This is a genomic window from Bacillus sp. ABP14, assembly GCF_001831375.1.
GTDB classification, from domain to species: Bacteria; Bacillota; Bacilli; order Bacillales; family Bacillaceae_G; genus Bacillus_A; species Bacillus_A paranthracis.
On sequence record NZ_CP017016.1, the window covers coordinates 2,003,062 to 2,233,747 of the forward strand.

A 230,686-nucleotide genomic window follows, 5' to 3' on the forward strand; every position below is an offset into this window, starting at 1 on the left:
GCGTCGCCCACTCCCTTTTTAAAGTGATAGGAAGGTATATTTTCCGTACGCAAGTTCAACAATGGGAACGGTAATAGCTATTTATCAAAATGATTATAATTCAAGATTTATCGTAGAAATTTATGTTAAAAGAATCGTTTTAAATTAGAATTCAAGCTAATACAGTTTAATTAAAAGGTTATTATTTGCTCACGAATAATATAAAAACATGTGAAAAAATATGAAATACCCTTTTGAAGTAGAATACAATATAATAAATAAAAAGCGTCACAAATGCTTGTATAACAGGCACTTGTGACGCTTTTATAGTTTTTCAGAACATAAAATAAACAACTCTAAAACTGCTCATTCTTCTCCCAAGATTCTACAATATAATGTGCAATCGTCGGGTTGAATCCTTTCCCAACTAAAAACATAATGGCAGCAACTTCTGTTAAAGCGTGTTTGTGTGATGTATGTTTCGCTTCATTTAAACCATAATCTACCCAAGGTTTTACGAAATCTAGTACAGGTTTCTTTAAAGGTAAAAACTGTGTACCGACAACTTGTTGAATCTGTTGTTGCGTTGGTTCTGTAATTGGTCCAGGTGGTAAGATTTGAGGCTGTGTAATATCCAGTGTTGGTCCAGGCGGTAAAATTTGTGGTTGTGTAATATCTAATGTTGGCGGTTTAGGTGGTGAGACACGTGCGTCGTAGCTTGGTTGATACATTTGTTGTTGTACTTGAGTTTGTTGTGACTGAGTTGGATATGGGTTTTGTTGAAATTGTTGTTCTTGAGTTTGTGGTGTTACATATGGATTTTGTGGATATTGAAGTTCCTGATTTTGCGGTGCTGCATATGGATTTTGAGGATATTCATAATTTGGACGTGTGTCGTATGAGTTTTGTAGAAATTGTTGTTCTTGAGTTTTCGGCGCTGTATATGGATTTTGTGGATATTGAAGTTCCTGATTTTGCGGTGTTGCGTATGGATTTTGTTCATATTGTTGCTCTTGTTCTTCATATTGTTCTGTGTATCTTTGGTCCTGTTGCTGAGGGTAAAAAGGTTGTTGTGGATAAGGCGGTTGATTATTATAGAACATATTTATTCCTCCTTCATGATGATGCCTACCACCTAGTGTATGGGCGGACAAGAAAATATGTGATGAAAAAATGCGGGCGTGTTACAATAAGTAACTGGGTGAAGATAAAATGACAAAACTAGAAAAGATAGAAAAAACAATTACTTTTGTAAAACATATTTTAGAAAAAGATGCGAGTGGGCATGATTGGTATCATATTGAGCGCGTACATAAACTGGCGATTTCTTTATCCGAGCAAGAAGGAGGAAATCGTTTTATAATTGAAATGGCAGCATTACTTCACGATGTGGCAGATGAGAAGTTAAATGAAAGTGAAGAAGCAGGAATGAAAAAAGTTTCTGATTGGTTAGAAGAGTTACATGTTGAAGAAGAGGAAAGTAAGCATGTTCTTCATATTATCGCCAATATGTCTTATAAAGGTGGTCATGGCGGTAAAGTGGAGTCAATTGAAGGGAAGATTGTTCAAGATGCAGATCGCTTAGACGCTCTTGGTGCAATTGGAATAGCTCGCACATTTGCGTATGGCGGGGCGAAAGGGAGACTAATGTATGATCCAACTATTCCGCCTCGTGAATTGATGACGAAAGAGGAATATAGAAAAAATAATGACCCATCTTTAAATCATTTTTATGAAAAACTTTTAAAACTAAAAGACTTAATGAATACGAATGCAGCAAAACAAGAGGCGGAAGTTCGTCATCGTTATATGGAACAGTTTATTGAACAATTTATGAAAGAGTGGAATGCACAAATATGAAAATGTTAACTGTGGAAAACTTATCAAAATCATATGGAGAAAAACCGTTATTTGATGGATTATCATTTAGTATTTCAGAAGGACAACGTGCCGGGATTATCGGTGTAAACGGTACTGGTAAATCAACGTTATTAAAAATTATTGCAGGTGCAGAAATTGCTGATACAGGTGATATGACTCATTCACGTGGGTATACAATTAGTTATTTATCACAGCAACCAGAGTTTGATGAACAATTAACAGTATTAGAACAAGTCTTCCATGGTGATACACCTTTAATTCGTCTTCTTCGTGATTATGAAAAGGCGCTATTACATATCGAAAAAGATCCAAGTAATGAAAAGGTACAGGAACAATTATTTGCAGTGCAACAACGTATGGACGCAATGAGTGCGTGGGAAGCAAATGCGAATGCAAAATCGTTATTAACGAAACTAGGAATTACGGATTTCACAGCAACTGTTGGAAATTTATCTGGTGGGCAGAAAAAACGTATTGCGATGGCGCAGTGTTTTATTGAAACACCGGATCTATTAATTTTAGATGAGCCTACGAACCATCTTGACCATGAGACAGTTGAGTGGTTAGAGGAATATTTAGCAAGGTACACAGGTGCGGTATTACTTGTAACCCATGATCGTTATTTCTTAGATCGTGTGACGAATCGTATTTTCGAATTAGATAATGGAAAATTGTATAGTTATGAAGGGAATTACAGTACGTTTTTAGAAGCGAAAGCACTTCGTGAAGAACAAGAACTTGCACAAGAATCAAAACGTCAAAACTTATATCGCCGTGAACTAGCGTGGATTCGCCGTGGTGCAAAAGCTCGTTCGACAAAGCAAAAGGCACGTATTCAACGATTTGAAGAGTTAAAAGGTCAAGAAGGTCCAGCTGCAAAACAGTCAGTTGATATTGCGCTTAGCGGTAGTCGCCTTGGAAAAAAAGTACTTGAGTTAAAAGATGTAACGAAAAAATTTGGCGATAAAACAGTATTAAACAACTTCAATCATATCGTGAAACCAGGCGATCGTATCGGAATTATTGGAGCGAATGGAAGCGGGAAATCTTCGCTATTAAATATGCTTGCAGGTAAAATATCTCCTGATAGTGGTGAAATTGAAGTTGGGCAAACAGTAAAAATCGCTTACTATACGCAAGAAAATGAAGAGATGAATTTAAATCAACGTATGATTGAATACATTAAAGAAATCGCGGAAGTCATTCATACGACAGACGGAAAAGTAATTGGTGCGTCTCAAATGTTAGAACGTTTCTTATTCCCACCACATTCACATGGTACACCGCTTGGCAAATTATCTGGTGGCGAGAGAAGACGTTTATACTTATTACGTATATTAATGGGAGAACCGAACGTACTATTACTCGATGAGCCTACGAATGATCTAGATACACAAACATTAACTGTATTAGAAGATTATTTAGAAGATTTCCCGGGTGTCGTTTTAACTGTATCGCATGATCGTTACTTCTTAGATAAAGTAGTAGATGAATTGTTCATCTTTACGGGAGAAGGAGAAGTACGTGAATTTTTAGGTAGTTATACGGATTACTTAGAAATAGAAAAAACGAGAGAACTTATTGAGAAAGCGGAAGTGCAGAAAGAGAAAAAAGTAGTAGAAGAAGCACCGAAACAACAACGTAAGCGTAAACTTTCATATAACGAGCAGCGCGAATGGGAAACTATTGAAGATACAATTGCGGAACTTGAAGAAAAGCTAGAATCAATTGGAGAAGAGCTTGCGAATGTTGGTTCTGATTTTACGAAAGCGCAAGAATTGTCTGAAGCACAACAAAAAACAGAAGAAGAGCTAGAAAAAACGATGGAAAGATGGAGTGAACTATCGGACATTGTTGAAGGATTAAAATAAAAACAAGCTGCATATATTGAAAAGTAAAGAGAAAAACTTTACACTATTGGTAGAACCTATTTTAGGAGGGAAAAAATGAGAACATCTAATCCAATGTTGAAAAAAGAGGCATTCCGTAAAGAAGGAGCAAGTGCTTCTGCGATGACTATTGGCGGAACAGTAGGCAAAACGTTTATTATGCTTATCTTGCTACTTGCAACGTCTGTCTATTCATACATACAGATGCTAGAGGGTACGATGAAGATGCCAGTATTAATTGGCGCTTTAATCGTTGCGGCAATCATCGCATTTGCGTCTATGTTCTTCCCGCGTATTTCACCGTTTGGTGCACCAATCTATGCGGCGGTAGAAGGGGTTGTATTAGGTAGTATTTCAGCTGTTTATACAATGAAGTTTGGCGATTCTATCGTTTTAAATGCTGTATTACTAACAATCTCAATTCTATTTGCAATGTTAGTGTTATATGCAACACGCGTAGTAAAGGTAACGGATAAATTCCGTACAGGCGTGATGGCAGCGACACTTGGAATTATGGTTATGTACTTAGTCGTATTTCTACTAAACATGTTTGGTGTAACGGTTCCGTACATTCACCAAGGCGGTACAATCGGTATTATTATTAGTGCAGTTGTTATCGTGGTTGCTGCATTAAACCTATTACTAGATTTCGATTTAATCGAAAATGGTGTACGTAGTCAAGCTCCGAAATATATGGAGTGGTACACTGCAATGGGACTAATGCTTACATTAGTTTGGTTATACTTAGAAATTCTTCGTTTCGTTTCTTACTTTACGAAAAATGACTAATAAAAAATCCTGCATGAAAAATGCAGGATTTTTTTATTTTCAAAGATAAATTGATGATGTGGTATAATATGGATGTTGGTAACTTTAAATTGAAGGGGATGGAATATGATGAAAGAGAAGAAAGGGATTATGAAAAAATTATTTTCTAAAAGTTTTTTCATAGAACTAGATGATGCTTTAACGTATCCATCGGGAGAAGTTATTACTTCAGCTATTGAAAGTTATGCAGCTGAATGTAATGAACAACTGAAATTTGAGAGTAAAGTAAAACCGATAACTTTTTACTTAGAAGAAGTATTGTATCGTGCGGAAATAAAGATGGCTCGTGGAGGATATTACATTTCATGCAGTGAAGTATAATTTTTGAAACCTTACATGTTTAAAATATGTAAGGTTTCTTTTTTTCTTTTATAGCATAAAAAATAATCTTTTTTACTTTAAAATATATTATTTTACGCTTTTTACCCTTCATACATTTTTATTTACAATGAAGAAAAATATGTGAGGTGGTATAACTTATGATGAATCGAGTTGTATTAATCGGTAGATTGACAAAGGAGCCAGAATTATACTACACAAAGCAAGGCGTCGCATATGCACGAGCATGTGTTGCGGTGAATAGAGGATTTCGAAATAGTTTAGGTGAACAACAAGTAGACTTTATTAATTGTGTCGTATGGCGAAAATCGGCTGAGAATGTAACTGAATATTGTAAGAAGGGCTCACTTGTTGGGATTACAGGGCGTATTCAGACGAGTAATTACGATGATGAACAAGGCAAGAGAATATATAGAACTGAAGTTGTGATTGAGAGTATAACCTTTTTGGAGAGAAGGCGGGAGGGGGCATCGTAATAAGAGGGTCTAGTAACATAGCCCTCTATCACTTTTGATTAATACCTTCCCAAACAACATCTAATTGTTGATTGAGAATATTTTTCGCATTGATTTCATTTCCATGTAGTAGCGAATGCGACATTAGTGTATAAAAATAAGTGCTCATAACAGTAGAAGTGATAATATTTATATCCCATTGACTGCTTAATTTTCCTGCCTCTTTCGCTTCTGTAATAATTGAAGACAAACCTTCTTGTAGCTGTTGTATACTTTTTAATTCATTTTCTACTAAGTAGTTTGACTTTATAATCTCAAAGACGGCATGCTTCATTAAATCACCATGTCCAGTAAATCGATCCAGTAAATCGCCTAAAACAAGTTTGATTCTTTCTTTTGGATGTTCCACATTTTCGTAAGTTTTTAAACTTTCATTCCATAGCTCAATTTGAGAATCACCTAAAAATAATAATATGTTTTCCTTTTTCGGAAAGTAGTTGAAGAAAGTGCCCTTCGCTATCCCACATGCAGTAGTAATATCTTGAACCGTTACATTTTCGTACCCGCGTTCTTGGAAGAGTTGTACTGCTTTTAGGAATATAAGTTCTTTTAATTCTTTTTTTCTCGTTTCTCTCAGCATATAATCTACTCCTAACACAAACAATTATATATGTTTAATAGATAATCTCAAATAAAATCTTACTTCATGATTAAGTTTAATGTAATCGAAAGAAGGATAGAGAATGCTGTTTCTTATTTTTATTATAAATGAAAGTTGTATAGTTCATGTGCTTGCCTTTCAGAAATCCATTTTGGAATACGTTTCATTACTTCATTTCTTACTATAGTTAAAGGTTTACTTTCTATTTGCGCCATTTTTCCAACTGTCCACGCAGTGTTTGAGATTTTTTCAATTCTATCTCGTCGTTTTTGTTCATATTCTAAAAATGCTTGACGATAATGGGCATTATTTTTGATGCATTCCGCCAAAATAATCGCATCTTCAATTGCTTGGCAAGCACCTTGGCCTAAATTCGGAGTAAGTGCATGGGCAGCATCCCCAATAAAAACGATGCGTTTTTCAAAAAACTGATTCATTGGCATAATGTCTACAATATCACGATGAATCATATGAACGTCCGATGCATTATGCAAAATAGATGGTATGGGATTGTGGTAAGATTTGAAATGATTATATAAATCTGCTGTTGTGTAAGCTTTGTATTTTGGATCTCTAGCTTTCGCGTTTATGAGCGCATACCAGTATACTTCGTTGTTGGGAAGAGGGACGATACCAAATCTACCGTTCGTTCCCCAAGTTTCAATAAAGTCATTTGTTAAAGAAAGATTATTAGTAGGAGTTATGCCACGCCAACACGTATATCCTGCATAACGATAATTATCCCTTTGTGTTACTTGTTTTCGAACGACAGAATGAATACCATCGGCAGCAATCAGTATATTGCCAAATGCTTCACTACCATCTTGAAATACTATTTTTAAGGCGTCTTCCTCATTTCGTTCTATTTTTACACATTCTTTTCCCCATTCGACAGTATCTTCTTGTAGTTCAGAAAGTAGCAATTGATGTAAATCTTTTCTATGAATAGAGTACATTTTAGGATAACAAGCTGGGATAATCAATTTATTGAAAATAGTTCCTTTTTCGGATACAAGTTTAAAACCGTTACTTTCGTTGCCGAATTTTTTTATTCTCTCAGAAATTCCGTATGGCTCAAGTGCTTGCATTGCATTTGGAGCAATGATAATACCCGCACCAGCAACAGTAGGCTCATTGTTTTTATCATATACTTTTACTTCTATTCCTATTTTTTGTAAGGAAATTGCTGCGCAAAGTCCAGCAATACCGCCACCAATAATTATGACATTGTTCATTTGTTATCACTCCACCTTTGAATGACTTTGTTCATAAAATGACCTCGGTCAATTTATGAGTTAAGGTTAATCCCTTTTTATGTAATTGTCAATTACACTTTTAACTATAGTTATGGAATGATTAGGTGAAAATAGAATGAATGAAACTTTCCAGCAATGTAGAAAAGTAAATAGTAAAATTAAGCATCCGGGTAGGAGTATAGCGTGATAACATGTTACAATACAGCTAAGAACATGCAATAAAGGAGAGTTTTTTACGTGAAGATTAAAGCAATTGAACCGACGCCAAGTCCAAATACAATGAAAGTTATTTTGAATGAAGTATTACCATCAGGAGCACGTAATAATTATACAAATGAAAATAAAGAACAAGCGCCAATGCAAGTACAAGAAATTTTGAAAATTGAAGGCATTAAAGGTGTATATCATGTAGCTGACTTTTTAGCAGTGGAGCGAAATGCAAAGTATGACTGGAAAGTTTTATTACAGCAAGTTCGTGCTGTTTTTGGTGAAGAAGTAGTAGAAGAAAGTGAAGAACAACAACTTGCTCATTTTGGAGAAGTGAAAGTATTTGTTCAAATGTTCTTTACTATTCCAATGCAAGTAAAGTTAACAGATGGCACGACGGAAGAACGTGTTGGTTTACCTGACCGTTTTAAAGAATCAATTATGAAAGTGCAAATGTCTGCACCAAACGTTGTAAAAGAACGTAAATGGGTGGAACAAAGTACACGTTACGGTAATTTTGAAGAAATCGGGAAAGAAGTAGTAGAAGAGATTGTTGCTGCTTATCCGGAAGAACGTGTAGATGAAACGGTTAAAGAATTATTAAATCAGGCAGGTGCTGTTGAAGTAACGATTCAAAAGCGTGAGCCATATAAAGTAACAGAAGAGATGATGAAAGATGCTGACTGGAAAAAACGTTTTGCAGCTTTAGAACAAATGGATCCTACCGAAGAAGATATTCCAGTGTTGAAGATGGCGTTAGATGATGAAAAAGTTTCGATTCGCCGTTTAGCAACAGCATATTTAGGTATGGTAAAAGGTGATGAAGTATTACCGTTATTATATAAAGCCTTATTAGATCGCTCTGTAAGTGTTCGTCGTACTGCAGGAGATTGTTTATCAGATGTAGGTGATCCGGCGGCGATGTTCGTTATGATTAAATCTCTGAAAGATCCAAGTAAATTAGTACGCTGGCGTGCAGCGATGTTCTTATTTGAACTAGGAGACGAAAGTGCGATTCCAGCATTAAAAGCAGCGCAAGATGATCCAGAGTTTGAAGTAGCGATGCAAGCACGTCTAGCATTAGAGCGTATTGAAGGCGGAGAAGAAGCAAAAGGTTCTGTATGGAAACAAATGACGGAGTCTCGTAAAGGGGAATAATGTATGATTGTTTTCTATGATAGTTGGTGTCCGATGTGTACGGCGGTTGCAGAACGTACGAAAAAATTAGATAAAAAGGGTAAGATGAAATTTGTTTCATTTCGAGATGAAGATGTAGTTGAGAAGTATGAACTTTCTCAAGAATTACAAAGTAAGATGGAACAAAGACTGTATATTTTAAAAAATAATAAGTGGTATGACGGCATTCATAGCATACATGTATTAGCAAAGGCCGTTCCATCTTATTGGTTTGCAGTTCCTTTTATAAAGCTATCTATCGTACTTGGTTTTGGAAGTAAAGTATACGATTATATCGCTAACAATAGAAAACTTGTCCCAGTTGGACATTGCCGCGAAGGGATTTGTGAAATCCCTACAAAAAAATAAAATCATCGTTATCTTTCTTTTGCACCTATTAATAGAGCGTGATATGATGAATTTGGAATGAAAGTTGAAGGAGAGATTACAAGATGTCAAATGCTTATGAAGAATACATGCGCCAAATGGTAATCCCAATGCGTCAAGAATTAGTGCGCTCTGGGTTTGAAGAGTTAACTACAGAAGAAGCTGTAACAGAATTTATGGAAAACGTAACAGGTACAACTTTAGTAGTTGTAAATTCTGTTTGTGGTTGTGCAGCTGGTTTAGCACGTCCATCAGCAGGTCAAGCGGTTGTTCGTGCTGAAAAACAACCTGATCATCTTGTAACTGTATTTGCAGGTCAAGATAAAGATGCTACTGCAAAAATGCGTGAATACTTCGGAGAAATTCCTCCATCTTCACCATCTATGGCATTGTTAAAAGGAAAAGAAGTTGTTCACTTCATTCACCGTCATGAAATTGAAGGTGCAACTATGGACGAAATTATTACGAACTTAGAACAAGCTTTCGAAAAGAATTGCTAAAGAAGGGGGAGAGTAAATCTCCCTCTTTTCTTTATATAGAGGTGAAACAATGATAGTAACAACAGCAGGAAGAACGAACAAAGAAATGACAGATTATGCAAACCGGGTAGCAGCAGAATTAAATACTTCTTTCGTTAAACGTAATGACATACCAGTACATAAACTGCATGAGCAGTATGAACAAGATGTACTTGTTGTAGGAAAAAATCGATTAGCTATTTATCCGAAAGGTACGGAAGAGTCATTTTTCTTTCATCCAAACTCAGCGATGTTTCGTGTGAAAAGATTAATGCGCGGAGAACACGACCCGTTTGTACAAGCCACGCAATTAGAGAGTGGAATGACAGTGTTAGATTGTACGCTCGGTATGGCATCAGATAGTATTGTAGCGAGTTATATTGTTGGGGAAAGCGGAAAGGTAACCGGACTTGAAGGCAATGAGTATATGGCTTATATTATGGAAAATGGTTTGAAAACATGGTCTTCATCTGTTTCTGAAATTGATGAATCAATGCAACGAATCGATGTGAAGCAAACAGAGCATTACGCGTTTTTAAAACAATGTGAAGACAATTGTTATGATGTTGTGTACCTTGATCCGATGTTTGAAGAAACTGTTATAGAATCAGATGGAATAAAAGGATTAAAACACTTCGCTTTGTATCATGATATTACTGATGAAACAATTGCGGAAGCGAAGCGTGTGGCGAGAAAGCGTGTCGTTCTGAAAGACCATTTCCGTAGTTCTAGATTTGAAAAACATAATTTTTACGTATACAAAAGAAAAAGTGCTAAGTTTCACTTTGGTGTAATTGACCCTTGCTAATTGTTTGAAAAGATGTATAATAAGCAATAATTAATTAAATATACTGTCTGTGATGAAGAGAGTAGTCTTTTTTAGAAGGAAAGCGAGCTAGGGATGGTGTGAGCCTAGTGCGGAAGAAAAAGATGAAGCGCACTTCGGAGATGCTTCTTGAACGAATAGTAGAGAAAGCCGTGGCCCCCTGTCCTCGTTATAAACGGGAAAGTGGTTCGTAATGAACAACAAGGGTGGTACCACGGGTTCAAACTCGTCTCTTTTTTAGAGACGAGTTTTTTGTGTTTTAAAAAATAAGGAGGTTGTAGTATGGATTATAAAACACAGTTTGCGGAAAGTTTATCTAATATTTTTACGAATGAATTAACGCAAAAGCAAATTTTAGATTTAATTGAAACACCGAAACAAGATGAATTCGGAGATGCTGCATTTCCATGTTTTTCACTTGCGAAGCAATATGAAAAATCACCAGCTATTATCGCAAAGGAAGTTGCAGAGAAATTAAGTGATCCGTTTTTTACGAAAGTAGAGGCTGTTGGTCCTTACGTAAATGTCTTTTTTAATCGTGAAACAGTAAGTGATGAAGTATTAAAAACGATTTTAGCGGAGAAAGAAGAGTACGGTCAAAATCATTTTGGATGTGAAAAAACGGTTGTTATCGATTATTCCTCTCCTAATATCGCGAAGCCTTTTTCAATGGGGCATTTACGTTCTACAATGATTGGAAATTCATTGAAACATATCGCTGAAAAATGTGGGTATGAAGTTGTAGGGATTAATTATATTGGGGATTGGGGAACACAGTTTGGAAAGTTAATTACGGCTTATAAAAAATGGGGAAATGAAGCAGTAGTGAAAGAGGATCCAATACGTGAACTATTTAAGTTATATGTTCAATTCCATGAAGAGGTAAAAGTCGACGAAGAATTAGAAGAAGAAGGACGTGCTTGGTTTAAGAAATTAGAAGAAGGTGATGAAGAAGCGGTTGAGCTTTGGAATTGGTTCCGTCACGAGTCTTTAAAAGAATTTTCTCGTATTTATGAACTTCTCGGTGTGGAATTTACTAATTTTCAAGGAGAAGCTTTTTATAATAATTTAATGGAAGACTTTATTGGGATTTTAGAGGAACATGATTTACTTGAAGAGTCAGAAGGTGCATTAGTCGTTAATTTAGAAGAAGAGGGCATGCCGCCTTGCTTAATTAGAAAATCAGATGGTGCAACAATTTATGCAACACGTGACTTAACGGCAGCACTATATCGTCAAAACACATTTAATTTTGATAAAGCGTTATACGTAGTTGGCCCAGAACAAAGTTTACACTTCAATCAATTCTTCACTGTATTAAAAAAGCTCGGCTACACTTGGGTTGATGGCATGGAACATGTACCGTTTGGGTTCATTTTAAAAGATGGTAAGAAAATGTCCACACGTAAAGGAAGAATTATTTTACTCGAAGAAGTACTTGAGGAAGCAATAGACCTTGCAAAACAAAATATTGAAGAGAAAAATCCAAATTTAAAACAGAAAGAAGAAGTAGCAAAGCAAGTCGGTGTAGGTGCAGTTATCTTCCACGATTTAAAAAATGAGCGTATGCATAATATTGAATTCTCATTAGAAAATATGCTGAAATTTGAAGGGGAAACAGGACCTTACGTACAGTACACACATGCACGTGCTTGCTCTATTTTAAGAAAAGAAAGTGTAGAATTTGAAACGTGTACGTTTACCTTAAAAGATGATCATAGTTGGAATATCGTAAAATTACTAAACAAATTCCCAAAAGTAATTGAAGCAGCATGTAACAAAAATGAGCCATCGGTTATTTCGAAATACGTATTAGATGTGGCACAATCGTTTAATAAATATTATGGAAATGTGCGTATATTAGATGGAAACGCCGAAAAAGACAGTAGACTGGCATTAGTGTATGCTGTGACGGTTGTATTAAAAGAAGGGTTACGTTTACTTGGGGTGGAGGCTCCTGAGGAGATGTAACATAAAAAGGTGTATATATCATTACAGATATGTATGCCTTTTTTATTTTGTATAGGAACGGTGTAAGCAGTATTTTCACATTATCAAAACTATATTTGAAGGATTGTTTAAAGCATAGGAATGTGTTTATTAAATGGAGAATTGTAATAGGTGTATATAAAAGGAGGCGTTAAACTTGGAAACGTACGATTGGAACAGTAAACTAGCGTATTTAAAGAATACGAGAGATCTATATTACAATGACGATTATGTAAGCTTTTTAGTAAATACAGTTTGGAGAATCACTAAGCCAGTACATATCGTTGATTACGGTTGTGGATATGGTTATTTAGGCTTAATATTAATGCCATTACTTCCGAAAGGATCAAAGTATACAGGCATTGATAGCGGGGGAACATTAATAGCGGAAGCGAGAGAGTTGTTTCGTTTACTTCCATATGATTCAGAATTTCTTGAAGGAGATGCTACAGAAATTGAATTGAACGATAAATACGATATAGCAATCTGTCATACTTTCTTATTACATATGACTACTCCAGAAACAATGCTACAAAAAATGATACATTCAGTTAAAAAGGGCGGAAAAATAATCTGTTTTGAACCACATTGGATATCAAATATGTCTTCATACTTTTTAGATGGGGAGAATCAATCGGAATTTATTAGGTTAGGCACTTTGCAGAAGTTATTTGAAAGTGACACACAGAGAAGCGGAAAAGATGGAAATATTGGTATGAAAATACCGATATATTTAAGTGAATTAGGCGTGGAAAATATTGAATGTAGAGTAAGTGATAAAGTGAACTTTTTAGATTCTAATATGCACCATCATGGTAAAGCGAAGTTGTATCATTCATTAAAAGAAGAGGGGATTGCGGGGAATCCAGGTGATAAACAGCAATTTATAGGACGTTTAATAGACAGAGGATTAACATATGATGATGCGCTAGCTCAATATGAAGCTGAACTACGATTTTTTAAAGCATTTCATATACATTCTTCATTAGTGTACGCTCCGAATATGAAAATTACATTTGGTGAAATAGTATGTTAATAGGTAGTAATACGATGAAACATGTCGCTGAATGTCGATAAGTCGATATTCGACATATAATCGCTGATATATTTTGAAAATCGCCGATAAAATGAAAGAATCGCTGATATATTTGAATTATCGCCGATATAATTTCATGTACTGATTACAGCTATATAAAAATAAGATCCGCATGTTACGTTATTCCATTTAATCAAACAAAATACAGAGAAAAACAATCATTTTTACTATATTTTGTTATAAATTTGAATAATATTAAATAATACTATCCATTATAGGAGATTTTAGTTGAATACATACAATATGATGTGTAAAATCTAAGCAAGTAGCAGTATAAATAAATATTCGAGGTGAATACATGCTAGATTTTAAGCAGTTAGATGCTTGTTTGAAAGACAAGAGATTTATAGAGGGATTACAGGAAATAAATAATGAAATTTCATATATAAAAGAAAAGAATACTTTATCTTATGTGAAGAATTGGCTTGCTAATATTCCTTCACATAAGGAGTTTGATATATTAATTCGCCTTACTGATGAAGGGCTTATGCACCAATACAGTTCATTCCTCATTCGCTACGCTTATAAAAAATTCCCAAATATGAGAACGCTCTCTTTATATTGTGATGAGTTAATTGATGAGCGGAAAATTCTTGAAGCAGAACAGTTGCTAAAAGACGCTTTAGAAGAGAGCAATAAAGAAGAAATAGATGCCGATTTTTTAGCGAAAACATATTTTACGTTAGTAAGATGTCTTTTAGAAATGAAACGAAATGAAGAAGCGCTAATCTATATGCAAAAAGCAGAGGAGTACAGTGAACGTGCCGTGTTTGATAAATGGGGATACGCCTATATGCATACAGGTGAATGGGAGAAAGCAGAAGAACAATTTATAGCTGGTATGCAGCATAAAGATTGTGAAGAGTTATCTACCTATTTATTATCACAGTTATATGCGAATAAGGGAGAACAAAAACGTGCATTGCAGCTAATTGATGATGCAATTGTAAAGTTCCCACAAGTACCATATTTTCATTTTGAAAAGATAAAATATGTATTAGATTTAGGGAAGTATGAAGATATGTTATCAGTAATAGATAACATAAATAAACAGCTTCCTTATCATGCGTATAAAGCTTATTTCGTACATTTACGAGCAGAAGCACTGTACAAAATGAATAAACTTGTAGATTTACAACAGTTATTAAAAGAAGAAAAAAGTTTAAAAGGGTCGTTATATCATAATTTAGAAAAAAATCAAGATGGAAAAAAGGTTCACCTGCCGATCGTTCCCATTGTACAAAAGGATAATTATTGTGTACCGACAAGTTTAGAAATGATGTTGCAGTTATGGGGAGAAAAACGTACACAAGATGAAATAGCAGAGTTTATTTTTGATATGACAGGTTCGAAGTTTTCAGATACTGTTTCTTATTTAGACGAATTAGGTTATGAATATCGTTATTTTAAAGGGAATGTAGAAAATTATAAGAGACTGCTAGATCAGGGAATTCCCGTATTATTAAGTATAGATATTGAGCATGCTTCACATGTACAAGTACTAGCTGGATATGATGATACGTTACAAGCCTTTTATGTTCAAGATCCGAACTTTATAGAGCCAGTTATTGTGGAATATAGTAAGTTACAAGAAAAATATCGTTATACAGGTTGTTTAGCAATTACGTTTGTTCCGCAAGAAAAGAAGGAACTACTATCATTTTTAAATGAAGAAGAACATCATTATTTTAAATCTATTTTTTCTTTAACAGATCATTTGGATGAACAAGATAAAGAGGGGATTCATAAGTTAGTACAGTTTTTAAAAGAGACAAGTGATAATCCGAATACGTGGTTATATACGGTTAAGCATTTAGATGTTGAAGTAGATAAAGAATTTATTTTATATTGTATAGAAAAGTTAATGGAGAAATTTCCTAACTCAGATTTTGTTAAATTACATGGTGCACAGTGCTTTATTCGCCTGGAAGAGTTAGAAAAAGCTGGGCACATGCTTGCGAGTGTTGAGAAGAAAAATAGTCGTGCCTTATATCATTTCATAAACGGAAGGTATGCTTTTGAGCAGGAAAGTTATTTAGAAGCAATTTCAAGTTTTCGTTCCTCGTTACAATTAGACGCGGATCAGCCGATTGCTTGGAGTTTTCTCGCTTTATCATATATGTATATCGATCAATCTGAAAAGGCGTTGCAGTTTTCTCGAGTCGCCTTGGAACGTAGCCCTGAGCGATTTACTTTAACGAATCACGGGTTAATATTAATAGATTTAGAAAGATATGAAGAAGCGTATGAAATCTTTAATGATTTGTTAAAAGAATATAAAAATGAAGCACATGTATGGTATGAGCGAGCGAGATGTGCGCATCATTTAGGGAAATTATATTTAGCGATAAAAGGGCTTAAAATAGCAATTCATTTGGATAGTAATGCACCATACATTTATACGAAACTTGCAGAAATATACGAATCTGATTTGAAGGATGAAGAAAGTACGAAAGAAGTTTTATTAAAAGGTATTGAGAATTGTGATGATAAGGCACCTCTATACGTAAAACTCGGTGACTACCATTTTCAAAAGGATAGTCTGGAAGAAGCAGAAACATTGTATACTCGTGCTTTGGAAGAAAATCATGATGATGTATACTCTCACTTCGGACTTACGCAAGTTTATATGGCAAGAGAACAATATAAGGAAGCAAAAGAATATATTCTCGGTATTGAAAAACAAATTGAAAAGAGCCAAGATTTTCTTATGAATGCAGGAATGGTTTTATGGGATGCTGAAGTTGAACTTGGTGGAAGTGAAGAAGGGTTTAAAGTAGCATTGTCTAAGTTAGAGAGTGGTATAAAGCAGAGCGAATATAATGTAGCAAGCGCGTTAGATGAATATGTGAATCGAATGAAAGGAACGGTATTTGTGCAGCGAGGTATAGCATTCTTAAGAACGTTACACAAAGAAAGAAATGAAGTAAGTGAATACGGTTGTTATACAGGTATTTTATATGAATCTATCGGACAGTATGGCCAAGCGATGAAAAGATATAATAAGGCGATAGAACAAAAGGAAACGGCATTACCGTATTACCGAATTGGTGAAACACTTATGGCATTAGGGCAATTGCCGGAAGCAAAACAGGCATATGAAACATGTTTAGAGCTTGATGGGAATTTCGTCGGTGTACATTTACAGCTTGCGGAAATATATGAAAAAGAAGAAAATCGTTCTAAAGAACAAAGTCATATGGTTCAGGCGATGAAAGAAGAGCCGCTGCATATTAATATGGAATATTTGGCGCAGCTTTCAGTAGAAATGAATCTTCAGGAAGAATTGCTGACTGAACTAGAACAATTAGCGGACGAAGTGCCTGAAATATGGCGATTAGATGCGATTGCATATGTGTATGGAGCAATGGATGAAATAGATAAAGAACAAGCACAGATTGAAGAGGCACTACAATTAGATAGTGAGCATACAGAAGTTTTATATCATTATGCAAAAGTATTATTGAAAAATAAAAATGCAAAAGCAATTGAAATTGCAATGAAGGTTATACAAAAAGATGTAAATAATGAACGTATATTTGATGTATATGTAAAAGCGATAGAACAACATAAGAAATGGTCTAACATACGAGATTTTCTTCACATATTAAAAGTAAAAAAGGCAGAAAGAAGTATGGCGTTTATGTATGCTGCATCTGCAGTTACAGAAAGATGGATTGAACGTCAACAAAATGAACAGCCGAAGAAATCCATATTTACGAGAGCTCTTTATCGTATGAAAAACCGTGCGAAAGAAATTTCGATTATTACTACAATCATTGATTTATATGAAATTTCGTTACAGTTAAATCCGAAAAATAGTATGGCAGCGCAGCGATTTGCGCTATTTTATGAGAATGTGGCGATGTATAAAGAGGCGATAGATGTATTGCAAACATCATTAGAAAGTAAATGGGATTACGATGTAGCGAAGCAACTTGTAAATCTTTTCATAGAGTGTGAGGAAGAAGATAGATTACGGGATGCTGCAGAATTAACGAAGCAAATGGTTCGAGAGTTACCAGATGATTATGATACGCTTCTTTTACAAGCACAAGTATTCTTTAAAATGGGAGAAGAAAGAAAAGCAGAAAAGATTACTTTACAATTAACGGAGCAAACACCGTTTGTAAGTAGAGCGTTTCTTGCTTTAGGAGAAATATATCAAAGTCAAGAACGGTTTGAAGAGGCAATTCACGTATTAGAAAATGCTTCTATACATCATCCGAATGAAACAGCAATTCTTCTTTCTTTAGCATCTTCTTATCATGGTGCCGGCCAAACACGAAAGGCAGAAGAAATAGCAAATGAAGCATTAAAAATTGATGAGAGTGATTTGTTAGCGAGATACGAGCGTGCTTGTTATTTAGCACAGTTAAACAGAAATGAAGAGGCTAAGGAAGAGCTTGAAATTGTACTTCGTGAGGATGAGTCAGGATTTTTCGCTGAACTGATCGAGGATAATGAAAATTTAGCAGTATTGCGAGAATTTGAAAAGTAATTGTATAAGAATAGCGAAAAAGGATATAAATAAAATATATTTTGAATTAGTTGACAATTTATCGACTAATGGCATAAAATAGCTTTTAACAAAGTATACAAATCTGAAGACGAGAAAGAGTAAAATAGTGTACTGTTCCCCAGAGAGCCGGTATGTTGCTGAAAGCCGGTGTGCAGACGTTATTTGAAAATCATCTCCGAGGAGCCGAGGCTGAAAATGAGTAAGCTCGGACGGATGTCTACCGTTACAAAGAACACGTATGATAGTACGTTGCTAAGTGCTATTAGTGAAGAGCTAATAGAATTAGGGTGGTATCGCGGGTAAACCCGTCCCTATTTTATAGGGACGGGTTTTTTGTGTGCTTTAAAACATTCAAAAGGAGTGATTGTAGATGAAGAAAGTAGATGTAAAAGAGTCAGCTGTAGGGAGAGAAACACGTATTCGTAAACAGTGGAACGAGCAGAGCATTTTCGAACAATCAATTCAGAATCGAGAAGGCGCACAATCTTTTGTGTTTTATGAAGGACCACCAACGGCGAACGGACTACCGCATGTAGGTCATGCACTTGGACGAACAATTAAAGATGTAGTAGCAAGATATAAAACGATGGCTGGTTATAAAGTATTAAGAAAAGCGGGATGGGATACGCACGGCTTACCTGTAGAATTAGGTGTTGAGAAGCAACTCGGTATTTCTGGTAAACATGAAATCGAAGAGTATGGAATTGAACCATTTATTAAGAAGTGTAAAGAGAGTGTATTCACATATGAGAAACAGTGGCGTGAATTCACTGAAAGTATCGGTTATTGGGTAGATATGGATGATCCATACGTTACGTTAGAGAATCCATATATCGAAAGTGTATGGCATATTTTAGGGACGATTCATGAAAAAGGATTATTGTATAAAGGGCATAGAGTTTCACCATATTGCCCAAGTTGTCAAACTTCACTAAGTTCACATGAGGTTGCACAAGGGTATAAAACAGTAAAAGATTTAAGTGCAACAGTTAAATTTAAAGTGAAAGATAGTGAAAATGAATATTTCCTAGGTTGGACGACAACACCTTGGACACTTCCAGCAAATGTCGCGCTCGCTGTACATCCAAATATGGAATACGTGAAAGCGAAACAAGAAGGTCATGTATACATTGTTGCAAAAGAACGTGTACAAGATGTATTAAAAGAAGACTATGAAGTACTATCTGTCCATAAAGGTGAAGAATTAGTAAGCACATCTTATATGTCGCCATTTCCAATGAACGAAGTTACAAATGGCTACCACGTTATCGCAGCAGATTTTGTAACGGCAGATAGTGGTACAGGACTCGTTCATATCGCTCCAGCATACGGAGAGGACGATTATAGAGTCGTTCAAAGTGAAGGGTTGTCATTCTTACATGTTGTAGATGAGAAAGGTGAATATACAGAAGCAGTACCATTTTTGAAAGGTAAATTTGTAAAAGATTGTGACGTAGATATCTTTCGTTATTTAGCGAAGGAGGGTTTACTTTATCATAAAGAAAAGTATGAGCATAGTTACCCACATTGTTGGCGCTGTGATTCACCACTTCTTTATTATGCAGGTGAAAGTTGGTTAATCCGAACGACTGCAATTAAAGATACATTTTTACAAAACAACGATACTGTTACTTGGTATCCAGATCATATGAAACATGGACGATTTGGTAAGTTTTTAGAAAACATGGTGGACTGGAATATTAGCCGAAATAGATATTGGGGAACACCATTAAACGTATGGGAATGTGAAAGTTGCGATCATCAATTCGCACCGAAAAGCATTGCTGATTTAAGAAAGCATAGTATGAAAGAGACACCTGAAGACTTAGAATTGCATAAGCCATATGTAGATGAAGTGCAAGTTTGCTGCGAAAAATGCGGAAGTACAATGAATCGCACACCAGAAGTAATTGATGTTTGGTTTGATAGTGGTTCGATGCCATTTGCGCAATATCATTATCCGTTTGAAAATAAAGAGTTATTTGAAGAACAGTTTCCAGCAGATGTAATTGCAGAAGGAATTGATCAAACACGCGGCTGGTTTTATAGTTTATTAGCTGTATCAGCACTATATACTGGAAAAGTACCGTATAAACGAGTGCTATCACTAGGGCATGTTCTAGATGAAGAAGGACAGAAAATGTCTAAAAGTAAAGGGAATGCACTAGATCCAGTTGATTTAGTAGAGAAGTTTGGTGCAGATGCTTTAAGGTGGGCTCTACTTGTTGATAGTGCTCCGTGGAATGCGAAACGTTTCTCTGAAAGAACAGTACTGGAAGCGAAATCTAAATTTGTAGATACGTTAATCAATGTGTATAGCTTCTACGTTTTATATGCAAATTTAGATGAGTATAATCCGAATGAAACATATGACGTAAAGCGGACGAAATTGGATGAATGGGTATTATCAAGATTGCATAGCACAACGAAAAAAGTGAGAACAGCACTTGATGATTATCAATTTACGAATGCAGCTCGTGAAATTGCGGCACTTGTAGATCAAGTAAGTAACTGGTACGTAAGACGATCACGTAATCGTTTCTGGGAATCTGGTATGAATGCGGAAAAAGCAGCTGCGTATGAAACACTTCATGAAGTGCTTGTGACAATTAGTAAATTAATTGCACCGTTTACACCGTTTGTCGCTGAAGATATTCATTTGAATTTAACTGGAAGTAGCGTTCATTTAGAGGATTATCCAGTTGTAAATGAATCATTACTTCAGCCGAAATTAGAAGCGGAAATGGATGCTGTTTTACAAGTTGTTGAACTTGGAAGAAGTAACCGTAATCAGCATTCTTTAAAAGTAAAACAGCCGTTAGCGGAACTTGTACTACTTGAGCATAATGAAAATGATATGGACTGGGAATCTTATCGTGATATCGTCATGGATGAGTTAAATGTGAAGGCGTTCCATGTTGAACTCGATGAAACGAAATACACATCCTATCAATTAAAGCTGAATTTTAAAACGGCTGGGCCGAAGTTCGGTAAAAATGTGAATGCAGTAAATGGCTGGCTAAAACAACTGTCACAAGAAGAAGTACAAAACTTTGTCTCTACAGAAAGAGCGGTTTACGAAGCAGCATCAGGAGAAGAAGTAGTTGTAACGACTGAAGATGTATTAGTAGAGAAAGTTGCAAAATCAGGATTCTCTAATACGACTAACGGACAATATACAGTTATGTTAGATACGAATGTAACGGAAGAATTGTTACAAGAAGGAGTAGCACGTGAGTTTATTCGCGCTGTTCAAGAATATCGTAAGCAGTTGAATTTACCAGTAAATTTACGAGTGGATGTTATTCTTGATACAGAGGAAGAACTACAGCAAACGTTAACGAATCATAAAGAGTTGTTGAAAGAAAACTTACTCGTTAAACAATTTACATTTAGTCACTTAACGAATGAAGACGATGAACTTTCTTTAGGTGAGACAAAAGTCCGAATTAAATTAAGTTCAGCTCATTAAAGGAAAGGAAGTTGGAATCATTCCAACTTCCTTTTTCTGTGCTAGAAATGTATCCGGCTATTTTCCGCATAATCCATTCGATTGGACCTCTAGCACATATCTTACCTCATAGCTCACTAAAAACAATACTGTATATTTCTACAGTATTGTTTTCACTTTACACATAAATATTGAGAAACTTTCACTCACCCTAAATGGAAAGGTAATAGAATTGTTTATAGAGAATTAAACGTAGATTCAATTTTTATCCATCCATTTTGTAAAGAATGATTGCCTAGTGGGAATGGGGAAAGGTTGAGCTACTTTATTAGGGGGAGTGGTTCTATGTTTAATAAAAAAATGGTGGCAATGGCGATGACTGTGCCATTAGTAATGGGGACGATTTCTACGGTTTCAGCATTGGAAAAACAACAGCAAGTAAAGCTAGAGGCGTATTCACCTCAGAAAAAAGCAACTGAATATTTAAAAGAAAATGCTTCGCAATATGGATTAAAAGCAGACCTTTCAGACTTGCAATATATTTCTACAACAGAAACGTCAGTAGCTTCATATGTTAGGTTCCAACAAGTTGTGAATGGTGCACCTGTATTTTCAAATCAAATTACAGTAACTCTAAACGGAGAGGGAAAGGGTGTACTTGCTGTTTCTGATTATCAACCTATTAAAGCTGTGAAGCAAGTAGCGGAAAAAATTAGTGAAAAAGATGCAATACAAAAATCAATGGCGTATGTTGGAGAAGCAAGTGAGCAAAACTTATGGGCTCCTACAGAGAAAGAATTTGGATATATTGTTGAAGAAGGAATTGCTCGTCCAGTATATAAAGTTGTAGTCCATTCTAATAATCCATTTGGTGCATGGGAAACATTTGTTGATGCAGAAAATGGAAAGTTAATTAAAAAGGTTGATATAAACCGTAAAGCAGAAGGATCAGGAAAAGTATTTTTACCTAACCCAGTCGTATCTAGCGGTAGTAAAGTAGGTTTAAAAGATAACAATGATGCAGATTCAACAGCATTAACGAACCAATTAAAGACTGTTACGTTAAAAGGTTTAGATGGGACAGGATTTTTAATTGGAGAGTATGTAACGATTTCTTCAAAAGCAAAAACGAAATCTACAAACTTACAATTTAACTATACACGTGCAAATGATAGCTTTGAAGATGTCATGTCGTATTATCATATCGATACTTTACAACGTTACATTCAAAGTCTAGGTTTTAAAAATATTAATAATCGCTCTATTAAAGTGAATGTAAATGGAACGACGGCGGACAACTCGTTTTATTCTCCGACAACGAAAGCTTTAACATTTGGTACTGGTGGAGTAGATGATGCAGAAGATGCTGGTATTATCGCACATGAATATGGACATTCAATTCAAGATAACCAAGTTCCTGGCTTCGGTAGTTCTGCAGAAGGTGGAGCGATGGGAGAAGGGTTTGGTGATTTCTTAGGTGCTACGTATGAAGATGCAGTATCGACAACAGGCTACGGAAAAGCATGTGTTGGAGAATGGGATGCGACTGCGTATTCTAGTTCAGATCCGACGTGCTTACGCCGATTAGATAATAATAAAGTGTATCCGAAAGATATTACGAATGAAGTACATGATGATGGAGAAATTTGGGCTCAAGGACAATATGAGATGGCGCAAGCATTTGGTCGTGATGTAGCAACTAAAATTATTTTACAATCGCACTGGTCGTTAACACCAAACTCTAAATTCAGTGATGGAGCGAAAGCGATTAAGCAAGCGGATGCTCTTTTATATGGTGGACAACATGCTGCGGATATCGATCGTATTTGGGCAGCGAGAGGAATTAGTACGAATTAATATAAAAAGTCGTGGCATGTATAAGCCACGACTTTTTAATTTGCTTAAGAACTGGTACTAGTAAATAAAGCTATATCAATGATAGTGTGAATATATCCGTATCCCATTTACTTTTTAGCTTCTTTAAAAACAAAATGCTCTTTAAATTTTCTAGATTCAACTTTTTGACCATTTCGCATCGATCGGAATGGGTGTTCTTTCCATGTAATAATAACATCAACTTCATCTGCTTTTGTAGCAACAGGTAAATTAGCGTGTTCAAATCCAGTTTTTCCACTTGCTAAACGGTTTTCCTTTAGGGAGAAGAGTTCATATTTCGTTTTTGTTTTTGGCTCGTTGCGGAATACTTCGACTTGTACATTATATACTTCACTGTTTCCAACATTTTTCACTGAAAATTGATATGTTTGAAATTCATCTTTTTTAGCTTGAAGCATATTCTTGTTTGTTTTTTTCGGTTTATCAATATTCACTTGCCATTGATCAGAGTTTTGAGAGATTGGTAAAGATTTTGGTGAATAGGCGTACGTTTCGTTTACTACAATTAGGCAAAACAATAGGAGAAAGAAACTAATCGCTTTTTGCATATACACACCTCGCTATAAAATTTTTATTAATATGTGTAAATAAAACAGAAAATATGTAATTAAATGGAAGGTGATTAGTACTTTGATTCGAATGAATTTGAAAAAACTTGAAGAGGTAATAGATGGAGAAGGGTTATACGAATCGTTTCATCATTTAGAAATACATGGTGTCTGTATAGATTCCAAAAACATGAAAGAAGGAAAGTTATTTGTTCCAATCATTAGGGTGAAAAATGGGCATGAGTATGTGAAAGAAGCAATGGATAATGGAGCTGTCGCTTCCTTGTGGAAAAAGTCTTACGGTACTCCGCCAAAAGGGATTCCAATTATATTTGTGGATGACACTTTGTTTGCTTTGCAACAATTGGCACAATTTTATCGAAGAGAGATAAATGTAAAAGTAATAGGAATTACAGGTAGTAATGGCAAGACTACGGTAAAAGATATGATAGGAAGCATTTTAAGTTCAACCTATAAAGTGCATAAAACAAAAGGTAATTTTAATAGTCAAATCGGTTTGCCGTTAACAATTTTAGAAATGGAACGAAATACTGAGTTCTTAATACTTGAAATGGGAATGAGTGAAAAAGGACAAATTCGAAATTTATCACGAATCGCACAGCCAGATGTAGCGGTGATTACAATGATTGGACAGTCTCATTTAGAAACGCTTGGATCAAGAAAAGAGATTGCGAAGGCTAAATTAGAGATTATTGACGGGTTAAGAGAAAATGGTTTGTTCTTATATAATGGTGATGAGCCATTGCTTTCTCGAAATAATAAAACGTCGAGTGTAAATTGTAAGACATTTGGTGAAAAGGATACAAATGATTTGTTTCCAACGAACGTACAATTAGATGAATATGGTGTTCATTTTAAATTAAATCATTCAAAAATACAGTACGATGTTCCCTTATATGGAAAACATAATATTTTTAATACGATTGTCGGAATCGCTGTAGGTCAATTTTACAATGTCCCTACAGAAAAAATACAAGAAGCATTGCAGCAAATAAATATTACACAAATGCGCTTTCAGTTTTTAACTGCTAAAACAGGTTTTACAATTATTAACGATGCATGGAATGCCAGTCCTTCCTCCATGAAGGCTGCAATTGAAACGTTACAGAAGTTAAATGCCTATAAGAAAAAAATGATAGTGATTGGGGATATGTTGGAGTTAGGGAAGAAAGGTGAAACATATCATAGAGAAATTGGTAAAATGTTAAATGAGGAGAGCATTCAATATGTATTTACGTATGGAGAGTTAGCCAAAATTGTAGCGGAAGAAGCAAGAAAGAACTATCATGCAGGAAAAGTACAATCATTTGATAATAAAGCCGAGATAGCAGAGGAAGTACTAAAAATTATAACGCAAAATGATGTTGTATTATTAAAAGGCTCACGTGGAATGGCTTTAGAGGAGATTGTACAAAAGTGGATTTGAAAAATCAAAATATATTTAAAAAGACTTGCGTTTTATAAAGTAAAGAGATAGAATACTCTGTAAATATAAAAAGTGATGATCAGGAAAAGTATATGATGCAAAGGTCTACAGAGAGCAATCGGTTGCTGAGAAGATTGCGATACCGCATGATGGAAAGACACCTGTGAGTGTTGCTTTGAACGTGATAATTAGTAAAAGCAAACGGTACCTACCGTTATCAGGGCTAAGATGGTCATTATGACAATTTGGGTGGTACCGCGGAAAAATTCGTCCCTATTTATAGGGGCGGATTTTTGTATTCTTTGAAGGGAGGTGAGTGACCGTGGATGATGACGATGATAACAATAACGTAAATAAATATAAATTTACTGGAGGGAAATGTAATGAAGCGTTCACTCACAAAAGAATGTACAAAGCAAAGCGGAAAAGTTGTATTACTTCAAGGATGGGTAAAAAAGATTCGTCATCTAGGTAATGTTAGTTTTTTATTAATAAGGGATCGATCAGGGGTTATGCAATGCGTATTAGAAAACGAGCTAGCTGGATTTAAAGTAGATGTGGAGAGTGTTGTTCAAGTCGTAGGCCAAATAGTAGAGACTTCGAAAACAGAATTAGGGATTGAAGTGCTTGCTCACGAAGTGAAAATATTAAATGGCGCAGAACCACTTCCATTTGAAATAAATAAAAAGAAGTTACAAGTTGGCTTAGATCAACTACTGAATGAACGGGTATTATCATTAAGACATGAGCGAACCGCGGCTATATTTAAAGTGAAATCTACGCTCGTCCAGAGCTTTAGTAAATTCCTTATAGAGAACGATTTCACACGTATATTTACTCCAAAAATTGTTTCGCAAGGGGCAGAAGGAGGAGCAAATGTTTTTAAGTTGCCATACTTCCAAAAAGAAGCGTATTTAGCTCAATCACCACAGTTTTATAAGCAAATGATGGTAGCGGGAGGATTAGAACGTGTGTTTGAAATTGCACCTGTATATAGAGCGGAACATCACAATTCTTCCCGTCATTTGAATGAATATATATCGTTAGACGTAGAGATTGGCTTTATAAATGATTTTCATGAAGTGATGCAATTAGAAACGGATGTATTACGATATATGTTTCAACAAGTAGCAAAAAACTGTGAGAAAGAACTACAACTATTACAAATAGAAGTACCTGTTATTACAGAAATACCGAAAATTACATTGTTACAAGCACAAGAAATTTTGAAAAGTAAGTATCGGAAAGAATCGCCAATTGGTGATTTAGATACAGAAGGTGAGAAGTTACTAGGGAAATATGTGAAGGAAACATATAAGAGTGAATTTGTTTTCATTACACATTATCCGAAAGAAGCGAGACCGATGTATACGATGCCGAATAACGAGAATCCATCTATTACTGATTCGTTCGACTTACTATATAAAGGATTAGAAATAACATCAGGGGCACAGCGAATTCATAATTATGAAATGTTACTAACTTCTTTTAAAGAAAAAGGATTACATCCCGATAAGTTTCAATCGTATTTAAATACATTTCGATACGGTTGTCCTCCGCACGGTGGTTTTGGAATTGGATTAGAGAGAGTTGTATATAAATTTTTAGAATTATCGAATGTGAGAGAAGCGAGCGCTTTTCCAAGAGATTGTACGCGTCTTATACCATAACATGAGCACCCTTCTATAGTATAGAAGGGTACTTTGCATTTTAATAAAAGTGGAAGAGAATAATAATATTTTTCGTGTGAAAATATGTAAATTATATTAAGAACATTTTATAATGAATTGAGAAAAAGAAAATTCATAAGTTATAATGAAATATGAATATAAAAAAAGTTCATATAATAATGTATGGAAGGGTATGAAACATGTTATATCAAACTCAAGCAACACAACAAACACCAGCTTATATAATTTATCTTCTTGATGTAAGCGCATCAATGAACCAAATGATGGATGCAGGCGGAGAAGAAAAAAGAAGAATTGATATTGTAACGGATGCTCTTTCTTTAGCGATTCGCCAAATGGTATTTCGTTCAACAAAAGGTAGTCGCCTGCTTCCGAGATATAAGTTATCTATTTTAGCCTATAGCGATCATGTTTTTGATTTATTGGGTGGTGTGAAAACAATAGATGAGGTAGCAAGACTGCGCCCATTAGAAAAAATTCAAACGCATCGTTTAACTGATACAGCAAAAGCTTTCTCTGTAGTGGAGAAGTTATTGCAAAAGGAATTACCAAATTTACAAGATGGACCAGCCCCTGTTGTTTGTCATATGACAGATGGGGCTTCAACTGGTGAAGATCCAGAATTAATTGTACGAAGAATTATGAATATGTCTGTACCTGATGGAAACGTACTAATTGAAAATATTTTTATTTCAGATGAAATTATGCAAGAGCAAATTTCTAATATAAAGAAGTGGGAAGGGATTATGCCAAATACAGAGATTACAGATGAATATGGTGCAAAGTTGCAAAGACTTTCATCGCCTATACCTCAAAGCTATCGTGAGATGATGACGGAGCATGGGTTTCATATTGCAGATGGTGCTGTGATGATGTTTCCAGGGACAAATGCGGACTTAGTATCACTTGGATTTCAAATGTCTGCCGCAACGCCGGTTCGATAGGAGGGGAGTATGTTGAAATATATCCTCTCGCAAAAGAAAGAAACGATATTGCAAGAAAAGAAAATGAAACATTTTACATATCGATATAGCTATGTAAGAGCAAAGGAAACGCAGGATTTAAATGAGGGTGGACAAGACTTCCTAGTATTTCAAGATAATGGAACTCGTTTCATATTTGCGTTATGTGATGGTGTAGGGCTGTCTTTTCATGGTGAAATTGCTGCAGAATTTCTTGGTATGAAGTTAGTAAACTTGTTTGATACATGTCAAGGAAGTGGACTGGATATTGCTACATTATTAAATGAACAGTTAAATAATTGGATAGAAGAAGCTTCAGAGGAAGTGAATGCATTTCGATTGCCAGAACAAACACCGTGGTTACTTCGCGATGTCTTGGAGGAAAAGCGAAAACAAGGTAGTGAAGCTATGTTTATTGGTGGGAAAATAGAACTTATTCCAAATGAAGATAAAGTACAAATAACGATAGTTACACATGGCGATTCATTTGTACAATTGTTTCAAGATAAAGAGAATTGTTCGAATGTAATGAAGTTTGAGAGAAATATAGAGAAAAGATGGTCTACACGGCGAGGCATTATTGGTGGGGAATTGGCGGTTTTTTCAAAGACATTATCTAGACAAGAAGCGAATCGGATAGTTATTCACTCAGACGGACTTACGCTGCTTAAGCAGTATAACGTTGAGGAAGTGTTAAAAGAAATTGAGAGGGCACAGAACTCTCCGACAAGCGATGATATTTCATTTTTAGATGTTTCTTGGTAATAAACACGATGGAAAAAAGGTGAATAAACGTGGAAGAGATTATTGTGACATACATAAAACAGTCAAATGAAGAAATTGATATTGCAATTCCAAATGACGTAAAAGCGGTACAAATTATTGAAGCAATTTTACATCATGAAAAAATAGATGAAACATTGAGCGGTATGTATGAAATTAGAGTGACAAAAGATAAAGAAGAATGGCATTCTATTCGAAATGATGAAACGTTGCGCGATAATGATGTGTGGGATGGACAATATGTAATGCTACATAAAAAAGGAGCAATTATCCCTTCTTTTGAAATGATGCCAGCAGAAGAAGTTTATAATGAACCCGTTAAACAAGATATGTCTTCTAGTGAAGAAGATTATGTATGGAAAATCATTGAGTAATAGTTTTTGGATGGGGAAGGAGAAATGTTTTGTGCAAAAGTCACCGTATTTTCAACGCTCTCCGCGTGTGAAAGTAGATATACCAACAGGGGATGTTATTATTCATGATCCACCGAATATACCGGAGGAGCCGAAGTTTTCAATTGAAACAATGTTAATGCCTGCAATGATGACGGTTTTAACATTAGTGTTATATTTTGTAATGATGAAATTTATGAAGATGAATGCAAGTTATATGCCATTAATGATGGTTTCAAGTATTCCGATGTTGGGATCATATATAATTACAACGATGGGACATTTCCGTAAAAAGAAAGAACATCGTCAAATGGTTGAACAATTACAAACAAGATATTTAGAGCAAATTCAAAAGCATCGAGTGGAATTAGATACGTTAAAGGTTGAACAAGCAAAATATTTAATTACACAAAATCCAAGCCCATTAAAAAGTGTACAAAGAATTGAAAATCGGGAAAGTAATTTATGGGAGAGAACACCTGAAAGTCCGGACTTTTTAGATATTCGTATTGGAACTGGAGAAAGACCATTCCTTGTAGAATTGAAGGTGCCTGAGCAGAAAGGTTATGAAGAAGACCCATTAGTTACAGAAGCACAAAATGTGAAAAGGGATTTCAATACGATACCGAATGGCCATATTTCAATTTCTTTGAAAAAAAATGATGTAATTGGTGTAGTCGGAAATAAAGAAGATAGACTAAACTTTATTCGAATTGTAACGACGCAAATTATGACGCATCATGCACCAAATGAAGTGAAAATAGCAGCATTTTATCATGAGAAGGAGAAAAAACAGTGGGATTGGATGAGGTGGCTTCCTCACGTATGGGATGAACAGAGAAGTATGCGCTTTTTATCTGAAAATCAACAAGATGCACAGAAACTAGCTGAAGTACTATTTACCCCACTTAATATGCGTAGAATCTATAATTCTTCTGCGCAAGCAGATGCAAAAGTTCCTTTAATTCCGATGTATGTATTTTTCTTATCAGCGAGAGAATTTTTAGAAGATGATCCTTTAACTCCAATGTTACTTAGAGAAGGTGAAAGTGTAGGAGCTTCTACATTTATTTTTGCGGAACAAAAGGAACGCTTACCGATGGAATGTGATCTTGTAATAAGCTTAAATGGAGAAAATGGTGAGTTAGTAGAAACGTTTTCAAGCTCAGCTGAAAATAGTGGAACAACGCGTGCTAGTTTTAAAGTGGATCGACTTTCATTCGAGCGATGTGAACTAGGAGCGCGAAGCATTGCTCCAATTCGAATGAAAAGTTCTACAGCAGCCAACATTCCGAAAGTATTAACATTTTTAGACTTGTTTCAAGCTAAAAATATGGAAGAGTTACAAGTGCTAGAGAGATGGAAAGAAAATCGATATCCGACTTCATTACCGGTTCCAATTGGTGTAAGAGAAGGAAGTAAACCTGTTTTTCTAAATATTCACGATAAAATAGAGAAAAAAGGGCATGGTCCACACGGTCTAATGGCTGGTACAACAGGATCAGGAAAAAGTGAAGTAATTCAGTCTATAATAGCAGCGTTAGCAGCAACCTATCACCCTCATGAGATGGCATTTATGCTTATCGATTATAAAGGTGGTGGGATGTCAAACACATTTGCGGGATTACCGCATATTATTGCATCTATTACGAACTTAGAGGACCCGAACTTAATTGAGCGTGCCAGAATTTCATTAAAGGCAGAATTAGAACGGAGACAAAAATTATTCATTCAAGCTGGAAATGTTCAGCATCTAGATGAATATTATGAAACAAGCTGGCGTGAAAAAGAACCTTTACCACATTTATTTATTGTTATTGATGAGTTTGCTCAAATGAAAAAGGAACAACCAGAATTTATGGACGAGCTAATTAGTGTCGCTGCAATAGGAAGGACATTAGGAGTTCACTTATTATTAGCAACTCAAAAACCTTCAGGGGTTGTAAATGATAAGATTTGGAGTAACTCGCGTTTTCGAATTTGTTTACGTGTCCAAGATGATGCGGATAGTCGTGAAATGTTAAAGATTCCAGATGCATCTAAAATCAATGTACCAGGACGAGGATATCTCCAAGTTGGTAGCAATGAAGTGTTGGAATTATTCCAATCTGCATGGAGTGGAGCACCTTATAACCCAGATGAAGAGAAAGTTCTTGATATTGTTGACTTTACAGAAGTGAAGCTTTCCGGTGAAAGAATAAAAGTGAAAAAGCGTCCAAAACCAATGACAAATAGTCCAAAGCAATTACAAGCTTTTATTCAATATGTACAGAGCGTATCAGAAAAAGAAAATATTAAAGCATTACCAGGACCATGGCTGGATCCATTACCGGAAAAATTATTGTTAAAAGAATTTTATGCTATGGAAAATTGGACAATTGGTGAGTGGAATAAACCGAAAGAATATTTACAAGTAACAATAGGATTAATTGATGATGTTGCAAATCAAGCGCAATTTCCGTTGAAGTTAGATTTACAAGAAGGACATTTAAATATTTATGGTATGCCAGGAACAGGAAAAACAACGATGTTACAAACAATTATTATGTCCTTAGCAGTATCTCATACACCAGAAGAAGTGAATTTTTATATTATTGATTTTGGTCGTATGTTCTTAGATTTTAGAGATTTACCTCATGTAGGCGGGGTTGTACAAGAGGACGAAAATGAAAAAATGAAACGTCTATTCGGATTTTTAAAGAAGGAAATCACGCATAGAAAAGAGAGTTTTTCTAATATAGGTGCAAAGTCATTCTCTATGTATAATCGAATGGTTGGAAAGAAAATTCCTGCTATCGTTGTAATGGTAGATGGTTATATAAGATTTAAAAATGAATTTGAAAAAGAGAATGAAGTATTAGAAATGTTATTACGCGAATCAAGCACATATGGCGTGTACTTCTATTTCTCACTTAATCAAACAATTGATATGTTTGATCGTGTTCGTAATAATATACCGATGGCAATTACATTTGAATTGCAAGATAGAGCTGAATATCCTAGTTTAGTTGGTAGACCAAATTTCCCGTTAATTGAAGTTCCTACTGGCCGTGGGTTAATGAAAGGTCAACCACCTGAATTGTTCCAAGCAGCACTACCGTTTATAGGTGAAAGTGAATTAGAATACTCACAGCAATTAAAAACGATTATTCAAAAAATGGGCAGTGAATGGAATGGTGAAAAAGCAAAAGAGATTCCAATGGTTCCTAAAGAAATATTTGTAGAAGATTTAGTTGAGCAATTAGAACCAACTCAAATTTCTGCAGGAGTTGAAACAGATGATATCTGTTTGCAAAATTTTTCATTGGACGAAATGAATCATATATTTATCGGTGGAAGAATAGAAGGTGGAAAAACATCATTATTACAAACACTTCTTTTCACTACTACATACCAATACTCTCCAGAAAAGGTTGAGCTATACTTAGTAGACCTTGGTGAAAGACCTACTGGCATATTAGCTCTTGGAGATTTACCTCATGTGAAGAAGAAAGTTACAAATGATATGCAATTAAAAGAAATGTTAGATGAATTGTTAGAGCTAATAAATAATAGAGAAGCAGTAGTACCTTCTATAGATCCAAACGTAACAGTGGAGTTTCCATATGAGAAAATAATCATTGCAATTGATGATATTGATCAAATGTTAACTGTATTATCTATTGATTATGAGGCGAAAAATAAAATGGAACTAATAGTTCAAAATTGTAAGAATAAAGGGATTCATTTTTTAACGGCGGCTACAACATCTAGTGTAAATAACTTTTCACATGAAAAATGGTTTGCGGAAATTAGAAAGAGAAGTATTGGTTATTTATTAGGAACGACTCACAATAACGATGTGTATTTCTTTAATATGAAACTTCCACATGCTGAAATGGATCAAGAATTATTAAGTGGGGATGGATATTGCATACGTAGAAAGCCAATAAAAATAAAATGTGCATATACACCGTTACATTTACTTCGCACGATGATAGACAAAATTAGTGTGAAATGGTCTGAATTAAAAGTGAAATAATATTAAAATAGGGTTAAATTACTATAAAATAGAATTTTTTTGCAATTTAACTCTTTTAAAATTGTATGAATATAGTTTATAATCTAATTGTTGTATCATTTATGATTTGAAAGGGGAAATTAATACAATGACAGAAATTAAAATTAGACCAGAAGACCTTGAAAGAATTGCTAATAACTTTAATAACGCAGCTGCGGAAGCGCAAAGTCAAGTTAATAGACTTGAAGGCGATATTAAAAGTTTAGATGGTCAATGGGCTGGGTCAACACAAGCGAAATTCAGAGGGGAATTTGAAAATTCTAAACAAAAAATGCAACAATATATTCCTATTTTAGAAGGAATTTCGAGAGACCTAAAACGTATTGCTGAGAAATTCCGTAGTACAGATAACACATACTAAGAATAGAACAATTGCAAAAGACCAGGAGCTATTGTTCCTGGTCTTTTTTTGAAAAATTGTTATACGAGAGTAAGGGGATAAAATGGGATTCCGACCAGAAGTAGGAGAAAAAATTAATCTTAATAAAGATGTTTATCGTTTTGAGAAACACCCAGCTGTAATTGGTATTGAGATGCCCTATGGTCAAGAGGGAAGACAAGGAACAGTTTATCAATTACAACAGGAAAATGGTGTAGAACGAATTGCATTAAAAGTTTTTAAGGAACGCTATCGTGAGGAAAAACATCAACTAGCATTTTTGAAACCACTTTCTTCCTTAGTGGGTCTGAAAGTATGTTCACGCTATATTGTTACTAAAGAAGAACATACATCTGCTATCGAAAAATCAGAAGATCTTGCTAATAGTATTGTAATGCCTTGGATTGAAGGTCCAACTTGGGCTGATATTTTACAAGAACAACGAATGTTATCAAAAGAACAATGTTTCTTTATTGCAGAAGCATTTCTTACAACACTTAAAATGATGGAAGAAAATGAAGTTGCTCATAATGATTTATCGTCTAGCAACGTACTTGTACCTTTCTTAAGTGAAAATGCAATTGAAGGCCAACACAATATAGAACTTGTTGATGTTGAGCAAATGTATGGCCCAGAAACGAAAAGACCTTCATTATTGCCAGCAGGTTCAGCGGGTTACGCACCAAAGTATTTGACAAGTGGAGTATGGCAAAAAGAAGCCGATCGATTTGCTGGGGCTATTTTATTAGGAGAAATATTAAGTTGGTGTAGTGAAGAGGTTCGAAATAAAAAATGGACGGATGCAAGTTACTTTAAAACGGAAGAAATGCAGATAGAATGTGAAAGATATACGTTACTTCAGCAAGTATTACATAATCAATGGAACGGGGAAATTGCAAAATTATTTAAGCAGGCATGGAGTAGTAATTCTTTCGCAGAATGCCCAAGCTTTGCACAGTGGTACGATGTATTTAATAGCGTGAGAGAAAGAATAAAAATTGATGCGGAAAGGCAGTCAGCAGAAGAACACTCTCTTTTTGTATCAAAATGTTTGGAAATTGCAAGATTATTAGAAGAGAGAGGATTTAAACAAGCGGCATTATATGAATATAAAATAATTTTCAATTCACTCAATCCATCAACAGCTCTGCAAAAAGAACTCGCATATATCATTCAAACTATGGAGAGTCAAGAGCCTGAAATAAATAATAAAATGGTCCTACAACATTATTTGGAATTAGCTACTGAATTGGAACGAGAAAACAATGCAGCATTTGCTTGTTTCGTCTATTCACGAATCGTACAATTTCCAAACATTGATCAGGCGTTAAAACAGGAAATTGAAAGCATTATTGAAGAGATAAAAGAAGGCGAAGGAACAGAGTCGCAGCAAGAAGTAGCAGCTACAATTACAGTTCCAAATAGCATTCTACAGAGCCGGAAACAAACGAAAAAACAAGTGGAATATGATATAGATGATGAGATTTTAAATGCAAAAGCATCAAATCAACCACTTACAATAGCGCATGAACAAAGTGAACCATCGGCTTTTTCTACATGGTGGAAAAAGAATAAAAAACGGATTTTGATTATTAGCTCAACTGTAGTTGTTGTAATAGGTGGTTCGACGTTGTTTTATTTCTACACAACAAACGCGAAATATCAAAAGTTTATGGAACAAGCACGACAAGCTTATGATGATAAAAAATATACAAAAGCAGAAGAAGCTGTTGGACAGGCAATTGCTGTGAAGAGTAAAGACGAGGCTTATCTCCAATTAGCAACGATTTACGTTGCTGAAGGAAAAAATAAAATTGCAATCGATTATATTACAAAACTAATAAAAGATAGAGAAATAGATAAAGAAAATAATGAAGCTGCTTATCTATTAGCCTCAGCAAATTTCCGAATTGGGAAATATCAAGAAGCAGTGCAAAATTTTGAACAAGCGCTAGCGAATAATGCAAAGGGAATTGAACCATACAAAAAAGATGCAATGCGAGATTTAGCTGTAAGTCATATGAAAATGAAAGAATTTGAAAAAGCGGAAGATGTTATTGTTAAAATGAGTACGAAAACAAATGAGGATAAGGCAATTGTTTCATATTTAAAAGGTCAACTATCAACCGCAACAGTACAGTTAGACAAAGCAGAATCTTTCTTTAAAGAAGCTATCATGCAAGATTCAAAGAATGCCATATATACAATTGAACTTTCAAATTTATATGTGCTTTGGAATAAAACAAACTTAATTGATAGTGCGAAGAAAGAAATGAATTATCAACAAGCATCTCACATTTTACAAGTAGCAATTCAAAAAGATATGAAAAATATTGAGTTGTTAAATCAACTTGGAATTGTGTATTACGAAGCGGGTCAATTTTATGAAACGCGAGATGGTGCAAAGAGTACTGCTGCATATCAGCAAGCGTTAGAAGCTTACAATAGAGTTGTCAGCAGTGGAACACGCGACATAAATACGCTTGTAAATATAGGGATTTTATACGATAAAGTGGGACAAGGGAATGAAGCAGAGAAGCTTTTCACAGAAGCATACGCACAAAACGATGAAAATCCGCATGTGAATTTTGCATTCGGGATGTTTAAAATTAAACAGAAAAAATACGAGGAAGCAAGTCGTTTCTTAAGAAAAACAGTGCAAGCAAATGAAAATGAATCTGAAGTAAAAGCCGCGCAAGAAAAGCTAACAGAAATGAAAACAAACGGTTGGATTCAATAAAGATAGGAAAAGGGGAAAAGGACATGGAGGAAAACAATAATAACTTAGGGAAAAAAGTCGCTATATCAGTAATGTCGGTAGCATTACTAGGAACATCAGGATATCTTGTGTATGACAAAGGCTTTAAAACAGCAGGAAAAGAACCAGTAAAACTAGCAAGTAATACAGAAGAGAAAAAAGATGATCGTATTACAGGGGGCGATTTACAGTCTATGTTCCCAAATTTAGTCGCTGATCCTGCAAAAAAAGATGAAAAACCCGGCGAAAAACCAACTATTAATTTAGCAGACTTAATTGGAAATAATAAATCACCAATTACACCGGTAACGTATAAACCAGATGAAGTATCGGTGGAAAAGAAAGATCCACAAATCAAATTATCGGATGCACCAACTCCACAAAAACTAGATTTACCAACTAATGTGGTTGGACCTGTGGCGGAACCAAGTAAAAATAATGATAATGCTCAAATACCTACATCTACTGTAGAACCGCCAAAAACTAACACCGAAACAGGAGGAACTGGAACAGGAGGAACTGGAACAGAAGGAACTGGAACAGGAGGAACTGGAACAGAAGGAACTGGAACAGAAGGGACTGGAACAGGAGGGACTGGAACAGGAGGGACTGGAACAGGAGGGACTGGAACAGAAGGAACTGGAACAGGAGGAACTGAAACAGAAGGGACTGAAACAGGAGGAACTGGAACAGGAGGAACTGAAACAGAAAAACCAAAACCAGAACCAAAACCAGAACCAGAACAAAAACCGGATCCAACACCAACACACCCAACAATTACAGTATCACCAAAAACGGGTGACATTTTAGTTGAGTGGTACGCTGGAAATGGAAAATATTACTCATCTGTTTTCTTTAATGATTTTTATACGAGTCAAAAAGAACTAGATGAAAATGCATTAAATAATTTAACAAACTACTATAGCAAAAAAGAAGACTGGACGCTCGTTAGCCAATTGAATACACCATCAAAATCAAAATCAATAGCTGAACATAAGTTAGCATTAGATAATGTAGAACAAATTCTTACAAGTGGTGAATATTCAAATGAGAGAGCGCTATTCTATTTACGTAATCAAATGAACGTACTGAATGAATCGGTTACCACTCAAGAAGAGCTACAAAGATATTTAAGTGAAAATAAGAAGGATTATATTAAATCTGTAGCAGAAAAAGTTTATCAAACAGCAACAAAAGAAAAAAGAGAGTGGTCAAATACAGGGGATGTAGCATCTTTAGAACAAGCATTAAGTAAATTTTATTTAGTTACATCAGTATTTGAAAGTGTAGATCCTGCATTAGTAGAAAAAGCGAATCAAGATGTAGAAGAGATTTTCAACAAGTTATTACAAGAAGAATTACAGAACCTTAATATCCAAACATCAGTAGTGCAGTCTACAACTAAAACAAAAGAAAATGCAAGCACGGTAAAAGAAAATACTAGTAGTAATGAAGAAAAAGTAGTTACAGAAGAAAATGAGGCAACAAGTACACTAGCTGAGAAAAACCAAAAAGATGCAAAGACTGAAGGTGCCAAAAATAACGAGAAAACAAGTAATATCGATTCAAGTACTCAAAAAGCACAAGTAAAATCTGAACCATTTAGTCAAGAAATCAATCAAATAGAAACATATTTAAATCCAGCGAATCCACAATATGAAAATGCTTTACTATTAGCAAATCAGTATGTTGATGGGGCAACAGGAGAACAAAAAGAAAAATTAGAGCAGCAATTTAGTGCGGCTGTAGAGGGACTTCGTGGACAAATTAAAGATTCTAATTTCAAAGTCGAAGATGCTATAAATAAAGCGAATTTATTAGCAAATACGGCAAGAGTAGAAAAATCTGTTCAAGATGAATCTCATAAATTATTAATGCCGCTAATGTTTGAAAGAAAAGCAAACGATGCTGCAAATAATGGAGAATATTATACAGCGGTATTAAATATTGCAAATGCAATTCGTACAAAGCACCCATTGGAACGTTCAAGAGAAGAAATGGTTAATTATGCGAATAAATTATGGATAGATACAGAAAATGAATGGAATAAAATAAATGGAACGACAGGATGGCAAAGTGAAGTAGGTAAAACATTATTACCATCATACACATTACTTGCACAGTTAAAAGATATTGATAAAACGATTGGTCAAATTAGTGGTATGAATATGATTGATAATGCATCCAAAAAAATGGAGGGAATTCAGCTTGTGCAATTAGCAGGTGATGAAGCAAATAAAGAAGGACAAACGAGCCTTTATAATGCTTTACATTATTATGGTCAAGCAGCTTCACGCGGTGTTGTTGACAAAACAGGATTTTCTAATGTTGCTGGTCTTGTAATTAAAGAAGCAAAACAGTTAGAAAAAACGCAATATAAATCAGCGTTAAACAACTATCAAATTTTATATAAAACACCAGGTATCGAAGAATTAGGAATTAAAGATGGGGTAAAAGCGGCAATTGAGTATTTGAGTACATTTGAAGCTGCAAAGGTAAGTGGAAATAAAGATACGATTGAAGATTTAGCTTCAGCAATTGAATTAACTTACCACTCTATGAAACTAGGATATCCAGAAGCAGATGCAAAAGAATGGATGAATACGGTAGCTCTAAAAATGTTGAATAAAGGTGCAGGATATATGTCCGCAACTGACACGAATAATGCATATAAATGTTTTGAATTTTTAAGTCGTGATAAATATGCAAATGCTATTAATGGAGAAATAACGAAACAAGCAAAAGAGAATGTAGATACAATTAAATCTATGAACGTTAAAAAATAATTTGCTATAACATTCGCCATCTTACCTTGAGTAAGATGGCGAATTTATTTCACATAAGGAGTGAAGTTCAATGAATTTACTAGAAATTTGTCCATTAGATGAGGCGTTAGTGGAAGCTTTACAGAATGAAGAAAAAAGAGTTCGTTTTTATGAGATATTACAGAAATCAAATTTGTACGTTGTTGCTTCGGTAGAGGGCGATACAACTGTAGATGAAGAAGGAAATTTGATTTCAACTGAAAATACACAATTGCAAATTCATTATTTTGAAATGGAAGAAGGATTAATGTTACCACTGTATTCTGATTTGAAACATTTAGAAATGGTTATTCCAGAAGAATGTCCATATGTCTCTATGAATGCAGTTGAATTATTAAAGACGATAGATTTAGAGGCAAATGTAATATTAAATCCAGGAACAAAATTTCAAAAATTATTTGTAAAGGAAGAAATTGAAGCGATTTGTGATAATAGTATTTTTGATGTTTTTTCTAAAGGGGATAAGTAAAAATTGATGCAGTTCTATTTCTTTTTGGTATAAAATAGAGGAAGGTGGGAGAAGGTTTGGAAATTAAGGTCAAACCTGAACAACTCGAACAAATTGCCAAAAACATATCAGAGATGCAAACACACAGCCAGAACATACAACAAAATCTCACTCAATCTATGTTTAGTATTCAATTGCAATGGCAAGGAGCAACGAGTCAGCATTTTTATGGGGAATATATGAGATCAATGAGACTCATGGAATCTTACATACGTAACTTACAAGTTACAGAAAAAGAATTACGGCGTATCGCTCAAAAGTTTCGTCAAGCAGATGAAGAATATCAAAAGAAACAAAATGAAAAATTGAAAGAAGCCCATAAAAAAGAAAAGAAACATGAAAAATCATGGTGGGAAAAGGGAATAGAAGGAGCAGCTGAATTCATTGGAGTAAATGATGCAATTCGTGCAGTTACCGGTAAAGACCCTATTACAGGAAAAGAATTATCATCAAAAGAAAGACTCATCGCCGCAGGATGGACACTCTTAAACTTTGTTCCTGTTGGAAAAGTGGCAAGTCTTGCTGGAAAAGGAATAAAGTATGTCGCTTCTAGCTTTGGGAAGACGATTGTAAAAGCAGGAAAAAGACTAGGCGAAGGCGTAACAATGGTAGCAGGAAAAGCAGCTGTTGATGGCATAAAAACAGCCAGCCACAAAGTAACAGAAGGTGTAAACTTTGTAGCCTCGACAGCAAAAGGATTTGCCGACAAAATCGGAAGTCTATGGAACAAAGGTGCCACAACCGTAAAAACAACCTTCTTGCAGGGGAATGAAAAGATTCAGCACGCAGTAAAAACATTAATGGATTACAAATGGATCCCAGGCGAGGGAAAAGGCTTCGCCATAGCTGGAGTAGGAAATGTCTCAGGAGGAGGACAGTATTCTCTGAAAGAGGCTTATCAGTATATGGAGAGTAAGGTTGTTAAGGGTACGGGTAATGGTAAGCATTTAAATGATGTACCTAAAATAAAAGAAATTGAAGTGAATTTTAATAGAAATGTAAAACATGATTCAGAAGAGTTTGCGAGACAATTAAAAGACCAAGAAAAAGGTATGAATGAGCTTACAGTGGATGAGTATTTAAAAAATCGTGAAAGATACATAGCACAGGGGCGAGCTATTGAAGGGAATGCTGCTCAACAAGCTGCTAGAGAAGAAGCTTATGTACAAAAGATAAATGAACTACAAAGAGAAGGATTAACGTTATCAAATGCCAAGAAAAAAGCCAAGGAATGGCTAGATACTCAAGCTGCACTTCACAACCCTGACCAGATAGCAGGTGGAAAGGCAGAAATAATAGGAGGTATGGGAGATAAAAGGATTAATTCTTCTATAGGTAGTCAATGGCGGTATAGAATTGATATTGTTGATGAACAAATTAAGGAATTAGCCAAAAACATGACACCAGAACAACTAAAAAGTACTTATTTGAATGTAAAATTAACACATTAGAGGAGGAGTTTAGATGGAACAATATTTAAAAGATTTTAAGTTGCATAATAAAGTTCCGAGTGAAATCATTGAAAAGTATAAACATGTAGTACCTAATGAAATAATAAATTTATGGAGTAATTATGGATTTGGTACATTTATGCAAGGGTATTTTAAAAGTGTAAATCCAGAGGAATTTAAAGAGATTTTGGAGGAGAGTAGTCAAAGATATAAGGATTCAATAGTATTGTTTGCTACGGGTATGGGAGACTTGGTTATTTGGTCAGATGGATATGTTAGATTACTTAATTACAGGTATGGTATAGTAAAGACCATTATGTTTACATTTGAATTTTTCTTTCAAAATATTGCTGATTTAGAATTTAGAGATGAAGATTTATCTTGGCAACCTTATCCTGAAGCGCTTAAACAATATAATGAGTTAGATTACGAGGAGTGTTTTGGTTATACACCTCTATTAGGTTTAGGTGGAGCAGAAAAAGTAGAGAACTTAAAAAAGGTCAAATTAAAGGAACATATTCTTATTATTACTAGTTTTATGGGGGCAGTACAATAAATAAATAGATATTTTATTACTAGGTAAATAGAGATATAGGATTCGTTCAAATGACTTAGACTTACTACTTAATTTATATTCTACAAGCGAATATGATAACGAAACACATTAACACATATATAAATCAATGAAAAACAAAGTTTATGTGAAGTGAATAAAAAAATAATAGGGTGTTTGAAAATACATACTCCATGATGGCTGTACCATCATGGAGTACTGTGTGCAATGATAGAATAGAAAACGAAGTACGAGCTTAGGCGATATGACATTTTACTAGGCGATGAATATAAACACATGGAATGTATTTGAAATTAATGAACTCGTACAAACTCGTAAGTTTTAACATAGTAGTTTTTATGACATACAAAAGGTGTCATACTTTTACTGCAAGATTTACAAATTTATGCTACTTAAAAACATATGAACTTAAAGCGCTTGATTGTCTATGAAAGGCAACAAGTGCTTTTTTCGTCTTAGTATAGAAATAAGATATAATAAGAAAGTTAATATTTTGTTAGATTGATAAAATAAAAAGTAACTGTCGATGGCATAAAAACAGCCAGCCACAAAGTAACAGAAGGTGTAAACTTTGTAGCCTCCACAGCAAAAGGATTTGCCGATAAAATCGGAAACCTATGGAACAAAGGTGCCACAACCGTAAAAACAACCTTCTTGCAGGGGAATGAAAAGATCCAGCACGCAGTAAAAACATTAATGGAGTACAAATGGATCCCAGGCGAGGGAAAAGGTTTCGCCATGGCTGGAGTAGGAAAGGTCTCAGGAGGAGGACAGTATTCTCTGAAAGAGGCTTATCAGTATATGGAGAGTAAGGTTGTTAAGGGTACGGGTAATAGAGAGGTTGATATTCCGCCAGCCTTCAAGCAAGAAGAATTTGCTAGTGCATATGAATCAAGATTTAAGCAAACACCCGCAGAAACGAATTCAAAGGTCGTTTTTGAAGGGGATAGAGGTGAGTCTTTATGTATCCTAAAACCACCACCAGATCCTACGTTACAGAAAATCTTAAATGAAGCTGGTATTAATGGAATTGAGTATAAAAATGGAGTTCCTGATTTTTCACCTGTAGCAAAAGCACAAATTGAGATTGATTATATGTTAGGTGGAAAAGGGGCTAAAGGAAATGCTGCTAGAGGTTATAATTTTGAGCAAGCAAATGAAAGATTGGCAAGTCAACTTAATAATTCACCAGAATTGGCACACCAATTTGGAATGGAATCTGGTGGAATTACAGCAAAAGACATAGAAAAATATCGAGTGAAAAATAAATTAACATGGCATGAGTTAAATGATGGAGTTACTATGCAACTTGTGCCAACAGAAATAAACGCCAAATTTGGACACCTTGGCGGAGTTGGTGAGATAAACGCAGGAGCCTTTGAGCCTGGAGGGTTTGCAAATAAATAATAAGGAGATCTTAAAATGACAATAAATGATAAAGTTTTTGGAGAACTTGATTACCAATATAAATGGGTAGGATACAGAACCATAAAGTTTTTGGGAAAGGACACAGAGATAGCATTATTAGTAGGAGGTACAGAAGATGGAGATTTTGATGAAGGGCAATATGTGGCATATAATTCATTAATGGATAATTGGGAAAAAATCCAACATAGCATATTACAACCAATTTTAGATTATTATAAAGAAAAAAGGCATGAGCTTGGTTATGATGTTGCATTTAATGAAGACTATCCATTAATTGAAACAGTTGATCAATTAATAGAACATATAACATTAGTAGGTATTTCTGTTCCATATGATTTCCTTCGCGATGGACGTGATATAGGAGTCTCATTTGATTGTTCATGGGATGAGGAAAATGGTTTAGGAATTCGTCTTATAAATGAAAAGGTAGATGAAGTAGGTTATCAAGATGTCGCTATTTAAAATAGGCTGTTAAAAAGTAAAGACCTCATGATGGTTGTACCATCATGGAGTACTGTGTACAATGATAGAATAGAGAATAAAGTACGAGCTTAGGCGAGATGACATTTTAATGGGGGATGAATATAAACACATGGAATGTATATGAAACTAACGAACTCGTACAAACTCGTAAGTTTTAATATAGTATTCGTCATGATGTACAAAAGGTGTCATACTGTTACTACAAAACTTACAAATTTACGCAATTTAAAAACATGTGAACTTAAAGCACTTGATTGTCAATTAAAGGCAACAAGTGCTTTGTTGCGTTTTAGCGTAGAAATTTAACAGAGCAATATAATTCTATAAGTGCATTAAGTGTTAAATTTTTATTGTTGTTTTATAGATTGTAACGGCTATCTACAGTGTATGACGATAGTAGAGGAAAAACTAAAGGGTTGTATTATTTCTTGAAATCATCGTAAAGTACGTTTTAACGGGTGATGTAAGAATACATATAATAAGAGGTGGAGTTATGTCTACTACAACGGTAAATAACGCTATTCAACAAAGGGAGTCATCACAACAACAAGATGACGATGATCAAGAAGAAGGTACTGATGACGAAGGATAATGAAAAATAAAAAAGGATTTCTCATTAAATTTTAATAGATACCTTGACAGTTACAAATATAACCGATATACTTCATATTAATTTCAAAAGAAAATATATTCTAAATATTAAAATGTGTTGAATAGGAGTAGTAAGGTCGTATATTTGTACAGAGAGCTATGGGTTGGTGTGACATAGTCAAATGACATCCTGAACTCGCCTAGGAGCAGTAAGGTGGAACGGAATCACATTCTTAGTAAATCTTAACGGTTAACCTTCGATATTAGGTTTGTAATCAAACGATTACTACTAAGGTGGATTCATAATGGAATCAATAAGAGTGGTACCGCGTTAAGCAAATGGCTTAGCGTCTCTTTATATAGAGACGTTGGGCCATTTTTTATTTTATAGAAATAGAAATGGAGGGTTTATTTGAATTGGTCTATAAAATTTGTTTATTTATATAAAAAGATTTAATTAGGAGGAAAATGAAATGAAACAAACGGAGCAATGGACTTCGAAATTAGGTTTTATAATGGCAGCAGCAGGATCAGCAATTGGACTAGGTGCAATATGGAAGTTTCCTTATATCGCTGGCAAGAGCGGGGGAGGAGCGTTCTTTTTAATTTTTATATTATTTACAGTATTAATTGGACTACCACTACTTATAGCTGAATTTATGATTGGACGCAGTACACAGAAACAAGCGGTTGGAGCATTTAAAAGTATTGCACCAAATACAGGGTGGCACTGGATTGGACGCCTTGGCGTCGGAACGTGTTTTATATTACTTTCGTTTTATAGTGTTGTAGGTGGATGGGTGTTAATTTATTTATTCAGGGGAGTAACGGGACAACTTATTACTCCGGGACAAAATTACGGAGCATTATTTACTGAAACAATTGGAAATCCGACTTGGGCGATTATGGGACATTTCGCTTTTATGTTCATTACTATATGGGTTGTATCAAAGGGGGTACAAAACGGAATTGAAAAAGCAAGTAAATATATGTTGCCAGCATTGTTCGTTTTATTTGTCGCTCTTATTATTCGTTCGTTAACACTTGATGATGCAATGAAAGGTGTGAAGTTTTTCTTACAACCGGACTTCTCAAAGGTTACTTCGGAAAGTATTTTGTTCGCAATGGGGCAATCATTCTTTGCGATTAGTATCGGGATTTCAATTATGGTTACGTATAGTTCCTATTTAAATAAAAAAGAAAGTTTACCAAAATCAGCAATAACAATTGTTGGATTGAATTTATTTGTTTCATTATTTGCAGGACTTGCAATTTTTCCGGCCGTATTTTCATTAGGAATGGAGCCAACAGAAGGGCCTGGATTACTATTTATCGTATTACCATCAGTATTTAGTCAAATTCCATTTGGTGCGGCTTTCTTAACAGTATTTCTTGCACTATTTACATTTGCGACATTAACATCAGCATTTTCACTATTAGAGACAGTTGTTTCAGCAGTGACAAATGGTGAACAGGAAAGAAGAACGAAATTATCATGGATGATCGGTTTCGGCATTTTCTTAGTAGGTATACCATCAGCGTTATCATTTGGAGTATGGAGTGATATTACGATTTTCGGAAAGAATATTTTTGATGCAGTAGACTTCTTATCTAGTAATATATTAATGCCACTTGGTGCACTATTTATTAGTATTTTCGTTTCATTCAAAATGGAAAAGAAGGTGCTAGAAGCAGAGTTTTTTGTAGGTGGAAATTATGGAAAGAAAGTATTTACTTGTTGGGCGTTTTTACTTCGATTTATAGCACCGCTTGCAATCATCATCGTCTTTTTAAATGTAATAGGGATTATTTAAGGTGAAGTGTTATAATATTCAGTAAAAAAAGAAGGTGATGATCATAAAGGCGAATTTGATAGAAGCAGGGAAATACATGCATATTAGAGGCAAAAAGCTATACGTTGAAACGCATGGAAACCCTAAAAATAAACCAGTTCTATACTTACATGGTGGACCGGGAGAAAGTTGCTATGATTTTTCATTTCATCAAGCGGAACGTTTAAAAGATTCTTTATATGTAATTATGATAGATCAAAGGGGTGTTTGTCGCTCAGAAGAAATTACTGAAGACGAAGCTTTTGGATTAAATGATTTGATTGAAGACTGTGAGGAATTAAGAAAATCATTACAAATTGAAAAGTGGTCTATAATCGGACATTCTTTCGGTGGATATGTAGCATTGTTATATGCATCGATATATCCAAGTTCAATAGAGAAAATCATATTTGAAGGTCCAACTTTCGATTTTGCATTAACAAGTAAATCTTTATTACAAAAGACAGGTAACTTATTAAAAAAGTATGGAAAAGAAGAAGTAGCAAAAGCGTGTTTATTTTATTCATCTAGCAATGCTTGTTCAGAAGAGTTGTTAGAAGCTTATATAAGATTAAGTGATAAATTAGAAGAAAAAAGAATGGAACTTTACAATTATAAGGAAGATGTGACAGACGAGAGTTTATATAGTGATGAAGAGTGGGAAGAATTTTCAAATCGCTCCAAGATTCATTTTGATAAATTAAAATTAGAAGGAGCATTTCATACTTCATTATTACGAAAAATAAAAGATGTACAAAATCCAATGTTATTAATTGTAGGAAAACATGATGTAGTAACGTGTGAAAAACAAATTGAAATATTTAATAAAGATGCCCGAAACGGCAAGTATATCGTATTTGAAGAGAGCGGTCATTCACCTCATTATGAGGAAGCAGATAGATTTGCAGAAACAGTCATACATTTTTTGAAATGAAGAAAAGGGTGCTTCTCTAAATAAGAAGCATCCTTTCTAAATTTCTGGATATGTGATTGTAATGCTAGGCCACTTACTTTGCCAATTCTTTTTTATAACTCTGTTTTTGTACATATGTAATCTTTCTTTTGATTCAAGAAAATGAGCTGTTGGTCTCACTTGTAAGGAAAGAACATCTTCAATACCGCACGGAGCTGTTAATATAACATTGTTTTTTTCGTCTAATGTAACCCCTAAAGCCGTTGCTGTTTCAGGAAATTTAGAAATAGCATCAACAGAAGAAGAGTACGGTAGCATATTATTCACTACATGCATACGAGCTTGATTTTTTACTGACCAAGGTATAGAGGCAGCCAAATTTATTAGTTTCTTTTCTAATAATTGTTCGTATATCTCATCTTTACGAAAAGGGTCAAAATAAATGACATCAACGTCTGGTGTAGTTGTTCTTATTTCGTAGTTATGTAAAGTATCCCAAATTTTAGAACGAACAAACCCGGCGCAAATCCACCAATCAGGTAGCTCAAGTGATTTTGCTAATTGTAATACGTTCATCATCCATTCGTCGTTTTCTATTAAGCGAATGATATGTTGCTCTGTTTGTATATTCATTGATACATTCACCTTTCTAGTAAATTAATGTATTAGTTCAATAATCCATAAAATCCAGTAAGCGCCTGGTACAAATAGTAGTTGTGCTAATAATGTACCGAAAAGTCTAGAAATCATTAGCCAACCGTACATTTTACTCATAGACTCAGCACCATTCTCTGATTGTAAAGCACGTTCTGTTAAAAGAGCGATGCGTGGATCGAGTAGTACGGTTAATAAAATTGTAGCAAAACCATTTACAAGACCAGAAGCTGTACTTGCGTTTGTTGCATAATCTGGATTTAGAAATGAAGCGTAAAGAGCAGAAAGAACACCAGCTGTATAAATAGCAGTAGCAAACATGTTAATAAGCATAATACGTTTTGGAATACCACCGATACGCAACCTATGAATCATTTCGACCTTTGGAAACCGTACATATTTTTGTGTGTACTTTAATTTTTGAATGTTATTCGTCTTCATCATTCGAATGAATGAACCATCTGTTTCAAAATTTTGAATGACGTATCCAAATAGTTTTGTCAAAGTTGGATATAGTATAATCGCAAGCAACGTACCAATAGAAGCCGATAATAGAACGAGTCGCATAATATTCTCTAAATCAATAGAAGAATCTAGTTTTGCTTCATCGACAATACCACCGATTAAAAAGGCTTGTAGTAAGTTAGAAGTTCTAGAAATAAGCAGTACCATTCCTACGACGGATAAAGCAACGGCAATCTTTTTTAAACGTACACCAGCTAATCGAATACTATAAGAGCTAGTTTCAACCGCATGGATAATAATTGTGAAAGCCATTATAAAAATTAACGTAATTGACATTTGTTTCACCAGTTTCTATTAAAATAGTTGTAACTTTTTCACTTTACCATATGTATCTTTTTTTGTAACTGAAAGTATGTGACATAGGAAAAGTAATTTTTCAGAAAAAAAGATAATGATAGTATTATAATAAAAGAGGTAATAGGAAAGAAAAGCTGTTATAGGTTACTTATAAAGTAAAATGAGTGGGGGATTAAAACATGTACACAACATATGTATTTGATTTAGATGGAACATTGACGGATCCGAAAGAAGGTATTGTAAATTCAGTATTGTATGCATTAAAAAAGGTTGGCATTGAAGAATTACATATAAGCGAGTTAGATTCATTTATTGGTCCACCCATACAGCAATCATTCGTAGAGAGATATAATATGAATGAAGGAGAAGTTGAACGAGCTGTTTTTTATTTCAGAGAGTATGTAAAGCAACGAGGATTGTTGGAGAATAATGTTTACGAGGGTATTCCAAATCTTTTAAAACAATTAAAAGATACAGGCAATCGTTTGTTTATAGCTACTTCAAAACCTACTGTATTTGCAAAACAAGTACTAGATCATTTTCAACTAACAGATTATTTTGAAGATATCGTTGGAAGTAATTTAGATGGTACAAGAATAAAGAAAGAAGAGATCATTGCTCATATTTTACAAACAAATGAAGAACTTAATAAAGAAGAACTTGTTATGATTGGAGATAGAAAGCACGATATAATCGGTGCGAATCAGAATGGAATTGCATCAATCGGCGTTTTATATGGCTATGGTAGTGAAACAGAATTGACCGAAGTTGGTGCGACTCATATAGTAAATGATGTAAAAGAATTACATTATTTTTGTGTAGAAAATAGTTTGGTAAAGAAGTAAATATAGAGACTAAAAATCCCTCTATAACAGATGACGATGAATTCGTTTATGTTTAAAGGGATTTTTCATATGTAATCGAATACTTATAATTAGACATTTTTAGCATGAAAAATTTGTATGAATTAGAGGAGGGATTTCAGAAATAAAAGATTAGAATAAATTTATCAATAAAATTTAGAATTTTCAGTTTAATGGAGGGGTATACTTGGAGCTAGTTATTATATTATTAGCACTTAGTTTATTAATGTTTGTAGCGTATAAAGGATTTTCTGTTATTTTATTTGCACCGATATTTGCATTATTTGCGGTATTTTTGACAGAGCCTAGTTTTGTATTACCTTTCTTTTCGAATATTTTTATGGAGAAAATGGTAGGTTTTATTAAACTATATTTTCCTGTATTTTTACTCGGGGCAATATTTGGGAAAGTAGTAGAAATGTCAGGGATTGCGGACTCAATTGCAAAGACAATTATAGAGTTAGTTGGTGAAAAACGTACAATATTAGCAATTGTATTAATGGGTGCTATTTTAACGTATAGTGGTGTTAGTGTGTATGTAGTAGTGTTTGCCGTATATCCGTTCGCAGCTAAGTTGTTTCGACAAGCGAATATTCCAAAACGTTTAATTCCTGGAACAATCGTTCTTGGAGCGGTCACGTTTACGATGGATGCGCTACCTGGATCACCACAAATTCAAAACGTAATACCTACAACGTTTTTTAAAACAGACATTTATGCTGCGCCGATACTTGGTATTGTAGGGGCAATTTTTGTACTTACGTTAGGTTTACTATATTTAGAGAGTAGACGTAAGAAGGCGAAAGCAGCTGGAGAAGGATATTTTGGTTTTAACGATGGGAATACGGAAATGGCAGCTTCTTTACAAGCAGAACAAAAAGATATGCAGCTGGTTAAAAATATTGAAATTACAAGAGCGCAGCAAGTAATTGCTTTTATACCACTTATTTTAGTAGGTGTAATGAATAAAGTTTTTACTATTATGATACCGAAGTGGTATCCGAATGGTTTTGATTTTTCAGCAATTGGTATGAAAGCATTTGGAAAAGTAGAATTAAGTGCAGTAGTTGGAATTTGGTCAGTAGAATTAGCACTTATCATAGGTATAGTAACAACGTTATTATTATATTGGAAACGAGTAGTAACAGGATTCCAAGCTGGATTGAATACAAGTATTGGTGGAGCGCTACTTGCAACAATGAATACAGGAGCTGAGTTTGGATTCGGTGGTGTTATCGCAGCACTTCCAGGTTTTGCGATTATGAGAGATGGCATTTCTGCCACATTCACAAATCCTCTCGTGAACGGAGCAGTCACGACGAATATTTTAGCTGGCATTACAGGTTCTGCATCAGGAGGAATGGGAATCGTTTTAAGTGCAATGGGTGATAAGTTTATTGCAGCAGCTAATCAATTTGATATTCCGTTAGAAGTAATGCATCGTATCGTATCAATGGCATCAGGAGGAATGGATACATTACCACATAACGGAGCTATCATTACTATTCTTACAGTCACTGGGTTAACACATAAACAATCTTATAAAGATATATTTGCTATTACAGTTTTGAAAACGCTTGCTGTATTTTTAGTTATCGCGTTCTATACTTTAACAGGAATTTATTAAATAGATATTTTATAGACGAAAATATTAATTAGGGAAAGAAGAGGTGGAGTACTTGCAAGAAGTTGCTGAATTTCGTATGCCGAAGTCTGTATTATATGGAAGAAATTCGCTTGAAAAACTGGGGGAACAATCCAAGAAGTTTGGAAAAAGAGCTTTTATAGTAACTGATACAATTATGGAGAATTTAGGATATGTTGAGAGTTGTATACAACAATTAAATACAAAAGGTATTACCGTTATTACATATAATAAAGTAAATGCTGAGCCTACAAATATACACGTGTTAGAGGCGTTAACTATTTGTAAAGAAGAAAAGTGTGATTTTATTATTGGTCTTGGTGGTGGAAGTTGTATTGATGCAGCAAAAGCAGTTGCGGTGTTATATACAAATGGCGGAGAAGTAGAAGATTATGTCCAAAAGGATATGGAAATAGACAATAATCCGCTACCGCTCATTGCAATTCCAACAACTTCGGGTACTGGGTCAGAAGTAACAAGTGTAGCAGTAATTACGAATAAACGAACAGATGTAAAAATGATGATGAAGCATCCGAGTTTTACCCCGCAAGTAGCGATTATTGATCCGATTTTAACACGTTCTGTACCACCTCATATTACAGCAGCAACAGGGATAGATGCATTATGTCATGCAGTCGAAGCATATATTTCTAAAGTTTCACAATCACTTACAGATGTACTCGCTCTTTCCGCTATTGAAAGTATTATGAAATATTTACGTATTGCATATGAAGATGGAGAGAATATGGAGGCAAGAGAAGCGATGATGATTGCTTCCTTACAAGCTGGAATTGCATTTTCAATTGCATCTGTTACGTTAGTTCATGGAATGTCGAGGCCAGTTGGGGCATTATTTCATGTACCACACGGTATATCAAATGCAATACTATTACCTACAGTTTTAGAATATACAAAAGGTAGTGCGGTAAAAAGATTAGCGGAAATTGGCCGCTGTTTAAATAAAGATATGTATTCTTATTGTGATGAAGAAGTAGCCGACTACACGCTGATGGAAATAAAAAAACTTTGTTTTGATCTTCGTATTCCAAATTTAAAAGAATACGGAATTGGTGAGGTTGAATTTGAAAAAGCTGTTTCTAAAATGGCGTCAGATGCAATTGAAAGTGGAAGTCCAGCAAATAACCCACGTGTGCCATCATATGATGAAATTAAACAGTTGTATCGAGAATGTTTTCATTATCGATATGAAGATTCTATAAAAACATTAGGTGATTAATTTCAGAATATTCTTATAAAATTCCCTTGGAAATAGTTAAAGCAAGACTTTATATTTCAAACGTAAAGTCTTGTTTTATTATGTATAATATACATAATAAAATGTCGTAATTATCTTGAATAAATAGTATAAGGTGGGTGTGGGTTTAATGAAAACGATAGGTCTTATTGGTGGTATGAGTTGGGAATCAACTGCTGAATATTATCGAATCATAAATGAAGAAATAAAAAGTAGATTAGGTGGGTTACATTCAGCTAAATGTTTAATTAATAGTGTAGACTTTGAAGAGATTGAAGGATTCCAGTCTAGCGGTGATTGGGATAGTGCAGGAGAAATTCTAGGGAATGCAGCATATTCATTACAAATGGGAGGCGCAGACTTTATTATTATTTGCACAAATACAATGCATAAAGTAATTGAGAAAATAAAGAAGAATATTCATATTCCAGTTTTACATATCGCAGATGCAACTGCGAAAGAAATGAAAAGAAAAGGTATTCAAACTGTTGGTTTACTTGGAACAAAATATACAATGGAGCAAGATTTCTATAAATCACGTATTAAAGAGAATGATATAAAAGTCATAGTGCCATTAGAAAAAAATAGAGAAAAAATAAACAAAGTCATATATACAGAATTATGTTTAGGAAAAATCGTATCTCAATCCAGAGAGTATTATAAAACAGTTATAGAAGATTTAGTGCAAAAAGGCGCACAGGGTATCATTTTAGGATGTACAGAAATAGGATTATTAATAAAGCAGGAAGACGTATCCATTCCAATATTCGATACGACTTATATACATGCAGTTGAAGCAGTTAATTTCGCCGTAGGAAATAGATTATAATTATATTATGTAACCTAATTTGTATATGTGGAAAACATTCAGAAAATATTTTATAATGTAAGTGGTTACATGTAAGGGGGAATGCGTATGTTTTCAGTTCAACCAATCGCATTTGTACATAATGAAAGAAAGGAAATAAAAGACGATGAGTGGGGAGAAGTAAAATCCTATATTACTTTAACGGAAATGTATACAGAAAAAAGTATACAAGGGATTGAAGATTTTTCTCATATTGAAGTAGTTTTTTATTTTCACAAAGTAACTGATGAACAAATTCAATATGTTGCTAGACATCCTAGAAATAATCATGATTATCCTAAAGTAGGGATTTTTGCACAGCGCGGGAAAAATCGTCCGAATCGCATAGGAGCAACAATTGTAAAGGTAATGAAAAGAGAAGGTAAATCAATTATTGTTGAGGGGTTAGATGCTATTGATGGCACCCCTATATTGGATATAAAGCCAATAATGAAAGAGTTTATGCCGAGAGAAGAAATTGTACAGCCTAAATGGGCAACGGATATAATGAAACAGTATTGGAAGGGGAATGGAGTAAAATGAGAATATATGAGGCAACAATTGCAGATTTAGATGGACTAGCATCAGTTTTTAATAACTATCGTATGTTTTATAGACAAGATTCCGATTTAGAAGGAGCAAAAGTATTTTTACGAAATCGAATCGAGAAAAAAGAATCAGTTATTTTCGTGGCAGTTGAAGACGGGGAATATATTGGATTCACACAATTGTATCCATCATTTTCTTCTATTTCGATGAAAGAATTATGGATTTTAAATGATTTATTTGTACAAGCTACTAAGCGCGGGGCAGGAACAGGAAAAAAATTATTAGAAGCTGCGAAAGGATTCGCCTTAGAAAATGGTGCAAAAGGTGTAAAATTACAAACAGAGATTGATAATTTATCAGCACAGCGATTATACGCTGAAAATGGATATTTGAGAGATAATCGTTATTTCCATTATGAATTAACGTTTTAAATAATATTAGATGAAAAGAGGCGCTTTCATTTTGAAGGCGTCTCTTTTCATTTGCATTATAGTTGACTTAAAAGCCAATTTGTCGCATCTTCAAAGTTTTCTGCAATGTAGTTTGGTTCAATATGTGCCCACTTGTCTCGGTACGTATGTAAAGCGTCGTATCCAGCGCCTGTTCGTACTAAAATCGTTGACGCATTCACTTTTGCTCCTGCAACGATATCAGTCCAGCGATCACCAATTACAGCACATTGTGTTAAATCAAGCCCGTGTTTTTCAGCTGCTTGTAGCAGCATGCCTGTATTTGGTTTACGACATTCGCAACCGTCACCGTGTTTATGAGGACATACATAAATATCATCAAAACCGAAGCCTTCTAATTCTTGTACAAAATCGGCTACAGTTGCTATCCCATCCGCGATACCTGGCTGGTTTGTAAAAGAGAAAATTTTTATATGATTAGCTTTTAGTTTTTGTAGAGCTACTTTTGTAAAAGGGAATAATGTAAAGGATCCTGGGTAATGTATGGTAGTATCGCCACCAATTGTACCGTCACGATCAATGAAAATTGCTTGAATGTTTGTCATAGTTATAGTCCTTTCAATTAATAAGTAGTTTAAAAATGTTTTACAAATCGATATCCATTCACTTCATATCCTAATTTTTTGTAAAAAGGATGAGCTTCTACTCTTTTTATTCCACTAACTAGCCATGTGCCAATGCAATTATGCTTCTTTGCTAATTGCTCAGCATAATCCATTAATACTTGCCCAATGCCTTTCCGTCGTATTGTAGAATCAACGCTAATAATTGAAATTTCCCCATAACGAGTTACATCTTCTAAATTTTCACGTATACGAAACCCAAGTAATCCAAATATAGTTTCTTCTTCCTCATAAACATATAAAAAATCAAAAGGACTCATTTGTACGAATTGCAATCGGTTGTTCATATCTTCATAGGAAATAGAGGAACCTTTTAATTCTTTCGTCAAAGAGCAAAGCGCATCTATATCGTCTATCGTAGCTTCACGAATTTGAAAAGACATATTATCCACTCCAATTAAATGTAATCAAACATTAAGTATTCTGTTAAAAAATATTTATTCCTGCTATGAAAATAAATATTTTATAATGATATATAGATAGTTATATGTTATTCTTTTCCTAGTTTGTATTGGAAATGGAAAGAAGGGGAATGTATGTTAGAAGTAAATATCCGTTCTGCAGGATATGAAATAGGTGAAAAAACAATTCATGATATTGCCTTTTCGATTGAGCAAGGCGAATTAGTTGCTCTTATTGGCGCAAATGGTGCCGGGAAAAGTACGACGATTAAAACGATGCTCGGGTTACTTATAAATGTGGATGGTGAAATATCATTTGGCGAGAAGAAAAATCCGTATGCATATGTGCCAGAACACCCGACATATTATGATTATTTGACGCTTTGGGAACATATTGAATTATTAATGGCAGCTCGCGAGAACGAAGCCGGAAGCTGGGAACGGAAAGCTGAAGAGTTATTACATATGTTTCGAATGGATAAGCATAAACATGAGTATTTATCAAAGTTTTCAAAAGGTATGAAACAAAAATCGATGCTTATATTAGCATTTTTAACTGAACCAGATTTTTATATCATTGACGAACCTTTTATCGGTTTAGATCCGGTAGCTACGAAAGAGTTTTTAAGTTATTTATATAAAGAAAAAGAACGCGGGGCAGGAATTTTACTTTGTACGCACGTATTAGATACAGCTGAAAGAATTTGCGAAAGATTTTTACTCATCTCTCAAGGTACATTAGTCGCAGATGGCCATTTAGAGGCAATTCAAACGTTAGCAGAAATGCCAGGAAGTTCATTATTAGATTGTTTTGATGTAATCGTAAGGCGTGAACAGCATGATTAAAAAACAATTTTATAAAAGATTACGCCATGAACTGGGGCGCAAATGGAAGTCCATACGTTCTATAACTGATTGGACGGTTGCGCTATATATTATTATTCCGGCACTTATATTTATGGGAATTTATTATCGTTCACTATGGATGGAAGAACTAGCGATAGGAGAGACGGTTTATTTCGGATTAGGTCTACTCGCATTTTATGTGATTACATATGCAAGAGGAGTTCGGTCATTTTTTGAGCAAGCGGATAGTTTATTTTTAATTTCGTATCCTGTTCACATGAAAAAGTTAATCCAGTATGGCATGACATATACGTTTATTCGAATAGCAATAACGAATGTAGTAGTTGTTGTTGCGATGTTACCAGTGTTGATGAAAAGTATTGGAGTGACGAAGATACAAGTCGTATTATTTTGGCTATTCTTTACTGTATTTCGATTTTTGTTGGCGTTATTAACGAGATTTATTCATGTACGTGTGGGGAAACGATGGCTACTATGGATTATAAAAAATGTAATATTTTCTATAAGTCTATCCTTTTTTGGATTGAGTTTGTTTCTTATTTATAAAAATCCATTGTATTCTATACTAAGTATCGGTCTAGCAGTGTTTCTAATTATCATATTGATAAAAGAAAAATTAAATTATAAAAATTGCTTTTTTAAAGAAGTTGAGAGAGAAAAAGAAGAAAGTATGCGCTGGACGAGTGGGATTATGCAAGTTGGTGGTCATACAGCTAAACCGAGTAGTTCGAATAAAAAGCCGTGGATGTTTCCACGTTCTAAAAAGTTTTTAGGGAAGAAAACTGATGATCGTATTGTTGAATCCTTTTTGAAAGAATTTTTCCGTACAAGTAGTGCACGAATATTTTATATTCAAATTGTATGTATAAGCGCGATAAGTATTGTTATGAGTCCTAGGTGGATTGCAGCTATTATTCTTGCATTTGCTTTATTTGCAATTTCCCGCTATGCACGCGATTATTGGGTTGAATTTGCGAAAAAAATGTTTCTTCATTTATATTGTGATGAAGGCAAATTACTCTTGTTAAGATGGAAGGCAGATCGCTATTTATTACTTCCAGTAATACTTTTGTATGGAATAGTTATACTTTCTCATTTTTATTTATTGCCAGCTGTAATTGCCGGGATTATTTTTATAGTATTAATTGGTTGGATAGTATTCTTACCATAGAAAAAAGAGCCGAAAAATGGCTCTTTTTTCTAATCCGTAACACATTGATAAATAAAATATACTAAAACGAGTATGCTTGCGGCGGAATACATGACATCTAAAGTCATCGGATCTCCTCCTCATTATTGTTGTATTTTTATTGTATGAAATCTTACAATTTCATATTCAAGTGAAAAATATGTGAACGTTAACAAAATTGTAAAGTGCAAAAATTACAATCATTTTGTATAATAGAGAAAACAACCGTTATATAAAATATAATGAGTGAAAGGGGAGGAAACATACATGCCAAATTGGTTTAGAAAAACCTTAGTCGCATTAATTACCGTATTTACATTTGGTTTAGTGACGCCTCCTTCCATATTGCTTGATAATGCCAAAGCTGCGGACAAGCCTACAAGCACAGCTGGGCAACAAAATTTGGAGAGTACGTCCTATACATATGAAGAAACGAATGACAGGTTAACCACCGATACTTTTATTACTTACGCAATGCAAGAAGCAGAGAAGCAGTCGATGCAAAAGTTTGGCACTAAAATTGGTCCAGTAATTGAAGATGAGTTTAAGGATGTAATACTACCAAAAATTGAAGAGGCAATTGCTGAACTAGCAAATGATGTGCCAGAAGAATCGCTACAATCATTAGCGATTTCTCAAAAACCAGCTGGTGGAAATAATGAAAAGATTTTTCACGTTTACGATACGAAAACAGGAAATGACTTATTGCGTTTCCACGTAAGAAGAGATCATCCACCGCAAGATGGGTATTATTTTAATTTCCACTACCACCGTTTTGATGATGGATACTCTGGACACCATGAGTTAGGGAATATTTATTGGAATACGAATGTACCGCCAAAGTGGCTTTCTTAAAAAGAACAAGAGAAAATCTTGTTCTTTTTTATGTTTATAGAAGGGTAAGACGACTATGTTGTTGAATAAGATAGGTTTAGAAAAAGAGGCAAAGGGAGTATGGGAATGCAAAAATATATTGTTTTTGACTTTGATGGCACATTAGTAGATTCACAAAATATATTTGTACCGATTTATAATCAACTTGCTGAAAAACATGGGTATAAAGCAGTAAAGGAAGACGAAATTGAACATTTACGTAAATTAACGATGCCAGAGAGATGTAAACAACTTAATGTACCACTGTATAAACTACCGATATTAGCGTTGGAATTTTATAAATTATATCAGCCTGCTATAAAAAATTTCGTTTTGTTCCATGGGATGAAAGAAGTATTAGATGAACTACATAAAAAAGGCTACGGAATTGCAGTCATCTCATCGAACTTAGAAGAGCACATTCGGGCATTTTTACACAATAATGATATAGAAAATATACAAGAAGTGTATTGTTCTAAAAATTTATTTGGTAAAGATAAAATGATAAAAAGGTTTTTAAAATCGAAAAAAATAACAGAGAAAGATATGTTATACGTCGGTGACGAACAACGAGACGTAGCAGCGTGTAAAAAGGCTGGGGTGAATGTAATATGGGTATCTTGGGGGTATGATGTTATTGAAACAGTGAAAAAAGATGCACCAGATTATATGGTGAATACACCGATGGAAATTGTGCAAGTAGTACAAGGGGCGTATTCTTAATATGAATACACTTCGAGCAGGTATTCATCATATTGAATTTTGGGTAGCGAATTTAGAGGAGTCCATTTCTTTTTATGATATGTTATTTTCTATAATTGGCTGGAGAAAGTTAAATGAAGTAGCATATAGCACAGGAGAAAGTGAAATATATTTTAAAGAAGTAGATGAAGAAATCGTAAGAACTTTAGGACCAAGACATATTTGTTACCAAGCTATTAATAGAAAAGTAGTTGATGAGGTAGCAGAATTTCTTTCTAGCACGAAAATAAAGATAATACGTGGTCCGATGGAAATGAATCATTATTCGGAAGGGTACTATACGATTGATTTTTATGATCCGAATGGGTTTATTATAGAAGTGGCTTACACACCAAATGTAGAAATGTAAGGAGGAATATACATGAAAACAATTGCAACATGGCAAAACAATATACAAATAGTAAAAGATGCAGCGAATATTGAAGAAATTTCTAAAGGTTTCTCACCTGATAGGAAATATATAGTTACGACAATTAATAATGAAAAATATATGGTACGGATTGGCGATGTACAAGAGTATGAAAGAAGGAAAATAGAGTTTCAAATTTTAAATGAAATGGTAAAACGTAACGTAAAGGCGCAAAGGCCGATTGAAATAGGTATATTGGAAGAAGAAGGTGTATATAGTATTTTCTCATATATAGAGGGGGAAGATGCGAAAAAGTTGTTGCCTACATATACGCCAAAAGAACAATATGAGATTGGTATAGAGGCAGGGAAAGATTTAGCAAAAATGCATACATATGAAGCTCCTGAGGATATTCTTCCATGGTATGAAAGAGCAATGAAAAAACATCAAAAATATGTAGAGGCATATAAAACGTGCGGAATAAAAATAAAAAATGATGATAAAATCATTAAGTTTATCGATGAAAATGAAATATACTTAAAGAATCGCCCAAATCGATTTCAACACGATGATTTTCATTTAGAAAATATAATTGTAAGGGATGGGAAATATGTAGGTGTTGTTGATTTTAATGGTTATGATTGGGGCGATCCACTTCATGATTTCGTAAAAATTGCACTATTTGCAAGAGACATTAGTATTCCGTATTCAATCGGACAAATAGAAGGATACTTTAATGGTATAATACCAAAGGAGTTTTGGAAATTATATGCGGTGTACGTAGGTATGACAGTTTTCTCATCAGTTGTCTGGTCATTACGAGCAGCACCGCATATGTTAGATGATACGTTAGAACGCCTTACTATCGTTTTAGAAGATCATAAAAACTTTGAGTTATTAAAGCCAATTTGGTTTCAACCAGAAAAGATTGATATGAAATAGAAAAGGTAGGTGTGATTCACACCTACCTATTATTTTTTACCATTCTTCGTTTTGAAGTAGATGTAATATATAAGCGATCTTCGTATCTTTTCACTTGGAAGCCCACGTTGTTAAGAGGTTGATCGCTAGTGCTAATTTTGAAAAACATATGATTGTCTTTATAGTCTAGTAAGTAGTCATTTACAATTTCAGTAAAGCGTACTGGTGTTAGTTCTCCTTGTTTCTCTAGTTTCTCGATTGAATGTAAATAAGTAGTGGGATCGTCCCATCCTTTCTTATCTATACAGCCTGAATAATCGTGATGAGTAATTGAAACAACTTCTTTAAAAATTTCTGTGTACATAGCTTTTCCTCCAGATAATTTAATTAGATAAATAATAGAATTCGGTATCCTTTATGTATTATCCTTTTTGCATAGAGAAAAGGGGAATAGAGGGAAGAGTTATCGTCCCTCTATTAAAATATTTATTTTGTTTTCTTAAATACAAGTGGCTGAGTACTAAGTGTAGCTGGCACATGTAACTGAAGGGATGGAAATTCACCACTCACACTCATTTCATAAGCGAATAATAAACTCATTTTCATTTGGAATAAGTCAACTTTTGCAGAGAAGATGTCGTAATGATGATGTGTTAATTGAATGTCCATTTCCATGAATTGCACAAATAATGAATCATCACGCTTGTATACTTGTAATGTTCCGTATGCAGGATGTTCGAAAGTACCAGTATAATCCTCTAATTTGTGAGAAGGTGTAGTCCCTTTAATTTGTTCTGGAATGGATTCAGTTGCTTCTTTCATCATTTCCTTCATTTTTTCCGTATCTTCTACAGCACGTTTATGCCAATCAATGGATTCTAATTCAAGTAGTTCGTCATAAATTTGATTAGCTAGATAAGTAGGCAGTAATGTGCCTCCAGCATTCGTTAAAATGACAAGGCCGATGTTTTCTGTTGGTATGAAAGAAACAAGCGCTGAAAATCCATCAATATTACCACCATGATGAATCACCTTATTACCACGATAAGCGCTTATAAACCAACCAAGGCCGTAACTATTTAATGGAGATTCAGGAAGTGATAAAACTGGTTGATCTGGAATTGAATTGTGTGGTGTATACATTTGTTGTAATAATTCAGAGGAGATTAATTCGTGATCTCCAAATTTTCCATTGTTTAAGTGAAGAAGTACCCAATTTGCCATATCTTCAATTGTAGAATTAATACATCCAGCAGCACCGACTGTATCGATGTTGCGGAATGGAACTTCTTTTATTTCACCATCATTTTCAATGTAAGGTAAAGCATAGTCTTCTGTCGTTTGTGAATCGGTAACAGAGAAGTTTGTATGTCTCATATTTAAAGGTTCTAAAATATGTTCTGTAGCGTATTGCTCCCACGTTTGATTTGTGATGTTTTCTACAATATCGCTAATTGTCGCATACATTAAGTTGTTATATAGAAATGAAGTCCGAAACGGTGCATCAAGTGGTAAATGCTTTATTTTTTCAACGAGATCTTTTCGAGATAAGGAAGAGCTATACCAAAGAGCCTCATGGCGGCTTACGCCAGTTCGATGAGAAGCTAAATCTCGTCCGGTAACTTGTGAGCTAGCAAGTAGTTCAGATAAAGAGAAGTTTTGTATATAAGACTGGACAGGAGCATCCCAATTAAACTTTTTTTGCTGCGCTAATAAGCTTAATGAAAGTGTGCCAAAAGCTTTCGTTGAGGAACCGATTGCAAACAAAGTACGCGGTGTAACAGGGGCTTTTGTCTCTAAATTACGATAGCCGAAACCTTCTGAAATAATCATTTCACCGTCTTTTATAATAGCTACAGCAGCTCCAGGCACGTTTAAATCCTTCATCATTTTTTCAACCGTTGTTTGTAAAGAAGTCATAACAGGCGTTTCAATTTTAGACATACTTCAAACCTCCAAATATAAATTTTGTTCTACCGCACTATACTTTCGGTAATAGAAAATGAAAACCTTTTTAATTATGGAAAGTTAATAATTTTGTAAGGATGAATAAAATTATTATTTATTTAGAATTTTATTTTTATTATAATTAATTTAAATTAATATTTAGAAAAGAAGGTGAAGAAGTGTGCTAACAATAAAGAAATTGCTCTGTGATAATAAAAATAATCCGATAGGTATAGATTCAAAAGTTGTAAAAATGAGTTGGCAGCTTGAATCGAGTAACCAAAATGTAAAACAACTTGCTTATCAATTGCAGGTTGCGAAGGATAGAGATTTTGAAATATTAATGTTTGATTCCCAAAAAGTAGAAACAGATCAAAGCTTACATATTCCAATCAATTCATTTTCATACAGAGCAGAAACGCGTTATTTTTACCGCGTAAAGGTATGGGATAATTACGGAGAAGAATCACCCTGGTCAGAAGTAGCATTTTGGGAGACTGGAATACAAGGGCAAGATAACTGGAGCGGGAATTGGATTGCTGCGAAAAAAGAGCGCACGCAAGTTATGTCTTTTCATAAAAGCTTTTCTATTAAAAAATTAGTTAAAAAAGCACGTTTATATATCACAAGTTTAGGGTTATACGAGTCTTCTATAAATGGTGAACGTATTGGAGATTGTTATTTTACACCTGGATGGACAAGTTATGATAAAAGGGTATTGTATCAAACATATGATATAACCCCTGTATTAAATATTGGGCATAATGATATTTCTACTTTGGTTGGTAACGGCTGGTATAAAGGGCCGATTACTATGCATCATGTACGTAATTATTATGGGGAAAGACGTGCGGTAATTGCTCAAATACATATAACATATGAAGATGGAACGAAAGAAAAAATTGTTACGGATGAAACATGGAAGGTAACTTCAAGCCCAATTTTGTACTCAGAAATTTATGAAGGTGAAGTATACGATGCTAGGCTTGAGGAAAGTGGGCAAGTGCTAGAAGATGTTGAAATAATTGAGTATTCCAAACAAATAATTGTTGCACAAGAAAATAAAGCGATTCGCAAAATGAAAATAATAAAACCAATTGCTATTTCAAAACTATCAAATCATGAATGGCTTATTGATATGGGACAAAATATGGTAGGATGGATGCGTTTTACAGTCCATCATGTTTATATTGGACAAAAGATTGAATTGCATCATGCTGAAATATTGAATAAAGACGGTAGCTTTTATACTGGGAATCTCCGCAAGGCAAAACAAAAAATAGTGTATATAGCAAAAGGAGAAGAGGAGGAAACGTTTGAACCTCATTTTACATATCAAGGCTTTAGGTATGTGAAGGTAAGTGGATTAACTCAGCCCCCTCAAATAGCAGATTTTGAAGGGATTGTATTACATACTGACATGGAAAAAGCGTCAGAATTTGAAACGTCCAATCCATTAATCAATCAACTTCATCATAATGTGGAATGGTCTCAAAGAGGGAACTTTTTTGATGTGCCAACAGATTGTCCGCAGCGAGATGATCGACTTGGATGGACAGGAGATGCACAAATGTTCATTGGGACAGCTACACAAATTATGAATGTGCAATTGTTCTTTAAAAAATGGCTCCAAGATTTATCATTAGATCAAAATGTGAATGGAGCTGTGCCGTTAGTTATTCCAGATGCGTTTGGGAAAAGAGCAGATTTTGAACTGGATACTTCTGGTGGTTGGGGCGATGCAGCTATTATTTGTCCATGGGTTCACTATTTGCATTACGGAGATGTATCGATTTTAAAAGAACAATATGAAAGCATGAAAAAATATATAGATTACATACGTTCACAAGGTGAGAATGAGTATTTATGGGATACAGGTTACCATTTAGGGGATTGGCTTGCATTAGATACAAAACCAGATGTATTTGAAGGCGGAACAGACAAGCACTTTATTGCGACGGCTTTTTATGCATATTCTACATCGATTTTACGAAGAATTGCTGAAATTTTAGGTAAAAATACAGATGCTAAGTATTATGCAGATTTACATAGAAATATTGTTCAAGCGTTTCAAAATGAATTCGTTACACCGAATGGGAGGTTAATTTCAAATACACAAACAGCCCACATATTAGTACTTCTTTTTGAACTAGTGAAAGATAATGTGAAGGAGAAAGTATTTAATCGGTTAATTGAGCTTCTAAAAGAAAGTAAAAATCATTTAACAACTGGTTTTATAGGGACACCTTATTTAAATTTAATATTAAGCAAGTTTAACCGTCATGACCTTGCTTGTAAGCTTCTATTTCATGAAGATTATCCATCATGGTTATACCAAGTGAAACAAGGTGCCACAACGATTTGGGAACATTGGGATGGCGTGAAAGAGGATGGGACACTTTGGAATGATAGTATGAATTCTTACAATCATTATGCATATGGCTCTATCGTTGAGTGGATATACCGTTATATTGTTGGATTAGAAGTGGATGAAGCCAAACCTGCATATAAACATTTTTATGTACAACCACATTTTGATTCAAATTTAGAATGGATTAAAGTGAAACGTGAAACAGCTTATGGAGAAATTAAGATTGAGTGGCGTTTAGAAATGGAACGAGCATCTTTACATGTATATGTACCACCTAATACGAGTGCTACATTACGGATAGACGAAATGAATTGGAAAGCAGAGCATAATATTGAAAGAGATTTAGGGTCAGGTGATTATAAATTTACATTTTGTAAAAATATAAAGCAGTAGAATTCTGTTAATATAGAAATATTTTTTATTGATTATGATGATTAAATTTACTGTTTTTCATGGTATGATAAATTCCATATAAGATTGAAAGAAGGTTTTTCTACATATGAAACATGCTGAAAATGAATACTTAAATTTATGCCGCCATGTAATGGAGCATGGTACGAAGAAAGAAGACCGTACAGGGACAGGCACTGTATCTGTATTTGGATATCAAATGCGTTTTGATTTAAGTAAAGGTTTTCCTTTATTAACGACAAAGAGAGTGCCGTTTCGCCTTGTAGCAAGTGAATTGCTTTGGTTTATGAAAGGTGATACAAATATTCGTTATTTATTGCAGCATAATAATAACATTTGGAATGAATGGGCATTTAAGAGTTGGGTAGAAAGTGACGAGTATACGGGTCCTGACATGACTGATTTCGGTCTTCGCTCACAACAAGATGAGGAATTTAAGATTCAGTACGATGAGCAAATGGAATTGTTTAAAAAGAACGTTTTAGAGGATGATGATTTCTCAAATAAATATGGTTATTTAGGAGACGTATACGGTAAGCAGTGGCGTGCATGGAAAACGACAGCTGGTGAGACGCTTGACCAATTAAAAGATGTAATTGAAATGATTAAAAAAACACCAGATTCGCGTCGCCTAATTGTTTCTGCTTGGAATCCTGAAGATGTACCAAGTATGGCATTACCGCCTTGTCATACGTTATTCCAATTTTATGTAGCAGATGGCAAACTTTCTTGTCAGCTATATCAAAGAAGTGGTGACATATTCCTTGGAATTCCATTTAACATTGCAAGTTACTCACTGCTGACACATTTAATTGCACATGAATGCGGACTTGAAGTGGGAGAATTTGTTCATACAATTGGAGATGCACACATTTATACGAATCATTTTGAGCAAGTAGAAAAGCAATTGGCACGTGAACCACGTCCATTCCCGAAACTTACATTAAATCCAGATGTGAAATCTGTGTTTGATTTTGAAATGGAAGACTTAACGATTGAAGGATATGATCCACACCCAGCAATTAAAGCACCGGTTGCAGTGTAATTGTAGAGGAGATGAAAAGATGATAGTTTCATTTATGGTCGCAATGGACGAAAATCGAGTAATTGGTAGAGATAATAATTTGCCTTGGCGTTTACCGAGTGAATTACAATATGTAAAGAAAACAACGATGGGTCATTCGCTTATTATGGGAAGAAAAAACTATGAAGCGATTGGTAGACCACTGCCTGGAAGACGTAATATTATTGTAACTCGTAATGAAGGGTATCATGTTGAAGGCTGTGAAGTAGCACATTCTGTAGAAGAAGTGTTTGAGCTATGCAAAAATGAAGAAGAGATTTTTATTTTTGGCGGAGCGCAAATTTATGATCTCTTTTTACCTTATGTAGATAAGTTATATATAACAAAAATCCATCATGCATTTGAAGGAGATACATTCTTTCCAGAAATGGATATGACAAATTGGAAAGAAATTTTTGTTGAAAAAGGTTTAACGGATGAAAAAAATCCGTATACGTACTATTATCATGTATATGAAAAGCAACAATAATAAAAAGATTGATGTGAATATTCGCATCAATCTTTTTATTTGTATCCATTAATATAGGTTTATAGATGAGATTCGATAGTGCTATAATGAATGGTAGCATGTAAAAATGCTAAAATTTTCAAGAGTATTAAGATAGAAAGAGGAGGAGAATCGATTGAGAAAAATATGGGGGATTCTTTTTCTTTGCTTAACATTCATGTTAGTTGGATGTGGTAAAGAAGAAAAACCACAAGAAGCATTTGATACATATGCAAAAGCATGGAATAAACAAAAATTTGCAGAAATGTATGACCAATTATCAGAAAAGGCAAAAAAAGATATTTCAAAGAAAGAATTCACTGAGAAATATGAAAAAATTTATTCTGGCATTGAAGTGAAAGATTTAAAAGTAGAAACAGGGGAAGTAAAAGAAGATAAAAAAGATGAAGGCCCTGTTCCTTTTAAAGTAAGTATGGATACAGTTGGCGGTAAAATCACTTTTGGTCATGAAGCAAAAATGGTGAAAGAAAAAGATGGAGATAAAGAATCTTGGAAAGTAGATTGGACTCCTGATTTTATATTCCCAGGTATGACGAAAGATAGTAAAGTGCGTATGCAAACGACGCAGCCGAAGCGCGGAGAAATATATGACCGTAACGGTAAATATCTTGCGGTAAATGGTAAAGCTTCTGAAATCGGATTGATTCCTGAAAAATTAGGGGATACAGCTCCGCAAACGAAAGAAACGGTAGCAAAGTTGCTAAATATGTCTGTCGAAGAAATTGATCAAAAACTAGCAGCGAAATGGGTAAAACCAAATTACCTTGTACCAATGGGAATATTGCCTGAAGGAGCAACTCAAAATACGTACATAGATTTACCAGGTGTTGCAACAAAGCCAGTCAATGTTCGTTCATATCCATTAGGAGAAGAAGCAGCACATCTTACTGGCTATATTGGAAAAGTGAATGCTGAAGATTTAAAAACGCTACAAAAGAAAGGCTATCAAGCAGATGATCCAGTAGGTAAAGCTGGTTTAGAGCAAGTACTGGAAGAAAAGTTACGCGGTAAAAAAGGCGGTCGTGTCTTCATAGAAGATGCACAAGGAAAAGAAATTAAAAATTTAGCAAAAACAGATGCTGTTGATGGAGAAAATGTAACTTTAACGATTGACAGTGCAGTTCAAAGCGAAATTTATAATGAAATGAAAAATGAGGTAGGATCAAGTGCAGCAATTAATCCAAAGACTGGAGAAACACTTGCACTTGTGAGCACACCAGCTTATAACCCAAATACCCTTACAAGAGGGGCGTCAAAAGCGCAACGTGATGCGGTAAATAATGATCCGAAAAAACCGATGACGAATCGATTTACACAATTATCAGTTCCAGGATCTGTATTTAAGCCGATTACAGCTGCAATCGGTCTTGAAACGAAAACAATTGATCCAAAAGAAGAGTTAAAAATTGAAGGATTAAAATGGACAAAAGATTCTTCTTGGGGTAATTATTATGTAACTCGTGTAAAAGATGCAAATCCGATTGATTTTGATAAGGCGATGAAATACTCGGATAATATTTATTTCGCACAAGAAGCTTTGAAAATCGGAAAAGACAAATTTATGAGTGAAGCGAAAAAATTTGGATTCGATGAGAAATTACCAATTGAATATGGATTCCCAGCTTCTAAAATCGCAAATGATAGTATTAAAAATGATATTCAAATGGCAGACACAGGTTATGGACAAGGCCAAGTATTAATGACACCACTCCATCTAGCATTAACGTACGCACCAATTGTTAATGATGGAAACATACCTTCTCCATACATTATTAAAACAGATAAGCAGCCAAAAGTTTGGAAAGAGAATGTCATTTCAAAAGGTAATCAGGATATATTAAAAACTGCTATGACGAAAGTAATTAATGATCCAGATGGTACTGGGAAAATTGCTAAAATTGATGGCATGACTCTTGCTGGAAAAACAGGTACAGCGGAATTAAAAGTATCAAAAGAGGCTGAAGGAAAAGAACTAGGCTGGTTCGCTGCATTTGATTTAAATTCACCAGATATGGTTATTACTATGATGATTGAAGATGTAAAAGGTAGAGGCGGAAGTAATATTCCAGCTGAAAAAGTAAAACATGTATTTCAAAAATAATATGTAATAAAAGGTTAGCTCTATAATTTGTAGAGCTAACCTTTTTCTATGAAAGAATTCTTAATATCTATATACTGAATTTTAAGGAAACAAAATAAATCATTAACTTACGAAAAAAAAGTAGCTATTTTTTATTGACACCGAATGAAACTTTTTGTATTATACTTACATAAGGTAAGTTATTTACTTTAAAATTATAAATCTCAAATTAAAGATAAAATGTAGAAAAGGGAGAGAATACAATGACAAAAGTACTATTTATTACAGCAAATCCAAATTCAGCAGAAGGTTCTTTCGGAATGGCAGTAGGGGAAGCATTCATCGAAGCTTATAAAAACGAACATCCACAAGATGAAGTTGTAACAATTGATTTATTCAATACTACAGTACCAGCAATCGATGCAGATGTATTCGCTGCTTGGGGTAAATTTGCAGCAGGTGAAGGATTTGAAGCTTTAACTGAAGCTCAACAACAAAAAGTTGCAGCAATGAACACAAACTTAGAAACATTTATGAATGCAGATCGTTATGTATTTGTAACTCCAATGTGGAACTTTAGCTACCCACCAGTAGTAAAAGCATACTTAGACAACGTAGCAATCGCAGGTAAAACATTCAAATATACTGAAAATGGTCCAGTTGGCTTGTTAGAAGGTAAAAAAGCACTTCACATTCAAGCAACAGGTGGCGTATATTCTGAAGGAGCATACGCAGCTGTAGACTTCGGACGCAATCACTTAAAAACTGTATTAGGATTTGTCGGTGTAAATGATACTGAATATATTGCAGTTGAAGGTATGAATGCAAACCCTGAAAAAGCACAAGAAATTAAAGAAGCAGCAATTGCTAATGCTCGTGAATTAGCAAAACGTTTCTAATATATCATACTTAAAAATGTCCAAACACTTGTTGTTTGGACATTTTTTCTTCTTTTTCCTTCGTTTGTCTAGTATAATGAAGGTCGGAATGATAATAGGTGGGGGTTCTGTATGATTCAAACGTTTTTTAAAATCTTTTATTTAATTTTAATCGTAATTGCGATTACACCGAGAATGTGGCGTCTTAAAAGACAAGTAAATACGATGTCGCCACAAGAAAAAGATAATGCTGTGTACAAAACGACAAATTGGTTTGGTAAGAAAATGGTACGTGTAGCTGGAGGAACAGTAGAAGTTAAAGGACTTGAAAATGTTCCGAAAGATAAGCCGGTACTAGTTGTAAGTAATCACCAGAGTAATATGGATATCCCTGTTTTACTAGGTTATTTAAATAAACCAATTGGCTTCGTTTCAAAGGCAGAGATTAAAAAGTTCCCAGTTGTACCAACTTGGATGGAACTTATGAATTGTGTATTTATGGATCGTAGCGATCGTCGCCAGTCACTTCAAGCGATTAAAGATGGGATTGAACTATTGAAGAATGGACATTCTATCGTAATTTTCCCTGAAGGAACGAGAAGTAAGGGTGGCGAAATTGGAGAGTTTAAGGCTGGGAGTTTTCATCTTGCTGTAAAATCTGGTGTAGCAATCTTACCTGTAACATTAGATGGGACATATAAAATGTTTGAAGCAAATGGAAATCGTATGAAGCGAGCTCGTGCAACAGTAACAATTTCTAAGCCGATTACACCTGAAGAGTATGCGAATATGGATATTAAAGAGTTAACGAAGCATACACAGGATGTTATCGCATCACAATTACATAAGTAATAAAAAAGGTTTCAGCTTACATAAAGCTGAAACCTTTTTTATTATGCCGTAGGTAAGACGTAAAAGAGTACGCAGAAGAACATCATCGCGCTACCACCTAATACGAAAAGATGCCAAATGGCATGATTGAACGGTAACTTTTCCCAAAGGAAGAATATAGCTCCTACAGAATATAAAATACCACCTGCTAAAAGTAGTGAAAAACCATGTCCAGTTAGATTTTCATAAAGTGGTTTAATAGCAACGATTATGAGCCATCCCATTATGATATAACATAGCGTCGATGCCTTAATAAAGCGACGTACAAAGAAAATTTTGAAGATGATACCCCCGATTGCTAGTGTCCATATAATTGCGAGTAACGTCCAACCTAATGGTCCACGAAGCGTAATAAGTAAAAAAGGAGTATATGTGCCAGCGATTAATAAATAAATGGCTGAGTGATCTAGTATAGTAAATAATTTTTCTACTTTTGGATGGTGAATGCTATGTAACAATGTCGAAAACAAGTACAGTAAGAACATGCTTACACCGTAAACCGTGAATGCAACAACAGCAGATGCGGTACCATGTTTAGAGGCATGAATAATCAATATGATTAAGGCAGGGATGCTTAAAATGGCACCGATACCATGTGTAATTGCATTTGCAATTTCTTCTTTCACAAATTGTGTCATTCGTGTCATTTTTTCAGTCATAATGGTAATCCTTTCTACTATTATAAAGTGAAACTTTAATCAGTGGGGGGCATCCCCCCACTGATTATTAGTTGAATCAATCGGGCTTTTACGGGCAGCCCACCCCCACGTAACTTCTTTGCTTGCACTGAATTTTAAGGTGATGGTTCTTACTACCCGTTAAAGCGGGATAAAATAATATGTCTTTTCCCTTACCATATCATACACAAGAGCAATAGAAAATGAAATTTGTATAATTGATTATATTTTTGAATTTTTTTGACAAAAGGTAATGGTTTTGTTGACGTTTTCAAACTTTTTTGACAAAATAAAATTATGCAATAGTAGGACAAGGAATCTACTAATAAAGGGGATGGAGAAATGTTTTCAAATATTGGCTTTCCAGGATTAATTTTAATTTTAGTAGCTGTACTTATTTTATTTGGGCCGAAAAAATTGCCGGAAATCGGAAAGGCTTTAGGGGAAACGTTAAAAGAATTTAAAAAATCAACGAAAGAATTGACTGATGATGCATTTCAAGAGAAGGAAAAGAAAGAAAAAATGTAATGAATTTTCTTCGAAATGGATAAATAAAGTGTGGTGAACGAGATGGAAGATCGGGAAATGAGTGTAGTAGAACATATAGTTGAGCTTCGCAAACGAGTAATATATACCGTGTTATCCTTTGTACTATTTTTAATTGTTGGGTTTACTTTTACGAAGGATATTTATTTTTGGCTTGTAAAAGACTTACCAATGAAATTAACTGTTCTCGGTCCAAGTGATGTATTGTGGATTTTTTTCTCGATTGCTACAGTATTTGCTATCGTTTGTACAATTCCTTTTGCTGCTATACAAATTTGGTTATTTGTAAAACCGGGTTTACATCCAAATGAACAAAAGATGACGTTAATGTATATACCGGTATTGTCTATATTATTTATTGCAGGTTTATGCTTTGGATATTTCGTTGTAATGCCGTTTTTATTTCATTTTTTAACTACGATAGGTAATGAAATGTTTAATACGATGTTTACGACAGAAAAGTATTTTCATTTTGTTCTTAATTTAACAGTTCCATTTGCTGTAATTTTTGAATTGCCAGTAGTAGTAATGTTTTTAACGAGTATTGGACTATTGACGGCGGAATTTCTAATAAAAATAAGAAGGTATGCTTACGTAGCATTGATTATCATTGCATCGTGTATATCACCGCCAGATTTTTTATCACATAGTTTAGTTGCGGTACCGCTTATTTGTATTTATGAAATTAGTATCGCTTTATCAAAGATTGTTAGTAAGCGAAAAAAGAAAAGAGAAGAAGAAATTCAGTCGAAAAGTGCCTCGTTATAAAGGCACTTTTTTTATTTATTTGTTATACTCTAGTTATAAACGTATACAATATAGAGAAGAAAAAAATTATAGAATCTCCAAAATTTAGACAAACTTTGCGCTTTTATAAGTTTATACTGAATATATTAAGCAATATACGGATAACGAGTCCTTATCTTATTAGGAATTTAGGGTGGGGATGGATTAGGTGAAGATGAATAGAGTATAAATCTTCTAACCATAAGGACTACAGAGATTGTCTAAGGATACTTTTGTATTAATGGGAGTCGCCACTTTAAACAACGTGTTACAGCGTAAAGTAGAAGAAGTTCAAAAATCCAATGAAAAAGAGGATTGATATTGTGATTACGAAAAGTTTTTATTTCACTCATTCAACAGGGGAGTGTATTAAAATATTTGAAATCCCTGTCCTACAAGCGCAGCATCCATTATCGTTTCTAATACAGTCTCGTCTTCAATTATTTATTGCAAAAATTCAAAAACAAAAGCACCCAAGATTTTCGTATTCTTTCCGTGAATATTTACAAAATTGTTTGAAGTGGAATGATTATTTAAATGTATATAAAACAAATACTCTTGAAAAAAATGCATGATATAGAGTGGGGACAGGGTTAAGAGCTCTGTCTTTTTCATTTTAGATATAAAAATATAATTAATTTAATGAAATTTCGTTTCAAATTGTTGAAAGCAATGGGAATACTAGTATAATAACAAGGAGAGCGTATTGGAAAGGGAAGAATATAATATGCAAAAAATTAAAATTGTAACAGATTCAACGGCAGATTTATCACAAGAGGTAATTGAGAAGTATGACATCCATGTTCTACCATTATCAATCTCTGTAAATGGACAAACATATTTAGATCGCGTTGATCTACAACCAGATGAATTTATTGAAGAAATGATTAAATCAGAGGAACTACCAAAAACATCACAACCAGCAATGGGTACATTTGTAGAAATGTATGACAAGTTAGGGGAAGATGGAAGTGAAGTACTTTCCATTCATATGACAAGTGGAATGAGTGGTACTGTGGCAACTGCAAATAGTGCTGCATCAATGACCGACACAAAAGTAACAGTTGTTGATTCGCAATTTATTACACATGCTTTAGCATATCAAGTAGTTGAAGCTGCGAAAATGGCAAATGAAGGACGCTCACTAGAAGAAATTTTAAAACGTGTAGATGAAGTAAGGAAGAATACTCGATTATATGTAGTAGTAGATACATTAGAAAACTTAGTGAAGGGTGGGCGTATCGGTAAAGGAAAAGCGTTTATCGGTTCGCTACTTAATATAAAGCCAATTGCTAGCCTTGAAGAGGGTGTTTATAACCCTGTAACGAAAGTGCGTAGCCAAGGTCAAATTGTAAAAACGTTAGCTAAGTTATTTGAGGAAGATACAGCTGGAAAAGTTGTAAAAGCTGTGGCAATTCCGCATGCGAAAGCAATTCCTTTAGCTGAAAATGTAAAAGCGGCTGTTGAAAAAGTAAGTGGATTTGCTAAATCAGAAATTTTCTTTACAACGCCTATTATTAGTACTCATACAGGTCCGGGTGCAATCGGATTTATGTATTTAGCAGAATAATAAAAAAGCTACTTGAAATGAATTTTCAAGTAGCTTTTTTATGCTGCTATTTGCGGACAGTAGGACTCCCTACATAAAGAAAAGAAGTTACGCAGGAGATGTCCGATTGATGTGGGCTAATAATCAGTGGGGGATGAAGCCAAGCCCTCACTGATTAAAGCTTCACTTCATCATTTCCCGACAGAAAACTCCCACCTCAAGGAATGGGTAGGACGTGTTCCAATGAGTAGGTGGGAGCTGAATGACGGTTAGGCAACAGCCTAAAGGTTCTTCTTGGTGAAGAATCAGTATAAGGTACCGATATCGTAATCAGTTCGTTCCTATAGAAAGAAAATGTTATAGCTCAGAGGAATTTTTACATCTACGAAATTGTTTCATTTGTATTTTTTTGAAAGGGACAGAGGACTTTCGACAAAAAAGAAGAAATAATACGTGATTAGTATTATTTGGTTATATCATGATATCGTTCCCACGCATATCATGAAAAAGATTGTAAACAAATAAAAAAGGAAGTGAGGTGAAAAGCGGTGCTTATCCATAAAGCGTATCAGTTTCGGATCTATCCTAGTTTAGAACAAAAAATAGCTATTACGAAAACAATTGGTTGTTCACGATTTGTATTTAACTACTTTTTGGAAAAGTGGAATGATAGGTATAAAGAAACAGGAAAAGGGTTATCCTATGGCACTTGTTCTTCGCAATTACCTATTCTCAAAAAAGAATTTGTATGGCTAAAAGAAGTGGACAGTATCGCTCTTCAATCTTCTCTTCACAACCTCGCTGACTCGTATGCAAGATTCTTCAAAAAACAAAACAAAGCACCTCGGTTTAAATCGAAAAACAATAAAGTCCAATCCTATACAACGAAACATACAAATGGAAACATTGCGATTATAGATAATAAATTGAAGTTACCGAAACTTGGTCTTGTCAAATTTGTCAAAAGTCGTGAGATAGAAGGACGAATTTTGAGTGCTACTGTCAGAAGGAATCCAAGTGGAAAATATTTTGTCTCGATTCTTGCTGAAGCAGAAGTACAAGAATTGCCAAAGACCGATTCCACTGTTGGTATAGATGTTGGGGTGAAAAACTTTGCTATTCTTTCAACGGGTGAGGTATTCGGTAATCCAAAATGGTCTCGGGTATTAGAAAAGAAACTCGCTCATGCCCAGCGTATTCTATCTAGACGTACAAAAGGCGGAGCGAATTGGAATAAACAGCGAATGAAAGTCGCTCGTATTCATGAACGAATCAAAAATGCAAGAACGGATTACTTGCAAAAACTCTCTACAAGGATCATCAAAAACCACGATGTGATTGGGATAGAAGATTTGCAAGTATCGAATATGTTACAGAATCACAAACTAGCGAAAGCGATTCAAGAAGTATCATGGGCACAATTCAAAGCGATGTTGTTGTATAAGGCAAGCTGGTATGGGAAAAAAGTGATTGTGGTGTCAAAAACATTCGCTAGTTCCCAAACCTGTTCGCATTGCGACTACAAAAATAAAGATGTGAAAAGCCTAAACCTGCGTGAATGGAAGTGTCCTTCTTGTGGTATGTATCATGATAGAGATGTGAATGCAGCGGAAAATCTGAGAAAAGAGGCCATAAGGCTGCTAACCGTAGGGATTACGGGGGTTGCCTACTCATAAAACTGAGGGATACCTTAGTGTTCGTAGGAATCCCCCACTTCAAACAGCTCGTTAGAGTGTTAAGTGGGGGGTAGTTCAAGTGAATAGAAAGTAAGAAATAAGAAGGGCTATACATGCGCTACCGCTAATAATATAGCGAGTCTGTAAATATTCATTCATAAAAAAACACCTACTGATTAAAGTTTCACTTTATGATTTTCTATAGTATATGTTGAATATAGAAAATAAGTAGTTATGTTATACATGTAACGTTTCGCTTTTTTCATTTACTTGTTTATCATTTGTTACGCTATTATAAATGAAAGTTTGACCTAAAAAGAGTACATGCAGTTGTTCCCATGGTAACATACGCAAATTCCAATTATTTCGAAGCCTTGTTATTGCCTCGCGAGGTGTTTCATCGGCGAGTGCAAAAGCTCCGTAATGCATTGGTATAAAGTGTGTAGCATTTAAATCTAAATAAGCTTGCACTGCTTCTTCAGGTGAAACGTGAGATATTTTCATAAACCATTCTGGTTCATAAGCTCCAATTGGCATAAGGGCAACATCAATTGAAAAGCGTTTGCCAATTTCTTTGAAACCTTGGAAATAGCCACTGTCTCCACAAAAATAAATGGTTTCCTCCACATTGTCATTTTTAATAATCCATCCACCCCAGTGAGATGTGTTCATATCAAATAATGATCTTCTCGTCCAGTGCTGAGCAGGTACGAAGTGAAAGGAAACATCATCAATAGTCGTACTTTCCCACCATTTATACTCTTCTACATTGTTGAATTTTTTACGAGCAAATAATTTTTTTAGCCCAATGGGTACTAAGTATAATACGTCATCATTAAGTTGGCGAAGTGTTGAAAAATCTAAATGATCATAATGACCATGTGAAATGAGGACAATATCAATTTTAGGTAGTTCTTGTATAGAAAGTCCAGGTTCTGTAAGTCTTGAGACTAGCTTCAATTTATTGGCCCATACTGGATCCGTTAATATATTAAGTCCATTCGTTTGGATAAGAAAAGTAGAATGCCCAATCCATGTGACAGTCGTTTTTTCAATATTACTTTGCAAAAATGCACTTTGTTTAACGGGTGATTGTTCTACTAAGAAAGAAAAATCTTTTTTGTTTTGCTTTCGTTCTTTACGCCAGCGTATAAAAGAGCGAATTGATTTTTTTGTACTCACATTATCCATATTTTCATAGCGCTTTGCCATGAACATCACCTCATTTAAAATCGTTGTAATTGTATTGTACCGAAATGTTGTTAAGGAATACAGTGTATAACATGGATGAATGTTTAAATAATTGTAAAAAAACAGGAAGGTGCATTTACAAAAATAACAATAAAATTAGTTTTGCGACGATTATTTAGAGAAATAATAGTAAAAAAATTATTTTGTCTAGTAATTCGCTTGAAATAAAGAAGTAACATACGTAAATTCGTACGATTTCGTGAACAAATGTAGTAAACAATTTTCTCGTAGTGTTAACTTTTGTTATGATAAACATAACCTATTTAAATTTAGGATAGAGAAAAGAGGTTTATAAATGAAGCGTTATCAAAAAGTAATTGGTCTTATGGTTGTATTTTGTCTCTTTGTACTTGCTGGATGTAGTGGATCAGGTTCAAAGCTTCGTAAACCATTGAATTGGGATTTAGAAACTTTCCAATTTACAAATCAAGATGGAAAGCCATTTGGTACAAAAGATTTAAAAGGGAAAGTTTGGGTTGCAGATTTTATGTTCACAAACTGTCAAACAGTTTGTCCGCCAATGACTGCTAATATGGCGAAATTACAGAAAATGGCAAAGGAAGAGAAATTAGATGTTCAGTTTGTATCATTTAGCGTAGATCCTGACCTTGATAAGCCAGAAAACTTGAAAGCTTTCATTCAAAAGTTTACAGAAGATACAAGTAACTGGAACCTGTTAACAGGTTATTCGTTAGAAGATATTACAAAGTTTTCAAAAGATAATTTCCAATCACTTGTAGATAAACCTGAAAATGGTCAAGTAATACATGGTACGTCATTTTATTTAATTGATCAAAACGGAAAAGTAATGAAAAAGTACAGTGGCATTAGTAATACGCCGTATGAGGACATTATACGTGATATGAAGCGATTAGCAGAATAAAAAGAAGGGTGCAGATTAAAGCACCCTTCTTTTTTACATTAATCTATGGATAAAATGTCATGTTGCTGTGGAAGTTTTGGAGCCCGAATTTCTAACACGCCATTTTGATACGAAGCTTTTGCTGCTTTTTTATTAATGGAGTACGGTAATTTAATTAATCTGGATGCTTCTGAAATAGAACGTTCTCGGCGATAATAGTTATGGGATGTTTGCTCTTCTTCTTCCAGTATCTCTTCTTTTACAGAGACTTTTAAGTATTCATTTTGTATTTCAATTTGAATTTGTTCTTTTTGTATACCTGGTAGTTCAGCTGTAACAACGAGTTCTTCACCAACTTCATATAAATCTACAGGGAATGTTAATAAACGATTTCCTTTTTGGAAAAAATGATTTAAATCAGCAATTACATTGCGAAGTGGTGTTTGCTCGAAGAAATCATCAATTTGCTTTAAATAATTGCGAACCGGTGGGCGAGAAGATTCTTTTTTTTCTTCACTCATGGTATTCCCTCCTAGAAATCAATTTGCAATATCATATGACAAAAGCGGAGAAAGGTGATTGCCTAATTTTCATGTTTTCATAAAAAATTGTTAAAAATGTGAAATGGAGTGATTTTTTTATAGTTTTTGGTCGCCATATTCAGTTGATTATGCTAGTATAAATAGGGTTGATATAGTAGTATAGAGACAGAATGAAAACTGAAAGAGGGTAAGAAGTATGTGTGGTTTTGTAGGATGTTTATGTGAAAACCCTAGAGAGTTTTCAGAAACAGAAAAACATCAATTTGAAAATATGAACACGATGATTTTCCACCGTGGTCCAGATGACGAAGGATATTTTCGTGATGAGCATGTACAATTTGGCTTCCGCCGTTTAAGTATCATTGACTTAGAGGCAGGACATCAGCCGCTAACTTATGAAAATGATCGATATGTAATTATTTTTAATGGTGAAATTTACAACTATGTAGAATTACGTGAAATGTTACTTGAAAAAGGTGCAACGTTTGCAACGCAATCTGATACAGAAGTTATCATTGCATTGTATGCACATATGAAAGAAAAATGTGTAGACTACCTTCGTGGTATGTTTGCATTTATGATTTGGGATCGTGAAGAAAAGAAACTTTTCGGTGCACGTGACCACTTCGGTATTAAACCTTTATACATCGCACAACAAGGTGATACTACATTCTTCGCATCTGAGAAGAAAAGTATTATGCATGTGATGGAAGATAAAGGCGTTAACCCAACGTCATTACAACATTACTTTACGTACCAATATGGTCCAGAGCCAGAAACATTAACAATTGATGTTAATAAAATCGAACCTGGTCATTATTTCGTAAAAGAAATCGGTAAAGAGATGGAAATCCATCGCTACTGGAAACCTTATTTCAATGCTTCAAGTGCAACGAAAGAGGAGCATATCCAAGCAATTCGTGATGTGTTATATGATTCAGTAAAAGTGCATATGCGCAGTGATGTACCAGTAGGTTCATTCTTATCTGGTGGTATCGATTCATCTATCATCGCTTCTATCGCAAGAGAAATGAATCCAAATCTTTTAACATTCTCTGTTGGTTTTGAGCAACGTGGTTTCAGTGAAGTTGATGTTGCGAAAGAAACTGCTGAGAAATTAGGTGTTAAAAACCATAACGTATTCATTTCAGCGAAAGAGTTTATGGATGAATTCCCAAAAATCATTTGGCATATGGATGATCCTTTAGCAGATCCAGCAGCTGTACCGTTGTACTTCGTTGCTAAAGAAGCACGTAAGCATGTAACAGTTGTTCTTTCAGGCGAAGGTGCAGACGAGCTATTTGGTGGTTATAACATTTATCGTGAGCCAAACTCACTGAAAATGTTCTCTTACATTCCTAGCCCAGGTAAGAGCGTTCTAAAAGCACTAAGTGGTGCTCTTAAAGAAGGCTTTAAAGGAAAGAGCTTCCTAGAGCGTGGATGTACGCCAATTGAAGAGCGTTACTATGGAAACGCGAAAATCTTCCGTGAAGAAGAGAAAGCTGAATTAATGAAGTATTACAATGAAAGTGTTAACTATATGGATATCACGAAACCATTGTATAACGAAATTAAAGATTATGATGATGTAAGCAAAATGCAGTACATTGACATGTTCACATGGTTACGCGGTGACATTTTATTAAAAGCTGATAAAATGACAATGGCAAACTCATTAGAACTTCGTGTACCGTTCTTAGATAAAGAAGTATTCGATGTTGCATCTAAAATTCCAACTGAATTTAAGATTGCTAACGGAACTACGAAAGCTATTTTACGTGAAGCAGCACGCGGAATCGTTCCAGATCACGTATTAGATCGTAAAAAACTTGGATTCCCAGTACCAATTCGTCACTGGTTAAAAGACGAAATGCATGATTGGGCTATCAATATTATAAACGAGAGTAAGACAGAGCATTTAATCGACAAACAGTATGTATTAAACTTACTGGAAGCACATTGTGCAGATAAAGGCGATTATAGCCGTAAAATTTGGACTGTACTTGCGTTTATGGTATGGCATCAAATTTATGTTGAGCATAAATACGATACGAATAAGTTCCACGAAGAAACGAAACGTGCGTATAGCTTAGTTTAATTAGAAAAACCTTAAGATCGCATACGGTCTTAAGGTTTTTTTCATAAATAGGACGTATTATTGATATAATAATAGTAAAAGGATGGACAACATATGATTACGTTTGAAAAAGTAACTGTAGAAAATGAAAACGTTGTGAAAGAAATGTTTCGCTCACATAGTTTAACTGAGAATCAAGTACAGTATTGTGTGAAGGTTGATGATACATATATTGGTGTAATAAACTATAATGTACAAGAGGAGACTGCGATTTTATCTCAGTTAATTATTCACTTTGACTATCAAAGTTATGGTTATGGGACAAATACGTATTTCACATTTGAAATGATGATGAAAGAAAGAAATGTGAAAGAGATAAAGGTATTACAAACGGAATTAACAGAACAAGCGAAATCTTTCATAGAGAGCTTTGGATTTAATGTGGAAGACGGAATATATGTGAAGAAAATATAGCGATGAGTAGTTATGCGGGATAAATATAAGGCAGGTGGATGTATGACGATGACTTCTGGTCTTGTATTAATTGGAGGGTGTTTTTTAGTAGCGGAGCTAAGCCATATGTTTATTCGAAAAAGAATAAATAAGAAGAGAAAGCCGTATGAATTACAATATGCTCCAGTGTTTTTCCTTTTGTTTTGTATGCTACTTACATTACAAAGCATAACGAACTTTCCACCGCTTTTAAATGTTTTTTTAAAGTTCGGTTTGCTATATAGTACCACTGGAATAGCCCTTTTATTTCTTTTATTTTGCATACGTTATATTCACTATCAATCGTATATATTTATATTAAATTGGTTAAAGCAAAATGATAGAAACCGCCTTACTTAAGGGCGGTTTTTTTATTTGTAATTAGAGTGATTTTGTATATAAAGCCCAAAAATCATTGGAAATCTATAAAAATGATTGGATGATTTAACATATTATCTATTATTAGTATGTGGTACTATATGTTCTTAACATGTAAAGTAAGTAGGTGTATAAATTTGAAATGTTAATCAACTAGTTTATCCCACTTTAATGGGCAGTAAGAACCCCACCTCAAAATTCAGCGAAAGCAAAGAAGTTAGATGGGGATCGGGCTGCCTATTAAAGTCCGATTGGTGAGGGCTAATAATCAGTGGGGGATGAAGAAAACCCCCACTGATTAAAGTTTCACTTTATATGAAGTGCTGAAAAATAGCAGAATTAAATTTTAGGGAGGTATCGTGTTTGTATGTTTAATATTGATAGGTTATTTCTTGAATGGATGATCAGTCTGGAGGGAAGTGTACTTACAGCATTTTTTAAACTTGTATCTATTATTGCAAATGAAACATTATATTTAATTGTTATTTCAATTTCGTATTGGTGCGTTTCTAAAAGAAAAGCATTTCATATGATTGTTATGCTTTGTTTCTCTGGATGTATAGGGATAGTGATAAAAGAATTTATGAAAATTCCGCGACCGTATACATACGACGGAATTCAATCTTTATATGAAAAATCAGCTGCAAGTTAATCTTTCCCAAGTACACACGTGCAGTTAGCAACAACGTTTTGGGGTTCATTCATGATTTTATGTAAAAAGAGAATCATTTGGATCATTGGTATTGTTTTTATTATATTAGTTGCTATTTCTCGTCTATATTTACGTGTACATTGGCTCAGTGATATAATAGGTGCCGTTTTATTTAGTGTCATAGTTGTTTATTTATATACGAAGGTAACAATGGGATTAAGTGATAGGAAATTTATATTGTTACAACGAATTATATTGGCTGTTTCACTCATTATGTATGTTATGACAAGCCAAGTAGATAATCTTAAATTACTAGGAGTTTTGACAGGTTCTACGATTGGTATCATGTTAGAGAATCATTTTATTAATATGAATGAAAGTAATGATTTTAAAATGCAAGTGGTAAAAACAGTATTGGGCCTAAGTATCATGCTAATAATGCAGTTTATACTAAAAAAAGTAATACTTGATATGTATTATTTACGTTATGCAGTGACTGGAATTACAATTACTTTCTTATGTCCATTTATTTTTCATATGTTACGATTAAAAAAATGTGAGTAGCAAATAGGCACAAAAATATTTTGAATAAAAATGAGGGTGTAATTATATATATTGAAAAAGTTTTCTGATATATCTATTGACAATGTATGAGATATACATTAACCTTTAAGTGTAAATGATAATCAATTTCATCCAGGAGGGCTTATGACACGCACTAAAAATATTCTTATACTTTGCGTTATGTTACTAATGGTCGTAATCGCAGGGTGCGGTAAAGAAGAAGAGAAGAAAGATAAAGATACATCAGTAAAGGCAAAAGATTCTTATAGTATAAAGCATGCAATGGGAGAAACGACAGTAAATGGTACGCCAAAAAGAGTTGTGGTTTTAACAAATGAGGGCGCTGAGGCACTTTTATCTGTTGGAGTAACGCCGGTTGGAACGACGAAACCACGAGCTGGTGATGAATGGTATCCTCATTTAGCGAAAGAGTTAAAAAATACGAAAGTAGTAGGAACTGAGCGTGACATTAATTTAGAAGCAGTAATGAAGCTTCAGCCGGATTTAATTATCGGAAATAAAATGCGTCACGAAAAAATATACGAGCAATTAAAAGAAATCGCGCCAACAGTATATGCTGAAACATTACGCGGTGATTGGAAAGAAAACTTTACACTTTATACGAAAGCTGTAAATAAAGAAAGAGAAGGGCAAAATGCTCTTAATGATTATAAAAAGCGTATTGCAGGAATAAAAGAAAAATTAGGTGATAAAGTTAACTCTAAAGTTTCTATTATTCGTTTCGTCCCTGGTGACGTTCGTATTTATCAAAAAAATTCATTCTCAGGTGTTGTATTAAATGATATTGGATTTAAAAGACCACCATTACAAGATAAAGATGAATTTGCAATTAAAGGAATTACAAAAGAGCAAATTCCAAATATGGACGGGGATTATTTATTCTATTTCACATCTGATAAAGACGCGGATAAGAATAATGAAGGAAATACATTAGCAAAAGAATGGACAGAAGATCCACTATTTAAACAACTGCAGGCTTCTAAAGATAATAAAGTATTCCAAGTAGATGAAGTGATTTGGAATACAGCAGGTGGTATTGTAGCTGCAAATCTTATGTTAGATGATATTGAAAAATATTTTCTGAAGTAAATAAAAAGTGCATCACTTTAAATAGGTGATGCACTTTTTATTTTGTTAAAATACAGAAAATTCCTTCTTTTGATCGTGCATAAGTTGTACAATTAAAACAATCATGTAATAAAGGAGTGGGAATAGATGAAAGCTACTCATAAAGATTGGATTTTATTTAACGGAAGAATTGTAAATACGAAGGAAGAACAGCCAATGATTCCATTAGAGGAGAGAGGCTTTCAATTTGGTGATGGTATATACGAGGTATTCAGACTATATGATGGGAAGCCACATTTATTAGATTTACATTTAGAACGATTCTTTCATTCTATGGAAGAAATAAAATTAATTCCACCGTTTACTAAGGAAGAGTTAGTGGAAGAGTTATATCAAATGATTGAAAAAAATAAATTTCAAGAAGATGGGAATGTATATTTGCAAATATCAAGAGGGGCTCAAGCACGTAATCATGTATATGAGTCAAATATGCAACCAACATATTTTGCAAACATTGTTTCTTTTCCACGACCAATTGCTTCTATGGAACGAGGAATAAAAGTTACTGTAGAAGAGGATATACGCTGGAAGTTCTGTCATATAAAATCCTTAAACCTGCTACCTAATATTATGATTAAAAATAAAATAAACGAACAAGGCTATCAAGAAGCGATATTAGTACGAGATGGAATTGTAACGGAAGGGTGTCATTCAAATTTCTTTATGGTGAAAAATAATAAATTGATTACACATCCGGCTGACAATTTCATTCTACACGGCATTACACGTCACTACGTTATTACATTAGCGAAAGAGTTACATATTGAAGTAGAAGAAAGAGAATTTCCACTTCAAGAAGTGTATGAGGCCGATGAATGCTTCTTCACAGCGACGCCACTTGAAATATTCCCAGTCGTTCAAATTGGTGACGAGCAGTTCGGGAACGGGGAGAGAGGACCGATCACAAAGAAACTCCAAGTTGCATATGAAGAAAGTATTCGTTTGTTTAAAGTTACGAACTAATATTGAAGAAAAAAGCTGGTATTACTCCAGCTTTTTTTCATGATATAATTCAAACATAGGACAAGATTTGAAAACGCTGTAAAAAGGGGATTTAATGTATGAATTATGAAGATTTTAAAGAAGTAATTCACGGTAGACGAAGTGTTAGAAAGTTCACAGAACAAGAAGTATCCACTAGTGATATAAAAGAAATTATTGATTGTGCTCGTTATGCACCGAGTGATACGAACTCACAAACTTGGGAGTTCTTGGTCATTATGAACCGAGAGAAAATTAAAGAAATTGAACAAATGACATGGGATGCATTACATAAACTTGCGGCAAAAGCGGCAGAAAACGGAGAAGAGAAAGCAGGGAAATTACTTACACGTTCTTTTGGACCATATGCAACAGCTTTCTCGGAGGCACCAGTATTAATCGTATGTTTGGCAACGCCATATGAATCAAAGTTTCGTGAAAAAATATTTGATCCGATTGCTTTTGTTCCAGATTCAGTTTGGGAAGAAGAAGGAATTAAGAGCAGCTGTTTAGCGGCACAAAACTTAATGTTAGCTGCACATGCGAAGGGGCTTGGTACATGCCCAATGACAGGACCGGTATTGTTAGCTCAAGATGAACTACGACAATATTTACAAATTGAGCCTGAAAAACAAATAAATATGGTTATTTCACTCGGTTTTCCGAAAGATAAGCCGAAGAAACTTCCAAGAAAAGAAGTGGATGAGATTACAGCATTTGTTTTTTAAAGCCGAAAATAAAAAGACATTGAATGAAACAATGTCTTTTTATTTTGGATAGGTATGTAATTAATCCATTAGGCTAAAATGATAGATAAGAGGGAATTACTATTTATTTCATAAAAAAAATTAATGTTCTATTAAGGAAAGTATGATACATTAATCGTGAGCAAGATTCTAGTTGTTCATGAAAGTGTTGAAAGTAGTCTTAAAATTTAAAAGTTATTTTTGTATAATAAATTATAATGAAATGACAGGGGGGATGAATTTTGAAAAAATTCATAATCACTGGATTGTCTGTATTGTTATTAGTTGGTTGCGGTGCTCCAAAGGAAAAAGAGGGTACACAATCAAAGCCTGAAGAACAAGTCGTAAACGCAAGTAATGAGAATATAGTTGTATTTCCGGAAGGCGTAATGCCAATTGGAGAAGGAAAAGTGAAAGTTATTACACCAGACGGTACTTCTGAGAATGGTAATATACCAGCTGTATTCATTAAAAAGGATACTTTAATTCAACACGTTGAATTAGAGCTCTCTAATTTTCAAAATGATAAAGAAACATTCGTATTTGTAGATCGAGTGTTTGCAGATAAATATCAAGTAACTAGTACAACACAGACAACAGTACAATTAAAAGAAAAGACGCTTGAAACAGGTAGTCATACGATTACGGCAGTTCAGTATGAAAACAATGATCCGAAAGGAAAGGTTATTAGTTTTAATCAAGCAACATTCGAAACAAAACCAGCGTCATAAGAAGAATAAAAAGTACATTACTCAAAAAGTAGTGTACTTTTTTGTTTATACTAGAGGTTGTAATAGTGAATCACTTGTTTCGTTTTCTAATATGATTAAATTAGGAAGAGACCACTTGTTACTACTATGACAGAAAAAGCGGTTGAAGAGGTGAACTGGTGTATTTGTATCTTCTTGATTAATATGATGATGTCAGTAATTTGGTTTATGATGCAAGTTAAGTTCCATTATCAAATTTATGACTTATCGATAGGGTCTATTTGTTTTACCATTGTTTAGCTATTATATGATAAACTCGGAATAAGGTAAGTTTCAGAAGAAAAATATAGGTATTTCATTTGAAATGTCGAATAGTACATACGATGTCGTAATAACAAATTTTCTATTGTTTACTGTGAAACAGGAGAAGGAGAGATAGTAATGAAACGAGCTCTTATAAATATTGATTATACATATGATTTTGTAGCTGAGAAAGGTGCTTTAACATGCGGAAAACCAGGACAAGAAATTGAGAAGGAAATTGTCCATTTAACGAAGCAATATATTGAAAATGGAGATTACGTAGTCTTTGCAATCGATAAACATGAAGAAAACGATGTATATCATCCAGAATCAAAGTTATTCCCGCCTCATAACATAGCCGGTACAAATGGAAGGGATTTATTTGGTGAATTACAAGATGTGTATGAAACATATAAAAATGCAGAGAATGTATATTATATGGATAAAACACGATATAGTGCATTTGCAGGAACAGACCTAGAGATGAAGTTACGAGAAAGAGGAATAGAAGAAGTTCATCTTGTAGGTGTTTGCACTGATATTTGTGTTCTTCATACAGCAGTAGATGCTTATAATAAAGGGTTTAAAATTGTAGTTTATGAAAAGGCGGTTGCATCTTTTAATGCGCAAGGGCATGAATTTGCACTTGGACATTTTAAATCTTGCTTAAACGCAGAAGTGAAGTGAAAAAAAGAGGCCTTTAAAAAAGGTCTCTTTTTGCGTTTAAATTGAGACGAGTTTTTGCTCAATTAATTTTTTTATAAATGGGCTAATATTTTCTGGTAGCTTATCAAAATCAAAAAATTGTACACTTAATGATTCGATCCCATCAGCTTTTAGCAAGCCGCCTTTAATGTCTTTGCAAAGATATGCGATTGTTATAGGATAAAACTCATCCCCGTTTGGTAATTTTACAAAAAATTCTTTTCCAGAAAATACGCTTATTAACTGTAAGGTTCCTATTTCAACCCCTGTTTCTTCGAACACTTCTCGTCTCCCAGCTTCTTCTGTTGATTCACCAAGTTCAACGAATCCACCAGGAACACCCCAAATACCATTTCGCCTTTGTTGAAGTAATATTTGTCCTTGTTCATTGAAAACAGCTACAGCAACTCCTGCTAGATTGAGTGGTCTTGATCCGACAACTTTTCTAAGTTCTTCAATATACCCCATTGTATGTAACCTCCGTAAGAAAAAATAAGAGCAAATATACTATTCGTTGTTATGTGAATATTTTCCTCTTTATAAGAGGGAGAGAAGTCATATAACTTATTTGTTTTATTTGGTAAAATATACATCAAAAAAGGTCAAACAAAATCTTTGACCTTTTTTGACCAAGTGTTATAATAAAGGCAGAAAGAGATAATCTTTCATTCATAAATAATAAGGAGGAAAAAATATGCGTAATTTATTTCCAGAGATAACAAAACGTCAAAATGGTATTTTTGATTTTGGGCCTTCTTTATTAGAAGGGATGACAGATGCTTTCTTTAAACCGATGAACATGGATACTTTTAAAGTAGATGTTCATGAACAGTCTGATAAATATACAGTAAAAGCAGATTTACCGGGTTTTCAAAAAGAAAACATTCAAGTTGAATTTGAACAAGATGTATTAACGATTCAAGCAACTAATCATAATGAAGTAGAAGAAAAAAATGAGAATGGCATATATATTCGTAAAGAACGTTCTATAGGTTCTGTAACTCGACGCTTTAATTTTCAACGAGTTGAGGAAGAAAATGTTAAAGCAAATTATAAAGATGGCGTACTGACAATTGAATTGCCAAAATTGAAAGAAGAAAAAAACAGTAAAACAAAAATTAATATCGATTAAAAGAGCTGATAAATTCAGCTCTTTTTTTATCTAGTTAATGAATAAATTAGTTGAAATCGTAATGAATAGAATAAAGTTTTAACGCTTAAAAAATTTCACGATTAGCTCCCTTTAGGTTATTAAAAAGGGTATATTTAAAGGGAAAGGAAAAGAACATCTAGACATACTGTTTAAAGTGAATTAGTAATAAAGTCAAAATACATAGTAAGGGTAGCGACGTTTTAGAGAAGATAATAGATTTTCCTAGAATAAACTGAGACGATTATGAATTTTTTAATTAGTAAGGAAGTGGTTAGATGAGTTTATTAACGTATACTGAAGAATTTTTTAATTATGTAAGAGAGTTTTTACTTTTAAGATTTTTACTATTTGCTTTCGTTCTAATCATTATTTCATTTGTCATAAACCGTATTATTGATTGGTTTTTTAGGAAATCAAGCTTTTTTGATGAAGAGGTAGAGCAAACGATTCAAAGTGTGATTCGATCTATTTTTAGATATATCATTATCATTAGTCTAATCATATATTTAATTAGCCAATTTGTAGATATAAAAAGTATCATTGCAGGTGCAGGGATAGCGGGGGTTGTTATCGGTTTTGCTGCACAACAGATGCTGAAAGATGTTATATTAGGCTTTGCGAGATTAGCGGACAAAGAGTTTCGTGTTGGCGATTTTGTTACTTTTAACGGAACAAACTCAGGAACGATTGAGGAAATTAGTATTCGTTTTATGCAAATTCGTGAATGGTCAGGAAAACTCCTTACCATACCACACGGAGAGATTAGAACGATACAAAATTTTAATAAAGGCTGGATGCGCGTAATTGAACGAATTACGGTAAGTTATCAGGAAGATCCGACAAGAGTTAAGGAATTGTTAGAGGAAGTTTGTGTGAATTGTAATGAAAAGTTGACCCCAAGTCTTTATAAAGTAGAGGATGAAGCTGTTGAACCTTTTAAATATGTAGGTGTTACAGATTTAAATCCGAATCTGAAATACGTTGGATATGAATTTTGTATTACAGGTTTAATAAAACCGGAAGATTATTTTGAAACTTCTAGACAAGTAAGATTTGAATTAATGTCTATGTTTCATAAGAATCAAGTGCAAATGCCAGCAGCAAATATGGTTGTTACTACTGAAAGTTTACAGCATAGCCAAGGTGGACAATCTTTATCGGACAGCTAAAGTAGAATAGTTTGGTAACGGAAATGCTGCTTTCAGCATTGGATAGAAAAATAATAATAAAATGATTGATATAAAAAAGAGCTGAAGGAATTCAGTTCTTTTTAATTTGTAGAATTTAGAAATTTCTTAATGTTATAATGGTAGATGGTGATGAAAATGAACTTTGAAGAAAAAGAGATGCATCGTTTAGAGGCATTAAAAGCAATTGCTGAATTATTAAATGAAGCAACAAATTTACAAGACATGTTAGAAAAAGTGTTACATACATTGTTACAAGTTATGAATTTACAAACAGGCTGGATCTTTTTTATTGATGAAAGTGGAAAACACCGTATGCTTGTAGATCAAAACTTACCGCCAGCTCTTACGTGGCAAGAGAAGAAGCCGATGTGTGAAGGAGATTGCTGGTGTGTAGAGCGTTTTGTAAATGGAAGATTAGAAAAAGCGACGAATATTATTGAATGTAAGCGGATAGAGGATGCGATTGAATGTAATTGGGGAGATACCGAAGATGTTACGCACCATGCGACAATTCCATTAAGGTCCGGGTCGGAGAAGTTTGGTCTCTTAAATGTGGCCGCGCCTCAAAAAACACATTTTTCAGAGGAAGAATTAGCATTATTAGAATCAATTGCATTTCAAATAGGGACGACAATCCAACGTATTCAGCTAGTAGAAAAAGAACGTAAATATGTAGTAGTAGCTGAACGAAATCGACTTGCACGTGATTTACATGATTCAGTAAAACAATTGTTATTTTCTATCATGTTAACCGCAAAAGGTACTCTAAATATGACGCAAGATAGAGACTTGCAAGAGATGTTGAGCTATATTGGAGAATTATCACAGGAAGCATTACAAGAGATGACACTTTTGATTTGGCAATTAAGACCGGAAGGATTAGAGAAAGGGTTAGCTGAAGCAATTAAAAATTATGGAAAGTTGTTAGGGATTCACGTGGAAGTTCGAATTGATGGAATGGTTTCAATTGGTGATGAAATAGAAGAAGTTTTATGGCGTATTAGTCAAGAAGCGATACATAATTGTAAAAAACATGCTTCATGTGAAAAGGTACATGTTCTTTTAAAAATAGAAGATAACCAGTTGTATTTTTACATAGAGGATAACGGAATAGGATTTATACAAGAGCAAGTAAGAGAGTCAGCACTCGGTTTAAAAAGTATGAAGGAACGTATTCAGTTAATGAGGGGATCATTTCAAATAAAAACGGAGCTGAAAAAGGGTACGAAAATTGAAATTCAATTGCCAGTTTGAAGGGGAGAAGAAGGTTGAAAATTAAATTACTACTAGTTGAGGATCATCATATCGTTCGAAGAGGACTTGTATTCTTTTTGAAAACGAGAGAAGAATTTGAAATTGTTGGGGAAGCAGAAAATGGAGAAGATGCGTTAACATTCGTCCAAACAAAAAGGCCAGATGTAGTATTAATGGATCTATCAATGCCGAAGATGGATGGCATCGAAGCAACAAAACGAATAAAACAATATGATGAAACGATAAAGATACTAATATTAAGCAGTTTTTCAGAGCAAGATTATGTTTTACCAGCACTTGAAGCCGGAGCAGATGGTTATCAATTAAAAGAAGTACAACCTGAGCAACTTGTAGCTTCTATTATTGCAGTACATGAAGGAAATACGAATTTTCATCCGAAAGTAACACCAGCACTATTAGGACGATCAGTAGTCAAGAAAGAAAAAGAAAACCCTTTTTCTATGTTAACGAAAAGAGAACAAGAAGTACTTCGTGAAATTGCGAAAGGGCGAAGTAATAAAGAAATTGCAGCAGTGCTTCATATTACAGAACAAACTGTAAAAACACATGTTTCAAATATTTTAGCTAAATTAGAAGTAGATGATCGTACGCAAGCTGCATTGTATGCAGTGAAACATGGGGGAAATAATAAGTATGAATAAATGTTTCGTATAGTATGACAGAATACATAGGAGCAATTAAAATGTTATAGTTAAGTCTAATAAAGGTGCTTTTTAGCCAAAATCGTATAAAAAGTGAAAGGCAGAAATGTTGATTTTATAACGTTTCTGCCTTTTCAATTTCATGTGATCTTACTTCGAAAGAGACTTATGAGACAGCCCCTTTTTTATTAGTGAATAGTTTGTTTATTTATTTTCTTGTAGAAATATGTGACTTACTTATAGCCAGTGATGACTCTCATTTAAAAAAATATAAAACGATTTATACAACAATTCAAACATTGTTCATAATTTCACAATTTGTTTTTGAAGTGTCATGTTATGATGAACATGTAATGATGATTGAACACTTAAACTTGGCACAATGATTAGCCAAACTAGTGAAGACAGAAGTTGTGAGATGAACTCATGAAAAATTCTAAAACACTAAAGGGGAGATCACATATGAAAGCAGTAGTAGTTAATAAAAATAGTAAAGCAAACATTGAAATTATTGAAAAAGAATTACGTCCGTTACACTCAGGTGAAGCGCTAGTAGATGTAGAGTATTGTGGAGTTTGTCATACTGATTTACACGTTGCAAATCATGATTTTGGAAACACAGATGGTCGTATTCTTGGTCATGAGGGTATAGGTATTGTGACGGAAATCGCTGATGATGTTACTTCACTTAAGGTGGGGGACCGTGTAAGTATTGCATGGATGTTCCAATCTTGTGGACGTTGTGAATATTGCGTAACAGGTAGGGAAACATTTTGCCGTGAAGTTAAGAATGCTGGTTATTCAGTAGATGGTGGTATGGCTGAACAATGTATTGTGACAGCTGATTATGCGGTGAAAGTACCAGAAGGATTAGATCCAGCTCAAGCATCATCAATCACATGTGCGGGTGTAACTACATATAAAGCTATAAAAGTATCCAATATTAAACCTGGCCAACCTATCGTCATCTATGGTTGTGGTGGATTAGGTAACCTAGCTATTCAATATGCTAAAAACGTATTTGGTGCAAAGGTAATTGCAGTAGATATTAATGACGATAAATTAGCCTTAGCAAAAGAGGTTGGAGCTGATATGACAATCAATCCAATTTCTCAAGGTCCTGCTGATAAGATTGTTCAAGATGAGTTTGGTGGTGCTTATGCTGCTGTAGTAACAGCTGTTTCAAAAGTAGCATTCAACTCTGCAGTTGATGCAGTACGTGCTTGTGGTAAAGTCGTTGCAGTAGGTTTACCAGTAGAAACGATGGATTTAAACATTCCGCGACTTGTACTAGATGGAATTGAAGTAGTTGGCTCTCTAGTCGGTACTCGCAAGGATCTAGAAGAGGCATTTATGTTCGGTGCAGAAGGAAAAGTAGTGCCTGTTGTTCAAACTTGTTCTCTAGATAAAGTACAAAATGTATTCGAAGAAATGGAACAAGGTCGAATTCAAGGACGTATGGTAATCGATTTTAAACAGCATAATTGTGATTGTAAATAATTCACTTTAAATATAAAAAGTATGAGTCTAACAAAGTACATGTAAAAAAGTTAGACTGCATAAAAAGATGATCCCTGTATGCAATAGGGATCATCTTTTTTATATTCTACTAATATCAATGCCAATTCATACTTGATTAATGAGACAGGATTAAAGGTTCACTTTATTTACAAACGAAAAGGAATCTTTATTTTTAACAAATTTTTTATGATCAGGAACGGTTTGAATTGCTACAGTTTGCGAATCTCTTGCTTTCAGTGCATCTTGAATCCCGAGTGTCATAAGCTTAATAAATAGAATCGTAATAAAGAATGAAGCGAGAGTATAAAAAATGATCCACCATGAAAGATTCATTTCATTACGATTTAAGCCAATAAGGCCTGCCCAATCATTAGATAGAGAAACAGGTCTGAGCACTCCGTCATACAGTTCACGCATTTGTATCCCACCAATTACAATGTTAAGCAACGCTAAATGGATAACGAGTATGAGTGTTTGGACGATATGTTCCATAAATAATACAAATAAGCGGTCAAGTAATAAGACTCGTAAGTGTTTTTTCATAATATGAAAACGGCTAGCACCCAATAATTGTGAACTTAAAATGTAATCTCGTTTCATAAATTCATCAACCTCTGAGGATATATATAAAGAAAGTGTAGGCAGAGCAACGAAAATAAGTACGAGTACTTGATAAAACGTAAATGAAATATTTGGATTTAACCCATCAGCATTTGATGTGATTACAATATTAACGGGCGTGATGAGTATGAATGCGATAAATAGAGTTGGAATATAATAAAAAACTTCTGAGCATGCTTGGAAAAATCTCTTGAATTTTGGAGCAAATAAACTTAAGAGAATTCCTATACATGTTCCGAATAAAATTCGAAAGAAGCTAATTGCCACGGCTAATAAAATAGTGAATTTTGCTCCTTCGACAATTTGTAAGAAAACAGACTCTCCAAAACGATCAGATCCAAAAGGCGGAATTAACGATGGTGGAAAGGGAGCTTTTCCAAGTAATTCGTTATTGTCATTGTAAAGTAACTGAGGAGGTTTTGGGATATTATCTTTAAAGAACCAACTATAAATAAAGCTAGCTGAAATAAGTATGAATAAATATGTAAAGCCGATTAAAAAGCGTTTTGATTTCCAAATAGATTTCATAATGCTACTCCTTTCAATTGCTTTTGCCATCTATTCATCATGAATGAGATTATTTGAAAAATAGTATAAAACGGTAAAATAATCATAACCAGTATGATAAATGCAGCTGGAGGTGAAATAAACGCCTTATTAAATAAGAATTGAATAATGCCTTCCATATTAAAAACAAATTCTAAAATGAATAAATTAGAAAGTAAGAAAACAAAAATCGTTTTTAAATGGTGGAAGAAGTGGATAGATATATTTTTGAATAAATGAATGCATAGTATATAACTTGATGAAAGGCCTTTTCCATAGGCAACCTCTACATAATCTTTTCCATGTTCTTCTTTTATGTATAACACCATCATTCGAAACATTTGTAATGTAGGTAAGACTGCTAAAGATACAATTGGGAGTAAATAAGCTCGATTTTCATTAAAAGAAATAATGGTGAAAGGAGCTTCCCCGAATTTCCTAAGTACCCATATGAAAAATATTTGCAAACAAATCATCATCATCATATCAGGGACAGCTTCTAATATGAACACAATTCGGTTTATCCATTTTTTTATATAATCTTTTGCTAAAAAATAAAAAAATGCCATGCTAGATGATAGAAAGAGCGCAAGTAAAAAGGCTAAAAATAATACAGTAAATGAATATAGGTAAGGTTCTAAAACAGTTGGGAATAAGGGTATTTTTTTGAAACTACCAAATTTCGGATCTGATCCTATAACTACTAATGATTCAGGGGAGAAAACATCTTTTAACATAGTAACAATCTGATTAAAAAAAAGAATTGGTTGAAAGGTAAATCCATTTTGAGTGATAAATAAATAAGGTAAATTTAATAATAATAAGAGTGATAAAAGAATTGATGAAAGCTTAATTGTGAATTGAGATATTTTATGTAACATTAAATCCCTCCGACATCTTTTTACAACATTATACAATAAATTCCGGGATATTTTTATATTTTTCTGAAAAATAAGAAATTAATCAAGTTTTATAATTATAATACGGAATATACTTACATAAGGAAATCTCTATATTGAGGACCGGATTTCTATGTCCATCAAGAGAAATTCCTAATATTTCCATTTTAGAAGCGTTTACTTTACTTCAATTGATTGGCATTTGGTGTTATTCCAATGTTACCAAGTTAATAGAACTAAGTTTTCTTAAAACAAAAACCACCGAAATATAGAAGTGGTTTGGAACGTAAGGAATTTGTAAGGAAGGAGTAAGAAAAAAGAGATTTTCAATGTGTATGATCAAAATATAGAGAAGAACGGGAGGGGGAGTAGTTACTATCTATTTATATAAAAACAAATTAATTAATAAAACGCTATGGAAGAAATTATAGAAGTTAACAGATATCTGAAGAAGAGGGATTAATCATTTATTAGGTCAGAGAGTTGTTTGAAGAAATAATTGGTCTATAGATGATTGCAAATTCAGTATTGACTTTTATCATTGGGAGGGTTGATAGCTGTGTGATTAGCATATGACATAACTATCAACCAGCAATACAATTTAAATAGAGGAGAGGAATGCTTTATGAAAACACGCAGTAAATTTATATGTGGAAGTCTAGCATTATTAATAGCTGGGAGTTTCCTGTTATACATAACACCAGCCTCAATTGTAAAAGCAGAACCGTCGCAAAATGTATCTAGTTCTTTACAAACAAGTACGCAAAGTGATCGTACTTCCGTTAAGAAAGCAATGCGAGATACACTGCAACTTGGATACCCAGGAATACTCGCTCAAATTTCTAAGGGTGGTAAAACTTGGAGTTATACCGCTGGGATAGCAGATGTGAGAACTAAGAAACCAATGAAAGCAGATTTTCGCTTTCGTATTGGCAGTGTAACGAAAACGTTCATTGCAACAGTGCTACTGCAATTATCTGGAGAGAACCGTTTGAATCTAGATGACTCCATTGAAAAATGGTTGCCTGGTGTCATTCAAGGAAACGGATATGATGGTAACCAGATTACGATCCGGCAAATATTGAATCATACAAGTGGTATTGCTGACTATATAAATTCAAAAGACTTTGATATTACGGATATAAAAAAATCGTATACGGCTGAAGAATTTGTAAAGATGGGGATTTCTCTTCCCCCAGACTTTGCCCCAGGAAAGGGTTGGTCTTATTCAAACACAGGATACGTATTACTGGGGATCCTTATTGAAAAAGTAACTGGCAACAGCTATGCGGAAGAGGTTGAAAATCGGATTATTGAACCGCTTGATTTGTCAAATACATTCCTACCTGGTAATTCAAGCGTGATCCCAGGCACCAAGCATGCCCGTGGCTATTTCCAACTAGACGGAGCAAGTGAGCTAAAAGACGTTACATATATGAACCCAGGTAGCTCGGATGGAGATATAATTTCTACTGCTGACGATTTAAATAAATTCTTCTCTTACTTACTCAGTGGTAAATTACTGAAGGAACAGCAGCTAAATCAAATGCTTACTACAGTTCCTACAGATAGAGAAGGAGCGGGATATGGTCTTGGAATCGTTGAATTTAAGCTTCCGAACGGTGTCTCGGTATGGGGACACAGAGGTAGCGTGCTAGGGTTTTCCACTTTTGTTGGTGGAACACTTGGAGGTAAGCATACATTGGCCGTCAATTTGAACAGCTTTAACTTTAGTAATCCTGATCCTTTTAAAAGTATTTTACTTGCTGAATTTAGGAAGTAGGCAAAAAGGCGAAATGGATAAGTTTTGTCATAGGTTTATAGTTTAAAATATATCATTTTGGTGCAAAAAAAAACTTGCTCAAAAAAATTTAATACTCGTAATTAAGTATAAAAGAACTCTATCGTTTTAAGTAAATATTTCAGGAGGGTTTTATGAAAAAGAAAATGATTACGGTACTTGGTGTTTCTGCTATAATACTGACTAATTTTGTAGGAAGTACTTATGCAGACTCGAAAATAGGAGTTTCTGTTACAGCTCCTTACAATAAAAATCAAATAGCGGAATGGTTAGAAATGCACGCGAAGCCTTTAAAAACAACCAATCCAAATGCACCTTTTAATGATTTAAAACCATTTAAGAATATGGTAGGTTCTGCTTCAATTGTAGGTTTAGGTGAAGCTACGCATGGGGCTCATGAAGTTTTTACGATGAAAAACCGTATTGTGAATTATTTAGTATCTGAAAAGGGCTTTACCAACCTAGTTTTAGAAGAGGGGTGGGACAGAGCTTTAGAACTTGATCGATATGTTCTTACTGGTGAAGGAAATCCAAGCCAGCATCTATCACCTGTATTTAAGACGAAAGAAATGTTAGATTTACTTGATTGGATTCGGCAATATAATGCTAATCCAAAACATAAATCTAAAGTGCGTATCATCGGGATGGACATTCAATCAGTAAACGAGAATGTTTATAATAATATAATAGAATATGTTAAAAGAACCAATTCAAAACTTGTGCCGAGGATAGAAGAGAAGATAAAAGGTCTTATGCCTGTAACAAAGGATATGAATACTTTTGAAAGCCTTACGAAAGAAGAAAAAGAAAAGTATATTTCAGATGCTAAACAAATTAGTGCTTTATTAGAGGAAAATAAAAGTTATTTAAATGGGAAATCTAAAGAGTTCGCATGGATAAAACAAAATGCTCGTATTATTGAACAGTTTACTACAATGTTAACGTCACCTCCTGATAAACCATCTGATTTATATTTGAAACATGATATTGCAATGTATGAAAATGTAAAGTGGACTGAAGAACATTTAGGAAAAACTATTGTATGGGGGCATAATGGCCACGTTTCGAAAACAAATATGCTTCCTTTTGTATACCCTAAAGTAGCTGGGCAGTATTTAGCAGAGTATTACGGAAAACGGTACGTATCTATTGGAACATCAGTTTATGAAGGACAATACAATGTCAAGAATAGCGATGGTGAATTTGGCCCATATGGAATATTAAAATCGGATGATCCAAACAGTTATAACTACATCTTTGGACAAGTTAAAAAAGATCAATTTTTTATTGATTTACGTAAGGCAAACGGCGTGACAAAAACTTGGTTGAACGAACAACATCCACTTTTCGCTGGAGTAACTACCGAAGGGCCTGATATACCAAAAACAGTTGATATATCATTAGGTAAAGCGTTTGATATACTTGTTCAAATTCAAAAAGTGAGTCCATCTCAACTACATCAATAAATTTAGAATAATGTACCTTAATGAAGTGTAGTGTTAAGTGTCAATAGAGTTGTTTGAATATATTAGTTAGGTTATTTTCATTAAAGGATTATTAAATGGAATAAATGTTTTCAAATTAGAGACGATGTGGGATAGAAGCACAGTATCATCAAGTTAACAAAATAAAATTCTACCTAAAATGAAAAAATACGCTATTCTTTCTATAGAATTATAGGAAAGGATGGCGTTTTTTTATTTAATCTATTATTATAATTTGCTCAAGGAATCTAAAACTTTTTCTCCCCTAACATATTACGCAATCTTGCTAAAAATTTTAAGTTTGTACAACAAACCACATATCCATTAAGCTAAAGAACAAGTTAATTAAAAACTAGAAAAAGAGTGTGTTTCGAAACGGATATTATGTAACTTTACCGGACGGAAAAGCTACATATAGTATGTAAATGAAATGGAATAAGGGGATTTATTTTTTGTGATGAAAAAATTTTCTAATTGTTATGGATGAAAGAAGAGGAGCCAGAATTATATAAAAGTACTTATAAATTTATTTCTATTAAAGAGTATGGGATTTATCAATTATTTTCACGCTACGTAGTTGATGATTCTATTGCTTCTGCTACAGGGTTATTCAATTTAGAAACGTTAAATTGGGATGTTGATGTGCTGGGAATATTAAATATTTCTACATAACAATTATCAACTCCAGTACCAACTACATATATTTTATCGGGTATGAAATCAGAATTAGCACCAAAGATGGGGATTCGTAAAGATACTCCAGTTGTTATTGGTGCAAGTGATGGAGTTCTTGCGAATGTAGGCGTTGGTGCAATATCGCCTGGCTCAGCTGCAATTACGATTGGAACTTCACCAAAAGATCCAGGGATTATTGATTTTATTAAACTAGGACTTGGTAATACGTTAGGATTTTAGCAATAGTTTTAGCATGAGGAACGATGCATGAAATATATCCCAACATAAAAATAAGAATAAATAAAATGAAGTTTTCATAAATAGTAAAAGAATGATTATGTCATCAGTGTAGCTAAGAAATGATGTTACATATGGAGAGAGCGTGTTAAAAAAATATGAGGTGGTTAAATGGGAAATGAGCAAGTGAAGAATGTAGGGGAAGAAAAAAAGTTATGTCTTTGTATGATTGTTAAAAACGAGTCTAGAATTATGGAAAGATGTTTAAATGCTACGAAATCAATTGTAGATTTTGTTTCTATTTGTGATACTGGATCAACTGATCATACGCCTGAAATTATTGAAAATTGGTGTAAGGAAAATGAGATACCTGGGACGGTTCATCATGAGCCGTTTAAAAACTTTGGTTATAACAGAAGCTTAGCTGTATCGTTAGCGCAAAAAACATACCCAGAAGCAGATTATTTATTAATATTAGATGCGGATATGATTTTAGAGGTTGATCCGAATTTCGATAAAACGAGCTTAACGGAAGACCATTATCTTACATTACAATATGATATTCATATTAAGTATTGGCTTACACGGCTTTTAAAAGCGTCTTTACCATGGAAATCAGTCGGTGTTACTCATGAGTATTGGGATATAGATCGTTCCAAAGTTGGAGAGGATTACAATACGAGAGTAGCTAGACTGGAGACGCTTGTCGTTAATGACCCTGGTGATGGTGGGAGTAAAGCGGATAAATTTGAAAGAGATAAGAGGCTGTTGTTACAAGGGCTGAGTGATCCAGAAACTACGCCAGATTTGCATATAAGATATTTATTTTATTTAGCCCAAACGTATTTTCATTTAAGTCAATTTGAAGATTCGATTAAATGGTATAAAAAACGAGTGGAAGCAGGGGGATGGGTTGAAGAGGTATTTTATTCGTTATTGCGAATAGGATTTTGTTATGAACAATTAGCAACTCGTTCAGCAAATAAACAACTTGAAGTAACAGAAGTGGATGAAAAAGAAAATGCTAAGAAACAAGAAGAGCAATATACAGCATTAGCTGTTCTTTATTTTCAAAAAGCGTGGGAATATAGACCAACTAGGGCTGAGCCATTATATCAACTTGCAAGAATGTATCGATTAAAATCTCAAAATAATATTGCTTTGATGTATGCCCTGCAAGGGAAGGAAATTCCTTTTCCGAAAAATGATCTTCTATTTGTAGATTATCATGTGTATGATTACTTATTTGACTATGAAATTTCTATAAATGCTTTTTATATACCACATAAAAAGCATTTAGGTGCAGTGTCACAAAAATTTTTGGAATCGAAAAAAGATGAGTTACCGTTGCATATAGCAAATATGGTAGAAAGTAATGCGAAATTTTATTAAATACAATTTCGGTTAAAGGAGTAGTGGAGTAATAATGGAATTAATACGATGGGCGCTAGAACTAGGAGAATCTGTGCATGGAAATACGTATGAAGAATTGTTGCCACTACTAGATTATTATTATGATCGTGATCATTTAAAAGCGTATTGTATCGCAAATCTTCTGTTAAACATGGACGTATCAGATGAACATCAGCAAAGAATTGAATTAAGAAGGTGCATTGCTGCTTATTATGCTGGACTATATAAAGTAGCAAAAAAACATGCAAAGGATCTTTTACTGAAATATCCGGATGTAGATTTATATAAGAATAATTTAAGGCTAATGGAAGCTTATTTGAATAAAGAATATGATTATTGTTTGTTTATATGCCCAAAGACGTATGGTAGTTTTATAGATGTTGCGCGAGCTTTGAAATGGCGATTGGAGCAAGAGGGAAATACAGCAATCATATCAGAAACAATACTCGAAAATGTGGGGAATACAATTGTTTTTGGAGCGCATACATATGCACATAGCCCACATCTCCTTCCGAAAAATGCAATTATTTATAATTTAGAACAGCTATATGAAGGAAGCCCTTATGCGCATCCTCTTTATTTAATGTTATTAAAAGATAAGGAAATTTGGGAATATAGTAAACAAAATATAGAATGGTTAAAACAAAGAGGAGTAGGAAAAGAAATAAAACATGTAGGCATGAACTATGCACCAACTTTAGAAATAAAAAAAGATGCATTTGATGAAGAATTAATTGAAGACATTGATATACTGTTTATAGGTGCTCTTAACCCAAGACGGCAAGCTATATTGGATCAATTAAAAGTCGTTGCTCCGAATTTAAATATTGTTTTTAAAAATAATGCATGGGGAATTGTTAGAAATGAGTTAATTGCTAGGTCTAAAATTATATTAAATATCCACTTTTACTTATCTGGTATTCTTGAAACTCCTCGAGTTTCTTATGCAGTGGCAAATAAGAAATTTATTATTTCGGAAAATAGCAACCCGGAGGACGAAATAGATTGGCCAGGTATTGTATTTACTCCGTATGAAAAAATAATTGAAAACGTAATGAAATATATAGAATTACCAGAAGAACGGAAAAGATTAGCGGAAAAAGCATATAACCATTTTAAAGCAAATGAAAGTTTAGGTACATTGAGCATGAGAGATGAAACAAAGTAATTGTACGAAACTCATACGAAAGTATGAGTTCTTTTTTGTTTATCATACTATTTTATGAAACAAGTTAACTCTTTATATTGTGTTTTGTATAGAAATTTCTGATAATATATAAGTAGAAATTGAAAACAAAGGGGAGAAATAATCATGAAACTAGTTGTTATTAACGGTACACCAAGAAAATTTGGTAGAACTCGCGTGGTGGCAAAATATATTGCGGATCAATTTGAAGGGGAATTATATGATTTAGCAATTGAGGAGTTACCTTTATACAATGGAGAAGAGTCACAACGTGATTTAGAGGCAGTGAAAAAATTAAAAACGTTAGTGAAAGCTGCGGATGGGGTTGTATTATGTACACCAGAATATCATAATGCGATGAGCGGTGCGCTGAAAAACTCTTTAGATTACTTAAGTAGTAATGAATTTATTCATAAACCAGTTGCGTTGTTAGCGGTTGCTGGTGGCGGTAAAGGTGGAATAAATGCATTAAACAGCATGCGAACGGTCGCTAGAGGTGTTTATGCAAATGCAATTCCAAAACAAGTTGTTCTTGATGGATTACATGTGCAAGATGGTGAACTTGGGGAAGATGCAAAACCATTAATTCATGATGTAGTTAAAGAATTGAAAGCATATATGAGCGTATATAAAGAGGTGAAAAAGCAACTAGGGGTTGAGTGATATGTCATCTCTTTATAAAGATTCACGCTTGTATTTCATTCTAGGGGCCAATAGTCTATCAGCTATTGGTTCTGGTATTGTAATGATAACGATTCCATGGTTGTTAATTAAAGAGAGTGGAGGAGAGACAACGTTTGGTTATGTTTCCATCATCTCAACACTGATTATGTTTTTGTTAACTCCGTTTATCGGGCAAAGTATTGATCGTTTTTCAAGAAAATCTTTATTATTATGCAATGAAGGTATTGGGATAGCCGTAATCGGAATAATGGTTATATGGGGATTTGCTGGGCAATCCTATCATTCTATTCATTATATTCTTATTTATATAGCAGGCTCTTTTTACTATCTATTATTTTATCCTACAATTTTTGCGTTCAACCAAGAAATTTTTCAAGCAGAACATTATAAAAGTTTAAGTGGAACGATGGAAATACAAGGACAGTTAACACAAGTTATTTCAGGAGCAGCCGCGAGCTTCCTAATTGAAGTTGTGTCTTTGAAGTGGATATTGTTAGTAGATATGTTAACTTTTGCAGGAGCATTTTTGCTATTTTTATGTATACCGTATGTCAAGAAAAAAGAGATTAAAAAGAAAATAACATTTAAGAAGCAATTGTTCGAAGGAATTCACTTTATGAAAAACCGTCCTAAGCTCTTTTGGTTCTTACTTGCTACTTATATGCCGTTTATAGGTGTCATGATGGCAAATTATTTAATACCAGTTTATATTTCGGATATACTTAAAGCTAATGCCTCTGTATACGCGATAGAGGGAATGATGTACGGTGTTGGAGCTGTTGTTGCAGGAATCTGTATTCCACTCATAATGAAATATGTCAAAACAGAAGTTTCAATCGTTATGACGATGTGCATTTATGTAATTTCAATTACCGTAATGATTATTGAACCATCCGTATTATTTTTATATGGACTAGCGATTTTTCATGCGATTGGAAATGCGGGGACAAGAGTGGCGAGAAATGTATTGATGATGGAGGAAATTCCAAATGAAGTAATGGGACGTGTAGACAGCCTATTCCGATTAATTGGTACAGGAATACGAATTGTATTGTTAATGTTGTTTACAGTTGGTGTTTCTAAAGTAGGTGTCATGGTACAGTTTTATTTACTAAGTTTCATATTGATCCTTTCGTTAGCAATTGCTATAAACTATGTAATCTCAAAACGTAAATTCGAAGCGAGTATTTCTAATAAATCGATTGTTTAAAAAACACTTCTGCCTTCCTTTCTTTTTTTATATAATAAAAAGAAAGGAAGTGTAAACTTATTTATGAACAAATGGATCTTACTTATAATCGTATTATTACCTCCACTATACATCCTTTATATGACGTTTCGAATGAAGAAAGCTGCTCGTGAAAAGTTGAGTCATCACTCTCCATACGTTCTTATATTAGGTGCAAAGTTATTTGGAGATAAACCATCTTTATCTCTTCAAAATCGGTTAGATGTAGCGTTGGAATATTTATATTCTCATCCTGAAGCGAAAGTAATTGTTTCAGGTGGTCAAGGAGAAGATGAAGATATACCGGAAGCTCATAGTATGAGGAACTATTTAATGGTACATGGTATAGATGAGAGTCGTATTTTAATAGAAGATCAATCTACAAATACGTATGAGAATTTAAAGTTTAGTATAGATTTATATGATGTGAAACATGCGGTAGTTGTAAGTAATACGTATCATTTATATAGAACGAAAATAATTGCAAAGCGTTTAGGCATGAGGATGGAGGCACTAGCTGCTGAAACGCCAATGCGCTCTAAGAGAAAAATGTATGTGCGTGAATATGCCGCTATAATGAAAACAATATTGTTAGACCGTTAGAGCTCAAATGTAAGCTCTTTTTTTGTTGAATAATGCGTATCATTTGAAATGAATTCCATATTCCATCAAAATAAAGGAAACAACGATAAAGGAGTTGTATTTGTGATTCAGTTTAATCAAGTGTCAAAATCATATGAAGATGGCACAAAAGCAGTGGATTCATTGCATTTAGAAATTAAAAAGGGAGAATTTTTTGTCCTTATTGGTCCGAGTGGTTGCGGGAAAACAACGACAATGAAAATGATTAATCGTTTAATTGAAACGACAGAAGGCTCAATTTTAATCGATGGAAAAGATATTCAAGAATACAATATTAATGAATTACGATGGGATATAGGGTACGTGTTGCAGCAAATCGCTTTGTTCCCTCATATGACAATTGCTGAAAATATTGCAGTTGTTCCTGAAATGAGAAAGTGGAGCAAAGAAAAAATAAAAGCTCGTGTCGATGAGTTGCTCCAGATGGTCGGGCTAGATCCAGACGTATATCGCGATCGCATGCCTGATGAATTATCAGGAGGACAAAAACAACGTGTAGGTGTCGTGCGGGCATTAGCCGCAAACCCGAAAATCGTTCTTATGGATGAACCATTTAGTGCGCTAGATCCATTAAGTAGAGAACAGCTTCAGAAGGATATCGTACAATTGCAAAAGAAGATTCAAAAAACAATTGTATTCGTAACACATGATATGCAAGAAGCATTATCACTTGGAGATCGCATTTGTGTTATGAAAGAAGGAAAAGTTGTTCAATTAGATACGCCAGAAGGAATTATACATAACCCGAAAAATGAATTTGTAGAAGAATTCATTGGAAATCGTGGAGGACCTTGGTATGAGGGGAAAAGTATAGAAGATGTATTGCCACTTGATGAAAGTATGCGGATAGAAGGAGAGGCACTATCATTACATACTTCTTTACAAGAAGCATTAGTTCGTCTGCGAGCTGATGAAGTCGTTCCAGTTGAAGAAAATGGTCGATATGTTGGAGCTTTAACGAGTCGTCATATTGTCAATTATATTGTTGAACAAATGAAGGAAAGAGGCTAAACAGTGACTGATTTTATACAAACGTTTCAAGAACGAAAAATAGAATTACTAACTGCATTAAGTGAGCATTTACAAATATCGCTTATTTCATTATTTTTTGCAGTAATTATTGCGGTACCGCTTGGCATTTTATTAACGAGAAAAGAGCGAATGGCTGAATTTATAATAGGAACTTCTGCAGTAATGCAGACGGTGCCATCACTTGCATTACTCGGATTATTAATTCCGTTAGTGGGAATCGGAAAAATCCCGGCCGTTATTGCATTAGTTGTGTATGCACTATTACCTATTTTACGCAATACATATACAGGAATACGGGAGTTAGATGAATCTTTAATCGAAGCAGCGAAAGCTATGGGGATGAATAGCTGGAGAAGACTGTGGAAGGTAGAGCTTCCTCTTGCGTTACCAATTATTATGGCCGGTATTCGTACGGCAATGGTATTAATTGTTGGAACGGCTACATTAGCAGCGCTTATAGGTGCTGGTGGGCTCGGTAAACTCATATTACTTGGTATCGATCGGAATGATCATGCACTTATCATTTTAGGGGCCGTACCAGCCGCGTTACTTGCTTTATTCTTTGATATAGTACTTCGGGTACTTGAGAGTCCAAAACGTTCGTCTAAGCGTGTTATATTGACGATATGTATTGTTTGTATAATGGTTGCTTCTCCATTTCTTTGGAATACAGAAAAGAAAGATATTGTTATTGCGGGCAAACTTGGATCAGAACCTGAAATTTTAATTCAAATGTATAAGCAACTTATTGAACAAGATACCGATTTACATGTACAATTAAAACCCGGTCTTGGAAAAACAGCATTTGTATTCGAAGCATTGAAATCAGGGGAAGTAGATATATACCCTGAGTTTTCGGGAACAGCTTTATCTACATTCGTGAAAGAAGAGCCAAAAAGTACAAATCGGGATGAAGTATATGAGCAGGCTCGCGTTGGAATGGAAAAGAAATATAGTATGGTTATGTTGAAACCAATGGAGTATAACAATACATATGCACTAGCTATGCCGAAAAAAATAGCAGATCAAAAGAATATAAGTACAATTTCTGATTTAGGAAATATTGCACAGGATGCTAAAGTAGGGTTCACATTAGAATTTGCTGATCGTGAAGACGGTTATAAAGGAATGCAAAAAATATATAACTATAAATTTTCAAATGTGAAAACGATGGAACCGAAATTACGTTACAGTGCAATTCAATCAGGAGATGTTAATGTAATCGATGCATATTCAACAGATAGTGAATTGGAACAGTACGAACTTAAAGTGTTAAAAGATGATAAAGGGTTATTCCCACCATATCAAGGTGCACCGTTATTAAGAAAAGAGACGTTACAGAAATATCCTGAACTTGAAAAAGTATTAAATAAATTATCTGGGAAGATTACAGATGAAGAAATGCGAAAAATGAATTATGAAGTAAATGTGAATGGTAAAGGTAGTGAAGAAGTAGCAAAACGATTTTTACAAAAAGAGAATTTACTTCGTTAATTTTACAAAAAATATACAAATTTATATGTATGAAATGACCGTTCATTATAAAATGAACGGTTTTTTTGTGCATACTTATACATTTTTTCAAAAAAGTATTCCATTTTTCTTCATTTTCTTTTAGAATAAGTAATGTTTTCCTGAAAAAATATAAGAGAAGCGTCTATTAGAGAAAAAGGTGACTTTAATAGTTGAACGAACATAACACCTAGAATGACAGATGGGGTGGTACAAATAGAAAAGAAGTTAGGGTTTTTTCCATTAATTGCATTAGTAGTCGGAACAATGGTTGGTGGCGGTGTTTTTAGTTTACCGCATGATTTAGCAGTAGGAGCAAATAGTGGCTCTATCATAATTGGCTGGTGTATTACAGCGATGGGAATGATTCCACTCGCACTCGTATATCAAACGTTAGCAAGAAAAAAACCAGAGCTTGAGGGCGGAATTTATAGTTATGCACGTGCTGGTTTCGGTGAATATATCGGATTTAATAGCGCTTGGGGATACTGGTTAGCAGGAATTTTAGGAAACGTTGCAACAATCATGTTACTGTTTAGTACATTAGGTTATTTCTTCCCCATTTTTAAAGGTGGAAATAGTGTTGCGTCTATCGTAGGAGCATCACTTTTATTATGGACACTTCATTTTCTAATTTTATTTGGCATTCGTGAAGCATCTATTATGAATGTGATTGCAACAATAGGGAAATTGGTTCCAATCGTATTATTTATTGTTGTAATGGTAACAGCGTTTCGCTGGGATACATTTACACATGATTTTTGGGGAGAAGGAACTATTTCAGTTTCCTCTATACTTGGTCAAGTGAAGAATACAATGCTTGTAACTCTTTGGGTTTTCATCGGGGTTGAAGGAGCGGTAGTATTATCTGGAAGAGCGAAAAATAGTCGAGACGTCGGTAAAGCGACAGTATTAGGACTTATTTTAGTAATGTCTATTTATATTTTAATTTCTGTCTTGTCGATGGGAGCGATGACAAGAGGAGAGCTTTCTGTTTTAGAAACGCCGTCAATGGGACATGTATTAGAACATGTTGTTGGGACGTGGGGCGCAGTAGCGATTAACATCGGGTTAGTTGCTTCACTTGTAGGTACATTAATAGGTTGGTTTTTACTTGTTTCTGAAATTTCCCATGTAGCAGGAAAAGATGGTGTGTTTCCGAAAGTCTTTACGAAAACAAATAAAAAACAAACGCCGCATATGGCATTATGGATCTCAAATGGCGTTGCCCAAGTTATATTTATAATCGTTCTGTTTTCAGAGTCAACATATCAAATTATGTATTTCATAGCGTCAACATCAATTTTAGTACCATATTTATTATCAGCGTTATTCCAATTCAAATTAGTGATTACAAATGAACTAAAAGATGCAAAAGTGAAAAATGGTTCGCTAGCTTTAATTGCTTCACTTTACTCTGTATGGCTTATTTATGCAGCTGGTTTGAAGAATTTATTGCTCGTTTCAATCGTATACGGAATTGGGATCATTGTTTATGTGTACGCAAGAAAAGAAAAAGGAAATCGTTGTTTTACTCGTATAGAGAGATATGTAATGTGGGCAATTGTTGTAGCAGCTGTTACATCTCTTTATATGTTATTGACTGGAAATATAAAAATGTAAAAGTCCTTTTCATTTAAAGGGCTTTTTTCTTTGTCTATAGAATATTTAATACATAAGATATTCAGGAGGGATGAAAATGGAAGGAAAAGAACAGTTGAACAGAATTGTTGATTTAGCGAGTGAAGTAAGGAAAGTGTTAGTGCAAGAATCTTTTTTTAATCATCATCCTGAACTGCGAGGAGTGATTGAAAATTTAGCGAGTGCGGTAGAGAATTTGGCGGAATTACAGCAACATAAAGATGAAAACGCTGAAGATCGTTTACGATATGTACTTGCTAAAATGAAAATTGCTCATAATGCCATCTTACAAGAGAAAAACGCATTTCCATCTCATTAATATACGATTTCATTTTGAACCTGGCGGATAACGTCAGGTTTTTTGTTTCTAGTTTTGCGTTTCTTTCATACACTAAGAATAGTATGAAAAAAAGAAGGTGACGAAGGTGAAATTACATAAAGCTCTTCAGCCAAGTTTTATAAAACGAATGTACTATATGAGGTTTATTGGGAAGTTTACAAAAGCAGAGAGTGAGAAGAGTGGAGAGAATTTCTTTGTACAATGCCTATCGCCAATACCATTCACGTTGCAAGAACAATTGAAAAATGAACCATATGTATTTGAAGGTTTATGTAGCAATAAAAAGAATGAAAAAGTCTTTTCGGAATTAAAGAAAAGAAAACTAGAAAAGCAATTGATTATGTTTCGTCTCTATTATGAAAGAGGACATATATACGTGGAGTTAATTTGTACAGAAGAAGCGCGAGAAATAGCAAACGGTTATAAAATGATTCCAGTACCTAAAGTTTCCGATTATAAAAAGGGAGAGTCTTTAGAAAGAAAACTTAGTAATGGTTATTTGTCATTTCTAATGCCAAAATATCCGAAAGACTTTGAGCCTCCTGAGTTATTGTGGCATGAGGGAAGGTTATATGGAAATATATTTTTAAAGTCATCGTCAATTAGTTCAATCGCATATTTTGAACAGCAGCGGGAATGTAAGTATATAGAACTTAATGATTGGATGAAGTATGTAGAAATAGCGGTAGAAGATCAATTATATTTTGTAAGCAATCATGTGTATGAGCAATTAAAAAAACGAATAACTGAAGAAGGTAAGCTTGTAGAGGTAGAGGAAATAAAAGTGCAAAAGGATGAATGGGAATGGGATGAGCGTGAATCCGTCTTTTTACAGTATGTGAAAAGTTTTGTACGTAATAAAGGGCTATATCTGGATGAAACAGATATTTATAACTTTCATATAAGTACAAAAACAAATATGTTGACGATTCTGGGGGGGATACCAGGTGCTGGAAAATCCCGTTTTGTGCAAGCTTATGCAGAAGCACTTGGATTACAATACGGGGAAGAATTGGTTTGGATCCCGATTTCACCATCATATCAAGAACCACATGATTTACTTGGTTACCTTCATCCAAATGGTACTTTTATTGAAAGTGAAACAAAATTAGTTAGGGCGTTAATGAAGGCAAAAGAAAATCAAAATCAGCTGTATATAATCGTTTTTGATGAAATGAATATGTCACATATTGAGCATTGGTTTACTCCATTTCTATCTGTTCTTCAACTTGAAAAACAAAATCGTATTTTAAATTTATATGAAGGTGTGCAAGAAAAAGAAAATTCAATTCCGCCAACAATTGAAATTGGAGAAAATATTATATTTGTTGGTACTGTGAATTTTGATGAAACAACAAAGGAGCTCTCAGATCGATTATTAGATCGGACGAATGTAATAACTTTACGAAAGATTCCGTTTTGTGAGATGTGTATGGAGCAAGAGAAAGTTGTATTACAACCACCTCTGAAAGTAACTGCAGGAGAATTTCGCATAAATTGGGTCAGGAATAAAACGATGATTGAGGTGTTTTCTGAAGAAGAGTTAGAGCTATTAGATAAGTTACATGGTGTATTGTCATCACACGATACGTCAAAGGGAATTTCTTTTCGATGTGCAAATGCAATTGCTACTTATTTGCAAAATATACCGTTCCAAAATAATCATTCTTATATGATTAGTAGAGAGGAAGGATTTGATTTACAAATAAAGCAACGTGTATTGACGAAAATAAGAGGGACTGAAATGATGGTTGGGTCTTTACTTTCAGAGGAAGTAAAAAGGGGGGCAACATTAGTACCTCTTTTGCAATCTCCACTTGCAAACAGAGTATCTACATTTGAACACTCTTTAGCATATATAAGAGAAAAGCGTAGAGAACTGGAGTTGTATGGTTATGCAAAATGATGGACGATACGAAACAGAAATCGTTGATACGAAAGAAACGTTTCCTTTTGTATTAAAGTTAATTATTGGAACGGAGTCAAAAGGAGAATATATTTTATTAAATCGTCTTTGTACCTCTGCAACAGCATTAGCTCAATGTATTTATAAAGTGCAAGAATTAAAACCAATTAGATTGCAATACCATTATGAAAATCCAATGAATATTACTTTTATATGGAATAAAGTCTATGAGGGACAGAAGAATATAAAAGAGACAAAATATGAAATAAATGACCAAAAACAAAAGGTATTAATATATGAACATGGAAAAACGGAATTCTTTTATCCATGGCGTTGTGGTTTATATCATTTTGAAGTGAATATAGAAGAGCGAACGTATTATGGCGCTTTTCAAGTCGTTCCCAAAAATTTTTTTGATGATCAATTTGAAATGATTCAAAACTATGTGAAGTCGATTTTAAATGAGTTGATTTTAGATAGAGGTTATTATAAAAAGACTTTCTCTGCACTTAGCGATATTGAAGATTCTTCTTATTTAGTGTTACTTAGAAAGTTGCCGCGAAAAATGAAAAAGATAAAGCAAATTTTTAAGAAAATAGAATCAAGTTCAAAATTTATACATGAATATAAATGGGAAGAAAAGGAGCGGAAAGCAACGAGGAAAGGAGCGGTAGTGGCGGAAAGAAAACCGTATGCAAAATATTATAATCGTAAGTTTATCGAACAAAAAAATAGTATAGAAAATGCATTTCTTAAATTTAAAGCGATGCAATTTTATCTCTATTTACTTGAAGCGGAAAATTTTTTGCGTCAAACAATTGAAATATTAGAAAGAGAAAAAAAGAAGAAATCAGAAGAATTTCAAGCTGTAAAAACGATTATACAAACAATTGAGCGTAATGGATCAGTGACCGATAGAGAGAAACAAAAATATAAAAATATACATTTACTAAAAGAGGCGGATTTACGAAAAAGTTCTATGAAGATACAAGAATATAAAATTTTAGCGCATTTTGTACATGATAGTGTACAATACTTTCAAACTTTAATGCATTCTCCATTTTGGAGAGAAGTTTCTGAAACAGGTAAGATGAATTCATATAATTTACCGATACCACATCAACAATTACTACAGCATTTAGATTTACTTCCACAATATACAGATCAATCTCCATCTTTATTATTTGTTTATAAACCAACTTTTTTAGTGTATGAATATTACGCTTTTTTTATCGTTATTTCCATGTTAGAGCAAATTGGTTTTGAAGCTAGAAATTCCATTCGTGAACAAATACAAGAACATTTTTATGTAGATGGATTACAAGATGGAACGACAGTAGTTTTACATCGAGATGATATGAAAGTCCATGTCGCATTTAATGATTTAATTGAAACACATCCTCTTATTGCATTAAGTAAAGGGAGTAATTTTTATAATGGAGAAGACACGAAGAAGCCAGATATTCGATTAGACTGTTATGTAAAGGAGGAAGAGAAATACGTATATCAATCTTCTATTATTATTGAAGTGAAGTATAGCCCAATGTACAATATTTTTCAACATGTTGGGAATACGAAAGCAACTGAGCAAATGTATAAGTACTGGTCTATAAAATTTGTAGAAGAACAGGATGGAAAGCGAATCTATCATCGAAGGGCCATTTATGAAGTCATTTGTGTATACCCAGGAAGTCATATGCATAGTAAAAAAATTGAGTCTGGATGCGGTGTTTTTTTGCAATTATATCCATATAAAACGAAACAAGGAGAAGAGAAATTAGCGGGGAAACATGGAATGGTACAAATTTTTGAGAAGTGGTTAAAAAGCATGAAGAAGTAAAAGAAATCCTTTTTTATAAAGGATTTTTTTAGATTAAGAAGAATTATATGCAGTATGGGAGACAGCTTCATATGATATGAATTTGCAAGTGATAGAAATATATTTTGAGAAGAACGGTACATGAGGGATAAAAGGCGATTATGATGGAATTTAATTTATTTTGCAGAATATAATAAGGCGTAAATGTTTTTAGTTGCATACGAAGATTTGTTCTTATATGATAGATAGTGAAAGCGTTATCAAAAAAACAGAGCGGCGATGGGAAAGGCGGGGAAATATGTTCCAGCGTGTTCAAACAAAGGAAGAACATTTTTGGTTCGAGCAACTGTGGGGAGATTTTTGTGAAGAAAGAAACTTAATGTTCGTAGAACGTAATTTAAATCCATCACGATTTTTATTAATAGAAGATGAACATCATATCGGTACAGTAGAATGTATGAAGTATACGGTACCAGAACAATCAAATTCTGAGTTTTTCTATCCGTTTTCTAAAAATGATTTAGTGAAAGATTTGCAAAATGTATATGAAATAGGCAAGTTAAGTATCGCGAAAACGTCTCGTGGGAGAGGACACTTCAAAAGACTAACAGCTATTTTATTTATGCATGCATTAGAAACAAAAGCAGAATGGTATATCGCAGCGGTTACAAAAAGAATGTATATGTATTTATTAACACTCGGTTTCCCAATTGAACCGATAGATAAGCCATTTCAATTTCATGATACTTTACAAGGTGTACCAGTACGAATTCATGCCCGAAAAGGGGCTACGCATTTGTATTCTTTAAAAGAATTTCGAGATGTAATTCAAGGAAATGCCCATGCACAGGCATTAATCGCAGAATACAGTAAGAATATTATGTTAACCAAATAAAACGAAATGAATATGTATAATAAAGAGAATGCGATTTTAAAATGAAATTATTCTTCATGAAAAAGACCCTTATTATTTTAATAAGGGTCTAAAAATTATAATCCAAATATACTAAAAATCATTTTACGGCGCTTCGGTTTCTTTTCACGTTCATATATTGGCTTTGTATCGGGAGTAATATAGATTGGTTCTTCTTTCTTGAGGGTAGCTTCTAGTTTTTGAATTCGCTCTAACATTTCCTCCATTTCACGGCGATGTTGTAAAAGTTGGTACGTAACAACATCATTTGCCTTATCTTGCATTTGTTCTTCCATTCGATCTAGTCTTCTCGTAATTGTGTTTAATTGAGCGGTTAATTGCTCAAAATCATGTGATGATATGTTTTGAACAATTGTATTTACTTGAGTTTTCAATTCTTCAACATCATTTGATGATGTTTTTTGAGTAGGGTGAGTGTTTTGGGACTTCTCTATTTGTGAAAGATGGTATTCTAACATTTGATCTAAATCATCTTGTGTAAAAATAAAGTGACCATATTTATTTTTTTCTATAGTAAGATTTAATTGTTGTGCAATCCGGACAACAGCCTTTGGGCTAACACCTAATTTTTTTGCGATAAATGGTGTTTTATATTCCAAAATAATCCCTCCTATATATATCCTGTTGAATGATTTCGATCTATGAAGTAAGTTCCCTTCCAGTGTGACAAAAGAAGTGTGGAATCGGCAAAGAAAGTGTTTTTTCACGAAATGAAGCTAGGAAGAATATATCGTGAATATAAAAGTTTTTATCTTAAAATTTAGAATCATTTGACTGAGGGAAATAAATTAGATTATCATAATGATAAATATCTTTTTTATGTATGCATATAATATATAAAAAGGTGGTTGCTAATGTAGAATTTTGTTAGAGTATTAGAATGCTTACTTCACTTGAATAAAATTAAGTAGGAGGTGGCTTCCTTGCTTACAATGTAAGTAAGGAAAAGTATTTGGACATATATAGTATAAGTATAGTGATTGTTTTAATTGCCCTAACGGCATTTTTCGTTGCAGCAGAATTTGCAATTGTTAAAGTGCGAAGTTCAAGAATTGACTATTTAATTGCAGAAGGAAATAATCGCGCAACATCTGTCAAAACAGTCATTACAAACTTAGACGAATATTTATCTGCTTGTCAGCTAGGAATAACAGTTACAGCACTGGGAATTGGGTGGTTCGGTAAACCTGCGTTAAAGCAAATGTTTGACACATTTTTTGTGAATTTGAACATTTCTACTCAACTAGCAGATATTTTTGCTGTAATTTTAGTGTTTTTGTTTATTACATTTTTACATGTTGTAATAGGTGAATTGGCTCCAAAAACATTTGCGATTCAAAAAGCTGAACAGGTGAGTTTATTTGTTGCTAAACCGTTAACTTTCTTTTATCGTATGGCGTTTCCATTTATTTGGCTATTAAATGGATCAGCCCGAATAATTACGAAGTTGCTAGGGCTGAAACCACCGAAAGGGCACGATGAAGTTCATTCAGAAGAAGAATTACGGTTATTAGTTTCAGAAAGTTACAAAAACGGAGAGATTAATCAGTCTGAATATAAATATGTAAATAAAATCTTTGAATTTGATGATCGTATAGCAAAAGAAATAATGGTACCCCGAACTGAGATGCATATTATAAGTAAAGAAATGCCTGCTGAAGAAGCTTTACAAAAAATGTCTCAGGAAAAATATACGAGATATCCAGTTGTTGATGGTGACAAAGATCACGTAATAGGATTTGTAAACTTTAAAGATATTTTCACAGATTTTGTGCAGCATAATGCCGTTAGTAATAAGAAAGTAGAGCAATATATTAGGCCGATTATTTTAGTTATCGACTCTATCCCAATACACGACTTATTTTTAAAAATGCAAAAAGAAAGAACACATATTGCTATATTGATAGATGAATATGGTGGTACGTCTGGACTTGTTACTGTTGAAGACATTTTAGAAGAAATAGTTGGAGATATTCAAGATGAGTTTGATACAGATGAACAGCCAGAAATTCAACAAGTTAGTGAAACGAAAACGATACTAGAGGGAAAAGTACTTGTTAGTGAAGTAAATACGTTATTAGGTTTAACGATTGATGATAATGGTGTTGATACAATAGGTGGATGGATTTTAACGAAAAATATAGAAATTGCCGAAGAGGATTTCATTGAAATCGAAAATTATAAGTTTTGCGTGAAAGAATTAGATGGACACTATATAAAGAGACTAGAAGTTACAAAAACTGTAGAATCAATTGTTATTTTAGAAGATGAAAAACAAATTTCATTACAAGAACAAATTAGTTCGTAGACTCTGCTAGATGGCAGAGTTTTTTTTGAGCATAATGTTTTTGGCAGAATAAGGGCTATGTTACAATGAAATAAGTCAGACCTTTCACTAGGTGAAGTATTGTTGTATACATATATTTGAAAGGGGAAGAATTATGAAAAAGCATTTATATATAAATGGAGATTGGAAGTCTGTAAACACGTATAAACCATTATACGCACCATACTCTGAAGAAACATTAGCGGAAATTGCGCAAGGAACGGAAGAAGATGTAAAAGAGGCTGTTACTGCCGCAAAAAATGCAATGAAAGAAATGAATACATTATCTGCATATGATCGAGCGACTATTTTAGAGAAAGTCGCACAAAAAATGGATGAAAGAAGAGAAGAATTTGCAGAGATTATTGCAAAAGAGGCTGCAAAACCAATACGTGCTGCGAGAGGAGAAGTAGATCGTACCGTTCAGACATACAAATTTGCAGCGGAAGAAGCAAAGCGTATATACGGCGAGACATTGCCACTTGATGCAGCACCTGGTGCAGATGGACGTATTGCATACACAATGCGAAAACCAATCGGAGTTATAGGGGCTATTACACCATTTAATTTCCCGTTAAATTTAGTGGCACATAAAGTGGGCCCCGCAATTGCTGCTGGAAATACAGTTGTATTAAAACCAGCTGATCAAACGCCTCTATCATCTTATGCATTAGTTGAACTATTTGAAGAAGCAGGATTGCCAAAAGGGGCTTTAAATATTGTTTCTGGTCCTGGTTCAACTGTAGGCGAAGCAATTGTTACAAATGATGATGTTGCTTCCATTACTTTTACGGGAAGTCCGAAAGTTGGAATTGGAATTAAGGCAAAGGCTGGGTTAAAGAGAGTTACGTTAGAACTAGGATCAAATGCTGCAGTTATTATTGATGAAGATGTAGAATTAACAGATGAATTAATTGAACGTGTAAAATGGGGAGCATTTGTTAATAATGGACAAGTTTGTATTTCGGTGCAACGTGTTTTTGTACATGAAGAGAGAATGGATGAATTTCTATCGAAGTTACAGAAAGCGATGGAAACAGTTGTTGTTGGTGATCCGCTGATTGAGGAAACGGATGTATCAGCTTTAATTTCGAAAAAAGATGTCGACCGTATCGATAACTGGGTGCAAGAAGCAGTTAAAGAAGGAGCGAACGTTTTATATGGTGGTAACAAACGTGATGAAAGGATTTTTGAACCTACTGTATTAACGAATGTTCCAAAGCATGTATCTGTACAGTGCCAAGAAGTATTCGGTCCACTTATGACAGTAAATACATTTAAAGAATTTGATGAGGCTATAGAGCAAGTAAATCATTCACGTTACGGTCTACAAGCAGGCGTATTTACAAATAATTTGTTTAAAGCAATGCGTGCAATTGATGAATTAGAAGTTGGTGGTGTCATGATAAATGATATTCCAACGTTCAGAGTAGATCATATGCCTTACGGTGGTGTGAAAGAAAGTGGCACAGGGCGTGAAGGAATTAAATATGCAATAGAAGAAATGACAGAAATGAAATTAGTATGTATTAAAAAATAAAGTATATAGAATTTAAATAGCGCAATAAAAAACGAGTAGGAAATGTTTACGATTCCATACTCGTTTTTTATTGTTTGCTTTACGTTTTTCAGGACGATTTCATTTAATCAAGTGTACCATTTACTTCATTTCTTGTTTGAAAATAGCATCTTCTACATAAATTTGTTCTTTGTCGACAGCAGTGCTATGAGATAATACTAAACCGATTGGTGTTTCTGTACCTTTATTTTGAACAATTGTAAAAGGAACATTTTTTTCGTTCGCTAATTTAATGTATTTTGATAAATGTGGGTAAGCAATGCCACCATTTAGGAATATTTGTAATGATTGAGAAGAGCGCATGCTACTAGCTACTTCAGAATATACATTACTTTGCATTACTTGACCGATAGTTAAAGCGATTTCTACACGCTCACGTAATGTAGTTAAATACATATTACGTTCTTCTGGTTTGTTTTGCTTTTGGCCGTAAATGCCTTCTTGGAGATAATCTTCCACATTTTTATTTACCATATTTTTCACACCTTTCCTTTTCTATTGTACGAAAGAATGAAGCAGGATGCAAAAAAAGTCGCATCGAATATAAAAAATTTGAATGAAAGGAAGGAAAATGGAATGTAACAATCTAAACAATTAATAAAGTTATAAAAATTTTATCAACACATATTAACAAAATGTGACAATAATCTATTAACGAATCATGTTTTTTGTGTTAATATTCAAAATATAAAGGGTGTTCGTCGCATGGAAATGGAGGAATGGAGGTTTTTCCAATCGATAAGGATATTAAAGAAGTATTTTGTTCGCACTTGAAAAACAACAGGCACCAATTCGTTGAGAACTGGAAAAACAAAATGATAATTTCCGATAAAGATCCATTTAGACTAGAAGCAGTTCAAAATGGAGAGGATTTATTAGAGTTTATTATTGAACTTACTATGGAAGAAAAAGATATAAATTATCTTCAGCCATTATGCGAGAAAATTGCTATTGAACGTGCAGGAGCAGATGCGAATATAGGTGATTTTGTTTATAATGCAAATGTAGGAAGAAATGAGCTTTTCGAAGCGATGTGTGAATTAGATGTTAGTGCACGTGAATTGAAACCAATTATGGCCCAAATACATACTTGTTTTGACAAATTAATTTATTACACTGTTTTAAAATACTCGGAAATTATATCAAGAAATTTAGAGGAAAAACAGCAATATATTAACGAAACACATAAAGAAAGGCTGACGATTTTAGGGCAAATGTCAGCTAGTTTTGTACATGAATTTCGTAATCCGCTTACTTCCATTATGGGGTTTGTCAAATTATTAAAGGCAGACCATCCTAGTTTATCGTATTTAGATATTATTTCTCATGAATTAGACCAATTAAATTTTCGCATTTCGCAATTTTTACTCGTATCGAAAAAAGAAATGTGGACTGAATCTGAACGGTTTTGGCTAAATGATTTGTTTCAAGACATTATACAGTTCTTATATCCGAGTTTGGTCAATGCAAATGTTTCTATTGAAAAGAATTTGCCATATCCAATTCCGCTTACTGGTTATCGGAGTGAAGTGAGACAAGTATTTTTAAATATATTAATGAACTCAATTGACGCTCTTGAATCAATGAAAGAAGAACGAAAAATTATTATTGATGTATTTGAAGAAGATCAATCGATTCGGATTGTAATAAAAAATAACGGGCCAATGATTCCAGCTGAAAATGTAGAAACGATTTTTGAACCATTTGTAACTACTAAAAAGTTAGGAACTGGTATTGGGTTATTTGTATGTAAACAAATTGTAGAAAAACATAATGGGTCCATCATGTGTCGTTCAGATAAAGATTGGACAGAATTTCAAATTGCATTTCAAAAATAAACAGTCTACACCAAATGAATGGTGTAGACTGTTTTAATTCGTAAGTATAACGGCTTCTAATTTAGGATCTTTCGTTGAATAACCTAAAATTGAAATTGTATAAATAATGTTCGGTTCGACTTTGAAATCCGGTATAGTTAGTAAGACACTTTGATGATCTGCGAGTGAAACTTCTATATCCGCTGTACCAGGGCTAACTTCTAAAAAATCTGTTATTTGTTTAAAGAGTACATTTTCAAATAAATGATCGCCAGCTTTTAAACTTACATTTACAACAGGGGTATCGGGAGAAAAGTGCGCAAAGCGTATTTTTGCCTGGCCTGCTGGTAAATGAGTATTATCAAGCATAGGTTGTAATTGTAGATGATTATCACTATTTATTGCGGCAAAAGTATAAGTGTGATTTCCCATTATTGGTACTAAAGCTGAAAAGATGGGCGTTTCATTTCCAACAGGAACGATATCTATTCGGTACTTACCTTGTACTAATGTTAAATAAGGACTAAATTGTTTAAATGAAATATTTTTAATTACCTTTTGCCCGTTTACTAAAATGTCAACGGCAGGTGTATTTGAAGCAGAGTGAAAAAATCTTATGTGCGATGGTAAAGCAGCTTCTTGTGAATTTCTTTTTTCGTATGCCTGTACAAGATTCGTAAGCGCATCATAATATTTCATATATAGTTCTACATATTTTTTTGGATTATGAAATTGATAGTAACGAGCGAGCTGTTCGTAACGTGCAGCTTCTTGTCCATATTTTTCGATTTCAGATTGAGACATGAACATTCCTCCTTTGTCATCATTAAAACTATATGCTTAGCAAGAATGAGGTTATGCGAAAAAATTGTTTTTTAAAGGAGAAAGGTTGAAAATTAATAATAAGTATTTTTTAAGGATAAGCTAAGTTTAGGTGAACGAGAGTTATAATTTTCTAGAGGATACAAAAATATATCATCCATATTGGCAGAGGAAGTGTGTATTTCGAAATGAAAAATTTGAGAGCATAACACGTGACATGTCGAAACCATGTCCTGAAACCCTTAGGAAACTAGGGATTTTTTTAATTATGGGCAAATACACATACAAAGTAATAATTGTCCTACATAAATTATAAAGGAAAGGTAGTTTGAAATTAAGGAAAGGAATGAAACTTTGGGATGGGGATATCCCGCAAGGAATTGTGAATGGAGTTATGGACGGTTTTGTGCTTTATACTGTAGGATGAATTGTGATTTTGTAATACTATTGTTTCTATTTATGTTAGCAAGTGACGGTATTAACTGATAACAGAGCGTCGTGCCGAACTGATTAATGTGGTTAATCGGTTCTTTTTTTATTGTATAAACCAGAGCGAAGTATATGTGAAATATTGGTTTCTATAAAAATAATTGCTATGCATTTAGTAGGATTAATTGTCGAGATTTGTTTAAAAATATGCAATATAAAGTAGGAGAATAGGAAGGAGTTTAAAGGGAGTTTCGTCGAAGTTTACACAATGTCGGCATTTGAGGGAAGCTGACATTATGTTAGAAAAACATTTAGTGAAGCGTTAATTTTATATAAGGGAGGGTTATTTGAGCGTATAGATAAGGGTTGGTGTTTGAATTAAGTTCTGAATTTTCTGTTTTTAAAATTGGTATTTAGCACTCATTTGTATATTTTATAATAGTTTTTTGATAAATTCACTGCTTTCGCAGAGGGTTCTTTTTTATGAAAGAAACGTCAATTTTCTTCATATATATATACAAATTGGAGAAATGGGGGAGCGCTATGCGCGATTACTTAATTAAACCACTTGTTGGTCAGCCGTATCCAATGATTTCACATGGAAAAGGTGTCTATTTGTATGATCAAAACGGAAATAAATATTTTGATGGCTCGTCAGGAGCAATTACGGCAGGTATTGGGCATGGCGTAAAGGAGATTGCGGACGTTATCAAAAAGCAAGCTGAGGAGATTGCTTTCGTTTATAGATCACAGTTTACGAGTGAACCAGCTGAAAAATTAGCTAAGAAACTAAGCGATTTAAGTGTAGGAGATTTGAACTGGAGCTTTTTTGTAAATAGTGGTACGGAAGCAAATGAAACAGCTATGAAAATTGCAATTCAGCATTTTCAAGAGCGAGGTATTCAAGGGAAACATAAAATATTGTCACGATGGATGAGTTATCACGGTATTACGATGGGAGCCTTATCAATGTCTGGGCATCCACTGCGTAGACAACGTTTCGTGTCAATTTTAGAAGATTATCCAACTATTCCAGCTCCATATTGTTTTAGATGTCCAGTACAAAAGGTATATCCAACTTGTCAGCTTGCTTGTGCGACTGAACTAGAAAGATCAATTGAAAGGATTGGAGCAGAACATATTGCGGCTTTTATTGCTGAACCGATTATTGGGGCAGCTGGAGGTGCAGTCGTTCCGCCGAAAGAATATTATAAAGTTATTAAAGACATTTGTAGTCATTACGATATTTTATTTATTGCTGATGAAGTAATGACTGGGCTTGGGCGTACTGGTGCATGGTTTGCGATGGAGCATTGGGGTGTAGAACCGGATATTATGACCCTTGGTAAAGGTTTAGGAGCTGGATACACACCGATGGCAGCGACGGTTGTAAGTGACCGTGTTATGGAGCCAATTTTACGAGGATCGCGTTCTGTTATGAGTGGACATACGTTAAGTGCAAATCCATTATCTGCAGCAACAGCTCTAGCTGTTATTGAATATATGGAGAAACATAATCTACCTGAAAAAACAGCGGAAAAGGGAGAGTATTTAATAAAAGGATTACAGAAAGTTCAGCAACAATCGACAATCATTGCTGATGTGCGTGGAAAAGGATTGCTGATTGGAGTAGAATTGCAACCGTTTACAAAAGCGTCGGAACTTATTTCGGTTGCAGCTAAAAATGGTCTTCTTTTATACCAAGCTGTTTCAGGGCAAGCAGGAAAAGAAGATAGCGCACTGCTTGTAGCACCGCCAATGACAACTACATATTCCGAGTTAGATGAATTACTTTCAATTTTTGCAAAAAGTGTTGAAGAAATGATGCAAAAAGGAGGGCATAGTATCGCATGACAACTATTACGAATACATTCAGTAAATTAAAAGAGATAGAGGAGGTAATTTCTTTATTCCACGATGATATGACATTAATGTTTGGAGGATTTGGGGGGATTGGCTCCCCTCCATCTTTAATACAGGCCATTTTAGAAAAAGGAGTTACAAATTTAAATTTAATTGGAAATGATACAGGATTTCCTGATGTAGGAATCGGTCGTCTCGTTACGAATGAAAGAGTAAAATCATTAATTACTTCTCATATTGGATCAAATCCAAATGCAGGAAGACAGCTAAACGAAGGAAGGTTACAAATTGAGTTTTCTCCTCAAGGAACATTAGCAGAGCGTATTCGCGCTGGTGGTGTAGGACTTGGTGGCGTATTAGTTGATGTAGGTGTTGATACGATTGTAGAAGAAGGAAAACGTACTGTTGAAATGAATGGTAAAACATATTTAGTTGAAACAGCATTAACTGCTGAGGTTGCGATTGTATATGCGAAAAAGGCGGATCCGTTCGGTAACCTTGTGTTTGATAAGAGCGCTCGTAACATGAATCCTCACGTTGCTATGGCCGGGGATATAACGATTGTAGAAGCAGAAGAAATTGTTCCACTTGGAAGTTTAGATCCAGAAGAAATTGTTGTCCCAGGAGTATTTGTAAATTATATCGTACCGTCGGAAGGAGTGAATTGGAAATGGGTATGGGCGTAGAAGTGAGAGATAAGATTGCTAGACGTGCGGCGAAAGAAATACAAAATGGCATGATTGTAAATTTAGGTATTGGTATACCATCGCTTGTACCGAATCATTTGCCTGACGATATAAACGTTATGTTTCATGCGGAAAATGGAATTGTAGGTATGGGACCTACGCCAAGCAAAGGAAATGAAGACGAAAATTTATGTAACGCAGCAGGTTTGCCAACTTCTCTTATTACAGGAGCAAGTTATTTTGATAGTTGCACAGCGTTTGGGATGATTCGAAAAGGTTTACTAGATATAACGATTCTTGGTTCATTACAAGTAAGCGAGAATGGTGATTTAGCAAACTGGATTGTTCCAGGAAAACGTGTTCCAGGTATTGGAGGAGCAATGGATTTAGCTCAAAAAGCGAAGCGGGTCGTTGTTGTGATGAATCATGTCGATAAATACGGAAATGCAAAAATTGTTTCGGAGTGTACATTACCATTAACTTCAAAAAAATGCGTAGATTTAATTATTACGGATATGGCAGTAATGGAAGTAACGCAGGATGGACTTATTTTACAAGAATTGATGAGTCCATACACAGTGGAAGATATAAAACAACATACAGAAGCGGATTTTAAAATTGGCTCTAACTTACTAGTAATTGAATGAGGGGAGATATAATATATGGAGCAATTAAAAAAACAAGTTTGTGATTATATTGAGAGTCATGAAGAAGAAAGCGTAAAATTTTTAAAACGATTAATTCAAGAAAAGAGCGTATCTGGTGATGAAAGTGGTGCGCAGGCAATTGTGATTGAAAAATTACGTGAGCTAGGTTTAGATCTTGATATATGGGAGCCATCATTTTCTAAAATGAAAGATCATCCTTATTTTGTATCACCGCGTACAAGTTTTTCAGATAGCCCGAACATTGTGGCAACCCTTAAAGGAAGCGGCGACGGGAAATCTATGATATTAAATGGGCATATTGATGTCGTACCAGAAGGAGATGTGAATCAGTGGGACTATCATCCTTATAGTGGTGAGAAAATAGGAAATCGTATATATGGTCGTGGAACGACAGATATGAAGGGCGGCAATGTCGCATTAATGCTTGCGATGGAAGCAATTATTGAATCTCGTATTGAATTAAAAGGAGATATTTATTTTCAAAGTGTAATAGAAGAAGAAAGCGGCGGAGCAGGAACATTAGCAACTATATTACGAGGATATAAAGCAGATGGTGTTATTATTCCGGAGCCAACAAATATGAAGTTTTTCCCGAAACAACAAGGATCCATGTGGTTTCGTCTACATGTGAAAGGGAAAGCAGCACACGGTGGGACGCGTTATGAAGGAGTAAGTGCAATTGAAAAAAGTATGTTTGTTATAGATCATTTGAGAAAGTTGGAAGAGAAGAGAAATGACCGAATTACAGATCCATTATTTAAAGGAATCCCGATCCCAATTCCAATTAATATTGGGAAAATTGAAGGCGGTAGTTGGCCAAGTTCTGTTCCTGATTCATTAATTTTAGAAGGAAGATGCGGTATTGCGCCGAATGAGACTATAGAGGCAGCAAAAGAAGAGTTCGAGAATTGGATCGCTGAATTAAATGATGTGGACAATTGGTTTGTTGAAAATCCTGTAGAAGTGGAATGGTTTGGAGCAAGATGGGTTCCAGGTGAACTAGAAGAAAATCATGAGTTAATTACAACGCTTGAACATAACTTTGTTGAAATCGAAGGGAACAAACCGATTATTGAAGCATCACCGTGGGGGACTGATGGAGGTTTATTTACACAAATCGCAGGTGTACCAACGATAGTATTTGGCCCAGGAGAAACGAAAGTAGCGCATTATCCAAACGAATATATAGAAGTTGATAAAATGATAGCTGCCGCAAAAATTATTGCATGTACATTACTAGATTGGTGTGAGGTGAAAAAATGAAATACTATGAATCTTTTAGAGAACAGACGAATGGCTTTACAGTAGAAGGCGTTTTGGACTATTTTAATAAACGTATTCGAGTAGACCACTACACAGGAAATATTGAGAGAATCATCCAAACAATTGACGAATTAGCAGAGAAACATTCTTTCACTAAATGTATTGTTAAAGGAAAGGGAGAGCATGTTTCAACATGGCTCTCTTTCGGTTTTTTATTAGAAGCAACAATACCACATTATTTTCAAGGTCACGATGCATACTTCTTCGTGAAATTTAATAATGATGAAAGACGAAATAGTATTCATTGGGCTGAGGAAGATACCATTTTAAGCGGTGTAAAAGCAAAAGAAGTAAAGGAAAAAATAGTTCCGGAAAAATTCCTATTAAGAAAAGCGACAGAAGAGGACGCAGAAGAATTAGCAGCTGTCTTTGGAGAAGTATTTGAAGTGTATCCGACTCCTTTAAACGAAGCGAGTTATGTAAAACAAACGATGAAAGAAGACGATACAATTTACTATGTGTATGAATTCGAGGGGAAAATAATTAGTACAGCGTCTGCAGAAATGAATATAAAAGAAGGAAATGCAGAATTAACGAATTGTGCGACCTTACCCGAATATCGTAAACATGGGTTTATGAAAAGTTTATTAATTAAGTTAGAAGAAGAACTTCAAGAAAAATCGATTTTCTGTTCTTATACAATTGCTCGATCGCTTTCTTTCGGAATGAATGCAGCCTTTCATCAGTTAGGCTATACGTATACAGGAAGATTGGCGAACAATTGCTACATTTTTGATAAGCTAGAAGATATGAATATATGGGTAAAAGATTTGTCTAAATAGTACGTTATAAAAATAGAGCGGAATCGTCATGCTTATAATCGCACATAGGTATGCCGGAAATTCGGCATAGTATTTGCTGAATTTTCGGCAAGAGGGGGGATGACATTGCTAGCAGTTTCGACACAAGAAGTCATTGAGGCGATTTTGGGCAGTATTGATGAGGCTATACACGCAGTAGATGAAAATGGTATTACAATTTTCTATAATACTGTAGCTGCAAAACACGATGGATCAAAAATTGAAAAAGTGTTAGGTAAACATTTGTTAGAAGCGTTTCCTTCTTTATCTAGGGAAACAAGTACGTTGATGAAAGTATTAGATACAAAAAAGCCAATCGTTCATCAAGTGCAGCATTATCAAAACTTAAATGGGGAAGACATTTGTACAGTAAATACGACGTTACCTATTTTCATAGATGGAAATATTGCTGGAGCTGTTGAAATTGCAAAAGATTATTCCACAGTACAAAAACTTACCGATACAATAGTCGATTTGCAGTCGAAAATAAAGCGGTCATCTAGAAAAAAAGCGGTCAAAAAGGATGTTGCATTTGAGACGATCGTGACGAATGATGCTCGGTTTAAACAGACGAAAGAATTAGCACAAAAAGTAGCCCCAACTGATGCGAATGTTTTAATATATGGGGAAACAGGAACAGGGAAAGAGTTATTTGTACAAGCGATTCATGAAGCCTCTAAGCGGAAGAACAAGCCGTTTATTGCACAAAACTGTGCAGCTTTGCCAGAGTCTCTATTAGAAAGTTTATTGTTTGGAACGACGAAAGGTAGTTATACGGGGGCAATTGAACGAGCGGGATTATTTGAACTTGTAGATGGAGGGACATTGTTTTTAGATGAACTGAATTCAATGCCACTCGATTTACAAGCGAAAATGCTACGTGTATTAGAAGATGGTGTTATTCGTCGTATTGGTGATAATAAGACGAGAAAAGTAGATGTTCGCGTTATTACCGCAATGAATCAGCCGCCAGAAATATGTTTAAAAGAGAATAAAATTCGCACTGATTTATACTATCGATTAAATGTCTTTTCATTATATATTCCGCCGCTCCGTGAAAGAACGGAGGATGTATTATTGTTAGCGTCTTATTTTTTGAAAGAATATAATAAAAGTTATAAAAAAGGTGTACTTCAAATGGATAAGGAAGCGAAAGAAAGACTACAAGCTTACCAATGGCCTGGAAATGTTCGGGAGTTAAAACATACGATTGAACATGCTGTCATTATTGCAGAAGGGAATACATTAACAGCCAATTGTTTACCGCGTACATTTCGGAAAGAGAGTTTTCCAAAGAAGAAGGGCATATTGCCTCTTAGAGAAGCACTTCATCAAACGGAAAAAAAATTAATAGATCAAGCGTTAATTGAAACAGAAGGGAATATATTACAGGCTGCAAAAATGTTAGGTATCCCTCGTCAGACGCTTCAATATAAACTGAGTAAGTACGACAAAACCGCCGAATAATTGGCGGTTTTTGTGTGTTTGCACCAATAAAAGAGCGTTTACATATATAAAAAGTAATGAATATGATAGTATGTATGGATTTCATACAGTGCTTAAAAATATTTTTTTCGCTTATATAATAGGGTTATCCGTACGTTTACTTATCAATAAAGTAAAGTTGGCATAACTATTGCTTATATAAAGGATGAGCGTATAAAAAGGGGGAATAGCAATGTTACATGATGTATACAAACCAAATCGTCACTGGAAGGATATCGAATTATGGAAAGATGTTACTGAAGAGCAATGGAATGATTGGGTTTGGCAATTAACGAATACGATCAAAACGTTAGATGACTTAAAGAAAGTGATTAACTTAACACCTGATGAAGAAGAGGGCGTTAAAATTTCAACGAAAACGATCCCGTTAAATATTACACCGTACTATGCTTGGTTGATGAATCCTGATGACCCACGCTGTCCGATTCGGATGCAATCTGTACCGATCTCGGAAGAGTTATATAAAACAAAATATGATTTAGAAGATCCGCTTCATGAAGATGAAGATTCACCAGTTCCAGGGTTAACACATCGTTATCCTGACCGCGTACTATTCTTAGTAACGAATCAATGTTCTATGTATTGTCGTTACTGTACACGCCGTCGTTTTAGTGGACAAATTGGAATGGGTGTGCCGAAGAAACAATTAGATGATGCAATTGCTTACATTCGTGAAACACCACAAGTACGAGATGTATTAATCTCTGGTGGTGATGGTCTTCTTATTAACGATAAAATTTTAGAATATGTATTAAAAAATTTACGAGAGATTCCGCATGTTGAGATTATTCGTATCGGAACGAGAGCGCCGGTAGTATTCCCGCAGCGTATTACAGAAAACTTATGTAACATTATTAAAAAATATCATCCAGTATGGTTAAATACACATTTCAATACATCTATTGAAATTACTGAAGAATCGAAAAAAGCATGTGAAATGTTAGCGAATGCTGGTGTTCCAGTCGGAAACCAAGCAGTAATTTTAGCTGGTATTAATGACAGCGTTCCAATTATGAAAAAACTAATGCATGACTTAGTAAAAATCCGTGTACGTCCATATTATATTTATCAATGTGACTTATCTGAAGGAATTGGTCATTTCCGTGCACCAGTTTCTAAAGGTCTTGAAATTATTGAAGGTTTACGCGGACATACGTCTGGTTATGCAGTACCAACATTCGTTGTTGATGCACCAGGAGGAGGCGGTAAAATTGCGCTTCAACCAAACTATTTAATCTCGCAAAGTGCAGATAAAGTTGTACTTCGTAACTTTGAAGGTGTTATTACAACGTATCCAGAGCCAGAAAGCTACATTCCAGGAAGAGCAGAAGGGTACTTTAAAGAAATTTATCCAAACTACGAAGAAAAACGTTCAGATGTTGGTATCGCAGGCCTTATGAGCGATAAGAAATTTAATCTTGTTCCAGACGATTTACAGCGTATGAACCGTCGTAAAGACTATGAGGATAATGAAACGCATGCAACATTAAAAGATAAACGTGATAAGCGCGACCAATTGAAAGATAAAAAATATCAAGCACAAATGGCTAAATTAGAAGAAAACGACAAAAAAACTGAGGGTGATGCAGTATGAATTGTATGTGGTGTGACAGTACAGAAGCAAAAGAAAGCTTAAATACTGTATATTGGGAATTACCAGATGGTACGAAAGCCATTGAAATCCAAGAGACACCATGCATTTCTTGTTCCTCATGTGGTATGGACTATCAATCAGATCAAACAGTGAAAGAAATAGAAGATCAATTGTTTCTAATTTATACGAAAGACTTACCAAAACAACTAACATATGAAGAATTAATGGGAAGACCACGTCTATTAAAAAGAAATTATTTCGACTTTTAACCAGCTTTTATGCTGGTTTTTTTCTTTTTTGCCTTGTATAATGTACCCAAGCTAGAAAGGTAGGGAATATTTTTGAAAAAGACATTTTACCACTATATGATGAAGCATCGTGCAGCTTTATTTAGTAATGAAATATCGAATTTAGCAGAGGCAATGTATGATGATTTAAGTTTTCCGAAGCAATCTGAAGATTACGATGAAATTAGTTCATACTTAGAGCTAAGTGGAATGCTAGAAAGTATGTCTATATTTGATGAAGCGTGGGATTTATACATACAAGATAGATAAAAACTATATGAACTTTTTTCGACATGAAGCTAGTCTATTTGCTAGCTTTTTTTACGTTGTAAATAAATTTTCATATGATGATATTTTTTATTGAAAAAATTTATGAATATACGCTTCTGTGATAAGCGTTTTTAAGTAGGTTGCATATACTGTTATCAAAATCACGACGTCAAAAAAAGGAGAGATATAGATGGCAAGGAAAAAGCAACCTAAATATAACGTAGGGGACATAGTCGTGATTACGCTATATGGAACCGTTGGTAAAATCACAAATATGAAGGTTTTAGATGGAGTTTACGTATACGAAGTCAATAATCACGATGGATTTTACGTAGAGCAAACATTGCAGCACGTTACAGAGCAAGATATGAAAAAAGGTGAAACTGAGTGGATTGAATTAAACTATAATTTCACATTTGGTGATCTCGTGCAAGTAACAGGATACGATAAAGATGTGTTTCGAATTGTTGGTTTTCGTACAGAAGTATGGAGATATAAAAATGACGCATGGGAAGATACAATATATGAACTGTCACGAATTACGGATGGTGAATGGTTAGAAGCGGATGAGTCAGATTTAACGTTACTTGCCAATGCTCAAACGGCAAATGCAATTTTGAAGAAAATGAAACAAGATAAAGCAGGTATGAATAAATTAGATTTAGGAAAATTAAAGTCAATTAACAACTCGAAAAAAGTGAGTGTTAAGACAAATCGTCAAGAAATCATTGATGGATTACTTGATATTTATAACGATTATCAATTGTTATTTGATACATTTAAAGATGAAGAATACAAAATTGTTATGGATGTTGTTCATAATTATTTAGTTAAATTGACAGAGAAAAAATAGTTAACTAGAAAAAGAGAATGAATTGAACAACAACATATGCAGTATAAGGTATGCCTACAATTATTAAAAAAATAAAAAGCCATTTAATAAGAGAGTCTGCCCATTGATCTTCATGCATGAACTCTTCTTTTGTTTGTCCTACTTCTTGTTTTACCTCGTATTGATATTCCATAATTATATCCCCCTTTTTGATAGCTTGTACTACCATCGTATGCACCTTGTCCAAAGGATATGACCTATAAAAAAGAAAAACTATTTTTCTAATCTCATATACATATTTTTGAGATTTTTTCATAAAACAGAAATAAAGGAGTGATGCTCATGAAGGAAATTGAAGTCGTAATTGATACGGAAGAGATTGCGGAGTTTTTTTATGAGCAACTAATTGAAAGAGGATACGTCCCAAAACGAGAAGAAATTGAAGATCTCGCAGATATTACATTCGAGTATTTATTAGAGAAATGTATGATTGATGAAGTGTTTGATGAAGAGGATGAGTGAAAGTAACGACGGGCTTAACTCGTCGTTTTTTACTCTTTACAAACTTGTCACAAATGTAGCCAGCAATACTTGGTATAATTAAAAGAAAATTTTACTCAAGAGGTGAAGGGATGTTCAAAAAAATTATTGATTCTTTATTAGGAAAGAAAAAATATCGTTCGTATTCTAGTAGTGATTATCGCCATAGAGGTCGCTCTTATTCAAGTAGCGATTATAAACGACGTTCATCTGGTTATGGGCATCATCATTATAAAAGAAAACGTAAAAGCCGTAGCTTCTTTTCAAGTAGTTGATGAAATGGCGTCGTATACTAGCTTTATTTGATAGACCACTGCGAAAAAATACAATTGTTGTAGAACGTTATAAAATTGAATCAGTAATTGGAATGGGTAGTTATGGGGTTACATATGTCGTTAATGATTTACAAATAAATAGATATAAAGTCTTAAAACAATTAAGACAAAGTAAACAAAGATATGAGTCTGGTAGAAAATCATTTGAACAAGAGAAAATGATTTTACAAACATTAAATCATCATGCAATTCCTAGTTTATATGATCATTTCGTATGGGAGAAAAAAAGCTTTTTTGTGATGGAATATATGCCTGGTAAAAATTTTGAAGATTATATTTTCTTAGATGGACATGTATATACAGAACGTGAAGTTTTAAAAATTTTATATGAAATATTAGAAATTGTATCAGTGTTTCATAGTAAAGGTATTATTCACCGAGATTTACGCATTCCAAACATATTAATGAAAGAAAACCAAATTAGTATTATTGATTTTGGGTTGGCGAAATTGAAAGGTGAGGGTGATGAACGAGCTACAACGTATGAAGGTGAACAAGCTTTGATGCGAGAAGTTCACTTTCGTAGCGATTTTTATGCGCTTGGTCATTTCTCATTATTTTTATTATATGCAGGCTATGAATCTAATGAAAAACATGAAAAGCCATGGTATGACGAATTAACTTTGGAAAATTACAACCGTGAAATGTTGATGCGTATGTTACAAATAAAAACGCCGTACTATGAGAATGTACAAGATTTAAAAAAAGATGTAGCTTTTGCTTTAGAAAGGATGGAGAATCCATGTTTCAAAAGTTTTTAGCAAGCGTTGGTATCGGTAATGCAAAGGTAGATACAGTTCTTGAAAAAGATGAGTATATTGTAGGAGAAGAGATACTCGGGAAGGTTCACATAACTGGAGGTTCCGTTAGCCAACAAATTGAAAGCATTTACTTAACGCTATCAACATCGTATATTCGAGAAGTGGATGATAAAAAAATAACAACAACATATGATTTAGAGCGAGTTCGTTTAACAGAACCTTTTTCTGTTGAGCCGAATGAAAAAAGAGAAATTCCATTTTCATTTAAAATGCCAGTTGAAACACCGCTTACTCTTGGAATGAAAACAGTTTGGATACACACAGGCCTTGATATTAAACGTAGTATAGATCCAAGTGATCGTGATTACATTCAAGTATTGCCAAATGCATTATTAAATAGTGTGTTAGAAAGTGTCAATCAATTAGGCTTTAAAGCGCGTCATATTGAGTGTGAAGAATTACCGTGTCGACTACGTAAGCAAGTTCCATTCGCACAAGAATTTGAGTTTGTTCCTGTTTCCGGACAGTATTATGGGAAATTAGATGAACTAGAATTGTTGATCTTGCCAAGTGCTTACGATCGCCTAGAGATTATTATGGAAGTAGACAGAAAATCTCGCGGATTAGCAGGTTTATTTGCAGAAGCACTTGATCTTGATGAGAAAGTGATTCGCTTTACAGTAACGAATGAAGATATTCCAACAATGAAAGAAACAATTAACAATTATATTTTTTAATAAACTATGCATAAAAAAGGAATGGAGAGGAAAACTAAAACAACCGCTCCATTTTTTTGCATAGTGAGGTTATGTATGTGAAACGATATCGACATTTATACTTGTTAAGTTCAACGCTACTCATTTGTTTTGTCGTATTATCACTTTCGTATCATACCGCTTGTATTGAGAAATTTGACAATATAGTCGCGCATTTTATTCGAAGTTTTCGAAACGATTATTTGACAGCCTACTTTACTTGGGTGTCTTTTATCGGTTCCAAAAGAATATATTTTCCGTTACTCATTATTCTTGTAATGTATTTTCTCGTTAGAAAAAAGTTGCTTAGTGCATTACTTCTAACAATTAATTATTATGGATCTCGTTATTTAAACAGTATGCTTAAACTATGGTACGAGCGAGCAAGACCTGATGTGTCGCAGCTTGTTACTGCAACTGGATATAGTTTTCCGAGCGGTCATACGATGAATGCTACTGCTTTTTTAGGATTTATTGCATACGTCACGATTACAGAAGAACGTATTACGTTGCATAAAAAATTGTTGATTATTTTTATAGCGAGCTTTGTTGTATTATCTATTTCAGTTAGCCGAATATATCTTGGCGTTCACTATCCATCTGACATATTAGCAGGATGGGCAGCTGGCGGTAGCTGGCTCGTTTTATGTGTTATATTTCATAAAACGTTCATTAAAAAAGAACCTATGTCATAATAGGTTCTTTTTCCATTGGTTCAACATGAATGTGCGCATGATAAATGCCAAACTTTTTCCGAAGCATTGCCTCGATGTTGTCAGTAATACAGTGACTTTCTCCAACATCCATACGAGCATCTACCTCAATTGTAATATCAACGTACGTTTGATTCCCGTACATACGAGCGCGAATATCTACGATGTTTTCCACGCCACCAATATGTTCAATCGCATCAGCGTACTCTTCCATCTTATCTGGATCGATTCCATCCGTTAACATATGAGAAGCTTCTACGAAAATCTCCCATGCAGTTTTACAAATAATAAGACCGACAATTAAAGCAGCAATAGGATCTAAAATAGGCATTTGGAACTGCGAACCGACAATACCTACTACTGTACCGATACTTACGAGAGCATCTGATAAATTATCCTTTGCAGCTGCTTCTAATGATTTACTTCTTGTTCGTGCTGCAATCTTTTTCGTATACAAATACACACAGTACATAACGACAGCAGAAAATAAAGCTACCCATGCAGCAAGTACATTAGGTGCTGCTTGTTTCGGATTTAAAAAAGATTGAATGGCACTAATAACAACTTCTAATCCGACCGTTGCCATAATAAAAGAAGCAACAAGTGATGCAATTTGTTCTGCACGCGAATGCCCATATGGATGATCTGGATCACGAGGTTTCCGAGAGATTTTTAGACCAATTAATATCGCTAAAGAAGCACCGATATCGGTTAAGTTATTTAAACCGTCAGCACGTAATGCGCTAGAGAGGGTAATATAACTGATGATGATTTTCATAGAGGATAAAAATATGTAGGCCAAAATGCTGACAATAGCACCTTTATCAGCTTCTTTATGAGAAAGAGTATCCATTTTAATCACTCACCTTTCTACAAGGAATTTCTTTCTATAAATAGAGTATCAAACGAAAGTCGTGTGGGTCTATACAAACATTGTTGACGTTTTATAGCTTTTTAAGAAGTGGATAACAAAGTTTCGTGAAGGAAAAATATGTTGTAAAGTGCAAAGTTAAAGTGTGAACTCGATTTTGATTGAGGAAATAGGTGAAAGGATACAAGTATTATGAGGAATCCGTATACGACAACGCTCAAAGGTGATTAGGAAAAATAAAAACCCTCTAGAAAATATTTTTCAGAGGGTTTTCATCTTAGTATGCTTCTAAAAACTCAGTAACTTGCTCTTCAGTTTTTGCGTTAGCACTATGTAAGTGGCCTAGCTTCTCCCCATTTTGATATACAAGTAAACTTGGAATACCCATTACTTGATACTCTTCAGCGATATTTGGGAACTCATCTTTATTAATAGAATACCATTCAAACTTATTGAACTCTTCCATCACATCTCCGATAAAGTTGTCCATACGCACGCAATCTGGGCACCATGTAGTAAAGAACTTAACAACTACTGGCTCCTCGCTTGCGATGATGTCTTTGAATTCCTGTTCAGATTTGATTTCTTTCATGTTAGTTTCTCCTTTTTCACTATCAATATTTTTGGTTATTTAGTCGGTGTATTTGCTGTGAAAGGGAGAACCTTTCTTTTCGAAAAATTCGTTAGCAAATTGATCTACCGCAGTTTCTTGAAGTCCTGGTACATATGAGTAGATATCCAGTGTGATTCTACTTTTTATGTTCTAGTCTTATATGCATCTTAAATCTAGAATGAATATTAGGAACCTCACTTTTCTTTATAAGCTTTTTCGTGAGCTGTGTCAAACTTCTGAAATTGTAAGGCTACTATTTATTAGTAAGGTAAATTGTATTCATGATAGCCATTGCTATAAAGTTCTTTTCCCCATATATTTTTATGAGGTGTTGTGAGAGAAGAGATTAAGTGGCGTTAGCGGAGTTCCAGCAACAATTACATCTAAATAAAGTAATGCAGATAAAAGAAGCAAGGCTAACAAGAAGGGAAATTGCGACACTGTATAGAGTGAAAGAAAAACATGATATGGAGCGAGAAAGGAATCGTAAGAACATGTTAGGAAGTATTTAGCGGTAGAAGTTAGGGGGAATGTAGATGTGATAGAAAGACAGTATTACATTATTCTTTCAAAGGGGTAACTAGGATGTTGAAATGGGTAAAGAAATTAATTTTTTAAAACGCCCACCCTGCATTGTTTGTGAGAAACAAGAAGGTGAGCTTCCATTAAATGAAATGAATGTAGTTTGTGAAAAATGTGACCAAATTACGTGTGAACAAGACATAGAAAGAGATTCCTAAACCCTTTATATCTTATTCCATAAATAACAAAGCTGGTGAGCTTCTGATTCAAGAGCTATTACATGATCATTATTAATAGAGTTATTCGTATACATTTTGTTCTTTTGGATATTAAGGACCGTATAATTCACATTGTTATGTTCATTCGAAAATGTTGATTCGTTTAATAATGTTAATGTTGAGTTGATGTTATATTTATCAATTCGCTCTTTTTTTCCTTTGAAAAACAGTTTAATAAGATGTGGCTCATCATTAATGAGCAAACCAAGTTCAGGTGATGAGCGGACGATTAAATTATGTGATAACCAATGTGATTTACCTGGATCAAACCAAGAGACGTCTTTGTTTTTAATAAATTTTTTATACTGCTTTATAACATCAATGTAGTTTTGCTTTTTCTTCTGGTCAACAGTTTGTACTAATGTTTCAAAACAGTCAAAAGGTAGTTCGTTTTTATGAAATTTAATAACAGTTTCTCGTAATTGTTTCCAGTAATCAAAAACTGGGTGATATTCAGGTTGAGATTTAAGATTCTTTACAAAATTTGTTTTAGCTGCACTACTTTTCAGTGTAAAGTCTAAAAATTGTGTAAGTCCCACTTTAATTTCCGCCATGTTACACCCCCTTTCCGAACATTATTAATTCGATAGTGGAAAGGGAAATCCTGCATTTTTAAGGAGGTGAACGAGATGCTAGATGATGAAGAGTTGACGGAACAAGAACGGTTCTTTTGTTTGTATTATGTGAAATACTTTAAAGGGAAACAAGCTGTACGGAAAGTTAGGTATGTAAAGAGAAGCACGCATAGTACGAGTAGTCGATTACTTAGAAGAGAACGTATAGCATTTCAGGTCAGAGAGCTTAAAGCAAAAATGGTTGAAACTATATTTGGGGAAGTAATGAGTGGGTTAAATGAGTAAATCAAGATTGCTTTTACTAATACGAAAATAGGTCCTGTTGTTTCCAACAGGACCTTTCCTAAAATGGCAAAGAGTAACTCTTACCTTACTCTTCTCGTATATAATACATGAAAAAGATAGACGTGTATACAACAAGAAATTCCAATATAATTATTCGAATATAGTGTTTAAAAATAAAAGGGTGGAATTTTAAATAAGGAATTAAATTACAAACGCTGATTTATCAGGTGATACAAATGAATTTCTATCAAATTGTAGTTAATAAAGTGATATTGAGATAATAAGATATGTAATTTTGCATACCAGATTGTAAAAGCGAACAAGGGTATAAATGATCTAAATAATACGGAAGTTGAGGGAGAGTAATACTAAAATTTCATTTGTTTTTTACTGTAATAAATTCATTTGAATAGAAGTGAAAAATAGAGGTTTGCCTTAGTCATTTATGAAAGTCAAGAATATTTATAACCATAGGAGTAAATACACAGGTCCGATTTTTGTAATGATGGAGGGAATTGATGTGGACATAACTCAAAGCATGGCAAGAATAGTAGTTAATGGGAAAGATCTTCCGTTTCGTTTAGTTAGTACTTCTGTATGGAATCAAGGGCCTGTAAATGATTTAATTGTTTCAACAAACGAAAGAGTCGAGGATTTTTATCAATTTATGTGGTCGCAAGTACCAGTAATGCTTGCGATGTATTTTCTTCAAGGGGCAGACTTAATGAGATTTGCTAGAATTACTGGGATTAATCAAAGTGTAACGGGGGAATATATTTATCATTTCTCTTGGGGATAAAATGAATGTAAAGTAGCGTAACAGCTGCTTTTTTATTGTGGAAAGGAATTTTAGAAGGTGATGGTATAGGAGGTTAGGAAAATAAGGTTAGAGTGTGATATAGATAATTTGTGACTGTTTTTAAACTCATAAATATAATTAGTTGCTTCTTTTAACACAAGGGAGCGATTGATAGACTAGCTTAAAAAATAAGATTGTAACTATCTTTTAAAATAATAAATGGTAATTTTTACTTTTTTGGATGAACTATTTTTATATAAAAATCATATAATATGTTGTGGGACAAGAAAACAGCTTATAAACTATTGAATACTCAATGAGATTACCTTTTGTATATCTTCGTATTTACTGATCCAGATGTTCTTTTTTATCGAACAAAACGCCCATTATGATAGGAGGTTAATAATGGGGATGACATTAGAGGAATTAGAAAAGTGTTATATTAAAGCCTTAATTGAGGGAGCAGAGTACGTAGCTGTTCAGATTGAAATAGATGGATTTCATAGTGAGGAAGTAATTATTAACGACAAATATAATATAGATTCTGAATTAAAGTATTATAAGAAAACATACAATGAAAATTTAGAACATAGATGGACCCCAGGGATTCGTATTATAGGTTTTGCATATGGCTATTCGTTCTCAGAAATTCTACATGAATTAGGGTTGCTAGTGAAGTAATGATAAAACAAATCGCAATTATTGTACGTGATGCCGTGATTTTAATGGCGTCTTTTTTTGTTGTGAAGGAAAGGTAAAAATAAAAAAGAGGGCTTAAGCCCTCTTTTTATAAATGCCTAACTTTTATGCACAGATTGGAATTCCTAATGCTATTAAAGTCAATGCTACTTGAAGAGAAAGTTCTAATCTAGCAATTTCGATTCCAGCAACTGATACCACTAAAAGAGGTTGTCCATTAACGAACAAAACACAACTTTCCATATTTACACCTCCCTTCTAGTAATCTACTACAATATATGAATTAAATTTAAATAACGTTATAGTTAAATTAATGAATTTTATAAAATTGATAAATTAATCTATCATATAAAATGAATTTTTATTGGTCTAACAACTGCTTCTTTATCACCTTATATAAAGGGTATGAATATATTAGTAGTATATAAAAGCATAGGAGTGATAGATATGTTTTTTGCAAAGCTACGTGGTAGAAATGAAGTTCCACCAGTAGAAACAGACGCTCGAGGGGAGGCTTTCTTTAAATTAAGCCAGGACGAGCTTAGCCTAAAATTTAAGTTGGATTTATTTGATATAGAGGATGTAGTAGTTGCCCATCTGCATATTGGAGCAAAAGGAACTAATGGTCCTGTTGTAGCTTTTTTATTTGGACCTATAACAAATCCGGTTTCAATAGAGTGTGCAACGCTTACGGGAATAATTACTCAAGAAGATTTGGTTGGGCCGTTAGCGGGTCAAACATTAGCTACTCTTGTAAATGAAATCATATCTGGAAACATTTATATTAATGTTCATACAGTACAACATCCTAATGGTGAAATTCGTGGACAATTGAATTATTGCTAAGAAATTATAGTAGTGAAAAATAAAGCATCCGTTTAGGGTGCTTTTATTTTGTGGAGGATGTATAGATAGATAATTTACCTTTAATAATCTTAAAAATTCATTTGTATAGTTTTGAAGGTAATCGAATGGAATTAGAAATAGTGAATTTTTTACCTTTTTAGTTTGTAAAATAATTATCGAAAACTTGTAAATGAAATGCCCCTACGAAAATTAAATTAGTATTAGGAGATAAACTTTGTAAATGAAATATGAAAGTGTAAGAGAGAATAGAAATTTTTAAACCTAATCAAAGCTAATAGACTAACTTTCAGCACCCACTGAAATAAAGAATCATAACATAATTTGTAATAACTTATATGAAAGTGAGCTGAAAAAAATGTTTTATTCGTATTTTTATTCTCAAGCGGGTATGCGACCAGCATATGGTACATCAATAACGTTTAGCGGAGCACAAAGTACAGTTCAAGCTGTTCAACAAGCGTTACAAATGCAACAACAAGGTATCCAGCCGTATTATTCATCTATGGAGTATTTTTATCCAGTGCATCAAATCACACCGTATGGAAGTTCTTTTCTTACGATTCCATATGGAACTGTCTTCAATCTATAAGCTGAAAATTTTATGAATAGGAGCAGGTATCCCAAACCGATTATTAACCTAACCATTACCAATTGGATATATACGGGAAACCCAGCTCCCATCTACCTTTATCACAGATGCCGAATTTTGAGGTATCCGCAAATAGCGGAAATAATTGAGGGGGGTGAGTGTATATGTAAGCGTCAAATAGTTCCATCTACAATTTGTAAATAGCTGATGAGATAATCTTTGTACATACTCTACAAGTTGTTTTTTGGTAAGAAAATATCGTCGATCGAAGAAAGAATGAGAATTATCTTATCATGACAAATGATGGATAGTGGCACTATATGAAAAGATACATGAACATTTACTAATGCGAACCAGGACGAGAGGTAGCAACGAAATCCTATCTGTGGTTATATCGTACAGGAAGATTGTCCTATGACTATCAATTTACAAGAGCAGGAGAACATCCGGACCGTTTTTCCCCATTTTGAAGTATATTTATAGCCATAACATCTTATGTTTTGTTTATAATTGTAAATAGTTATTGAAATGTATAAATATTTTTTATGAATAAAAAGGAAAAATAATGCAACTTTTTAATTTGTTTATTCGTGTTATATATGAAAGGAGGAGGGGGATGGAGATTGAAGAAATATATAAAGTTTATATAAACGATGTGTACCGGTATTTATTTTCCCTTTCTCGTAGCCATCATGTAGCGGAGGACTTGATGCAGGAGACTTTTTATCGGGCGTTTCTTTATCTAGAAGACTATGAAAACCAAAAGGTGAAATCATGGCTTTTTAAAGTGGCATATCATACCTTTATTGATTTTGTTAGGAAAGAGAAAAAAGTAGCTTTTGTAAGAACGGAGGAATTAGAAACAATTCAAGCAGGTGAATCTACAGAAGAGTATGTAGTCGCAAAAAATAGTTATGAAAAATTAATTCAGATTATTCATACTTTACCAGTGGTAGAGGCGCAAGCTATTTTATTATGTGACGTACATCAATTAACGTACGAAGAGGGTGCTTCTGTATTAGATTTAAAGTTAAACACGTATAAAAGTCACATATTTCGCGGGAGAAAGAGATTAAAAGAATTGTTAAAGGAGGAAAAGAGTCAAAATGACAAATGATAAACCTCATTCTGAACAAGATGATTATAAAGAATTGTTACAAGAAGCTCTTCATCAAAGGCCAGATGCACTTTCTAATGGAAAACAGGAGCAAGTGATGAAAATAGGGAAAAAAAGAGCGCGTATTACGAATGTTTTAATTGTATTTACTTTTTTATTACTTATTCAACCTATATTATATATATCTACTCTCGCATACTATGTATTTGCACCTACAAACGCAATGGAGATACGGAATGTAGTAAATCAAACATTAAGTGTAACAGAACCAAATGTATTTTTGAAAGATAGGGACATGGAGCAAACATTGTTACCGCTTAGTTTACAATTGCATTTTGATTTGTATAAAAGGGTAGGGAAGAAAGATATTCGAATAGGGGAAGAGAAAACAGATTATATATTTAGTAGAGCAACGAAAGTTAGCCGTAAATATACAACAGATGAAAAAATTCCGGAAGTCCCATATATAGATAACGAGGTATTGTCTCATCCTAATAATTATAATTCATCCTATAATAGTAGTGAAGAAGCGCAAGAATTAAAGGGTCTTCCGCAAGAATCTGTTGTAGAAGCATTTATATCTTTTAGAGAATTGTTGAGTGTACAAGAGGTAACGAATATGTTTCCCACTATTGATATCGTCTGGTATGCCGTTAATACAGGGTTAGAGGAGAAGCAAACGAATGACGAGGGTATGTATGTTGCTCCGATTGGTTTTCCAGCAGATATGATTTCAAGACCAAGTGGTGCTTTTGTGAGTGATTCACCTCATGAGGAACAATTTATTGATGTGTTAAAGTCATTACAAAAGCATGAAGATTTAGCGATGAAGCTATCTAGAGCGAAAACATTAGAGTTGTCAAAGCGTATTTCTTTCCTTGAAAAAAATGGGGTAAAAACATACGGGGCAGTTGTAACTGGACCTAAAGGGGAAGTTGAAAAATTGATGAGCCATGAAAAAGTTAGAAACTTGAAAGTAGGTGAAGCGAGATTATGGAATTGGCATTCTTAAAAAAAAGAAAGAGTCATAGTTATAAAAAAGAAACATGGATGGGGACTATTTCATTAATTATTGCCTTTCTAGCGTTATTGTATTTGAACATTACATTGCTTAGTCAAGAAACATTTATAGGCGAAGGTTTTCGGGAAATAGTTGGCGTTGGATTGTTATGTTCAGTCGTAGGCATGATCACAAAAAGAAAAAGTCGAAAATATGCATTGTGGGCATGTAGTTTATTTGTTTTTATGCTACTGTTTTCTATATTTGGATTTATGTTAGGTTGGATGATAAGCTTTGGACCATAAAAAGTAAAATAGAAAGGAAAGGGATTTATCAAATTTGAATAGAGATTACTATACTACTAGGTTGTTGTGTTATTGAAATGTCTTCCGCTTACGTGTATATAAATAGGCGACAAGTATAGGGGGAACAATAGTTCGTCCAAACATTGTGAATCTCTTTTACATAATATGGAGTAATAAGCATGAAAGGGGAACGAGTATGTCTTGCTATTACTACTGTAAGTATTGTAAAGAATATAAAAAGAAACAGCATAACGGTTGTAAGAACGATAGTAAGTGTAATGATAACAAGGATAGTCTTGTTAGGGCATCAGCATTTAGAGCTAGAAATACGGTGAATCAACCTGTTCCTGCTAATACTTTTGTAAAAGTATTGTTCCAAAATGAACAATTTGATTTAGCGAATGAGTATAATCCAGAAACATCTATTTTTATACCGAAGACTAAAGGAGTATATTCTTTTATTGGAACGATTGGTTTCTTTCCTAACGATCCAAGTTTAAATTATAGAGCACGGGTAGAAATTCGTGTGAATGGCAATGCAGCAATAGCTATAGATAATGACTTTTTTGGTCCAATCGGTTTTGGAAATGTAGTAAGTGTTTCGACAATTATTCAATTGCATGAAGGGGATCAAGTTGAGGTTTATGCACAAAGTAGCATAGACGGAGTTTTAAGTACTTCGGAAGACGGCTCACATTTTGAAGCAGCAAGATTCCCTTCTCCAATTAAATAACGAAGAGAATAAAATACTTTTCAGTAGGTCTAGTTAATCCCCTGTACCGAATGGTGGGGGATTATTATTGTTTATTTAAAATATACAAGTGAATCGATTAAATATAGTTTGTTTCATGAAAATTTCACATGCTAAAGATGTAATGATGAAAGGTAAATTTTAAAAATTATTTTTTACAGTTTTGATGTTGAAAGGGCTATCTTATTTTAAGTATTAGATCTTCTGCAGGTAATAAAAAGAGTAAGTAACTAGGTTGTAAAAGTTCTTTGGCGTTACATTTGCTAGTTGCCTAATGGTATAAAAAGACATCTTAATTTATGTCCGTATAATTAAAGGCTTTTTCATTACTATATAGAAATTACATATTTAACATCGGTTTGTGCAGGTATTACTATTGTATGGAAAGGAATAACATGAAGGCAAGTACACTATATAAAAATAAAATAAATCCTAAGATGAGTAGTATGGGATGCAACTTGAACATATTTGACCTCCTTGAGTATATAAAGAATTTTAATACATCTTTGGTGAATTTAGAAGGAAAATATATTAGATGAATGGTGCTTGAATGGATACACGAATTTAATAGAGTAGTGAATGTCTAATAAATAAAGAAGTATTATGGGGGACACCTTGACTAGATTATTTATAAAGGGCAGGTCGATTTACCCGACGTGAAATATAAAAGTGATCAGATTTATATGTACAGAATAAGGGATAAATAAAAAAAGAGCATACATAAAAAGTACGCTCTAAAGAAAGATAGGTTTTATGAGTGGATAATCTCCATACGATAATATATGCTCGGCTAATAAAAACGTGTAAAAAATCAATAAATTATCAATGGAATATCATGAAATGAGTAATCTTAGTCTATTAATAAGGTTTTGTAGTTACCCAAGTTGTAAGGATTTTGTATAGAATGGATTAACAACTCGATAATAAACGTACTTCAGTTTCATATTTCGTATAGTTTGGATATTGTGTAATAGTTTGACATTTAGGTGTGGAAAGTTGATTAATTATAGAAACATTTGTAATTACTTCGTTACAAGGACCGAAAAATGTAACTTTTAATTTTGAATTTGGTGGGACTTTGAAAACAATAGGTTTTTTCTCCATGAAATCAGCTCCTATGATGCAGTATTGTATACTGCGTTTTTTCGTTCATATTATAAAGACGTACTAATATAATATGAAATTTTAGTTGAGTTGATAATGATATGGAGTTCTATGGCATGGTGAAAATGTGGAAAATACAGTAAAAACTGAGAATGTTCTATACAATGTATAATCAGTATAATAGGTAAAAGTAAAAAATAAGTAATTTATCTAATACGCTTTTTTTCTTGCTACATATTATAGTAGTAAGAATTGTATTAGGAGGTAATGAAAGATTGCAAGAAAATGTACAAGCTCAACCTCAGCTTTCACCACCATGGATCACATATTTCAATGAGTTAAAAAATTCAATTGGTGCTGATCCAACAGTTACAGTTGGTCCGCTAATTCCAGTTGGCGGGAATTATATTATTTTAGTGCACGCGTTAAGTGATGAAAAAGCGAGAGCGTTAGCAACGCTCCTAAAATCTTTTGTAGAATTTGGGAATGTAAGTGTAACAGTTATTGTAACTAATAATGAAAATGACATTGTAAATCCACTGCCATGTCCACTAGATGCATTTGAAATTGCCCATTTATTTCAAGTGGCGCTAGAAAATAATCCTTATTTCGAACAAGTTGTTGTACAGCCTCAACTCCCTGGTGGGGCAAATGTTGTCTTTCCTGTTTTTGCTGCACAAGTAATTCAATTTTTTAATGATGATATTTCAAATTTATGTCAAACATTTACTGGTGTTGCTGCAAATGTATTTCATGATGTAATGAACGATGATGTTTGTGGTATCCCAATATTATTCTCCACAAGCTGTGTTCCGAGCAGTGAAAGTGCACAATTACAAAATACAGATTTAACACCAAAACTGTTTTATTAAATTGTGAGAAGACATTTTCATTAATAGAAAATGTCTTTTTCGTATGCATTAACGTTATTTTGTAGAGTTATTGCGGACGATAAACGAGGCTTCCACTGATAAAATTGTTACTGAATCTTATATAGAGTGTAAAGATAGTATTTTTGAATTGAAATATAAAAGAAATGAGAGATAAATTGTTTTCGTTAATATAGAATAATCACAAAAAATACAGTAAATTAACTTTCATACATTTGTTTCATAGTATAAAGAAGATTAATTACAAAAAACGAAGATTAGTAATAGAGAAAATGGTTCTAATATTAGCGCAAAAGATAGATTGATTAACTAATGTTATCTACTGATACATAGTTTTTTCACATGAAATGAATTACATCTAGAAAACACATTGTATACACAACAACACTGTATAGTTATTCTTATATAATAATAAAAGTGAGGTATTTTGAATTGAAAAAGAAAAAGCTATTTTTAGGAACAATTATTTCATGCGTAGTACTGGCATTATCCGCATGTGGCTCCTCAGACAACGTAGTAACATCAAAAGTAGGAAATGTTACAGAGAAAGAGTTAAGTAAAGAATTAAGACAAAAATATGGGGAAAGTACTTTATACCAAATGGTGTTAAGTAAGGCGTTGCTCGATAAATATAAAGTTTCAGATGAGGAAGCAAAAAAGAAAGTAGAAGAAGCAAAAGATAAAATGGGTGAGAACTTTAAAGCGACTTTAGAACAACTTGGATTGAAAAATGAAGATGAATTAAAAGAAAAAATGAAGCCAGAAATTGCATTTGAGAAAGCGATTAAAGCGACTGTTACAGAAAAAGATGTAAAAAATAACTATAAACCAGAAATGAAGGTAAGTCACATTTTAGTAAAAGATGAAAAGACTGCTAAAGAAGTGAAAGAGAAAGTAAATAACGGAGAAGATTTTGCGGCTTTAGCGAAGCAATACTCAGAGGATACTGGTTCAAAAGAACAGGGCGGGGAAATCACTGGTTTTGCTCCAGGGCAAACGGTAAAAGAATTTGAGGAAGCTGCATATAAATTAGATGCAGGACAAGTAAGTGAACCAGTAAAAACAACTTACGGTTACCATATTATTAAAGTGACAGATAAAAAAGAATTAAAGCCATTTGATGAAGTAAAAGATTCAATTCGTAAAGATATAGAACAGCAAAGACTACAAGACACGACAGGTAAATGGAAACAACAAGTAGTCAATGAATTATTGAAAGATGCTGATATTAAGGTGAATGATAAAGAGTTTAAAAATACATTTGAATTTCTAGAAAAGAAATAATGACTGTAATTAGAAAAGGGAACCTTTAAAGGTTCCCTTTTCTAGTTAGTGTGTGAGTTATAAATAGATAGTAAGACAATACAATATTACATATAAATATTAAGAATTACAATGGAAATTTATGTAATTGTCTTAAAGTAGGTTAATCATCACTTCATAGAATGTTGATATTATAATGTTTTGTTTCATCTCATTAAATATAAAACGAATTAATTAATTTTAGCCCATTATTTGTAGGCAGTAAGATTTGCGTAGGCTAATTATTAGTCAGGAATGAACAAAGCTTGAGTGGATTAAAGTTTCACTTTATAGAAGTCGATAAACATAATTTGCAGAATGAAACATACAATAAGATTGAAATATATTGACGTTAAATGAAGTGAAAAGCAGAGCATTCTATTAAGATGGATGTTCTTTTTCGTATGAAATTTTAAGGTGAAGAATGAATTATTGGATAGATAAATAAATGATGTAGGGGGAGAAAATGTGAAAGTAATTTTTCAAAGAGAAGACGGAGGGAAAATTTTTGAATCGTATGATGAAGATATAAATAACCTATTAGCTATTTTAAAAGAAACGAAAGGGATTAAGATCGGGATGGTTGAATATGAGGTATTAAAATACGAATTAGAGTATTTTCGAAACCCGAAAAAAGCAGTAACAGAGAGGGAGTTACATATAATAGTACAACCAAAATATATTTAGTAATTAGAGTGAATTATTAATGAATAGTTTTATGTAGTATGTACGAAAAGAGAGTGTTTAAATTGCTCTCTTTTCATAGAAATTCATAAGGAACGAATGGAGGTCCATTATAAATCCCTTAAATTTTGTGAGTTCGTTCTTTATAATATATGCTTTCATTTATAGATGGTTAATAAACTCGAAAAAATTAAAACTGTTTAGTTGATCTTTTCACCTCCCATTTAATAGGAAGTGAAAAGATCATTTGATGAAGAAAAAATAAATCTCTTCTCAAAAGAACGTAAGTTCGTGTATAATTAGAACGAATGTTCTTGTAAGTGTAGATAGTATAAGATTTAGAAATAAAGTGAAACTGTAATTAGCGGGTGTTTACGGGAAGTTGATCTTCGACCTACTTTCCTTGTATGTCTTGAGTTTTGAGGTGGGAGATTTCTTACCTGTTCATGCGGGGGAAATATGAGCCGAGCAATTATTAAAGAATAATCGAAGCGCAATATGTTTGAAATAGAATGGATAAATAATCGAGGAGATAGAGAAATGAATGATGTAAAGATGCAAAGAGCAAAAAGAGAATGGGTTCCATTTACAGTAATGTCGGAACAGTTATTAAGTATGCGAAAGGTTATTGGGGAGAAATTTAAAGTACAAAAACCATTTTTAACAAAAGAAGCAAAAGAGGGAATTTCTGATAAATTATTAATATCATTATTGTCTGAGAAAGAAATATTGGTGACATATTTTGAAGATGGATACATACTTACAAGCTACATGACAGTTGTACATATAAATCCGCTAAAGCGCATTGTAATGTGTACTGACGCGTTTTATAAAACTTACGTATTTAATACCACGGATATTATTGAAATAGCGTAAAGTAAGCTATGTTAGATGTGAAACAGAAAAATGAAACGGAAAAGCAGCTAGCTTCATACTAGCTGCTAAGCCCCAGGGAAAGGGAGAAAAAGATAGGGTACTCCAAAAATCAACAATAGCTGTATAACAGCCTGATTATAGTATGGGCAAATTAAAAATTCTTAAACAGAACGATGAAAAAATAGGGTTAAGCTGTACCGACTTGGTTTTGATCCGCAAGGTCAGAATCAAACGTATTAGTCGCACTCACACCATTAAAAGTATTAACAACAAAACCAACGTTGGAAGCACCAGATCCATTATAAGCCTTCGTGTTTTCTTTTGGAGAAACGTTATAGAAATCACCTAAATTAAATGAACCGTTACTATTTTGTACAACTAAATTCCCTACAACTGAGGGCATAGTTCTCACCCACTTTACAATCATTTGTTAACACTACTATATGGTCTTATAGTCCAAATGGTTCATCTAACGAAAATTGCGGAATAATAAAACGTTTGAAGTGTAGCTTAATCCCATAATAAAAGTGTGTTAAACTGAATGTAAGGTTACGTAATTAAAAATGGAAATTGTATAATTGTCATATATGAAAACAAAGGAGGCAAAATGTAATGAATAAAGTTATAAAAAAAGTAGATTTAACAGATGCAAAGTCAAGTAATCTTGTTGCACTTATTTATAGCAATGAAGTTATATTGGTGGAAGAAGCATTTTGTCCAAAGGAAATAAAATTAAAGTTTAATGAAATTGCAATTTTATCGGCTATTAAAACAGCGCATATAATGAAAGTATCCATTAGAAAAGAGCTTGACGCGTTTTTTCATGACACGGGTGTTTTATTGGTGAAGCATAGTGCTGAGTATGGAAACAGTCAATCTATCACTATGCATTTTGAACAATTTAAAAAGTTACAACATGAGATTGAGTATTTAAGTAAAAGTATGTAATAAGGCAAGAGGAAGATTCCTTCATAGAGGTGAACAGTTCTATGTTGAAAAAATGGTTTGAAAATTTTTTAGACGAATCTCATTGTAAACATAAATATAGTTTTATTAAGATGCAGGATAATGAAGATTTCAAAAGTGGTAAGCTAGGTGTAGCTTATGTGTATAGGTGTGAGAAGTGCGGGAAAGAGAAGTTGAAATTTAAAAGCAATAACGAAATAAATAATGATTTTTTTGATATATAGGAAAGAGTAACTGTTATGGGTTACTCTTTTTTGTATTTTTAACACATTATAGAATGCACAAAATTACATATAGAAAATAAATATGAGTTAAAGGATGCCATTTATGTATTTCGAAAGCACTAGAAAATTTCTAAATAGGTGATAAGAATGAATCCAAACGGTTTAAAAGTGACAGGAGCATGGTTTCAAGTAGGAGGGAATCTTACAGCGGCAATTGGGACGACAAGAGGATTTATAGGGGAAGAGAAAATTGAATCGGAGATTGTAATTGTAGGAAGTTCATTACAAGCCCTCGGGTATATATTGCAAATTATAGGGAGTAATGAAACCGAAGATAAAGTTGAAAAAGAAAATCAAAATATGTGTTTGGAGAAAAAAAGTGAAATGCTCGATAAAATGGGCATTGAGTTATTAGCGTTAGGGAATATATCAAATGTAATAGGAACATATTTTAATATAAATGAACAATTGAAAGAGAATGATTATCTTATAATTGTAGGGAATAGCTTACAATCAATTGGAGCTTTTTTAGGAGTAGAAGCGGCTTTACTTCAGATGAAAATGTTGCAGAAAATTATAGTGCTAGGAAATTCTCTGCAAAGTTTAGGCGCTGGACTTCAAGCGTATCAAGGTATTGTTAATGTAATGCAGAATAGAATACAAAATGAAGACAGTAAGGTTGATAAGAAAGATGAGAGAATAATAGCACTTATTGGTGTTTGGATACAAGCGATAGGAACTGCTATTTCGGCAATTGGATTAACTATAATAGAGAAAGAAAAAAGATTAGAAAAAATAATCATATGAAATTGTTCATGGAAAGATGGTATGTAAAATTTCAATTTTACATAAGTAGAAAAGTTGAAGTGGTAGGTTTTTTTGCATTAAAATAGAATATATAATGGTAGAACAGTTATTAGTGGGTAATAAAAATATCGGAAATGTAAAAGTCACTGGTTTTTATAGCGTATGGAGAGAGAAAAATACAAAACAAGGAGTTTTCAAGAGATGATGTATTTGTTGGCAATTCTTCTTCCACCTGTAGCCGTATTATTTTGTGGAAAACCATTTCAAGCAATAATTAATTTCCTATTAACATTAATATTTTGGGTTCCAGGCGTTATTCATGCGATATTAGTTGTACATGATAAAAAAGCAGATCGGCGTTTAAAAAAACAAATTCAAGCATATGATGAAATAAATAAAAAGAACAGAAGATAGCTGAGTTGTGAAACGATTTTAAAAAGAAAGGGGGACCACCTCCTTTCTTTTTTTATTCTGGTTAAGTTTATATTTTGGTGTAGCGGTAAGAATTTTTAATATAAGTATTGTGATAACTCGTTTTAGAGTGTGCGTTTAGTAAACCGGTGTAAATGTTTTCAGGAACGTTAAAGAAATCATACAGTCCATTCTTTAATTGAATACGTAAAATCATAGAAAAAGGATTATATCCAACAGCAACTATAGTTTTGGAAATCACGGGAGATAACTCCATCATTACGCAACTCCTCACTTTTCATTTTTAATAATTTCTTATAGATGTTGAGGTTGTGATGTTGAAATCTTTATAATTAAAGAGGTATTATACTTATATGCAATATATTAAATGTTCGTTATACGTAATTATAAGGAAGTTCACACGAAGTACATATCGTTGTGCTATTTTTATTTCACCTTTGATTTATAAATAAGAAAATATTGACCATTTGAAAAAAAGGTATATTATTTATACGAGGTATTAAAAATTCACTTTTTACATTCTATGCTTAAAGGGGCAGCATTATTAGAAAAATAGAAGTGAAAATAATTTGTGCAACAAGCATTCTAAAATTTATAATCTGTGAATTAGGAAAATATTGAATGCTCCAGGTCAATATACTTTCTTAATTAAATTTATTTTAGAAAGTGACCTCAATATTTTTAAGTAAATCAACGGGAGAATTGAAAGGCAGGAGAAAGTAACATGTCAGAAAATTATCGTTCTCGAGAGGAGCGACGACAAGTTAAAAAGAAAAAACAGCCAGCTTCTAAAACACAAAAACCAAAAGGTAAAACATCATTTTTTCGCAAGTTTTTAATTACTTGTTTATTACTTGGTATTGTTGGTTTAGTGGGGGGAGTTGCTACCTTCTTTGTAATGATTAAGGATGCACCAAAACTTGAGAAAGCAAAACTTGTTAATCCGTTATCCTCAAAAATTTATGATAAAAATGGCGATTTGGTATATGAATACGGGAAAGAAAAGCGGACGAATGTTACGTATGATCAAATTCCTAAATTAGTAGAAAATGCATTTTTAGCAACAGAGGATGCACGTTTTTACGAGCATAGCGGAGTAGACTTTAAAGGTACTGCCCGTGCTGTTTTGGTGAGTCTTAAAGGAGATTACGGTTCACAAGGTGGAAGTACAATAACGCAACAGGTTATTAAAAACTACTTCTTATCGATGGAAAAAACATCAAAACGTAAAGTTCAGGAAATATATTTAGCGTATAAACTAGAACAACAATATTCAAAACATGAAATTTTAGAAATGTATTTAAATAAAATTAACTTAGGAAACCGTTCGTATGGTATCGCAACAGCAGCACAAAACTACTATGGTAAAGAATTGAAAGATTTAACATTACCAGAAGTTGCGATGCTTGCAGGTTTACCAAAAGCACCGAATAACTATGATCCGACGAAAACAGAAAATATTGAAAGAGCAACAGAAAGAAGAAATGTTGTACTAAAATTAATGAATCGACATGGTTATATTACGAAGGCAGAAATGGAAGAAGCTTCGAAAGTTAAAGTAACAGATGGACTTAGGACTGCAACTGTACAAGCAATGCCATATCCTGCATTTATGGATGCGGTTGTGAAAGAAGTTGAAAAAGAATTGCCAGATGCTAATATTGGTTCTGACGGTTTAGAAATTTATACAACATTAGACACGAAAGCACAGGATTTTGCTGATAAGATTTTAAATGAAAATATTATTAATTATCCAAATGATAAGTTCCAAGGTGCTTTCACATTTATGGATACGAAAACCGGAGAGGTTCGTGCTATAGGTAGTGGGCGCGGTGAAAATAAAGCCGTATTTAAAGGGCATAATATGGCCATTGAATTAGATCGTGCAGCTGGTTCGACGATGAAGCCAATCTTTGATTACGGTCCTGCAATTGAATACTTAAAATGGGCTACGTATCATCAAATTGATGATTCTCCATTTAAATATTCAACTGGACAAGAACTTCGAAATGCAGACAGAAGTCATTTAGGTCCAATTACTATGCGTGAGGCGTTAAAAATGTCACGTAACGTTCCAGCAGTTAAAACTGCAAAAGAAGTAGGACTTAATAAATCAAAGGAATTCTCTGAGAAATTAGGTATTACATTTAAAAAAGCGCCAACAGAATCTACAGCTATTGGTACAAACGAAGTATCACCAACTGAAATAGCGGGTGCTTATGCGACATTTGGTAATGGTGGAAAGTATGCAAAACCGCATTTTGTTAAGAAAGTAGTTTATCCAGACGGTAAGTCACAAAGTTTCGGGCAAAAACCAAAACAAGTTATAGCTGACTCTACAGCATATATGATTACTGATATGCTTCGTTCAGTAGTGACATCAGGTACTGGTACAGCAGCAAATATAAGTTCTTTAGATGTAGCTGGAAAAACAGGTACAACAAACTATGATTCAAAACAATTAGCAAAATTTAATATTCCGGAAAGTGCAACTCGTGATAGTTGGTTTGCAGGTTATACGCCGCAATATACGATGGCAGTATGGACTGGGTATATGAAAGATGGTAAAGACGAGTATATTAGTAGTAAAAATACGAAAATTGCACAGTTGATCTTTAAAGCAATGATGAGCCAGATGGCTACAGATAAATCAAGATTTAAAATGCCAAGTAGTGTAATTCAAGAAGGTAGTGAGCTGCGTATAAAAGGTGAAAAACGTGATTCTTCTCCAAATACGAGCGTACCGGATACAACGGAAAAACCAAAACAAGATCAACAGCAAAAAACTGAAGAAGAGAAAAAGCAAGAAGAATTAAAGAAACAGGAAGAACTGAAAAAACAAGAAGAACAAAAGCAACAAGAGGAACTTAAGAAGCAAGAAGAACAAAAGAAACTAGAAGAGCAAAAGAAACAAGAAGAAGAAAAGAAACAAAATGAACAAAATAATGGAGGAGGCCAAGGGAATACGACACCTCCAGCAAATAATGGAGGAGGCCAAGGGAATACGACACCTCCAGCAAATAACGGAGGAGGCCAAGGGAATACGACACCTCCAGCAAATAACGGAGGAGGTCAAGGAAATACGACACCTCCAGCAAATAACGGTGGAGGTCAAGGAAATACGACACCTCCAGCAAATAATGGAGGAGGCCAAGGAAATACAACTCCACCAGCGACCACACAACCAGAAACTGGCGGTAATGCAGGAGAGGCCCCTGCTAATAATGGACAATAAGAAAATTTTATAAAAAATATTAAAAAGCACTTAAGATTTGTAAAATTACAATCTTAAGTGCTTTTTTCTTTTAAATGCAGTAGCTATGAGACAATGTATTTTAAATATTAAAAGTACCATAGAAGTTTTGAAAATAAATTGAAGGAAAGTGATAAAAAATTTGAGATTGAGGTAACGGAGGATAAGCGTGGCTTTGAAAGGGGGTACTACTTGGATGTGCGCCATGATGCCAAAATGAGGGAGTAACTTGACCTGGAATTTGATAGTGTTGCCAAGTTGCAGGAAGTTCAATTCCTACATCGGAACTAGCTGTATGAACGGCTGGAACGTGTATCCCAGGAGTCGAAGGAACGACGGCTGTTACTCTTGAAGAGATCCACATAACATAATCACTCCTAAGTTGTGATAATAAAGTAGTATATTCTTTTCATGTGTATAAAGGTACATATAGATGGGACTTTAGGCTAATGTATACATATAAAGTTGTAAGACCAATTTAAATTGATTTTGGACCATTTATTATAAAAAGATACGTCTATTTACGGAGGGAAAAGGAACGAAGAAACTGTAAAATGGAGGTGTTAATTGCAATAACTTACGTGTTTATGGAGGAATATGAATGGAACGATTATGGACGAAATCATTTATTCAAATGACTTTCGCAATGTTATTTTTATTTACAGGATTTTATTTACTTGTTCCAACGCTCCCACTCTTTATTAAAGAGATAGGTGGCAATGAATCACAAGTCGGACTTATGATGGGAATGTTTACAATAGCGGCAGTTGTAATACGACCGATTATTGGAGGGATGTTGGATCAATATGGTAGAAGATCCTTTATTATTTTCGGACTCATCTTTTTTGGGTTAACGATGTACTCTTATCATTTAGCGACGACTATTGTCCTTTTAGCTGTTTTACGTGTTATTCACGGAATAACATGGGCTGTTTCTACAACAGCTGTTGGAACAGCGATAACTGATATTATTCCAGATTCACGCCGTGGTGAAGGTATGGGTTGGTATGGGATGGCTATGACGATTGCAATGGCAATCGGCCCAATGATTGGATTATCGGTTGTACAAAATTATTCATTTCATGGCCTTTTCTTATTAGCCACTCTTTTATCCTTTATGGCAGTCTTATTATCGTTAATGACGAAAATGCCATTCACACCACAAAAAGAAAAAGGAAAAATGAAACTGTTTGAAAAATCCGTACTATCCATTACGATAGTTGTATTCTTTTTATCATTTGCATATGGAGGGATTACAACGTTTTTACCGCTATTTGCATCGTCAATTGATGTGAATCCTGGGACATTCTTTCTTGTGTATGCAATTGCTTTAACAATCGTAAGACCAATTTCAGGAAAACTATTAGATAAGTATGGAGAAGTATTTATCATACTTCCGGCACTATGCATTACTGTTATTGCAATAGTCGTGCTAACAATTTCGAATAATTTAATAGGTGTAGTTATCGCAGCTACATTATATGGTGTTGGATTCGGTTCAGCACAGCCAGCATTACAAGCGGCGATGCTTACAATTGTTGATCCGAGTAAAAGAGGAGTCGCTAATGCTTCATTCTTTACAGCATTTGATTTAGGGATTGGACTTGGTGCAATTTTACTTGGAGTTGTTTCACAAATGTTTGGTTACCGTATTTTATTTGCTGGTAGTGCAATTTCAGGATTAATTGCTTTCATTATTTTTGTCGTTTTTGTAAAACAGCGATTAGGTAAAAAAGAATTTGCGTAAACGGGAGGAACAAAGATGAAGATTTCAATTGATCATAAAGCTTTACAATGGTTTCAAGAAGAATTACGTATAAAACATGGTGAGTCTATACGGTTTAATGTAAGATACGGCGGAGATAGCTCCATTCAGCCTGGTTATTCTTTAGGGATTGTTGCAGAGAAACCAGATGGGGAAATCGTTTCAGTTGAGAAGGAAAGTATTTTATTTTTTGTAGATGTTGATGATCTTTGGTACTTTCAAAACTATGATTTAGTTGTAGGTTATCATGAGGAAATAGAAGAAATTCAATTTAATTACGTAAAATAATAACTTTATTAAAAATAAATAAATTTTATATGGAAATTATATTTAGAGAATAGTGAAATAAATGTAATAAAAAAACGGGCTGTATATGAATACAGCTCGTTTTTTTATTTAGTAAAAGGAATTGTAAAGTAGGTATATATTTAACTGGGTTATATGAATTAACTTTATATTTTGTTTTAAAGATAAATAAAGAGAAGTCTGTCCTTTTTTATAAACTATGAAAATTATTGTTGAAAAATTGTATTGTTACATCGGTAAAAGTATAGGAAACTTATCATTATAAAATAAATTGAAATCTTCTAAAAACTCTGATACATTGAAATAGAAATGTAGTTTCACAATATTGTAAAGGCTTACAGTTATGTGCACGAAGATCTATTAGGATTGGAGGAAATAATGATGAAAGCTGAAGAAAAATTTTCCCCGGGATTAGATGGTGTAGTGGCAGCGGAGACGAAGATTTCGTTTCTTGACACAGTGAAAGGTGAAATTGTAATTCAAGGGTATGATTTAATTGAACTCTCAAAAACAAAAGAGTACTTAGACATTGTGCACCTTTTATTGGAAGAACATCTACCGAATGAAGATGAAAAAGCAACACTTGAAAAGAAATTAAAAGAAGAATACGCGGTACCAGAAGGTGTATTTAACGTATTAAAGGCATTACCGAAAGAAACACACCCTATGGATGGATTGCGTACAGGTGTGTCCGCATTAGCTGGTTACGATAATGATATTGAAAATCGCTCGTTAGAAGTAAACAAAAGTCGCGGATACAAATTATTGAGTAAAGTACCAAACATTGTAGCGAATAGCTATCATATTTTAAATAATGAAGAGCCAATCGAACCACTTAAGGAATTATCATATAGCGCGAATTTCTTCTATATGTTAACAGGTAAAAAACCAACTGAACTTGAGGAGAAGATCTTTGATCGTTCCCTTGTTTTATATAGTGAACATGAAATGCCAAACTCTACATTTACAGCGCGCGTTATTGCATCTACGCAATCCGACTTATATGGTGCTTTAACAGGTGCGGTTGCATCTTTAAAAGGTAGCTTACATGGCGGTGCAAATGAAGCGGTTATGTACATGCTTTTAGAAGCTGGTAATGTTGAAAAGTTTGAAGAGTTATTACAGAAGAAACTATATAACAAAGAAAAAATTATGGGCTTTGGACACCGTGTATATATGAAGAAGATGGATCCAAGAGCTTTAATGATGAAGGAAGCTTTAAAGCAGTTATGTGATGTGAAAGGTGATTATACACTATATGAAATGTGTGAAGCTGGAGAAAAGATTATGGAGAAGGAAAAAGGAATTTATCCGAACCTTGATTATTACGCAGCTCCAGTATATTGGATGCTTGGTATTCCAATTCAACTGTACACACCAATCTTCTTTAGCTCTAGAACAGTAGGACTATGTGCGCACGTTATTGAGCAACATGCGAACAATCGTTTGTTCCGTCCACGTGTAAATTATATTGGCGAGCGACATGTGCTTAGTAAATAAGAACAACTGGGGAGTTGTTAGCACCGCCCGCCAGATGGGTGTTTGACCGACACCCATCATTAATAATAACGAATTTTCGACAGAAAGGGAAGGATAGCATGATTAAAACAAATGAAATTAAACAAAAAGATGCATTATTAGAAGAAATTACGGATTATGTATTAAATAAAGAGGTAACAAGTGCAGAAGCATTCAGTACTGCTCGTTACGTATTACTTGATACTCTTGGATGCGGAATTTTAGCACTACAATATCCAGAGTGTACGAAATTGCTAGGACCAGTTGTACCAGGAACAATCGTGCCAAACGGTACACGTGTACCAGGTACGTCTTATGTACTAGATCCAGTGAAAGGTGCATTTAATATCGGATGTATGATCCGTTGGTTAGACTATAACGATACTTGGCTTGCAGCAGAATGGGGACATCCATCTGATAACTTAGGCGGAATTTTAGCAGTTGCAGATTATATTAGCCGTGTTCGTATATCAGAAGGAAAAGAAGCGTTAAAAGTACGTGAAGTATTAGAAATGATGATTAAAGCTCATGAAATTCAAGGTGTACTTGCTTTAGAAAACAGCTTAAACCGCGTTGGCCTTGACCACGTATTATATGTAAAAGTAGCAACAACTGCAGTAGTTGCAAAAATGCTTGGCGGAACACGTGAAGAAATCTTTAATGCATTATCACATGCATGGATTGATAATTCTAGTCTTCGTACATATCGTCATGCTCCAAATACGGGATCACGTAAATCATGGGCAGCAGGTGATGCAACGAGCCGCGGTGTTCATCTTGCAATGACTGCTCTAAAAGGTGAAATGGGTTACCCTACAGCATTATCTGCACCGGGCTGGGGATTCCAAGATGTATTATTCAATAAACAAGAATTAAAATTAGCAAGACCATTAGATTCTTATGTAATGGAAAATGTATTATTTAAAGTTTCATATCCAGCAGAGTTCCATGCACAAACAGCTGCAGAATGTGCTGTGAAATTACATCCAGAAATTAAAGGGAAATTAGATGAAATTGACCGTATTACAATTACAACGCATGAATCAGCAATTCGTATTATTGATAAAGAAGGTCCATTAAATAACCCAGCGGATCGTGATCATTGCTTACAATACATTACGGCAATTGGTTTATTAAAAGGGGATATCGTTGCGGATGATTATGAGGATGCAGTAGCAAATGATCCACGTGTAGATGAATTACGTAATAAGATGGTTGTTGTTGAAAATAAACAGTACAGTTTAGATTACCTTGACCCGAACAAGCGCTCAATCGCCAACGCTGTTCAAGTTCATTTCAAAGATGGAACTGTAACAGAAAATGTGGAATGTGAATATCCACTTGGTCACCGTTTCCGTAGAGATGAAGCGATTCCAAAAGTTGTTCAAAAATTCACTGCAAATATGGCAGGTCATTATTCTAGTAAGCAACAAGAACAAATTCATGAAGCTTGTTTAAATGAAGAGAAACTAGAAAATATGAATGTAAATGAATTTGTAGATCTATTCTTAATTTAATAATAGGGGGAATCTAGAATGGCTTGGGTTGTGAATAAACAGTCAACACAAGAAGAGCTTGCGAATCGCTTCCGAGCTTTAGTAGAAGCAAATGAAATTTTACAGATTCCAGGTGCTCATGATGCAATGGCAGCTCTTGTTGCGAAAAATACAGGTTTTTCAGCTCTTTATTTATCGGGAGCTGCTTATACTGCAAGTAAAGGGCTACCGGATTTAGGAATCGTAACGTCTACTGAAGTAGCAGAGAGAGCAAGAGATTTAGTAAGAGCTACAGATTTACCTGTTCTTGTTGACATTGATACAGGGTTTGGTGGTGTATTAAATGTAGCGAGAACTGCTGTAGAAATGGTGGAAGCGAAGGTAGCAGCTGTCCAAATTGAAGATCAGCAATTACCAAAGAAATGTGGCCATTTAAATGGTAAAAAACTCGTTACGACAGAAGAATTAGTTCAAAAGATTAAAGCGATTAAAGAAGTTGCACCGAGCTTATATATTGTAGCGCGCACAGATGCTCGCGGTGTAGAAGGCTTAGATGAAGCAATCGAAAGAGCAAACGCCTATGTAAAAGCAGGTGCAGATGCAATATTCCCAGAAGCCCTTCAATCAGAAGAAGAGTTCCGTCTATTTAATAGTAAAGTAAATGCACCTTTACTTGCCAATATGACTGAGTTCGGGAAAACGCCGTATTATAGTGCAGAGGAATTTGCGAATATGGGCTTCCAAATGGTTATTTATCCTGTAACTTCACTTCGCGTAGCAGCGAAAGCGTATGAGAATGTGTTTACTTTAATTAAGGAAACTGGTTCTCAAAAAGATGCACTTTCTAATATGCAAACGAGAAGTGAGTTATATGAAACAATTTCATATCATGACTTTGAAGAACTAGATACTGGAATTGCAAAAACAGTATTATCAGAGGATCAATAGATAAAGTGAAACTTTAATCAGTGGGGGTTTTCTTCATCCCCCACTGATTATTAGTTGAACCAATCGGACTTTTATGGGCAGTTGATCCCCCGCCTAACTTCTTTGCTTTCGCTGAATTTTGAGGCGGGGTCTTACTGCCCATTAAAGCGGGATAAAACAACTAAGGCGATGAGAATACATCTTTAGCAAGACGAACTGCTTGATGTGAAAATTCATCGCCTTCTGTTTTCAAAAATAAGATATTCCACTCATCGTAGACGAGCATATGTAGTAGTAAGTAAGGCCGAAATGATAGGGGGATTCAGATGGAGAAAACGAAGTTACCGTGGGATGAATTTTTTTCACTTAATAAAGATGTGAATCATGCTTTCTTTACGCCAGAAGATTTTTCAGGAGATGAAGATTTAATCGCAAAAACGACAGAACAATTCGTTAAACAAGAAATTGTTCCACAAATGGAGAATATTGAACAACATAACTATAAAGTTTCTCGTCAATTGTTTGAGAAAGCTGGAGAACTTGGATTATTAAGTATCGAGGTTCCAGAAGAATATGGCGGATTCGAATTAGGAAAGGCAGTTTCAGGGCTTGTAGCAGAAAAAATGGGATACGCTGGTGCATTTAGCGTTTCATTTAATATACACGCAGGTGTAGGTACATTGCCTTACATATATTACGGAACGAAAGAACAAAAAGAAAAATATTTGCCGAAAATTGCATCAGGAGAATGGATTGGGGCTTATGCTTTAACTGAACCAAATGCTGGTTCTGATGCTTTAAGTGCAAAAACGAGTGCAGTATTAAATGAAGATGGTACTGTTTGGAAGCTAAATGGTGAAAAGCAATGGATTACAAATGCTCATATGGCAGATGTATACGTTGTTTTTGCGAAGACAAATAAAGGAATGACAGCGTTTATTGTCGAAAGAACATGTGAAGGGGTATCTATTGGGCTAGAAGAAAAGAAAATGGGGATTAAAGGTTCTTCAACAGCGACGCTTATTTTAGAAGATGTTGTCATACCTGCTGAAAATGTTTTAGGGGAAGTTGGGAAAGGGCATCACGTAGCTCTTAATATTCTTAACTTTGCTAGATTAAAACTTGCCTTTGGAAATATTGGAACAGCAAAGCAAGCAATTGGATTGTCCGTTCAATACGGAAAAGAACGTAAACAGTTTCAAACGGAATTAGTAGACTTTACGATGATTCAAGAGAAAATTGCAAATATGATCATTGCTACATATGGAGCAGAAAGTGCAGCGTATCGTACAGCAGGTGTAATTGATGAAGCAATTCATGAGAGCGATGAAGATCTTATGAAGAAAATGTCTCAATTTGCAATTGAATGTGCACTGAATAAAGTAAATGCTTCTGAAACACTTGGTCATATCGTAGATGAAGCTGTACAAATTCATGGTGGTTACGGTTATATGCAAGAGTATGAAGTAGAACGATTATACCGTGATGCTAGAATTAGTCGTATTTTTGAAGGGACGAACGAAATTAATAGATTAACAGTTGCCAAAATGTTAATGAAGCAAATGGAACAAATTGAAGATACTGAAATAGAGATTGATGTAGAAAATGTCGAAAGAAACCATCGTTACATTTTATTAGCGAAAAAATTGTTGAAACAATCTTTGAAAACGCTCTCTAAAACTCCAGGTTTAAAAATTGATCAAGAGCAAGAATATTCACGTGTATTATCAAATATGTTAACGGACGTGTACGTCATGGAATCAGCATTTTTACGTACGAGTAAAGCAATTAGTAAAAATGGTGCAGAAAAAGAGCGTACGAAACAAATGATAACTGACGTTATTTGTGAAGAAGGCTATCGCAAAGTAGAAGAATCAGCGATTTCTATACTTTCCGCGGCTATTACAGAAGAACAAGATAGACACGTGATTTTAACTGAAATTCGTCAATTATTAGTGCCTTTATACACGAACGTATTTACAAAAAAGAGAGAAATTGCGAAAGCTATTATAAATCGCGGAAAGTATATTGTGTAAATAGGAGGAAAGCGATATGAAAAAGATTGGTTTTATCGGTTTAGGTAACATGGGTCTTCCGATGTCTAAAAATTTAGTTAAATCAAGTTACACAGTATATGGTGTGGATTTAAATAAAAATGCTGAAGCTTCTTTTGAAAAAGAAGGCGGAATTATCGGCTTATCAATTTCAAAACTAGCGGAAACATGCGATGTAATTTTTACAAGTTTACCTTCACCTCGCGCTGTTGAAGCAGTATATTTTGGCGAAGAAGGATTATTTGAAAATAGTCACTCGAATGTAGTTTTAATTGATACAAGTACTGTATCTCCACAGTTAAACAAACAGTTAGAGGAAGCTGCAAAGGAAAAGAAAGTAGACTTTTTAGCAGCACCTGTTAGTGGTGGGGTAATTGGAGCTGAAAACCGTACATTAACATTTATGGTTGGTGGATCAAAAAAGGTATATGAAAAGACGGAATCTATCATGGGTGTATTAGGTGCGAACATTTTCCATGTTAGTGAGCAAATTGATAGTGGGACAACAGTTAAATTAATTAATAACCTATTAATTGGTTTTTATACAGCTGGTGTGAGTGAAGCTTTAACATTAGCGAAAAAGAACAATATGGATTTAGATAAAATGTTTGATATTTTAAATGTAAGCTATGGTCAAAGTAGAATTTATGAGCGCAATTATAAAAGTTTTATTGCATCAGAAAACTACGAGCCAGGTTTTACTGTAAATTTATTAAAGAAAGATTTAGGGTTTGCAGTAGATTTAGCGAAAGAAAGTGAGCTTCACTTACCAGTAAGCGAAATGCTATTAAACGTATATGAAGAAGCGAGTGAAGCTGGGTATGGTGAAAACGATATGGCTGCTTTATATAAGAAAGTTAGTGAACAATTAATTTCTAATCAAAAATAATAGACTTATAAACATCATAAAAAAGGAGAGAATATAATGATTACAACTGAAATTAAACGAGTAAAAAATCATATTAATGGTGAGTGGGTAGAATCTACTGGTACAGAAGTAGAAGCAGTTCCAAATCCGGCGACTGGAAAAATTATCGCTTACGTTCCGCTATCTCCGAAAGAAGATGTTGAAAAAGCTGTTGAAGCGGCAAAAGCAGCATACGAAACATGGTCTAAAGTACCAGTTCCGAATCGTTCAAGACAATTGTATAAATATTTACAGCTTTTACAAGAAAACAAAGAAGAACTTGCAAAAATCATTACGCTAGAAAATGGTAAAACATTAACGGATGCAACTGGTGAAGTACAACGTGGTATTGAAGCAGTAGAACTTGCAACATCTACTCCAAATTTAATGATGGGACAAGCACTTCCGAATATTGCAAGCGGCATTGATGGATCAATTTGGCGCTACCCAATTGGAGTTGTTGCTGGAATTACGCCGTTTAACTTCCCGATGATGATTCCATTATGGATGTTCCCGCTTGCAATTGCTTGTGGTAATACATTCGTATTAAAAACATCTGAAAGAACGCCGCTTTTGGCTGAAAGACTTGTAGAGTTATTCTATGAAGCTGGTTTTCCAAAAGGCGTACTAAATTTAGTACAAGGCGGAAAAGATGTTGTAAATAGCATTTTAGAAAATAAAGATATTCAAGCCGTTTCGTTCGTTGGATCTGAGCCGGTAGCTCGTTACGTATACGAAACAGGTACAAAACATGGAAAACGTGTACAAGCGTTAGCTGGTGCGAAAAACCACGCGATTGTAATGCCAGATTGCAATCTTGAGAAAACAGTGCAAGGTGTAATTGGATCTGCATTTGCAAGTAGTGGAGAGCGCTGCATGGCATGTTCAGTAGTAGCGGTAGTTGATGAAATTGCAGATGAGTTCATCGACGTACTAGTAGCAGAGACGAAGAAGTTAAAAGTAGGTGACGGTTTCCAAGAAGATAATTATGTTGGACCATTAATTCGTGAATCTCATAAAGAGCGTGTATTAGGCTATATTAATAGCGGTGTAGCAGATGGAGCAACGTTATTAGTAGATGGCCGCAAAATTAAGGAAGAAGTTGGAGAAGGTTACTTTGTAGGTGCGACAATCTTTGATGGCGTAAATCAAGAAATGAAAATTTGGCAAGATGAAATTTTCGCTCCAGTATTAAGCATTGTCCGTGTTAAAGATTTAGAAGAAGGTATTAAACTAACAAATCAATCTAAATTTGCAAATGGTGCGGTTATTTATACGTCAAACGGTAAACATGCACAAACGTTCCGTGATAACATCGATGCGGGTATGATCGGTGTAAACGTAAACGTTCCAGCACCAATGGCATTCTTCGCATTTGCAGGAAATAAAGCGTCATTCTTTGGTGATTTAGGTACAAATGGTACAGATGGCGTTCAATTCTATACACGTAAAAAAGTTGTAACTGAGCGCTGGTTTTAATATAAAATAAACAGCAAAATGAGTTATTAAATGAAAACCACCACTATTAATAGTGGTGGTTTTCATTTTGTTAATTACTTTTTTCAAAAGCTAGTTTAATACCAAAACCAATTAAGACAATTCCTGTTAACCCTTGAATATAACGTTGCGTCTTCGGTTTTTTCATAAAAGCACTAATTTTATCAATTAAAAATATATAAAAAGCGAACCATATAACTGTTAAAATGAGGTAAGTAAGGCCCATTATGAGAAGTTGGATAAACGTATTATGATTTGGATTTAAAAATTGCGGTAAAAATGTTAAAAAGAAGACTGCAACTTTAGGGTTTAATAAATTCGTAAGAAACCCTTGACGAAAGCAAGAAGTGTGTTCGTCTTCATTATGCAAAGAAATATCGTTCGTATCGACGCCTTCTTTATTTCTTACTGCTAAAAGGGCTTTAATACCAATATAAATTAAATATAGAGCTCCAACGTACTTGAAAATAGAAAATAAAAGAGCTGACTTTACAATAAGTGCGGAAAGTCCGATTACTGCTGCTAAAGTATGAATCAATAGTGCAACACATGTACCGAACACTGTTTTCACCCCGCCTACCTTACCAGCAACTAATGTGTTTTTCGTAGCCATTGCAGTATCAGGACCAGGTAAAATAATAAGACAAATAGACATAATGATGAAAAGAAAATAATTTTCAATCATAGTCGCTCCTCCTTCTTTTATTTTTAGAATATTTAATTAAAAATAGTGTAGCACATAATTTGATTTAATAAAATTAAATTTTATTAAAATTTATTAAATAGGAAAAAGGCTATATAGGCGTGTAATTATACGACTATATAGCCTCAATTTAATCCCGTATGAAAGGGCGATTGCTTCTACTAATAATAAGAGGGAGATAAACCCTACTTATTAAATTCTCACTTTACGCATTAAGTAAGTTAAAGAACCGATTTACATCTTCTTCTGAAACATCACTTAACTGCTTATATTTATAATTTGGATTTTGGTCTTTATCAACGACAACAGATCGTACTCCTTCAAAGAAATCTTCATGTCTCATGAAGTTTTTAGCAAGTACAAGGTCAGTAGCGAAACATTCTTCAACGGACTTATTTTGTCCATCAATAAACTGTTTTAATGTTACTTTTAGTGAAATAGGAGATTTTGATAATAACGTTTCTTTCGCTTTTAAAGCAAAGGAACTTTGATCTTTCTCTAATGAATGAATAATTTCTTCAATTGTATCGAATGCAAAATGTGAATTAATTTCTTCTAATGAAGGAGCAAGCTCGCTTTCTAATGTTGGAGCAGTTGCAAATGTACGAATGACTTCTTTTAAATGAGTATGTACATCATCTTCTTTAGACCAATTTACACTTTCCAGTTCAGTAAGGAAATTTGGTAATGAATCAGATGCAATAAAATAATCAGCAGCGTTTATAAATAATACGTCAGAAGCTTTTAAAATAGATGCTGTTAAAGCGACATAGCGGCCGGCATACCCTGGAGCTTTATTTAAGAAATAAGCAGCACCGACGTCTGGGAAGAAGCCAATATTCATCTCTGGCATTGCCCATTTCGTACGCTCAGTTACAATTCGGTATTTCGCACCATTTGTAAGACCGACACCACCACCCATTACAATTCCATCTAAACAAGCGATAATCGGTTTTTTATATTGATAAATATATGTATCAATTTCATACTCTTCTTCAAAGAAACGTTCCGCATGCTGCAATGCAGCTTCATTTGAACGTGCTTCATAAAGAGTTTTAATATCGCCACCTGCACAAAAACCTTTTGTGCCAGCTCCTTTTAATACGATAAGCGCAATTCGTTCATCATGTTCCCACTCTTTCAGTTTTTGCCCAATTGGTTGCAACATGTCATAAGATAAAGAATTAAGTGCTTTTGGGCGGTTTAAAGTAATTGATGCAACGCCGTTTTCGCTAACAGAAAATAAAACGTGTTCAGTCATAATTCATCCTCCCTTACATATCTTCTTATTCTTAATTCTTTATACGTACTGAAATGTCCTTTATAAATTTTGTCTAAAGTTGGCGGTATATGTTAATTTATCCACTGCATATTTTGACGAGTTATATTTGCAGGATTTTGGAGGTTGAAAATGAATATTACAACATTACTGTAATTGTAATTATTTGAAGTTACCATGATAAACACGCTATTATATATGTGTAAATTGTACATAATCACTTCGAAAAGAGTATTTGAAGTGATTATAATGAAAGAAAAATTGCTTTTCATTAGAAATAGAGAAAGGAGAAATCGGAATGCCAGTACCTTTACTATTGTCGGTGATTATTTTGTCTTCTTTAATGATAGGGATAACGCAATATTTTCATCATACAGATACGACAGAGGAAGTGAAGGATAAAGTACGACTTGTATTTCCGATTTTTATCATATCTATTTCTTTTTGCATTTTATTAAATAAAGATGGGTACATTGTTGCAGTATTTTCATTTTTTGTAGCGATTGTTTTCATTACAGTTTTATATTATGTAATGAAAGAATTTATCCAAAAATAAAGATGTCATATGAGACATTTTTATTTTTGGAACGAATAAAATTTCACATACCGTATTGTAGATAAAAATAAAAAACATATAGCAATAGAAAAGTATGTACTTTACCGTGTATTTACTTGTCAATCTTGCATAGCCAATATACTATTAATAGTGTAGAGATTAGAAAAAGGGGTTGTATCTATCATGAAATTTGAGATGCACACAAAAATTATTTCAAATGAAAAAGAAGTAAGATTACATATAGAAGAAAACATATTTCAATTAAAATTGGATGGTTATCACTTATTTACAGTTCAAGAAATATTACCTTTATATAAATCAAATGAAGAAAGAATCGGTAGTGCAATGATACAAAAGTTAGAATGGGAGAACGGAAAAACTACAATAAACTATCAACTTGTATCACTAAATTCAGTAAATTAAAAGGAGCAGGAAACCATGAAGTTATTTCATACAGCCGATTGGCATTTAGGAAAGCTTGTTCATGGCGTGTATATGACTGAAGATCAAAAGGTTGTATTAGATCAGTTTGTACAAGCTGTTGAAGAAGAAAAACCAGATGCCGTAATTATTGCAGGGGATTTATATGACCGAGCAATTCCACCTACGGAAGCAGTAGACTTATTAAATGATGTGCTGCAAAAAATAGTGATTGATTTACAAACACCAGTTATTGCAGTCGCAGGAAACCATGATAGTCCAGATCGTATTCATTTTGGAAGTAGTTTAATGAAGAAACAAGGATTATTTATTGTGGGGCAATTTCAATTTCCATATGAGCCAATTATATTAAATGATGAATATGGGGAGGTTCACTTCCATCTCATTCCTTATGCGGATCCAAGCATAGTGAGACATGTATTGAAAAACGAAGACGTACGTTCTCATGATGATGCGATGCGTATTTTTATGAATGAACTTTCTGAAACGATGGATAAAGAAGCTAGACATGTATTTGTTGGTCATGCATTTGTAACTTCTGCGGGCGAAGCGGAAGAGAATACAAGTGATGCTGAACGACCGCTTTCAATTGGTGGTGCTGAATACGTGAATAGTCATTATTTTGATAAGTTTCATTACACAGCGCTTGGACATTTACATCAAGCGCATTTCGTACGTAATGAGACAATCAGGTATTCAGGTTCTCCACTTGCATATTCTATTTCTGAAGAAAAACATAAAAAAGGATATTATATTGTGGAATTGGACGAGCAAGGTGAAGTAACAATTGAAAAAAGGTTACTTACACCACGCCGTAAAATGCGAACAGTAGAAGCGAAAATAGATGAATTGTTACAACATCCAGTAAGTGAAGATTACGTGTTTGTAAAATTATTAGATGAAAATCCTGTCTTGCAGCCAATGGAAAAAATACGCTCTGTTTATCCAAATGCAATGCATGTTGAAAGAGCCATTCAAAGACGAGAGTTCACTGAGTCAAATGAATTAACTGTTTCAAGACATAAAATGGATGATTTATCATTATTAAAGGCTTTTTATAAAGAAATGAAAGGCTTAGATTTATCAGAAGAGAAAGAACGTCTATTTGTAGAAGTATTACAAACAGTGCAAGAACGGGAAGGTGAACGAGGATGAGACCGATTCAGCTTATTATGACGGCATTTGGCCCATATAAACAGAAAGAAGTAATTGATTTTGACGATTTGGGAGAGCATCGTATTTTCGCCATTTCTGGAAACACGGGCGCCGGAAAGACAACGATTTTTGATGCGATTTGTTATGTTTTATATGGTGAGGCAAGCGGAGAAGAACGAAGTGATACGAGCATGCTCCGCAGTCAATTTGCTGATGATAATGTGTATACAAGCGTAGAATTAACCTTTCAGTTAAAAGGGAAACGTTATGAAATAAAACGACAACTGGGACATAAAAAACAAGGGAACAAGACGATTACGGGACATGCAGTAGAATTATATGAAGTAATTGATGAAGAGAAGATTCCGGCTGTTGATCGTTTCCATGTAACGGATGTAAATAAAAAAGTAGAAGATTTAATTGGTTTAAGTAAACATCAATTTAGCCAAATTGTTATGTTACCGCAAGGGGAATTCCGAAAACTATTAACATCTGAGACAGAAAACAAAGAAGAGATTTTGCGTCGTATTTTTAAAACAGATCGTTATAAGTTAATGCGTGAGTTACTTGACCAAAAACGAAAACAATGGAAAGACGTCTTACAAGAAAAACAGAAAGAGCGAGAGTTATATTTCCGTAATGTTTTTAAATTACCAATTCGTGATGGAGCATTATTAGAGACATTAGTGGAACAAGACCATGTAAATACGCATCAAGTAGTAGAGGCATTAGAACAAGAGACAGCTGCGTATAAGGCAGAGGTGGAGCAATTACAAGTAGAACAAGATATTCAAACGAAGCAATTAAAGGATGCTGAAACACGTTTTCATGTAGCGAAGTCTGTAAATGAGAAATTTATAGATTTACAACAAAAGAATGAGAAATATAATACATTACAAGAAAACCGTACAGTCATTGAAATGAAAGAAACATCTTTTAAACGTGCGGAACAAGCGAAGCGCTTATTACCATTTGAACAATGGTATGAAGAAGCAATGCAAAATGAGCAGAGAGTTGAAAGTTTGTTAAAACAAATAATCGCTAAAAAAGAAAATATAACGAATAACTTTAAACTTGCTCAGGAGAAATATGAAGCAGTAAAGAATAAAGAACCTGAGAGAGAAAATGCAAAAAAACTTGTTCAAAGATTAGAAGAGTTACAACCGATTATTGCATCATTAGCTGAGAAACAGTTGAATTTACAAAATGCAGAAGTTCAAGTAGGGAAATTAAAAGTAAGTATGCAAAATTTAGAGCAACAATTAGAAGTGCATACAAATCATAAACAGCTAATGTCTGATGAATTACAGCAATTAGAACGAGCACTTGAACAATACGTAGCTAAAGTAGAAGAACTAACGAATATGCGAGAAGATGCAAAAGTTTTAAAGCAAGCATATGATGTTTGGCAAGAAAAACAAAAATTCGAGAAAGAAAAAGAAGCGGCATATAATAACATGCAATCGGCAGTGAACGCATATGAAAATATGGAACGTCGCTGGTTAAGTGAACAAGCTGGTATATTAGCTCTTCATTTGCATGATGGTGAATCTTGTCCAGTATGTGGTAGCACGAACCATCCGAAAAAAGCTACAGAGCAAAGTGATGCGATCGATGAAAAAGAGTTAAATGATTTAAGAGATAAGAAAAATATTGCTGAAAAACTATTTGTTCAATTAGAGGAGAAATGGAATTTCTATCATCTTCAATATGAGCAAGTAATAGAAGAGGTTAAGAAGCGAGGCTATCGCTCAGAAGAATTAGCTGAAACATATAGTGCGCTTGTTCAAAAAGGAAAACAATTAGCAACTGAAGTGAATACGTTAAAAGCAAGTGAAGAAACGCGTAAGCAAACAGCTGCGAAAATAAAAAGCATAGAAGAAAAAGTAGATGCACTTCAGAAACAAAAACATGAGGTAGAAACAGAACAGCACCGTATAGAAATGGATTGTATGCAGCTTCGTACGTCATATGAACATGATAAGAAAAACATTCCTGAAAACTTACAAACAGTCCAAGCTTGGAAAGTCCAGTTTGACCAAGCTATGCATGAGCTCAAATTAATGGAGGACGAATGGAAGAAAGTGCAGGAGGCGTATCAACATTGGCAAAATGAAAATATACGTATTCAAGCAGAACAGGAAGGTGCTTCTAATCAATTTGAAAGTGCAAAATCGAAGAAAGAAGAGACTTTCACGCGCTTTATGAAAGAGCTTGAACAGAGTGGATTTACAGATCAAATTACGTATAAAGAAGCGAAATTAAGTGATGCCGAGATGGATATGTTACAAAAAGAAATTCAAAGCTATTATTCATCTCTTGAAGTACTTGCAAAACAAATTGAAGAGTTACATGCTGAATTAAAAGATAAAGAGTATATGGATATTACGGCGTTAGGTGAACACATTAAAGAACTAGAAATTAACCTTGATATCATTAAAGAAAAACGTCAACGTTCGCAAAATGCGGTAACTTATATTTCTGATTTACATGAAAATATTAGACGTATTGATGAGCAAATTCATGAGGAAGAAAAAGCTTTCCAAGAACTTGTTGACTTATATGAAGTAATGAAAGGTGATAACGAAAGCCGTATATCATTTGAACGTTACATCTTAATTGAGTATTTAGAACAAATTGTTCAAATTGCAAACGAACGATTACGTAAATTATCAAATGGACAATTTTATTTAAAACGAAGTGAACGAGTTGAAAAGAGAAATCGTCAAAGTGGATTAGGGTTAGATGTATACGACGCATATACTGGCCAAACACGCGATGTAAAAACATTATCTGGCGGCGAGAAATTCAATGCCTCACTTTGCTTAGCGCTCGGCATGGCAGACGTCATTCAAGCGTATGAAGGCGGTATTTCAATCGAAACGATGTTTATCGACGAAGGATTCGGTTCATTAGATGAGGAGTCATTAACAAAAGCGGTTGACGCCTTAATTGACTTACAAAAATCAGGTCGATTTATTGGTGTAATCTCACACGTTCAAGAGCTGAAAAACGCAATGCCAGCTGTATTAGAAGTAACGAAGCAGAAGGATGGGTGTAGTCAGACACGGTTTGTGGTGAAGTAAGTTCAATTGTAATTCATATTATTTGCGATTCTTTAGTATAGAACTTTTGATAAAATAAAGGGACTGTCTCATAAGTCTCTTTCGAAGTAAGATCACATGAAATCGAAAAGGCAGAAATGTTATAAAATCAACATTTCTGCCTTTCACTTTTTATACGATTTTGGCTAAAAAGCATCTTTTGGGACAGCCTCTTTATTTGTTATTCAAAATTAGATAATTCACCTATGAGTTATCTGTAGAAGGAGGCGTATTTTCCAAACGATTATAAGCTTTAAAAGCCGAAATTGCCGAGATAACACCACCTACTAAAAATAAAGCCGATCCACCGACCAAAATGATACGACTGACATATGTTTCGCGCGCTTCTTCAACTTCTTCTTGTAACATTGTAGGCATTTGAATTCCCCCTAAATAACATTTATTTTGTATATAGTATATACAAACACCTAAAATATGTTAAAATCACTGGATAGTGTTATGAGGGAGTATATAGTTAGATGTGAATTATTTGAAAAATCTTCATTATAAATTTATGCTAACTTCACATAGAGCACATATTAACATTGTATTATGTATATGTACCAAATAAATAAAGTGAATTGTATTTCGTTCTGTTTTTAAAAATTTAAAATTCTATTATTTTTATATAAAGGTTTCACATCGGAGTTTTAAATATTTTGGAAATAGATCTAAATAAAAGGAATTCATATAAAAGGGGAATGTCTTATGACAACATATACGAGTGAAATGAGAAAAAGTTTAGTTTCAGAAGAAGATGTAGATATTTTAAAAATTATGGCGCACCCAATCCGATTACAAATTGTAAATGAATTAAGCACGAGAAAAACTTGTAACGTAACACAACTAACAGAATTACTAAATATTCCACAATCGACTGTTTCGCAACATTTATCAAAAATGAAAGGTAAAGTGTTACGAGCTGAGAGAAGAGGTTTAGAAATTTATTATCATATTAATAATTTAAAAGCGAGTAAGATTGTAAGTGTTTTAGGATATATAAACTAATGAAGTATTTTCATATAAAATAGCCGCTGCTGGTGAGCAGGGGCTATTTTGTGTTGTTCTATCACGCGTTAACCGACAGTAAAACTCCCACCTCAAAATTCAGTTGGAGCAAAGAAGTTAGGTGGGAGTCAGGCTGTCCGTAAACGTCTGATTGGTTCAACTAATAATCAGTGGGGGATGAACAAAACCCCCACTGATTAAAGTTTCACTTTATGTATTCGTATTTAATATTTTATAGTTTTTATGATTTACAATTGTTCGTTCAAATTCAAAAGTACCACCGCTTACATTTGTAATTTCAACTAAGACCGATTCAGTATAAAGTTTTAGTACAGATCCTGTAATCTTTAAATTGTTTCGTTGAAAAAGTATAGTATCCCCTACGTTTGCTTTCATAGTACCTCCTCATTAAAGACAGAAATATTTTTTATTATATATATTAAACCACGTATAAGTATATTAGTGAATATTTAGTTTTATTTATCAAAAAAATATTTGTTGTCTATGTGTACAGAATTAAAAGAAGTTTTAACAAGACGTATTAAAAACGCTTTCATTATGATGGAATTTGTAGAGCCAATTATTACATTTGAAGAAACAATTATAAATGTATAAAGAAAGTCAGGCTTATGAATTAATTTAATAAAACCGTCTCTTTAATGTTTATTAAAGAGACGGTTTTATTGTTTTACTATTGAAAAAAGGATTCAAAAACATATATAAATTTAACTTATACAAAACAATATGAACAACTATTACGTATTTAAAAAACATTTTTTTGTATTTCATCCTTCGTTTTCTGTAACTGATTCCATGTTTTTGACGCCTTGTCTTGTAAGTGCTTACATAACTGAAAACATCTTATACAATGAAGGTGTTAAATCAAAAGAGATGACCAAAATGAACATAAAAAAACAAGACTTAGCGAAAAGCATTGAAATAGAAAGAGGAGGCGGAAAGGTATGAAAAAATCAAAGGTTAATCCATGGCTTGTTGTCCTTGGTACAGTAATAGTTCAAATGGGACTTGGAACGATATATACATGGAGTTTATTCAATCAGCCTTTAGTTAGTAAATACGGTTGGAGTCTTAACGCGGTTGCGATAACTTTCTCAATTACTAGTCTTTCCTTAGCATTTTCAACTTTATTTGCAAGTAAATTGCAAGAAAAATGGGGACTTCGTAAACTTATTATGATAGCTGGACTAGCATTAGGACTAGGATTAGTACTTAGTTCACAAGCTTCTTCGTTAATATTGCTTTATGTACTAGCAGGAGTTGTTGTAGGTTACGCAGATGGTACAGCTTATATTACTTCACTATCTAATTTAATTAAGTGGTTCCCTGAACGTAAAGGTTTAATCTCTGGTATATCTGTAGCTGCATATGGTACAGGTAGCTTAATTTTCAAATATATAAATGCAAAGTTAATCGATTCCGTTGGTGTATCGCAAGCGTTTATATATTGGGGTTTAATTGTTACAGCTATGATTGTCCTTGGAGCTTGTTTAATCCATCAAGCTGCTGATCAAGGTGCAGTTCAGGAAACAAACACTCATGAATATACAATGAAAGAAATGTTAGGCACAAAACAAGTATACTTATTATTCATCATGTTATTTACATCATGTATGAGTGGCTTATACTTAATTGGTATGGTAAAAGACATTGGTGTTCAACTTGTAGGGCTTAGTGCAGCGACAGCAGCTAATGCGGTGGCTATGGTTGCAATATTTAACACATTAGGTCGTATTATTCTAGGACCGTTATCAGATAAAATTGGTCGTTTGAAAATTGTTACGGGTACTTTTGTGGTTATGGCGAGTTCGGTATTAGTTCTAAGTTTCGTAGATTTGAATTACGGTATCTACTTCGTATGTGTAGCAAGTGTAGCGTTTTGCTTTGGGGGAAATATTACTATTTTCCCAGCTATTGTTGGTGATTTCTTCGGTATGAAAAACCATAGTAAGAATTACGGAATTGTGTATCAAGGATTTGGATTTGGAGCGCTTGCAGGTTCCTTTATCGGTGCACTTCTAGGTGGATTCAAACCAACTTTTATGGTGATTGGTGTACTATGTGTCGTGTCATTCATTATCGCAATTTTAATTCGAGCACCTAAACAGAAAAAAGAACAAGAAGAAGAGTATCGCAGCGTAGCATAAGTATATAAATCTTCTATAAGACTATAGTTACGAAAAAGCATCCTGTTAAATAGGGTGCTTTTTTGAGTTATTTTAACAAGGTTAAATTACTTTTTATTTTTTTTGATATAAAAGTGAGTGAAATATCCGTTTGGATTATATTGGAATATAATAAATCGATACATCGTATTCGAAATATGTATTAAATCTTAAATAATAAAGAAAATATGAATTGATGTTTGCAAGATATATTTTCAGACAAATATTGAGAAAATAAATGCTCGACTTTTTGTTAAGGCTTTGTAACTGAAGAGATCTTCAGTTTATCATCTTCAATTTTTACAAAGAGGGGTAAGAATTAAAGTATTAATGTAAGTATTTATTAATACTTTTAGATGTAATTGTATTGAAAAGCACTAAAGTTTTTATCTGAAAAATAAAAATAGGTTGACAAGTTTATTGAGAAAGATTATCATTTCGGTGTAAGAACGTTAAATGAAAAACGTTATCAATGAATAATATTTTAATGAAAAGTACACTTGACCAATTAGTTTAGTAAGTGTATTATTTTTTACATCGATAATGATAATCATTATCATTATTTGTTTAATTAGATTGATTTTTAAATGAAAGGATAGAGGAAATGAACTTAGGGGAATTTGATGGGAAAACTGTTTTAGTAACAGGTGCAGCTCAAGGTATAGGTAGTGTTGTTGCTAAAATGTTTTTAGAAAGAGGAGCTACAGTTATTGCGGTTGATCAAAATGAAGAGGGATTAAACGAACTCTTAAATGAAATACATTTGAAAACGTTTTGCTTAGATGTGAGTGATAGTACCGCAGTTGAACAGATGGTAAATGATATTGAAAATGAAATAGCGCCAATAGATATATTAGTAAATGTTGCAGGGGTTTTACGTATGGGAGCGATTCACTCGTTAAGTGATGAAGATTGGAATAAAACATTTTCTGTAAATTCTACAGGAGTTTTCTATATGTCCCGAGCAGTAAGTAAACATATGATGCAAAGAAAGTCAGGGACAATTGTTACAGTTGGTTCAAATGCAGCAAATACGCCGAGAATGGAGATGGCTGCATATGCTGCATCAAAAGCTGCTACGACGATGTTTATGAAATGTTTAGGATTAGAACTTGCAGCGTATAACATTCGCTGTAACGTAGTTTCTCCAGGTTCTACTGAAACTGAAATGCAAAGACTACTATGGGCTGATGAGAATGGAGAAAAAAATATAATTGCTGGTTCTCAAAGTACATATAGACTTGGTATACCGTTACAAAAAATTGCACAGCCTTCAGAAATTGCTGAAGCAGTATTGTTTTTAGCTTCAGATAAAGCTAGTCATATTACAATGCATAATTTATGTGTTGATGGCGGAGCTACATTAGGCGTTTAATAAAAAATTCAGGGGGTTACTATACAATGAAGGAATTTACGGCTGTAAAGGAACTGTCAGAAAAATTACTAGAAGATTATAAGACTGAATCTTCATTCTTTTTCGCTTCACCAACTCGAACGATATTAGCAGAAGGAGAGTTTACTACAGTAAAGCATCATGAAATTGAAAGTTTCCCAGAACTTGTACAAGCAGTATTATGTAATGCAAAACAAGCCGGAAATCCGAATCCTATCGTTGTCGGTGCTTTGCCATTTGATCGTAGAAAAGAAGTCCAACTTATCGTACCAGAATATAGTAGGACTTCTGAACGATTACAATTGGATACAACAAATCAGCTTGAAATAAATGAGAACTTAACATTCGAAATGACGCCTGTACCAGCGCCTGAAGTGTATATGAATGGTGTGAAGCAAGGAATTGCAAAAATAAAGGGCGGGGATTTAAAGAAAATCGTTCTATCCAGATCGTTAGATGTTAATTCTTCCGAAAAGATTGATAAGCAAAAACTTCTTCGAGAATTAGCAGCGCATAATAAGCATGGATATACATTTGCTGTGAATGTATCGAAAGATGAAAATGAGAATAGTAAGACGTTAATTGGAGCGAGCCCTGAATTACTCGTCTCACGTAATGGTATGCAAGTTATTTCTAATCCGTTAGCTGGTTCAAGGCCACGTAGTGAGGATTCAGTTGAAGATAAGAGAAGAGCAGAGGAATTACTTTCTTCTCCAAAAGATTTACATGAACATGCGGTAGTAGTAGAAGCAGTTGCTGCAGCGCTTCGTCCGTACTGTCATACATTACATGTTCCGGAAAAGCCATCCGTTATTCATAGTGAAGCGATGTGGCATTTATCTACTGAAGTGAAAGGTGAACTAAAGGATCCGAATACTACTTCTTTGGAATTAGCAATTGCTCTTCATCCGACGCCAGCAGTTTGCGGCACACCGATGGAAGAAGCGAGAGAGGCGATTCAAAAAATTGAGCCATTTGACCGTGAATTCTTTACAGGAATGCTAGGGTGGAGTGATTTAAATGGAGACGGTGAATGGATTGTTACAATTCGTTGTGCTGAAGTACAAGAAAATACACTCCGTTTATATGCAGGAGCGGGCGTTGTTGCTGAGTCAAAACCAGAAGATGAATTAGCAGAAACATCAGCTAAGTTCCAAACAATGTTGAAAGCATTAGGATTAAATGATAGTTCACTTAATGAAAAGTAGGGGGGCAGAAAGAATGCTAACAGGTTATACAAAATGGCCAAAAGAATTTGCTGATCGTTATCGAGAGGAAGGGTGTTGGCTTGGGGAAACATTTGGCGGGATGTTAAGAGAGCGAGCTGAAAAATATGGCGATCAAATTGCAGTTGTAAGTGGTAATACGCATATTACGTATAGTGAGTTTGATAAAAAAGTAGATCGATTAGCTTCAGGGCTACTGAATTTAGGAATAAAGCAAGAGGATCGAGTTGTAATCCAGCTACCTAACGTTATTGAGTTTTTCGAAGTATGTTTTGCGCTATTTCGAATTGGGGCACTTCCTGTTTTTGCATTACCTTCACATCGAAGCAGTGAAATTAGTTATTTTTGTGAGTTTAGTGAGGCGAGTGCTTACGTTATTTCAGATAAAGCTCTCGGTTTTGATTATCGAAAACTAGCAAGAGAAGTGAAAGAGAAAGTGCCAACTTTACAACATGTAATTGTAGTGGGAGAAGAAGAAGAATTTGTGAACATAAGTGATTTATATATAGATCCCGTTCCATTACCAGAAGTTCAGCCAAGTGATGTTGCGTTTCTCCAATTATCAGGGGGGACAACAGGACTTTCTAAATTAATTCCTCGAACGCATGATGATTATATTTATAGTTTACGTGTTAGCGCTGAAATTTGTAAATTAAGTGCAAAGAGTGTCTATATGGCCGTTCTTCCAGTAGCACATAATTACCCGATGAGCTCTCCTGGAACATTTGGAACTTTCTATGCGGGTGGAAAAGTAGTGCTGGCAACTGGAGGTAGTCCAGATGAGGCATTTGCACTTATTGAAAAAGAAAAAGTTACGATTACTGCTCTCGTACCGCCATTAGCAATGATATGGCTTGATGCTGCATCTTCTCGTAATGCTGATTTATCGAGTCTAGAAGTGATTCAAGTAGGTGGTGCTAAGTTTAGCGCTGAGGTTGCAAAACGTATACGCCCTACATTTGGATGTACGTTACAGCAAGTGTTCGGTATGGCGGAAGGATTAGTGAACTATACAAGATTAGATGATCCGGAAGAAATTATTATTCATACACAAGGTAGACCAATGTCTGAACTCGATGAAGTACGAGTTGTTGATGAAAATGACAACGATGTAAAACCGGGCGAAGTAGGTAGTTTATTAACAAGAGGGCCATATACAATTCGTGGTTATTATAAAGCAGAAGAGCATAATGCACAATCATTTACAAAGGATGGATTTTATCGCACAGGAGATCTTGTGAAAGTAAATGAACAAGGTTACATCATTGTAGAAGGAAGAGATAAAGATCAAATTAATCGTGGTGGTGAGAAAGTTGCCGCGGAAGAAGTGGAAAATCATTTATTAGCACATGATGCAGTGCATGATGTAGCAATTGTATCGATGCCTGATGACTATTTAGGAGAACGTACTTGTGCATTTGTAATAGCTCGCGGACAAGCTCCGACTGTAAGTGAATTAAAAATGTTTTTAAGAGAACGCGGTATAGCAGCTTATAAGATTCCAGATCGAATTGAATTTATTGAAGCATTTCCGCAAACAGGTGTTGGAAAGGTAAGCAAAAAAGAGTTACGTAAAGTCATTGCTGAGAAACTTATTACGGTAAAACGATAAAAATATAAAAATTGGAAGGAAGTGATTAGATGGCTATCCCATCTATTTCAGTATACAAAATGCCAGTTGAATCCGAACTACCAAAAAATAAAGTGAACTGGACGCCGGATCCAAAACGTGCGGTTCTTTTAATCCATGACATGCAAGAATATTTTCTTGATGCATATAGCGATAAAGAATCACCAAAAGTAGAACTTATTTCAAATATTAAAATGATAAGAGAAAAATGTAAGGAACTTGGTATACCAGTTGTTTATACAGCACAACCTGGTGGGCAAACGTTAGAACAACGAGGTTTATTACAAGACTTTTGGGGTGACGGTATTCCTGCTGGACCAGATAAAAAGAAAATTGTTGATGAACTTACTCCTGATGAGGATGATATATTCCTAACAAAATGGAGATATAGTGCATTTAAAAAGACAAATCTATTAGAAATTTTAAACGAACAAGGAAGAGATCAACTCATTATTTGTGGTATTTATGCGCATATTGGCTGCCTTTTAACAGCTTGTGAAGCATTTATGGATGGAATTCAGCCGTTCTTTGTAGCGGATGCAGTTGCTGATTTTTCACTAGAACATCATAAACAAGCGTTGGAGTATGCGTCAAATAGATGTGCAGTAACGACATCAACTAACAGTTTGTTAACAGAGTTACAAGGTTTAAAAGATGATGATGAAATCACTTTACAAAAAGTACATGAACTAGTTGCACAATTACTTCGTGAACCAGTAGAGAGTGTTGGGACTGATGAAGATTTATTAAATAGAGGACTTGATTCGGTCAGAATTATGAGTTTAGTAGAGAAGTGGCGTCGCGAAGGAAAGGAGATTACTTTTGCGGATTTAGCAGAGAACCCAACGGTTGTTGATTGGCATCGCTTATTATCTCTGCAAACAGAACGTGTACTTTAATATAGACTACATAATAAAGGGGTAGTGAAGAATGCCTAATAGTCAAAAGGTTCGTCATTCGTTATCATCTGCGCAGTCTGGTATGTGGTTTGCGCAAAAATTAGATCCACTTAATCCAATTTATAATACTGGGGAATATGTAGAAATAAACGGAAATATTCATCAAGACATTTTTGAATTAGCTGTACGTAAAGTTGTAATGGAAGCAGAAGCACTTCATGTTCGCTTCGAAGAGGATGAAATTGGCCCATGGCAAGTTATTGAAGAATCACAGTTTCATATGCATTTTATTGACGTTCGTAAAGAAAAAAATCCTGAAGAGGCTGCTAAAGCATGGATGAAAAATGATTTATCTATGCCAGTCAATTTGAAAAAAGATACTTTATTTACTGAAGCACTTATTCAAGTTGAAAATAACCGTTTCTTTTGGTATCAGCGCATCCATCACATTGTGATGGATGGCTATGGATTTTCACTTCTTAGCCAAAAGGTAGCGAATGAGTATACATCACTTATAGAAGAAACAAACAAGAATGAAAAGACATTTGGTTCTCTTGCAAAAGTTGTGCAAGAAGATATGGAATATCGTGAGTCTAAACAATTTCAGGAAGATCGTGCTTTTTGGTTAGAAAAATTTGCGGATGAACCAGAAGTTGTAAGTTTGGCAGAACGAGCACCGAGAACATCAAATGGATTTTTACGTGAAACAGCTTATTTATCTAGTTCTAGTACGAAAACTTTACTAGAAGATATTAATGTTTCTTTAACAAGTTGGCCAGAATTTATTGTCGCTGTAACAAGTATATATATGCATAAATTAACAGGTGCAAATGATATTGTTTTAGGTTTACCGATGATGGGGCGTCTCGGTTCAGCATCTATTTATACACCGAGCATGGTAATGAATTTAGTACCACTTCGTCTCACTGTAACTCCAAATATCACTCTTGCAGAATTATTACAGCAAGTTTCTAAAGAAATCCGAGACGTACGTCGTCATCATAAATATCGTCATGAAGAATTAAGGAGAGATTTAAAGTTACTAGGCGAAAATCAAAGGTTATTCGGGCCATTAGTGAATGTGATGCCTTTTGATTATGGGCTTAACTTTGCTGGGAATCATGGTATTACACATAATTTGTCAGCCGGACCTGTCGATGATTTATCAATAAATGTTTATAAACGTTTCGATGAAACTGAGCTAATGATTCATTTTGATGCGAATCCGGAAGTATATAATGGCGCGGAACTAACGCTGCATAAAGAGAGATTTATGAATGTATTAGAATTAATGATAAGTACATATCAAAAAGACGCGTCGATTGGAAGCATAAACATTACTCTTCCTGAAGAAAATCATAAAGTTTTATTGGAATGGAATAAAACGAAGGAAGACGATGAGTTAATCAGTCTACCTATATCATTTGAAAAACAAGTGCAAAAAACTCCAAATAAACTAGCGATTACTTGTGACGGTGTAAACTTTACGTATAAAGAGCTAAATGAACGAGCGAATGAACTAGCACATTATTTAGTAGAAGAAGGAATACGACCAAATCAGTTTGTAGCTTTAGTATTTCAAAGATCAACGGAAATGATAGTTAGTATGCTAGCAGTTTTAAAGGCTGGTGCAGCGTATTTACCGATAGATCCAGAATATCCAGCCGAGCGAATCAATTATATAGTAAATGATGCAAAACCAGTTTGTATCATAACACATTCATCTGTTTCATCTAAGTTAGTTATAGAAAATGATATGAAAAAAATTGTATTAGATGACGAAGAAACGAAACTAGCATTACAGACATATTCTCGTATGAATATAGAATGTAAGAATGATGTATCACTTTTAAACCCAGCCTATACAATATATACTTCAGGCTCAACGGGTAACCCAAAAGGTGTAATTGTTCCTATGAAAGGTTTAAGTAACTTTTTAATGGCTATGCAACAAAAGTTTTCGTTACATGAACATGATCATTTATTAGCAGTTACAACATTTGCGTTCGATATTTCTGCTCTAGAAATTTATTTACCTCTTATTAGCGGTGCAAGTATAACAATTGCTCCAAAAGAGGTAATTCAAGAACCTTCGGCGTTAACGGCGCTGTTACAAGAAGAAAGAGTGACAATTATGCAAGCTACACCGACGCTCTGGCAGGCGTTAGTAACTGAATATCCAGAGAGGATACAAGGGCTAAATGTGCTCGTTGGTGGTGAAGCTCTTCCAGGGCATTTAGCAAATAAATTAAGAGAATTAGGCTGCTCAATAACTAATTTATATGGACCAACTGAAACGACGATTTGGTCTACCTTCATGAACATTGATGAAAGTGAAAAGGGGATACCTCCTATCGGAAAGCCAATTTGCAATACAGAAGTGTATGTATTGGATGCAGGGTTACAACCAGTTCCACCTGGAGTTATTGGTGAATTATATATTGCAGGGGAAGGACTTGCAAGCGGATATTTAGGAAAACCAGAGTTAACAGCTGAACGGTTTGTTGCAAATCCTTATGGAAAACCAGGGCAGCGCATGTACCGTACAGGTGATCTAGTAAAATGGCGCAGTGATGGTGTTTTAGAGTACATGAACCGCGCAGATCATCAAATTAAAATTCGTGGTTTCCGAATTGAATTAGCTGAAATTGAAATGGTAATACAACGACATGAAAATGTTAAGCAAGCAGTGGTTATGGTACGAGAAGATCGTCCAAATGATAAACGAATCATTGCGTATATTGTTGCCGAAGAGAAGGAAACGATTCATCTTTCAGAAATCCGTTCTTATATTTCAGAAAGTTTAGCGAATTATATGGTGCCATCAGCATTTGTATTGCTAGAAGAATTACCATTAACGCCAAATGGAAAGGTTGATAGAAAGAAATTACCTGCTCCTGATTTTAATGGCATGAACAATGAGAGAGTTGCTAGAAATCCGAAAGAAGAAATATTATGTCATTTATTTGCAGAAGTACTTGGTGTTTCTCGCATTAGCATTGATGATAATTTCTTTGAAATGGGTGGACATTCGCTTCTTGCATCGCGTTTAATGGCAAGAATTCGTGAAACGTTAAGTGTCGAATTAGGAATTGGAAAACTATTTGAATCGCCAACTGTTGCTGAATTAGCGAAACAATTGGATCGAGCAAAAACTGCAAGACCAGCGATTAAGAAAGTAAGTAGGCCAAATGAAGTTCCACTTTCATTTGCACAGCGTAGATTATGGTTCTTACATTGTTTAGAAGGTCCAAGTCCTACTTATAATATTCCGTTAGTCATTCGTTTGTCTGGAAAGTTGAACGAGGGAGCATTACAAGGTGCCTTTTATGATGTAGTCGAGAAACATGAAACACTGAGAACAATTTTCCCTAACGTATTAGGTAGTTCCTATCAGGAAATTTTACATATGGAAAACTTAAATCTTGAAATGATTATAACAAATACATGTAAAAATGAATTAGAAAGTGTACTTGCGGAGGCGATAAGATATAGCTTTAACCTTGATGTTGAGCCAGCAGTTCGTTTGCAACTATTTACAGTGAATGAAAACGAACATGTATTGCTAATTCTATTGCACCATATTGTAGGGGATGGCTGGTCATTACAACCGTTAACGAGAGACTTTACAACGGCATATAAAGCACGATGTCAAGGTGACAGCGTACAGCTGGAAACACTTCCAGTTCAATACGCAGATTATGCACTTTGGCAACAGCAATTGTTAGGGGGTGAAACTACACAAGAAAGTCTCATTTCAACACAATTAGATTTTTGGAAGAAAGAGTTAAAGGGATTACCAGATCAATTGGAGTTACCTACAGATTATCAGCGTCCAATGGAAACGAGTTACAGAGGAGAAACAATTCATTTTCATATAGATGCAGGTATGCATAGTAGGTTAGTAGAGCTCGCACGGAAAAACGGAGTTAGTTTGTTTATGGTATTGCAAGCAGGACTAAGTGCGCTATTTACAAGATTAGGTGCAGGCACTGATATACCAATTGGAAGTCCGATTGCTGGAAGAAATGATGATGTACTTTCAGATATTGTTGGTTTATTTGTAAATACATTAGTGTTACGTACAAATACTTCAGGAGATCCAAGTTTTAAAGAATTATTAAATAGAGTGAAGCAGGCAAATCTTGCAGCTTATGAAAATCAAGATGTTCCATTTGAACGACTCGTTGAAGTGTTAAACCCGGTGCGTACTCGAAATAGTCATCCGCTATTTCAAGTTATGTTAGCTTTCCAAAATACGCCAGAAGCAATCTTTGATGTCCCGGATATAGAAGCGAGACTTGAAATTCAAAGTGTTGGCTCTGCGAAGTTTGATTTAACATTTGAAATTAGTGAGAGTAACGGGGTTGATGGTACTCCGAACGGTTTACATGGATTACTAGAGTTTAGTACCGATTTATATAAACATGAAACGGTTCAAAAACTAATAGAACGATTCATTTTGTTATTAGATGATGCGGCGACAAATCCAGATCAATCCATTGGCAGATTAGAAATATTAACTTTAGCAGAGAAAAATACAGTGTTAGAAAAGTGGAATGGTGGTTTTCAAATTGCACCAGACATGACATTGCCACAATTATTTGAAAAGCAGGTTCATATTAATCCAAATGCTATTGCTGTCGTCTTTGAAAATAAGAAATTAACTTATGAAGAGTTAAATAGAAAAGCAAATAAAATAGCTCGATTCCTAATAGCAAAAGGAATTGGTCCTGATCAACTCGTTGCTTTAGCGATGCCAAGATCATTAAACATGGTTGTAAGCTTATTAGCTGTTCTTAAAGCTGGTGCTGGATACCTTCCGTTAGATCCAGATTACCCAGCAGACCGTATTTCGTTTATGCTACACGATGCGAAACCATCATGTGTTTTAACGAATTCAGAAGTGGAAATTGAATGTAATGAGGCACTAAAAGTTTTAGTTGATAATGTAAGAGTAATAGAAGAAATTGAGAAACATAGTGAAGACAATATTGATGAAATGGAGCGCGTGAAGCCATTAACTCCATCACATATTGCTTACGTTATTTATACATCAGGTTCAACAGGTAGACCGAAAGGCGTTATGATACCTCATCAAAATGTAGTAAGACTTTTAGGAGCAACTGATCATTGGTTCCAGTTTGATGGAAACGATGTGTGGACGATGTTCCATTCATATGCTTTTGATTTCTCGGTTTGGGAAATTTGGGGACCTTTATTATACGGAGGGCGTTTAGTTGTAGTTCCACATACTGTAAGTCGATCGCCGAAAGAATTTTTACAGCTTCTTGTTAAAGAAAAGGTAACTGTTTTAAACCAAACTCCATCAGCGTTCTATCAATTGATGCAAGCAGATCGTGAAAATGAAGAGATTGGCCAACAATTATCTTTACGATATGTTATTTTTGGAGGTGAAGCACTTGAGCTAAGTCGATTAGAAGATTGGTATAGTCGACATCCTCATAACGCACCGAAGCTTATTAATATGTACGGTATTACTGAGACGACAGTACATGTTAGTTATATTGAGCTAGATGAGAGTACCGTTTCTTTACGAGCAAATAGTTTAATTGGGTGCAGTATACCTGACCTTAAAGTATACGTATTAGATCATTATTTACAACCAGTGCCACCTGGAGTAGTTGGAGAAATGTATGTTGCAGGTGCTGGGCTTGCTCGTGGATATTTAGGAAGAGCAGGTTTAACTGCAGAACGTTTTATTGCAGATCCATTTGGCAAGCCGGGTACAAGAATGTATCGTACTGGAGACTTAGCACGTTGGCGTCAAGATGGGACGCTAGATTATATAGGACGCGCAGATCATCAAATAAAAATTCGCGGATTCCGAATTGAATTAGGGGAAATAGAAGCAGTCATAATGAAACACCCTACAGTTGAGCAAGTAGCCGTTATTGTACGGGAAGATCAACCAGGGGATAAACGATTAGTTTCTTATATCGTCGCATCAAATAATGAAATGATTGATACGAATGAAATGCGCCAATTTGCTGGAAGTAGTTTACCAGATTACATGGTTCCATACGCTTTTGTAGTAGTAAATGAGTTGCCATTAACTCCAAACGGTAAATTAGATAGAAAGGCATTGCCGGCTCCAGAATTTATCGCATCAGCTTCTAGTCGTGGGCCAAGAACACCGCAAGAAGAAATGTTATGTGACTTGTTTACAGAAGTTTTAAGTGTGCCGCAAATTGGAATTGATGACGGATTCTTTGATCTAGGTGGCCATTCACTTCTTGCAGTGCAGCTTATGAGCCGTATTAAAGAAGCACTTGGGATCGAATTAAATATCGGAACTTTATTTGCAGCACCTACTGTTGCAGGTCTTGCTGAAAGACTTGAAGTGGGAAATGGACAAAGTGCACTCGATGTGTTGCTTCCATTACGAGTAAGCGGAGACCAATTGCCACTATTTTGTGTACACCCAGCAGGTGGATTAAGTTGGTGCTATGCAGGACTTATGAAATCTTTAGGAACAAATTATCCAATCTACGGTGTCCAAGCACGTGGTATCGCTAAAAATGAAGAACTTCCAAAAAGTTTAGAGGAAATGGCAGCGGATTATTTAAAACACGTTCGTGAAGTACAGCCTCACGGACCATATCGTTTACTCGGTTGGTCACTTGGAGGAAATGTTGTGCATGCAATGGCGGCGCAACTGCAAAATGAAGGGGAAGAAGTAGACTTACTCGTTATGCTAGATTCTTATCCTGGTCACTTTTTACCGAATACGGAAGCACCTACTGAAGAAGAAGCATTAATCGCATTACTGGCTTTAGGGGGATACGATCCAGATAACATGGATGGTAAACCACTTACGATGGAAAGTGCAGTTGAAATCCTTCGTAAAGATGGAAGTGCATTAGCAAGTCTTGAAGAAGAGACGATTTTGAACTTGAAAGAAACATATGTAAATTCAGTAGGATTGTTAGGGAAATATGTACCGAAAGTTTATAACGGAGATATTTTATTCTTTAGATCTACTGTTATACCAGACTGGTTTACTCCTATTTCTCCAAATACGTGGCTAAATTATTTAGATGGGCAAATTGTGCAATACGATATTGATTGTAGACATAAAGATTTATGTCAACCAGGACCACTTACAGAAATTGGACAAGTATTAGCAAAATATTTGCAGAATAAGAAAGGGGTAAGTACAGTATGACGAATCCATTTGAAAATGATAATTACACATATAGAGTATTAAAAAATGAGGAGGGCCAGTATTCTCTTTGGCCTATCTTTCTTGATGTACCTATTGGTTGGAATATTGTACATGAAGAGGCTAGTAGAAATGATTGTTTACAATATGTTGAAAATAACTGGGAAGATTTGAATCCAAAAAGTAATGAAGTTGGCGAAAAAATATTAGTAGGAAAACGATAATGAAGGCAAAAATAAATCCAAAAGTAGTTGTAAGCATCGTATATATAACAGCGATGTTTATGGCTGCGATGGATGCAACAATTGTGAATGTAGCACTCCAAACAATAAGTAAAGAATTACAAGTACCTCCATCTGCAATGGGGACTGTTAATGTTGGGTATTTAGTTAGCTTAGCCGTTTTCCTTCCGATTTCTGGTTGGTTAGGAGATCGCTTCGGTACGAAAAGGGTATTTCTAGCCGCTCTTTTCGTATTTACAACTGCGTCTGCATTATGTGGAATAGCGAACGATATTACTTCATTGAATCTTTTTCGCATTATGCAAGGTGCTGGAGGGGGGCTTTTAACACCAGTTGGGATGGCGATGTTATTCCGAACATTTTCACCGGAGGAAAGGCCGAAAATTTCAAGATTTATTGTGTTGCCAATTGCTGTCGCACCGGCAGTAGGACCAATTATTGGGGGCTTTTTTGTAGATCAAATGTCTTGGCACTGGGCATTTTATATTAATGTACCGTTCGGAATCATAGCATTGCTATTCGGTCTACTATTTTTAAAAGAGCATATTGAAAAATCAGCTGGTCGCTTTGATTCTCTCGGTTTTATTCTTTCAGCACCAGGGTTTTCGATGCTAATCTATGCGCTCAGTCAAGGACCATCAAGAGGCTGGATTTCTACAGAGGTTATAAGTACTGGAATAGCTGGGATTGTATTTATTACACTGTTTATCATTGTAGAACTTAAAGTAAAGCAACCGATGCTAGATTTAAACTTATTAAAAGAACCAGTCTTTAGAAAAATGAGTCTTATTTCATTGTTTTCTTCAGCTGGTTTACTAGGAATGTTATTTGTTTTTCCGCTTATGTATCAAAATGTAATAGGGGTATCCGCACTGGAATCAGGCCTTACTACATTCCCAGAGGCCATTGGATTAATGATATCGTCACAGATCGTACCATGGTCATATAAGAAATTAGGAGCTCGTAAGGTAATTTCTATAGGGTTAATTTGTACGGCGATTATCTTTATTTTATTAAGTTTTGTAAATCACGATACGAACCCTTGGCAAATACGGGTATTATTGTTTGGCATAGGTATTTTCTTAGGCCAATCAGTTGGAGCAGTTCAATTTTCTGCATTTAACAATATAACGCCGCCTTCTATGGGGAGAGCAACTACTATATTTAATGTGCAAAATCGATTAGGTTCAGCGATAGGAGTTGCTGTTTTAGCTAGTATACTAGCCGGTTTTGGAAATAGCAGTGTACAACATAATACTCATTCAGATTTATTGCCATATCAAGCAGCATTAATTGGATCAGCAATATTTTTACTCGTAGCATTACTATTTTCTTTACGTATTTCTGATAAAGAGGTAATGTCAAAAAAGAAGAAAAAACCGTTACCTGTATTACAAAAAGAGAAAGAAATTGTCAATGAATAAGTTTGGTAATAGTATTTTGGAATTAATCTACATTGGGTATTTAGAAGGAGAGAGTTTACATGATAGAAAGTAAAGTTGTAGATTCTATACCAATTTTGAATGAGAATGATTGTCAAATATGGTGGGGAAGGATTTCGGATTTACAATCATGGCATTACAATTTACTAAATGATGTTGAACGAGAAAAAGCAAATTCATATCATCATTCGGCAGATCGTGCCCGTTTTATAATAGGCTGTGTAATTAGTAGATTAGTTCTAGGTAAAATGCTTTCTATGTCGCCAGTTCAAGTTCCAATTAATCGAATGTGCCCAGTATGTAAGTTACAACATGGTAGACCACAATTACCAGAGGGGATGCCGCAGTTATCGGTTTCACATTCGGGTGAGTGGGTTGTAGTTGCATTTACAAAGTCTGCACCTGTAGGCGTTGATGTTGAACAAATGAATCTAGATGTTGATGTTATGAAAATGGCAGAAGGCGTATTAACCGGCATTGAAATAGCGCAAGTTATGAAGTTACCTAATGAACAAAAAATAGAAGGTTTTTTAACATATTGGACTAGAAAGGAAGCTGTGCTCAAAGCGACAGGTGAAGGTCTAATGATTCCACCAGTGGATATTACTATATCAGCTCCAAATGATCCTCCAAACTTGTTAGTTTTTCAGGGTAGACAAGAGTTAGTAGAAAATACAGTGATGAGAGATTTAAGGCCAAGTGTAGATTATATAGCTTCAATTGCAATATGTAGTAAAGAAGTCACCGAAATCATACAGCTGGATGCAGTAGCGCTTTTAAATTATAAATAAGTTTAATAAAATACTTTATAGAAGAGGTGTTCCTCATGCTAGTAGCGGAAAATAGAACAAATGAATCCACTTATAATGTACAAGCAATTAAAAATATTTTATTTTCTGGAGATACATCATCTATTCATGCTTTAGAAAAGTTATTGAATGATACAGTTCAGTTTGATGTTTTAGAACAAGAGGTGCTGGATAGACAGTATATCCCGAAAGAAGCAAAGAGTTTCTTTAATAAAAACGGAACATTTCTTTACCGTGTATCCAATGTTGGTTATAAAGGAAAAGTATTATCTGAAAATCTCATTTTTGCGGATACCTCGTTTTTACCAAATACAATAAAGATGGAGCTAGAGAGTGGAAACATTCCAGTTGAAAAACTTATAGAAAAGATGGAAGTAAGAAGGAACGTATTATATGAAGGATATCAGCCTTCTGGGAATATTATTGAATTGTTCGATGGATGCTCTGTTTCGGCGCATGTGTATCCAACAAGAAAATATCAAATTGTAAGTAACTGCAGATGCATATTTTATATTTGCGAGGTGTATCATGCAGAAAATATAAAGCAATTACTAAATTAAAACAAGAAACCAGCCTATAAAATGGCTGGTTTCTTGTTTATTTCACAGCTTCTTTTAACTCTTTACCTGCTTTAAATGCAGGAACTTTACCAGCAGCGATTTGAATTTCTTCGCCGGTTTGTGGATTACGTCCTGTACGAGCAGATCTTTCACGCACTTCAAAAGTTCCAAAGCCGATTAATTGAACTTTATCGCCAGACTGTAATGCAGTAGCAATTGTGTCAAATACAGATTGTACAGCTGCAGAAGCATCCTTTTGAGAAATATCAGCTGATTGTGCGACATTTTTAATTAATTCTGTTTTGTTCATGTTTTCACCTCATAAAAAAATTTTTTGGAATGAATGATTTAGTATAATAGATAGTAAAGATAAAGCTCTTTATATTGTTAGAAAGAATGCTATATAGTTATGTTAATTTCGTTGCAGGAAACTGAATCCCTGCTAATAATTAGGGATTAATTAAGAAATGATGCATACAAAACGCTATAATATGAGGATGAGGGGGAGTATACGGATGATTTTTCGTGAAAAGGATGAGAAAGAAAGTACATTAATTCGTCAACATGATCATGGTTTTTTAGCTGGAGAGATTGCAAAGCATATAAAAGAAGATTTTTTTGAAGATGACACATATTTAAAAGAGACAATTGATGCAATATATGAGCATGATAGAGGATGGATAGAACTTGATAAAGTACCAATTTTAAATGATGCTAAAAATATCCCATATACATTTATGGATTGTCCAAGTTCATTACGTTTTGTCTTTTATACGATTGGTTTGAATGAAATTGAAGATTCCAATCCATACGGAGCATTACTTTGTAGTAAGCATTTTTTATCATTTCCATTAAATGAGGAAGATGAAGAGATGATGTCATTTTATACAGGGGAATTAGAACGACAAAAAAGAATATTGACGACGCTAACAAAAGAACAATTTGCGATGTTCGATAAACATTATAGATTATTAAAGTTTTGCGATGAACTTTCTTTATATGTCTGTATGAATAAACCAGGTGTAGAAAAGGAAGAGGAAATTGATTTGTTTAAAGATGGTTTTGAAGGAACAGAAATGTTTAATAGTAAGGAGGAGAAACCTATACAAGCTGAATGGGTGGACAAGGAAACAATTCGGATTACACCGTTTCCATTTCAAACGGAATTTCATACGTATGTAAAATATAAAACTATAAATAGACAAGAAATTGAAGAAAAAGGAATTGCAAAAGCTGATAGAGAATCAGAAATAAAGAAACAAACTATTCGTTTCATACAATAAGGAGGCGATTTCGATTGAAAGAGTACATGTTAAAACAAGTGGATTACCATGCTTGGGCTAATCTACGATTATTCAATCGACTAAAAGAATTACCAAACTATGAGACGATTTTTACTGAACAGATGCAGAGTGTATTTCCATCAATCAAGGATACGTTTGCCCATATTTATATTACAGATCAAGTGTGGTTACACATATTGCATGGTAAAAGTATGAACGAAGCAATACAAGACCGAGAAAATTTACGAAAACAAATGGAAAACAAATCGTTACATGAATTAGAAAAATTATTTGAAAACATGGCAAATCAATATAAAGACTTTTTAAGTACAATACAAGATGTGAATGCTGTATTTGTTATCGAGAATCCATATGTAGGAAAATTAGAAACTTCAATTTTAGAGTTAGTACAACATGTTGTAAATCATGGTACATATCATAGAGGAAATATAACAGCGATGATCCGTCAACTTGGTCATTCGTCGACAATGATGGATTTTGTATTGTATTTACATATGGTTAAAAAGCAGGAAGAGTAATATTATTTATAAGAAGGAGAGGCTTTCATTGTAGAAGTCTCTCCTTCTATTTTATCCTGCATGAATGGTAGAACGGCAGATTATAATTTCACTTGATTTCTTAAGAGGCTTTATTTTCTTGTAATTGCTTAGCATATTGTACAGCCTTATATGCATTGACTCTACCGTTTTTCCAGTACGTACCTGTACCACTAATTTTATCAGTAGTTGACTCAATAATTTGGCGAATTTGTGTATTGCTATATCCTTGATTTGCTAAAAGAGCAGCGACTCCTGCAACGTGGGGTGTTGCCATAGATGTACCACTTAATGATTGATACGTGCTTCCTTTATATGTGGAATATATATTTGAACCTGGTGCTGCAACATCTACCCAGCTACCATAAGTAGAAAATGAAGATTTTCTATCTGATTGATCTGTAGAAGCAACTGCAATTACTTCGCTGTAATAAGCAGGGTAATTAGCTTTTGTATTTCCAGCATTTCCAGCAGCCGCAACAATAACAGAGCCTTTATTCCATGCATATTGAACAGCTTGTTGTAATGCAGTCCCACCATTTGGAGCTCCTAAACTTAAACTAATTACTTTTGCACCTGAATCAGCAGCTTCTCGAATACCTTGCGCTACAGCATCAAGAGTCCCACTTCCTTGATTATCTAATACGCGGACAGCATAAATTGAAGTGTGTGGGGCAACACCAGCAATTCCGACGCTGTTATTCGTAAGTGCTCCAGTAATTCCAGCGCAATGTGTACCATGACCATTACCGTCATCAGAAACATTGTCGTTATCAACATAATCATGCCCGTAAATTACTTTCGAAGATAAATCAGGGTGTGAACCTTGTACTCCTGTATCAATAATAGCTACTTTTACACCAGGATCACTTCGTTGGCTATCCCAAGCTTGTGGAGCTTGAATTTTTTGTAATCCATATTGATTTTTATAATATGGGTCGTTTGGAGTCCAAAAGGCGTGAACGTAATAATTCGGTTCCGCATATTCCACATCTGGATTATTTTTATAACTCTTTATTTTTTCTTTTACAGTACCTTTTGAAAATTGAACGACTTCAAAACCTAACTTATCATCTTTAGATAAGACATTAGCTCCGACAGATTTATGAAAAGATTGCACATTACTTAAAGATGCATTTTGCTTGAACTTAACGATTAATTGGTTAGGAACGTAATCAGTAGATGATGTTTCAGCGCTTGAAGTATTCGTGTTAAAGAAGAAACCACCAATAATAAATGACAAAACAGATAGGAAAACAATGATTTTGTTTTTCAAAAGATTTTTCCTCCCTTTTCTTGGATGAGTTTTTCAGCGACACTTTAATGTCGCATTCCTTTTCAACTATATAGTTAGACCATACGATTTATGACATTTATGTGAAAAACTTTTGGAGGAATAAAAAGGAGTAAACATTGATATAAATATATTTTTAATGATAGTAATAAAGTAAAAGAGGGGATGAAAAAAAGGAATGCTCATCATGTATGAGTCATTCCTTTTTTCATAGATTAACTTGCCTGTTTTTTATTATTTTCTTTCAATTTCTCTGCTTGTAAAAAGCGATTCGTTTCAGCAACAACAATGCCACTTAACCCAATAAGACCAATTAAGTTTGGAATCGCCATAAGTCCATTTGCAATATCCGCAAATGTCCATACGATGCCTAATTTTAAATTCGCACCAATAGCAATCATGACAATAAAGATTGCTTTATAATATTTAACAGCACTTTCTCCAAATAAATAAGCCACGCATTTCTCACCGTAATACGACCAGCCTAAAATAGTAGAGTAGGCGAATAAAATAATTGCGATACCAAGAATCATACTACCAGCAGTACCGAATACAGATTGAAACGCAAGTGTTGTAGCTTCAACCCCAGTTTTACCAGACTTCCATGCACCTGTAGTAATTAATACTAGCCCTGTAATTGTACATACAATAAACGTATCTAGAAAAGTACCAGTCATTGAAACTAAAGCTTGCTTTGCAGGAGAATCTGTTTTTGCCGCCGCCGCGGCAATAGGGGCACTCCCTAAACCAGCTTCGTTCGCAAATACGCCGCGCGCCATTCCAATTTGAATAGCTGATGCAACTGTGGCACCGATAAAACCACCAGCAGCTGCAGTACCGTTAAAGGCACCAGAAAAAATAAGTGAAAATGCTTCAGGAATTTGATCGTAGTGATAGAAAATAATAATAAGACCAGCAATGATATAAAAGAAAGCTTTAATAGGAACGACATATCCTGTTACTTTCCCGATTTTTTTTACACCGCCTAAAATAACGATAGCGATTAAAAATGACATTACTATACCAGTTAAAGCAGGAGGAAAAGAGAAATTAATTCGCATTGCCTCTGCAACTGAATTAGATTGCACCATATTCCCGATACCGAAAGAAGCAGTTGTACCGAATATGGCGAATAAAACTGCAAGCCATTTCTTACCTAAACCACGTTCTAAATAGTACATGGGTCCACCTGAATATTCACCATTTTCATTACTAACACGGTATTTCACCGCAAGAATTGCTTCGGCATATTTTGTTGCCATACCAAATAAAGCAGTAATCCACATCCAAAAGATTGCACCAGGCCCACCGATCGTCACAGCAGTTGCAACACCAGCTATATTTCCCATACCGATCGTTGCCGCCATAGCTGTCATAAGTGCTTGGAAGTGGCTAATATCTCCAGAGGAAGATGTATCTTCTGATTTTTTAAAAGCTAGTTTGTGAGCGTATAATAGTTTACTAAACTGTAAACCTTTTAAACGCACTGTGAGAATAATACCAGTACCAACGAGTAACAACAACGTTGGTAATCCCCACACATAGTGATTGATTTGTTCTAATACTTTACTTACTGTCTCCATCTTTATTCTCCTTTTTTAGAAAAAATAAAAACCACTTCAAGTAAATGAAATGGTCTCTGGAGAAACAAGGGATAGAAAAATAAACCGATACAAATCGGCATTTTCTTTCGCTTGTCTCTGTCCTTTTACCTGAGAGATTATCCGCCATAGTAGCGGATTTGCTCCTTCGGTGCTCGTTTTCCTCTACGCTATTAAAGCGAGAGGGAGTCTCTCCAGAGATTCGTCCCCATGCAGTTCTACTTGTAAACAAGACCTGAGAGTTTCAAAGTCGGTTAACAACTTTTTGCCCCGTCGGTAGATCAATAGACCTTCTCCTGAATGGTTCATCCGAATTATAAAATTAATAACCTATACGTATTGAATGTGTATAGAATCAATAAAAACATTATAGATATACAATTAATGAAATGCAATCATTTTTTATTTTAAAATAGTAAAGAATTCTATTTTTTCGAAAGTCCTAATTTCTCTTCAACTTCAGTTAAAGTAGATAAAGCGATGACAATATGTTGATCTGCAAGCCCTAAAGCATGTTTCGTATTTTCAATTGTTGCACTGTTTAGAGTAGAGTTAGTGGCTCCGTCTATAATTAAATCTGCCGCGTTTTTCATAAATTTAGAAGCAGCCTTAAATTCAGTTGTGAAATAAAGAAGTTGTTCTTGTATTTGTACTTCCGATATATCTTCTTTAATTTTCAAAATGTCTATTTCATTCATAATGTTTTCATATTGTTTTGAAACAGCATTCATTGTAACTAATAGTTTATCTCTGTCTACTGAATCACCGTTCGTGTTAATCTCTTCCCAGGCAGGCAACCAATCTTTTTCGATGATATCATTATAATTAGTAGTCAATTCATTAATTTTAGGCTGTAATTTCGTTTTGAAAGTTTTTGTATCCGTTGTTTCTACAGGTGCTTTTTCTTTGTTATTTTTAACATTAGTAACGTAGAAAATTGTACCGAAAATGATGAAAATAGAAATAACAACTGTCCATTTAGTAAAAGGTAATTTTTGCAATATGTAACGCCTCCAAAATTAAAAAACTTATAATTATAATATATAACAATAATGTTGTTTTAAGTAGAGAAAATAGGTTAGAAAGTATATAATATATATTTTTTTATATACATAAATAATTAAAGTTAGTAAAATGATGATAATATGTAAGAAAAGAGGATTTTTAGTGGAAATGAGTAGAAGAAAACTAGTTTCAAATATTTCAATGGCTATGTTATTAGTTTGTTTAATTGCATTCATATTTATGAATAAAGAATCTAAAATTAAAGATTTTCCAGTACCAATGTCAGCAATACATATTAACGATGATAAGGAAGAGGATTATAAATATATAAGTGTAATGCCTATTACAACGGTAAGTGGATGGGAGAACTTAGGTGAAAACGGGCATACTGTTAGTTTTAAAAAAGGGGAGCGGAAGGTAACTGTATTACATTATCCGGGAGAAATTACGTATTATTTATTTGAGAAAAAGATGAATAAGGGAGATTAGCTAAAGATGTAATTCATTAAGAGTTACATCTTTTTTTGCATTCTGAATTATTTGAAATTAAATTCGATAGATGTTTTGATAGATGTAGTGATAAATATGATTAGTTCTATATGTCTATAAAGAGTATTAGGGTGATTATAAAAATATTATGTAAACTAATTATTGTGAGAAGAAGATAAATTATATGCTAAAGGGGAAATTAAAAATGCTACTAAAAACAATCTATTGTAAAGTAGAAGAAGAGAAAAAAGAGTTATTTTCAATGGCACAAGAAAAATGGCGTGATATACAGCATCTAGATGGTTTTTATGGACAATTTGGTGGATGGAATGAAAATGAGGCATGTGTATTTACTTTATGGGAAGATAGAAATGCATATCAATCATTTATGAATGGTGCTCACGATACAATTTATATAAATAGTAATCAAGAGGATACGTTTCTTTCATGTGAAATCGAATTATTTCAAACATTGTATGATATAGCAGAAGTGCCTTTGAAAGACGTTGTTACAGAAGGATCCTTCATAAGGGCGGCTGTATGTGATGTAAAGGAAGAAAAAGAAAAGCAATTTTTACATAAACAAGAAACAATTTGGAATAAAGGAATGAAAAATATAAAAGGGATGCTAGGTGGGGTAGTTGGGAAGTCTTTACAAAATGAAAATCGTTACATCGTGTTAACTTATTGGAAAGATGGAATGGCACATCAAAATTATGTAGAAGAGATTTTCCCTGAGTTGTATAAACTAGCTAATATTCATGAAGATATAGAAGATATGAGAGGTAAACAAGTTGTATGTAAGGAAAAATGGTTTGTATATTAAGCACGGAAAAAGTGCATAAATGAATGTATAATAAAGATATTTTCTTATAAATAAGTAATTAATAGAAGACGTTATATGCCCTTTCATGTTAATATATTTAAGTTATAATAGGAGGCTTACCCTTTTGTATTGTACGGTAGAAGCAGTGTGAGCTTGAAATTTTTTTAGAAAAGGATGTGCCTAATTTGCGTATCAATAAATTTATTAGTGAAGCTGGAAAAGCGTCCCGACGCGGAGCAGATAAATTAATTAATGAGAGAAGAGTAATTATTAACGGTAAGGTTGCAAAAATTGGTGACCAAGTGAATCCAGGTGATGATGTACGCGTAAATGGAGAGCAACTTCGTATTGCTCGAGATCACGTATATATCGCTTTAAATAAACCAGTAGGTATTACATGTACGAGTGAAAAATCAGTAAAAGGTAATATTATCGATTTAGTGAATCACCCTTTACGAATTAGCCATATTGGACGTCTTGATAAAGACTCAGATGGTTTAATTTTGTTAACGAATGATGGTGATATTGTTAATGAAATTTTACGTGCTGAAAACAAACATGAGAAAGAATATATCGTTTCAGTAGATAAGCCAATTACACCTGATTTCTTAGAAAAAATGGCAGCGGGTGTTAAAATTCTAGGTACAAAAACACTTCCTTGTGAGATCACACAGTTATCAAAATATGAGTTCAAAATTATTTTAACACAAGGGTTGAATCGCCAAATTCGTCGTATGTGTGAAGCTTTAGGTTATCAAGTATACACGTTAAAACGTACGAGAATTATGAATATTGAATTGAATAATTTACCTGTTGGACAGTGGAGAGATTTAACGAAGAAAGAGAAACGACGTCTATTTGCAGACTTAAATTACGAACCACAAGATTGGTAAAATTGAGAAGGAGAAACCAAAAACATTTTTTGGTTTCTTTTTTTATTAAATAAAAAATCTTTTCCAAACACTTGCAAAAATAAAATGAATAAGATATAGTAAATAACAATTAATGGATGTACTTTTAAAAGCAAAGAAAAGGACACGAGTTATTTTCCCCGGTTATACAGAGAAGGAAGGAAAGCTGAGAACTTCCTAACGCAGAAAAATAACTTACCACCTTAGAGCTGCACTAGGGAAACGAAGTATCTAGTGCCGTGTAAGCGACGTTATCGCAAAAGAAGCCATTATGTTTTTTGTGATGGGAATCTGGGTGGAACCACGGATATAAGCATATTCGTCCCTATTTTAGGGATGAATATGCTTTTTTGCATTCAATTTCATAATAAGCGAAGAAAAGGACACGAGTTATTTTCCCCGGTTATACAGAGAAGGAAGGAAAGCTGAGAACTTCCTAACGCAGAAAAATAACTTACCACCTTAGAGCTGCACTGGGGAAATGAAGTATCTAGTGCCGTGTAAACGACGTTACCGTAAATGAAGCCATTATGTTTTTTATGATGGGAATCTGGGTGGAACCACGGGTATAAGCACGCTCGTCCCTATTTTAGGGATGAGTGTGCTTTTTATTATGAAATGGAGAGATGAAAAATGAAAGAACAAATGATTGAAATTAAATTTCCAGATGGTAGTGTGAAAGAATTTGTAAAAGGAATTACTTTAGAAGAAATTGCTGGATCCATTAGCAGTAGTTTGAAAAAGAAAGCAGTCGCAGGGAAAGTAAATGATGGGTTATATGATTTGCGCCGAAATATTGAGGAAAATGCGGAAGTAGAAATTATTACTTTAGATTCAGATGAAGGTGTAGAAATTGCAAGACACTCTGCGGCACATATTTTAGCGCAAGCTGTAAAAAGATTGTATGGTGATATAAATCTTGGAGTAGGGCCTGTTATTGAAAATGGATTTTATTATGATATGGATCTTCCAAGTAGTGTAAACGTACAAGATTTACGGAAAATCGAAAAAGAAATGAAAAAGATCATAAAAGAAAATATAAATATAGAGCGAGTTGAGGTGTCTCGAGAAGAAGCAGCAAAACTATTTCAAGAAATGAATGATCGTTTGAAATTAGAACTTTTAGAAGCAATTCCTGATGAGGAAAGTGTAACACTATATAAGCAAGGTGAATTTGTAGATTTATGTAGAGGGCCACATTTACCATCTACAGGTTATTTGAAAGCATTTCAATTAACTCACGTTTCCGGTGCATATTGGCGAGGAGATAGTAATAATCAAGTGCTTCAGCGTATATATGGTGTTGCATTCTCTTCCCAGAAAGAATTAGAAGAGTATTTACATTTCGTTGAAGAAGCAGCCAAAAGAAACCATCGTAAGTTAGGCAATGAACTGGAGTTATTTATGTTTTCTGAAGAGGCTCCGGGAATGCCGTTTTATTTACCGAAAGGCCAAATTATTCGTAATGAATTAGAAGCTTTTTTAAGAGAAATTCAAAAAGAATATAATTATCAAGAAGTACGCACTCCATTCATGATGAACCAAGAAGTATGGGAAAGATCAGGGCACTGGGGACATTATAAAGATAATATGTATTTCTCAGAAGTGGATAATAAAAGTTTTGCATTAAAACCGATGAACTGCCCAGGGCATATGCTAATGTTCAAAAATAAATTGCATTCTTATCGCGAATTACCGATTCGTATGTGTGAGTTTGGTCAAGTACATCGCCATGAATTTAGTGGGGCGTTAAACGGATTATTAAGAGTACGTACTTTCTGCCAAGATGATGCACATTTATTTGTAACTCCAGAACAAATTGAAGATGAAATCAAATCTGTAATGGCGCAAATCGATTATGTATATAAAACTTTTGGATTCGAATATGAAGTAGAACTTTCTACTCGTCCAGAAGATTCAATGGGTGATGATAAGTTATGGGAGCAAGCAGAAGCGTCATTAGAAAATGTATTACAATCGCTAAATTATAAATATAGACTAAATGAAGGTGATGGTGCATTTTACGGACCAAAAATTGACTTCCATATTAAAGATGCTTTAAATAGAAGTCATCAGTGCGGAACAATCCAGCTAGATTTCCAAATGCCAGAGAAGTTTGATTTAAATTATATAGATGAGAAGAATGAAAAGAAAAGACCGGTTGTCATTCACAGGGCAGTATTAGGATCTTTAGATCGTTTCTTAGCAATATTAATTGAGCACTTTGGAGGTGCATTCCCAGCATGGGTGGCACCAGTTCAAGTGAAAGTCATTCCAGTTTCAAATGCAGTCCATGTACAATACGCAGATGAGGTTGCAGATAAATTAGCACAAGCTGGTGTTCGTGTCGAACGAGATATGCGAGATGAAAAATTAGGATATAAAATTAGAGAAGCACAAATGCAAAAAATTCCTTATGTTCTTGTTATTGGTGATAAAGAAATGGAAAACGTTGCTGTAAATGTACGTAAATATGGGGAAGAGAAGTCGGAAGTTATTATGTTAGATGCATTTGTGGAAAGTATGAAAGAGGAAATAAAAAATAAGAAATAGAGATTCATAATAAAATACACCATTAACATGTATTACTGGATTTAAAGTAATGAAAGAATCATAATAAATGATGAAGGGATAGCGATTAAGCTATCCCTTCATCATTTATTGCCATATACTTCATCTCAAACTGTTAAATCATTTTCTGATTTTATTTGAATGGCTTCTTGTAAGAGCTTTTGGAGAACTGCAGCAAAAATGGCAATTACGATAGAGGAGAAAATAATGATTAGTCCAATTGGAATAAAACTTGGAGGATCAATTTTTTTTGCCATAAGATAGTAGAGTGGCATACCTAGCAAGTATACTGTACCAATTGTGAGGGCATAGTATTTTATATTTTTTAATGAGTTAACTGATAATTGTGAGAACGCTTTGTTTTTATCAATGTAACTTAAAAGTTTAAAAGCTTGATACAGAGCAAAGTAAAAGGGTATCGCTGCTACGTACATATCGATTAAAACAAGAGATTTCATATAAGCAATAGCTGGATACAATTCACCAACGAAATTCCCGATTTTAGGTACTAAAAATATGCACAATGCAAGTACTACTATACCTATAAAAACAATAGCTAGCTTTAAAAAGAGTGTTGTAACTTGTTTCATAAAAAGCACCTCGTTTTATGTAATGACAACATGATTTTAACATATAATTTATCGTTTTAAAATAAATTTATATTGTTTTTGAAATTATTATTATTGTTATTTATATAAATTAATAAATTCGAGAAGGATAATAGGCCTTTCTTACTACAAAGAGAGTCACCTTATGAAATGATTTGTAATATTTTTTACCTTACAAAAATGTAAGGTAAATGTAAGCGAAATCGAAGGAACGAGTTGTAGAAAGATGAGAATATGAAGTAGGAAATAGGTTCATGTTATCTGTATAACCTTTTTAGTTTGAAGAATTAAAAAATTCTTAAGAATTTACATGAGAAAAAGATAAGAAATATGTGAGAAATTAAATTTATACAAAAGGGATGGAGTGAAAGAGATGTCAACAAATGTAGTTACTGTAGAAAGTGTAGAAAAAACGTATGGGAAAAGAAATGAGAATCAGTCAAAAGCATTAAGGGGTGTGTCATTAAGTATTAAAGAAGGGGAATTTGTAGGGATTATGGGTCCTTCTGGATCTGGAAAGACGACTTTACTGAATGTGATTAGTACATTAGATCAAGCTACGGGTGGTAGTGTGATAATAGCTGGCACAAATATTACTTCTATGAAGGGGAACGCATTATCAGATTTTCGATCTCAAAAATTAGGGTTCATCTTTCAAGATTTTAACTTACTAGAAAACTTATCAATTTATGAAAATATCGCTTTACCACTTTCCCTGCAAGGCGTACCTTCAAGTGAGATTACGGGAAAGGTAAATGACGTAGCGAAGAAATTAGGGATTACTGAAATTTTAACAAAATATCCGACGGCTGTTTCGGGTGGTCAAAAGCAAAGAACAGCAGCAGCACGAGCTTTAGTACATAATCCAGCCATTGTATTAGCAGATGAACCGACAGGAGCGCTTGATAGCAAAAATGCAAAAAGCTTATTAGAAGCGATGCAAGATTTACATGAAAATCACAATGTAAGTATTTTGATGGTTACACACGATGCATTTAGTGCCAGTTATTGTGAGCGTATATTATTTATTCAAGACGGTCTTCTTTATAAAGAGTTAAAGCGTCAAGGAACGAGAGAAAGTTTCTATCAAGACATTTTAGGTGTGCTCGCTCATATGGGCTCAGCTGCTGAGTCTAAGTAGGGGGCGAGACTATGTTATTCAAATTATCACGTCATAGTATGAAAAAGATGTTAAAAGATTATATGGTTTTACTTATTGGTCTCGTTATTAGCATTAGTATTTTTTACATGTTCCAAACGATGGCGATGAATAGTGAATTCACGAAGGATAATAGTCTCATTAGTAGTATAAGGCTTGTATTTTGGGTAGGTGCAATACTATTATCTTTCATTACTGTATTTTATATTATATATGCCAATTCTTTCTTACTCTCGTTAAGAAGAAAAGAACTCGGTATGTATATGATGCTCGGAGCGAAAAAGAAAAAAGTAGCACAGTTATTATTTATTGAAACATTCGGTATGGGTATTGTCAGTATTATTATAGGAATTTTAGTAGGGATGTTACTTGCAAGTGTAGCAGGAAACTTTTTAATGAATGGTATGGAAATTTCAGCAAAAGGTAGTTATTCATCTGTATATATACCAGCAATCCTAGTTACAGCTATTTTCTTCGTAATACTATTTTTTATTACTGGTTTAATGAATAGCATCCGTTTATTACGAAAAACAGAACTAGAGCTAATTCGTGAAGATGAAACACTAGATGAAGTGAAGAAAAGTAAAACTCGCATTATTATAATGACAGTACTTGGTGTATTACTAGTAAGTACAGGCTACTATTTTATCGTAAATATAAAAATGTTTGCTGAACTCGGTTTTATAATAGCGACAATCGTCACAACACTTGGAACATATTTTATCTTTAGTTCATTGCTCCCATTTTTTGTGATGAAAATTAAAGGAAATAAAAAACGAAATGAAACGGGCTTAAATAGTTTTACATACGCACAGCTACGCTTTCGAGTAAATAGTTTATCGAGAGTATTAGGCACTGTAGCGATGTTAATTGCATTAGGGGCAGGTGCGATGACAGCAGGTATGGCGTTCCAAAAAAATGTAGGTATTATGACAGACTTCTCACGTGTGTATGATGTCGTAATTCATGATCCAAATGAACAAGATACAGCTGCATTAAAAGAAATGGAAATTGTTGAAGAAAGCAAGTACAAGTATAAAGTAGATGGGGAAGCGGTTTATTACTTACGTAATGATTTAACAGCGAAACCACCACTAATTTCTGAACGCTTTGATACGAAAACTTTAAAAGAGCCTGCGCGTAAACGGGTGGCCGAACCTTTAACGGAACCTGTATACTCTGCTTTAGAGGCTCCTGAATTAGCAAAATTCCCTCGTATGCCGAAAGATTGGGAAGATGCAATTGTAAGAGAAATACAAATTACACATAATCAATTTAATGGAAAACCTGTAAGAATTGCAGATGAAGCGTATTATAAAGGAATTCAAGGAACAGAACACACTGTAACATTAGCAAAAGTAGATGATATGAAAAAGTATAAACCGTTGTTGATTGAAATAGATAAGAGACAAAAAGAACAAATTGAAAAAACAACAGGTACAAAAGTAGACATATTTACGAAAATGACAATTTATCAGTTAACGAGCAGTTTAATGAGCGGAACAATGTTTATGGGATTTTTCCTCGGAATTGCCTTTTTAGCGATGATGGCAAGTTCACTAATGTTCAAAATATTAACAGGTGCTTCTCGTGATGTACGCCGTTATGAAATGTTACGAAAAATCGGTGTGAGACGTAGTATGTTAACGAAAAGTATATATAAAGAAATTTCATATTTATTTATCTTCCCAGCAATCATTGGTATTTCTCACGTGTTAGTAGGGCTTAACTTATTTAGCTTCATATTAGTTGACCCGTTTGTAAAAGTGTGGGTGCCAATTGGGATTTTCTTAGTCATTTATTTCATCTATTACTGGATAACTGTTCAACTTTATAAAGGTATGGTAATGCCGAAAGAAGAAGTAGCTAAATAGTTTATGAAAAGAGTCCTTGTTTGAAAACAAGGGCTTTTTTCTATATTTGTAATACATGTGATCAAGTTTTTCTACGATTAATCTATTGAAAATTAAGAAAATATTAAGAGTTTATATATCGGAATGTTAAGAAGTGTATGGGATATTAATAATGTAGTTTTATAGAATTAAATTGTTATTTTGACAAATTTATAAGAAAGGATGCATCTCATGAAGAAGATAAAAAAATTAATAACATTTATTGGAGTCATAACTACACTAACACTAATGGTAGCGCTAGTATTTCCTACATGGACTTCGCAAATAAAAGGGAAAAACAGTATAAGTACATTAGAACAAATAGAGATAAATGGAAGTGGTCATGAAATTATGATACGTGGCAAAGATAAGAACAATCCAGTTATTATTTTTGTACATGGTGGACCTGGTTCTTCAGAAATACCATATGCTCAAAAGTATCAAAAATTATTGGAAGAGAAATTCACCGTAGTTAATTATGATCAAAGAGGAAGCGGGAAATCGTATCATTTCTTTGAGGACTATTCAAATCTTACATCAGATCTTCTTGTAGAGGATGTATTAGCTATGACAGAGTATATTTCAAAACGTATGGGAAAAGAAAAGGTAATATTAATTGGCCATTCTTACGGTACATATATCGGAATGCAAGCTGCTAATAAAGCACCGGAAAAATACGAAGCATATGTTGGGATAGGGCAGATGAGTGATACAGTAGAAAGTGAAATGGATAGTTTAAACTATGTAATTGAACAGGCACAAAATGCTAGGAATACAGATGAAGTTTCCTATTTTAATGGATTAACTGAAAAAATTAAAAATGGTGATACATACACTCCGCGGAATTATGTTGCGAAATATGGTGGAACATCAAGACTCATTGAAAATCCAGATGGTGATAACATCGGGATGTTACTCAGTAATGAATATAACTTGTTAGACGTAATTCGTTATAACGTTGGATTATCACACTCTCAGACTGTCTTATTAGAAAAAGATTTAAAGAATCCATTACCTACTAAGGTGAAGAAACTGAAGTTACCGTTTTATTTCCTTATGGGGAAATATGACTATAATACTTCATTTCATGCGGCAAAAACATATTTTAATACGATTGAAGCAGAGCAAAAAGAATTTATTACTTTTGAAAAATCCGCGCATTATCCGCAATTTGAAGAGAAGGAAAAGTTTTATGAGTGGATGTGCGATACATTCGTAAATAAATAAAGTGTATCCGAACTATAGAGAATTAAAAACGTTAGCGAGATGTATCGTTACATAAAGCGAAATCAAATAAAAAGGACTCTTGTATAAAAAAATAAGAGTCTTTTTTATAATGTTCTCTATACAGAAGGAAAAGATTGGATAATAGTGGAAAAATATAATATAACTTCCAAGAAATGACTAGAATAATAAAATTTTGTCGAGAGAAAGGATACGAAGTATGAAAGAAATGCTACAGTTATTTCGCAACAAAGTGTATGCACGTTTTTTTCTAGCAAATATTTTAGAGCGACTCGGTTCTATGATTGCTGGAGTTTCTTTAATGTTTTATTTGCTAGATCAATATGGAAAACAACCAGTTTACGCAACGATGACACAAATTATGATGGCATTACCTGCATTAATCTTTTTTCTATTAGTAGGGACAGTAGTGGATCGTTTTGATAGACAGCGTATATGCACGGTAAGTAACATATGTTGTTCGCTCTGTAATATTGGAATTCTAATTTCGCTTTATTACGGGATGATTATACTCGTCTTTATATTTTTATTTTTGGAAAATGCATGTATACAATTTTTCTCTCCATCAGAACAGTCGATGATACAGGGTGTAGTTGAATCCGACCAATACGGTGCAGCAGCAGGTGTGAATCAAATGGTGAATAGTTTGTATGCTTTGTTCGGTGTAGGAATTGCAACGATGGTGTACTGGACTTTTGGAATATACGGGAGTATTTTAGTAAATACGCTCACTTTTATTATGAGTGGTATTTTGATTCAAACAATCTCCATTCCAGAAAAAGTGCGTTTGCCAAACGGTATAACAAAATGGAAAGAAGTTAATTTGAAAATGTTAATAACAGAGTTTCAAGAAGGGATCAAGTATATATATCAAAATGACACTTTAAAAAAATTACTTTTAGGATTTATCGTGTTTGGACTATTAAATGGTATTTTAAGCGTATCCACAACTTACATATTAAAATATAAATTAGCACCAGCAACGTATGAAAGTTTAGCAATGGTAGGCGGTGTGGTTGGAGGGATTTCATTACTAATTGGAAGTATAGTAGCAACAAGTGTAGGTAAGAAATATGCACCCAAACCTATTATTGTATTTGGTATGGCGGGCTCAGGGGTCTTTTTCGGTATGTGTTACTTTGTAAACCACGTATGGTCTTTTTACGTATGTATCGCTTTTGCGACATTCTTTTTACCGTTTATTAATGTTGCAATCATGGGCTGGATGTATGAAATTGTAGAAGAGTCATTCATGGGGCGTGTACAAAGCTTACTTAGTCCATTAACGACAGGATTCCAGCTTTTATCTCTCGGTGCGATAGCGATGTTATTCCCAAAATGGATTCGTGCAGATACATTGTATATTATTTTATTTGGTTTATTATTGTTTGTTACATGTTTATATCAAGCTATTTTACCAAGTGGGCAAAAGCAAGTACATACAGTAGCTAAAGAGATGTGATATATTTAGTTTTTTTTATTTCTGAATATTCTATTGTATGGTAAGGGGAAATTGTTATGTTGATGCGAATTGTTAAATGGTGTGGGATTACTTGTTTACAACTAGTAGCTGCAATTTTATGTATAATCTGCCTAGGAGCGCTACCACGTTTATTTAAGGGATTACAAATTGATTTAATCGGTTTTTGGAATACGATTGTATTTCTTGGAGGGAAGTTACTTCAACCGGGTGAAATTACATATGGATTTCGGGATTCAAGAAAATTATTTCCGCAAATATGGATTCATTATATTGAAACGATGATTGTATTTCTTTCAGCTTTTTTACTCTCTTTGCTTATAGCGTATATACTTGTCATTTGGGTATTACAGCGTTCTCATATGAAACAGAAAATGTGGAACGGGATTTTTCTTACGCTTGAGAGTATACCAGATATATTACTTATTTTATTATCGCAACTTTTTGTCGTAATTATGTTTCAAAAAACAGGATTTATGCCGATCAAACTGGCTGGATTAGGGGAAGAAAGGATACGCTTGTTACCAATTATATGTCTTACAATACCAACAACATTATTGTTTATTAAACTGTTGTTATTACGGTTTAAAGAAGAATTAGAGAAAGATTATAGTTTATTTGCTAAAAGTAAAGGGCTTAGTTTAAGACATATTTTAACACATCATATTTCAAGAAATGTTTTGTTAACAACGATCTATTATGCAAAAACAAATATTTTATTTATGTTATCAAATTTATATATTATTGAATGGATATTTAATACGTACGGTATGTTTGTTTTTGTAAAAGAAAATTCGAAATTAGAAATATTTACAGTGAGTCTAGTAATATTATACGTACCGCTTTTTATACTGTTTCGTTTATTACATACGTTCTTACAAAATATTATAAAGGAGCGTGTGTAACATGTGGCAAGTTGTAAAAAGAGATGTGAGATTTTGGATAGGTATTACTTTTTTGAGTGTACTAATGATTGTTAGTATTGGATATACGTTGTTTTTTAATGGGAATATTCGTGAACTTACGATGATGTATAACGAAAAAGGGGAACTAGAGGCAGCTCCATTTGCACCATCAAGTAAATTTTGGTTTGGAAGTGATGTGAAAGGTCGTGACCTTGTTCAATTAATAATAGAAGGTGCAAAATGGACAGTTGGTGCAAGTATAATTATAGCGATTTTACGAGTTATAGTTGGAGGGGGAATTGGTTTACTTCTTGGTATGTATGGTAAACGTTCTTTTCCAGTTATTTCATCCTTTTTTGACCCTTTTAGTATTGTACCGATGGTTATGATTTCTTATTTTATGTTAAATGAAGTATTAACGTTTGATAGTGGAGCAGAAGTTGTGCCGTTATATTTGCGTGTGGCATTTCAAATTATAGTTCTTGTATGTCTCGCTGTACCAACAGTGATGTTGTATGTAGCGCAAGAAGTAAAACGTATTAAGAAAGAAGAATTTATGTTGGCAGCCACTGTGCTCGGCGGTAGTAAGTGGCAGAGGTTGAAGCGCCATATATGGCCTCATATGTTACCACCATTTCTTTTATTAGTAGCACAACAATTTGTAAGTACGTTATTACTTCTTTTACATCTTGGTTTGTTACAATTATTTTTTGGCGGAACAATAACCTTCAGTGGAATGGATCCAGATAGTGTAACAAAAGAATGGACTGGCCTAATTGGTCAAAACTTCCGCCATTTAACTACACATACATGGATTGTACTTATACCGATTGCTTTTTATAGTATGACAATTCTCGCAGGAAATCTAGTTAGTAATAGTATGCAAGATGCGATTAAGTTAGGAAATACGAGAAGGCCAGAGCGGAAAGGTAGAGAAGTGCAAGCAGAGAAACAAGTACAACCAACTACGAATGACTTTTCTTTTTATAGAGAGATACAAAAATAAAAAGATAGCTGAAAGCAACTTGTTTTCAGCTATCTTTTTCTGTTTATAGTGGTGGTAAATCAATCTTACCTTCTTCAAATAATTCTTTTATCATATGCTTCGTATAACCAGCGGCTTGACCAAATGTGATTTTTGCTGGCATTGGTGCTTCGTTAGCATCTACAACTACATCAATAATGCACGGTTTATTTTGTTTTACTGCATTTTCGAAAGCGGGAAGTAGTTCATCTAAATTCTCAATACGGTATCCAATACCTCCGCATACCTCTGCATATTTTGCAAAATCAGGGTTCGTTAAGTCTGTTTCGAATTCGATATTACCCATCACTTCTTGTTCGAATTTAATCATCGCAATTTTATTATTGTTTAATACGACGACAACGATTGGTAGTTTATATTTAACAGCTGTTACGAAGTCATTCATCGTCATTCCAAATCCGCCATCACCACAAACTGCAAATACTTGTTTATCCGGGAATGCAATTTTTCCAGCAAGAGCACCAGGTAAACCGCAACCAAGTGTTGCGAGCCAGCTAGAAATGACAAATTGCTGGTTTGTCATACGGAAGTGCCTTGCGGTCCATACTGTTACATTTCCGACATCGACTGATAGAATTGCGTCATCATGTGCTACTTGCTGCAGAGCATGCATAACGCGTTGTGGTTTAATTGGAATGGAAGAGTCTTCTTCTTGATCGTGTAATTTTTCTTCCCACTTTTTCATCATGTCTTGGTGATGTTCTAAGAAGGAATGGTCTGTGTGTTCTTCAACATTTTCAATTAACCATCGTAATGTTTTATCAGCATCACCAGCTAAACCAATATCTGTCGCATAACGTTTTCCGATTTGGGCAGGATCTGTATCGATATGAATTGTTTTTGCTTTTTCAGGTAAGAAGCCTGTGAACGGATAAGAAGTACCGACCATAATTAAAGTATCTGCATGCTTCATTGCTTCATAAGAAGGTTTCGTTCCAATTAATCCCAATCCACCAATACAAAGAGGGTGTTCATCAGGAATAATTCCTTTAGCTGGTAATGTAAGTACGATTGGAGCACCAATATGTTCTGCCAATGCAAGTAAAGATTCTCTCGCATGTTTTGTTCCTTTTCCAGCTAAAATCACAGGCTTTTTCGCTTCATTTATTGCGAATTTCGCTGCATCTAAATCTTCTTTTTGTGGAAACAACTCAGGCAAAGTAAAAGAAGTATTTGTAATACGAGCACCATTTTTTACTTCGAATTTCGGGACATCATCTGGAATTGTAAGAACGGATACACCTTTTTTCGTATAAGCCATTCGAATTGCTTGATTCACTACGGCAGGTAGTTGCTCTGCTGACATAATACGCTGGTTATAAACCGCGACATCATCAAACATTCTTTCTAAATTTACTTCTTGGAAAAAATCCGTTCCGAGTAAATCGGTTTCTACTTGACCTGAAATTGCTAGAACAGGGGCTTTATCGAGTTTCGCATCATATAAACCATTTAATAAATGAATAGCACCAGGTCCTGCAATTGCCATACAAACGCCAAGTTTTCCTGTTAATTTCGCATAGGCAGCCGCTGCTAATGCACCAGCTTCTTCGTGGCGAACTTGAATGAATTTAATTTTATCTTGTTTTTTTCTTAAAGCTTCAATAAGAGAGTTGATGGAATCTCCAGGCATACCGTATATGTGTTCTACGCCCCAGTCAATTAATAGGTCAACTAGTGCTTCACCGGCTGTTTTCCCAAACATAATTTTTCCTCCTTATAATCAGGTAGATACTATTATGTTTTGGAGAAAAAGGAAAAATATACAAATGATAATATTATTATCTTTAATGATGACCAGCGAATAGTGTAAATACTGTTATTAGTAAAAATCCACTAGATGCCCATGTTAAAAATGAAAGGAAAGAGAGCTGCTTCTTTGCTTTCCAAAGCATTTCATGAATTGTGACATAGCCAAGTGAACCGATAGCACTTCCCATAATGAGTCCTTGTAAATGAAGCGCTTTTCCTTCCATTAAAATGCCAAAAACTGTACCGGTACCGAGAATAAGAGATAGTAATAAAGTTGTTAATAAAAAGGAAATATATTTATGTTTTGTAAAGAGAAAGGGGATAATTAATGCTAAGCCTTCAGGAATATGGTGAACGACGATTGCTATTAAAAAAGGTATGGCAGAGTCAGCATGATTAATAAAAGCAGTACCTAAAGCAAATCCACTCGGCAAATTATGAATAAATATAGCGAAAGAGAGAAAAAGGAAAGTTTGCCATGCTTGTTGATCTTTTGTATATATCATTGGATGGTGACAATAGTTATCTAATAAGCTCATAACTAAAATACCGATAGCTATACCAAGTATAGGTCCAATCATTTCATAGCTTGAAAATGTTTCAGGAATAATTTCAAGTAGTAAGAGTCCAAGCAAAATACCACCACATAATGCATATAAACGATGCATTTTTTCTTCAATTAGCTGGCGCGTAGCAATGCCAACAGCACCGCCTAATAATAAGCCACCAAATGAAAAAAATGTAACTATCATAGGAATCCATAATCGTTCCATCGTATCACACTCCGATTCTTCCACCTTATTTTTAGCTTACGAAAAGGAAAGTTAGATTAGTCCAAGTAATTGTGTTTGATTATAGAGAAAAAACTAACAATTCGTTATAATTTATATATTAAATTTAAGTGGAAATATGAAATGGGGAGTAATTTTGCAAACAAAGTGGAGTCTATCGGAATATGAAAATCCAAAACGATATGATATAGAAAATAAAAGTTTATCAGATTTTCCGTTTTTACTATCATGGGCACAAAAACTACATATACAAAATGAATGGATTCTAGATCTTGCCTGTGGTACAGGAAGGGTTACAATTCCATTTATAGAAAATGGATATCAAATGATTGGTGTAGATATACATGAAGGCATGCTTGCTGAAGCAAAGACAAAAACTACGGATTGTAAGAAGGTAAAATGGTTACAACAAAACTGTTTACAATTAAGCATGAATGAAACAATTCCGTTTGCATTTATGGTGGGGCACGGATTCCAGCATTTCCTTACGAATACAGATCAAGATCAGTTATTAACATCTATTCATCACGTATTAGCTGACAATGGTATATTTATATTCGATACACGTTTTCCTTCAAAAGAAGAATTAATACAGCCATCTACAGAAGAATATTGGACAACAATTAGTGATGAAAAGGGGAGGAAATGTGATCTATATACTGAAATGACATATGATTCAATTCAGCAAATACAGCACTACATAACAACAAGAAAGTTTTATGAGGGGGATACGCTAGTAGATGAACTAAAAACAACGATTGATCTTCGCTATACATATCCGCAGGAGTTAGAAAGATTATTAGTAGCGAATGGTTTTGAATTATTACATATATATAATGATTGGGAAGGCAATGAGTTAGGGGAAGATTGCTATTCTATGGTAGTAGTCTGCCGGAAGAAAAAATAGTATTATTTTAAAAATATGAATGTGAAAAGCCTTTAAGGAGAGGGAAAAATGACTTGGTACTTAGATAATGTTTATGAATTAAATAAAGAAGCGCCCTATACATTCTACCTTCCTAGCTCAGAAGTTTTGGAGAAATTAAAGGTTGGGGATTTGGTAAAGCTAATTTTTGTATCTAAAAATGAGGAAGAAGATGGATTTAATGGTGAAAGAATGTGGGTTGAAATCATTGAAAGAAATGAGAAGAAGTTTGTAGGGGAACTGAGCAATGAACCATATCGCTTAGATTTAAAAATAGGTGATAAAATTTCATTTGGGATTGAAAATATATGTGATACGGAATATAACGATCCATCTTCAAAAGATTGGGATTTTTATTTTGATACGAAGGTAATTGTTAGTAATGATGTACTTGAAAAAAGAGAATTTAACTTTATGCTTAAAGAAGATTCAAGAGAAGAAGGTGACTCTGGTTGGTCAATTTTAAGTGGCTATGAAAGTGATGACTATGTGAATGATCCTAAAAACTTTCAAATTATTTCAATTGGAGTCATTTTGAATATAGATGATTCTATTTTAAAATTTCTTGAGGAACCACCTTTATGTGCATATGAAAGAAATGATAAAGGTAGTTTTTATAAGATTGAAGACTATGATTGGGATACTTATTTAAATGGATAGAAAAAGTTATTACGTTTTAAAGAAAGCAATATAATTTCACCCTATGTGCTTGATAAAGGTTCTACAGATAATAATTCAAGAGAGTAATAGTAAATGGAGGAACAAATGATGCAACAAATTAAAAAAATAGGAAACTCATTTTGGTATATGACACCAGTTTCTGAAACAGATAGACCTATATTAGGAATGGTTGTTGGACAAGAAAAAACGTTAATGATCGATGCAGGGAATTCAGAGGAACATGCACAATTATTTTTAGAAATGTTAAAAGAAAAAAATGTATCGAATCCTGATTTTGTAGCACTAACGCATTGGCATTGGGATCATATTTTTGGATTATCTGTATTACAGAATGCATTAACTATTTCACACGCTGAAACGAAAAAAGAAATGCAGGCAATAGTATCTTATGAATGGACAGATGAAGCGTTGGACGCACGCGTAAAAGAGGGTACGGAAATTGTATTTTGTGCGGATTGCATCAAAAAAGAGTTTGAAGAAAAAGCGAGAAATATTAAAATTATTCTTCCAACCTTAACGTTCCAGGATCAAATTGAATTAGACCTTGGCGAGGTGACCTGCGTGTTAAAACATGTGGGCGGAGATCATGCACATGATTCAGTTGTTATGTACATAAAAGAAGAAAAGATATTGTTTTTAGGAGACTGTATATATGCAGATATTTTTTCCTCGAAGTGGAACTACACGACGAAAAGAACGTTTGCATTAATAGATGAATTAGAAAAATTTGATGCTGAGACATATATTCTCTCTCATGGGGAAGCGATAAATCGAGAGGAGTTTTTACAAGAGATTCGTATGTTAAAAACAGTAGGAACTTATACTGAAATACATAAAGGCGATGAAGGGAAGATAAAGGAAGCGTATAAACGAGACATAGATAGAGAATTAAATGAAGATGAACTAGAAACAATAACGTTTTTTGTAAATGGTTATGAAATGAATAATCAATAAGACACGACATGAATCCAATATAATTAAATTGCACAAAAAGAGTATTGAACTTTAATTCAATACTCTTTTCAATAGTTAAATATGTAGTTTCAACCAAATTCTAAATGGGGAATCATTGTCTGGAGGGGTGTCATTCTATGTATTTTTCGTATAGATAGTGGTTCAAGTGGAAGCTTTCCTTGCTAATTCAGTTATATAGTTGAAAAATCCATTGTGGTTTACATTATATACTACATTTACAGGTCGCCCACCATCAAATTCCACTGTACGCCCCTGACTTGGTCCGTATGTATGAACGATACTATTAATCGTTTGAGTTTTTGCGAGGTTAGTGTTTCCGACAAGCGCAGTTGTTAGTACATCCCACAAGTAGTAAGTAGAGTTCGTTGAAAAGTGAACGAGGGGAGGAACCATCGCATAGCATTGGCCAAGGAAATCTACACCAATATACTTTCGTTCTTTTGCCCAACGTTCACGTATGTCTATAGTTAATGGAACTTGGTTTGTACTTTCTAGTGTCACTAAGTCGATTTCAATTTTTGATTCCCATACACGAGCTACTGCTTCAGGGTCCCAAAATGAATTCCACTCAGCTGTTCCGTCATGCTCCGCTTCATGTACATTGCCTGCGGTAAGAAATGTACCACCCATCCAAACGAGACGTTCAATTTTATCTTCGACTATGGGAGCTTCATATAATGCACGAGCAAGGTCAGTTAGGGGGCCCGTAAATAATAAAGTTGTTTTTCCTTCATTTTGTAGAAGCGTTTCTATTAAGTGATGATGTGCAGGCTTTGCTGCTACAGGTGTTATAACTTTTCCAGCCTCATTTAAAATTGGTAAAGCATCTACATAAAATGCATGCATCCGCCAGTCTTTTGGAAATGGATTTTTCGCACGGGAATTTGATGCGGCTACTTCAATATATTTTTTGCTGAAGCGATCAATAATTTTGCGACTTGCAGATATTGCTGGTTCCAAATAGCAATCAGCAGGGATAACTGAAACACCTGTAAGTTTGACATTATCCATCTGAAGTAATAAAAATAGTGAAATTAAATCATCTACACCACCATCATGATTGAAGTACACTTTTTTCATCATTGTAATCTCCATCCTATTTGATTTAGTTAGAAATTAAACATGAATTGAGGAAAAGTCATCAATAATTTCGACTACTTCAATTTCGCCATTAATGAGTAGCTCAGGGAGTTCGTTATTCACATTTCCTTTCCAATATTCTCTAGCTTGTTCCATTTTTTGAGAAAAAGGAATAGCATCTTCTTTCGGTAAAAGATTCCCGTCACCTTCAAAAGAACTTCCGATTACTCGTAGTTTAACAATCTGCAAAACTTCTCGATTGTAAGAATCAAATAATGCTTTCCATTTTAAAGCATCTTCATAGCTTTTAGCAGCATATAAACAAGACAATCTTGATGGATAATCAGGATATTCTTGCAGCCTAACCATTTCCACAATCGTTTCTCTAATGGCTCTAATTGTTTGATCCATGTAATTCATAACTACTGTAGCATTTTCATTCTTTATATGTAATTCTTCATTTGTATAATGTTCTTTTAAAATTTGTATAGAATCTTCACCACTAGAATTTAAATGTTTTCTTTCAAAAAAGAAGTGGAATAGCGTATTCGTTTGATTTTTATTAAATTGAATGCTTTGTCCGATCTTCATTTTTTTCCTTGTTACGATATGATATACGAAAAATCCTTGTTCATTCATGGTTCTCCTCCTAGTAGTAATGTTTAAATTTAGTAATTCAACATTGAAATATATAAAACCTTTATAAGTAAAAGTGAGAATTTGTGTTGAAAGTAAAGAAAATATATGAAAACGTTTTAAATTTGTTCACAAAATGTTCACTTACGAAGAGGTTTCCAATATCGATATAATGACAAAGACTCAAAGAGAAAGGATGATGAATTTTGCCAACAACAAGAAAGGAAAACCTCCAATTTGGTATGATGATGTGCCTTGGGATGGTTATCGTAATGACGTTTTACAATTTACTAACGAATGGATCAGGAGGGCCAATTCATATTAAGGAGATCGCATTAGAACTACTAATTGCATTTATTATTGCGCTATTAATTGAAATATGTATCGTTGGACCTTGTGCGAAAAAAATTGTATTCATGTTGCCATTTGATAAATCTAAGAAAATAAATATTATCGTTGCAATGGCGACAACTATGGTAATCGGAATGGTGTTCTTTATGTCATTTTTCGGTATGGCTATGATGCATTTACATGGTGGGCTACAAGGGGATTCATTTGTTTCAATATATTTTACAATTTTTATTAAAAATTTCATTATGGCTTATCCATTACAATTAATTATTATGGGGCCACTTGTGCGTTTCTTATTTGCAAAGTTTATTTTGAAGAATAAAGCTGTAAAAGTAGCGTAAATAAATTTGTATTATCTAACTATAAAAATTATATAATATTAAATGTGATCTATTGAAAGATTGTAGCATGCATAATGAAGATAATCTAAATCATACGTTTAGTTAGGTGAAAACATTATGAAAATTAAGAAGGTATTATGAGTCAAAAGAAAAAATATAAGTAGAGCTATGTGTGAAAAAGAGATTTTAAAGTAAAACAGTGATATGTACAAAGAGGGGTGCAAATGCAACCCTCTTTATACATTCTATAAGCTTTACCATGCCAAGGAATATGGTATATGTAAGAGTCTTGATAGGTTTATTGCTTGGATTGAACCAACTTAAAAAAGGATTGTACGTTTTGTGGGCTTGAAAAATTATCAAATACAATAAAATCATCTCCATGGTTCATAGTTATTTTTTTGATAAAGGGGATTGCAGACATCTCTAATACAACCCCATCCGTATGACTGAAATCTTCTATTTCAGTGTATTTGAATTCCCATTTTAGTCCTTTTCCAAACATAGCATCAGAACAGAACAATAATCTTTTATTTGTAGCAGCTAAAATACCAGATCGGCTCATATAACCAAAATTTATTACGCAGTAGAGTGTAGAAAGAATATTTTCCTCACTGTTTAAGTATTTTTTTATTGTACTTAGATTCGCCTTCATAAGCAGGTCTCCTTATTGTTGAAAGTAAAGTGTAGAGCTGTTTAATCCATTTTACCATATATTAATCTTTTTGGATTTATAAAAGTGTAATTTTCTATAGAATAGAAGCGTCTAGTAAGGACTTTTAGGTGAGGGATGAAAAGGAGAAGAGAATTCTTTTTAGTTTTTAGTACAATAAAAAACAATGAGAATATGACTAGAAATTAAAATATTACTAAATATACGTAACTAATGAATAGAATGTCTTTTTCAGTTATTATGTTGTAAATCATTTTATGATAAAATCTTTTACATAATTTAATAAAGGGGCAGTATTCTATGGGTTATTTCTCAAATGGTTTATTAGTTTTGTTTGTGCTTATCGTATGTAGTTGTATAATTTTTGGTTAATAATATAATGAGAGTCTTATATAAAAGAAGTTATCTCAAGTGAGGTAACTTCTTTTTATTTTAGGTTGAGAAGGAATTCTATTTTTCTTATTGAAGTTTATTCTAGTTATTTTCACGTTAATTGCCATTTTTATAAGGAGAATTTTATAGAACATTAACAAACTATAGAATAAGGAGTATTTACATGAAAAATAGTATACAATACACAAGTGAACATCCTACAAAATTTAATGAATTATTAGCTTTATATGAATCTTTAGGGTGGAATTCTCTTAAATTAACAGTGAATGAATTAGAACAAATGTGTAAACAAAGTTGGTATGCAATATATGCATTTAAAGAGGAACAATTAATTGGTATGGGGCGTGTTATATCCGATGGAGTAATAACAGGCGTTATTTGTGGTGTATGTGTAATGCCGGAGTATCAGTATATTGGTATTGGAAAAGACATAGTGAAACGATTAATCCATCACTGCGAACAAAACAAGGTTATTCCGCAACTTATGTGTGTGGAAAAATTGCAATCTTATTATGAATCTATAGGGTTTGAAGCATTCTCTATTGGGATGACAAAACATATTATGAGATAGCGGTGCTTTATATTTTCAGTTTACTCGTACATATTTTCAAACTTCAGTTATAAAGGAGAATTGCTGTATGGAGATTGCTAAAGGGGTAGAAATGTTACAACTTGAATTTCAAGAATTTATCATTCACCCAATTCTTTTATGGAATGATGAAATGGCAGTTTTAATAGATACTGGTTTTCCTGGACAATTCGAAGATATACAAGTAGAGATGGAGAGAGTTGGGGTATCTGTTGATAAGCTAAAAGTTGTGATTTTGACACACCAGGATATAGATCATATAGGTAGCCTTCCTGATGTATTGGAGAATGGTGTAAGCGATATTAAAGTATATGCGCACGAGTTAGATAAGCCATATATTGAGGGAGATTTACCTTTATTGAAAGATGTACATGTAGAGAACCCACCAAAAGGAAAAGTGAGTGACACAGTGATTGACGGGCAAGAACTTCCGTATTGCGGTGGAATACTAATTCTCCATACCCCAGGGCATACTCCTGGTCATATTAGTTTATATTTGAAACAAAGTAAAACTCTTATTGCAGGAGACTCGATGTATAGTGTGAATGGAAAGTTAGGAGGAATTCACGTCCCAACAACTTTAAATATTAAAGAAGCGCAGGAGTCTTTGAAGAAGTATTTAAATCTAGATATTAAATCTGTAGTTTGTTACCACGGGGGATTAAGTAAGGGGAATATAAAGATTCAACTTCAAAATTTGTAAAAGTCGAAGATAATAATTTTTTAATAATGGATGCTAAAGTGTATTCTAATTGTTGGTATATAAATAAAGCACTTAAATGATAAAAAAGCATGTTTGAAGAAATACAAACATGCTTTTTTATTAAAGGAAACCCATGTAATTTTAACGTCCTAATCCGTTCCAATAAAAAGAAACGATTTCTTGTGCTAATTCATCTATATTTGTAAGAATAGGATTGTCATTTTCATCTTTAAAATTCCCAATTGATAATAAAGATACGAATGCATGAGCGGCAAATTTAGGGTTTCCTTTTTGGATTTCTCCAAATTGCATCGCTTTAGCGAGTGCTTTTTCTAACACTTCATACATGCTATCTTCAGCTTTTTTTAATTCCTTCAATTGTTCTTCAGATAACGACAGTTTTGCATCTTTCATAAAATTTTTCATATCGATATCCATTGTGGCATGTAAGTAAACTTTAGCAAAGTCCAATAATCTTTCTTTTAAAGTCTTATTTGTAGAAAGGATTTGCGACATATTCTCACGTATACGTACCATCATTTGAATCATAGTAGCGGTAAATAAATCTGCTTTTGTTGAATAGTAATAGTAGACGGTTGCTTTCGTAACACCACAAACTTTTGCTACTTCCTCCATAGAAACGACTTGATAATTTTGAGTAAGAAATAACCGAGTTGCAACTTCTAAAATGGTTTCTTTTGTAGATTTTATATTTTTATTTTGACGAGGCCTTCCAAGAGGGCGTTGTTTTTGTTCCAAATCCATTCGCTCCTGACATGTATTGTTTAGATAATTATAACATAATTTTTATTCATTCTTGATTAATTAACCGACCAGTATATATAATTAATAGTGGAGGAAAAAAGGAAGGTGGGTTTTTTATGAAAAAGCACCCGTTACATATGTTAGGGAGGCTTGTAGCAGGGAAAAATACGCAATGGATCACTTTATCGGTATGGATTCTTATTACATTATTACTTTCATTTACGTTACCACAAGTAAATAGTACGAAAGAACCGAATCCGAAAAATTTACCCGTAACAGCTATGTCGCAGCAAGCGGAAGCACTTATGAAAAAAGAGTTTCCGAATAATGCAGGGAATCCTTTATTAGTAGTATGGTATAGAGATGGTGGATTACAGTCCCAGGATTATAAACTCATACAAGACGTTTATAAAGAGTTAAAAGCTAGTCCTTTAAAGGAACAATCAACGTTACCACCATTTGATACAATCCCGGAACAAGTATTATCAAAAAGTGCATCAAAAGATGGTACATCATTTGTTACACCAGTATTCTTTAACAAGTCAGCTGGAACAGATATATTAAAAGGAAATCTTGATGATTTAAGAAAGATAGTGAATAGTAAGGTGGATGTAGATCCATTTAAACAAAAAATAAGTGATTCTGGATTACATGTTCGATTATCTGGACCAGTAGGCATTCAAACAGATGCAGTTAGTTTATTTAGTCAAGCAGATGTGAAATTGTTAGTTGCTACTGTATTACTTGTATTGGTTTTATTAATCTTATTGTACCGCTCACCAATATTAGCGATTTTACCTTTACTTGTTGTTGGCTTTGCATACGGCATTATTAGTCCTACACTTGGATTTTTAGCTGATCACGGATGGATTAAAGTCGATGCCCAAGCGATATCAATCATGACAGTGTTATTGTTCGGTGCTGGAACGGACTATTGCTTATTTTTAATTTCGAGATATCGGGAGTACTTGTTAGAAGAAGAAAGCAAATATAAGGCGCTGCAACTTGCAATTAAAGCTTCTGGCGGGGCAATAATAATGAGTGCATTAACAGTTGTACTTGGATTAGGAACATTATTACTTGCTCATTATGGTGCCTTCCATCGATTTGCAGTACCATTTAGTGTTGCTGTATTTATTATGGGAATCGCTGCTTTAACAATTTTACCAGCGTTATTATTAATTTTCGGTAGAGCTGCATTCTTCCCGTTTGTACCGAGAACAACTTCGATGAATGAGGAATTAGCAAGAAGGAAAAAGAAAGTAGTAAAAGTTAAAAAATCAAAAGGTGCCTTTAGTAAAAAACTTGGAGATGTTGTAGTACGTAGACCGTGGACAATCATTATGCTTACTGTATTTGTATTAGGGGGATTGGCATCATTTGTACCACGTATTCAATACACGTATGACTTATTAGAATCGTTTCCTAAAGATATGCCTTCACGCGAAGGGTTTACGTTAATTAGTAATCATTTTTCAGCTGGTGAACTAGCGCCAGTAAAAGTTGTTGTTGACACGAAAGGAAAAGAGCTTCCTATTAAACAAGAACTAGAGAAATTTTCTTTCGTAAAAACAGTGAAAGACCCAAAAGAGGGAAAAGAGAATAAGCAAATTAAAATGTATGAGGTTTCTTTAGCTGAAAATCCATACTCAATTGAAGCATTAGATCAAATCCCTAAATTGAAAACTCGTGTAGAAAAAGTATTAAAAGATGCTGGGGTTAGTAATGCAGAAGATCGACTATGGATTGGCGGAGAAACAGCTTCATTATATGATACAAAGCAAATTACAGAACGTGATGAAGCGGTTATTATTCCAGTAATGATTAGTATTATAGCTTTATTATTACTTGTTTACTTACGATCAATTGTCGCGATGATTTATTTAATTGTAACTGTTGTTTTATCATTTTTCTCTGCATTAGGAGCCGGATGGATATTACTTCACTTCGGTATGGGAGCACCGGCCATTCAAGGTGCAATACCGTTATACGCATTTGTATTTCTAGTTGCTTTAGGTGAAGATTATAATATCTTTATGGTTTCAGAAATATGGAAAAACAGAAAGACACAAAATCATTTGGATGCAGTAAAAAATGGCGTTATACAAACAGGTAGTGTCATTACATCTGCAGGTTTAATTTTAGCCGGAACTTTTGCTGTATTAGGAACACTTCCAATTCAAGTGCTCGTTCAATTTGGTATTGTAACAGCAATTGGTGTATTACTAGATACGTTTATTGTAAGACCACTACTTGTACCGGCAATCACAGTCGTTTTAGGCCGTTTTGCTTTTTGGCCAGGAAAACTTTCAAGGAAGAGTGAAGAGATACAAAAAGTGGATGCGTAGTTGAAAAAGCCAAGGATATTTTCCTTGGCTTTTTTCAATGTAATTAATTTTTTGAAGTCAAATCATCAGATGCAGCATGATCAGCATCTTCAATATCGGTTTCTGGCATTCCATATAAGCCGTTCATTGCTTGTTCTTCGATAGTAAGATTTGCAGTATTATTATTTTGAATAGGTGTAGCGTTTTCGATAACATTTTCTTTTTTATTTATATTTTTGTTATTCATGTATGAATCCTCCAAATTTCATTTGATTTATTTATAGTATGTGGATTGATTTCCAGAAATATGTGAATTGATTCTTATAGATGTAATATAATTAAATAAACAATTAGGGTGAAATGTAAACTGTTAGGAGTGAACAATTATGGTGAAAGCAAGGAAATTAGCCTCCTAAAATAAAAAGAAAATTTTAGGAGGCTATTAAAATGAAGTTTCACGTAATTGATAGGGAAAATTGGAATAGAGAGCAGTATTTTGAACACTATTTAGAATTAAAATGTACGTTTAGTATGACAGTAAATGTTGATATTACGCTTTTGATAAAGAAAGTACATCAAAAGGGAATTAAATTTTATCCGACTTTTATTTATATAATTTCGAGAATAATAAATAAACATAAAGAATTTCGAACATGTTTTAACGATGAAGGAGTTTTAGGCTATTGGGAGGAAATGATCCCGAGTTATACAATCTTTCATAAAGATGATAAGTTTTTTTCAAGTATATGGACGGATTATTCAAGTGATTTTCGCATTTTCTATAAAAATTATGAAAAAGATATGAGATGTTATGCTAGTGTTCATGGTCTTTTCACGAAAGAAAATATTCCGCCTAATGTATTTCCGATTTCAAGCATACCTTGGACTAGTTTTACTGGATTTAATCTTAATATTAATAATGATGGTGATTTTCTATTACCGATTATAACTTGTGGGAAATATTTTAATGAAGAAAATAAGATTATGCTACCAGTTTCATTGCAAGTTCATCATTCGATTTGTGATGGATATCATGCGAGTCGATTTATAGAAGATTTACAGGAGTTAAGTAATAGTTGCAACGAGTGGCTGAAATAAAAACTAATTTTAAATTATATACAAGTGAAAATAAATAATAGAAGAGATCATGTTTATATTGCATGGTCTCTTTTTTATTCATCTAAAGAACAGTGGAAAATATAGGTTGATTTGTAGTTTAATAATAAGTAGAGTGATTAATTTTAATTTTCTTTATTTTATAACTGTATTGTTTACAAAAATATTATCTTGTAATAATAAAGGGGAAAACAAAAATGACAATAATATCTATAGAAAAAGCTACAATTTTAGATACAGAAAAGTTAACAGAAATAATGACAAGAACATTTGATGAAGAAGCAAAACGATGGTTATGTGGTCAAGGTGATGTTATTGACTATAACATCCAACCACCAGGGTATTCTTCAGTAGAAATGATGAGATATTCAATCGAAGAATTGAATTGTTACAAAGTGATAATGGATGGAAAAATAATCGGGGGAATTATAGTTACGATCTCAGGTAAGTCATATGGCCGGATTGATCGTATTTTTGTAGAGCCTGTTTATCAAGGAAAAGGAATTGGATCAAATGTTATTAAATTAATAGAAGCGGAGTATCCAAGCATAAGGATTTGGGATCTTGAAACATCTAGTAGACAACTTAATAATCATCATTTTTATAAAAAGATGGGTTACCAAACAATTTTTGAATCAGAAGATGAGTATTGTTACGTGAAAAGAATAGGGACGAGCTCAAACAAAGAAAGTGTATTTAAAAATGAAGACATGAAAAATAGCCAATATGAAAACTGTAACTTGGAAAATACCGAGTATTATCAAGTAAATTTAAAAAATAGTTCATTTATTGGTAGTAATATAATGCATATGAATATGAGTAATTGTAATGTAAGCCAATCTAAGTTTAGAAATATAAACTTTAAAAGATCTTTATTTGCAGATTTAAATCTTTCTGGCAGTAAATTTAGTTTGGTGACTTTAGGTGGAGTTCAATTTAAAGATACAAGTCTTGGAGATGAGAAGGAACCTATTTTATTTGATAATTGTGATTTACAAGGTAGTGTAATACATAATAGTAACTTGAAGAATATTGAAATAGAAAATTGTGATATAGCCGGTATGAAAGTAAATGGTATTCCAATGGAAAAGCTGCTTGCATTATATAATAAAGTAAAAAGTTAACCTTAATGTAGATAAGTTTGTTCGTAAATCTAATATTATGCCGAAATAATTATATAAAAATAACATAAAGAAATAAAGGAGAGAAGGGGTTTCATGCAGGAGGTTAGAATGAATATATGTATTGTTAAGAATATGGAGGGAAGAAAATATGACGATCAAAGTAAGAGCAGTAGAAATACAAGATGCCAGAGCGATTCACCGTATATGCATACAAGATGACGTTTTACCTTATATGGTTTTCTTACCTAGCATGCGTGTAGATGCGATGGAAAATAGAATTCGAAATTTAGCACCAAATCAATTTGAATTTGTCGCAGAGTATGATGGGGAAGTTGTAGGATTTGTTGGGTTAACCCAAAGTCCTGGACGTAGATCTCATTCGGGTGATTTGTTTATCGGGGTAGATAGTGAATATCATAATAAAGGCATTGGAAAAGCTCTTCTTACAAAAATGCTTGATTTGGCTGATAATTGGTTAATGTTAGAGAGAGTAGAACTAGGTGTTTTAGAAACGAATCCTAAAGCGAAAACTCTATATGAAAAATTCGGATTTGTAGAAGAGGGAGTAAAGATAGGAAATTTGAAAGCTCACGGAAAGTTTATTAATGAAATTATGATGAGTCGTTTTAGACCTGATGGTTTAATTGTACATAATGGATAGTGAAAGCATGACAGTATAATGTCATGCTTTTTTATTAGAATTTGGTTGTAATAAAAATAATGCAAGACCAATAAAAATAACTGTAATGCCTAGTCCTTGTTGTAAAGAAATAGTCTCATTTAATATAAAGTACGCTAGTATACAAGTCCCAATTGTTTCTCCTAAAATGCTCATGGAGATTACAGTAGCACTCATCCATTTTAATAACCAATTAAAAATCGTTTGCCCTAAAATCGTAGCAATAAATGCTAAGCCAATAAAGCACAGCCAAGTTTGTGTAGAGTAGTGGATGAAAGATTCGTTTTGCATGTAAGAGAATACACCAAGAAAACAGGCACTACTCCCATAACTAATTATCGAATACGGTATAAGTGATAAATCTTTACGAACATATTGGCTAATGAAAAAGTATGCGGTAATAATTCCGGCCGCAATAAACGCTAAAATATCTCCGTATAAAGCTTCTCCACTAATTTGGAAGTCTTGCCATCCGATAACGATACTTCCTGAAATAGCGATGAGACAACCGATAATCGCACCTCTCGCAAACTTCTCCTTGAATAAAAAATAACCACCAATCATTGAGAATAAAGGTTGTAACGTTACGATAACAGTAGAGCTTGCTACAGAAGTATATTGTAACGATTCAAACCATAGTACATAATGTGCAGCTAAAAATAGCCCAGAAATGAATCCGAATCCCCATTGTCTTCTTGTTATTGTTTTTAGTTCGTTTCGATTGTTTCGATTAAAAAGTAATAATGGTAACAGAATTAATGCAGCGAAAAATAATCGATAAAAAGCAATGATAGTTGCAGGAGCATCTGCCAATTTTACAAAAATCGCTGAAGTTGATAAGGCGAATACACCGAAAAATAAGATGCAATATGAAAGAATAGGTGATTTCAAAGTTTGTCCCTCCGATAGATTGTCTAATATAATAAACTAAATATGATAAAATGTACAAAGGTAAGTATATAAGTCTCGGAGACGATAGAAAAGGATTATTTGCCTTTGTTTAGTAAGTCAGCACAAAAGCGATAAAATATATATTATGATGGACGAAGGAAGGATTTACTATGATACATGATAGGCTTGGACAAACTGTATTAAGTTATCGTAAGAAAAATAAGATGACAATTCGCGAATTTGCGGATTATGCAGGAATTAGTACTTCATTAATTAGTCAAATTGAACGAGGACATGCGAATCCCTCGTTAAGTGTATTGGAATTAATAGCGAAAGCGTTAAATGTACCGCTATTTACACTATTTATTAATGAGATTGATACAGATTCACTCATTTCTAAGAAGAAAGATAGAAAGAAAGTATATCGAGAAAATAACGATCACATCGTATACGATGTATTAACACCTGATTTTATGAAAGCGCGTATTGAAATGTTAATGATGGACCTAAATAAACAAGCAAATACAACGGAAAATCACTATTCACATGAAGATAAAGAAGAAATTGCTGTTGTTATGAAAGGAGAAGTTTATGTGGAGTTAGAAGGAAAAGAGTACTTCTTAGAAGAAGGAGATGTTGTACGTATCCCACCAAATGTGAAACATCGTTTTTTGAATAAAAGTGATGAATCCAATCATATTTTATTTGTATTGACGCCATCTTTAGGATGAGTATAAAGTGATTTTTATTACGGGGGATAAAAAGATGGAAAATAAAACTGTTTTAAAAGGTGGCTTGTCAATTGATTGGGATTTTGGACATGTCTTTAAATTCTCATATAGTTACTTTGATCATATTAAGAGGGCTCCAAAATATAAAGATATAACTTTAGAGAAATTCCGATTTGTTATGAAGACGTAATGAAGCCTAATGGTCTGTATTAAGGTACAAAAATATAAATTTATTTGTTGTTAGTATATTATTTTAAAATATGTAAGATTTTACATGAGTATTTTACTTTTACTAATTATGTAAATAGGCTATACTAAAATACATACATTTTAGTATTGGAGAGAGAAATAAAACGACATGGAATTAGTAAAATTGGAAAAAGTAATTGAAATAAAGAAAGAAGAACTTTTATATTTAGTATCAGATTACGGAATTCAACATGAAAAAGTATTGGCATTAAGTCAAGAAATAGACAAATTAATTAATTACTTTATGTTTTTAAAATAGGAAGAACTATGACATGATGTGAAAATGTTATAGTTCTTTTTTATTTGGAAATTCAGATGTATATTCTATATACTAATAATAGATGGAATATTCTGTTTTATGAGAGGGGAATATATGATATTACATGCACACATTTCAGGTGAAGGAGAACCAATTGTACTTTTACACTCTGGAGGTATGACAGGTTTAGTAGAATATGAAGAGCAGGCAGCACTTTTTGGAGAACAAAATTATCAAGTCATTCGCCCTGATTTAAGAGGGCATGGAAAATCAGGGGGGACATTGGAGAATTATTTCCTACGTTCTGTAAAGGATTTATATGATACGTTAGAGCATCTACAAATTGATAGATGTCATATAGCTGGTGTTTCACTAGGAGGATTAGTCGCTTTATTATTTGCAAAAAAGTATCCAGAGAAAGTGAGAACATTAACTTTTTCAGGTATATTTCCAGTTAAGAGGGATAATTGGGAAGAGTCTCTGGAGTATGAAGCGAAGTGTCATCAGCAATTGATGAAAAATGAAGAAGTTATAACGTATATGAATCAAATTCATGAAAAAAGTGATTGGAAAGCATTGCTTGAATCGTGGCAAGTTAAAGATTGGTATCCTTTCGATGAAACTGGTGATGTAGCGAATCTTCAAATACCTACACTCTGTATTGTTGGGGGAGATTCAGAAGATGAAGTTACAGCTGCTACAACGTTCAAACAATTAAACGGAAATGTTCATATTGCCGTTATTCCGTTTGCCGGTCATTTAGTACATAATGATCAACCGAAAATCTATTCGGATATATTGTCTAATTTCTTACAGAATGCGCAAGTTGCTAGTCGAATATAAGGACTTTTGGGTATAATAATAAAGGAATTATTAATTGTATCGGTTAGGAGCGCAATACATATGAAAACAGTTGTTGTCATCGGTGGAGGTATAACGGGACTTTCTACTATGTTTTATTTAGAAAAATTAAAAAAGGATTATAATATAGATTTAAATTTAATCCTTGTAGAAAAAGAAGAGTACTTAGGTGGGAAAATCCATAGTGTAGAAGAAAAGGATTTTATTATGGAATCCGGAGCAGATTCTATCGTTGCTCGTAATGAACATGTCATGCCGCTTATAAAAGATTTAAATTTAGAAGAAGAAATGGTGTATAATGAAACGGGTATTTCTTACATATATTCTGATAATATTTTACATCCAATTCCTTCTGACACTATATTTGGGATACCGATGAGTGTCGAGTCGTTGTTTAGCAGTACGCTAGTATCAACGAAAGGGAAAATTGTTGCTTTAAAAGATTTCATAACGAAAAATAAAGAGTTTACAAAAGATACTTCTCTTGCTGTATTTTTAGAAAGCTTTTTAGGGAAAGAGTTAGTAGAAAGACAAATTGCTCCGGTGCTTTCAGGTGTATATTCTGGTAAATTGAATGAGCTTACTATGGCGTCTACACTACCGTATTTACTGGATTATAAAAATAAATATGGAAGTATTATTAAAGGTTTTGAAGAGAATAAAAAGCAGTTTCAATCAGCAGGAAATAAAAAGTTCGTATCATTTAAAGGTGGATTATCTACGATTATTGATCGTTTAGAAGAAGTGCTGACTGAGACGGTTGTTAAGAAGGGTGTTGTAACGACAGCTGTAAGTAAACAAGGTAATCGCTATGAAGTCTCCTTTGCAAATCAAGAATCAATCCAAGCTGATTATGTTGTTTTAGCAACTCCGCATGATATCGCAGAAACTTTATTACAGTCTAATGAGTTAAACGAGCAGTTTCATACATTTAAAAATTCATCACTTATAAGTATTTACTTAGGATTTGACATACTAGATGAACAATTACCAGCGGACGGCACAGGATTTATCGTAACAGAAAACAGTGATTTACATTGTGATGCTTGTACATGGACAAGCCGGAAGTGGAAACATACATCTGGAAACCAAAAGCTATTAGTGAGAATGTTTTATAAGAGTACGAATCCGGTATATGAAACGATTAAAAATTATAATGAAGAAGAACTAGTACGAGTCGCTTTATATGATATTGAAAAGAGTCTCGGAATTAAAGGTGAACCAGAAGTAGTTGAAGTGACAAAATGGAAAGATTTAATGCCGAAATATCATTTAGAACATAATCAAGCAGTTCAAACATTACAAGAAAAAATGACGGATCTATATCCTAATGTATACTTAGCAGGTGCCTCATATTACGGTGTCGGTATTGGTGCGTGTATTGGAAATGGAAAGAACACTGCAAATAAGATAATTGCAACATTAAATGAACCGACAAATTAATATAGCATACATATATAAATAAAATGTCCCTTCGTTATGCTGGAGGGACATTTTATTTATTTCACTTGAATTGAGATCTTTTTATTCGTTGTATGATTTTCAGTAATCATTAATGTTATGTTACCGGATTCTTTAAATGAATATGATGAGAGTTGATAAAGCTCTTTTATACCATGTTTCTCTTTTAATTTATTGGCAGGAAGTAATGTTATATTCGGTTTCCATGTTTCCTGTTTACCTGAAGGATAGTTTACTATTATTTCTGGATTATTTAATTGCATTGGTTTCCAAGAGGCAAAATGTAGCTTAACTTCTGTATCTTTTTTTAGTAATTCTTCTGAGAAATATCCAAGCTCTCCAACGTTACCGAAAACAGTAAAGTTTTGATTTTGTAATGTGATATCTAGATGTTTAGGTTGATATGTTGCTGCGTGATAGATTCCATATGAAAGAGAAAGAGTAGCGGCGATTAAAATGCTGATTAAAAATGTTTTAAAGCTATTGCCTTTAAAACTAGTCATCATAAATGAGTTTGGAGTGAACTTTTTTGCGAATAAAAATATGAGTAATATGAGTAAGAGGGATAAACCGATGAATATATACAAAGGAAATTTACACCTCCACAATAAAATAATGTATTGACTATATTTTACCATAAATGTATGGGGTAGGGTGTTGTTTTAGAAGGGAAAAGTGAGTATGGAATAAAGGGATGATCAGTGTACTATAATCATCTCTTTATTTTTCGCATCAAGTAAATGCAAGAAGGGTTACTCTTAGTTCGTATTGAATTAAGAGGGTAGGCTACTCTTGAAATATTTGATTAATGGGACATTGAGGACTTTCCTAATTATAAATATGTTTTCTGCTATAATGAATAAGTAGAAAGAAAGGAGTGATCCTATGGCATTTCCTATATTAGAAACAGAACGTTTGCGTTTAGTTGAAATAGAACAATCTTATTGTCAAAAAATATATGAAATCTTTTCATTGGATGAGGTAACATGTTATTACGGTATGAATTCTTTTACAGAGTTTGGACAAGCTTCACGTATGATTGAATCTTTTTCAAAAAATTACTTTGAGAAAAAGGCAATACGATGGGGGATTGTATTAAAAGAAACAAATACTTTAATAGGTACAATTGGATTAAATAATTTACAATTATGGAGTAAACGATCTGAAATTGGATATGACTTACATCCTCGTTATTGGGGGAATGGTTATGCGTCAGAAGCAGCCAGGGAAATTATTCGTTATGGATTTCAAGATTTAGGCTTATTTAGAATTGGTGCTATTACATACCCTGAAAATGTTACTTCTTGCAAAATGTTATCTAAAATAGGCTTTCATAAAGAAGGATTATTACGTGGATATATTCATCAAGGAAATAAGCAACATGATGCATTATTGTATTCTATAGTTCGAACGGATGTTGAAGATATAAATTTATAATAAAAAACCCCTCTTAAATAAGAGGGGTTAAGTAAAAAATTAACCTAACTTAGGTAATAAACGTTCTCCGCTTTTCATGCTACTTTTACATAAAGGGCATTTAGGCTCTTCTTCAAATGAAAAGTTCTTTCTCATCCATCCTAAACAATCCTCTGCTTCACATTCCCAGACAGGGGTTTGTTCTGGTGGTACTTCTGCTACATCGTTCTTTCGATTGCGATACATGTAACCACTCCTTTTATGTAAAAAATTTTAGTTATATATTAAAAAGGTTGTTAACCGTGCTGGTAACAACCTTTTTATTGTTTGAATTATAGCTTTACAACGTTTTTAGCTTGAGGTCCACGGTTACCGTCTTCAACTTCAAAGCTAACTTCTTGACCTTCGTCAAGAGATTTGAAGCCGTCGCCAGTGATAGCTGAGAAGTGAACGAATACGTCGTTGCCACCTTCAACTTCGATGAAACCGAAACCTTTTTCGCTGTTAAACCATTTTACTTTACCTGTTAATGTCATGGTAATGCCTCCTAAAAATTAAAAAGATTACAATATGTTCGGCCTTATTTGAATGAAAAATAAAATTTCACATATTATCAAAAACCCATAAGGAATATAAAATGTTCCTGATTGATGCTTGATAATATGCAAAGAAAATATACTGTTAAATTGACCTTAATTACTATCTTACAACAAATGGTGGGAAATAGCAAGTGCTGGTAATACCAGTCTGAAATAGGATGGTAAAAGACACAAAAACA

The 230,686-nt window shown here is 34.0% G+C and carries 217 protein-coding genes, 6 pseudogenes, 1 riboswitch and 6 other annotated features (1 of these 230 cut by a window edge); of the genes and pseudogenes, 173 read left to right on the forward strand and 50 right to left on the reverse strand.

The genetic code is table 11. The annotated features are described in order from the left end of the window. Together BGI23_RS10505 and BGI23_RS10510 are read right to left on the reverse strand one after the other, a co-directional pair. Positions 1 to 29: pseudogene (locus BGI23_RS10505) on the reverse strand (RNase A-like domain-containing protein) (its annotated part extends 861 nt beyond the left edge of the window); the annotation flags it as partial. Between the two features lie 306 nt (positions 30 to 335). After that, complete coding sequence (locus tag BGI23_RS10510) at positions 336 to 1,082, reverse strand: hypothetical protein (protein ID WP_044792576.1); 747 nt, start codon at positions 1,080 to 1,082, stop codon at positions 336 to 338. Positions 1,083 to 1,191: 109 nt separating this feature from the next. Between BGI23_RS10510 and BGI23_RS10515 the strand changes: the two genes are divergently transcribed. The 5 genes from BGI23_RS10515 to BGI23_RS10535 all read left to right on the forward strand — a co-directional run bounded on the left by BGI23_RS10515 (position 1,192) and on the right by BGI23_RS10535 (position 5,392). Beyond that, the gene (locus BGI23_RS10515; protein WP_070805891.1) at positions 1,192 to 1,839 is read left to right on the forward strand and encodes an HD domain-containing protein; all 648 of its coding nucleotides are present in this window, start codon (positions 1,192 to 1,194) and stop codon (positions 1,837 to 1,839) included. Continuing rightward, positions 1,836 to 3,731 carry an ABC-F family ATP-binding cassette domain-containing protein gene (locus BGI23_RS10520; RefSeq protein ID WP_070805892.1) on the forward strand — a complete coding sequence of 632 codons (1,896 nt, stop codon included), beginning with the start codon at positions 1,836 to 1,838 and terminating at the stop codon, positions 3,729 to 3,731. Before BGI23_RS10515 ends, BGI23_RS10520 begins: the two co-directional genes overlap by 4 nt. Positions 3,732 to 3,806: 75 nt before the next feature. Continuing rightward, positions 3,807 to 4,538 carry a Bax inhibitor-1/YccA family protein gene (locus tag BGI23_RS10525; protein WP_001260643.1) on the forward strand — a complete coding sequence of 244 codons (732 nt, stop codon included), beginning with the start codon at positions 3,807 to 3,809 and terminating at the stop codon, positions 4,536 to 4,538. A gap of 105 nt (positions 4,539 to 4,643) precedes the next feature. After that, positions 4,644 to 4,898 carry a DUF4318 domain-containing protein gene (locus BGI23_RS10530; protein WP_000975123.1) on the forward strand — a complete coding sequence of 85 codons (255 nt, stop codon included), beginning with the start codon at positions 4,644 to 4,646 and terminating at the stop codon, positions 4,896 to 4,898. A gap of 158 nt (positions 4,899 to 5,056) precedes the next feature. Next, positions 5,057 to 5,392 carry a single-stranded DNA-binding protein gene (locus tag BGI23_RS10535; RefSeq protein ID WP_000982010.1) on the forward strand — a complete coding sequence of 112 codons (336 nt, stop codon included), beginning with the start codon at positions 5,057 to 5,059 and terminating at the stop codon, positions 5,390 to 5,392. Positions 5,393 to 5,420: 28 nt separating this feature from the next. Here BGI23_RS10535 and BGI23_RS10540 read toward each other — a convergent pair whose 3' ends face one another. Next, on the reverse strand, positions 5,421 to 6,011 hold the full coding sequence (locus BGI23_RS10540; protein WP_070805893.1) for a TetR/AcrR family transcriptional regulator: 591 nt from the start codon (positions 6,009 to 6,011) through the stop codon (positions 5,421 to 5,423). A gap of 122 nt (positions 6,012 to 6,133) precedes the next feature. Beyond that, entirely contained in the window at positions 6,134 to 7,267 is a 1,134-nt protein-coding gene (locus tag BGI23_RS10545) for an FAD-dependent monooxygenase (protein WP_001066846.1), read from the reverse strand. A gap of 258 nt (positions 7,268 to 7,525) precedes the next feature. Here BGI23_RS10545 and BGI23_RS10550 point away from each other — a divergent pair, with 258 nt between their 5' ends. From BGI23_RS10550 to BGI23_RS10590, 9 genes are all read left to right on the forward strand, one after another. Then, the gene (locus BGI23_RS10550) at positions 7,526 to 8,653 is read left to right on the forward strand and encodes a conserved virulence factor C family protein (RefSeq protein WP_070805894.1); all 1,128 of its coding nucleotides are present in this window, start codon (positions 7,526 to 7,528) and stop codon (positions 8,651 to 8,653) included. Positions 8,654 to 8,656: 3 nt separating this feature from the next. Further along, the gene (locus BGI23_RS10555; protein ID WP_000634875.1) at positions 8,657 to 9,040 is read left to right on the forward strand and encodes a thiol-disulfide oxidoreductase DCC family protein; all 384 of its coding nucleotides are present in this window, start codon (positions 8,657 to 8,659) and stop codon (positions 9,038 to 9,040) included. An 83-nt stretch (positions 9,041 to 9,123) separates the two neighbouring features. Next, positions 9,124 to 9,558 carry a BrxA/BrxB family bacilliredoxin gene (locus tag BGI23_RS10560; RefSeq protein ID WP_000063713.1) on the forward strand — a complete coding sequence of 145 codons (435 nt, stop codon included), beginning with the start codon at positions 9,124 to 9,126 and terminating at the stop codon, positions 9,556 to 9,558. 49 nt (positions 9,559 to 9,607) lie between these two features. Further along, positions 9,608 to 10,384 carry a class I SAM-dependent methyltransferase gene (locus tag BGI23_RS10565; protein ID WP_044792572.1) on the forward strand — a complete coding sequence of 259 codons (777 nt, stop codon included), beginning with the start codon at positions 9,608 to 9,610 and terminating at the stop codon, positions 10,382 to 10,384. A gap of 40 nt (positions 10,385 to 10,424) precedes the next feature. Then, positions 10,425 to 10,639, forward strand: a binding site (T-box leader). A 45-nt stretch (positions 10,640 to 10,684) separates the two neighbouring features. Beyond that, positions 10,685 to 12,373, forward strand: a complete 1,689-nt coding sequence (gene argS / locus BGI23_RS10570) for an arginine--tRNA ligase (protein ID WP_070805895.1) — start codon at positions 10,685 to 10,687, stop codon at positions 12,371 to 12,373. 175 nt (positions 12,374 to 12,548) lie between these two features. Continuing rightward, the gene (locus tag BGI23_RS10575; protein ID WP_070805896.1) at positions 12,549 to 13,427 is read left to right on the forward strand and encodes a class I SAM-dependent methyltransferase; all 879 of its coding nucleotides are present in this window, start codon (positions 12,549 to 12,551) and stop codon (positions 13,425 to 13,427) included. 358 nt (positions 13,428 to 13,785) lie between these two features. After that, a complete protein-coding gene (locus BGI23_RS10580; protein WP_070805897.1) occupies positions 13,786 to 17,988 on the forward strand; it encodes a bacteriocin-processing peptidase family protein in 4,203 nt (1,400 codons plus the stop codon). A 97-nt stretch (positions 17,989 to 18,085) separates the two neighbouring features. Continuing rightward, positions 18,086 to 18,325, forward strand: a binding site (T-box leader). A gap of 54 nt (positions 18,326 to 18,379) precedes the next feature. Continuing rightward, positions 18,380 to 21,481 (forward strand): isoleucine--tRNA ligase, encoded by a 3,102-nt coding sequence (ileS, locus tag BGI23_RS10585; RefSeq protein ID WP_070805898.1) that lies wholly within the window; start codon positions 18,380 to 18,382, stop codon positions 21,479 to 21,481. Positions 21,482 to 21,805: 324 nt separating this feature from the next. Continuing rightward, complete coding sequence (locus BGI23_RS10590; RefSeq protein ID WP_070805899.1) at positions 21,806 to 23,317, forward strand: M36 family metallopeptidase; 1,512 nt, start codon at positions 21,806 to 21,808, stop codon at positions 23,315 to 23,317. Positions 23,318 to 23,424: 107 nt separating this feature from the next. Here BGI23_RS10590 and BGI23_RS10595 read toward each other — a convergent pair whose 3' ends face one another. Further along, on the reverse strand, positions 23,425 to 23,904 hold the full coding sequence (locus BGI23_RS10595) for a hypothetical protein (RefSeq protein ID WP_070805900.1): 480 nt from the start codon (positions 23,902 to 23,904) through the stop codon (positions 23,425 to 23,427). Positions 23,905 to 23,986: 82 nt separating this feature from the next. Between BGI23_RS10595 and BGI23_RS10600 the strand changes: the two genes are divergently transcribed. The 17 genes and pseudogenes from BGI23_RS10600 (at position 23,987) to BGI23_RS10690 (ending at position 47,002) form a co-directional block, all read left to right on the forward strand. Further along, positions 23,987 to 25,351 carry a UDP-N-acetylmuramoyl-tripeptide--D-alanyl-D-alanine ligase gene (locus BGI23_RS10600; protein ID WP_083322703.1) on the forward strand — a complete coding sequence of 455 codons (1,365 nt, stop codon included), beginning with the start codon at positions 23,987 to 23,989 and terminating at the stop codon, positions 25,349 to 25,351. A gap of 66 nt (positions 25,352 to 25,417) precedes the next feature. After that, positions 25,418 to 25,629, forward strand: a binding site (T-box leader). 105 nt (positions 25,630 to 25,734) lie between these two features. Beyond that, entirely contained in the window at positions 25,735 to 27,021 is a 1,287-nt protein-coding gene (aspS, locus tag BGI23_RS10605) for an aspartate--tRNA(Asn) ligase (RefSeq protein WP_070805901.1), read from the forward strand. Positions 27,022 to 27,221: 200 nt separating this feature from the next. Continuing rightward, positions 27,222 to 27,986, forward strand: a complete 765-nt coding sequence (locus BGI23_RS10610; RefSeq protein WP_044792564.1) for a vWA domain-containing protein — start codon at positions 27,222 to 27,224, stop codon at positions 27,984 to 27,986. A gap of 9 nt (positions 27,987 to 27,995) precedes the next feature. Then, the gene (locus BGI23_RS10615) at positions 27,996 to 28,769 is read left to right on the forward strand and encodes a PP2C family serine/threonine-protein phosphatase (protein ID WP_070805902.1); all 774 of its coding nucleotides are present in this window, start codon (positions 27,996 to 27,998) and stop codon (positions 28,767 to 28,769) included. A gap of 29 nt (positions 28,770 to 28,798) precedes the next feature. Next, a complete protein-coding gene (locus BGI23_RS10620; protein WP_000391133.1) occupies positions 28,799 to 29,161 on the forward strand; it encodes a ubiquitin family protein in 363 nt (120 codons plus the stop codon). 31 nt (positions 29,162 to 29,192) lie between these two features. Next, a complete protein-coding gene (essC, locus tag BGI23_RS10625) occupies positions 29,193 to 33,200 on the forward strand; it encodes a type VII secretion protein EssC (protein WP_070805903.1) in 4,008 nt (1,335 codons plus the stop codon). A 127-nt stretch (positions 33,201 to 33,327) separates the two neighbouring features. After that, positions 33,328 to 33,600: a WXG100 family type VII secretion target gene (locus tag BGI23_RS10630; protein WP_000136046.1), complete on the forward strand. Its 273-nt coding sequence runs from the start codon at positions 33,328 to 33,330 to the stop codon at positions 33,598 to 33,600. A gap of 82 nt (positions 33,601 to 33,682) precedes the next feature. Continuing rightward, on the forward strand, positions 33,683 to 36,358 hold the full coding sequence (locus BGI23_RS10635) for a tetratricopeptide repeat protein (RefSeq protein WP_070805904.1): 2,676 nt from the start codon (positions 33,683 to 33,685) through the stop codon (positions 36,356 to 36,358). A 23-nt stretch (positions 36,359 to 36,381) separates the two neighbouring features. After that, positions 36,382 to 39,162: a hypothetical protein gene (locus BGI23_RS10650; RefSeq protein ID WP_172801681.1), complete on the forward strand. Its 2,781-nt coding sequence runs from the start codon at positions 36,382 to 36,384 to the stop codon at positions 39,160 to 39,162. Between the two features lie 70 nt (positions 39,163 to 39,232). Then, positions 39,233 to 39,670 (forward strand): SseB family protein, encoded by a 438-nt coding sequence (locus BGI23_RS10655; protein ID WP_001050360.1) that lies wholly within the window; start codon positions 39,233 to 39,235, stop codon positions 39,668 to 39,670. 56 nt (positions 39,671 to 39,726) lie between these two features. Then, positions 39,727 to 41,160 (forward strand): WXG100 family type VII secretion target, encoded by a 1,434-nt coding sequence (locus BGI23_RS27295; RefSeq protein ID WP_157441030.1) that lies wholly within the window; start codon positions 39,727 to 39,729, stop codon positions 41,158 to 41,160. A 13-nt stretch (positions 41,161 to 41,173) separates the two neighbouring features. Next, entirely contained in the window at positions 41,174 to 41,716 is a 543-nt protein-coding gene (locus BGI23_RS10665) for a T6SS immunity protein Tdi1 domain-containing protein (protein WP_000438858.1), read from the forward strand. Positions 41,717 to 42,535: 819 nt separating this feature from the next. Further along, positions 42,536 to 43,141, forward strand: a complete 606-nt coding sequence (locus BGI23_RS28545) for an HNH endonuclease (RefSeq protein ID WP_044792554.1) — start codon at positions 42,536 to 42,538, stop codon at positions 43,139 to 43,141. Positions 43,142 to 43,156: 15 nt separating this feature from the next. Beyond that, on the forward strand, positions 43,157 to 43,624 hold the full coding sequence (locus BGI23_RS10680) for a DUF6985 domain-containing protein (RefSeq protein ID WP_044792549.1): 468 nt from the start codon (positions 43,157 to 43,159) through the stop codon (positions 43,622 to 43,624). Positions 43,625 to 44,096: 472 nt separating this feature from the next. Then, positions 44,097 to 44,237: pseudogene (locus tag BGI23_RS29055) on the forward strand (PepSY domain-containing protein); the annotation flags it as partial. A gap of 108 nt (positions 44,238 to 44,345) precedes the next feature. Continuing rightward, positions 44,346 to 44,594: a binding site (T-box leader), on the forward strand. Positions 44,595 to 44,709: 115 nt separating this feature from the next. Continuing rightward, positions 44,710 to 46,050: a sodium-dependent transporter gene (locus tag BGI23_RS10685; protein ID WP_070805905.1), complete on the forward strand. Its 1,341-nt coding sequence runs from the start codon at positions 44,710 to 44,712 to the stop codon at positions 46,048 to 46,050. Positions 46,051 to 46,087: 37 nt separating this feature from the next. Continuing rightward, positions 46,088 to 47,002, forward strand: a complete 915-nt coding sequence (locus tag BGI23_RS10690; protein WP_083322705.1) for an alpha/beta fold hydrolase — start codon at positions 46,088 to 46,090, stop codon at positions 47,000 to 47,002. Positions 47,003 to 47,038: 36 nt separating this feature from the next. On the opposite strand, the gene BGI23_RS10695 is transcribed toward BGI23_RS10690, so the two are convergent. Beyond that, positions 47,039 to 47,614, reverse strand: a complete 576-nt coding sequence (locus tag BGI23_RS10695) for a nucleotidyltransferase family protein (RefSeq protein WP_070805906.1) — start codon at positions 47,612 to 47,614, stop codon at positions 47,039 to 47,041. Positions 47,615 to 47,638: 24 nt separating this feature from the next. Then, the gene (locus tag BGI23_RS10700) at positions 47,639 to 48,436 is read right to left on the reverse strand and encodes a lipid II flippase Amj family protein (RefSeq protein ID WP_070805907.1); all 798 of its coding nucleotides are present in this window, start codon (positions 48,434 to 48,436) and stop codon (positions 47,639 to 47,641) included. 200 nt (positions 48,437 to 48,636) lie between these two features. On the opposite strand from BGI23_RS10700, the gene BGI23_RS10705 reads away from it, so the two are divergent. The 6 genes from BGI23_RS10705 to BGI23_RS10730 all read left to right on the forward strand — a co-directional run bounded on the left by BGI23_RS10705 (position 48,637) and on the right by BGI23_RS10730 (position 54,047). Beyond that, complete coding sequence (locus BGI23_RS10705; protein ID WP_070805908.1) at positions 48,637 to 49,302, forward strand: HAD family hydrolase; 666 nt, start codon at positions 48,637 to 48,639, stop codon at positions 49,300 to 49,302. A 205-nt stretch (positions 49,303 to 49,507) separates the two neighbouring features. Further along, positions 49,508 to 50,947: a GntP family permease gene (locus BGI23_RS10710; protein WP_070805909.1), complete on the forward strand. Its 1,440-nt coding sequence runs from the start codon at positions 49,508 to 49,510 to the stop codon at positions 50,945 to 50,947. A 52-nt stretch (positions 50,948 to 50,999) separates the two neighbouring features. Beyond that, positions 51,000 to 52,202 carry an alcohol dehydrogenase EutG gene (gene eutG / locus BGI23_RS10715; protein WP_070805910.1) on the forward strand — a complete coding sequence of 401 codons (1,203 nt, stop codon included), beginning with the start codon at positions 51,000 to 51,002 and terminating at the stop codon, positions 52,200 to 52,202. Between the two features lie 148 nt (positions 52,203 to 52,350). Further along, positions 52,351 to 53,049 (forward strand): aspartate/glutamate racemase family protein, encoded by a 699-nt coding sequence (locus BGI23_RS10720; protein WP_070805911.1) that lies wholly within the window; start codon positions 52,351 to 52,353, stop codon positions 53,047 to 53,049. 87 nt (positions 53,050 to 53,136) lie between these two features. Beyond that, on the forward strand, positions 53,137 to 53,610 hold the full coding sequence (locus tag BGI23_RS10725; protein WP_070805912.1) for an SAM-dependent methyltransferase: 474 nt from the start codon (positions 53,137 to 53,139) through the stop codon (positions 53,608 to 53,610). Continuing rightward, positions 53,607 to 54,047: a GNAT family N-acetyltransferase gene (locus BGI23_RS10730; RefSeq protein ID WP_046197531.1), complete on the forward strand. Its 441-nt coding sequence runs from the start codon at positions 53,607 to 53,609 to the stop codon at positions 54,045 to 54,047. Before BGI23_RS10725 ends, BGI23_RS10730 begins: the two co-directional genes overlap by 4 nt. Before the next feature lie 56 nt (positions 54,048 to 54,103). Here BGI23_RS10730 and BGI23_RS10735 read toward each other — a convergent pair whose 3' ends face one another. Together BGI23_RS10735 and BGI23_RS10740 are read right to left on the reverse strand one after the other, a co-directional pair. Further along, on the reverse strand, positions 54,104 to 54,631 hold the full coding sequence (locus BGI23_RS10735) for an HAD-IIIA family hydrolase (protein ID WP_000181892.1): 528 nt from the start codon (positions 54,629 to 54,631) through the stop codon (positions 54,104 to 54,106). 29 nt (positions 54,632 to 54,660) lie between these two features. Further along, on the reverse strand, positions 54,661 to 55,092 hold the full coding sequence (locus BGI23_RS10740; RefSeq protein WP_000009781.1) for a GNAT family N-acetyltransferase: 432 nt from the start codon (positions 55,090 to 55,092) through the stop codon (positions 54,661 to 54,663). Between the two features lie 153 nt (positions 55,093 to 55,245). Here BGI23_RS10740 and BGI23_RS10745 point away from each other — a divergent pair, with 153 nt between their 5' ends. The 6 genes from BGI23_RS10745 (at position 55,246) to BGI23_RS10770 (ending at position 60,092) form a co-directional block, all read left to right on the forward strand. Next, the gene (locus BGI23_RS10745) at positions 55,246 to 55,956 is read left to right on the forward strand and encodes an ABC transporter ATP-binding protein (protein WP_048552336.1); all 711 of its coding nucleotides are present in this window, start codon (positions 55,246 to 55,248) and stop codon (positions 55,954 to 55,956) included. Then, positions 55,949 to 57,148 (forward strand): ABC transporter permease, encoded by a 1,200-nt coding sequence (locus BGI23_RS10750; protein WP_070805913.1) that lies wholly within the window; start codon positions 55,949 to 55,951, stop codon positions 57,146 to 57,148. The genes BGI23_RS10745 and BGI23_RS10750 overlap by 8 nt, the downstream gene beginning before the upstream one ends. Before the next feature lie 285 nt (positions 57,149 to 57,433). After that, the gene (locus BGI23_RS10755) at positions 57,434 to 58,021 is read left to right on the forward strand and encodes a YpjP family protein (RefSeq protein WP_001134414.1); all 588 of its coding nucleotides are present in this window, start codon (positions 57,434 to 57,436) and stop codon (positions 58,019 to 58,021) included. 105 nt (positions 58,022 to 58,126) lie between these two features. Further along, positions 58,127 to 58,762: an HAD family hydrolase gene (locus BGI23_RS10760; protein ID WP_041184213.1), complete on the forward strand. Its 636-nt coding sequence runs from the start codon at positions 58,127 to 58,129 to the stop codon at positions 58,760 to 58,762. A gap of 1 nt (position 58,763) precedes the next feature. Next, entirely contained in the window at positions 58,764 to 59,150 is a 387-nt protein-coding gene (locus tag BGI23_RS10765) for a VOC family protein (RefSeq protein ID WP_001094656.1), read from the forward strand. A 12-nt stretch (positions 59,151 to 59,162) separates the two neighbouring features. After that, positions 59,163 to 60,092 carry an aminoglycoside phosphotransferase family protein gene (locus BGI23_RS10770; protein WP_000848234.1) on the forward strand — a complete coding sequence of 310 codons (930 nt, stop codon included), beginning with the start codon at positions 59,163 to 59,165 and terminating at the stop codon, positions 60,090 to 60,092. A gap of 25 nt (positions 60,093 to 60,117) precedes the next feature. On the opposite strand, the pseudogene BGI23_RS10775 reads toward BGI23_RS10770, so the two are convergent. Together BGI23_RS10775 and BGI23_RS10780 are read right to left on the reverse strand one after the other, a co-directional pair. Beyond that, positions 60,118 to 60,435, reverse strand: a pseudogene (locus BGI23_RS10775) (S41 family peptidase); the annotation flags it as partial. A gap of 122 nt (positions 60,436 to 60,557) precedes the next feature. After that, entirely contained in the window at positions 60,558 to 62,015 is a 1,458-nt protein-coding gene (locus tag BGI23_RS10780) for a serine hydrolase (RefSeq protein WP_070805914.1), read from the reverse strand. 184 nt (positions 62,016 to 62,199) lie between these two features. Between BGI23_RS10780 and BGI23_RS10785 the strand changes: the two genes are divergently transcribed. The 6 genes from BGI23_RS10785 (at position 62,200) to BGI23_RS10810 (ending at position 70,202) form a co-directional block, all read left to right on the forward strand. Next, positions 62,200 to 64,782 carry an alpha-L-rhamnosidase gene (locus BGI23_RS10785; protein WP_070805915.1) on the forward strand — a complete coding sequence of 861 codons (2,583 nt, stop codon included), beginning with the start codon at positions 62,200 to 62,202 and terminating at the stop codon, positions 64,780 to 64,782. A gap of 106 nt (positions 64,783 to 64,888) precedes the next feature. Next, positions 64,889 to 65,845 carry a thymidylate synthase gene (locus tag BGI23_RS10790; protein ID WP_044792536.1) on the forward strand — a complete coding sequence of 319 codons (957 nt, stop codon included), beginning with the start codon at positions 64,889 to 64,891 and terminating at the stop codon, positions 65,843 to 65,845. Between the two features lie 19 nt (positions 65,846 to 65,864). Then, a complete protein-coding gene (locus BGI23_RS10795) occupies positions 65,865 to 66,353 on the forward strand; it encodes a dihydrofolate reductase (RefSeq protein WP_000637219.1) in 489 nt (162 codons plus the stop codon). A 154-nt stretch (positions 66,354 to 66,507) separates the two neighbouring features. After that, complete coding sequence (gene pbpC / locus BGI23_RS10800; RefSeq protein WP_070805916.1) at positions 66,508 to 68,493, forward strand: penicillin-binding protein 3; 1,986 nt, start codon at positions 66,508 to 66,510, stop codon at positions 68,491 to 68,493. Positions 68,494 to 68,735: 242 nt separating this feature from the next. Further along, a complete protein-coding gene (locus BGI23_RS10805) occupies positions 68,736 to 69,371 on the forward strand; it encodes an FMN-dependent NADH-azoreductase (protein WP_000170021.1) in 636 nt (211 codons plus the stop codon). Positions 69,372 to 69,482: 111 nt separating this feature from the next. Beyond that, a complete protein-coding gene (locus tag BGI23_RS10810) occupies positions 69,483 to 70,202 on the forward strand; it encodes a lysophospholipid acyltransferase family protein (RefSeq protein ID WP_001991933.1) in 720 nt (239 codons plus the stop codon). A gap of 41 nt (positions 70,203 to 70,243) precedes the next feature. Here BGI23_RS10810 and trhA read toward each other — a convergent pair whose 3' ends face one another. After that, positions 70,244 to 70,900: a PAQR family membrane homeostasis protein TrhA gene (gene trhA, locus BGI23_RS10815; protein WP_000136894.1), complete on the reverse strand. Its 657-nt coding sequence runs from the start codon at positions 70,898 to 70,900 to the stop codon at positions 70,244 to 70,246. Positions 70,901 to 71,260: 360 nt separating this feature from the next. On the opposite strand from trhA, the gene BGI23_RS10820 reads away from it, so the two are divergent. From BGI23_RS10820 to tnpB, 5 genes are all read left to right on the forward strand, one after another. Then, positions 71,261 to 71,446, forward strand: coding sequence for a twin-arginine translocase TatA/TatE family subunit (locus tag BGI23_RS10820; protein WP_000492443.1), 186 nt, complete (start codon positions 71,261 to 71,263; stop codon positions 71,444 to 71,446). 42 nt (positions 71,447 to 71,488) lie between these two features. Beyond that, positions 71,489 to 72,232, forward strand: a complete 744-nt coding sequence (gene tatC, locus BGI23_RS10825) for a twin-arginine translocase subunit TatC (protein WP_000390139.1) — start codon at positions 71,489 to 71,491, stop codon at positions 72,230 to 72,232. A gap of 341 nt (positions 72,233 to 72,573) precedes the next feature. Then, positions 72,574 to 72,825 (forward strand): DUF2535 family protein, encoded by a 252-nt coding sequence (locus BGI23_RS10830; RefSeq protein WP_000629015.1) that lies wholly within the window; start codon positions 72,574 to 72,576, stop codon positions 72,823 to 72,825. Positions 72,826 to 72,977: 152 nt separating this feature from the next. Continuing rightward, positions 72,978 to 73,820, forward strand: a complete 843-nt coding sequence (locus tag BGI23_RS10835; RefSeq protein ID WP_041184214.1) for a DegV family protein — start codon at positions 72,978 to 72,980, stop codon at positions 73,818 to 73,820. A gap of 527 nt (positions 73,821 to 74,347) precedes the next feature. Next, on the forward strand, positions 74,348 to 75,475 hold the full coding sequence (gene tnpB / locus BGI23_RS10840; protein ID WP_070805917.1) for an IS200/IS605 family element RNA-guided endonuclease TnpB: 1,128 nt from the start codon (positions 74,348 to 74,350) through the stop codon (positions 75,473 to 75,475). Between the two features lie 237 nt (positions 75,476 to 75,712). Here tnpB and BGI23_RS10845 read toward each other — a convergent pair whose 3' ends face one another. Next, positions 75,713 to 76,687 carry an MBL fold metallo-hydrolase gene (locus BGI23_RS10845; RefSeq protein ID WP_001129617.1) on the reverse strand — a complete coding sequence of 325 codons (975 nt, stop codon included), beginning with the start codon at positions 76,685 to 76,687 and terminating at the stop codon, positions 75,713 to 75,715. 334 nt (positions 76,688 to 77,021) lie between these two features. Here BGI23_RS10845 and BGI23_RS10850 point away from each other — a divergent pair, with 334 nt between their 5' ends. After that, positions 77,022 to 77,609 (forward strand): SCO family protein, encoded by a 588-nt coding sequence (locus BGI23_RS10850; protein ID WP_000833353.1) that lies wholly within the window; start codon positions 77,022 to 77,024, stop codon positions 77,607 to 77,609. Positions 77,610 to 77,647: 38 nt separating this feature from the next. Here the strand turns inward: BGI23_RS10850 and BGI23_RS10855 are convergent, their stop codons facing one another. Then, the gene (locus BGI23_RS10855) at positions 77,648 to 78,109 is read right to left on the reverse strand and encodes an Hsp20/alpha crystallin family protein (RefSeq protein WP_001288094.1); all 462 of its coding nucleotides are present in this window, start codon (positions 78,107 to 78,109) and stop codon (positions 77,648 to 77,650) included. A gap of 217 nt (positions 78,110 to 78,326) precedes the next feature. On the opposite strand from BGI23_RS10855, the gene asnB reads away from it, so the two are divergent. The 9 genes and pseudogenes from asnB (at position 78,327) to BGI23_RS10900 (ending at position 86,869) form a co-directional block, all read left to right on the forward strand. After that, positions 78,327 to 80,228, forward strand: a complete 1,902-nt coding sequence (gene asnB / locus BGI23_RS10860) for an asparagine synthase (glutamine-hydrolyzing) (protein WP_000333816.1) — start codon at positions 78,327 to 78,329, stop codon at positions 80,226 to 80,228. A 93-nt stretch (positions 80,229 to 80,321) separates the two neighbouring features. After that, positions 80,322 to 80,681: a GNAT family N-acetyltransferase gene (locus BGI23_RS10865; RefSeq protein WP_000627506.1), complete on the forward strand. Its 360-nt coding sequence runs from the start codon at positions 80,322 to 80,324 to the stop codon at positions 80,679 to 80,681. A 48-nt stretch (positions 80,682 to 80,729) separates the two neighbouring features. Beyond that, on the forward strand, positions 80,730 to 81,059 hold the full coding sequence (locus BGI23_RS10870; RefSeq protein WP_014481650.1) for a hypothetical protein: 330 nt from the start codon (positions 80,730 to 80,732) through the stop codon (positions 81,057 to 81,059). 385 nt (positions 81,060 to 81,444) lie between these two features. Then, positions 81,445 to 82,293 (forward strand): annotated as a pseudogene (locus BGI23_RS10875) (phosphatase PAP2 family protein). A gap of 144 nt (positions 82,294 to 82,437) precedes the next feature. Next, positions 82,438 to 83,403: an ABC transporter substrate-binding protein gene (locus BGI23_RS10880; protein ID WP_070805918.1), complete on the forward strand. Its 966-nt coding sequence runs from the start codon at positions 82,438 to 82,440 to the stop codon at positions 83,401 to 83,403. 126 nt (positions 83,404 to 83,529) lie between these two features. Beyond that, complete coding sequence (gene dat, locus BGI23_RS10885; RefSeq protein ID WP_000648366.1) at positions 83,530 to 84,405, forward strand: D-amino-acid transaminase; 876 nt, start codon at positions 83,530 to 83,532, stop codon at positions 84,403 to 84,405. A 98-nt stretch (positions 84,406 to 84,503) separates the two neighbouring features. Further along, the gene (locus BGI23_RS10890; RefSeq protein WP_070805919.1) at positions 84,504 to 85,151 is read left to right on the forward strand and encodes a nitroreductase family protein; all 648 of its coding nucleotides are present in this window, start codon (positions 84,504 to 84,506) and stop codon (positions 85,149 to 85,151) included. A gap of 260 nt (positions 85,152 to 85,411) precedes the next feature. Next, on the forward strand, positions 85,412 to 85,900 hold the full coding sequence (locus tag BGI23_RS10895) for a hypothetical protein (RefSeq protein ID WP_000713490.1): 489 nt from the start codon (positions 85,412 to 85,414) through the stop codon (positions 85,898 to 85,900). 420 nt (positions 85,901 to 86,320) lie between these two features. Further along, the gene (locus BGI23_RS10900) at positions 86,321 to 86,869 is read left to right on the forward strand and encodes a cysteine hydrolase family protein (RefSeq protein ID WP_044790700.1); all 549 of its coding nucleotides are present in this window, start codon (positions 86,321 to 86,323) and stop codon (positions 86,867 to 86,869) included. 36 nt (positions 86,870 to 86,905) lie between these two features. On the opposite strand, the gene BGI23_RS10905 is transcribed toward BGI23_RS10900, so the two are convergent. Further along, on the reverse strand, positions 86,906 to 87,355 hold the full coding sequence (locus BGI23_RS10905; protein ID WP_070805920.1) for an NUDIX hydrolase: 450 nt from the start codon (positions 87,353 to 87,355) through the stop codon (positions 86,906 to 86,908). A 226-nt stretch (positions 87,356 to 87,581) separates the two neighbouring features. Between BGI23_RS10905 and BGI23_RS10910 the strand changes: the two genes are divergently transcribed. The 5 genes from BGI23_RS10910 to adhP all read left to right on the forward strand — a co-directional run bounded on the left by BGI23_RS10910 (position 87,582) and on the right by adhP (position 92,646). Then, the gene (locus BGI23_RS10910) at positions 87,582 to 88,019 is read left to right on the forward strand and encodes an Hsp20/alpha crystallin family protein (RefSeq protein WP_061686186.1); all 438 of its coding nucleotides are present in this window, start codon (positions 87,582 to 87,584) and stop codon (positions 88,017 to 88,019) included. A 296-nt stretch (positions 88,020 to 88,315) separates the two neighbouring features. After that, positions 88,316 to 89,209: a mechanosensitive ion channel family protein gene (locus BGI23_RS10915; protein ID WP_070805921.1), complete on the forward strand. Its 894-nt coding sequence runs from the start codon at positions 88,316 to 88,318 to the stop codon at positions 89,207 to 89,209. A gap of 156 nt (positions 89,210 to 89,365) precedes the next feature. Then, positions 89,366 to 90,484: a two-component system sensor histidine kinase CasK gene (gene casK, locus BGI23_RS10920; RefSeq protein ID WP_070805922.1), complete on the forward strand. Its 1,119-nt coding sequence runs from the start codon at positions 89,366 to 89,368 to the stop codon at positions 90,482 to 90,484. 14 nt (positions 90,485 to 90,498) lie between these two features. Further along, the gene (locus BGI23_RS10925) at positions 90,499 to 91,146 is read left to right on the forward strand and encodes a response regulator (RefSeq protein ID WP_070805923.1); all 648 of its coding nucleotides are present in this window, start codon (positions 90,499 to 90,501) and stop codon (positions 91,144 to 91,146) included. 462 nt (positions 91,147 to 91,608) lie between these two features. Next, the gene (adhP, locus tag BGI23_RS10930; RefSeq protein ID WP_070805924.1) at positions 91,609 to 92,646 is read left to right on the forward strand and encodes an alcohol dehydrogenase AdhP; all 1,038 of its coding nucleotides are present in this window, start codon (positions 91,609 to 91,611) and stop codon (positions 92,644 to 92,646) included. 150 nt (positions 92,647 to 92,796) lie between these two features. Here adhP and BGI23_RS10935 read toward each other — a convergent pair whose 3' ends face one another. Next, positions 92,797 to 93,816, reverse strand: a complete 1,020-nt coding sequence (locus BGI23_RS10935) for an ABC transporter permease (RefSeq protein ID WP_070805925.1) — start codon at positions 93,814 to 93,816, stop codon at positions 92,797 to 92,799. Beyond that, complete coding sequence (locus BGI23_RS10940) at positions 93,813 to 94,715, reverse strand: ABC transporter permease subunit (RefSeq protein WP_070805926.1); 903 nt, start codon at positions 94,713 to 94,715, stop codon at positions 93,813 to 93,815. Before BGI23_RS10940 ends, BGI23_RS10935 begins: the two co-directional genes overlap by 4 nt. Positions 94,716 to 95,358: 643 nt before the next feature. Between BGI23_RS10940 and BGI23_RS10945 the strand changes: the two genes are divergently transcribed. The 15 genes and pseudogenes from BGI23_RS10945 (at position 95,359) to BGI23_RS11020 (ending at position 113,228) form a co-directional block, all read left to right on the forward strand. Continuing rightward, the gene (locus BGI23_RS10945; protein ID WP_070805927.1) at positions 95,359 to 96,516 is read left to right on the forward strand and encodes a serine hydrolase domain-containing protein; all 1,158 of its coding nucleotides are present in this window, start codon (positions 95,359 to 95,361) and stop codon (positions 96,514 to 96,516) included. Positions 96,517 to 96,668: 152 nt separating this feature from the next. Next, positions 96,669 to 98,000, forward strand: a complete 1,332-nt coding sequence (locus tag BGI23_RS10950; RefSeq protein WP_070805928.1) for an erythromycin esterase family protein — start codon at positions 96,669 to 96,671, stop codon at positions 97,998 to 98,000. A gap of 492 nt (positions 98,001 to 98,492) precedes the next feature. Continuing rightward, positions 98,493 to 98,870, forward strand: a pseudogene (locus tag BGI23_RS28650) (FGGY family carbohydrate kinase); the annotation flags it as partial. 231 nt (positions 98,871 to 99,101) lie between these two features. After that, entirely contained in the window at positions 99,102 to 100,322 is a 1,221-nt protein-coding gene (locus BGI23_RS10965) for a tetratricopeptide repeat-containing glycosyltransferase (RefSeq protein ID WP_070805929.1), read from the forward strand. Positions 100,323 to 100,356: 34 nt separating this feature from the next. Then, entirely contained in the window at positions 100,357 to 101,511 is a 1,155-nt protein-coding gene (locus BGI23_RS10970; RefSeq protein WP_070805930.1) for a CgeB family protein, read from the forward strand. Between the two features lie 144 nt (positions 101,512 to 101,655). After that, positions 101,656 to 102,192: an NADPH-dependent FMN reductase gene (locus tag BGI23_RS10975; protein ID WP_000780354.1), complete on the forward strand. Its 537-nt coding sequence runs from the start codon at positions 101,656 to 101,658 to the stop codon at positions 102,190 to 102,192. Between the two features lies 1 nt (position 102,193). Next, a complete protein-coding gene (locus BGI23_RS10980) occupies positions 102,194 to 103,423 on the forward strand; it encodes an MFS transporter (RefSeq protein WP_070805931.1) in 1,230 nt (409 codons plus the stop codon). A gap of 63 nt (positions 103,424 to 103,486) precedes the next feature. Beyond that, entirely contained in the window at positions 103,487 to 104,044 is a 558-nt protein-coding gene (locus BGI23_RS10985; protein WP_070805932.1) for a YdcF family protein, read from the forward strand. A 102-nt stretch (positions 104,045 to 104,146) separates the two neighbouring features. Next, on the forward strand, positions 104,147 to 105,094 hold the full coding sequence (locus BGI23_RS10990) for an ABC transporter ATP-binding protein (protein WP_070805933.1): 948 nt from the start codon (positions 104,147 to 104,149) through the stop codon (positions 105,092 to 105,094). A gap of 3 nt (positions 105,095 to 105,097) precedes the next feature. After that, complete coding sequence (locus tag BGI23_RS10995) at positions 105,098 to 106,609, forward strand: ABC transporter permease/substrate-binding protein (RefSeq protein WP_070805934.1); 1,512 nt, start codon at positions 105,098 to 105,100, stop codon at positions 106,607 to 106,609. A gap of 213 nt (positions 106,610 to 106,822) precedes the next feature. Then, entirely contained in the window at positions 106,823 to 108,250 is a 1,428-nt protein-coding gene (gene arcD, locus BGI23_RS11000; protein WP_000129464.1) for an arginine-ornithine antiporter, read from the forward strand. A 76-nt stretch (positions 108,251 to 108,326) separates the two neighbouring features. Next, entirely contained in the window at positions 108,327 to 108,587 is a 261-nt protein-coding gene (locus BGI23_RS11005; protein ID WP_000398576.1) for a hypothetical protein, read from the forward strand. Between the two features lie 106 nt (positions 108,588 to 108,693). Then, positions 108,694 to 110,514 (forward strand): AAA family ATPase, encoded by a 1,821-nt coding sequence (locus tag BGI23_RS11010; RefSeq protein WP_070805935.1) that lies wholly within the window; start codon positions 108,694 to 108,696, stop codon positions 110,512 to 110,514. Further along, on the forward strand, positions 110,504 to 112,354 hold the full coding sequence (locus tag BGI23_RS11015) for a hypothetical protein (protein ID WP_070805936.1): 1,851 nt from the start codon (positions 110,504 to 110,506) through the stop codon (positions 112,352 to 112,354). The genes BGI23_RS11010 and BGI23_RS11015 overlap by 11 nt, the downstream gene beginning before the upstream one ends. A gap of 277 nt (positions 112,355 to 112,631) precedes the next feature. Then, on the forward strand, positions 112,632 to 113,228 hold the full coding sequence (locus tag BGI23_RS11020; protein WP_000487805.1) for a hypothetical protein: 597 nt from the start codon (positions 112,632 to 112,634) through the stop codon (positions 113,226 to 113,228). Between the two features lie 95 nt (positions 113,229 to 113,323). Here BGI23_RS11020 and racA read toward each other — a convergent pair whose 3' ends face one another. Then, positions 113,324 to 113,866, reverse strand: a complete 543-nt coding sequence (gene racA / locus BGI23_RS11025; protein WP_000456007.1) for a chromosome-anchoring protein RacA — start codon at positions 113,864 to 113,866, stop codon at positions 113,324 to 113,326. Positions 113,867 to 114,219: 353 nt separating this feature from the next. Between racA and BGI23_RS11030 the strand changes: the two genes are divergently transcribed. Both BGI23_RS11030 and BGI23_RS11035 read left to right on the forward strand, forming a co-directional pair. Then, complete coding sequence (locus BGI23_RS11030; protein ID WP_070805937.1) at positions 114,220 to 115,575, forward strand: hemolysin family protein; 1,356 nt, start codon at positions 114,220 to 114,222, stop codon at positions 115,573 to 115,575. A 133-nt stretch (positions 115,576 to 115,708) separates the two neighbouring features. Further along, complete coding sequence (locus BGI23_RS11035) at positions 115,709 to 117,133, forward strand: aldehyde dehydrogenase family protein (RefSeq protein ID WP_070805938.1); 1,425 nt, start codon at positions 115,709 to 115,711, stop codon at positions 117,131 to 117,133. A 120-nt stretch (positions 117,134 to 117,253) separates the two neighbouring features. Here BGI23_RS11035 and BGI23_RS11040 read toward each other — a convergent pair whose 3' ends face one another. After that, positions 117,254 to 117,646, reverse strand: a complete 393-nt coding sequence (locus BGI23_RS11040; RefSeq protein ID WP_000247572.1) for a YueI family protein — start codon at positions 117,644 to 117,646, stop codon at positions 117,254 to 117,256. Between the two features lie 245 nt (positions 117,647 to 117,891). Here BGI23_RS11040 and BGI23_RS11045 point away from each other — a divergent pair, with 245 nt between their 5' ends. Then, on the forward strand, positions 117,892 to 119,010 hold the full coding sequence (locus tag BGI23_RS11045; RefSeq protein ID WP_070805939.1) for a BA2291 family sporulation histidine kinase: 1,119 nt from the start codon (positions 117,892 to 117,894) through the stop codon (positions 119,008 to 119,010). A gap of 33 nt (positions 119,011 to 119,043) precedes the next feature. Here the strand turns inward: BGI23_RS11045 and BGI23_RS11050 are convergent, their stop codons facing one another. Beyond that, positions 119,044 to 119,793: a DUF4397 domain-containing protein gene (locus BGI23_RS11050; protein ID WP_000083263.1), complete on the reverse strand. Its 750-nt coding sequence runs from the start codon at positions 119,791 to 119,793 to the stop codon at positions 119,044 to 119,046. 990 nt (positions 119,794 to 120,783) lie between these two features. On the opposite strand from BGI23_RS11050, the gene BGI23_RS11055 reads away from it, so the two are divergent. From BGI23_RS11055 to BGI23_RS11100, 10 genes are all read left to right on the forward strand, one after another. Then, positions 120,784 to 122,094 (forward strand): aspartate aminotransferase family protein, encoded by a 1,311-nt coding sequence (locus BGI23_RS11055; RefSeq protein WP_001205894.1) that lies wholly within the window; start codon positions 120,784 to 120,786, stop codon positions 122,092 to 122,094. Further along, positions 122,091 to 122,789, forward strand: a complete 699-nt coding sequence (atoD, locus tag BGI23_RS11060) for an acetate CoA-transferase subunit alpha (protein WP_000208119.1) — start codon at positions 122,091 to 122,093, stop codon at positions 122,787 to 122,789. The genes BGI23_RS11055 and atoD overlap by 4 nt, the downstream gene beginning before the upstream one ends. After that, a complete protein-coding gene (locus tag BGI23_RS11065) occupies positions 122,774 to 123,436 on the forward strand; it encodes a CoA transferase subunit B (RefSeq protein WP_000525280.1) in 663 nt (220 codons plus the stop codon). The genes atoD and BGI23_RS11065 overlap by 16 nt, the downstream gene beginning before the upstream one ends. 15 nt (positions 123,437 to 123,451) lie before the next feature. Further along, positions 123,452 to 124,720, forward strand: coding sequence for a peptidase (locus BGI23_RS11070; protein ID WP_048556977.1), 1,269 nt, complete (start codon positions 123,452 to 123,454; stop codon positions 124,718 to 124,720). Next, positions 124,717 to 125,562, forward strand: a complete 846-nt coding sequence (ablB, locus tag BGI23_RS11075) for a putative beta-lysine N-acetyltransferase (RefSeq protein WP_070805940.1) — start codon at positions 124,717 to 124,719, stop codon at positions 125,560 to 125,562. The genes BGI23_RS11070 and ablB overlap by 4 nt, the downstream gene beginning before the upstream one ends. 99 nt (positions 125,563 to 125,661) lie before the next feature. After that, positions 125,662 to 127,047: an arginine utilization transcriptional regulator RocR gene (gene rocR, locus BGI23_RS11080; protein ID WP_001997445.1), complete on the forward strand. Its 1,386-nt coding sequence runs from the start codon at positions 125,662 to 125,664 to the stop codon at positions 127,045 to 127,047. Between the two features lie 211 nt (positions 127,048 to 127,258). Beyond that, complete coding sequence (kamA, locus tag BGI23_RS11085; protein ID WP_000902136.1) at positions 127,259 to 128,680, forward strand: lysine 2,3-aminomutase; 1,422 nt, start codon at positions 127,259 to 127,261, stop codon at positions 128,678 to 128,680. Then, a complete protein-coding gene (locus BGI23_RS11090) occupies positions 128,677 to 128,949 on the forward strand; it encodes a YokU family protein (protein ID WP_000995764.1) in 273 nt (90 codons plus the stop codon). The genes kamA and BGI23_RS11090 overlap by 4 nt, the downstream gene beginning before the upstream one ends. A gap of 72 nt (positions 128,950 to 129,021) precedes the next feature. Further along, the gene (locus BGI23_RS11095; RefSeq protein ID WP_000750724.1) at positions 129,022 to 129,237 is read left to right on the forward strand and encodes a YozE family protein; all 216 of its coding nucleotides are present in this window, start codon (positions 129,022 to 129,024) and stop codon (positions 129,235 to 129,237) included. A gap of 190 nt (positions 129,238 to 129,427) precedes the next feature. After that, positions 129,428 to 130,090 carry a hypothetical protein gene (locus BGI23_RS11100; protein ID WP_000101501.1) on the forward strand — a complete coding sequence of 221 codons (663 nt, stop codon included), beginning with the start codon at positions 129,428 to 129,430 and terminating at the stop codon, positions 130,088 to 130,090. A 4-nt stretch (positions 130,091 to 130,094) separates the two neighbouring features. Here BGI23_RS11100 and BGI23_RS28120 read toward each other — a convergent pair whose 3' ends face one another. Beyond that, complete coding sequence (locus tag BGI23_RS28120) at positions 130,095 to 130,262, reverse strand: DUF3930 family protein (protein WP_070805941.1); 168 nt, start codon at positions 130,260 to 130,262, stop codon at positions 130,095 to 130,097. Between the two features lie 149 nt (positions 130,263 to 130,411). Between BGI23_RS28120 and BGI23_RS11110 the strand changes: the two genes are divergently transcribed. The 5 genes from BGI23_RS11110 to BGI23_RS11130 all read left to right on the forward strand — a co-directional run bounded on the left by BGI23_RS11110 (position 130,412) and on the right by BGI23_RS11130 (position 133,155). Then, the gene (locus BGI23_RS11110) at positions 130,412 to 130,591 is read left to right on the forward strand and encodes a YozD family protein (protein WP_000658451.1); all 180 of its coding nucleotides are present in this window, start codon (positions 130,412 to 130,414) and stop codon (positions 130,589 to 130,591) included. A gap of 110 nt (positions 130,592 to 130,701) precedes the next feature. Continuing rightward, positions 130,702 to 130,884, forward strand: coding sequence for a hypothetical protein (locus BGI23_RS11115; RefSeq protein WP_000473370.1), 183 nt, complete (start codon positions 130,702 to 130,704; stop codon positions 130,882 to 130,884). After that, positions 130,884 to 131,705, forward strand: a complete 822-nt coding sequence (locus BGI23_RS11120) for a serine/threonine protein kinase (protein WP_070805942.1) — start codon at positions 130,884 to 130,886, stop codon at positions 131,703 to 131,705. The genes BGI23_RS11115 and BGI23_RS11120 overlap by 1 nt, the downstream gene beginning before the upstream one ends. After that, positions 131,687 to 132,442 carry a sporulation protein gene (locus BGI23_RS11125; RefSeq protein WP_070805943.1) on the forward strand — a complete coding sequence of 252 codons (756 nt, stop codon included), beginning with the start codon at positions 131,687 to 131,689 and terminating at the stop codon, positions 132,440 to 132,442. The genes BGI23_RS11120 and BGI23_RS11125 overlap by 19 nt, the downstream gene beginning before the upstream one ends. Before the next feature lie 77 nt (positions 132,443 to 132,519). Beyond that, complete coding sequence (locus tag BGI23_RS11130) at positions 132,520 to 133,155, forward strand: phosphatase PAP2 family protein (RefSeq protein WP_002163663.1); 636 nt, start codon at positions 132,520 to 132,522, stop codon at positions 133,153 to 133,155. On the opposite strand, the gene BGI23_RS11135 is transcribed toward BGI23_RS11130, so the two are convergent. The 3 genes and pseudogenes from BGI23_RS11135 to BGI23_RS28655 all read right to left on the reverse strand — a co-directional run. Continuing rightward, a complete protein-coding gene (locus BGI23_RS11135) occupies positions 133,145 to 134,026 on the reverse strand; it encodes a cation diffusion facilitator family transporter (protein WP_000380376.1) in 882 nt (293 codons plus the stop codon). The two genes, BGI23_RS11130 and BGI23_RS11135, sit on opposite strands and share 11 nt — an antisense overlap. A gap of 295 nt (positions 134,027 to 134,321) precedes the next feature. Next, positions 134,322 to 134,663 (reverse strand): thioredoxin family protein, encoded by a 342-nt coding sequence (locus tag BGI23_RS11140; RefSeq protein WP_255256062.1) that lies wholly within the window; start codon positions 134,661 to 134,663, stop codon positions 134,322 to 134,324. Positions 134,664 to 134,675: 12 nt separating this feature from the next. Further along, positions 134,676 to 134,898, reverse strand: a pseudogene (locus BGI23_RS28655) (hypothetical protein); the annotation flags it as partial. Between the two features lie 109 nt (positions 134,899 to 135,007). On the opposite strand from BGI23_RS28655, the gene BGI23_RS28380 reads away from it, so the two are divergent. Together BGI23_RS28380 and BGI23_RS28385 are read left to right on the forward strand one after the other, a co-directional pair. Next, positions 135,008 to 135,169 carry a hypothetical protein gene (locus tag BGI23_RS28380; RefSeq protein ID WP_172801682.1) on the forward strand — a complete coding sequence of 54 codons (162 nt, stop codon included), beginning with the start codon at positions 135,008 to 135,010 and terminating at the stop codon, positions 135,167 to 135,169. Between the two features lie 81 nt (positions 135,170 to 135,250). Further along, the gene (locus BGI23_RS28385; RefSeq protein ID WP_172801683.1) at positions 135,251 to 135,397 is read left to right on the forward strand and encodes a hypothetical protein; all 147 of its coding nucleotides are present in this window, start codon (positions 135,251 to 135,253) and stop codon (positions 135,395 to 135,397) included. Positions 135,398 to 135,402: 5 nt separating this feature from the next. Here the strand turns inward: BGI23_RS28385 and BGI23_RS11145 are convergent, their stop codons facing one another. Further along, positions 135,403 to 136,011, reverse strand: coding sequence for a hypothetical protein (locus tag BGI23_RS11145; RefSeq protein ID WP_070805944.1), 609 nt, complete (start codon positions 136,009 to 136,011; stop codon positions 135,403 to 135,405). A 75-nt stretch (positions 136,012 to 136,086) separates the two neighbouring features. Between BGI23_RS11145 and BGI23_RS11150 the strand changes: the two genes are divergently transcribed. The 3 genes from BGI23_RS11150 (at position 136,087) to BGI23_RS11160 (ending at position 137,797) form a co-directional block, all read left to right on the forward strand. After that, the gene (locus BGI23_RS11150; protein WP_000883185.1) at positions 136,087 to 136,317 is read left to right on the forward strand and encodes a terminase small subunit; all 231 of its coding nucleotides are present in this window, start codon (positions 136,087 to 136,089) and stop codon (positions 136,315 to 136,317) included. Positions 136,318 to 136,762: 445 nt separating this feature from the next. Then, positions 136,763 to 137,116 (forward strand): hypothetical protein, encoded by a 354-nt coding sequence (locus tag BGI23_RS11155; protein ID WP_070805945.1) that lies wholly within the window; start codon positions 136,763 to 136,765, stop codon positions 137,114 to 137,116. 405 nt (positions 137,117 to 137,521) lie between these two features. After that, a complete protein-coding gene (locus BGI23_RS11160) occupies positions 137,522 to 137,797 on the forward strand; it encodes a hypothetical protein (protein WP_000525900.1) in 276 nt (91 codons plus the stop codon). A 123-nt stretch (positions 137,798 to 137,920) separates the two neighbouring features. Here BGI23_RS11160 and BGI23_RS11165 read toward each other — a convergent pair whose 3' ends face one another. Next, entirely contained in the window at positions 137,921 to 138,058 is a 138-nt protein-coding gene (locus BGI23_RS11165) for a DUF3956 family protein (protein ID WP_000443219.1), read from the reverse strand. A gap of 204 nt (positions 138,059 to 138,262) precedes the next feature. Between BGI23_RS11165 and BGI23_RS11170 the strand changes: the two genes are divergently transcribed. From BGI23_RS11170 to BGI23_RS11195, 6 genes are all read left to right on the forward strand, one after another. Then, positions 138,263 to 138,661, forward strand: a complete 399-nt coding sequence (locus tag BGI23_RS11170) for a CHRD domain-containing protein (protein ID WP_000464534.1) — start codon at positions 138,263 to 138,265, stop codon at positions 138,659 to 138,661. A 376-nt stretch (positions 138,662 to 139,037) separates the two neighbouring features. Next, positions 139,038 to 139,271, forward strand: coding sequence for a DUF3947 family protein (locus tag BGI23_RS11175; protein WP_000500109.1), 234 nt, complete (start codon positions 139,038 to 139,040; stop codon positions 139,269 to 139,271). A gap of 616 nt (positions 139,272 to 139,887) precedes the next feature. Then, entirely contained in the window at positions 139,888 to 140,388 is a 501-nt protein-coding gene (locus BGI23_RS11180) for a sigma-70 family RNA polymerase sigma factor (RefSeq protein ID WP_070805946.1), read from the forward strand. Continuing rightward, positions 140,378 to 141,400, forward strand: coding sequence for an anti-sigma factor (locus BGI23_RS11185; protein WP_070805947.1), 1,023 nt, complete (start codon positions 140,378 to 140,380; stop codon positions 141,398 to 141,400). The genes BGI23_RS11180 and BGI23_RS11185 overlap by 11 nt, the downstream gene beginning before the upstream one ends. After that, positions 141,382 to 141,693: a hypothetical protein gene (locus tag BGI23_RS11190; RefSeq protein WP_000417681.1), complete on the forward strand. Its 312-nt coding sequence runs from the start codon at positions 141,382 to 141,384 to the stop codon at positions 141,691 to 141,693. Before BGI23_RS11185 ends, BGI23_RS11190 begins: the two co-directional genes overlap by 19 nt. 196 nt (positions 141,694 to 141,889) lie before the next feature. Then, positions 141,890 to 142,426, forward strand: a complete 537-nt coding sequence (locus BGI23_RS11195) for a C1q-like domain-containing protein (protein WP_070805948.1) — start codon at positions 141,890 to 141,892, stop codon at positions 142,424 to 142,426. A gap of 927 nt (positions 142,427 to 143,353) precedes the next feature. Here the strand turns inward: BGI23_RS11195 and BGI23_RS11200 are convergent. Next, positions 143,354 to 143,548, reverse strand: a complete 195-nt coding sequence (locus BGI23_RS11200; RefSeq protein WP_000412567.1) for a hypothetical protein — start codon at positions 143,546 to 143,548, stop codon at positions 143,354 to 143,356. A 275-nt stretch (positions 143,549 to 143,823) separates the two neighbouring features. Between BGI23_RS11200 and BGI23_RS11205 the strand changes: the two genes are divergently transcribed. The 4 genes from BGI23_RS11205 (at position 143,824) to BGI23_RS11220 (ending at position 147,300) form a co-directional block, all read left to right on the forward strand. After that, a complete protein-coding gene (locus BGI23_RS11205; RefSeq protein ID WP_001157706.1) occupies positions 143,824 to 144,420 on the forward strand; it encodes a hypothetical protein in 597 nt (198 codons plus the stop codon). A gap of 450 nt (positions 144,421 to 144,870) precedes the next feature. Beyond that, positions 144,871 to 145,722 (forward strand): peptidylprolyl isomerase PrsA, encoded by an 852-nt coding sequence (locus BGI23_RS11210; protein WP_070805949.1) that lies wholly within the window; start codon positions 144,871 to 144,873, stop codon positions 145,720 to 145,722. A gap of 486 nt (positions 145,723 to 146,208) precedes the next feature. After that, the gene (locus BGI23_RS11215) at positions 146,209 to 146,427 is read left to right on the forward strand and encodes a hypothetical protein (protein WP_000864286.1); all 219 of its coding nucleotides are present in this window, start codon (positions 146,209 to 146,211) and stop codon (positions 146,425 to 146,427) included. 537 nt (positions 146,428 to 146,964) lie between these two features. Beyond that, on the forward strand, positions 146,965 to 147,300 hold the full coding sequence (locus tag BGI23_RS11220; protein ID WP_070805950.1) for a YolD-like family protein: 336 nt from the start codon (positions 146,965 to 146,967) through the stop codon (positions 147,298 to 147,300). A 187-nt stretch (positions 147,301 to 147,487) separates the two neighbouring features. Here BGI23_RS11220 and gerPF read toward each other — a convergent pair whose 3' ends face one another. Then, entirely contained in the window at positions 147,488 to 147,703 is a 216-nt protein-coding gene (gerPF, locus tag BGI23_RS11225) for a spore germination protein GerPF (protein ID WP_001141565.1), read from the reverse strand. A 209-nt stretch (positions 147,704 to 147,912) separates the two neighbouring features. Between gerPF and BGI23_RS11230 the strand changes: the two genes are divergently transcribed. The 4 genes from BGI23_RS11230 to BGI23_RS11245 all read left to right on the forward strand — a co-directional run bounded on the left by BGI23_RS11230 (position 147,913) and on the right by BGI23_RS11245 (position 149,711). Then, positions 147,913 to 148,248 (forward strand): hypothetical protein, encoded by a 336-nt coding sequence (locus BGI23_RS11230; RefSeq protein WP_001045105.1) that lies wholly within the window; start codon positions 147,913 to 147,915, stop codon positions 148,246 to 148,248. 41 nt (positions 148,249 to 148,289) lie between these two features. Next, the gene (locus BGI23_RS11235; RefSeq protein ID WP_000915130.1) at positions 148,290 to 148,490 is read left to right on the forward strand and encodes a hypothetical protein; all 201 of its coding nucleotides are present in this window, start codon (positions 148,290 to 148,292) and stop codon (positions 148,488 to 148,490) included. A 147-nt stretch (positions 148,491 to 148,637) separates the two neighbouring features. Further along, positions 148,638 to 149,297: a DUF6944 family repetitive protein gene (locus tag BGI23_RS11240; RefSeq protein WP_070805951.1), complete on the forward strand. Its 660-nt coding sequence runs from the start codon at positions 148,638 to 148,640 to the stop codon at positions 149,295 to 149,297. A gap of 201 nt (positions 149,298 to 149,498) precedes the next feature. Then, positions 149,499 to 149,711 (forward strand): YqaE/Pmp3 family membrane protein, encoded by a 213-nt coding sequence (locus tag BGI23_RS11245; protein WP_000990229.1) that lies wholly within the window; start codon positions 149,499 to 149,501, stop codon positions 149,709 to 149,711. 67 nt (positions 149,712 to 149,778) lie between these two features. On the opposite strand, the gene BGI23_RS11250 is transcribed toward BGI23_RS11245, so the two are convergent. Beyond that, positions 149,779 to 149,988, reverse strand: a complete 210-nt coding sequence (locus BGI23_RS11250; RefSeq protein WP_000970367.1) for a KTSC domain-containing protein — start codon at positions 149,986 to 149,988, stop codon at positions 149,779 to 149,781. Between the two features lie 465 nt (positions 149,989 to 150,453). Here BGI23_RS11250 and BGI23_RS11255 point away from each other — a divergent pair, with 465 nt between their 5' ends. After that, positions 150,454 to 152,964 carry a PBP1A family penicillin-binding protein gene (locus BGI23_RS11255; protein ID WP_070805952.1) on the forward strand — a complete coding sequence of 837 codons (2,511 nt, stop codon included), beginning with the start codon at positions 150,454 to 150,456 and terminating at the stop codon, positions 152,962 to 152,964. 100 nt (positions 152,965 to 153,064) lie between these two features. Here BGI23_RS11255 and BGI23_RS11260 read toward each other — a convergent pair whose 3' ends face one another. Next, positions 153,065 to 153,346, reverse strand: coding sequence for a hypothetical protein (locus BGI23_RS11260; RefSeq protein WP_070805953.1), 282 nt, complete (start codon positions 153,344 to 153,346; stop codon positions 153,065 to 153,067). A 237-nt stretch (positions 153,347 to 153,583) separates the two neighbouring features. On the opposite strand from BGI23_RS11260, the gene BGI23_RS11265 reads away from it, so the two are divergent. From BGI23_RS11265 to BGI23_RS11300, 8 genes are all read left to right on the forward strand, one after another. After that, positions 153,584 to 154,729, forward strand: a complete 1,146-nt coding sequence (locus BGI23_RS11265; protein ID WP_070805954.1) for an MFS transporter — start codon at positions 153,584 to 153,586, stop codon at positions 154,727 to 154,729. Positions 154,730 to 154,744: 15 nt separating this feature from the next. Continuing rightward, complete coding sequence (locus BGI23_RS11270) at positions 154,745 to 155,035, forward strand: HesB/YadR/YfhF family protein (RefSeq protein WP_070805955.1); 291 nt, start codon at positions 154,745 to 154,747, stop codon at positions 155,033 to 155,035. A 396-nt stretch (positions 155,036 to 155,431) separates the two neighbouring features. After that, complete coding sequence (gene mmgD, locus BGI23_RS11275; protein ID WP_002170253.1) at positions 155,432 to 156,553, forward strand: citrate synthase; 1,122 nt, start codon at positions 155,432 to 155,434, stop codon at positions 156,551 to 156,553. A 98-nt stretch (positions 156,554 to 156,651) separates the two neighbouring features. After that, positions 156,652 to 158,088 carry a 2-methylcitrate dehydratase gene (gene prpD, locus BGI23_RS11280; protein WP_070805956.1) on the forward strand — a complete coding sequence of 479 codons (1,437 nt, stop codon included), beginning with the start codon at positions 156,652 to 156,654 and terminating at the stop codon, positions 158,086 to 158,088. A gap of 18 nt (positions 158,089 to 158,106) precedes the next feature. Continuing rightward, the gene (gene prpB / locus BGI23_RS11285; RefSeq protein ID WP_000312650.1) at positions 158,107 to 159,015 is read left to right on the forward strand and encodes a methylisocitrate lyase; all 909 of its coding nucleotides are present in this window, start codon (positions 158,107 to 158,109) and stop codon (positions 159,013 to 159,015) included. 305 nt (positions 159,016 to 159,320) lie between these two features. After that, positions 159,321 to 161,030, forward strand: a complete 1,710-nt coding sequence (locus tag BGI23_RS11290) for an acyl-CoA dehydrogenase family protein (protein WP_070805957.1) — start codon at positions 159,321 to 159,323, stop codon at positions 161,028 to 161,030. A 16-nt stretch (positions 161,031 to 161,046) separates the two neighbouring features. Continuing rightward, a complete protein-coding gene (locus BGI23_RS11295) occupies positions 161,047 to 161,937 on the forward strand; it encodes an NAD(P)-dependent oxidoreductase (RefSeq protein ID WP_000719437.1) in 891 nt (296 codons plus the stop codon). Between the two features lie 36 nt (positions 161,938 to 161,973). Further along, positions 161,974 to 163,434: a CoA-acylating methylmalonate-semialdehyde dehydrogenase gene (locus BGI23_RS11300; RefSeq protein WP_070805958.1), complete on the forward strand. Its 1,461-nt coding sequence runs from the start codon at positions 161,974 to 161,976 to the stop codon at positions 163,432 to 163,434. A gap of 70 nt (positions 163,435 to 163,504) precedes the next feature. Here the strand turns inward: BGI23_RS11300 and BGI23_RS11305 are convergent, their stop codons facing one another. Both BGI23_RS11305 and BGI23_RS11310 read right to left on the reverse strand, forming a co-directional pair. Beyond that, positions 163,505 to 164,137, reverse strand: a complete 633-nt coding sequence (locus BGI23_RS11305; protein WP_070805959.1) for a LysE family translocator — start codon at positions 164,135 to 164,137, stop codon at positions 163,505 to 163,507. Between the two features lie 223 nt (positions 164,138 to 164,360). After that, complete coding sequence (locus tag BGI23_RS11310) at positions 164,361 to 165,416, reverse strand: enoyl-CoA hydratase/isomerase family protein (protein ID WP_070805960.1); 1,056 nt, start codon at positions 165,414 to 165,416, stop codon at positions 164,361 to 164,363. Between the two features lie 316 nt (positions 165,417 to 165,732). Here BGI23_RS11310 and BGI23_RS11315 point away from each other — a divergent pair, with 316 nt between their 5' ends. From BGI23_RS11315 to BGI23_RS11330, 4 genes are all read left to right on the forward strand, one after another. Further along, positions 165,733 to 165,990 (forward strand): hypothetical protein, encoded by a 258-nt coding sequence (locus BGI23_RS11315; protein WP_001145041.1) that lies wholly within the window; start codon positions 165,733 to 165,735, stop codon positions 165,988 to 165,990. A 183-nt stretch (positions 165,991 to 166,173) separates the two neighbouring features. Beyond that, the gene (locus BGI23_RS11320; protein WP_000667348.1) at positions 166,174 to 166,413 is read left to right on the forward strand and encodes a DUF2584 domain-containing protein; all 240 of its coding nucleotides are present in this window, start codon (positions 166,174 to 166,176) and stop codon (positions 166,411 to 166,413) included. 15 nt (positions 166,414 to 166,428) lie between these two features. Continuing rightward, complete coding sequence (locus BGI23_RS11325; protein WP_070805961.1) at positions 166,429 to 167,586, forward strand: exonuclease SbcCD subunit D; 1,158 nt, start codon at positions 166,429 to 166,431, stop codon at positions 167,584 to 167,586. Further along, complete coding sequence (locus BGI23_RS11330) at positions 167,583 to 170,672, forward strand: AAA family ATPase (RefSeq protein ID WP_070805962.1); 3,090 nt, start codon at positions 167,583 to 167,585, stop codon at positions 170,670 to 170,672. The genes BGI23_RS11325 and BGI23_RS11330 overlap by 4 nt, the downstream gene beginning before the upstream one ends. Positions 170,673 to 170,894: 222 nt before the next feature. Here the strand turns inward: BGI23_RS11330 and BGI23_RS28390 are convergent, their stop codons facing one another. Continuing rightward, positions 170,895 to 171,068, reverse strand: a complete 174-nt coding sequence (locus BGI23_RS28390; RefSeq protein ID WP_001142746.1) for a hypothetical protein — start codon at positions 171,066 to 171,068, stop codon at positions 170,895 to 170,897. A gap of 330 nt (positions 171,069 to 171,398) precedes the next feature. Between BGI23_RS28390 and BGI23_RS11340 the strand changes: the two genes are divergently transcribed. Further along, a complete protein-coding gene (locus BGI23_RS11340) occupies positions 171,399 to 171,698 on the forward strand; it encodes an ArsR/SmtB family transcription factor (protein WP_000214798.1) in 300 nt (99 codons plus the stop codon). Between the two features lie 210 nt (positions 171,699 to 171,908). Here the strand turns inward: BGI23_RS11340 and BGI23_RS11345 are convergent, their stop codons facing one another. Then, positions 171,909 to 172,094, reverse strand: a complete 186-nt coding sequence (locus BGI23_RS11345) for a YkvS family protein (protein ID WP_000646794.1) — start codon at positions 172,092 to 172,094, stop codon at positions 171,909 to 171,911. A 566-nt stretch (positions 172,095 to 172,660) separates the two neighbouring features. On the opposite strand from BGI23_RS11345, the gene BGI23_RS11355 reads away from it, so the two are divergent. From BGI23_RS11355 to BGI23_RS11400, 10 genes are all read left to right on the forward strand, one after another. Continuing rightward, a complete protein-coding gene (locus BGI23_RS11355; RefSeq protein WP_000748920.1) occupies positions 172,661 to 173,863 on the forward strand; it encodes an L-lactate MFS transporter in 1,203 nt (400 codons plus the stop codon). Positions 173,864 to 174,485: 622 nt separating this feature from the next. Then, complete coding sequence (gene dhbA, locus BGI23_RS11360) at positions 174,486 to 175,256, forward strand: 2,3-dihydro-2,3-dihydroxybenzoate dehydrogenase (protein ID WP_001048424.1); 771 nt, start codon at positions 174,486 to 174,488, stop codon at positions 175,254 to 175,256. Positions 175,257 to 175,282: 26 nt separating this feature from the next. Beyond that, on the forward strand, positions 175,283 to 176,482 hold the full coding sequence (gene dhbC, locus BGI23_RS11365; RefSeq protein ID WP_000657801.1) for an isochorismate synthase DhbC: 1,200 nt from the start codon (positions 175,283 to 175,285) through the stop codon (positions 176,480 to 176,482). Between the two features lie 13 nt (positions 176,483 to 176,495). Next, positions 176,496 to 178,112 carry a (2,3-dihydroxybenzoyl)adenylate synthase gene (locus tag BGI23_RS11370; protein ID WP_070805963.1) on the forward strand — a complete coding sequence of 539 codons (1,617 nt, stop codon included), beginning with the start codon at positions 176,496 to 176,498 and terminating at the stop codon, positions 178,110 to 178,112. A 29-nt stretch (positions 178,113 to 178,141) separates the two neighbouring features. Further along, the gene (gene dhbB / locus BGI23_RS11375; protein WP_070805964.1) at positions 178,142 to 179,029 is read left to right on the forward strand and encodes an isochorismatase; all 888 of its coding nucleotides are present in this window, start codon (positions 178,142 to 178,144) and stop codon (positions 179,027 to 179,029) included. A 31-nt stretch (positions 179,030 to 179,060) separates the two neighbouring features. After that, complete coding sequence (locus BGI23_RS11380) at positions 179,061 to 186,218, forward strand: amino acid adenylation domain-containing protein (protein ID WP_070805965.1); 7,158 nt, start codon at positions 179,061 to 179,063, stop codon at positions 186,216 to 186,218. Beyond that, entirely contained in the window at positions 186,215 to 186,439 is a 225-nt protein-coding gene (locus BGI23_RS11385; RefSeq protein ID WP_000184076.1) for an MbtH family protein, read from the forward strand. Before BGI23_RS11380 ends, BGI23_RS11385 begins: the two co-directional genes overlap by 4 nt. Then, positions 186,439 to 187,881, forward strand: coding sequence for an MDR family MFS transporter (locus BGI23_RS11390; RefSeq protein WP_000644785.1), 1,443 nt, complete (start codon positions 186,439 to 186,441; stop codon positions 187,879 to 187,881). Before BGI23_RS11385 ends, BGI23_RS11390 begins: the two co-directional genes overlap by 1 nt. A 59-nt stretch (positions 187,882 to 187,940) precedes the next feature. After that, positions 187,941 to 188,690 carry a 4'-phosphopantetheinyl transferase Sfp gene (gene sfp / locus BGI23_RS11395; protein WP_000572993.1) on the forward strand — a complete coding sequence of 250 codons (750 nt, stop codon included), beginning with the start codon at positions 187,941 to 187,943 and terminating at the stop codon, positions 188,688 to 188,690. A 35-nt stretch (positions 188,691 to 188,725) separates the two neighbouring features. Continuing rightward, positions 188,726 to 189,268 carry a hypothetical protein gene (locus BGI23_RS11400; protein WP_000959146.1) on the forward strand — a complete coding sequence of 181 codons (543 nt, stop codon included), beginning with the start codon at positions 188,726 to 188,728 and terminating at the stop codon, positions 189,266 to 189,268. 37 nt (positions 189,269 to 189,305) lie between these two features. On the opposite strand, the gene BGI23_RS11405 is transcribed toward BGI23_RS11400, so the two are convergent. Further along, positions 189,306 to 189,578, reverse strand: a complete 273-nt coding sequence (locus BGI23_RS11405) for an HU family DNA-binding protein (RefSeq protein WP_001043907.1) — start codon at positions 189,576 to 189,578, stop codon at positions 189,306 to 189,308. 205 nt (positions 189,579 to 189,783) lie between these two features. Here BGI23_RS11405 and BGI23_RS11410 point away from each other — a divergent pair, with 205 nt between their 5' ends. Further along, the gene (locus BGI23_RS11410) at positions 189,784 to 190,551 is read left to right on the forward strand and encodes a DUF3891 family protein (RefSeq protein WP_070805966.1); all 768 of its coding nucleotides are present in this window, start codon (positions 189,784 to 189,786) and stop codon (positions 190,549 to 190,551) included. Between the two features lie 14 nt (positions 190,552 to 190,565). Then, on the forward strand, positions 190,566 to 191,090 hold the full coding sequence (locus BGI23_RS11415) for a DinB family protein (RefSeq protein WP_070805967.1): 525 nt from the start codon (positions 190,566 to 190,568) through the stop codon (positions 191,088 to 191,090). Between the two features lie 100 nt (positions 191,091 to 191,190). On the opposite strand, the gene BGI23_RS11420 is transcribed toward BGI23_RS11415, so the two are convergent. The 3 genes from BGI23_RS11420 to BGI23_RS11430 form a co-directional block, all read right to left on the reverse strand. After that, positions 191,191 to 192,384, reverse strand: coding sequence for a S8 family peptidase (locus tag BGI23_RS11420; protein WP_070805968.1), 1,194 nt, complete (start codon positions 192,382 to 192,384; stop codon positions 191,191 to 191,193). A 233-nt stretch (positions 192,385 to 192,617) separates the two neighbouring features. Beyond that, positions 192,618 to 193,985 carry an alanine/glycine:cation symporter family protein gene (locus BGI23_RS11425; protein ID WP_000451019.1) on the reverse strand — a complete coding sequence of 456 codons (1,368 nt, stop codon included), beginning with the start codon at positions 193,983 to 193,985 and terminating at the stop codon, positions 192,618 to 192,620. 107 nt (positions 193,986 to 194,092) lie between these two features. After that, a riboswitch (glycine riboswitch) is annotated at positions 194,093 to 194,211 on the reverse strand. Positions 194,212 to 194,428: 217 nt separating this feature from the next. After that, positions 194,429 to 195,004 (reverse strand): hypothetical protein, encoded by a 576-nt coding sequence (locus BGI23_RS11430; protein ID WP_070805969.1) that lies wholly within the window; start codon positions 195,002 to 195,004, stop codon positions 194,429 to 194,431. Between the two features lie 133 nt (positions 195,005 to 195,137). On the opposite strand from BGI23_RS11430, the gene BGI23_RS11435 reads away from it, so the two are divergent. From BGI23_RS11435 to thrS, 4 genes are all read left to right on the forward strand, one after another. Beyond that, the gene (locus BGI23_RS11435; RefSeq protein WP_369805051.1) at positions 195,138 to 195,497 is read left to right on the forward strand and encodes a hypothetical protein; all 360 of its coding nucleotides are present in this window, start codon (positions 195,138 to 195,140) and stop codon (positions 195,495 to 195,497) included. A 205-nt stretch (positions 195,498 to 195,702) separates the two neighbouring features. After that, positions 195,703 to 196,323, forward strand: a complete 621-nt coding sequence (locus BGI23_RS11440; protein WP_070805971.1) for a YdbC family protein — start codon at positions 195,703 to 195,705, stop codon at positions 196,321 to 196,323. Between the two features lie 185 nt (positions 196,324 to 196,508). Continuing rightward, on the forward strand, positions 196,509 to 197,216 hold the full coding sequence (rluF, locus tag BGI23_RS11445) for a 23S rRNA pseudouridine(2604) synthase RluF (RefSeq protein WP_001222167.1): 708 nt from the start codon (positions 196,509 to 196,511) through the stop codon (positions 197,214 to 197,216). Between the two features lie 124 nt (positions 197,217 to 197,340). Further along, positions 197,341 to 197,564: a binding site (T-box leader), on the forward strand. A 35-nt stretch (positions 197,565 to 197,599) separates the two neighbouring features. Next, positions 197,600 to 197,823 (forward strand) — a binding site (T-box leader). 44 nt (positions 197,824 to 197,867) lie between these two features. Then, positions 197,868 to 199,787 carry a threonine--tRNA ligase gene (gene thrS / locus BGI23_RS11450; RefSeq protein ID WP_070805972.1) on the forward strand — a complete coding sequence of 640 codons (1,920 nt, stop codon included), beginning with the start codon at positions 197,868 to 197,870 and terminating at the stop codon, positions 199,785 to 199,787. A 125-nt stretch (positions 199,788 to 199,912) separates the two neighbouring features. Here thrS and BGI23_RS11455 read toward each other — a convergent pair whose 3' ends face one another. Continuing rightward, a complete protein-coding gene (locus BGI23_RS11455; RefSeq protein WP_070805973.1) occupies positions 199,913 to 200,395 on the reverse strand; it encodes a DUF2975 domain-containing protein in 483 nt (160 codons plus the stop codon). Between the two features lie 391 nt (positions 200,396 to 200,786). Between BGI23_RS11455 and BGI23_RS11460 the strand changes: the two genes are divergently transcribed. The 6 genes from BGI23_RS11460 to BGI23_RS11485 all read left to right on the forward strand — a co-directional run bounded on the left by BGI23_RS11460 (position 200,787) and on the right by BGI23_RS11485 (position 208,100). Next, entirely contained in the window at positions 200,787 to 201,554 is a 768-nt protein-coding gene (locus BGI23_RS11460; protein WP_070805974.1) for an ABC transporter ATP-binding protein, read from the forward strand. A gap of 11 nt (positions 201,555 to 201,565) precedes the next feature. Beyond that, complete coding sequence (locus BGI23_RS11465; RefSeq protein WP_070805975.1) at positions 201,566 to 203,446, forward strand: FtsX-like permease family protein; 1,881 nt, start codon at positions 201,566 to 201,568, stop codon at positions 203,444 to 203,446. Between the two features lie 210 nt (positions 203,447 to 203,656). Beyond that, the gene (locus BGI23_RS11470; protein ID WP_070805976.1) at positions 203,657 to 204,691 is read left to right on the forward strand and encodes an alpha/beta hydrolase; all 1,035 of its coding nucleotides are present in this window, start codon (positions 203,657 to 203,659) and stop codon (positions 204,689 to 204,691) included. A 217-nt stretch (positions 204,692 to 204,908) separates the two neighbouring features. Then, positions 204,909 to 206,171 carry an MFS transporter gene (locus BGI23_RS11475; protein WP_000661752.1) on the forward strand — a complete coding sequence of 421 codons (1,263 nt, stop codon included), beginning with the start codon at positions 204,909 to 204,911 and terminating at the stop codon, positions 206,169 to 206,171. Between the two features lie 56 nt (positions 206,172 to 206,227). Next, positions 206,228 to 207,094: an ABC transporter permease subunit gene (locus BGI23_RS11480; RefSeq protein WP_000929006.1), complete on the forward strand. Its 867-nt coding sequence runs from the start codon at positions 206,228 to 206,230 to the stop codon at positions 207,092 to 207,094. A gap of 1 nt (position 207,095) precedes the next feature. Further along, positions 207,096 to 208,100: an ABC transporter permease subunit gene (locus BGI23_RS11485; protein ID WP_070805977.1), complete on the forward strand. Its 1,005-nt coding sequence runs from the start codon at positions 207,096 to 207,098 to the stop codon at positions 208,098 to 208,100. Positions 208,101 to 208,143: 43 nt separating this feature from the next. Here BGI23_RS11485 and BGI23_RS11490 read toward each other — a convergent pair whose 3' ends face one another. Together BGI23_RS11490 and BGI23_RS11495 are read right to left on the reverse strand one after the other, a co-directional pair. Beyond that, a complete protein-coding gene (locus tag BGI23_RS11490) occupies positions 208,144 to 209,844 on the reverse strand; it encodes a pyruvate oxidase (RefSeq protein ID WP_070805978.1) in 1,701 nt (566 codons plus the stop codon). Positions 209,845 to 209,926: 82 nt separating this feature from the next. Next, positions 209,927 to 210,664 (reverse strand): ZIP family metal transporter, encoded by a 738-nt coding sequence (locus BGI23_RS11495; RefSeq protein ID WP_070805979.1) that lies wholly within the window; start codon positions 210,662 to 210,664, stop codon positions 209,927 to 209,929. Between the two features lie 136 nt (positions 210,665 to 210,800). Between BGI23_RS11495 and BGI23_RS11500 the strand changes: the two genes are divergently transcribed. The 3 genes from BGI23_RS11500 (at position 210,801) to BGI23_RS11510 (ending at position 213,242) form a co-directional block, all read left to right on the forward strand. Then, complete coding sequence (locus tag BGI23_RS11500) at positions 210,801 to 211,589, forward strand: class I SAM-dependent methyltransferase (protein ID WP_070805980.1); 789 nt, start codon at positions 210,801 to 210,803, stop codon at positions 211,587 to 211,589. Between the two features lie 48 nt (positions 211,590 to 211,637). After that, the gene (locus BGI23_RS11505; RefSeq protein ID WP_070805981.1) at positions 211,638 to 212,267 is read left to right on the forward strand and encodes an immunity protein Imm33 domain-containing protein; all 630 of its coding nucleotides are present in this window, start codon (positions 211,638 to 211,640) and stop codon (positions 212,265 to 212,267) included. Between the two features lie 108 nt (positions 212,268 to 212,375). Continuing rightward, positions 212,376 to 213,242, forward strand: a complete 867-nt coding sequence (locus BGI23_RS11510) for an MBL fold metallo-hydrolase (RefSeq protein ID WP_070805982.1) — start codon at positions 212,376 to 212,378, stop codon at positions 213,240 to 213,242. A 162-nt stretch (positions 213,243 to 213,404) separates the two neighbouring features. Here the strand turns inward: BGI23_RS11510 and BGI23_RS11515 are convergent, their stop codons facing one another. Then, a complete protein-coding gene (locus BGI23_RS11515; protein ID WP_070805983.1) occupies positions 213,405 to 214,346 on the reverse strand; it encodes a nucleoside hydrolase in 942 nt (313 codons plus the stop codon). A gap of 33 nt (positions 214,347 to 214,379) precedes the next feature. After that, positions 214,380 to 214,982, reverse strand: coding sequence for a DUF2441 domain-containing protein (locus BGI23_RS11520; RefSeq protein ID WP_001005242.1), 603 nt, complete (start codon positions 214,980 to 214,982; stop codon positions 214,380 to 214,382). Positions 214,983 to 215,185: 203 nt separating this feature from the next. Between BGI23_RS11520 and BGI23_RS11525 the strand changes: the two genes are divergently transcribed. Continuing rightward, positions 215,186 to 215,671, forward strand: a complete 486-nt coding sequence (locus BGI23_RS11525) for a DUF2798 domain-containing protein (RefSeq protein WP_070805984.1) — start codon at positions 215,186 to 215,188, stop codon at positions 215,669 to 215,671. Positions 215,672 to 215,969: 298 nt separating this feature from the next. Here BGI23_RS11525 and BGI23_RS11530 read toward each other — a convergent pair whose 3' ends face one another. Further along, positions 215,970 to 216,326: a PH domain-containing protein gene (locus BGI23_RS11530; RefSeq protein WP_044791090.1), complete on the reverse strand. Its 357-nt coding sequence runs from the start codon at positions 216,324 to 216,326 to the stop codon at positions 215,970 to 215,972. Positions 216,327 to 216,900: 574 nt separating this feature from the next. Here BGI23_RS11530 and BGI23_RS11535 point away from each other — a divergent pair. After that, positions 216,901 to 217,308 carry a GNAT family N-acetyltransferase gene (locus BGI23_RS11535; RefSeq protein ID WP_070805985.1) on the forward strand — a complete coding sequence of 136 codons (408 nt, stop codon included), beginning with the start codon at positions 216,901 to 216,903 and terminating at the stop codon, positions 217,306 to 217,308. Between the two features lie 67 nt (positions 217,309 to 217,375). After that, positions 217,376 to 218,029, forward strand: coding sequence for an MBL fold metallo-hydrolase (locus BGI23_RS11540; RefSeq protein ID WP_070805986.1), 654 nt, complete (start codon positions 217,376 to 217,378; stop codon positions 218,027 to 218,029). 141 nt (positions 218,030 to 218,170) lie between these two features. On the opposite strand, the gene BGI23_RS11545 is transcribed toward BGI23_RS11540, so the two are convergent. Further along, positions 218,171 to 218,788, reverse strand: coding sequence for a TetR/AcrR family transcriptional regulator (locus BGI23_RS11545; RefSeq protein WP_000435997.1), 618 nt, complete (start codon positions 218,786 to 218,788; stop codon positions 218,171 to 218,173). Positions 218,789 to 218,910: 122 nt separating this feature from the next. Here BGI23_RS11545 and BGI23_RS11550 point away from each other — a divergent pair, with 122 nt between their 5' ends. Beyond that, on the forward strand, positions 218,911 to 221,142 hold the full coding sequence (locus BGI23_RS11550; protein WP_070805987.1) for an MMPL family transporter: 2,232 nt from the start codon (positions 218,911 to 218,913) through the stop codon (positions 221,140 to 221,142). A gap of 43 nt (positions 221,143 to 221,185) precedes the next feature. Here the strand turns inward: BGI23_RS11550 and BGI23_RS11555 are convergent, their stop codons facing one another. Further along, complete coding sequence (locus tag BGI23_RS11555; protein WP_001060594.1) at positions 221,186 to 221,368, reverse strand: DUF4021 family protein; 183 nt, start codon at positions 221,366 to 221,368, stop codon at positions 221,186 to 221,188. A 200-nt stretch (positions 221,369 to 221,568) separates the two neighbouring features. Between BGI23_RS11555 and catA the strand changes: the two genes are divergently transcribed. The 3 genes from catA (at position 221,569) to BGI23_RS11570 (ending at position 224,022) form a co-directional block, all read left to right on the forward strand. Further along, positions 221,569 to 222,219: a type A chloramphenicol O-acetyltransferase gene (gene catA, locus BGI23_RS11560; RefSeq protein WP_070805988.1), complete on the forward strand. Its 651-nt coding sequence runs from the start codon at positions 221,569 to 221,571 to the stop codon at positions 222,217 to 222,219. Between the two features lie 215 nt (positions 222,220 to 222,434). Then, complete coding sequence (locus tag BGI23_RS11565) at positions 222,435 to 223,361, forward strand: GNAT family N-acetyltransferase (protein WP_070805989.1); 927 nt, start codon at positions 222,435 to 222,437, stop codon at positions 223,359 to 223,361. Positions 223,362 to 223,509: 148 nt separating this feature from the next. Further along, the gene (locus BGI23_RS11570; protein WP_000153562.1) at positions 223,510 to 224,022 is read left to right on the forward strand and encodes a GNAT family N-acetyltransferase; all 513 of its coding nucleotides are present in this window, start codon (positions 223,510 to 223,512) and stop codon (positions 224,020 to 224,022) included. A 21-nt stretch (positions 224,023 to 224,043) separates the two neighbouring features. Here BGI23_RS11570 and BGI23_RS11575 read toward each other — a convergent pair whose 3' ends face one another. Further along, complete coding sequence (locus BGI23_RS11575; RefSeq protein ID WP_000841790.1) at positions 224,044 to 224,931, reverse strand: DMT family transporter; 888 nt, start codon at positions 224,929 to 224,931, stop codon at positions 224,044 to 224,046. A gap of 170 nt (positions 224,932 to 225,101) precedes the next feature. On the opposite strand from BGI23_RS11575, the gene BGI23_RS11580 reads away from it, so the two are divergent. From BGI23_RS11580 to BGI23_RS11600, 5 genes are all read left to right on the forward strand, one after another. Continuing rightward, entirely contained in the window at positions 225,102 to 225,662 is a 561-nt protein-coding gene (locus BGI23_RS11580; protein ID WP_000581022.1) for a helix-turn-helix domain-containing protein, read from the forward strand. A 34-nt stretch (positions 225,663 to 225,696) separates the two neighbouring features. Continuing rightward, the gene (locus BGI23_RS28395; RefSeq protein WP_167495102.1) at positions 225,697 to 225,852 is read left to right on the forward strand and encodes a hypothetical protein; all 156 of its coding nucleotides are present in this window, start codon (positions 225,697 to 225,699) and stop codon (positions 225,850 to 225,852) included. Between the two features lie 168 nt (positions 225,853 to 226,020). After that, positions 226,021 to 226,170, forward strand: coding sequence for an aspartyl-phosphate phosphatase Spo0E family protein (locus tag BGI23_RS11590; protein WP_000424361.1), 150 nt, complete (start codon positions 226,021 to 226,023; stop codon positions 226,168 to 226,170). Between the two features lie 114 nt (positions 226,171 to 226,284). After that, positions 226,285 to 227,013, forward strand: coding sequence for an alpha/beta fold hydrolase (locus tag BGI23_RS11595; RefSeq protein WP_070805990.1), 729 nt, complete (start codon positions 226,285 to 226,287; stop codon positions 227,011 to 227,013). 60 nt (positions 227,014 to 227,073) lie between these two features. Then, positions 227,074 to 228,474, forward strand: a complete 1,401-nt coding sequence (locus BGI23_RS11600; protein WP_044791104.1) for a protoporphyrinogen oxidase — start codon at positions 227,074 to 227,076, stop codon at positions 228,472 to 228,474. Between the two features lie 56 nt (positions 228,475 to 228,530). Here BGI23_RS11600 and BGI23_RS11605 read toward each other — a convergent pair whose 3' ends face one another. Continuing rightward, a complete protein-coding gene (locus tag BGI23_RS11605) occupies positions 228,531 to 229,079 on the reverse strand; it encodes a hypothetical protein (RefSeq protein ID WP_044791105.1) in 549 nt (182 codons plus the stop codon). 298 nt (positions 229,080 to 229,377) lie between these two features. Here BGI23_RS11605 and BGI23_RS11610 point away from each other — a divergent pair, with 298 nt between their 5' ends. Continuing rightward, positions 229,378 to 229,929 carry a GNAT family N-acetyltransferase gene (locus BGI23_RS11610; RefSeq protein WP_000885381.1) on the forward strand — a complete coding sequence of 184 codons (552 nt, stop codon included), beginning with the start codon at positions 229,378 to 229,380 and terminating at the stop codon, positions 229,927 to 229,929. A gap of 39 nt (positions 229,930 to 229,968) precedes the next feature. Here BGI23_RS11610 and BGI23_RS11615 read toward each other — a convergent pair whose 3' ends face one another. Next, positions 229,969 to 230,154 (reverse strand): cold-shock protein, encoded by a 186-nt coding sequence (locus BGI23_RS11615; protein ID WP_000286198.1) that lies wholly within the window; start codon positions 230,152 to 230,154, stop codon positions 229,969 to 229,971. Between the two features lie 86 nt (positions 230,155 to 230,240). Next, the gene (gene cspD, locus BGI23_RS11620) at positions 230,241 to 230,444 is read right to left on the reverse strand and encodes a cold-shock protein CspD (RefSeq protein ID WP_000176368.1); all 204 of its coding nucleotides are present in this window, start codon (positions 230,442 to 230,444) and stop codon (positions 230,241 to 230,243) included. Positions 230,445 to 230,686 lie beyond the last annotated feature (242 nt).

Excerpts from the sequence above, each read along its gene's own strand:
- BGI23_RS10510 (WP_044792576.1), bottom strand. The coding sequence starts at position 1,082 with ATGTTCTATAATAATCAACCGCCTTATCCACAACAACCTTTTTACCCT.
- BGI23_RS10515 (WP_070805891.1), top strand. The coding sequence starts at position 1,192 with ATGACAAAACTAGAAAAGATAGAAAAAACAATTACTTTTGTAAAACAT.
- BGI23_RS10520 (WP_070805892.1), top strand. The coding sequence starts at position 1,836 with ATGAAAATGTTAACTGTGGAAAACTTATCAAAATCATATGGAGAAAAA.
- BGI23_RS10525 (WP_001260643.1), top strand. The coding sequence starts at position 3,807 with ATGAGAACATCTAATCCAATGTTGAAAAAAGAGGCATTCCGTAAAGAA.
- BGI23_RS10530 (WP_000975123.1), top strand. The coding sequence starts at position 4,644 with ATGATGAAAGAGAAGAAAGGGATTATGAAAAAATTATTTTCTAAAAGT.
- BGI23_RS10535 (WP_000982010.1), top strand. The coding sequence starts at position 5,057 with ATGATGAATCGAGTTGTATTAATCGGTAGATTGACAAAGGAGCCAGAA.
- BGI23_RS10540 (WP_070805893.1), bottom strand. The coding sequence starts at position 6,011 with ATGCTGAGAGAAACGAGAAAAAAAGAATTAAAAGAACTTATATTCCTA.
- BGI23_RS10545 (WP_001066846.1), bottom strand. The coding sequence starts at position 7,267 with ATGAACAATGTCATAATTATTGGTGGCGGTATTGCTGGACTTTGCGCA.
- BGI23_RS10555 (WP_000634875.1), top strand. The coding sequence starts at position 8,657 with ATGATTGTTTTCTATGATAGTTGGTGTCCGATGTGTACGGCGGTTGCA.
- BGI23_RS10560 (WP_000063713.1), top strand. The coding sequence starts at position 9,124 with ATGTCAAATGCTTATGAAGAATACATGCGCCAAATGGTAATCCCAATG.
- BGI23_RS10565 (WP_044792572.1), top strand. The coding sequence starts at position 9,608 with ATGATAGTAACAACAGCAGGAAGAACGAACAAAGAAATGACAGATTAT.
- argS (WP_070805895.1), top strand. The coding sequence starts at position 10,685 with ATGGATTATAAAACACAGTTTGCGGAAAGTTTATCTAATATTTTTACG.
- BGI23_RS10580 (WP_070805897.1), top strand. The coding sequence starts at position 13,786 with ATGCTAGATTTTAAGCAGTTAGATGCTTGTTTGAAAGACAAGAGATTT.
- ileS (WP_070805898.1), top strand. The coding sequence starts at position 18,380 with ATGAAGAAAGTAGATGTAAAAGAGTCAGCTGTAGGGAGAGAAACACGT.
- BGI23_RS10590 (WP_070805899.1), top strand. The coding sequence starts at position 21,806 with ATGTTTAATAAAAAAATGGTGGCAATGGCGATGACTGTGCCATTAGTA.
- BGI23_RS10595 (WP_070805900.1), bottom strand. The coding sequence starts at position 23,904 with ATGCAAAAAGCGATTAGTTTCTTTCTCCTATTGTTTTGCCTAATTGTA.
- aspS (WP_070805901.1), top strand. The coding sequence starts at position 25,735 with ATGAAGCGTTCACTCACAAAAGAATGTACAAAGCAAAGCGGAAAAGTT.
- BGI23_RS10610 (WP_044792564.1), top strand. The coding sequence starts at position 27,222 with ATGTTATATCAAACTCAAGCAACACAACAAACACCAGCTTATATAATT.
- BGI23_RS10615 (WP_070805902.1), top strand. The coding sequence starts at position 27,996 with ATGTTGAAATATATCCTCTCGCAAAAGAAAGAAACGATATTGCAAGAA.
- BGI23_RS10630 (WP_000136046.1), top strand. The coding sequence starts at position 33,328 with ATGACAGAAATTAAAATTAGACCAGAAGACCTTGAAAGAATTGCTAAT.
- BGI23_RS10635 (WP_070805904.1), top strand. The coding sequence starts at position 33,683 with ATGGGATTCCGACCAGAAGTAGGAGAAAAAATTAATCTTAATAAAGAT.
- BGI23_RS10650 (WP_172801681.1), top strand. The coding sequence starts at position 36,382 with ATGGAGGAAAACAATAATAACTTAGGGAAAAAAGTCGCTATATCAGTA.
- BGI23_RS10655 (WP_001050360.1), top strand. The coding sequence starts at position 39,233 with ATGAATTTACTAGAAATTTGTCCATTAGATGAGGCGTTAGTGGAAGCT.
- BGI23_RS10665 (WP_000438858.1), top strand. The coding sequence starts at position 41,174 with ATGGAACAATATTTAAAAGATTTTAAGTTGCATAATAAAGTTCCGAGT.
- BGI23_RS28545 (WP_044792554.1), top strand. The coding sequence starts at position 42,536 with ATGGAGAGTAAGGTTGTTAAGGGTACGGGTAATAGAGAGGTTGATATT.
- BGI23_RS10680 (WP_044792549.1), top strand. The coding sequence starts at position 43,157 with ATGACAATAAATGATAAAGTTTTTGGAGAACTTGATTACCAATATAAA.
- BGI23_RS10685 (WP_070805905.1), top strand. The coding sequence starts at position 44,710 with ATGAAACAAACGGAGCAATGGACTTCGAAATTAGGTTTTATAATGGCA.
- BGI23_RS10690 (WP_083322705.1), top strand. The coding sequence starts at position 46,088 with ATGATCATAAAGGCGAATTTGATAGAAGCAGGGAAATACATGCATATT.
- BGI23_RS10695 (WP_070805906.1), bottom strand. The coding sequence starts at position 47,614 with ATGAATATACAAACAGAGCAACATATCATTCGCTTAATAGAAAACGAC.
- BGI23_RS10700 (WP_070805907.1), bottom strand. The coding sequence starts at position 48,436 with ATGTCAATTACGTTAATTTTTATAATGGCTTTCACAATTATTATCCAT.
- BGI23_RS10705 (WP_070805908.1), top strand. The coding sequence starts at position 48,637 with ATGTACACAACATATGTATTTGATTTAGATGGAACATTGACGGATCCG.
- BGI23_RS10720 (WP_070805911.1), top strand. The coding sequence starts at position 52,351 with ATGAAAACGATAGGTCTTATTGGTGGTATGAGTTGGGAATCAACTGCT.
- BGI23_RS10725 (WP_070805912.1), top strand. The coding sequence starts at position 53,137 with ATGTTTTCAGTTCAACCAATCGCATTTGTACATAATGAAAGAAAGGAA.
- BGI23_RS10730 (WP_046197531.1), top strand. The coding sequence starts at position 53,607 with ATGAGAATATATGAGGCAACAATTGCAGATTTAGATGGACTAGCATCA.
- BGI23_RS10735 (WP_000181892.1), bottom strand. The coding sequence starts at position 54,631 with ATGACAAACATTCAAGCAATTTTCATTGATCGTGACGGTACAATTGGT.
- BGI23_RS10740 (WP_000009781.1), bottom strand. The coding sequence starts at position 55,092 with ATGTCTTTTCAAATTCGTGAAGCTACGATAGACGATATAGATGCGCTT.
- BGI23_RS10745 (WP_048552336.1), top strand. The coding sequence starts at position 55,246 with ATGTTAGAAGTAAATATCCGTTCTGCAGGATATGAAATAGGTGAAAAA.
- BGI23_RS10750 (WP_070805913.1), top strand. The coding sequence starts at position 55,949 with ATGATTAAAAAACAATTTTATAAAAGATTACGCCATGAACTGGGGCGC.
- BGI23_RS10755 (WP_001134414.1), top strand. The coding sequence starts at position 57,434 with ATGCCAAATTGGTTTAGAAAAACCTTAGTCGCATTAATTACCGTATTT.
- BGI23_RS10760 (WP_041184213.1), top strand. The coding sequence starts at position 58,127 with ATGCAAAAATATATTGTTTTTGACTTTGATGGCACATTAGTAGATTCA.
- BGI23_RS10765 (WP_001094656.1), top strand. The coding sequence starts at position 58,764 with ATGAATACACTTCGAGCAGGTATTCATCATATTGAATTTTGGGTAGCG.
- BGI23_RS10770 (WP_000848234.1), top strand. The coding sequence starts at position 59,163 with ATGAAAACAATTGCAACATGGCAAAACAATATACAAATAGTAAAAGAT.
- BGI23_RS10780 (WP_070805914.1), bottom strand. The coding sequence starts at position 62,015 with ATGTCTAAAATTGAAACGCCTGTTATGACTTCTTTACAAACAACGGTT.
- BGI23_RS10790 (WP_044792536.1), top strand. The coding sequence starts at position 64,889 with ATGAAACATGCTGAAAATGAATACTTAAATTTATGCCGCCATGTAATG.
- BGI23_RS10795 (WP_000637219.1), top strand. The coding sequence starts at position 65,865 with ATGATAGTTTCATTTATGGTCGCAATGGACGAAAATCGAGTAATTGGT.
- BGI23_RS10805 (WP_000170021.1), top strand. The coding sequence starts at position 68,736 with ATGACAAAAGTACTATTTATTACAGCAAATCCAAATTCAGCAGAAGGT.
- BGI23_RS10810 (WP_001991933.1), top strand. The coding sequence starts at position 69,483 with ATGATTCAAACGTTTTTTAAAATCTTTTATTTAATTTTAATCGTAATT.
- trhA (WP_000136894.1), bottom strand. The coding sequence starts at position 70,900 with ATGACTGAAAAAATGACACGAATGACACAATTTGTGAAAGAAGAAATT.
- BGI23_RS10820 (WP_000492443.1), top strand. The coding sequence starts at position 71,261 with ATGTTTTCAAATATTGGCTTTCCAGGATTAATTTTAATTTTAGTAGCT.
- tatC (WP_000390139.1), top strand. The coding sequence starts at position 71,489 with ATGGAAGATCGGGAAATGAGTGTAGTAGAACATATAGTTGAGCTTCGC.
- BGI23_RS10835 (WP_041184214.1), top strand. The coding sequence starts at position 72,978 with ATGCAAAAAATTAAAATTGTAACAGATTCAACGGCAGATTTATCACAA.
- BGI23_RS10845 (WP_001129617.1), bottom strand. The coding sequence starts at position 76,687 with ATGGCAAAGCGCTATGAAAATATGGATAATGTGAGTACAAAAAAATCA.
- BGI23_RS10850 (WP_000833353.1), top strand. The coding sequence starts at position 77,022 with ATGAAGCGTTATCAAAAAGTAATTGGTCTTATGGTTGTATTTTGTCTC.
- BGI23_RS10855 (WP_001288094.1), bottom strand. The coding sequence starts at position 78,109 with ATGAGTGAAGAAAAAAAAGAATCTTCTCGCCCACCGGTTCGCAATTAT.
- asnB (WP_000333816.1), top strand. The coding sequence starts at position 78,327 with ATGTGTGGTTTTGTAGGATGTTTATGTGAAAACCCTAGAGAGTTTTCA.
- BGI23_RS10865 (WP_000627506.1), top strand. The coding sequence starts at position 80,322 with ATGATTACGTTTGAAAAAGTAACTGTAGAAAATGAAAACGTTGTGAAA.
- BGI23_RS10870 (WP_014481650.1), top strand. The coding sequence starts at position 80,730 with ATGACTTCTGGTCTTGTATTAATTGGAGGGTGTTTTTTAGTAGCGGAG.
- BGI23_RS10880 (WP_070805918.1), top strand. The coding sequence starts at position 82,438 with ATGACACGCACTAAAAATATTCTTATACTTTGCGTTATGTTACTAATG.
- dat (WP_000648366.1), top strand. The coding sequence starts at position 83,530 with ATGAAAGCTACTCATAAAGATTGGATTTTATTTAACGGAAGAATTGTA.
- BGI23_RS10890 (WP_070805919.1), top strand. The coding sequence starts at position 84,504 with ATGAATTATGAAGATTTTAAAGAAGTAATTCACGGTAGACGAAGTGTT.
- BGI23_RS10900 (WP_044790700.1), top strand. The coding sequence starts at position 86,321 with ATGAAACGAGCTCTTATAAATATTGATTATACATATGATTTTGTAGCT.
- BGI23_RS10905 (WP_070805920.1), bottom strand. The coding sequence starts at position 87,355 with ATGGGGTATATTGAAGAACTTAGAAAAGTTGTCGGATCAAGACCACTC.
- BGI23_RS10910 (WP_061686186.1), top strand. The coding sequence starts at position 87,582 with ATGCGTAATTTATTTCCAGAGATAACAAAACGTCAAAATGGTATTTTT.
- BGI23_RS10915 (WP_070805921.1), top strand. The coding sequence starts at position 88,316 with ATGAGTTTATTAACGTATACTGAAGAATTTTTTAATTATGTAAGAGAG.
- casK (WP_070805922.1), top strand. The coding sequence starts at position 89,366 with ATGAACTTTGAAGAAAAAGAGATGCATCGTTTAGAGGCATTAAAAGCA.
- adhP (WP_070805924.1), top strand. The coding sequence starts at position 91,609 with ATGAAAGCAGTAGTAGTTAATAAAAATAGTAAAGCAAACATTGAAATT.
- BGI23_RS10935 (WP_070805925.1), bottom strand. The coding sequence starts at position 93,816 with ATGAAATCTATTTGGAAATCAAAACGCTTTTTAATCGGCTTTACATAT.
- BGI23_RS10940 (WP_070805926.1), bottom strand. The coding sequence starts at position 94,715 with ATGTTACATAAAATATCTCAATTCACAATTAAGCTTTCATCAATTCTT.
- BGI23_RS10945 (WP_070805927.1), top strand. The coding sequence starts at position 95,359 with ATGAAAACACGCAGTAAATTTATATGTGGAAGTCTAGCATTATTAATA.
- BGI23_RS10950 (WP_070805928.1), top strand. The coding sequence starts at position 96,669 with ATGAAAAAGAAAATGATTACGGTACTTGGTGTTTCTGCTATAATACTG.
- BGI23_RS10965 (WP_070805929.1), top strand. The coding sequence starts at position 99,102 with ATGGGAAATGAGCAAGTGAAGAATGTAGGGGAAGAAAAAAAGTTATGT.
- BGI23_RS10970 (WP_070805930.1), top strand. The coding sequence starts at position 100,357 with ATGGAATTAATACGATGGGCGCTAGAACTAGGAGAATCTGTGCATGGA.
- BGI23_RS10975 (WP_000780354.1), top strand. The coding sequence starts at position 101,656 with ATGAAACTAGTTGTTATTAACGGTACACCAAGAAAATTTGGTAGAACT.
- BGI23_RS10980 (WP_070805931.1), top strand. The coding sequence starts at position 102,194 with ATGTCATCTCTTTATAAAGATTCACGCTTGTATTTCATTCTAGGGGCC.
- BGI23_RS10985 (WP_070805932.1), top strand. The coding sequence starts at position 103,487 with ATGAACAAATGGATCTTACTTATAATCGTATTATTACCTCCACTATAC.
- arcD (WP_000129464.1), top strand. The coding sequence starts at position 106,823 with ATGACAGATGGGGTGGTACAAATAGAAAAGAAGTTAGGGTTTTTTCCA.
- BGI23_RS11005 (WP_000398576.1), top strand. The coding sequence starts at position 108,327 with ATGGAAGGAAAAGAACAGTTGAACAGAATTGTTGATTTAGCGAGTGAA.
- BGI23_RS11015 (WP_070805936.1), top strand. The coding sequence starts at position 110,504 with ATGCAAAATGATGGACGATACGAAACAGAAATCGTTGATACGAAAGAA.
- BGI23_RS11020 (WP_000487805.1), top strand. The coding sequence starts at position 112,632 with ATGTTCCAGCGTGTTCAAACAAAGGAAGAACATTTTTGGTTCGAGCAA.
- BGI23_RS11035 (WP_070805938.1), top strand. The coding sequence starts at position 115,709 with ATGAAAAAGCATTTATATATAAATGGAGATTGGAAGTCTGTAAACACG.
- BGI23_RS11040 (WP_000247572.1), bottom strand. The coding sequence starts at position 117,646 with ATGGTAAATAAAAATGTGGAAGATTATCTCCAAGAAGGCATTTACGGC.
- BGI23_RS11045 (WP_070805939.1), top strand. The coding sequence starts at position 117,892 with ATGGAGGTTTTTCCAATCGATAAGGATATTAAAGAAGTATTTTGTTCG.
- BGI23_RS11050 (WP_000083263.1), bottom strand. The coding sequence starts at position 119,793 with ATGTCTCAATCTGAAATCGAAAAATATGGACAAGAAGCTGCACGTTAC.
- BGI23_RS11055 (WP_001205894.1), top strand. The coding sequence starts at position 120,784 with ATGCGCGATTACTTAATTAAACCACTTGTTGGTCAGCCGTATCCAATG.
- atoD (WP_000208119.1), top strand. The coding sequence starts at position 122,091 with ATGACAACTATTACGAATACATTCAGTAAATTAAAAGAGATAGAGGAG.
- BGI23_RS11065 (WP_000525280.1), top strand. The coding sequence starts at position 122,774 with ATGGGTATGGGCGTAGAAGTGAGAGATAAGATTGCTAGACGTGCGGCG.
- BGI23_RS11070 (WP_048556977.1), top strand. The coding sequence starts at position 123,452 with ATGGAGCAATTAAAAAAACAAGTTTGTGATTATATTGAGAGTCATGAA.
- ablB (WP_070805940.1), top strand. The coding sequence starts at position 124,717 with ATGAAATACTATGAATCTTTTAGAGAACAGACGAATGGCTTTACAGTA.
- rocR (WP_001997445.1), top strand. The coding sequence starts at position 125,662 with ATGACATTGCTAGCAGTTTCGACACAAGAAGTCATTGAGGCGATTTTG.
- kamA (WP_000902136.1), top strand. The coding sequence starts at position 127,259 with ATGTTACATGATGTATACAAACCAAATCGTCACTGGAAGGATATCGAA.
- BGI23_RS11090 (WP_000995764.1), top strand. The coding sequence starts at position 128,677 with ATGAATTGTATGTGGTGTGACAGTACAGAAGCAAAAGAAAGCTTAAAT.
- BGI23_RS11100 (WP_000101501.1), top strand. The coding sequence starts at position 129,428 with ATGGCAAGGAAAAAGCAACCTAAATATAACGTAGGGGACATAGTCGTG.
- BGI23_RS28120 (WP_070805941.1), bottom strand. The coding sequence starts at position 130,262 with ATGGAATATCAATACGAGGTAAAACAAGAAGTAGGACAAACAAAAGAA.
- BGI23_RS11110 (WP_000658451.1), top strand. The coding sequence starts at position 130,412 with ATGAAGGAAATTGAAGTCGTAATTGATACGGAAGAGATTGCGGAGTTT.
- BGI23_RS11115 (WP_000473370.1), top strand. The coding sequence starts at position 130,702 with ATGTTCAAAAAAATTATTGATTCTTTATTAGGAAAGAAAAAATATCGT.
- BGI23_RS11120 (WP_070805942.1), top strand. The coding sequence starts at position 130,884 with ATGAAATGGCGTCGTATACTAGCTTTATTTGATAGACCACTGCGAAAA.
- BGI23_RS11125 (WP_070805943.1), top strand. The coding sequence starts at position 131,687 with ATGTTTCAAAAGTTTTTAGCAAGCGTTGGTATCGGTAATGCAAAGGTA.
- BGI23_RS11135 (WP_000380376.1), bottom strand. The coding sequence starts at position 134,026 with ATGGATACTCTTTCTCATAAAGAAGCTGATAAAGGTGCTATTGTCAGC.
- BGI23_RS28385 (WP_172801683.1), top strand. The coding sequence starts at position 135,251 with ATGGGTAAAGAAATTAATTTTTTAAAACGCCCACCCTGCATTGTTTGT.
- BGI23_RS11145 (WP_070805944.1), bottom strand. The coding sequence starts at position 136,011 with ATGGCGGAAATTAAAGTGGGACTTACACAATTTTTAGACTTTACACTG.
- BGI23_RS11150 (WP_000883185.1), top strand. The coding sequence starts at position 136,087 with ATGCTAGATGATGAAGAGTTGACGGAACAAGAACGGTTCTTTTGTTTG.
- BGI23_RS11155 (WP_070805945.1), top strand. The coding sequence starts at position 136,763 with ATGAAAGTCAAGAATATTTATAACCATAGGAGTAAATACACAGGTCCG.
- BGI23_RS11160 (WP_000525900.1), top strand. The coding sequence starts at position 137,522 with ATGGGGATGACATTAGAGGAATTAGAAAAGTGTTATATTAAAGCCTTA.
- BGI23_RS11165 (WP_000443219.1), bottom strand. The coding sequence starts at position 138,058 with ATGGAAAGTTGTGTTTTGTTCGTTAATGGACAACCTCTTTTAGTGGTA.
- BGI23_RS11170 (WP_000464534.1), top strand. The coding sequence starts at position 138,263 with ATGTTTTTTGCAAAGCTACGTGGTAGAAATGAAGTTCCACCAGTAGAA.
- BGI23_RS11175 (WP_000500109.1), top strand. The coding sequence starts at position 139,038 with ATGTTTTATTCGTATTTTTATTCTCAAGCGGGTATGCGACCAGCATAT.
- BGI23_RS11180 (WP_070805946.1), top strand. The coding sequence starts at position 139,888 with ATGGAGATTGAAGAAATATATAAAGTTTATATAAACGATGTGTACCGG.
- BGI23_RS11185 (WP_070805947.1), top strand. The coding sequence starts at position 140,378 with ATGACAAATGATAAACCTCATTCTGAACAAGATGATTATAAAGAATTG.
- BGI23_RS11190 (WP_000417681.1), top strand. The coding sequence starts at position 141,382 with ATGGAATTGGCATTCTTAAAAAAAAGAAAGAGTCATAGTTATAAAAAA.
- BGI23_RS11195 (WP_070805948.1), top strand. The coding sequence starts at position 141,890 with ATGTCTTGCTATTACTACTGTAAGTATTGTAAAGAATATAAAAAGAAA.
- BGI23_RS11200 (WP_000412567.1), bottom strand. The coding sequence starts at position 143,548 with ATGGAGAAAAAACCTATTGTTTTCAAAGTCCCACCAAATTCAAAATTA.
- BGI23_RS11220 (WP_070805950.1), top strand. The coding sequence starts at position 146,965 with ATGAATGATGTAAAGATGCAAAGAGCAAAAAGAGAATGGGTTCCATTT.
- gerPF (WP_001141565.1), bottom strand. The coding sequence starts at position 147,703 with ATGCCCTCAGTTGTAGGGAATTTAGTTGTACAAAATAGTAACGGTTCA.
- BGI23_RS11230 (WP_001045105.1), top strand. The coding sequence starts at position 147,913 with ATGAATAAAGTTATAAAAAAAGTAGATTTAACAGATGCAAAGTCAAGT.
- BGI23_RS11235 (WP_000915130.1), top strand. The coding sequence starts at position 148,290 with ATGTTGAAAAAATGGTTTGAAAATTTTTTAGACGAATCTCATTGTAAA.
- BGI23_RS11240 (WP_070805951.1), top strand. The coding sequence starts at position 148,638 with ATGAATCCAAACGGTTTAAAAGTGACAGGAGCATGGTTTCAAGTAGGA.
- BGI23_RS11245 (WP_000990229.1), top strand. The coding sequence starts at position 149,499 with ATGATGTATTTGTTGGCAATTCTTCTTCCACCTGTAGCCGTATTATTT.
- BGI23_RS11250 (WP_000970367.1), bottom strand. The coding sequence starts at position 149,988 with ATGATGGAGTTATCTCCCGTGATTTCCAAAACTATAGTTGCTGTTGGA.
- BGI23_RS11255 (WP_070805952.1), top strand. The coding sequence starts at position 150,454 with ATGTCAGAAAATTATCGTTCTCGAGAGGAGCGACGACAAGTTAAAAAG.
- BGI23_RS11260 (WP_070805953.1), bottom strand. The coding sequence starts at position 153,346 with ATGTGGATCTCTTCAAGAGTAACAGCCGTCGTTCCTTCGACTCCTGGG.
- BGI23_RS11265 (WP_070805954.1), top strand. The coding sequence starts at position 153,584 with ATGGAACGATTATGGACGAAATCATTTATTCAAATGACTTTCGCAATG.
- BGI23_RS11270 (WP_070805955.1), top strand. The coding sequence starts at position 154,745 with ATGAAGATTTCAATTGATCATAAAGCTTTACAATGGTTTCAAGAAGAA.
- mmgD (WP_002170253.1), top strand. The coding sequence starts at position 155,432 with ATGATGAAAGCTGAAGAAAAATTTTCCCCGGGATTAGATGGTGTAGTG.
- prpD (WP_070805956.1), top strand. The coding sequence starts at position 156,652 with ATGATTAAAACAAATGAAATTAAACAAAAAGATGCATTATTAGAAGAA.
- prpB (WP_000312650.1), top strand. The coding sequence starts at position 158,107 with ATGGCTTGGGTTGTGAATAAACAGTCAACACAAGAAGAGCTTGCGAAT.
- BGI23_RS11290 (WP_070805957.1), top strand. The coding sequence starts at position 159,321 with ATGGAGAAAACGAAGTTACCGTGGGATGAATTTTTTTCACTTAATAAA.
- BGI23_RS11295 (WP_000719437.1), top strand. The coding sequence starts at position 161,047 with ATGAAAAAGATTGGTTTTATCGGTTTAGGTAACATGGGTCTTCCGATG.
- BGI23_RS11300 (WP_070805958.1), top strand. The coding sequence starts at position 161,974 with ATGATTACAACTGAAATTAAACGAGTAAAAAATCATATTAATGGTGAG.
- BGI23_RS11305 (WP_070805959.1), bottom strand. The coding sequence starts at position 164,137 with ATGATTGAAAATTATTTTCTTTTCATCATTATGTCTATTTGTCTTATT.
- BGI23_RS11310 (WP_070805960.1), bottom strand. The coding sequence starts at position 165,416 with ATGACTGAACACGTTTTATTTTCTGTTAGCGAAAACGGCGTTGCATCA.
- BGI23_RS11315 (WP_001145041.1), top strand. The coding sequence starts at position 165,733 with ATGCCAGTACCTTTACTATTGTCGGTGATTATTTTGTCTTCTTTAATG.
- BGI23_RS11320 (WP_000667348.1), top strand. The coding sequence starts at position 166,174 with ATGAAATTTGAGATGCACACAAAAATTATTTCAAATGAAAAAGAAGTA.
- BGI23_RS11325 (WP_070805961.1), top strand. The coding sequence starts at position 166,429 with ATGAAGTTATTTCATACAGCCGATTGGCATTTAGGAAAGCTTGTTCAT.
- BGI23_RS11330 (WP_070805962.1), top strand. The coding sequence starts at position 167,583 with ATGAGACCGATTCAGCTTATTATGACGGCATTTGGCCCATATAAACAG.
- BGI23_RS28390 (WP_001142746.1), bottom strand. The coding sequence starts at position 171,068 with ATGCCTACAATGTTACAAGAAGAAGTTGAAGAAGCGCGCGAAACATAT.
- BGI23_RS11340 (WP_000214798.1), top strand. The coding sequence starts at position 171,399 with ATGACAACATATACGAGTGAAATGAGAAAAAGTTTAGTTTCAGAAGAA.
- BGI23_RS11345 (WP_000646794.1), bottom strand. The coding sequence starts at position 172,094 with ATGAAAGCAAACGTAGGGGATACTATACTTTTTCAACGAAACAATTTA.
- BGI23_RS11355 (WP_000748920.1), top strand. The coding sequence starts at position 172,661 with ATGAAAAAATCAAAGGTTAATCCATGGCTTGTTGTCCTTGGTACAGTA.
- dhbA (WP_001048424.1), top strand. The coding sequence starts at position 174,486 with ATGAACTTAGGGGAATTTGATGGGAAAACTGTTTTAGTAACAGGTGCA.
- dhbC (WP_000657801.1), top strand. The coding sequence starts at position 175,283 with ATGAAGGAATTTACGGCTGTAAAGGAACTGTCAGAAAAATTACTAGAA.
- BGI23_RS11370 (WP_070805963.1), top strand. The coding sequence starts at position 176,496 with ATGCTAACAGGTTATACAAAATGGCCAAAAGAATTTGCTGATCGTTAT.
- dhbB (WP_070805964.1), top strand. The coding sequence starts at position 178,142 with ATGGCTATCCCATCTATTTCAGTATACAAAATGCCAGTTGAATCCGAA.
- BGI23_RS11380 (WP_070805965.1), top strand. The coding sequence starts at position 179,061 with ATGCCTAATAGTCAAAAGGTTCGTCATTCGTTATCATCTGCGCAGTCT.
- BGI23_RS11385 (WP_000184076.1), top strand. The coding sequence starts at position 186,215 with ATGACGAATCCATTTGAAAATGATAATTACACATATAGAGTATTAAAA.
- BGI23_RS11390 (WP_000644785.1), top strand. The coding sequence starts at position 186,439 with ATGAAGGCAAAAATAAATCCAAAAGTAGTTGTAAGCATCGTATATATA.
- sfp (WP_000572993.1), top strand. The coding sequence starts at position 187,941 with ATGATAGAAAGTAAAGTTGTAGATTCTATACCAATTTTGAATGAGAAT.
- BGI23_RS11400 (WP_000959146.1), top strand. The coding sequence starts at position 188,726 with ATGCTAGTAGCGGAAAATAGAACAAATGAATCCACTTATAATGTACAA.
- BGI23_RS11405 (WP_001043907.1), bottom strand. The coding sequence starts at position 189,578 with ATGAACAAAACAGAATTAATTAAAAATGTCGCACAATCAGCTGATATT.
- BGI23_RS11410 (WP_070805966.1), top strand. The coding sequence starts at position 189,784 with ATGATTTTTCGTGAAAAGGATGAGAAAGAAAGTACATTAATTCGTCAA.
- BGI23_RS11425 (WP_000451019.1), bottom strand. The coding sequence starts at position 193,985 with ATGGAGACAGTAAGTAAAGTATTAGAACAAATCAATCACTATGTGTGG.
- BGI23_RS11435 (WP_369805051.1), top strand. The coding sequence starts at position 195,138 with ATGATGATAATATGTAAGAAAAGAGGATTTTTAGTGGAAATGAGTAGA.
- BGI23_RS11440 (WP_070805971.1), top strand. The coding sequence starts at position 195,703 with ATGCTACTAAAAACAATCTATTGTAAAGTAGAAGAAGAGAAAAAAGAG.
- thrS (WP_070805972.1), top strand. The coding sequence starts at position 197,868 with ATGAAAGAACAAATGATTGAAATTAAATTTCCAGATGGTAGTGTGAAA.
- BGI23_RS11455 (WP_070805973.1), bottom strand. The coding sequence starts at position 200,395 with ATGAAACAAGTTACAACACTCTTTTTAAAGCTAGCTATTGTTTTTATA.
- BGI23_RS11460 (WP_070805974.1), top strand. The coding sequence starts at position 200,787 with ATGTCAACAAATGTAGTTACTGTAGAAAGTGTAGAAAAAACGTATGGG.
- BGI23_RS11465 (WP_070805975.1), top strand. The coding sequence starts at position 201,566 with ATGTTATTCAAATTATCACGTCATAGTATGAAAAAGATGTTAAAAGAT.
- BGI23_RS11470 (WP_070805976.1), top strand. The coding sequence starts at position 203,657 with ATGAAGAAGATAAAAAAATTAATAACATTTATTGGAGTCATAACTACA.
- BGI23_RS11475 (WP_000661752.1), top strand. The coding sequence starts at position 204,909 with ATGAAAGAAATGCTACAGTTATTTCGCAACAAAGTGTATGCACGTTTT.
- BGI23_RS11480 (WP_000929006.1), top strand. The coding sequence starts at position 206,228 with ATGTTGATGCGAATTGTTAAATGGTGTGGGATTACTTGTTTACAACTA.
- BGI23_RS11485 (WP_070805977.1), top strand. The coding sequence starts at position 207,096 with ATGTGGCAAGTTGTAAAAAGAGATGTGAGATTTTGGATAGGTATTACT.
- BGI23_RS11490 (WP_070805978.1), bottom strand. The coding sequence starts at position 209,844 with ATGTTTGGGAAAACAGCCGGTGAAGCACTAGTTGACCTATTAATTGAC.
- BGI23_RS11495 (WP_070805979.1), bottom strand. The coding sequence starts at position 210,664 with ATGGAACGATTATGGATTCCTATGATAGTTACATTTTTTTCATTTGGT.
- BGI23_RS11500 (WP_070805980.1), top strand. The coding sequence starts at position 210,801 with ATGAAATGGGGAGTAATTTTGCAAACAAAGTGGAGTCTATCGGAATAT.
- BGI23_RS11505 (WP_070805981.1), top strand. The coding sequence starts at position 211,638 with ATGACTTGGTACTTAGATAATGTTTATGAATTAAATAAAGAAGCGCCC.
- BGI23_RS11510 (WP_070805982.1), top strand. The coding sequence starts at position 212,376 with ATGCAACAAATTAAAAAAATAGGAAACTCATTTTGGTATATGACACCA.
- BGI23_RS11515 (WP_070805983.1), bottom strand. The coding sequence starts at position 214,346 with ATGATGAAAAAAGTGTACTTCAATCATGATGGTGGTGTAGATGATTTA.
- BGI23_RS11520 (WP_001005242.1), bottom strand. The coding sequence starts at position 214,982 with ATGAATGAACAAGGATTTTTCGTATATCATATCGTAACAAGGAAAAAA.
- BGI23_RS11530 (WP_044791090.1), bottom strand. The coding sequence starts at position 216,326 with ATGAAGGCGAATCTAAGTACAATAAAAAAATACTTAAACAGTGAGGAA.
- BGI23_RS11535 (WP_070805985.1), top strand. The coding sequence starts at position 216,901 with ATGAAAAATAGTATACAATACACAAGTGAACATCCTACAAAATTTAAT.
- BGI23_RS11540 (WP_070805986.1), top strand. The coding sequence starts at position 217,376 with ATGGAGATTGCTAAAGGGGTAGAAATGTTACAACTTGAATTTCAAGAA.
- BGI23_RS11550 (WP_070805987.1), top strand. The coding sequence starts at position 218,911 with ATGAAAAAGCACCCGTTACATATGTTAGGGAGGCTTGTAGCAGGGAAA.
- BGI23_RS11555 (WP_001060594.1), bottom strand. The coding sequence starts at position 221,368 with ATGAATAACAAAAATATAAATAAAAAAGAAAATGTTATCGAAAACGCT.
- catA (WP_070805988.1), top strand. The coding sequence starts at position 221,569 with ATGAAGTTTCACGTAATTGATAGGGAAAATTGGAATAGAGAGCAGTAT.
- BGI23_RS11565 (WP_070805989.1), top strand. The coding sequence starts at position 222,435 with ATGACAATAATATCTATAGAAAAAGCTACAATTTTAGATACAGAAAAG.
- BGI23_RS11570 (WP_000153562.1), top strand. The coding sequence starts at position 223,510 with ATGACGATCAAAGTAAGAGCAGTAGAAATACAAGATGCCAGAGCGATT.
- BGI23_RS11580 (WP_000581022.1), top strand. The coding sequence starts at position 225,102 with ATGATACATGATAGGCTTGGACAAACTGTATTAAGTTATCGTAAGAAA.
- BGI23_RS28395 (WP_167495102.1), top strand. The coding sequence starts at position 225,697 with ATGGAAAATAAAACTGTTTTAAAAGGTGGCTTGTCAATTGATTGGGAT.
- BGI23_RS11590 (WP_000424361.1), top strand. The coding sequence starts at position 226,021 with ATGGAATTAGTAAAATTGGAAAAAGTAATTGAAATAAAGAAAGAAGAA.
- BGI23_RS11595 (WP_070805990.1), top strand. The coding sequence starts at position 226,285 with ATGATATTACATGCACACATTTCAGGTGAAGGAGAACCAATTGTACTT.
- BGI23_RS11600 (WP_044791104.1), top strand. The coding sequence starts at position 227,074 with ATGAAAACAGTTGTTGTCATCGGTGGAGGTATAACGGGACTTTCTACT.
- BGI23_RS11610 (WP_000885381.1), top strand. The coding sequence starts at position 229,378 with ATGGCATTTCCTATATTAGAAACAGAACGTTTGCGTTTAGTTGAAATA.
- BGI23_RS11615 (WP_000286198.1), bottom strand. The coding sequence starts at position 230,154 with ATGTATCGCAATCGAAAGAACGATGTAGCAGAAGTACCACCAGAACAA.
- cspD (WP_000176368.1), bottom strand. The coding sequence starts at position 230,444 with ATGACATTAACAGGTAAAGTAAAATGGTTTAACAGCGAAAAAGGTTTC.